Source organism: Polaromonas sp. 39-63-25 (genome assembly GCF_002278925.1).
Classification (GTDB): Bacteria; Pseudomonadota; Gammaproteobacteria; order Burkholderiales; family Burkholderiaceae_C; genus Polaromonas.
Genome location: NZ_NCJH01000009.1, coordinates 1 through 182292, shown reverse-complemented (window position 1 = coordinate 182292; position 182292 = coordinate 1). Strand labels below are relative to the sequence as shown.

Genomic DNA, 182292 nt, shown 5'->3' with positions numbered 1-182292 from the left:
AGCCCGTGGTACGGCTCAGCGCGGCTGTTCAGGCAGAGCGCCCCTGGCGACTGGGCCGGTGTGCTGACCCAGGTACAGGCGGCGTTGACGCTGCGCCTGTCCGGTGTGCAGCGCGAACCCGAACCCGGTCCAGCGCCAACGCCAGCACCCGCCCAAAAGCCGCCGGCAATGACAGCTCAGGCCCTGGCCGCCCAGCTGGCGCAGGCAGTGGCCCTGCACCAGCAGGGGCAGCTCGACCAGGCCGAAGCGCTGTACAAGGAAATCCTGCGGGTGCAGCCGCAGCACTTTGATGCGCTGCAGTTGCTGGCAACGATGGCGGTGCAACGGAAAGATCCGGTGACCGCCATGGCCTTGTTTGACCAGGCGCTCAAAATCAGTCCCGACCATCCCAGCGCACTCAACAATCGGGGCAACGCCTTGCGGGACCTGAATCGCCCCGAAGAAGCGCTGGCCAGTTATGAGCACGCCCTCAGGCTCCAGCCGGACTATGCCGAAGCCCTGGCCAACCGCGGTGCAGCGCTGCGAGACCTCGAGCGCTACGCGGAGGCGCTGGAGAGTTATGACCGTGCCCTCAGGATCAAGCCGGACTATGCGTTGGCCCTGAGCAACCGCGGCAATGCATTGCGCGCCCTCAAACGCCCCCTGGAGGCGCTGGCGAGTTATGACCGTGCCCTCGGGGTCCGGCCGGACGATGCCCAAGTATTGAGCAACCGTGGCAATGCCTTGCAGGACCTGAAGCGGCCGGAGGAAGCGCTGCAGAGTTTCGACCATGCGCTGAAGATCAGGCCCGACTTTGCCGAAGCACTGAGCAATCGGGGCAAGGCCTTGTGGGATCTCCGGCGACCTGCCGAGGCGCTGGCCAGTTATGAGCGTGCGCTCCAGATCAAACCAGACTTTGTCGGTGCGTGGAGCAACCGTGGTGGCGTGTTGCGGGACCTGATGCGTCATGCCGAGGCGATGGAATGCTTTGAGCGTGCGCTGCAGCTTGAACCGGGTAATGCCGAAGCCCACTGGAACGAAGCGCTGTGCCGGCTGATACTGGGCGACTTTGCCGGAGGTTGGGTGAAGTACGAATGGCGCTGGAAAAAAGAGCCCGGGCTGTCCGCAGCGAGAAACTTCAGCCAGCCGCTGTGGCTGGGCAAAGAGTCGTTGGCGGGCAAGACGATACTTCTGCACTCCGAGCAAGGCCTGGGCGACACCCTTCAGTTCTGCCGCTACGCCAGGCAGGTGGCGGCCCTGGGCGCCACAGTGGTGCTCGAAGTGCAGCCAGCGCTCAAGACACTGCTTCAAGACCTGGAAGGTGTCAGCCTGGTGCTGGGGCGGGGCGAGCGCCTGCCCGACGTTGACTGCCACTGCCCGCTGCTGAGCCTGCCGCTGGCGTTCAAGGTCGATCTGGGCAACATCAGCGGCGAGCCCTACCTGCACAGCGACCCGGACAAACGCCAGGCCTGGCAAGAGCGACTGGGCCCCGGCCGCAACAAGCGCATCGGCCTGGTGTGGAGCGGCAGCACCGGCCACCAGAACGACCACAACCGCTCCCTGGCGCTGGCAGACATGCGGGGCCTGCTCAGCGAGCGGGCCGAGTGGTACTGCCTGCAAAAAGAGCTGCGACCTGCGGATCAGGCCACGCTGGCAAACACGCCCGGACTGACCTTCCTGGGCGATTCATTCCAGGACTTCAGTGACACGGCCGCGGTGGTGGCGTTGATGGACCTGGTGATCACGGTGGACACCAGCGTGGCGCATCTGGCGGGCGCCATGGGCAAAGAGGTGTGGCTGCTGTTGGCCTACAGCCCGGACTGGCGCTGGAGCCCGTGGTACGGCTCAGCGCGGCTGTTCAGGCAGAGCGCCCCTGGCGACTGGGCCGGTGTGCTGACCCAGGTACAGGCGGCGTTGACGCTGCGCCTGCGATAGGGAGGAGCCCCTATTGCCGGGCGCCGCGTGCGAGCGCTGCAGCGCGTGACGCGGCCAGCGCCTGCACGTCGGGCACGCCCTGGGTCGGCCAGCCGGACAGGTGCTGCTGCGCAATGTCGCTCAGGGCCTTCAGCCATTCGGGGCTGTCGTTGAGGCAGGCGATGTAGTTGAAGGTCTTCCCGCCCGCATGGACAAAAGCCTCCTTGGCCTCCTGCGCAATTTCCTCGAGGGTCTCGAGGCAGTCGCCGGTGAAGCCGGGGCACATCACATCGACGCTCTTGACGCCCGCCCTGGCCAGGGCCACCAGCGTGGGCTCGGTGTAGGGCTCCAGCCACTTGGCCTTGCCGAAGCGCGACTGGAAGGTGACGCGGTACAGCTCCTTGGCCAGTCCGAGTTCTTCGGCCAGCAGGCGAGCGGTTTTATGGCACTCGCAGTGGTAGGGGTCACCCAGATGCAGCGTGCGCTCGGGCACGCCGTGAAAACTCATGACCAGTTTTTCTGCGCGGCCATGGGTTGCCCAGTGTGCGCGCACGCGCGCTGCCAGCGCCGCGATGTAGCCCGGATGGTCGTGATAGTGGTTGACGAACCGAAACTCGGGAATGCGCCGTGTTTTGGCGGCCCAGCTGTAAACCGCGTCGAACACGCTGGCGGTGCTGGTGCCGCTGTACTGCGGGTAGGCGGGCAACACCAGGATGCGTGTCACGCCTTCGGCCTTGAGCGAGTTGAGCTGCGCGGCTACGGAGGGCTGGCCGTAACGCATGGCGTAGCGCACTTCAACATGGTGGCCGCGCTCGCCCAGGTAGCCGCGCAGCAGCGTCGCCTGTTTGGCCGTCCACACTTTCAGCGGTGAACCGTCCGCGGTCCAGATGCTGGCGTATTTGGCCGCTGACTTTTTGGGCCGCACGCGCAGGATGATGCCGTGCAGGATGAACCACCACAAGGCCTTGGGGATTTCGATCACACGGTGGTCACTGAGAAACTGCGCGAGGTAGGGGCGCAGCGCCGCCGCGGTGGGTGCGTCCGGGGTTCCGAGGTTGCAGTACAGCACGGCGGTGCCGCTGGCCGCGCTGGGCGGCTGCCCGTGCACAAAGGTGGGTTCGGGGGAAAAAGACATGGGTTATTCTCCCTTACCTATGCTTGACCTGACAATTATTAAAGCCATAACCCTTGACCTTGATGACACCCTCTGGCCGGTCTGGCCGGTGATAGAGAAAGCCGAAGCCGCACTCGACGAATGGCTGGGTCGCCACGCGCCCATGACCGCGGCCCTGTTTGCCAACCCCACGGCACGCCACGATATCCGCGAGCAGATTGTCCGTACCCGGCCCGAGCTCAGGCACAACCTCAGTGCCATCCGGCGCGAGGCGATCCGCCTGGCCCTGTACCGTTCCCGCGAGAACCCCTTGCTGGCGGAAGAGGCCTTTGAAGTTTTTTTTGCCGCGCGCCATGACGTGACGCTGTTCGACGACGCGATGCTGGCGCTCGAGTTTCTTTCCGCGCGTTACCCGGTGGTTGCGCTGTCCAACGGCAATGCCGATATCGGCCGCATCGGGCTCGCGCCATACTTTCGCGCGGCCATCAGCGCGCAGGAGTTCGGCGTGGGCAAGCCGGACCCGCGGATTTTCCATGCGGCGGCCGGCGCCGTGGATGTGCAGCCCCACAACGTGTTGCATGTAGGCGACGACGCAGCGCTCGATGTGCTGGGGGCGCTGAACGCGGGCATGCAGACGGCCTGGGTGAACCGGGCCGACCATCTGTGGACGCACGATGCCGTGCCGCACGAAACCGTGACCAGCCTGACCGAGCTGTGCGACCTGTTTCGCCTGGCGGACCCGCAGCCATGACACTGAAGGTCTACGGCATCGCGGCCTCGCGCGCATCACGGCCGCTGTGGGTGGCGCATGAACTGGGCCTGGCCTACGAACACATTCCACAGCCTTACCAGGGCGGTGCGACGCGCACGCCCGAGTTTCTGGCGCTCAATCCCAACGGGCACATCCCCGTGGTGGACGACAACGGCGTGCTGGTCTGGGAGTCCATGGCCTGTGCGCTCTACCTGGCCGGGCGTTTCCAGGGCGAGGGCGCTGAACCGCTCGCCGCAGTGAACCACGCCGAACAGGCCGAGATCCTGCGCTGGAGCTTCTGGGCCGTGACCGAATGCGAAAAAGATGCCCTGACGTTTTTGATGCACACCGTGGCCATGCCCGAGGAACGGCGCAAGCCGCAATTGGCGCAGGAGGCCGAGCGTCGCCTGTCGCCGGCCCTGCGTGTGCTCGATCAGCATCTGCAAACCCGCCGGTTTCTGGCCGGGGAGCGTTTCACCGTGGCCGACATCTGCGTGGCGTCGGTGCTGGCCTGGGTGCAGCGTTCGGCGGAGCTGAACGCGCAGTGCCCGCAGCTCAGCGCCTGGCTGGCGCGTTGCCTGGACCGGCCCGCGCAGCAACAGGTGCGCGCGCTGGCACGGCGTGATAGTGGCCGGAATCTATAGGCAAATCGGGCTCCAGCCCTTGCTGTTATTGCGCAAACAGCTATCTATTTGATAGCGTTTCTGGCGGCCTGCAAACCCGAACGCACCGCACCTTCCAGCGTGGCCGGGTAGGGGCCGTCGAGGTAGTCGCCGCAGGCAAGCAGCCCTGGCAGCACCTGCGCGGCGGGGCGCTGCAGGCCGGGCAGGCAGGCGAAGGTCGCGCGTTTTTCCACAATCGTCTGCACGGGCTGCAGGGCCGCCAGCCCGAGTTGCTGCTCGCCCTGGGCCAGCACGCGCCCGGTCAGTGCGGCCTTGTCGGCGCTGCTGGCGCTGACCACAAAGGCCAGCAGGCCGGCGGGCCCGCCGAGCTGGCCGCGATCAAACACAAACTGCGCCGGCGCCTCGCCGTCGGGTGCGCCGGCGCGCAGCGTGAGCATGGGCTGCGCCAGGCGCGCGCCGGGTGAAAACGCATACACCGTGGTGATCGCTTCAAACTGCAGCGCGCGGGTGTGCGCCAGCCACGCCTGGCAGGGCAGTCCGGCTGTTTCGACCAGCCGCGCAGCTTCCGCCGGCGGACAGGCGAGAACCACCCGATCAAAGAGGGCGCCATCGACCTGCCAGCTTCCGGCCAGGCGGGTCAGTCCCTGCACGCGGCGACCCAGGCCGACTTCGCCGCCACGCCGCACGACCCAGGCCAGCGCCGCGTCGGGCAGCAGCGCACTGAGATCCACACGCGGCAGCAACAGGTTGGAGCCGCCCGATTCGGCGAACAGCGCGTCGCGCAGCACACGCAAATACACCTGGCCGCTGGCGCGCTCGGCCGGCGTGTTCAGCGCCGAGACACACAGCGGCTCGATCAGGGTGGCCATCACCGTCGGGCTCAGTGTGCGGCACAGCTGCGCGACAGACAGCTCCGGCGCGCAGCGAAAGCCCGAGATCTGCCAGCCGACAGCGGCACGCAGCAGCGAGAGTTTGTCGCGCCAGGTCCAGCCGCGTGCACGCACAATGCCCGCCATTGCATCGAGCGGAGCGGGCAGCCGGGGAAAGGCCAGGCCCGTGCCGTCGGGGAACTGCAGGGTCAGTGGCAGGCGCAGCAGCGCCGTGTCGGCAGCGATGCCGACGTCGGCCATCAGGCGCAGCGTTTCGCTGTAGGCACCGATCAGGATGTGCTGGCCGTTGTCCAGTGCCAGCGCCCTGCCGTCGGGCCACTGGCTGTCGACACGCCGCGCGCGTCCGCCGGGGATGCGGGCCGCTTCAAACACAGTGACCTGCTGGCCCAGCCGCGTGGCTTCGACCGCCGCAGCGCAGCCGGCCCAGCCGGCGCCAATGACGGCCACCTTCATGGTGAGAATTTTTCCGACGGGCCGCCCCTAGGAAAAATAGCCCCCTGGGGGGGCAGCGCAGTACGCCAAGCGACAAGCGTGGGGGCCAAAGTTTTTACACCACTTTTCCGAAGGCCTGTGTTTTCCATGCCAGCCAGAACTTGCGCAGCGGCGTCAGGCTGACACGCTGGTGCAGCACCTGGTAGCCGTCGGCCTCGATCTCGCGCAGCAGGGTGCGGTAGATGCTGGCCATCATCAGGCCGGGCTTTTGCGCGCGGCGGTCTGCCTCGGGCAGCAGCGCCAGCGCCTCGTCGTACAGGCCGAGCGCACGCTGCGTCTGGAACTTCATCAGCGCGGTAAAGCGGTCGGAGTACTGGCGCTTGAGGATTTCGTGCGCTTTCACGTCGAACTGCTGCAGCTCGTTGACCGGCAGGTAAATGCGGCCGCGCAAGGCGTCTTCCCCGACGTCGCGGATGATGTTGGTCATCTGGAAGGCCAGCCCGAGCTTGTGCGCGTACTCGGTGGTCTGCGGCTGCGTCTGCCCGAAAATCCGCGCGGCCACCTCGCCGACGATGCCCGCGACCAGGTGGCAATAGGTCTGCAGGCCCGGGAAATCGAGAAAGCGGTTTTGCGTGAGGTCCATCTGGCAGCCCTCAATCACCGCCTGCAGGTGGCGCGCTTCGATCTGGTAGGTGGGGGCCAGCGGCATCAGCGCCTTCATCACCGGATGGGTGGGCGAGCCGGCGTAGGACTTGAGCACCTCGGCCTGCCACCAGGCGAGCTTGGTGTGGGCCACGCCGGGGTCGGTCACCTCGTCGACCACATCGTCGATCTCGCGGCAGAAGGCATAAAAGGCCGTGATGGCCGCACGCCTTTCCCTGGGCAAAAACAGGAAGGCGTAATAAAAACTGCTGCCGGATGCGGCGGCTTTCTGCTGGACGTATTCCTCGGGGTTCATGGGCGGGATTGTCGCAGGCTTGCGGCGATGGCAAGCGGGCCGCTGCCGGGATCACATCCGGATCGCGCGCCACAGCATCAGCGCCACATCCCAGGCCGTGAGTTTGGGACGCTGGCGCAACGTGGCAAAGTCGATCGCTTCGATCTTGTCGAGGATGCGCAGGCCGCCTTGCACCACCAGGCGCAATTCCCAGCCCGCGCGCCCCGGCACTTTCTTCACCAAAGGCAGACCTTTTAGCATGCGCGCCCTTGCCGAATGGACGCAGGCCGCTATCAATTTCGTAGTAATCGGATTCACATTCAGGGCCAGCAGTTGCGCTTCATCCACGCCGTGCGCGGCCCAGAGCTCCTGCGGCAGGTAGATGCGTCCGCGCGGAATGTCCACGCTGAGGTCCTGCCAGAAGTTGATCAGCTGCAACGCAGTGCAGATGTGGTCGCTCTGCACCAACGACGCCGCATCGTTGACACCGTAGAGGTGCAGCAGCAGGCGGCCGACCGGGTTGGCCGAGCGGCGGCAGTAGTCCAGCAGCTCGGCCTCGGTGGCATAACGCTGCTTGACAACGTCCTGCTCGAACGCGCTGAGCAGGTCGTCCAGCAGCGGCACCGGCAACTGGAACTGCCTGATCACCGGCGCCAGGGCAGCAAAGACGGCCGGCCATCGCGCCGAGACCGGCCGGCCCTCGGCCGCGGCGAACAGGTCGGCGCGGCAGGCCGCCAAGTCGGCCAGGCGCTGGGCCGGCAGGGCGTCGCCTTCGTCGGCGATGTCGTCGGCCGTGCGGGCAAACCAGTAGATCGCCGCCACCGCCGGACGCAGGCGTGGCGGACACAGCAGCGAGGCCACGGGGAAGTTTTCGTAGTGGCTGGAAGGCGGCTGCAACGGCTGCGCAAGGTCGGGATGGGGGCCGGAAGTCATGGGCTGGATTGTCGCTTGACAAGCCTTGGGAATTACCCTAGATTACTAACCGGTCAGTCATTAACAGAGTTTTTAGTCTCGCCTGTTTCCTGCTTTCCAGTCTTTTTCGCCACCGTTTTTCCTCGATGCCATCATGAATAAAACCGCTTTTGCCGTCCTCAGCAGCGCCTTGTTGCTGGCCGCCTGTTCCAAGTCAGCTCCGCCCGAGGAGCCGGTGCGTGCCGTCAAGGTCATGACCGTGGGAACGGATTCCTTCGCCACCACTTATGAGTTTGCCGGCGAGGTCAAGGCCCAGGTCGAGTCGCGGCTGGGGTTCCGGGTCGGCGGAAAAATCATCCGGCGCCAGGCCGATCTGGGTCAACGTGTCCAGGCCGGGCAGGTGCTGGCCCAACTGGACCCGCAGGACTACAAGCTGGCCGCCGATGCGGCGCGCGCCCAGGTCGCGGCGGCGGCGACGCAGCGCGACCTCGCCTCGGCCGACTACAAACGCTACAAGGAACTCCGGGACCAGAATTTCATCAGCGGCGCCGAACTCGAGCGCCGCGAGACCACGCTCAAGGCGGCGCAGGCCCAGCTCGATCAGGCGCAGTCGCAACTGGCCGTGCAGGGCAACCAGGCCAATTACGCCGTGCTGGTGGCCGACGTGTCGGGCGTGGTGACGGCCGTGGAAGCCGAAGTCGGGCAGGTCGTTGCTGCTGGCACCCCGGTGCTGCGCATCGCCGCCGACGGCCCGCGCGACGTGGTGTTTTCCGTGCCGGAAGACAAGGTGGCGGCCATCAAGGTCGGCATGCCGGTCAAGGTGCGGGTTTGGGCGCAGAACGCCGGGCTGGAAGGCAAGGTGCGCGAAGTGGGCGCCAGCGCCGACCCGCTCACGCGGACCTACCCGGTGAAGGTGGCGCTGGCCACCCGCGAGCCGCCGGTGCTGGGCGCCACGGTGTACGTGCAGCCGCAGGGCCTGAGCGCCGCGGGTGTGCAGGTCATCAAGCTGCCGACCACCGCTCTGCGCCAGGAAGGCCGGTCAACGGCGGTCTGGGTGCTGGACAAGGCGAGCATGACGGTGAAGTCGCAACTGATCGAGGTGGCCACGGCCGACGGCAACGAGGCCGTGGTGGCTTCGGGCCTGCAGCCCGGCATGCTGGTGGTCAGCGCCGGCGTGCACGTGCTCTCGCCTGGTCAGAAGGTCACAATTTATCAGCCAAAAGTGGCTGCAGCCCTTTCCCCGCCTGCGCAGATAGCTATCAATCCGGTAGCATCCGCCGCTGCGGCAACGCTGCCCCTGGCTGCGCCTGCTGCTGCGAAGTGAGGCCGGCATGACCCAAGTACAACCGAAGAACAGCTTCAACCTGTCCAAATGGGCGCTGGACCATCCGGCGCTGACGCGTTACCTGATGGTGGTGCTGATGCTGCTCGGCTTCGCTGCCTACTTCCAGCTCGGCCAGGACGAGGACCCGCCGTTCACCTTCCGTGCCATGGTGGTGCGTACCTACTGGCCGGGCGCCACGGCGCAGCAGGTGGCCGAGCAGGTGACCGACAAGATCGAGCGCACGCTGCAGGAAGTGCCGTTTGCCGACAAGATCCGCAGCTACTCCAAGCCGGGCGAGTCGCAGATCATTTTCCAGATCAAGGACTCGTCGAAAGCCGCCGATGTGGCCGGTGTCTGGTATGCGGCGCGCAAGAAGATCGGCGACATGCGGGGCACGCTGCCCGGCGGCGTGCAGGGACCGTTTTTCAACGACGACTTCGGCGACGTGTATGGCGTGATCTACGCGCTGCAGGCCGATGGTTTCAGTTATGCCGAGCTCAAGACCTTTGCCGACGACGTGCGCCAGCAGTTGCTGCGAGTGCCCGATGTGGCCAAGGTCGAGCAGTTCGGCGCGCAGGACGAAAAGCTCTACATCGAGATCTCCCAAAAACGCCTGGCCCAGCTCGGGCTGGACTTCAACCAGGTCCTGAACCAGCTCGGCCAGCAAAACGCGGTGGAGTCCGCCGGCGCGATCCAGACGCCGCTGGACGTGGTGCAGGTGCGGGTGGCCGGCCAGTTCGAAGTGGTCGAGCAGTTGCGTGCCATGCCGATACGCGCCAGTTCGGGCAGCCAGCTGCGGCTGGGGGACATTGCCGAGGTCAGGCGTGGTTACATTGACCCGCCTGCCGTCAAGGTGCGGCACCAGGGCCGGGAGGTCATCGCGCTCGGTGTCTCCATGGGCAAGGGCGGCGACATCATTGCCCTGGGCAAGGCGCTGAAGGCGACCACTGCGCGCATCGGCACCAGCCTGCCGGCCGGCATCGAGCTGGTGCAGATCCAGGACCAGCCGACCGCGGTGGCGACCTCGGTCAACGAGTTCGTGAAGGTGCTGATCGAGGCGGTGGTGATCGTGCTTGCGGTGAGTTTCATCGCACTGGGTTTTCATCGCCGCCCGGGCCAGCACCCGCTGTGGAAGCGTTATTACATCGACATGCGGCCCGGCCTGGTGGTGGGCATCACGATTCCGCTGGTGCTGGCGGTGACCTTTCTGGCCATGAGCTACTTCGGCATCGGCCTGCACAAGATCTCGCTGGGCTCGCTGATCATTGCGCTGGGCCTGCTGGTGGACGACGCGATCATTGCGGTCGAGATGATGGTGCGCAAGATGGAAGAGGGTTACGACAAGGTGCGCGCCGCGACCTTTGCGTATGAAATCACCGCCATGCCGATGCTGACCGGCACGCTGATCACGGCCGTCGGCTTTTTGCCGATCGGCATGGCCAAATCGGCCGTGGGCGAGTACACCTACGCGATCTTTGCGGTCACTGTCATCGCGCTGGTGCTGAGCTGGGTCGTGTCGGTGTATTTTGTGCCTTATCTGGGGACCTTGCTGCTCAAGGTGCCGCCGCATGTGCAGGAGGTGGCCGCCGGGCAGGACAGCCCTCACGAGATGTTCGACAGCCCCTTCTACAACACGTTTCGCCGGGCGGTGAACTGGTGTGTGCAGTACCGCTGGCTCACGATAGGCGCAACAGTGCTGTTTTTTGCGCTCGGCATTGTCGGCATGGGCAAGGTGCAGCAGCAGTTCTTCCCGGATTCGAGCCGGCGCGAGATCATGGTCGACATCTGGTTCCCGGAAGGCACCTCGTTCGCCGCCAATGAACTGACGGCCAAACGTGTCGAGGCACGCCTGCTCCAGGAAGCCGGCGTCAGTTCGGTCAGCACCTGGATAGGCTCGGGCGTGCCGCGTTTTTACCTGCCGCTGGACCAGGTTTTTCCGCAGACCAACGTGTCGCAATTCATCGTGCTGCCGCAGGACCTGAAAGTGCGCGAGTCCCTGCGCATCAAGCTGCCGGCGCTGCTGGCCCAGGAATTCCCCGAGGTGCGCGGCCGCATCAAGCTGCTGCCCAACGGCCCGCCCGTGCCTTACCCGGTGCAGTTCCGCGTGGTCGGCGTGGACCCGCTGGTGCTGCGCGAACGCGCCGATGAGGTCAAGGCCGTGATGCGGGAGAGCGCCCACACCCGCGGCGTCAACGACAACTGGAACGAGTCGGTCAAGGTGCTGCGCCTGGAAGTGGACCAGTCCAAGGCGCGCGCCCTGGGCGTGACCAGCCAGTCGATCGCGCAGGCTTCAAAGACCAGCCTGACAGGCAGCACAGTGGGGCAGTTCCGCGAAGGCGACAAACTCATTGACATGGTGGTGCGCCCGCCGCCGGACGAGCGCAATTCCATCACCGACATGGCCAACGCCTATCTGCCGACCGCATCGGGCAAGTCCATTCCCCTGACACAGATCGCCAAGCCAGTATTCACCTGGGAGCCGGGCGTGATGTGGCGCGAAAATCGCGACTATGCAATCACGGTGCAAAGCGACATCGTCGAGGGGCTGCAGGGCGCGACGGTGACCAACGAGTTGCTGCCGCAACTGAAGGCGCTGGAAGCGCAGTGGCGCCAGAAAGGCATCGCCGGTTACCGCATTGACGTCGCCGGCGCCGTCGAGGAAAGCAGCAAGGGCTCCAGCTCGATTGCAGCCGGCATTCCCATCATGCTGTTCCTGACCTTCACCTTGCTGATGCTGCAGCTGCACAGCTTCAGCCGCGCCATGCTGGTCTTCCTGACCGGACCGCTGGGCATTGCCGGCGTGGCCGGGGCCCTGCTGCTGCTGGGCCGTCCCTTCGGCTTTGTGGCCTTGCTCGGCGTGATTGCGCTGATGGGCATGATCCAGCGCAACTCGGTGATCCTGATCGACCAGATCGAGCAGGACCGGGCGGCCGGCGTGCCAGCCTGGGACGCGATTGTCGAGTCAGCCGTGCGGCGTTTGCGCCCCATCGTGCTGACCGCCGCCGCCGCCGTGCTGGCCATGATCCCGCTGTCGCGCAGCGTGTTCTGGGGACCGATGGCGGTTGCCATCATGGGCGGGCTGATTGTTGCCACGGTGCTGACGCTGCTGGCCTTGCCGGCGATGTATGCAGCGTGGTTTCGTGTGAAACGGGAGTTACCGGTCCCGGCCTGACCCCACCTGCGGGATGGCTGGGCGCTGAAGCGGCAGCCGATACAGGCTAAAATAGAAAGTTGACCGATTTCAGGCGGGGGTCCGGAAGCCGAAAAGCTGAGGATTCCCGTTTTTATTTCAGGCGCGCGGGTGGCGAAATTGGTAGACGCACCAGGTTTAGGTCCTGACGTCCGCAAGGATGTGCGGGTTCGAGTCCCGCCCCGCGCACCACGATTGAGACTTTCAGGACGATGGCCGCACCGGTTGACCGGTGCGCCCCTCTGTCTTTTACACATTTTTCGGATATTTAGGAGTAGATCATGGCCGTGACTGTTGAAACCCTTGAGAAGCTGGAGCGCAAGATCACTTTGACGCTGCCCGTAGGCACCATCCAGTCCGAAGTGGACTCGCGCCTGAAACGCCTGGCCCGCACGGTCAAGATGGACGGTTTCCGTCCCGGCAAGGTGCCGATGAACGTGGTCGCCCAGCGTTATGGCTACTCCGTGCATTACGAAGTCATGAACGACAAGGTCGGCGAAGCTTTCTCCGTGGCCGCCAATGAAGCCAAGCTGCGCGTGGCCGGCCAGCCGCGCATCAGCGAAAAGGAAGGCGCGCCCGAGGGCGAGCTGGCGTTTGACGCGATTTTCGAGGTTTATCCGGAAGTCAAGATCGGCGACCTGGCCAGCGCGGAAGTCGAAAAAATTACCGCAGAAGTGACCGACGAAGCCATCGACAAGACGGTGGACATCCTGCGCAAGCAGCGCCGCACCTTTGCCCAGCGCGCCATCGACGCGCCTGCGCAGGACGGCGACCGCGTCACCATCGACTTCGAAGGCAAGATCGACGGCGAGCCGTTTGCCGGCGGCAAGGCGGAAGCCTTCCAGTTCCTGGTCGGCGAAGGCCAGATGCTCAAGGAGTTCGAAGACGCGGTGCGCGGCATGAAAAGCGGCGAGAGCAAGACCTTCCCGCTCAATTTCCCCGCTGATTACCATGGCAAGGATGTCGCCGGCAAACAGGCCGACTTCATGGTCACGGTCAAGAAGATCGAAGCCGCCCACCTGCCTGAAGTCAACGAAGCCCTGGCCAAATCCCTGGGTATTGCCGACGCGACCGTCGAAGGCCTGCGCGCCGACATCCGCAAGAACCTCGAGCGCGAAGTCAAGTTCCGCCTGCTGGCCCGCAACAAAAACGCCGTCATGGACGCGCTGCTGGCCCACGCCGAACTCGACGTGCCCCAGGCGATCGTCCAGTCCGAACTGGACCGCATGGTGGAAGGTGCCCGCGCCGACCTCAAGCAGCGCGGCATCAAGGACGCTGACAAGGCGCCGATTCCCGACGACATCTTCCGCCCGCAAGCTGAAAAGCGCGTGCGCCTGGGCTTGGTGGTGGCCGAGCTGACCCGTACCAACGACCTGTTTCCCAAGACCGAACAGGTCAAGGCCCACGTCGAAGAGCTGGCTTCGAGCTACGAAAAGCCGGAAGACGTGGTGCGCTGGTACTTCAGCGACGAAAAACGCATGGCCGAGGTCGAGTCCGTCGTGATCGAAAACAACGTCACGAATTTTGTGCTGGGCAAGGCCAAAATCGTCGAAAAATCGGTGCCATTTGATGAATTGATGGCGCAGAACTGAAGCGGACGGCGGGCTCCCGGCCCGGCGCAAAGCTGATTTCTGATGCAGGGGCTTGCGGCTGAGGCTTCAAGCCCCATTTATTTTGGGTAAAGTAGTCCCAACATTTGGAGAAAACATGAACATTTACAGCAGTGCACAGGACATCCAGGGCCTCGGCATGGTGCCGATGGTGATTGAGCAGTCCGGCCGCGGCGAGCGGTCCTATGACATCTATTCGCGCCTGCTGAAGGAGCGTGTCATTTTCCTCGTGGGCCCGGTCAACGACCAGACGGCCAACCTGGTGGTGGCGCAGTTGCTGTTCCTCGAGAGCGAAAACCCGGACAAGGACATTTCGTTCTACATCAACTCCCCGGGCGGTTCCGTGACCGCCGGCATGGCGATTTACGACACCATGCAGTTCATCAAGGCGGACGTGTCCACGCTGTGCGTGGGCATGGCGGCCAGCATGGGTGCCTTCCTGCTGGCGGCCGGCGCCAAGGGCAAGCGCTTTTCGCTGCCCAACTCGCGCGTGATGATTCACCAGCCTTCGGGCGGCGCGCAGGGCCAGGCCTCCGACATCGAGATCCACGCCCGCGACATCCTCAAGACGCGTGACCAGCTCAACCGCATCCTGGCCGAAAATACCGGGCAGACCATTGAAAAAATCGAGCGCGACACCGAGCGCGACTACTTCATGTTTGCCGACGAGGCGAAAGCCTATGGTGTGGTGGATCAGGTGATTGCCAAGCGCCCCTGAAGGCTCGGCTTTTCCCGTCAGTTGCATTGCAGCAACGGCGTTTCCTGTGGCAGGAAACGCCGTTTTTTTGTCCCCGGGTCGCCCCAGGACAAAAAGCCCTCTTGGGGGCCGCGAAACGTGGGGGCCAGGTTTATTTGGTTATCATTGGCTAACACGTCCCTCGGGCACCCAAAGGCATTACATTCATGGCCGATAAAAAAGGCTCTTCCAGCGAAAAAACCCTGTACTGCTCCTTCTGCGGCAAAAGCCAGCACGAAGTCAAGAAGCTGATTGCAGGGCCATCGGTTTTCATCTGTGATGAATGCATCGACCTGTGCAACGAAATCATCCGCGACGAGCTGCCCGCCGGAGATGATGTGCGCGAAACGCGTGGCGACCTGCCGACGCCGCTGGAAATCAAGACCACACTGGACGGCTACGTCATCGGCCAGGAACCAGCCAAGCGCACACTGGCCGTCGCCGTGTACAACCACTACAAACGCCTGCGCCACAAGGAAAAAGCAAAAAAAGACGATGTGGAGCTGACCAAAAGCAACATTCTGCTGATCGGCCCCACCGGCTCCGGCAAGACCCTGCTGGCCCAGACCCTGGCGCGTACGCTGAATGTTCCTTTCGTGATGGCCGACGCCACCACGCTGACCGAAGCCGGCTATGTCGGCGAGGACGTCGAGAACATCATCCAGAAGCTGCTGCAGAGCTGCAACTATGAAGTCGAGCGCGCGCAGCAGGGTATTGTCTACATCGACGAAATCGACAAGATCTCGCGCAAGTCCGACAACCCCTCGATCACGCGCGACGTGTCGGGTGAGGGTGTGCAGCAGGCGCTGCTCAAACTGATCGAGGGCACCATGGCCTCGGTGCCGCCGCAGGGCGGCCGCAAGCACCCGAACCAGGACTTCCTGCAGGTCGACACCACCAACATCCTGTTTATCTGCGGCGGGGCTTTCTCGGGGCTGGAAAAAGTCATCGAAAACCGCACCGAGTCGTCCGGCATCGGTTTTGGTGCCAGCGTCAAGAGCAAAAAGGCCCGGAGCCTGACTGAGGCCTTCAAGGACGTGGAGCCGGAAGACCTGATCAAGTTCGGTCTGATCCCCGAACTGGTGGGCCGCATGCCGGTGGTTGCCACTTTGGCCGAACTGACTGAGGACGCGCTGGTGCAGATCCTGACGGAACCCAAAAACGCCGTCGTCAAGCAGTTCAGCAAGCTGCTGTCCATGGAAGGGGTCGATCTGGAGATTCGTCCCTCGGCGCTCAAGGCCATTGCCCGCAAGGCGCTGGCCCGCAAGACCGGCGCGCGCGGCCTGCGCTCGATCCTGGAACAGTCCCTGATTGACACCATGTTTGACCTGCCCAACACCAGCAATGTGGAAAAAGTGGTGGTTGACGAGTCGACGATCGAGGAAAACAAGCCGCCGCTGCTGGTCTACCGTGAAGCCGCCAAACAGGCCTGAGGCCGCGCCAGACCAAGAAGGTCCCCGGTGTGGTGCCTGAAGTGGCATAAATGGGCGGCAGGCTTGAAAAGTGGCCGCTGTTCCCCACTTTCCAGATAACTGTTTTCACCGATACTGAAAATCCCCGGACGCCCTGGCGCCACGGTTTTCGTTAAAGGCCTACCTCTAAGGGTTGATATGTCCGCACAAACCACATTGCCTTCCAGCCCCATCGACCTGCCGCTGTTGCCGCTGCGTGACGTGGTGGTGTTCCCCCACATGGTGATTCCGCTGTTCGTCGGCCGCCCCAAAAGCATCAAGGCGCTGGAGTCGGCGATGGAGGCCGAGCGCCGCATCATGCTCGTGGCCCAGAAAGCAGCCGCCAAGGATGAACCGTCTGTAGAGGACATGTTCGGTGTCGGCTGTGTGGCCACGATTTTGCAGATGCTCAAACTGCCGGACGGCACGGTCAAAGTGCTGGTTGAAGGCCAGCAACGCGCCGTTGTCAACAAGATCGAAGAGGGCGAGGCCCACTTCAGCGCCAATGTGACGCCGGTGGAGGCGGCCGTGCTCACGCCCGGCGACAAGACCAGCGAGACCGAAGCGCTGCGCCGCGCCGTGATGCAGCAGTTCGACCACTACGTCAAACTCAACAAGAAAATCCCGCCTGAGATCCTCACTTCGATTTCCAGCATCGACGATGCCGGCCGGCTGGCCGACACCATTGCCGCGCACCTGCCGCTCAAGCTGGATGCCAAGCAGGTCATCCTCGATCTGGACAACGTCAAGGCCCGGCTCGAAAACCTCTATGAGCAGCTCGAACGCGAAGTCGACATTCTCAATGTGGACAAGAAAATCCGCGGCCGCGTCAAGCGCCAGATGGAGAAAAACCAGCGCGATTTCTACCTGAACGAGCAGGTCAAGGCGATCCAGAAGGAACTCGGCGAGGGTGAAGAGGGCGCGGACATCGAAGAGATCGAGAAAAAGATCAAGACCGCCAAAATGCCGCAGGAAGCGCGCAAGAAGGCCGAGAGCGAGCTGAAAAAGCTCAAGCTGATGTCGCCAATGTCGGCCGAAGCGACCGTGGTGCGCTCCTACATCGATGTGCTGACCGGTCTGCCCTGGAGCAAGAAGACCAAGATCAAACACGACCTTGCCAACGCCGAGGCCGTGCTGGACGAAGACCATTACGGCCTGGAAAAGGTCAAGGACCGCATTGTTGAATACCTCGCGGTGCAGCAGCGTGTCGACAAACTCAAGGCGCCGATTCTCTGTCTGGTCGGCCCTCCTGGCGTTGGCAAAACCTCGCTGGGCCAGTCGATTGCCAAGGCCACGGGGCGCAAGTACGTGCGCATGGCGCTGGGCGGCATGCGTGACGAGGCGGAGATCCGCGGTCACCGGCGTACCTACATCGGTGCCTTGCCGGGCAAGGTCCTGCAAAGCCTGACCAAGGCCGGCACGCGCAACCCGCTGTTCCTGCTCGACGAGATTGACAAGCTCGGCACCGATTTCCGTGGCGACCCTTCCAGTGCGCTGCTGGAGGTGCTGGATCCCGAGCAGAACCACACCTTTGGCGACCACTACGTCGAGGTCGACTTCGACCTCAGCGATGTGATGTTTGTGGCCACCTCGAACTCGATGAACATCCCGCCGGCCTTGCTGGACCGGATGGAAGTGATCCGCCTGTCGGGTTACACCGAAGACGAAAAGACCAGCATTGCCATGCGTTACCTGCTGCCCAAGCAGCTCAAGAACAACGGCGTCAAGGAAGACGAGCTGGAGATCAAGGAGCAGGCGGTTCGCGACATCGTGCGTTACTACACGCGTGAGGCCGGGGTGCGTTCACTCGAGCGCGAACTGTCCAAGATCTGCCGCAAGGTGGTCAAGGGCATCCAGCTCAAGAAGATGGAGCCCAAGGTGGTGGTGACCGCCGACAACCTCAATGATTTTCTGGGCGTGCGCAAGTTCGACTATGGCCGCGCCGGGGAGCTCAACCAGATCGGCCAGGTGGTCGGGCTGGCCTGGACGGAAGTCGGTGGCGATCTGCTGACGATCGAGGCGGCGATGATGCCCGGCAAGGGTGTGATCACGCGCACGGGTTCGCTCGGCGACGTGATGAAGGAATCCGTGGAAGCCGCACGCACGGTGGTGCGCAGCCGGGCACGGGTGCTGGGCATCAAGGACGAAATGTTCGAGAAGCGTGACATCCACATTCACGTGCCCGACGGTGCCACCCCCAAGGATGGCCCGAGCGCCGGTGCGGCGATGACCACGGCCTTTGTATCGGCCATCACCGGCATTCCCGTGCGCGGTGATGTGGCGATGACCGGCGAGATCACGCTGCGCGGCGAGGTGACGGCGATTGGCGGCCTGAAGGAAAAACTGCTCGCGGCTTTGCGCGGCGGCATCAAGACCGTCCTGATCCCCGAAGAGAACGCGAAGGATCTGCAGGAGATTCCGGAGAACGTGAAGAACGGCCTGGAGATCGTGCCTGTCAAATGGATTGACCAGGTGCTGCAGATTGCACTGGTGCGCCAGCCGGTTCCCCTGCCGGACGACGAGCCCGCTGTGGCCGCAGCAGCGCCTGCCGCGCCGGTGGTTGAATTGGCGGGCAGCATCAAGCATTAAGTCTTTGCAAATTTTTCAGGTTTCTTCGCAAAGCGCAAAAAATCACGCTATAATTCGAGGCTGATAACGCGGGAGTAGCTCAGTTGGTAGAGCGCAACCTTGCCAAGGTTGAGGTCGAGAGTTCGAGACTCTTCTCCCGCTCCAATTCGAAAAGGGCAGCACTTAAAAATGCTGTCCTTTTTCATTGGTGATAGTTCACAAGCGATTCAGTAGAATCATCCTGTTGGTTCTGCTGGAAGCAGACAGATTACGGCGCGGTAACAAAGCGGTTATGTACCGGATTGCAAATCCGAGTAGGTCGGTTCGACTCCGGCCCGCGCCTCCATCCATGTTTTTTGCAGCCCCTTGCCAGGGGCTTTTTTGTTCGTCAGCATGTCCCCGGCCTGAGTGGTGAAATAGGTAGACACAGCGGACTTAAAATCCGCCGCTTCGTGAAAACGGGCGTACCGGTTCGATTCCGGTCTCAGGCACCAGCCCCCGGAACATCGCCTCACAGGCCCTGTCGGCATGTTGGTGATGCCCATTTCAGACCGCAACTGGTTAAGATAGATTCCATGGCCCGCTACACCACCCCTCCTTTCGAAATACACGTCCACGGCGAAGTGCCGTTGCGTGAGGATGTCGGCTTTGATCAGCTGCAGGAAGCCCTGAAGCCGCTCTGGAAATACGCGGGCGCCAAGTCGCTGGCAGACGGTGCCGCCAGCTCCTACGAGGAAGAGCCCGGCATACGCTTTGATGTCCACCAGCACCTGCTGCAACTGTGCTGGACGGTTCCCGGAGACGAGGATTTCCGGCAGGTGCTTGACGAAGTCTGCATGGCCCTGAACGAACTGGCTGCCAGCGGTGCGCCCCTCGAAGTCACTTTCTACGATGCGGATTTTGACGAGGATGAGGAACCCGATGGCGAAGAGGCCCGGGACGACTTTGCGATGTATTTTGTCGGGCCCACGCCAGCTGCCATCATGCAGGTTCAGCGTGATCTGCTGGTGCAGGACATGATCGGCCTGATGGAGCGTCATTTCGATGCCTCCGAACTCGGCGATGTGGTGTCCGCCGTCGACAAGTTGTTCGAGCAGCGATTTGATGCGCTGGTCAGCTCCATGCAACTGGGCAGGCCTCCCCGCGGGATGGGCGGCCCCCAGGGTGGCGCCGGCCACGGCGGTGGCGGCCGCAAGCCGCGGCATCTGCATTAAGCCGTTCTAGGACGGAGCCGCCTCGTCCTTGCCCGTGCTGGAGAACCCCAGCCCGCGCAGGTAGACCTCCACCACATCCCGTCCCAGGGACACCAGATCGAAGTCGGCGCTTTCCAGCAACCAGCTCTGGATCAGGCCGTCGATGAGGGCGTACAGGCCCTGCGCCGCCGTCGCGACCGGAACCGGCAATTCCAGCGCATGGCGCCGGGCGGCCGCCTGAAAACCACGTTCAACCTGCGCCAGAAAGTCACTTCGGCTCTTCAGGTGACGCAGCCGCACTGCCTGGAGCTCGCCGACATATTCCACCTTGTGGGTAGCCACTTCGAAGACACGACGCGTCTGCGGGTCGCTGGCGATACGGAGCAGCGCTTCTCCCACGCAACTGCGAATGCGTGCCAGCGGGTCGGTATGCCCCTCTTGGCCCTCTAGATCCTCTTGCCCCAGCTGGTTCTGAAAGGACTGTTCCAGGGGCAGGGTGACCCGTTCCATCATCGCGTTGAAGAGATCGGCCTTGTCCTTGAAGTGCCAGTAGACCGCGCCACGGGTCGCCCCCGCCCGCCGGGCGATTTCCTGCAGGCTGGTGCGCGAGACGCCCTGTGCCTGGAACAGGTGCTCGGCCGCATCCAGCAGCTTGTGGCGGGTGGCCAGGGCTTCTTCCTTGGTTCGTCGGACCATGCTTTTCCTGAAAACAGATTTTTAAGAGGGTGGACTTATACATTCACAAATGTATGTAAACTATAACACTCGCAAAAACCCTTATTCTTTTGCCTTTCGTCCGATGGGGCCACGTGTCCATTGCCATCCAGGTTGCCATCCATGACCCCCCTTTTGCGCTTTACTCCAGAAAATTCGAGGATCAGCATGTCCATGTCCCGTGTCAAGCTGCCCTTTGCGGCGCTCCCCTCCAGCAATCATCAGCGGCTGGTGGCCCTTGCGATGTTGTCCCTGCTTCTTGCCGGCTGTGGCAAGGGCGCCAGCCAGGCACCCACCGCGCCACCGCCCGCGCAGGTGGGGGTGGTGACCGTGACCCAGGGCGATGTGGGGCTGGTGACCGAACTGCCCGGCCGGCTCGAAGCCTCCCGCGTGGCGCAGGTGCGGGCGCGCGCCGCCGGCATTTTGCAAAAGCGGCTGTTTCGTGAAGGCAGCGATGTGAAAGCAGGGCAGCCGCTGTTCAGCATTGATGCCGCGCCCTATGCCGCCGCGGTGGCCAGCGCCAAAGCCGGCCAAGCCCGTGCCGAGGCCAATCTGGCGCAGGCCACGGCACTGGCGCAGCGCTACAAGCCGCTGGTCGAGGCCAACGCCATCAGCAAGCAGGAGTTCGCCAACGCGGTGGCAGCGCAGAAGCAGGCCGAAGCCGATGTTGCCGTGGGCAAGGCCAATGTGCAGACCGCCAGCATCAACCTCGGTTACGCCTCAGTGACGGCCCCCATCTCGGGCCGCATCGGACGCGCCCTGGTGACGGAAGGTGCGCTGGTCGGGCAGGGCGACGCAACCCAGCTTGCGGTGATCCAGCAGATCAACCCCATGTACGTCAACTTCACGCAGTCGGCCTCGGATGTGATGAAGCTTCGCGCCGCCATGGACAGCGGCAAGTTCAAGCGCGCCAGCGGCGGCGATGCGGCCAGCGTGCGCATCGTGCTAGAGGACGGCACGGAGTATGCACGTCCCGGTCGCTTGCTGTTTTCGGACCTGACGGTCGATGCCACCACAGGCCAGATCACCCTGCGCGCCGAGGTGCCCAACCCGAGCGGCCAGTTGCTGCCCGGGCTGTTTGTGCGGGTGCGCCTGGAGCAGGCGCAGGCCACCAATGCCATGACCTTGCCGCAGCAGGCCGTCACGCGTTCGGGCCAGGGCGACACGGTCATGGTGGTCGATGCCGAAGGCAAGGTTTCGCCGCGGCCGGTGAAGATCGGTTCCGCCAAAGGCAACCAGTGGGTGATTCTCGAGGGGCTGAAAACCGGCGAGCAGGTCATGGTCGACGGGTTCCAGAAACTGCGCCCTGGCGCCAGCGTCAAGCCCGTACCCTGGCAGCCTGCAGGCGCAGCGCCCGCTGGGGCGGCTTCAGCACCGGCGGCACCCACTGCACCAGCTGCAGCGTCCGCCGCGCCTGCTGCCTCCGCAGCCGCCAAATAAGGAGCGCACTGCATGGCCAAGTTTTTCATTGATCGGCCTATCTTTGCCTGGGTGATCGCGCTTTTCATCATCGTGATGGGCAGCGTGGCCATCACGCAACTGCCGATCTCCCAGTACCCGCCGGTCGCGCCGCCGTCCATTGTCATCAATGCCTCTTACCCTGGCGCCTCGGCCCAGACGCTGGAGGACAGTGTGCTGTCGGTGATCGAGCGTGAGATGAACGGCTCACCCGGCCTGATCTACATGGAGTCGGTGGCCCAGGCCAACGGCACCGGCAGCATCACCATCAGTTTCCAGCCCGGCACCAATGCCGACCTGGCCCAGGTGGACGTGCAGAACCGCCTGTCGCGCGCATCGCCGCGCCTGCCGCAGGCCGTGACGCAGCAGGGCGTGCGTGTCGACAAGTCGCGCTCGAACTTCCTGATGTTCACCATGCTGTCGTCGACCAACCCGGCCTTCGATCCGATCGCGCTGGGCGACTACGCGTCACGCAACGTCGTGCCGGAGTTGCAGCGCCTGCCCGGCATCGGCCAGGCCCAGCTGTTCGGCTCCGAACGCGCCATGCGCATCTGGATCGATCCGGCCAAGCTGTCGGGCTTCAACCTGTCGTCCGCCGAGGTCACCGCCGCCATCCGCGCGCAGAACGCGCAGGTGTCGTCGGGCACCATCGGTGACCTGCCCAACGTCGCGGGCCAGGGCATCGCCGCGACCGTAGTGGTCAACGGCCAGCTGTCCGATGTGGCGCAGTTTGGCAACATCGTCCTGCGCGCCAACACCGACGGTTCGGCCGTGCGGCTCAAGGACGTGGCGCGCATCGAGCTCGGCGGCCAGGCCTATGCGACCTCGGCGCGGCTCAATGGCAAGCCGGCGGTCGGTATCGGTCTGCAGCTGTCGCCCAGCGGCAATGCGCTGGCGTCCGCCAAGGCCGTGCGCGAGAAGATGGCCGACCTGGAGCGGTATTTCCCGCAGGGCGTGAGCTGGACCATTCCCTACGACAGCTCGCGTTTTGTGCAGATCTCGATCTCGCAGGTCGCAGTCACGCTGCTCGAAGCCGTGGCGCTGGTGTTTCTCGTGATGTTCCTGTTCCTGCAGAACTGGCGCTACACCGTGATTCCGACCATCGTCGTGCCGATAGCGCTGCTGGGAACCTTCGGGACGCTGCTGGCCTTGGGTTTTTCGATCAACGTGCTGACCATGTTCGGCATGGTGCTGGTGATCGGCATCGTGGTGGACGACGCGATCGTGGTGGTCGAGAACGTCGAGCGCATCATGAGCGAGGAGGGGCTGTCCCCGCTGGAAGCCACGCGCAAGGCGATGCGGCAGATCTCGGGCGCCATCATCGGCGTGACCGTGGTGCTGATCTCGGTGTTTGTGCCGCTCGCCTTTTTTGCCGGCTCGACCGGCAACATCTACCGCCAGTTCTCGGCGGTGATGGTGGCGTCGATCGGCTTTTCTGCCTTCATGGCGCTGTCCCTCACCCCGGCGCTGTGCGCGACGCTGCTCAAACCGGTGGAAGCGGGCCACCACCACGAAAAGCGTGGTTTCTTCGGCTGGTTCAACCGCAGCTTTTCCCGCACCGCCAAGGGGTATGAAAGCATCGTCGCCCGTGTGCTCAAGCGGGCCGCGCGTTACCTGATCATCTACGTGGCCATCATCGCCGCGGTGGCGGTGGTCTACACCCGGCTGCCAACCTCCTTCCTGCCCGGCGAAGATCAGGGCACCATGCTGGTCAACGTTCAGTTGCCGCCGGGGGCGACCCAGGACCGGACGCTGGCCGTCATGCAGCAGGTCGAGGGCTACATCCTCAAGCAGCCCGAAGTGCAGAGCATGGTCGGTGTGCTGGGCTTCAGCTTCTCGGGCCAGGGTCAGAATGCGGCGCTGGCGTTTGTCACGCTCAAGGACTGGTCCGAGCGGGAGGGTCCCGGCCAGTCGGCCGAGGCACTGGCGGGCCGGGCCTTCGGCGCCTTGTCCGGCATCCGCGATGCGTTCATCTTTCCGCTGAGCCCGCCGCCCATTCCCGAACTGGGAACGGCCAGCGGCTTCACTTTCCGTTTGCAGGACCGGGCAGGGGCCGGGCACGAGGCGCTTGTCAACGCACGCAACCAGATGCTGGGCATGGCCGGCAAGAGCCCGGTGCTGGCGCAGGTGCGCCCGGACGGCCTGGAAGACGGTCCGCAGTTGCAGATCGACATTGACCGTGACAAGGCCAATGCGCTGGGCGTGTCCTTTGATTCCATCAACACCACGCTGTCCACCGCGCTGGGCTCCAGCTATGTGAACGACTTCCCCAACCAGGGCCGCCTGCAGCGTGTGGTGGTGCAGGCCGATGCACCGGCGCGCATGCAGCCGGACGACCTGTTGCGTATCAATGCGAGCAACAGCCAGGGCCGGCCGGTGCCGCTGTCGGCCTTTGCGAGCACGCGCTGGGTGACCGGTGCGCAGCAGACGATCCGCTACAACGGCTACCCGGCGATGCGTATTTCGGGTTCCGCCGCGCCGGGCTACAGCTCGGGCGCTGCCATGGCCGAGATGGAAAAGCTGGCGGGCCAGCTGCCCGCCGGTTTTGGTTTCGAATGGACCGGCCAGTCACGCGAGGAAAAACTCGCCGGCTCGCAGGCGCTGATTCTTTACGGCTTTGCCATCCTCGCGGTGTTCCTGTGTCTGGCCGCGCTGTATGAAAGCTGGACCATTCCGCTGGCGGTGATTCTGGTGGTGCCGCTGGGCGTGCTCGGGGTGCTGCTGGCCACGTTGCTGCGCGCCTACTCGAACGACGTGTATTTCCAGGTCGGCCTGATCACCATCATCGGCCTGTCGGCGAAAAACGCGATCCTGATCATCGAGTTCGCGAAAGACCTGGAGGCGCAGGGCAAGAGCGCGATCGAATCGGCGCTGGCCGCTGCCCACTTGCGGTTTCGGCCCATCGTGATGACCTCGCTGGCTTTCATGATGGGGGTGTTGCCGCTGGCGCTGGCCACCGGCGCCGGCTCGGCCAGCCAGCGCGCCATCGGCACCGGTGTGATCGGCGGCATGATCACCGGGACCGCACTGGCCGTGATTTTTGTACCGGTCTTTTTTGTCGTGGTGCGCAGCCTGTTCAAGAGCAGCGAGCGACAGCGAAAAATGTATTCCGACCATGCCAAGGCGGCTGGTTTTGACGGAGATGGAAATGAAGGCAAAGCCCATGACTAAGCTGACGAACGCGATGCTGTTGAGCGCCGTCGCGCTGGCGGCGGGCTGCTCGATGGCGCCCAAATATGAACGCCCCGAGGCCCCGGTCGCGACCGACTGGCCGGGCCTGCGTCTGGCACGTTCGCTCGCCGTCGCCCCGACCACGGCCTCGACCGCCGTGCAGACCACCGCAGCGGCCGACATCGAGTGGCAGAGTTTTTTCAGCGACCCCAAGCTGCGGCTGCTGATCGAGGCGGCCCTGCGCAACAACCGTGACCTGCGCATCGCGGTGCTCAACATCGAGCAGGCGAGGGCGCAGTTCCAGATCCGGCGCGCCGACCAGTTCCCGACCGTGGGAGCGGCGGCCACCGGCTCGCGCCAGCCCAGTGCCAGCGGCAATGGCAGCATTTCCAGTACCTACACCGCCGGCCTGGCGATGACGTCTTATGAAATCGACTTTTTCGGCCGCGTCGCCAGCCTCAAGGACGCCGCGCTGGCCCAGTACCTGGCGACCGAGGAGGGCCGCAAGACCACCCAGATCAGCCTGATCGCGGCGGTGGCCAACACCTGGCTGGGCCTGCTGGCCGACGAGGAGCTGCTGGCGATCACGCAGCAGACCCTGGCCACGCGCGAGGAATCCTTCAAACTCAGCCAGCTACGTTTTGACAACGGTGCCACGTCCGAGCTGGACCTGCGCCAGGCCGAGTCGCTGACCGAGGCTGCCCGCATCAGCCTGGCGCAACTGCAACGCCAGCGCGCGCTCGATGAAAACCTGCTGACGCTGTTGCTGGGCCAGCCGCTGACCGGCGAGCTGGCGGCGGCGCTGCCGGCCGGCCAGGCACTGGCCGATGCACCGCTGATGGTAGACGTGCCCGCGGGCCTGCCCTCGGACCTGCTGACCAAACGCCCAGACATCCGCCAGGCCGAGCAGCAACTGCTGGCGGCCAATGCCAACATCGGCGCCGCGCGTGCCGCGTTTTTCCCGCGCATTTCGCTGACGGCGTCGGCCGGCAGTGTCAGCAACCACCTCTCGGGGCTGTTCGAAAGCGGCACCTACGGCTGGACCCTGGCGCCGCAGCTGTTTTTGCCGCTGTTCGACGCCGGCCGCAACCGCGCCGGGCTGGACTCGGCCAATGTGAACCGCGACATTGCGGTGGCGCAGTACGAAAAAGCGATTCAGACCGCGTTCCGCGAAGTAGCCGACGCGCTGGCCGGCCGCGCCACGCTGGGTGAGCAATTGCGTGCGCAGCAGGCCCAGGCCAGCGCCGAAACCACCCGCTTCAAGCTCTCGGACCTGCGTTATCAGAACGGCATCGCCAGCCAGCTCGACCTGCTGGACGCCCAGCGCTCCCTGTTCGCCGCCAGGCAAGCGGTGGTGCAGACCCGGCTGCTTCAGTTGCAGAACCAGGTCACGCTGTACAAAACCTTGGGGGGCGGGTGGAAGGAACCCGTGGCGGCTGCTGCAGCTACGACCACCCCCACGCCCTGACCGAACCCTGACGGCAGCGGCGGGCCGGTGCGGCATTTAACTGCCATTTTATAAACGTTTTAGGGCTCTAGGCCTTTAGGAACGTGCGCCAGTAGCTATCAAAATAGTAGCTACTTTCCGATTCCGATTCTTCCCGAGGTCATCGACTATGCTTGGCTCCTCTTCAGGAGTTCAACCATGGCTCTTTTCTCACAGGATGCCTTCAACCCCGGCGTGCGCAAGCGCGAAGTGTTTGGCTGGGCCATGTACGATTTCGCCAACTCGGGTTACACCACGGTTGTGATCACCGCGGTGTTTGCCGCCTATTTCGTGGGAGGCATTGCGCAGAAGGCTGAGTGGGCCACGTTCGCCTGGACGGCGGCGCTCAGCGTGTCCTATGCGATTGTCATGCTCACCATGCCAAGCCTGGGCGCCTATGCCGACCTGCGCGCTGCCAAGAAACGCCTGCTGATGCTGACCACGGCGGGCTGCGTGCTCACCACGGCTGCGCTCGCCCTGGCGGGCCCCAGCAGCGTGGCGTTTGCGATGGTGCTGATCATCCTGTCGAACACTTTTTTTGCCTACGGCGAATCGCTGACCGCCGCGTTTCTGCCCGAGCTGGCCCGGCCCGTCGCGCTGGGCAAGGTCAGTGGCTGGGGCTGGAGTTTTGGTTATTTCGGCGGCATGCTGGCCCTGGGTATCTGCCTGGGCTATGTTTTGTGGGCCCAGTCCCGGGGTATCCCGGCCGACCAGTTTGTGCCGGTCACCATGCTGATCACGGCGGTAATCTACGGGCTGGCGTCGCTGGTGACTTTTCGCCTGCTGAAGGAAAGGGCCCAACCCAACCCTGCGGCATTGCAGCAGGGCGGCTTGAAGGCCTCTCTGGCGCAGCTGCACCGGACCTTTCGCCAAGCCAGGCGTTACAAGGACTTCATGTGGCTGCTTGCCTGCGCCGTGTTCTACCAGGGTGGTGTGGCCGTGGCGATTACGCTGGCCGCCATTTACGCCGAGCAGGTGATCGGGTTTCAGCAGCAGGAGACCATGGTGCTGATCTTTGCCCTCAACTTCGCGGCCGCCGGCGGTGCGTTCGTGTTTGGGTATTTCCAGGACCGCATTGGCCACAAGCTGGCGCTGGGCATCACGCTGGTCGGCTGGATCGCCACCTGCGTGATCGCCGCCGCCACCACCACCAAGGGTGGATTCTGGTATGCAGCCGCCATTGCGGGTGTGTGCATGGGTTCCAGCCAGTCGGCGGGTCGCGCCATGGCGGGGCTGTTTGCGCCCAAAAGACAATTGGCGGAGTTTTATGGCCTGTGGACATTCGCTATCCGTTTGGCGAGCATCATCGGGCCGCTGAGCTACGGCGCCATTACCTGGGCGACGGGCGGCGACCAGCGCACAGCCATTTTGTCCACCGCTGTCCTGTTTGCCATGGGCTTGCTGTTGCTGCTTCCGGTCAATATGCAACGCGGGCGCGAGGCGGCCACGGCCGCAGACGCTGGGGCTGGCTGATGCCGCTTTGGCAGCACGAGCGGCATGAGGCGCTGCGCACGATGCCATGGCACGAGCAGCGGGCTCGCGACCTGATCAAGCGCATCGTCAGCGACACAGAATCCCACGCCGGCCCTTGGCCCAATCACCCGCTGGACGGCGCCGACCCGGCACCGCGCCACGAGCTGTACGGCGGCGCTGGCGGCGTGATTTGGGCGTTGCATCACCTGCAGCAGCGCGGCGCCGTGAAGCTGGCCAATGCGCTTCAGTCCGCGCAGGCGCTGCGGTTGCTGGAGCTCAACCGCGCTCTGATGGGCCGCAGCCAGGGGGTTTTCGGCGCTTACCTGATGGGCGATACCAGCCTGCGCATGCTGGCGTTCGCCATCGAGCCTGACGAAAAGCAGGCCGCCGCGATCGCGCAACTCGTCGAGGCTAACGTCGATCACCCGGCTCGCGAACTGATGTGGGGCTCACCCGGCACCATGCTAGCGGCGCTGTTCATGCAGCACCGCACCGGCAAAGCGCGCTGGACAAGCCTGTTCCGCCAGACCGCGGAGAAACTCGCCTCGCAGCTGCTGTGGTCGCAGGAGGAGGGCTGCCACTACTGGGACCAGGACCTGTACGGGCAGACATCAACTTACTTGGACGGTGTGCATGGCTTCGCGGCAACCGCCTCCGTGCTGCTGCAGGGCCGCGACCTATTGGCCCCGGAGCAAGCCCGCGCCTGGGAGGAACGCATCGCCGCCACCATGGGCCGCGCTGCCGAATGGGAAGATGGCCTCGCCAACTGGCGCAACCAGCTGACGCGCCCGCGCGGCGGCCCCATGCTGATGCAGTACTGCCATGGCGCACCGGGCTATGTGATCTGCCTGGCCGGCATTCCCGGCCACGCGCTTGACGACACCCTGCTCGCAGCTGGAGAGGCGATCTGGCAGGCCGGTCCATTGTGCAAGGGCTCGAATCTGTGCCACGGCACGGGCGGCAACGGGTATGCCTTTCTCAAGCTGCACCGGCGCTTTGGTGGGACGTGTTGGCTGGAGCGGGCGCGCGCCTTCGCCATGCATTCGATCGTGCAGGCCGAGGAGGCGCTGGCCGAGCACGGTCAATGGCGCTTTTCCTTGTGGACCGGCGATCTCGGCCTGGCGATCTACCTGCTGGATTGCATCGAGGAGCGGGACCGCTTCCCCACGCTCGACTGCTTCTTCGACTAAAGGCCCAGCCAACGCGCCGCGGCAGCCTGCACGGCCCGGGCGTCGCCCGTGGCTAGCCACTGCACGCGGCCGCCGCCTTGCGGGTTTAACAGGCCCGCGTCCTGCAGCAGGCGCCGGGTCTGGTGGGCCACAGGCTCGCCGGTCTCGATCAGGGCCACCTCCGGTCCGGCCAATTCGGCAAAATGCGGCGCCGCGAATGGGTAGTGGGTGCAACCCATCACCAGGGTGTCGATCTGACCGTTTTGAGAGCCAAATCGATCTGCAGATCCTATGTATTCTGAGCAGAGTGCTCTTATTTCTGTAGCGTCGTCGGCTTCGATGGCGGCCGCTAGGCCGGCGCACGGCTGCAGCACGAACTCCGCTTGACCGTGCAGCGAAGCGTGTAGCGCCGCGAATTTCGCCGAGGCCAAGGTGGCACGCGTGGCGAGCACAGCGATGCGCTTGGTACTGCTACGTGCGGCCGCCGGCTTGAGCGCGGGTTCCACGCCAACGAGGGGCAGGCCCGCATGGGCAGCACGCAGCAGGTGCACTGCGGCGGCCGTTGCGGTGTTGCAGGCCACGACCAGGGCCTTGATGGCATGCTCTTGCCGCAGTTGCCCGGCGATCGCCAGCGACCGCTGCGCCACGAAGGCGTCGTCGCGCTCACCGTACGGCGCATGGCCGGTGTCGGCGAAGTAGACGAAGTCTTCCTGCGGCAGGGCAGTGCGCAGCGCCCTGAGGATGCTCAGGCCGCCGACGCCGCTGTCGAACACCCCTATGGGTGCGTCAGGCCGTAGCAACAGGGATTGTTTTGAATTCACCCGTGGCAATCTTCTTCTGCCATTCGGCCGGGCCGGTGATGTGGGCGCTGGTACCGCCCGAATCCACCGCCACGGTCACCGGCATGTCGATCACGTCGAACTCGTAAATCGCTTCCATGCCGAGGTCGGCGAAACCGACAACGGTGGCGCTCTTGATGGCCTTGCTGACCAGGTAGGCGGCGCCGCCAACGGCCATCAGGTAGGCGCTTTTGTGTTTCTTGATGGCCTCGATCGCGACCGGGCCGCGTTCGGCCTTGCCGATCATGGAAATCAGGCCGGTCTGCGCCAGCATCATCTCGGTGAAGCCGTCCATGCGGGTGGCCGTCGTCGGGCCGGCGGGGCCGACCGCCTCGCCGGCGACCGGGTCCACCGGGCCCACGTAATAAATCACGCGGTTGGTGAAGTCCACTGGCAGCTTCTCGCCCCTGGCCAGCATGTCGGAAATCCGCTTGTGCGCGGCGTCGCGGCCGGTCAGCATCTTGCCGGACAGCAGCAGGGTCTGGCCGGGCTTCCAGCTCGCGACCTCGGCCTGGGTCAGTGTGTCGAGGTTGACCTTCTGGCTCTTCACGTAGTCAGGCGTCCAGTTGACGTTGGGCCAGAGGTCCAGGCTGGGCGGGTCCAGATACACCGGGCCGCTGCCGTTCAGCACGAAGTGCGCATGGCGTGTGGCGGCGCAGTTGGGGATCATCGCCACCGGCTTGCTGGCAGCGTGGGTCGGGTACATCTGGATCTTGACGTCGAGCACCGTGGTCAGGCCGCCCAGTCCCTGCGCGCCTATGCCCAGCGCGTTGACTTTGTCGAACAGTTCGAGCCGCAGCGCCTCGACCTTGGTCAGCGCCGCGCCCGAGGCCGCCTTGGCCTGCAGCTCGTACATGTCGAGGTCGTCCATCAGGCTTTCCTTGGCCATCAGCACGGCTTTTTCGGCGGTGCCGCCAATGCCTATGCCCAGCATGCCGGGCGGGCACCAGCCGGCGCCCATGGTCGGCACGGTTTTCAGCACCCAGTCCACGATGGAGTCGCCGGGGTTGAGCATGGCCAGCTTGCTTTTGTTTTCGCTGCCGCCTCCCTTGGCCGCCACGGTGACTTCCACCGTGTTGCCGGGAACGATCTCGGTGAAGATCACCGCGGGCGTGTTGTCTTTCGTGTTCTTGCGGTCGAACTGCGGGTCGGCCACGACCGAGGCGCGCAGGGTGTTGTCGGGGTGGTTGTAGCCTTGGCGAACACCTTCGTTGATGGCGTCGTCGAGGCTGCCAGTGAAGCCGCCCCAGCGCACGTCCATGCCGACCTTGAGGAACACGTTGACGATGCCGGTGTCCTGGCAGATCGGGCGATGCCCGGTCGCGCTCATCTTGCTGTTGGTCAGGATCTGCGCAATCGCGTCCTTGGCCGCCGGGCTCTGCTCGCGCTCGTAGGCGCGCGCCAGGTGGGCAATGTAGTCGGCCGGGTGGTAGTAGCTGATGTACTGCAGGGCGGCGGCAACGGATTCGATGAGGTCGGCTTGTTGGATGGTGGTGGTCATGATCAGGGTCAAGGGTTCGTGGGAGGCTGACTTTTCACGGGGCCGCCCGTGTGATACGGTAAGCGCAACCCCGTATTTTGACAGGGTGCGAAAAGCCACCTTTTCACATCGAGGAATGAGCATGACAACCCGCACCGAACACGATACCTTTGGCCCCATCGCCGTGCCGGCCGACCGGCTCTGGGGTGCGCAGACCCAGCGCTCGCTGCAGAACTTCGACATCTCCGGCGAGTTGCAGCCGCGCGAGATCATCCGCGCGCTGGCGCAGGTCAAGCGGGCCTCGGCCAGCGTGAACCTGGCGCTAGGCCTGCTCGACGGCAAGAAGGCACTGGCCATCATGGCGGCGGCCGACGAGGTGATCGCCGGCCAGCACGCCGGCGAGTTTCCGCTGGTGGTCTGGCAGACCGGCTCGGGCACGCAGAGCAACATGAACGTCAACGAGGTGCTGGCCAACCGCGCCAGCGTACTGCTGGGCGGCGAGCGCGGCGAAAACCGGCTGGTGCATCCGAACGACGAGGTCAACCGCAGCCAGTCGTCCAATGACGTGTTTCCGACCGCGATGCATGTGGCGGCGGTGGACGCCATCACGCACCGGCTGCTGCCTGCCATTGACAAGCTGCACGCCACGCTGGCCCAGAAGGCGCGCGATTTCGATGGCATCGTCAAGATAGGCCGCACCCATCTGCAGGACGCCACGCCGTTGACGCTGGGCCAGGAGTTCTCGGGTTACGTGGCGCAACTCGCGCACGGGCGGCAGCACCTGAGGGCCGCGCTGCCGCACCTGTGCGAGCTGGCGCTGGGCGGCACGGCTGTCGGCACCGGGCTGAATGCGCCCAAAGGGTATGCCGAGCAGGCGGCGGCCGAACTGGCCCGCTTGACCGGCCTGCCGTTTGTGACGGCGCCCAACAAGTTCGAGGTCCTGGCGTCCTGCGACGCACTGGTGCATGCGCACGGCGCGCTCAAGACGCTGGCCGCCAGCATGATGAAAATCGCCAACGACGTACGCTGGCTGGCCAGCGGCCCGCGCAGTGGCATCGGTGAGTTGTCGATTCCCGAAAACGAGCCCGGCTCGTCCATCATGCCGGGCAAGGTCAACCCGACGCAGAGCGAAGCCGTGACCATGTTGTGTTGCCAGGTGTTTGGCAACGACGTGGCCATCAACCTGGGCGGTGCCTCGGGCAACTTCGAACTCAATGTGTTCCGGCCCATGATTGCGCACAACTTCCTGCAGAGCGTGCGCCTGTTGGCCGACGGCATCACCAGCTTCAACGACCATTGCGCGGTGGGCATCACACCCAACCGCGACCGCATCGCCGAACTGGTGGACCGCTCGCTGATGCTGGTGACGGCGCTCAACCCCCACATCGGCTACGACAAGGCGGCCTTCATCGCCAAGAAGGCGCACAAGGAGGGCAGCAGTCTGCGCGACGCGGCGCTGGCCTCGGGCCATGTCACGGGCGAGCAGTTTGACGCCTGGGTGGTGCCGGAAAACATGACCGGGCGCTGAGTGAGTCACCCCCGTCCAGGCTCACTGCGTGTAGCCTGTTCCCCCCAGGGGGCGGCTCCTGCTGACTGGCTAAGCCAGATCCGCGGCCCCTGCTGGCATTAGCAGGGCGGCGCGAGCTTCAGTGTTTTTGGGCGGCAATGCCCGACATGATCTTGTCGGTGTAGGCAATCGCCAGCGCCGACAGCAGGAAGGTGATGTGGATGACGGTTTGCGCGATCAGCACACGGTCGGTGTAGTTGTCGGCATTGATGAAGGTTTTCAGCAGGTGGATGGAGCTGATGCCGATGATGGCGGTCGCCAGCTTGACCTTGAGCACCGAGGCGTTGACGTGGCTCAGCCACTCGGGCTGGTCGCGGTGGCCTTCGAGGTTCATGCGGCTGACAAAGGTCTCGTAGCCGCCGACGATCACCATGATCAGCAGGTTGGAAATCATGACCACGTCGATCAGCGCCAGCACCACCAGCATGATCACGGTCTCATTGAGCGTGGTGATGGGAACTTCGGTTTTGTAGCCTATGCTGGTCACCAGGGCCTGTAGCGCGGTTTGGCTGCCGAAGACGGCCTCGATCAGGTGCAGCAGCTCGACCAGGAAGTGGAAGACATAGACACCCTGCGCGGCGATCAGGCCGACATACAGGGGTAGCTGCAGCCAGCGGCTGGCAAAAATGAAGTTGGGAATCGGGCGCAGCGGGGAAACTTTGGTGATGACGGGCTTGGTGTCTGACATGATTTTTATGGGGGTTTGTACGGACTGTGCGGATTGTAGGCGTGCTGCCCGCCCGGCCTGAATTCGGGTTAAATCTGTAAGCTTCCAGCCAGTCAGTGGACTGTAAGTGCCAAATATGACATTAGCACGTATCAACGACAACCTGAGGAGACAAGCCATCATGAACGCGCCTTCATCCGCCATCGAATCCACACTGGTTGAAAACCGGGTCTTTTTCCCCAACCCCGAGCTGGCCAGATCCGCCCGCATTTCCGGCATGGACGCCTACCAGGCGCTGTGCGCCGAAGCCGAAAAAGACTTCGAGGGTTTCTGGGCCCGGCTGGCGCGCGAGAACCTCAGCTGGAAGAAACCCTTCACCCAGACGCTGGACGAGTCGAATGCGCCGTTCTACCAATGGTTTGCCGACGGCGAGCTCAACGCCTCCTACAACTGCCTTGACCGCCACCTCGGCACCGCCACCGAGAACAAGAAGGCCATCATCTTCGAGAGCGACGACGGCAAGGTGACCAACGTCACCTACAAGGAATTGCACGGCAAGGTCTGCCAGTTTGCCAACGCGCTCAAGGCCATGGGCATCAAGAAGGGCGACCGCGTCATCATCTACATGCCCATGACGGTCGAAGGCGTGGTCGCCATGCAGGCCTGCGCACGCATAGGCGCGACCCACTCGGTGGTGTTCGGCGGCTTTTCCGCCAAGAGCCTGCAGGAACGCATCCAGGACGCAGGCGCGGTCGCGGTCATCACCGCCAACTACCAGCTGCGCGGCGGCAAGGAGCTGCCGCTCAAGGCCATCGTGGACGAGGGCATCGCCATGGGCGGCTGCGAGTCGATCAAGAACGTCATCGTCTACCAGCGCACGGCCACGGCCTGCGCCATGGTGGCCGGGCGCGACAGCCTGATGCACGAGGTCACGGCAAAGCAATCGGCCACCTGCGAGCCGGAATTCGTCGGTGCCGAACATCCGCTGTTCATTCTCTACACCTCCGGCTCCACCGGCAAACCCAAGGGTGTGCAGCACAGCACCGGCGGTTATCTGCTGTGGGCCAAGCTGACCATGGACTGGACCTTCGACATCCAGCCGTCCGATGTGTTCTGGTGCACCGCCGACATCGGCTGGATCACCGGCCACACCTATGTGGCTTACGGCCCGCTGGCCGCTGGCGCGACGCAGGTGATTTTTGAGGGCATCCCCACTTACCCGAATGCCGGCCGGTTCTGGCAGATGATCGAAAAACACAAGGTCAGCATTTTCTACACGGCACCGACCGCGATCCGCTCGTTGATCAAGGCGGCCGAGGGCGACGAAAAAATCCATCCTGCGCGCTCTGACCTGAGCAGCCTGCGCATTCTCGGCACGGTGGGCGAGCCCATCAACCCCGAAGCCTGGATGTGGTACTACAAGAACGTCGGTGGCGAGCGCTGCCCGGTGGTTGACACCTTCTGGCAGACCGAAACCGGCGGCCACATGATCACGCCGCTGCCGGGCGCGACGCCGCTGGTCCCTGGCAGCTGCACGCTACCGCTGCCCGGCATCATGGCGGCCATCGTCGATGAACTCGGCAAGGACGTGCCCAACGGTTCCGGCGGCATGCTGGTGGTCAAGCGCCCCTGGCCGTCGATGATCCGCACCATCTGGAACGATCCCGAGCGTTTCAGGAAAAGTTATTTCCCCGAGGAGATGGGCGGCACCCTGTACCTGGCCGGCGACGGCGCGGTGCGCAGCATCGACCGTGGCTACTTCCGCATCACCGGCCGCATCGACGACGTGCTCAATGTCTCTGGTCACCGCATGGGCACGATGGAAATCGAGTCGGCGCTGGTCTCGCATTCGGCGCTGGTGGCCGAGGCCGCCGTGGTGGGCCGGCCCGACGACCTGACGGGCGAGGCGATTGTGGCCTTTGTGGTGCTCAAGCGTTCGCGGCCGACCGGCGACGAGGCCAAGGCGATTGCCAAGGAGCTGCGCGACTGGGTCGGCAAGGAGATCGGCCCGATCGCCAAACCCAAGGACATCCGTTTCGGCGACAACCTGCCAAAAACCCGCAGCGGGAAAATCATGCGCCGCCTGCTGCGCGGCATCGCCAAGGGCGAGGCCATCACCCAGGACACCTCGACCCTGGAAAACCCGGCGATTCTTGACCAGCTTTCGGAAAACCTGTAAGCGGCGTCAGGAGCGTCGCGCCCATGAAAAAAGCCCGTTGAATCAACGGGCTTTTTTTGTGCCGGAGGACCGGGCTTATTTTTGCGTCATGACCCAAGCTGCCAGCTTTTTGGCTTCGTCGGCATTGACCTGGGCATTGGCTGGCATGGGCACAGGGCCCCACACGCCGGCACCGCCCTTGACGATTTTTGCAGCAAGCTTGTCAACGGCGTCCTTTTGACCCGCATATTTGGCTGCCACGTCCTTGTAGGAAGGGCCGACCAGTTTGGTCGCCACGGCATGGCAGGCCATGCAGTTTTTGGCGGTCGCCAGTTGCAGGTCAGCCAGCGCCGGGGTGGACACCGCAAAACCTGCGGCCAGGGAAGCAATCACCAAGCAGAGACGTTTCATCGTTAAACCTCGTGGGGGTAGTTATGGATTCGGTTACAGTCGTTTAACGTCATTGTAGTGGTCCGGGTTGACCTTGCTTTCAAAGGGTTACCACGGTTTTTCAGGAGTCAGCCATGTTTTTTCTGTTGTTGGGCATCGTCGGCATTGCCTTGAAATATCTTGAGGTCGCGCCGGTGGCGGGCTGGCCCTGGTGGGTGGTGCTGGCGCCGTTCGGATTGGCCGTGCTCTGGTGGTGGTGGGCGGACAAGTCCGGCCTCACCGAAAAGAACGCCATGGAAAAAATGGAAAAACGCAAGAAAGAGCGGATTGACCGGCAACGCGATGCCATGGGGATGCTCAAAAAAAGGAAGTAGATAGAGCCCCCACGTTCGCTCACTGCGTGTAGCTCTCTGCCCCCCGAGGGGGCGCTGCGCCTGCGGGCCGGCAGAGCCGGACCCGCGGCCCCTGCTGGAAGGGGACCGCCGCTCGCTGTGCTCCGGCGCCGTTCACGCCATCAAAAAAAGCCCCTGCAGTTGCCTGCCGGGGCTTTTTTGATGCTCGGCTGTTGGTTGCTGCGCTTTCAATAGTCGTCGAGCACCGCGCCCTTGCTGGCGCTCGAGGCGTTGAAGGCGAACTTGGCCTGCACGCCGCGCATGTAACGCGGCAGCGGGGCTTTCCAGCCCTCCTTGCGTTTGGCCAGTTCGGCGTCGCTGATGTTCAGTTGCAGCAGCAATTGTTTGGCGTCGATGGTGATGGAATCGCCTTCCCGGATAAAGGCAATGTTGCCGCCGGCCGCCGCTTCCGGCGCGACGTGGCCCACCACCATGCCCCAGGTGCCGCCTGAGAAGCGGCCGTCGGTGATCAGGCCCACGCTTTCACCCAGGCCCGCGCCTATCAGCGCGCCGGTCGGTGCCAGCATTTCCGGCATGCCGGGGCCGCCTTTGGGGCCCAGGTAACGCAACACCATCACGTCGCCGGCGACAATCTTGCCGGCCAGAATGGCTTCGAGCGCCGACTGCTCATCGTCAAACACGCGGGCCGGGCCCGTCATCACCGGGTTTTTCAGGCCGGTGATCTTGGCGACGCAGCCTTCGGGAGAAAGATTGCCCTTGAGAATGGCCAGGTGGCCCTGCGCATACATGGGTTTGTCGATCGGGCGGATCACGTCCTGGTCGGCACGCGGCGCGTCCGGGACATCCTTGAGTACCTCGGCAATCGTCTTTCCTTCGATGGTCAGGCAGTCGCCATGCAGCAGGCCCGCCTTGAGCAGCATCTTCATGACCTGCGGGATGCCGCCGGCCTGGTGCAGGTCCACCGCCAGGTATTTGCCCGAGGGCTTGAGGTCGCACAGCACCGGTGTCTTGACGCGCACGCGCTCGAAGTCGTCAATCGTCCAGTCCACGCCGGCCGCATGCGCGATCGCCAGGAAATGCAGCACGGCATTGGTCGAGCCGCCGGTGGCCATGATCACGGCGACGGCGTTTTCAATCGACTTTTTGGTCACGATGTCGCGCGGCTTGATGTTCTTGCGTATCGCTTCGACCAGCACCTTGGCCGACTCTTTCGCGGAGTTGGCCTTTTCGTCGTGCGGGTTGGCCATGGTCGACGAGTAGGGCAGGGAGATGCCCAGCGCCTCGAAGGCGGACGACATGGTGTTGGCCGTGTACATGCCGCCGCAGCTGCCGGTGCCGGGAATCGCGCGGCGCTCGATCTGCAGCAGGTCCTCGTCGCTCATGCGGCCGGCCGCGTGTTCGCCGACGGCCTCGAAGACGCTGACGATGTTGAGATCCTTGCCCTTGTAGTGGCCCGGAAGAATGGTGCCGCCGTACACATAGATGGCCGGCACATTGGCGCGCAGCATGCCCATCAGGCCACCGGGCATGTTCTTGTCGCAGCCGCCGACCACCAGCACGCCGTCCATCCACTGGCCCTGCACGCAGGTCTCGATGCAGTCGGAAATCACTTCCCTGGAGACCAGCGAGTACTTCATGCCCTCGGTGCCCATGGCCATGCCGTCGGAGATGGTCGGCGTGCCGAACACCTGCGCATTGCCGCCGGCTTCCTCGATGCCGGCAATCGCGGCATCGGCCAATTTTTGCAGGCCGCTGTTGCAGGGCGTGATGGTGCTGTGCCCGTTGGCGACACCGACCATGGGTTTCTTGAAGTCCCCGGCCTCGTAACCCATCGCGTAGTACATCGAACGGTTCGGTGCGCGCGAGGTGCCTTCGGTGATGTTTTTGCTGCGGCGGTTGATGGCGTCGCCGACGCTGTCTTTGTCCTGTTGGGTCATGGGATGTCTCTGCGGTGGGGAAGATGGGAAAGGTGGAGCAAAAGCCAGAGTATGCGCCGCCTCATCCAGCGCTTCCAATATATTTTTCAGGCTGTATTAATATGTATGGCATATGACTGATCCAACCATAGAACTCCGGCTTTGGCGCCAGTTTGTGGCTGTGGCCGAAGAGCTGCACTTCGGCCGTGCCGCAGCGCGCCTGCACATGACGCAGCCGCCGCTGACCCAGGCGATTGCCCATCTGGAAAAGCTGCTGGGCGTGCGGTTGTTCGATCGCACCAAACGCAGCGTGCACATGACGGCGGCGGCGCTGGCGCTGCTGCCGCAGGTGCTGGACCTGCTGACGCGCGCGCAGGCCCTGCCCGGGCAGGTGAGGGCGGCGGCGGCCGGAGAAGTCGGCCGCCTGCGGCTGGCGTTCGTGTCGACCGCCGGATTTTCCCTGCTGCCCGCCTGGGTGCGGGCTTTCCGCGAACATGCGCCGCAGGTCCAGCTGGAACTGCTCGAGGCCACCGGCGACATGCAGTTGCAGGCTTTTGAACGCCATGACATCGACGCCGGGGTCATGCTGCATTCCCCGGGTTTTGCGCCGCCTGGCCTGACGCGCCGGCTGGTCGCCCGGGAGCCGCTGGTGCTGGCGCTGCCCGAACAGCATCCGCTGGCTGCGAAGGCGTCCCTGGCGCTCGACGAGGTGCTGGCGCAGCCGCTGGTGATTTTTCCGCGCCGCATTCTGCCTTCGCTGTACGACGCGATCTTCGGCATGTACCATGCCGGCGCGCAGCCGCCGCAGGTGGCGCAGGAGGCCATCCAGATGCAGACCATCGTGAACCTCGTGTCGGCCGGCCTGGGCGTGGCCTGGGTGCCCGACAGTGTGCGGCAGTTCCAGCGGCCCGGTGTGGTGTACCGCAGCGTGGCAGGTAAACAAGGTCGCCGCGTGCCGGTTTGCGAAACCAGCCTGTTCTGGCCTGCAGACGCGGCCAATCCCTGCCTTCAGCGCCTGGTTGCGTTTGCCCCGGCGCTGCCGGACTGACGGCCCGGCCGCATCGGCTGCCGCGGGCGCACGCTGGCACAATAAGCCGCATGCTGATTCACCCCACCATCGATCCTGTGGCCCTGCAGTTGGGGCCGCTGGCCATCCACTGGTATGGCCTGACCTACCTGGCTGCCTTCGGCCTGTTCCTGTTTCTTGGTTTGCGCCGCCTGCGGCATGAACCTTATGCGTCGATGACCGGGGCGGCCGCCTGGGGACGCAAGGACATTGAGGACATCCTGTTTCTGGGGGTGATGGGTGTGGTGGTGGGCGGGCGCATCGGCTACTGCCTGTTCTACAAGCCCGGTTATTACCTGGCCCATCCGCTGGAAATTTTCTACGTCTGGCAGGGCGGCATGAGTTTTCATGGCGGCCTGATCGGCGTGCTTGTCTCGCAGGTCTGGTTTGCCCGCACGCGGCAAAAGCCCTGGCTGCAGGTGATGGACCTGATTGCGCCCTGCGTGCCCACCGGGCTGGCGGCAGGGCGGGTCGGCAACTTCATCAACGGCGAGTTGTGGGGCCGCTTCAGCAGCCCCGATTTGCCCTGGGGCATGGTGTTCAAACACAGCGGCTCCATGCTGCCGCGCCACCCCTCGCAGGTTTACCAGTTCCTGATGGAAGGGCTGCTGCTCTTCGTGCTGCTGTGGCTGTATGCGCGCAAGCCGCGCAAGACCGGGCAGGTGTCGGGGGCGTTTCTCGTCGGTTACGGCGTGTTCCGTTTCATCGCCGAATTTTTCCGCGAGCCGGATGACTTCCTCGGCGTGCTGGCGCTGGGCATGAGCATGGGTCAGTGGCTGTGCCTGCCGATGATCGCGGCCGGTGTCTGGCTCTGGCTGTGGGCTGAAAAAAGAGCCTGAAAGTGGCCTCAGTCCTTGCTGGTCGGGCGTCAGCAGCTATCGTTTTGATAGCTTACTTCCGACCCGATCCACTTGCAATAACGGTAGCCTCCCTTTTTTAGGCCCCGGAAACCGCGGGTTTTCACCTGTTGGTTTGTCGCTGAAGCGGCTTGCACTCCACAGGCTTGCTCGTCATAATTATGTGTAATTACATAAAATTACGGTAGCGATGAATGAGAACGCGGAGGCGCAGAGGGCCGGCAAAAGCCAGGCACATGCCCACCGCCACCGCCAGACCCGCCCAGGCATTTTTCCGCCATACGACGACCAACGGATACCATCATGCGACTCGTCCAGAATTCATTGCACCAGGAAGTGGCTGCCACCCTGCGTGAACAGATTTTTGCCGGTACCTATGCGCCCGGCAGTTTTCTGGACGAGCTGGTCCTGTGCGAGCGGCTGCAGATTTCCCGTACGCCGCTGCGCGAGGCGCTCAAGGTGCTGACCGCGGAGGGGCTGCTGCGCCACGAGCCGCGGCGCGGCTGCTTTATCAGCGAGGTCACCGAGAAGGACCTGGACGATATCTTTCCGGTGATTGCCCTGCTGGAAGGGCGCTGCGCCTACGAGGCTGCGCGCAATGCGAGCAACGCCGACCTGGCGGCGCTGACCACGCTGCACGAGCGGCTGGCCGGCCATGCCAGGGCCGGCCGCATCAACGAGTATTACGACACCAATTTCGCGATCCACGAAGCCATCATCACGCTGGCCGACAACCGCTGGCTCGCCACGGCAATCGCCGACTTGCGCAAGATCCTCAAGCTGGCGCGTGCGCAGCAGCTGCATGCGCCCGGCCGGCTGGCGCAAAGTCTGTCGGAACACATGGCGGTATTTGCCGCGCTCAAGGCCCGCGACAGCGAAGGCGCCGACGCGGCCATGCGCACCCACCTGACGCGCCAGCGCGAAGCCCTGCGCGAACTGGCCCGCCACCAGCGCACGAGGGTGGCCTCATGACCGCCGCCGACTGGCTCAACCGCAATGTGTCGCGCTTCTCGGGTGACAAAAAAGTAGCATCAAAACCGGCTGAAGCCACCGTGGTGTCTGCGTCAGATGCTCCCAAAAAGGTAGCGTCCGGCGCTTCGCCGGAGGCACCGGCGCCGGCCCGCTCCACCCGCGAGCGCCTGAAGGCCACCTTGCGGCAAAAGGAGGAGGCGCTGTCGCCGCGCGTCCTGCGCCGCACGCTGGAGGAGCTCAAGGCCATCGTGGACCCGCAGGTCAGCGAAGTCGAAGGCGGCCGCCGCGCCAAAGGCGTGGCCGGCTGGTATGCCGGCGCCGCGCTGAACGAGCGGCGCGACATGTGGCTGCTGATGAGTGAGCAGTTTGTCGCCGATGCGCAGAAGGTCAAACTGGCGCAAGCCCAGTTTGCCGCCGCGGTGGGAACGCCCGACGAGGCTGTGGCCGAGGTGCGCTACCGCCGCGCCACCGTGTCGCCGCGCAGGCGCCTGCTGCAGCGCTTCAGCGCGTTTCCGGAAGGCATACGCTTTCTGGTCGACATGCGTGCCGACATGCTGCCTTACCTCAAGGCGGACAGGCGCCTGCAGGCGCTCGATGTCGAGATGGAGTACATGTTCTCGACCTGGTTTGACGTGGGTTTTCTGGACCTGCGCCGCATCAGCTGGGACTCACCGGCATCGCTGATCGAAAAGCTGATCAAGTACGAGGCGGTGCACGACATCAAGAGCTGGGCCGATGTGAAAAACCGGCTCGACAGCGACCGGCGCTGTTATGGGTTTTTTCACCCGCGCATACCTGATGAGCCGCTGATTTTTGTCGAAGTGGCCCTGATGGACGAGATGGCCGCCGGCATTACACCGCTGCTCGACGAGTCGGCCGCACCGGCGGATCTGGCCAAGGCCACCACCGCGATTTTCTACTCCATCAGCAACACGCAGGCGGGCCTGCGCGGCGTGAGTTTCGGCGACTCGCTGATCAAGCGCGTGGTGGAAACCCTGCGTGCCGAATTTCCGCGGCTCAAACACTTTGCGACCCTCTCGCCGATTCCCGGTTTCCGTCACTGGCTGGGGAAACATGCCGGCGCGATGCTGGCGCTGCTCGATGACAAGGAACGCACCGCGCTGGGCAGGGCCATCGGGTTTGAACCCCCCACCGCGCAGCATTTCCTCACTGCTGCCGACAATGCGCCGGCCCTGGACGACAAATCGCCGGTGCGCCGCATGTTGCTGCGTTGCGCGGCGCATTACCTGGGGCGCGAGCTCGACGACGGCAAGCCGCTCGATGCGGTGGCGCGCTTTCACCTGGGCAACGGTGCGCGCATCGAGCGGCTCAACTGGATGGGCGATCCGTCGGCCAAGGGACTCAAGCAGTCCTGCGGGCTGATGGTCAACTACCTCTATGACCTCAAACGCCTGGACAAGCACAGGGCGCTGCTGTCACAGGGGAAAATCCCCGTATCGGGCGACATCGAAGATTTGTATATTTCGTAAGCGCACTAACCAAACCCTATTTCAACAACGACAGGAGACAGACATGACATCGAGCTTTGACATCAACGCGTCCAGGCGCAATGTGCTGCGTGCAGCAGCCGCCGGCGTTGCCGCGTTTTCCCTGGGCAGCCACGCGCAATCGGGCTGGCCTGCCAAGCCGGTGACCATGATTGTTCCCTTTCCCGCAGGCGGCGGTACCGATGCGTTTGCGCGCCCCATGTCGGCGCAGTTTGCACGCCTGACCGGCAAGCAGATGATCATTGACAACCGCGGCGGCGCCGGCGGCACCCTGGGGGCCAGCATTGCAGCCAAGGCGCCAGCCGACGGCTACACCCTGTTCATGGGCGCGGTGCACCACACCATCGCGCCCAGCATGTACCCCAGGCTCGACTACGACATCGAGAAAGACCTGGTGCCGCTGATCCTGGTGGCCAGCGTGCCGCAGGTGGTGGTGGTCAACCCGCAAAAGCTGCAGGTGGCCAACTTCAAGGAGTTTCTGGACAACGCCCGCAAAAATCCGGGCAAGCTCAACTACGGCTCGGCCGGCGCTGGTACCTCCCACCACCTTGCCGGCGAGCTGTTCAAGCAGCAGACCAAAACCTTCATCACCCACATTCCCTACCGCGGTGCGGGCCCGGCCCTGCAGGGCCTGATTGCCGGCGACGTCGAAATGATGTTCGACGGCCTGGGCTCATCGGCCAGCCACATTGCCGGCGGCCGCATCAAGGCGCTGATGGTGTCGGGCAACAAGCGCAACCCGGCCATTCCCGACGTGCCGAGCGCCACCGAGATGGGCTTGCCCGACTACAACGTGACGACCTGGTACGGTGTCTGGGGCCCCAAGGGCATGCCGGCCGATGCACAGGCGCGCGCGATCGAGGAAATCCGCAAGGCCTGCACCACCGACGAAGCCAAGGCCGTCTGGGCGCGTCAGGGTGCCGAGTTCACCGGGCTGTCGGGTCCGCAGTTCGGCAGCTTCATCAGCGCAGAGGTCAAGAAATGGGCGCAGGTAGTGAAGGCGTCAGGCGCCAAACTCGATTGACCTTTCCAAAGTATTCATGAGAGGACAGGTTCTGCTGGCCACGGACGGCCCCATCGCCATGGTCACCCTGTCCCATCCGGGCAAGCTCAACGCCATGTCGCGTGCCATGTGGCAGCAGCTGCGCGAGGTGTTCACCGGCCTGCAGCAGCGCGGCGATGTGCGCTGCGTGCTGCTGCGCGGGGAGGGCGCCAGTTTCTGTGCGGGCGGCGACATCGCCGAGTACCCGGCCTTCCGCTTTGAAGAAGCCGCCCTGCAAGGCTTCCATGAAAACGAGGTCTGGGGCGGCCTGCAGGCCATGCTCGACTGCGACCTGCCCATCGTGGCGCAGATCGAGGGCGCCTGCATGGGCGCAGGCATGGAGATCGCCAGCTGTTGCGACATGCGGCTGGCCGGCGTGTCCGCCACCTTTGGTGCACCGATCGGCAAGCTCGGTTTTCCGATGGCGCCGCGTGAGGCCGCGCTCGTGCTGCGCGCCGCGGGCGAGTTGACGGCGCGCGAGATGCTGCTGGCAGCGGCGGTGCTCGACGCGTCCACCTTGCTGCAGCGCGGCTTTCTGAACCGCGTGTTGCCGGACGGCGAGGTGGCGGCGCAGGCCCTGGCGACGGCCGGCCGTGTGGCCAGGCTGGCGCCCGCGGCGGCACGCCTGAATAAACAGACTTTTCGGGCTCTGGCCCAGGAAGGGCGGGCGCAGCCTGCTGCTGAACTGATAGCAAAGGCGTATGCCTACGCCGACTCCGCCGAACACCGCGAAGGTGTGTCGGCCTTTGTTGAAAAACGTCCGCCAAATTTTTAGTTGGGCGGGCGACCTCTGACTTTTTCGATTCCCAGGTACCACGCGATGAAAAACAACAACCTGTTTGCCGCCCTGCGCGCAGCCTTTCCGAAAGACCTCGATGCGGTGGCGGTGGAAACCGACACCGGCCTGCACTACTCCTGGCGCGACCTCGAACGATCGACCGCCATGATGGCCAACCTGCTGCAGTCGCTGGACCTGCCGGCGGGTGCGCGCGTTGCCGTGCAGGTTGAAAAATCGGTCGAAGCGATGATGCTGTACCTGGCCACGCTGCGGGCCGGTTACGTGTTTTTGCCGCTCAACACCGCCTACCAGAGCGGCGAGATCGAGTATTTCATCGGCAACGCCGAGCCCTCGGTGGTGGTGTGCAGCTCAAAGAACTTCGGCTGGGTCAGCAAGATCGCCTTCAAGGCGGGCACGCAGAACGTATTCACGCTGGACGACGACCGCACCGGCTCGCTCTTGGCCCGCGCCGCACATTGCAGCGACCGGCACGAAATCGCACAGTCTGGCGCCGACGACTTGGCGGCCATCCTCTACACCAGCGGCACCACGGGCCGCAGCAAGGGCGCCATGCTCTCGCACGGCAACATGCTGAGCAATGCGCTGGTGCTCAAGGACTACTGGGCCTGGCAACCCGGCGACGTGCTGATCCATGCGCTGCCCATCTTCCACGTGCACGGTCTGTTCGTGGCGATCCACGGTGCGCTGATCAACGGCAGCAAGATGATCTGGCTGGCGAAGTTCGACCCCAAGCTGGTGGTGCAGAAGCTGCCCGAGGCCACGGTGTTCATGGGCGTGCCCACGCTGTATGTGCGCCTGCTGGCCGAGCCCGGGCTGACCCGCGAGGCCTGCCTCCACATGCGCCTGTTCGTCGCGGGCTCGGCGCCGCTCTTGATTGAAACCTTCACCGAATGGCAGGAGCGTACCGGCCACACGATTCTCGAACGTTACGGCATGAGCGAGACTGCCATGCTGACTTCCAACCCCTACGACGGCGAGCGGCGCGGCGGCACCGTCGGGTTTGCCTTGCCCGGCGTGAGCCTGCGGGTGCAGGACGATGCCGGCCAGCCGCTGCTCACGGGCGAGATAGGCGGCATCCAGGTCAAGGGGCCGAACGTCTTCAAGGGCTACTGGCGCATGCCCGAGAAGACCAAGGAAGAGTTCACCGCCGATGGTTACTTCAAGACCGGCGATGTCGGCAAGATCGACGAGCGTGGCTACATCACCATCGTCGGGCGCAGCAAGGACCTGATCATCAGCGGCGGCTACAACGTTTACCCGGCCGAGATCGAGGGCTACATCAACGACATGCCGGGCGTGGCTGAAAGCGCGGTGATCGGCGTGCCGCACCCGGACTTCGGCGAGGTCGGCGTGGCCATCGTGATCGCCAAGGCCGGCGCGACGCTGGACGCCGAGCAGATCATCGCGCGGCTCAAGGCGCAGCTTGCCAACTTCAAGATTCCCAAGCGCTGCTTCATCGTTGGCGAGCTGCCGCGCAACACCATGGGCAAGGTCCAGAAAAACGTCCTGCGCGAGCAGCACAAGGCCCTGTTTGCCTGAAGTCTGACGCTCCCTGGGGCTGCTGCGTTCAGGGGCGCATTTTCTCCGGCAGCGTGGCCAGTGCCACGCCGGCCAGCGCCAGTGCAAACGCGGCCAGCTGCGCCGCGCCCACGGATTCGCCGAGCACACCAACGCCAACCAGCGCCGCGCTGACCGGCAGCATCACGGTGAACACCCCGGCCTGGCTGGCGGGCACACCTTTCAGGCCCGTCATCCACAGCCACACGGTCCAGACGCTGGCGGCCAGCGCATAAAACAGCAGCAACAGCCAGCTGCCCGCTGCCACGGCGGCAAAGTCAAACCCCCAGGCCATCCACAGGCCCAGCGGTGTCACCAGCGCAAAACCCCAGAGGTTGATCAGCGCGGTGATGCGTTTGGGGCCAAGCGCGCCGGTGAGTTTTTTGCCGATCACCGCATAAGCGGCTTCGCAGAGCACGGCGCCGACCAGCAGCAGGTTGCCCAGCCATGCCCGGCTGGATGCCAAATCGGCCTCCAGCCCTTTCTGTACTTGCGCAGACAGCTCTGTTTTTGATAGCGAAACCAGCATGATGCCGAAGACGGCGCAGGCAATGGCCAGCGCGACCCGGGGGCGGATGCGCTCGCCGAGAAAGAGCCGGCTCAGCACCGCCACCGCGGCCGGGATGGCGGCCATGATGACGCCGGCAGCCACCGCGCTGCTCAGGCTCACCCCGAACAGCATGCAGATCGAAAACAGGAAATTGCCGAGAAAGGATTCAAGAAACACCAGTTGCCGGGTTTGCCGCGTCATCGGGACTTCCCCGGGCGGCTTTTTGAGCCAGTGCAGCATGGCCGCCCCGCCGATGCCAAAACGCAGCCAGGCCAGCAGAAAGACCGGGAAGACCGCGACCAGCGGTTTGGACAGCGCGACATAACTGCCGACCAGGGACATGCTGAGCGCCAGGCAGGCGTAGGCCACAATGCGGTTCATTCCACCGGGTTTTCCGTTGAGGGTTGAGTGGCCCCTGCGGCTGCCATCAGCGCTGTTGGCTGCTGTGCGCCGCAGAGTCCGGGATGCTTGTTCTTCCAGGTCGCTTTTTCTGCTTGCCCGAAATCATGCCTTACTTTCATGCCTGAACCGACGCCGCCTTCCGCCAGCCGCCATGTCTTTGTGTACGGCACGCTGCGCCGCGGCGATGTGCGCGACATCACGCGGCTGCGACCGGCGCCGCAGTTTGTCGGCCTGGCCAGCGTGGCCGGTGTGCTCTACGACCTCGGGCCTTACCCGGGCGTGGTGCTGGGCGGCCCGGCTCGCGTGACCGGCGAGGTTTACACCATCAGCGCCGAACTGGAGCGCCAGCTCGACGTCATCGAGGAGGTCTGGCCGCAGCAGACCGGCGAGTACCGCAAGCAGGCGGTGAGGGTGCGGCTGGATCAGCCGCAGGCGCTGTCTGGCGCGGTGGAACTGGACTGTCTCGTTTATGAAATCAACCCGGCCCGCGCGGTGGGCCAATCGGTGATCACCGGTGGCGACTGGCTCGACCATCTTCGGCAGCGTCCCTGAGGCAGCGGGTGGCGGGTGACGTGAGACGGAGGACTGCAGCCGTTTGCGGGATGGTCTGCTTGGCTTGATCCGCCGTTTGCCACCAGCGATGAGCCAGCTGGAAGGTAGCAACCCCGCATTTCATGATCCGGTAAAAGCCTTCCGTATTACGAAATTTCAAAATGCTGCAGCGCAGTAATATTTCTCAATACAAGAAAATACTTTTCATATATTGAAATATTGTAAAAAGGCCATTGATTTTGTTGGAAATAAATTTTCTCTTATATAAGACATAAGAGCTTCACAAAGTCTTGTAGAAGACTTAAAGTTGATCCCAGAGCAAACGGCAAAGGCATGGATAGTGCAGCGCTGTTTGTCCCCCCATTTTTCAACCTCCGGAGTGACCTCATGCCACAGACCCTCACCGAACAACTGAGCCGCGAACAGCAGATTGCCGCCCTCGAAAAAGACTGGGCGACCAACCCCCGCTGGAAGGGCATCAAGCGCGGTTACAGCGCTGCCGACGTGATCCGCCTGCGCGGCTCCTTCCCGATCGAGTACACGCTGGCCCGCCGCGGTGCCGAAAAGCTCTGGGACCTGGTCAACACCGAGCCCTACGTCAACTGCCTGGGCGCGCTGACGGGGGGCCAGGCCATGCAGCAGGTGAAAGCCGGCGTGAAAGCCATCTACCTGTCGGGCTGGCAAGTCGCTGCCGACAACAACAGCTACTCGTCCATGTACCCCGACCAGTCGCTGTACCCGGTCGACTCCGTGCCGCAGGTGGTTGAGCGCATCAACAACACCTTCCGCCGTGCCGACGAAATCCAGCACTCCAAGGGCATTGATGCCGGCGACAAAGGCTACATCGACAACTTCGCGCCCATCGTGGCCGATGCTGAAGCCGGTTTTGGCGGCGTGCTCAACGCCTTCGAACTGATGAAGGCCATGATCAAGTCCGGCGCTGCCGGCGTGCACTGGGAAGACCAGCTGGCGTCGGTCAAGAAATGCGGCCACATGGGCGGCAAGGTGCTGGTGCCGACGGTGGAAGCCAACCAGAAGCTGATCGCTGCGCGCATGGCTGCCGACGTCTGCGGCGTGCCCACGCTGGTGATTGCCCGCACCGATGCGGAAGCCGCCGACCTGCTGACCAGCGACTATGACGAGAACGACAAGCCTTTCCTGACCGGCGAGCGCACTTCTGAAGGTTTCTACAAGACCAAAAAGGGCATCGACCAGGCGATCAGCCGCGCGATTGCCTACGCCCATTACGCCGACCTGGTGTGGTGCGAAACCGGAACGCCGGATCTGGCATTTGCCAAGAAGTTCGCCGACGCCGTGCACAAGGTGCACCCCGGCAAGATGCTGGCCTACAACTGCTCGCCATCGTTCAACTGGAAGAAAAACCTCGACGATGCAACCATTGCCAAGTTCCAGAAAGAACTGGGCGCCATGGGGTACAAGTACCAGTTCATCACGCTCGCCGGCATCCACTCCATGTGGTACAACATGTTCGATTTGGCCCAGGACTACGTCAAGCGCGGCATGTCGGCCTATGTCGAGAAGGTGCAGGAGCCCGAGTTCGCAGCACGCGATCGCGGCTACACCTTTGTGTCGCACCAGCAGGAAGTGGGCACCGGCTACTTCGACGAAGTCACCACGGTGATCCAGGGCGGCAAATCCAGCGTGACCGCGCTGACCGGGTCGACCGAAGAAGAGCAGTTCCACTGAGCGGTTCGTTGAAATAGCGGTTGCCTTCCGAGGTGACCTGCGGCCCGGCCCACGCCACACGCGTGGGCCGGGCTTTTTTCTTGGGTTTGCAACGGTTTTCGCGTAGAGTGCGGCTGATTCAGGCCAACTCTGCGGGAGCTCCTCATGTCCGATGCCACCATGGGATTCAAACGTACGCCTTGCCCCGACTGCAACGGAACGGGCGAACTCCGCATTGACAGTGAAAACATCACCGAGGATTTCGAGGTCGAAAAACAGACTGTCATCACCGAGTGCCCGCGCTGCCTGGGGCTGGCTTTTGTCCCTCCGGGCGCGCCGGGTGGGGCCTGAGCACCAAGCTGCCGTAAAATAGCGCCATGCAATCAATCAAACTGGAAACAGGAAGGATCGCGCGGGTTATGACACCGCGAACTACGATCACGCCTCCAGTTTGGAGTCACCCCGGGCGCTAGCCGCATCCCCTGGTGATTTATAGCTACTCAATAGATAGCAAGCCTCCATCCCCATCCTTTACCAAGCGCGGCAGTTTCCGCGCTTTTTGTTTTCCAGAGCCTGACCACCATGATCAAAATTACGCTGCCAGATGCCTCGATACGTGAATTTCCCCAGCCCGTGACGGTGGCCGAGGTCGCCGCTTCCATTGGCGCCGGCCTGGCCAAGGCCGCACTGGCCGGCAAGGTCAACGGCAAGGTGGTGGACACCAGCCACCTGATTTCGGGTGACAGCCCGCTGTCCATCATCACTGCCAAGGACCCGGAAGGCCTGGAGGTGATTCGCCACTCCACCGCCCACCTGCTGGCCTATGCGGTCAAGGAGCTGTTTCCCGATGCCCAGGTCACCATCGGCCCGGTGATCGAGAACGGGTTCTTCTACGATTTTTCCTACAAACGCCCGTTCACGCCGGAAGACCTGACGGCCATCGAAAAAAAGATGACCGAGCTGGCGGGCAAAGACGAGCCGGTGACCCGCCGCGTGTTGCCGCGCGACGAGGCGGTGGCTTATTTCAAGGAGCAGGGCGAACACTACAAGGCCGAGATCATTGCGAGCATTCCGGCCAACGAAGACGTGTCGCTTTACCGCGAGGGCAAGTTCGAGGACCTGTGCCGCGGCCCGCACGTGCCGAGCACCGGCAAGCTCAAGTTTTTCAAGCTCATGAAGCTGGCCGGTGCCTACTGGCGTGGCGACCATCACAACGAGATGCTGCAACGTATCTACGGCACGGCCTGGGCGACCAAGGACGAGCTGCAGCAGTACCTGCTGATGCTTGAGGAGGCGGAAAAACGCGACCACCGCAAGCTGGGTCGTGAGCTCGACCTGTTCCATATCGACGACCATGCGCCCGGCCTGGTGTTCTGGCACCCCAAGGGCTGGACGGTGTGGCAGGGCGTCGAGCAGTACATGCGCAAGGTCTACCAGGACAACGGCTACCAGGAGGTCAAGGGGCCGCAGGTCATCGACAAGACGCTGTGGGAAAAAACCGGGCACTGGGACAAGTACCGTGACAACATGTTCACGACCGAGAGCGAAAAGCGCGAGTACGCGCTCAAGCCGATGAACTGCCCCGGCCACATCCTGATCTTCAAGCAGGGCATCAAGAGTTACCGCGACCTGCCGCTGCGTTACGGCGAGTTCGGCCAGTGCCACCGCAACGAGCCTTCGGGCGGCCTGCACGGCATCATGCGTGTGCGCGGCTTCACGCAGGACGACGGCCACATCTTCTGTACCGAAGAGCAGATCCTCAAGGAGTGTGTCGACTACACGACGCTGCTGCAGAAGGTCTACACCGACTTCGGCTTCAAGAACATCATCTACAAGGTGGCCACGCGGCCCGAAGCGCGCATCGGCTCCGACGAAAGCTGGGACAAGGCCGAACAGGCGCTGATGGAAAGCCTGCGCGCCTCCGGCTGCGAGTTCGAAATCGCGCCCGGCGATGGCGCGTTTTACGGCCCCAAGATCGAGTACACGCTGAAAGACGCGATTGGCCGGCAATGGCAGTGCGGCACCATGCAGGTTGATTTCTCGATGCCGGAGCGGCTGGATGCCGAATACGTGGGCGAGGACGGTGCCCGACACCGCCCGGTGATGCTGCACCGGGCCATCGTCGGCAGCCTGGAGCGATTCATCGGGATTCTGATCGAGGAACATGCCGGCGCACTGCCTACCTGGCTGGCGCCGGTGCAGGTTTCGGTGCTCAATATCACCGATGCCCAGGCCGATTACTGTCGTGAAATAGCTAAAAGGCTTCAAAATCAAGGGCTTAGGGTCAATCTTGACCTGCGCAACGAGAAAATTACGTATAAAATACGGGAGCACTCCATGCAAAAGCTGCCTTACATCCTTGTCGTAGGTGACAAGGAGAAGGAAGCCGGCGCAGTTGCCGTGCGCGCCCGGGGTAACAAAGACCTTGGCGTCATGTCACTCGAAGCTTTTGCGCAAACAATTGCTTCTGACATTACCCAAAAAGCCTGATTGCTGACACATTTGTTGATGATTTTGGCCTGTCGCCCTTGCTGGGCGGGCGCAAGCTGCTATGGCTTTTATAGCAAACGTTAAAGGATTAGAACCATCGCTACTGAATTTCGTGACCGCCGCCACCGCGAAGAACGCAAGCATCGCTTGAACCGTGAAATCATGGCCCCCGAAGTACGTCTGACCGGGCCGGACAACGAACCTCTGGGTGTTGTCAGCATCATGGAAGCCTTGCGCCTCGCCGGTGAATATGACGTGGATCTGGTTGAGATCTCTCCCACGGCGGTACCGCCGGTGTGCAGATTGATGGACTACGGCAAATTCAAGTACGCCGAGCAGAAGAAGGCCGCGGACGCGAAATCCAAGCAGAAGGTGATCGAGGTCAAGGAAATCAAGTTCCGGCCCGGCACCGACGATGGTGACTACAACATCAAACTGCGCAATATCAAGCGCTTTTTGGAAGAGGGCGACAAGTGCAAGATCACCCTGCGCTTTCGCGGTCGCGAAATCACGCACCAGGAACTGGGTCTGGCCCTGCTGGCGCGTATTCGCGACGAGTTGGCTGATTTGATTCTGGTGGAGCAGTTTCCCAAGCTCGAAGGCCGGCAGATGGTCATGATGATCGCGCCGGGCAAGAAGAAGGTGGCTGCCAAGCCCGCAGCGGCGCCCGCGGAAGCGGCACCGGCTGCACCGACAGGCGCCTGAGGGCGGCTGTCGGCGACAAGGAGTTCAACCTGCGGGTGGTTTCACCGGCAGGTTTTTCGGGGATGCGAAAGCATGTCCAGTGAAGGCAGGGAAATCCTGCCTTTGCAAAGGTGGCAGGTGTCAAAGCCCGCCGCCAACAAGCGGCGAATTAAACACTCGCCACTACAAGTGGCTCGGGGCCATCAAGTCTGCGGAAGGTTCGCAGCGCCTCACGAGCACAAATGAAAAGGAGCATTTACATGCCCAAAATGAAGACCAAGAGCAGCGCGAAGAAACGTTTTCGCGTTCGTCCAGGTGGTACCGTCAAGCGCGGCCAAGCCTTCAAACGTCACATCCTGACCAAGAAGACCACCAAGAACAAACGCCACCTGCGTGGTGCGGTTGCTGTCCATGAGACCAATATGGGTCACATGGCACAGATGCTGCCCGGCATGGGCATTTAATTAACGACGAACAAGGAGTACTCACATGCCTCGCGTCAAACGTGGTGTAACGGCTCGCGCCCGCCACAAAAAAGTTTTAGCCCTTGCAAAAGGTTTCCGCGGCCGCCGCGGCAATGTCTATCGCATCGCCAAAGAAGCGGTGATGAAGGCCGGGCAATATGCCTACCGTGACCGCCGTAACAAAAAACGTGTGTTCCGCCAGTTGTGGATTGCGCGTATCAATGCCGCCAGCCGCTCATTCGGCATGACCTACAGCCAGTTTGCCAACGGTCTGAAAAAAGCCGGCATCGAGATCGACCGCAAGGTTCTTTCCGACATGGCGATTCACGACAGCGCTGCTTTCGGCGCCATCGTGGAGCAGGTCAAGGCCAAGCTTGCTGCTTGATTTTTGAGGGGCAACCAGCTATTGAATTGATAGCTGTTTGCGCACAAAAGACGGGGGCCAGAGCTTGAAAAGGCTCTGGCCCTTTTTCTTTGTCCGGGCAGCAGGCGAAGGCGGCGTCCGGACTGGTTTGTTAATGACAAGAAATATATGAACGAACTCGATGTTCTGGTGGATTCGGCCAAAACCAGCTTTGCGCAGGCCGTCACGCCTGCCGACCTGGAAAATGCCAAGGCGCAGTTCCTCGGCAAGTCCGGCCGCATCACGGAGCTGATGAAGGGCCTGGCCGCACTGCCCGTGGAAGAGAAAAAATCCCGCGGCGCCGCCATCAACCTGGCCAAGCAGGCCATTGAAGCCGCGCTGACCGCGCGCCGCCAGGCGCTGGCGGACGCCGAACTGCAGGTGCAGCTCAAGGCCGAGGCGCTGGACGTCTCGCTGCCGGGCCGCCAGCGGCCGGCCGGCGGCTTGCACCCGGTGTCGCTCACGCTGGAGCGCATCGAGGCGATTTTCGGCTCCATGGGCTTCGATGTGGCCGAGGGGCCCGAGATCGAGACCGACTGGTTCAACTTCACCGCGCTGAACACGCCCGAAGACCATCCGGCGCGCTCCATGCACGACACGTTTTATGTGGAGGGCGGCACCGAAGCCGCACCCAACCTGCTACGCACGCACACCAGTCCGATGCAGATCCGTTACGCGGTGCAGCATGTCAAGAAACACCGCGCGCTGATTGACGCTGGCGGCGTGATGCCCGAGATCCGCGTGATCGCGCCGGGCCGCACCTACCGGGTGGACAGCGATGCCACGCACTCGCCGATGTTCCACCAGTGCGAGGGCCTGTGGATAGGCCAGAACGTGAGCTTCAAGGACCTGAAAGTTGTTTTCACCGACTTCTGTCGCACCTACTTTGAATCCAACGACCTAGTGCTGCGCTTTCGCCCGAGCTTTTTCCCCTTCACCGAGCCGAGCGCCGAGATCGACATCCAGTTCCAGACCGGTCCGCTGGCGGGCCGCTGGCTGGAAGTGGCTGGTTCCGGCCAGGTGCATCCGAACGTGGTGCGCAACATGGGGCTGGACCCCGAGCACTACATCGGTTTTGCTTTCGGCATGGGGCCGGACCGGCTGACCATGCTGCGTTACGGCGTCAACGATTTGCGGCTGTTCTTCGACGGTGACCTGCGCTTTCTGTCGCAATTCCAGTAACCCATCAGGTTTTATAAAAAATGCAATTTCCCGAATCCTGGTTGCGCGAATTCTGCAATCCGTCCCTGAGCACCGAGCAGCTGGCCGAGACCCTGACCATGGCTGGTCTGGAAGTGGAAGACCTCCAGCCGGTCGCACCTCCTTTCAGCAAGATCGTCGTCGGCGAAATCAGGGAAGCGGTGCAGCATCCCGATGCCGACCGCCTGCGTGTCTGCCAGGTCGATGTGGGGCAGGGCGTTCTGCTCAACATCGTCTGCGGTGCGCCCAATGCGCGTGTCGGCATCAAGGTGCCCTGTGCGCTGGTCGGTGCCGAGTTGCCGCCCGGCGACGACGGCAAACCGTTTTTGATCAAGGTCGGCAAGCTGCGTGGCGTGGAGAGCCAGGGCATGTTGTGCTCGGCCCGTGAACTCAAGCTGTCCGACGACCATGGCGGACTGCTCGAGCTGGCGCCGGACGCGCCCGTGGGCCAGGACATCCGCGAACACCTCAAACTCGATGACACCCTGTTCACCCTCAAGCTCACGCCCAACCTCGCACATTGCCTGAGCGTGTACGGCATTGCCCGTGAAGTGGCCGCACTGACCGGTGCGCCCCTGGTGAGCCCGTCCTTTCCGGCGGTCGCTGTGGCCAACCCGGACAAGCTGCCGGTCCGGATCAGTGCCCCCGATCTGTGCGGCCGTTTTTCCGGTCGCATCGTGCGCAACGTCAACACAAAAGCGGCCACCCCGGCCTGGATGGTGGATCGGCTCGCGCGTTGCGGCCAGCGCAGTGTGACGGCGCTGGTGGACATTTCGAACTACGTGATGTTCGAGCTGGGCCGGCCTTCGCATATTTTCGACCTGGACAAGATCCATGGCGGACTCGATGTGCGCTGGGGCCAGGCCGGCGAGACGCTCAAGCTGCTCAATGGCACCACCGTGACGGTGGACGACAAAGTCGGCGTGATTGCCGACGACAACCAGGTGGAGTCGCTGGCCGGCATCATGGGCGGCGATGCAACCGCCGTGTCCGACGACACCAAACATGTCTATGTCGAGGCCGCGTTCTGGTGGCCCAAAGCGATTGCCGGGCGTTCGCGTCGCTACAACTTTTCCACCGACGCTGGCCACCGCTTCGAACGCGGCGTGGATCCCGGCCAGACGGTGGAACACATCGAACGCATCACGCAGCTGATCCTGGACATCTGCGGAACGCCGGACATGGTGTGTGGCCCCATCGACGATGTGCAGGCCAATCTGCCGAAGGCCGAACCGGTGACACTTCGTGTGGCGCGAGCCGCCAAGGTCATCGGCATGCCCTTGACGCAGGCGCAATGCGCCGATGCGCTCAGGCGCCTGGGCTTGCCCGTGTCGGAAGGCGAGGGCACGCTGACGGTCACACCGCCCAGCTATCGCTTTGACCTGCAGATCGAGGAAGACCTGATCGAGGAGGTGGTGCGCATGGTGGGCTACCAGCAGCTGCCGGCCACGCCACCGCTGGCACCGATCACCGCGCGTATCCGTCCGGAAGCACGGCGCAGTGCCTTTGCCGTGCGCCGCGCACTGGCAGCCCTGGGCTACCAGGAAACCATCAACTTCAGCTTTGTCGAAGAGCGCTGGGAGCATGAGCTTGCCGGCAACCCCAACCCCATCAAGCTGCTGAATCCGATTGCCAGCCAGATGAGCGTGATGCGCTCGTCGCTGATCGGCTCGCTGCTGCAGGTGCTCAAGTTCAACCTGGATCGCAAGGCTGGCCGCGTCAACGTGTTTGAACTGGGACGGGTCTTCCTGCGCGACGCGCGCAGCCAGAACACCGACACCACCGTTGCCGGTTTTGACCAGCCGATGCGGGTGGCGGGCCTGGCCTACGGGCCGCGCGAGACCCTGCAATGGAGCACGTCCGACAAGGGGGTGGACTTCTTCGACGTCAAGGGTGACGTGCAGGCCCTGCTGGCGCCGTTGCAGGCGGTGTTTGCACCCGCGGCCCACCCGGCCATGCATCCGGGCCGTTGCGCTAGCGTGGCCATCGACGGCGTGTCGGTCGGCTTTGTCGGGGAGCTGCATCCGCAGTGGCGTCAGGGCTACGAACTGGCGCAGGCGCCGATTGTTTTCGAACTGGCGCTCGATGCCGTGCTGCGGCGTCCCGTGCCCGGCTTCCAGCCGGTGAGCAAGCGCCAGCCGGTCGAGCGTGACATCGCGGTGATTGTTGCCGAAGCGGTGACCCATGCGGCGCTGATGGCGGCCATCCATGGTGCGGACACACGCGGCCTGCTCAAGTCGGCGACGCTGTTCGACATCTACCGGCCGCAACAGGCCAATGCCGCGATGCAGCTCGGTGAGAAAAGTCTGGCCGTGCGCTTGGTGCTTGGCAGCGACGACGCTACACTGACCGACGAGCAGATCGAGGCGGCGATCAAGGCCGTGCTCGACAATCTCGGCACCAGCCTGCAGGCGCGTTTGCGTGCCTAGGCCCCGGGAACACAATAACAGTGAACAGCGAGGAGCGCGTCGTGGAATTTTCCGTTGAAAGTCTTGAGAGCCCGGCGCTGACCAAAGCCCATCTCGCGGAGTTGCTGTTTGAGCAGATCGGCCTGAACAAGCGCGAATCCAAGGACATGATTGACGCGTTTTTTGACCTGGTGTCCGACAGCCTGGTCGATGGCAACGATGTGAAGATTTCCGGCTTCGGCAATTTCCAGATCCGTACCAAGGCGCCGCGCCCCGGTCGCAACCCGCGCACCGGCGAATCCATTCCCATCCAGGCACGCCGGGTGGTGACTTTTCACGCCAGCCACAAACTCAAAGAGCAGATTCAGGGCCAGACCGGACCCGGTTGAAGGGCGGGAGCGCTGCCGGCTCAGGCGCCAGTGCCGCCCGCCTTCCCGGCAATGGGCGCTTTCAGGCGGGTGGTGATCCAGGGCCCTGATTTCCCCTGACCTCGCCTGTGCGCAGACATGCTCTCCGGAGGCGTTATCCATCACTTTTCCGGCTGGGGCCATCGCGTTACCGCTTGTGGCTTAAACAACACATCCGATTTTGTTGTTTGTAACTATTTGCACTAAGTTTCCTGTTAGAGTAGATTTGTAGCTTCACCTCATAGCGTATTGATTTAATTGGAGAAAACTCTCCCCCCCATTCCCGCCAAACGCTACTTCACGATCGGTGAAGTCAGCGATTTATGCGGCGTCAAACCTCATGTGCTCCGTTATTGGGAGCAAGAGTTCACGCAGTTGCGCCCGATGAAAAGGCGCGGTAACCGCCGCTACTACCAGCACCACGAAGTGCTGATGATCCGGCGCATACGTGATCTGCTGTACGACCAGGGTTTCACCATCAGCGGCGCGCGCAACAAGCTGCAGGAGATCGTGCAGACTGAACGTGACAAGCGCCGCAACGGCGAAGTCATGCTCGAAGGCGTCGACGTGGTGGAAGCCGGCGACTCGATTCTTGATGACTTCGGCGACTCGATGGACTTTGAAGACAGTGCGTCCGACATGGCGCCCTTGCCTGATGGCAGTGCGGCGCAGCAAAGGCTGCAGCTGCTTCGCCGCGAATTGTTCGAAATTCGCGATCTGCTCAGTGCCACTTACTGAAACAGCCCAAACAAGCACGCTATAATTTGAAGCTTGACGGTGTGTGGCGCAGCCTGGTAGCGCACTTGCATGGGGTGCAAGGGGTCGAAGGTTCGAATCCTTTCACACCGACCATTGGTTCTGACGAAGGCCTCCAAGTAGCAATATTTGGAGGCCTTTTTTCATGGGCGAATCAATCGCTTGCGGTGGACAGGCACACACGGTTCTGACAGCGGCAGTCAATCCCCGGCCCGGAAACAGGGACAAGGTTCTGCAAAACATCGGGCGTTGGCGCGTCAGGCGCTAAACTGATCGAAAACGTTGCGTTGAATCCTTGTGCCGAACATACCGGCGCGGTGTCCTGTTTGCGTGGAGATGTTCTCCGCCACGCAGAAGGCGACCCCATGAAAGAGCTGGCTTATGAAATCGATTCATCAGGGAATTTCAGCGGCCAAGTCCGCGGCCGCCATGGTTGATGGCCCGGGCAGGCCAGTCACCGTGGACACGCCACGGGCATGTGTCTGGTTGAGGTTCAGTACGTGAGCGAAACGGAGTTTCGCCTGCTGACTGACGCAATGTCCCAGATCGTCTGGGTGATGCGGGCGGATGGTACCTACACCTGGTTCAATCAACGCTGGCTGGACTACACCGGCTTGTCCATGGAGGAGAGCCTCGGCCGTGGCTTGACCGGTCTGGTTCATCCCGAGGACGGCCTGCGTGGAGCCCGGCTTCTGAAGCAGGCCCTCGCAAGCGGCGATCCCTGCGAGATCGAATACCGGCTGCGCCGTTCCGACGGTGTTTACCGCTGGATGTTGTGCCGCGCACTTCCGCAGCGTGATGCCACGGGCCAGACGGTCCAATGGCTGGGCACCCTGACCGACATCGACGAGTTGAAACAGGCAGCGGAACTTCTGGAGAAGGATATTTTCATGACCCGCATCGCCGGCCGGGTCGCGCGTCTTGGCGGATGGACGATTGACCTGCCCGAGCGCGTGCTGACCTGGTCGGTGGAAAACTGCCTGATCCACGACGTGCCACCCGGTTACACGCCGACGCTGGAAGAGGGGATTGGCTACTTTCTTCCGGAGCACCGGCCCCTCGTCATCCAGCATGTGGAGGCTTGCGTGCAGCACGGCACGCCTTATGAATTCGTGCTTCCCAAGATGACTGCCAAGGGCAGGCGCATCTGGGTGCGTTCGCTCGGCGAGGCTGTGCGGGATGCTTCCGGAAAAATCGTCCGCATTCAGGGGGCTTTCCAGGACATCACCGAGCAGAAGGCCGCGGAGGCCCATACGCGTGCGCTGGAGACACAACTCGCCACCACGCTGGAGAGCATCACGGACGGCTTTTGCCTGATCGACAAGGACTGGAAATTCACCTTCCTCAACGGACAGGCGGAACGCATGCTCCAGCGCCGTAGGGAAGACCTCCTGGGCAAGCTCCTCTGGCAGGAATTCCCCAAGACGATGGGGGGGGCGATAGAGCGTGAAGCCCGACTGGCCGTTGATGAGCAGCGCACAACCCGCTTTGAAACCTTTTACCAGCCGCTGGAAACCTGGTTCGATATCCACGTCTATCCCACGGAAACGGGCATCGCTGTCTACTTTCAGGACATCACGCAGAGACGTCTGGAACATGCGCAGTTGCGGCTGCTTGAAACGGCGGTCTCCCGCCTGAACGACATGGTGGTCATCACGGAGGCCGAGGCTTTCGACGACGCGGGTCCACGCATTGTTTTTGTCAACGACGCCTTTGAGCGCCACACCGGCTACAGCCGCCGCGAAGTGATCGGAAATACCTCCAGGCTCCTGTGGGGACCCAAGACCCAGCATGCCGAGCTGGACCGGATTCGCGCCGCCATGGAAAAGTGGGAACGTGTGCGTTCGGAGGTTGTCGTCTATACCAAGGCGGGCAGGGAGCTCTGGCTGGAAATCGATATCACGCCCATCACCGACGAGACCGGCAGGCACACCCATTGGGTGGCCGTGGAGCGTGACGTTTCGGAACGCAGGCAGCAACAGCAGGAAATCCTCGGCCTCAACAGCGAACTCGAGGACCGCGTGCTGCTACGCACTGCCCAGCTGGCAACGGCGAACAAGGAACTGGAGTCCTTTGCTTATTCCGTCTCCCATGACCTGCGCTCGCCCCTCAATACCATCCACGGGTTCAGCCAGTTGCTGGCCAAAATAGACGCCGAACACATCAGCGAAAAGGGCAAACACTACCTGAGCCGGATTGGTGTCGGGGTCATGCAGATGGGCGAGTTGATTGAGGGATTGCTGACCCTCGCCCACCTGTCGCGCGAGCAGCTGAAGTCGGAGCATGTCGACCTGACGGCCCTCGCGCGGCAGATCGAAAACGACTGCCGGGAGCGGGAGCCGGGGCGTCAGGTCCAGGTGAACATTCATGACGGCTTGATCGGGCAGGGCGATCCTCGCCTGCTGTCAGCCGTGCTGCAAAATCTGCTGGGCAACGCCTGGAAATTCAGCGCCAAGGAGCCGCAGGCGCACATCGAGGTGGGCAGCCAGCTGGACGCGGGGGGGGACACCGTCTTTTATGTGAAGGACAACGGTGCCGGGTTTGACATGGCTTTCACCCACAAGCTCTTCGGCACCTTCGAACGCCTTCATTCGCCCGGAGACTTTCCCGGCACCGGCATCGGGCTGGCCACGGTGAAGCGGGTCATTGAGCGTCATGGCGGCCGCGTCTGGGCAGAAGGCAAGCCGAACGACGGTGCCACCTTCTTTTTCACGCTGGGCCGGTCGAACTGATCTCCACTCGCCGCATGGGAAGGCGGGCTTGGGCCGGCCTGTCCCGGGCGGAATCTTCAGGCTACGGCGGGCGCTGGTTCCGCGGCCTTTACAGCGTCCGGTGGGGCGGCCGCATCGTGTGCCAGTTCGCCGCCCAGCGCTTCCAGCAGGTCGGGAATCAGGGCCGACAGCTCACCTGTCACGATGGCGGCATCGGCATCGAAACCATCGTCGTCCTTCCCCTTGTCCTGAACTCCGTCCAGCACCACGTCGAGCAGCTTGAGTTTTCTGATCTGGGCCATGTCGGTAAGCACGAAGGACACACGGTCGTTCCAGGTCATGGCCAGCTGGGTCGGCACCTTGCCCGCGGCGATGTGTTCTGCAACTTCGTCGATCTCCAGTGTGTGGCGCGAATAACGGACTGTTGATTTCTGGTCGTCGGGCATCTTGAGTTCGCAGTCCCGGTCTATGGTGAAGCCGACGGGGGCCTCCCGACTGGCAAGCCAGTGCGCCATGGCGATCGCGGCCGACATCGTGGTCTGCACGGGCCGTGCCATCAGGCCTGCACCGGAGCCCGGTATCCCGCTGAGCGCTTCCAGCAGTTGGCTCACCACCTTGTCGGCACCGGTGAGGCTGCCGGAGTCCACGACCAGAAACTTGTTGACCGGATCCAGCCACAAGGTGGTGGTCGAGCGTTTGGTGAAGGCGCGCGGCAGCAGGTCGAGAATGGCTTCTTCCTTGAACTCCTTCTTGATCCTGGCGCCGACGCGTTCATGACCGGTTTCCTGTTTGTATTTTTCAATGCGCTGCTCGACGGCGTCCTTGATGGCCGAGGCGGGCAGCGGCCGGCGCTCGGTGCACAGGCGCAGGATGAGCTGCGGGCCGACGCTTTCGGCCAGCACCGTGCTCTTGTTGCCGCGCGGGGGCACCCAGCCGCTGGATTCGGCCTGGGTGGCGCCGCAGGGCATGAATCGGGTCGCCTGAAGCGCTTCTTCCAGCGCATCAAGGGGCGGCAGGGTGAAATCGTCGGCAATGCGGAAAAAAGAAGCAGCTTTGAACATGAAATTCCGGTGTGGGGTGTCAGAGGGAGTGGGCGGCCCGCAGGCCGGTCGGCAATTTTTGCGGGGCAAGCGCCTGGCTGAGGAAATTTTAGGTGACGCTCAGGCTGAATGCGGCACTTGCTTACCTTGAGATCGGGCGCCGGAAGCTCCCTGGCGAAAGCTCATGCGATATCGATCACATGGATGCCGTACGCGCCCTGGCGCCGGTCTGCAAAATAACAGGCCAGCGTCTCTTTCACGGTTCTGAAGGCCAGGTCGTCCCACGGAATTTCGGCTTCGGTGAACAGCCTGGCCTCGATCGTTTCGTGTCCGGGATGGAACTGGTCGCTGAGCAGCCGCGCGCGGTAGTAGAGATGGACCTGACCGACGCGTTCCACATTCATCACGCTGAAAAGTTCTTCCATTTCAAACTGCGCGCCGGCTTCCTCGTCGGTTTCACGTGCAGCGCCCTGGGACGTGGTTTCGTTGAGCTCCATGAAGCCCGCTGGAAGTGTCCATTTGCCCCAGCGCGGTTCGATGTTGCGTTTGCACAGCAGCACCCTGTCGCCCCAGTGCGGCACGGTGCCGACCACATTGAGCGGGTTTTCGTAGTGGATGGTGCCGCAAGCCGGACAGACGGCGCGCTCCCGGGTGTCACCGTCATCCGGTATGCGGTAAGTCACCGCGGCGCCGCAGTTTCTGCAATGTTTGATGGGGCTACGGTACATGCCAGCCAGTTTAGTTTGAAATCAAAAAGGGCTCCCGAGGGAGCCCTTTGTTCCAACTGCCCGAGGTCAGGCTTTGGTGGTTTTGGTGTGTTTCTCGATCAGGCTGCGGGCCGTGTCCAGCAATTTCTTGCCGTCGAAGCCGCGCTTGTTCATGTCTTCGACCCACTCTACTTCCACGGTGCGTGACTTGCGGCGGAACTCCTGGGCTTCTGCCGGGCTGACGGTGTAGATCGTGTTGCCGCGGTCGCTGGCGGTCTTGCGGCCCGGGACGTCGTTGCCCTGCTGGACCTTGCCCAGCCAGGCGGAGGTGGCCATGCCGGAGTTGTTGTCGATGACTTTCTTCAGGTCTGGCGCCAGTGAGTTGTACTTGGCCTTGTTCATGGCCATCACGAAGGTGGTGGTGTACAGGCTGCCTCCAGCCGGATCGAACTCGGCATGGAATTTGGTGAGCTCGTTGACCTTGACCGAGGGCACGACTTCCCACGGGATCACGCAGCCATTGATGGTGCCTTTGCTCAGCGCATCGGTGATGGCCGGCAGGGGCATGCCGACCGGGATGGCGCCCAGCATGCCCATTAGCTTGGTGACCTGGCGGGTAGGCGCGCGCATTTTGAGGCCGCGCATGTCGGCGATGGACCGGACGGGTTTGTCCACGGTGTGAATCACCCCGGGGCCGTGCACATGCAGTGCCAGAACCTGGGTGTCCTTGAACTCGTCCGGAGCCATGGTCTGCACGTATTCCCAATAGGCCTTGGATGTGGCTTCGGCATTGGACATCATGAACGGAAGCTCGAAAGCCTCGATGCGGGGAAAGCGGCCGGCGGTGTTGCCTGGCAGGGTCCACACCACGTCCACGACGCCGTCCTTGGCCTGGTCGTAAAGCTGCACCGGCGTACCGCCCAGTTGCATGGCGGGATAGGCCTCGAACTTGATACGGCCACCCGATTCCTTCTCGACCTTCGCCATCCAGGGCTTGTGCATGCCCAGCCAGACATTGGAGGCCGGGGACATGAAGGTGTGGAACTTCAGGGTGACTGCCTGCTGGGCCAGGCCCGACAGGCTGGGTGCGCCCAGCGCAGCCGCTGCGCCGGTTTTGAGAAGGGTACGTCGCTGAATCATGTGTTGTCTCCGGTAAGGTTGGTTGTAAATTAAGGCAGGAAGAAGCGTTTGTGAACCCGTGATTGCCCTGATGGGGCCGCTAGCTGATGTACTTTACAAGCCACAGCGAGATGCCGGGGAAGAACAGCAGCAACGCGGTGCGCAGGGCATCGCTGATCAGGAAGGGCACGACGCCGCGGTAACTCTCGCTGATGGGCACGTCCTTGGCCATGCTGTTGACAACGTAGACGTTCAGGCCCACCGGCGGCGCGAGCAGTCCAAAACCGACGGTCATCAGCACCATGATGCCGAACCAGATGGCGACGGACTCCCTGGGCATGCCGAAATCGAGCGCCATGACCATGGGGAAGAAGATCGGAATGGTCAGCAGCAGCATGGACAGCTCGTCCATGACAGCGCCCAGCACCACGTAAAACAGCAGGATGGCGGTGACCACCATCAGCGGCTGCAGGCCCCAGCTGCCGACCACTTCAGCCAGCTGGTTGGGCACCTGGGTCAGCGCGAGCGCCGAGTTCATGAGGTCGGCGCCTATGAAAATCAGGAAAATCATGGCCGAACTCTCCGCCGTGGCATAAAAGCAGCGGAGGAACTTGGCCCAGGTCAGTTCCCGCTTGAACAGTGCCGCGACGAAGGTGGCTGCCGCGCCGACCGCTGCGCCTTCGGTCGGTGTGAAGTAGCCGCCATAAATACCCCCGAACACCAGCAGGAAAATGACGATGATGGGGAAGACGGCCAATGCAGCGCGCAGAGAGATCCCTTCGCTGTCGGCATCCACATCCGGCGCCTGGCCCGGGACCAGGCGCACATAGATGGCGATGGCGGTGATGTAGCCCAGCATGGCAATCAGGCCCGGCACCATGGCTGCTGCAAACAGCTTGGCAATGTTCTGCTCCGTCAGGATGGCGTAGATCACCAGCGGGACCGAGGGCGGAATCAGGATGCCCAGTGTCCCGCCGGCGGCCAGGGTTGCCGTGGACAGGCGCCCCGAATAACCGTGGCGTTTCATCTCGGGCAGAGCCACGCTGGTGATGGTGGCCGCGGTGGCTACCGAGGAGCCACAGATGGCGCCAAAGGCCGCGCTCGCCAGCACCGAGGCCATGGCCAGCCCGCCTTTGAAGTGACGCATGATGCTGGCGGCAAACTGGAACAGCGCCTTGCTGATGCCGCCCTGGGTCGCGAAATGGCCCATCAGGATGAACAGCGGAATCACCGACAGGTCGTAACTGGCAAAGCGGGCAAAGGCCTGGGTATTGAGAAAGCTCGAGAAAGGCGCCCAGCCGGTTTGCATCACGTAGCCGATGCCGCCTGCGGCAAACATGGCGATCGAAATCGGGACCCGCAACGCCATCAGGCCCAACATGATGCCGAAGATGAGGAGAGTCAGCGTGATGGCGTTCATGCGTGCGCTCCCACATCACCACCGAGGCCGAAGACGCTCTGGTAGAGCCCGATCACCGAGGTCAGGACAAAAGCCGGCACCATGGCCACATAGACGGTCCACACCGGAAAACCCAGGATCTGCGTCTCGGAATGGGTCTCGTAGGAGTTCAGGCCGCCGAGTGTGGTGCGCCAGGCCAGCACTGCGAAGACCAGGGCCAGCAACAAGGCGCCGAGGCGGTCCAGCCTGGCGTTGGTTTCGTGGCTGAGCCCGGTGGTGAAGAAGTCCACGATGATGTTGCCGCGCTGGAGCTGGCAGTAAGGCATGAAGAGAGCAATGGCGGCCCCGGTGGCGACGCCGGTCAGCTCGAAATCGCCGACCAGCGTGGCGCCGGTGGTGTTGCGGCCTATCAGGCTGATGCAGGTCATCAGGGTGATGCCGGTCAGCAACAGGCCCGCCAGGATGGCGCAAAGCTTTGCAAGGTTCTGCAGGATTTTCAAACGGGGATCTCCCAGGGATCGGGCGGGTGGGGACGGAAGGCGCACCGGAAGGCCGGCGCCTCATGGTGAAGATTATCCGGGGCACCGGACCGAGGGGTCAGGCGGGATACCCCCAAGGCGCCGGGTATTTGCGCGATGATCGGAGCGCTTGCGCGAAAAGCGCGCAAGCGCCCGGAGCGGTATCAGGCCACCTTGACGGTCAATGTGCCCAGCCCCTTGACTTCGCCGACCATGGTGTCGCCCGGCACCACGGCCGCCACACCCTCGGGCGTTCCCGTGTAGATCAGGTCACCGGGCTGCAGCTCCCAGGCGGCGGACAGGTGTTCAATGGTCTCGGCAATGTTCCAGATGAGCTTGGACACATTGCTGCGCTGGCGGTCCTTGCCGCCCACCTGCACGTACAGCTCGGCATGGGCGACGTCGCCGGCCTGGGCGGCCGGCGTGATCGGTCCGATCGGTGCGGAATGGTCATAGGCCTTGCCGATGCACCAGGGGCGCCCCTGCTTCTTCATTTCGCCCTGCAGGTCGCGGCGTGTCATGTCCAGGCCCACGGCATAACCGAAGATGTGCTTGTGCGCATCGGCGGCCTTGATGTTCTTGCCGCCCGTGCCGATGGCCACCACGAGTTCGATCTCATGGTGCAGGTTGCTGGTCAGGCTGGGGTAGGGAATGGTGCCGGTCTGGCCGGCTTCCACCGCCACCACCGCGTCGGCAGGCTTCAGGAAGAAAAACGGCGGCTCACGGCCGGTAAACCCCATTTCCTTGGCATGCTCTTCGTAGTTGCGGCCCACGCAATAGATGCGATGTACCGGAAAGCGTTCGGTGGTGCCGACGACGGGGACGGACACTACCGGTGGCGGGGTAAATACAAAGCTCATGACAACCTCTCTTCTCTGTGTATGCCCAGTGCCTGATGCACCGGGCGGTCTGAAAAACTGAACAACACACAGCCCTGCGCCGAGCGCAGCCGGGCGGTGTGCCACGACGGGATCACGAAATGGTCGCGCGGACCGAACTCAAAGGACTGCTCCTGGCCGGCAGGGCCAATCAGCACCGAGCCCTGGCCTTCGACAACGCTGAACACCGCGCCGTCGGTTTGCCGCCAGGGCAGGCCGGAAAAACCGGCCGGCAGGCGCTGCATGAAGGTGCCCATGGTCGGCATCGGTGAGCCGCCGGTCGCCGGGTTCACGTAACGCAGCTTCACGCCGTCCCAGGCATCAATCGGTGCCTGTTGTTCCAGCGTGTGCAGTGCCTCGCGCGTACGTTCATAAGGATAGCTGAAGATCGGCGAAGTCTGGCCGAACGGGGCGTCGTAATGCACCGGCAGCATGTTGGCGCCGTAACGCTGGTAACTGGTGCCTTCGGCCCGGGTGACCGTCTGCACGCGCTCGGTATGGTTCTCGGCAAAGCCGGCGTCGAAAAAACGCAGCATGGGAATGTCCAGGCCATCGAGCCAGACCACCGGCTCGCCGCCCTCCAGCGCACACTGGTTGCCATGGTCGTGCCAGGTCCAGCTGGGTGTGATGATGAAGTCACCGGGCGCCATGGTGGTGCGTTCGCCGTCCACCGCGGTGTAGGCGCCGCGTCCTTCCACGACAAAACGCAGCGCACTCTGGGTATGGCGGTGGCTGGGCGCAATTTCGCCGGGCAGGATCAGCTGCAAGCCGGCATACAGCGACTGCGTGATGCACGACTGGCCCGGCAGCGCGGGGTTTTCCAGGATCAGCACGCGGCGCACGGCTTCTTCGGCGGTGATCAGTTGGCCGGACTGCATCAGCCAGGGATGGACCTTGTCCCAGGCCCAGAAGGCCGGCACGCAGGGCGTGGCCGGCTGCTGGGGCACCAGCGCATGCAGCACCTCCCAGAGGGGAGTCATGTTCTGTGCGCGTATCGCCTCATAAAAGGTCTGGCGTGTATTGCCGGCGGGGGGCGTCATGTCCATGGTCTGCTTCCATTTCCCGGTTTCAGCGGTTTCAGCGGTCAAAATAAACACCGTCGTCCAGCAGCACCTGCTGCAGGCGGGCGACATCGGTGGCGGCAAAGGCCGCCCCATCAGCCAGCTGTGCGGCGGCGGTGCCGGCCGCCTGGCCCATCACAAAACAGCCACCGCTGGCGCGCGCTGCCGACTGGCCTTCGTGGGCCATGGACGCACAGCGGCCGGCGACCAGCAGGTTGTCCACCTCGCGCGTGACCAGCATGCGCCAGGGCAGGTCGTTGTAGGCCCGGTTTTCGTCGCGCGGAAAGCCCCAGCTGATGGCGCCGTCCACATGCATTTCCATGGGCCAGGCGTTGATGCCGATCACGTCGGCAAAACGTGCAGAGGACAGGATGTCCTCGCCGGTCAGCATATAAGCCCCGCAGATGCGGCGCGTCTCGCGGATGCCGACCTGGGGCGCGATGTCGATGATGGCCGAGTCTGCAAACCCGGGTACCTCGTTTTTGAGAAAGCGGAAATATTCGGTGATCTGCCGCCGCCCTTCGAGTTCGCCCTCGCTGAGCTGGCGCGCGTCGGTGGCATCCATCGCATTGCCGGCCGCGTTGCGGATCTGCGTGACATTGGCGCGCCATTCTGCGGGATTCTTGTTGGGACGCAGGATCGCGCCTTTGCGCGGAAAGTGATAACGCCCGGGCTCGCGCAACTGGCTCTCGTCCATGAGCTTGTTGATGGCACTGAACTCGCCTACCGCAGCCAGAGCGCGTGGGGCGTCGACGTGGCCGACACGAAACATGGTGGAAGGAAACAGGGCGCTGCCGTGGCCGTCGCCGAGTTCGAAAGGCACGCCCGCAAAGTGCGCCACATCGGCATCCCCTGAGCAATCGATGAAGCGGCGCGCCCGGATCGCCTGTCGGCCGGATTTGGTTTCGACCACCAGGGCCGTGATGGTTTGGCCGTCCATCAGGACTGCGGCCGCCCACGCGTGAAACAGGAGCTGCACACCGCTGGCCACCAGCATCTGGTCGGCCGCGCACTTGTAGGCCGAGACATCGTAGGAGCGCACACGGATGCGGCCGGCCATGCCGTCCTGCGGCTGGTTCAGTCCGCCGAGCGCGTCCAGGCGTGCCAGCAGGTCGTCCACCACGCCGTGCACGACCTGCCGCATCTCGCCGTTTTTGCGGCCATACAGCCCTGCAAAATTGGTGACGCCGCCGGCTGTTCCCATGCCGCCGAGAAAACCGTAACGCTCGACCAGCAGTGTGCGTGCCCCATGTTTCGCGGCACTGACGCTGGCCGCCAGGCCGGCCGGCCCGCCGCCGATCACGACGACATCGAATTCGCCGTACACCGGCAGCGTACGTGCCGGCTCGTTAACGGTGTTCATATTGGGCGAAGCGGGCATGATGACCTGATAGGGAGATAGCGACGCGCAATGAGCGACCGCGGGTGCTCTCCATCCAAGCCGGGGCCGCGGGTCCGGCTTCGCCGGCCCGCAGGCGCAGCGGCCCCTTTCCCAGTGCAAGGGGCAGGGAGCCGCCGCAGGCTCGCAGTGAGCAACCGTGGTGGCTCATTCAATCTTGATCCCGCGCATGCTGATGATGCCGCCCATGATGGCGGTTTCACTGCGGATGCGGCTGCTCAGGCCTTCAGGCGAGGTTCCCACCGCCTGCCAGCCCTGGTTGAACAGCTTCTGGCGTGTTTCATTGTCGCGAATGATGCGGGGCACTTCCTGCGCCAGCCGCGTCTGTGCGGCCTTTGACAGCCTGGCCGGGCCGACCAGCGCGGTCCAGACTTCAAGGTTGAGGTTGCGCACGTCGGCCTCGGACAGGGAGGGGATTTCGCTTGCCAGCGCACTGCGGCCGCTGGTCAGTCCGATGGCCTTGAGTTTGCCGGCTTTGACCTGCGGCAGCGCGATGCCGGGCGGCACCAGCGCCATCTGGATCTGGCCACCGAGCAGCGCGGTGATCACCTGCGGGTTGCCCTGGTAGGGAACATGCACGGCAGCCAGGTTGCCAGCCTTGGTCTTGAGCAGTTCCATGCCCAGATGGCCGACCGAACCGTTGCCGACCGAGCCATAGTTCCATTTGTCACCGCCGTTGCGGGCGGCCAGGAAGAAGTCGTTGCCGGACGGCTGGTTCACCGGTGCCACCAGTACCAGCGGCGCGGTGGTCAGCAGCGAGATGGGGGTGAAGTCCTTGGCCGGGTCATAGGGCAGCCTGGAATACAGCATCTTGGCCGACGTCAGGTTGCCGTTGATCACTACCGCCAGGGTGTGGTCGTCGGTGGCTTTGGCAGCCAGGTCAGCGGCAATGTTGCCCGAGGCGCCGGGACGGTTTTCCACGATGACTGGTTGGCCCAGTGCGCGCGACAGCGGTTCGGCCAGCGTACGCGCGGCCATGTCCGGGGTGGAGCCACCGGGGAAACCCACCAGAAGCTTGACGGGCCGCGTTGGCCAGTTGGTGGTGACAGGCGCCGCCTCCCTGGCTGCCGGCTTCTTGGGCGCAGATTGAGCTGTAGCCAGCATGGGTATTGCCAATGCCGCTATCAATAAGGTAGCTGATCTGAAAATGTTCATGCAAATCTCCATTTATGAAAGCCTGTTATTGGAACAGTTTTGATGGCTCGATTCCGTCATACATCCACTTCAGTCCTGCAAATCCAGCGCTTTCGTTGCCACTTTGAAACAGCTGGTTGCGCAGTTCGCGTTGCACGCCGGCGGCATGGTAAATGTCGCCATAAAAACGCGCGGTCAACTGCACTCTTCCGGTGCGCAGGTAGCGGGCCTGCTGGTATTTCTGGAACGCCAGCGGCACATCGCCGCGCGCAAAGCGCAGGGCTTCGCGTAGCACCACCGCGTCTTCGATCGCCTGCCCCGCACCCTGGGCCAGGTACTGCAGCATCGGGTGGGCCGCGTCGCCAAGCAGCGTCACGCGCCGGTCGGTCCAGTTCTTCACCGGCTCGCGGTCGCACAGCACCCACATTTTCCAGGTCTCGATCTTGCCCAGCAGTTCCCGAACCTGCGGACAGGCGTCGCGGAAACGTTCCGTGAGCTCCGCCGGGTCGCCGAAGGTGTTCCAGCCCTCGTCGTACTTGCTGCTGTGGAACACCGCGACCAAGTTGAACAGTTCGCCGCGGCGCAGCGGGTAGTGCACGAGGTGGGTTTTTTCGCCGCCCCAGAGCAACACGTCGTCGCTCCACAAATGGGCGGGGACGTCCTCGCGCTTGAGCACCGCGCGGTAGGCAATGTGGCCTGACACGCGGGGCTTGCCGTCGCCGACCACCGCTTCGCGTACCTTGCTCCACAGGCCGTCAGCCCCGATCAGCGCGACGCCCGGCAGGGTTTCTCCGTTGGCAAGGCGGACACGCACGCTGTCCGCCGTCTGCTCGAAGGACTCGAGCTTGGCGTCGGTGCGCAGCGTGATGTTGGGCAGGTCCCGGCAGGCGTCGAGAAACACCTGATGCAGGTCGGCGCGGTAAATCACGCCATAGGGAAAACCGTAGGTGGCGCGGGAAACGTCGCCCAGCGGCACCCGCACCACTTTTTCTCCGGTGCGCACATCGTTCATGCCCAGGCCGGGCGGGAAAAACGAGACCTTGCTGACCACATCGGTCAGGCCAAGCCAGGCAAACATCTTGAAAATATTCGGACCGAGCTGGATGCCGGCGCCGATTTCGCCGAAGCTGGCGGCCTGTTCCAGAACCGTCACGGCATGGCCGTCACGCGCGAGGACCAGGGCCGTCGCCAGGCCGCCTATGCCGCCGCCGGCGATGAGGATGGGGTGGGGAGATGTCACGGGCAATCCAGTGTCTGTAGGGGAGGGTTGGACAGATGATAAGTATACTTATTATTAACCCGTACAGTGATTACCCTGAGCGTTTAAACTCGCGCCATGTCAAAAAGCTTTAACTTCGGCGAAGCCCCGGGGCACCAGATCCGGCGCGCCCATCAGTTGTCGATCGCCCTGTTCATGGACGAAACGGCCGGTTTTGACGTGACGCCGGTGCAGTTCGCGATTCTCAACGCCCTGATGGACGACCCCGGCGAAGACCAGGTCACGCTGGCGGGCAGGGTGGCCTTTGATGCCGCCACCTCGGGTTCGGTGATAGGCCGGCTCGAGGCCAAGGGCTGGGTGCGGCGCGAGGCCGATCCGTCGGACAAGCGGCGCAAGCTGCTGTGGGTCACGCCGGACGGCGAAAAAGTCGCGCTGCAGATGAAACGGGCCGTCAGCCGGGTCCAGTCGCGCTTGCTCGGGCCGCTCGATGCCGCTGAACGCAAGCAGTTCGGCGCGCTGCTCGGCAAGCTGATCGCCGGCCACGAGGACATGGCCTGAGCCTGGCTGGCCCCGGGTCCTGGCCCCTCAGGCCGATTTGGCCAGCAGCGTGAAGTGCTCGACCACCGGCGGGCCGGCAAAAAACGGCCCGACGATCGTGCGCCACTCTGCAAAAGCCGGGGATTCGCGGAAGCCGACGGTGTGGTCTTCCAGCGTGTCCCAGAAAATCTGCAGCACGTAGCGCTCGGGGCTTTCAATGCCCTTGTTGACCTTGAAACCCTGAAAGCCTTTGGCGCCGGCGATGACGGTGCGCAGGCCGCGCTGGATGGCTTCGTCAAAAGCAGCCTGCTGGCCGGGCTGGATGCGGATGTCGGCGAGTTCGAGAATCATGGCGTGTCCTGTGTGTGGATCAGTATTGGCTGGCCGGTAACTCTACCGTCAAACCGTCGAGTGCGGGGCTCAGGCGGATCTGGCAACTGAGCCGGCTGGCGGGCGTGGCCGGTACCGCCGTGAAAGCCAGCATGGCCTGCTCCTCGCCATCGGCCGGCGGCAACTGGCTGGCAAACGGTTCGTGCACCATCACATGGCAGGTCGCGCAGGTCAGGGTGCCGCCACAGTCGGCCGCGATGCCGGTGATGCCGCCGGCCACGGCCGCTTCCATCAGGCTTTGGCCGGTTTTGGCCTGAACCGAGGTGGATATTGCGTCGGAAGCTATGAAATTGATAGTAATCATGGATGATTTGAACATCAGATGCGGCTGAAATATTCGCGCCGTTGCCAGTCGTCCTTGTCCTGGGCCTGCTCATGGCGCGCGATTTCCGACTGCTTGATGCGCGTGAAGTAGTGGATGAAGCTCTCGCCAAAAGCCTGCACCAGCACCGGGTCGGCCTGTAGCGCTTCCAGCGCTTCTGGTAGGCTGGTCGGGATGCGGGTGCCGGCGTCGCCATACGGTGCGTTGGTGGCCACCGGCGCCCTGAGCCCGCGGCGGATGCCGTCCAGCCCGGCGTGGATCTGCGACGCCAGGTACAGATACGGATTGGCGGCCGGCTCGCCGATGCGGTTTTCGATGCGTGTGGCCTTGTCCTGGCACTGGCCCACCACGCGCAGCATGGCGCCGCGGTTGTCGCGGCCCCACAGCACCGACTGCGGTGCCAGTGCGTTGGGCCTGAAGCGGCCAAAGCCGTTGATCGTCGGTGTGCAGAACACCGTCATGCCGCGTGCGTGCTCCAGCAGGCCGGCCAGGTAGTGCTCCCCGAGCTGTGAGAGCGTGTACTGCGCGTCGGTCGGCTGGGTGCCTGCTGCGGGCGTCTCGCGCTGGAACAGGTTGGCACCGGTCTGCAGGTCCACCAGCGACTGGTGCAAATGCCAGCCGCTGGACATGATGTTCGGAAACGGCGGGCGGCACATGAAGGTGGCGTGGTAACCGGCGCGACGTAGCGCCTGCTTCACGGCGCTGCGAAACAGCACCATGTTGTCGGCGGCGGTCAAGGCGTCGGTGGCCTCGAACACCGCTTCGACCTGGCTGGGGCCAAGCTCGATTTCCAGCGAATGCAGGGGCAGGCCCAGCGCCTGCGCCGTGTGCTGCACGATGCGCAGCGGCTCGTCGGCCATGTCAACGCAGTTCTCCGCCAGCAGGTTGTAGCCGGGGTGGATCATCGCGACCCGGGGCGGCAGGCCGGGCCAGGCCGCCTGTTCGGGGTCGAGCTGATCCCTGGCCCCGTCGTCGGTGATGCGGTAGATGTGAAACTCGATTTCCAGCCCGCATTTCATGCCGTAACCGGCTTCTGCCAACTGCGCCAGGGCACGCTGCAAAATGCGCCGCGTGTCCAGCTCGACGGCCGTGCCGTCCTGCATCCAGGGCTGGGCCTGGACCCAGCCGGTGGCCGGTGCCCAGGGCAGTTGCCGAAAGCTGGCGGGGTCGGCCAGCAGCAGCAGGTTGCTGGCGAACTCGAAGCCCGGCAGCCCGGCTGTGCCGCCGGCCTCGAAGACTTTGAAGGCGGTGCGATCCGACGTGTCCTTGAGCAGCAGGGTACTGACCATGCCGACGCCGTCCTGCATGGCCCCGGCGGCAGCGCCGGCCACCAGGGTCTTGCCGCGCAGCATGCCGTGGATGTCGCACCAGGCAAAACGCACCAGCTCGACACCGCTGGCGTCCATCAGCTGCGCGGTATGCGCCAGCGCGTCTTGCCGCGCGGCATCGTGGATGCCGCATTGCTCGGCAAAGCTGCTCATGCGCTGACGGCCTGCTGGATGTCTTTTTCTTTCCAGGGCGCATTGGCCTGCTTGGCCCGGGCCTGTTCCTGCCACCAGGCCGGCCATTCGCCAGCCGGTGCAATGCCGTCCACCGTGTCCGGTCCGCGCATCTGCGCGGCCTGCGTCGCATCGGCGATGCCCGGTGCAACACCGCCTTCCTGCACGGTGGCAATCGCCTTGAGCAGGGCGCGCCGGTTCGCCATGATCACCTTGTCCGAGGTGCCCAGGTGCTCGCGGGTGCGGTCCTGGATGGCGCCCATGCTTTCGACCGCCCACTGGTCGTGCACATTGATGTCCTCCTCGCCCATGCCCAGGTAGGTCTGGGTGCGCTGTTCCTCGGCGTTGAAGCCCCAGTTGTTGTGGCGCCCGGCGTTCGGGATGTAGTCGGGCAGCGAGATGAACTGCTGGCGCTGGGCGCGCATGCTCTCCTTGTCCAGCGGGCCGGCAAAACTCGTGAAGAAGGAGTACCAGTAGGTGTGGGTGTCGTCCACCGGCACATGCATCTGCGTGATGGTCATGGTCTCCGACAGCGGAATCACGAAGGTGGCCGGAAAAACCGCGTTGGTTACGCGCACGTGCGTGAGCTTGTCGTTCATGGGCCGCAAGGCCGTCAGTTGCATGCCCCAGGGTTTGGTCTCCACGCTGATCTCGGGTTGGGCAAACTCGCGCATGATGCGTGTCATCGGCCATTGCTCGCCGTCGATGGCGCCGGCGCTGGCGCTGCGGAACTGCTTGCCCGCCGCATTCTGGCCGATGTCCTCCAGCGCCTCGTCCTGCAGGAAGCGGTGCAGGAACGAAGGGTGGGCCGGGTCGATGCCGACTTCGAAAGCCTGCAGCCAGTTGGCATTCCACATGCCCTTGAAGGCAAAGCTGTGGGTGGCGGGGGCGGTGAAGCAGTCGAAGGCGGGCAGCGGCGGCGGGGTCGAGCCTTCCGGTCCCATCCAGGCAAAAAGCACGCCGCTTTGTTCGCGCACCGGGTAGCTGCGTTGCTTCACGCGCTCGCACAGCTTGCTGCCGCTGGGTTCGGCCGGGGTGTCCACGCACTGGCCCGACACGTCGAACTTCCAGCCGTGGAAGGGACAGCGCAGGCCGTCGCCGTCGGCCCGACCGAACGACAGGTCGGCGCCGCGGTGCGGGCAGTCGCGGTCCAGCAGGCCGTAGTTGCCCTGGTCGTCGCGGAACAGCACCAGGTCCTGGCCCATCAGGCGCACCGCCTTGACCGGGCGTTTTTCCATGCGCGGGTCCAGCGCCGGGTTGAATTCATCGACCAGCGCCGCCGGCTGCCAGTAGCTGCGCAGCAGGGCGCCGCAGGGCGTGCCGGGACCGACACGGGTGATCAAATCGTTCTGTTCTGCGTTCATGGTTAGCCTTTTCTTAAAACGGTATACCGAAATTTGATTTCAGTGTACATTTCGGTTCATGAACTTGCAAGAGACCGTGTTGATCCAGTTGCGCGACCTGATTCTGCGCGGCGAATTCGAACCCGGCCAGCGACTGGCCGAGCAGCAGCTTGCCGAACGCCTGGGTGCTTCGCGCACCCCCGTGCGGGCCGCGCTGGTCACGCTGGAGCAGGAGGGTCTGGTCGAGGCCAATGAGACCGGCAAGTTCCTGGTGCGCCAGTTCACGCCGCGCGAGGTGGCCGACGCGATTGCCGTGCGCGGGCACCTGGAAGGCATGGCAGCGCGCCTGGTGGCCGAACACGGCGTGTCGCGGCAGCTGCAGCTGGACCTGCAGGCCTGCCTCGACGACGGGGACAGCGCGCTGGCGGCCAACCCGCTCGATTACGAAAGTTATGCGGCCTACGCCGTGGTCAACGATCGTTTCCACGCGCTGGTGCTGGAAGCCAGCGGCAACCGGGCGCTGCAGCGCGCGGTTGCGCTCAATGACAAGCTGCCGTTTGCGCCGGCCTCGGCCATGCTGCCCATGCAGGGCACGGTCGCCCTGGACCGCGACTGGATGCTGTACGCGCACCGCCAGCACCACATGTTGTTCGCCGCGCTCAAGGCGGGTGAGGGCGCGCGCGCGCAGGCGCTGGCGATTGAACACACCGAAGTTGCGCAAATGAACATGCGCATGGCGCTGGAGCGGCGCAGCGAAACCGAACGGGTGCTGCCGGCGATCCGTCTGGTGGTGGGCCGTTGAGGATGGATGCCCGCGTGAACAGCCCTGCTTACCTGGCCCTGTCCGGGGTCGGCAAAACCTTCGGCAGCGGCGCAGGGCAGACCGAGGCCTTGGGAGAAATCGAGCTGGCGGTGCGCGAAGGCGAGTTCCTCGCCATCGTCGGACCCTCCGGCTGCGGCAAGTCCACACTGCTGCAGATCGCGGCCGGGCTGGCGCAGGCAACCCGGGGCACCGTGCAGTTCCATGGCGAGGAGGTCACGGCACCGCCGCCAGGCATCGTCTACCTGTTCCAGCAGTACGGCAGGTCGCTGTTCCCCTGGCGCACCGTGCTCGACAACGTGGCGTTCGCGGTGGAGCACCTCCCCGGGATGAGCCGTGCCAAGGCGCGCGCCAGCAGCCGCCTCTACCTCGACATGGTGGGGCTGGGCGATTTCGCCGGCCACTACCCCGCGCAGCTGTCGGGCGGCATGCAGCAGCGGGTGACCATCGCGCGTGCCCTCGCCGCGCAGCCACGGGTGCTGTTGATGGACGAGCCCTTCAGTTCCGTCGATGCCCTGACGCGACTTGAGCTGCACGCCCTCGTGCAGGACCTCTGGCGCAAGCACGGCTTCACCGCAGTACTCGTCACACACGATGCGGACGAGGCGATCTTCCTCGCCGACCGCATCGCGGTGCTCTCGGCCCGGCCTGCGCGCGTGGTCCGCATGCTGGAGACCGGGCTGCCGCGGCCGCGCGACCGCCTCGAGACGCCGCTGATGCCGCGCTACCTGGAACTGCGGCACGAGTTGCTCGCGATGCTGCTGGGGAAGGCTCCATGAGCGCGGTGACGCCCTCGCGCAAGCGGCTGCAGTCCTGGCTCGGCCCGATTGTGCTGCTAGGGCTCGTGCTGCTGCTGGAACTCGCCACACGCACCGGCTGGGTCAACCCCGTGCTGGTTCCTCCGCCAACGGCCGTGGCGCAGCGAGTCTTCGCGGTCGTCACAGCCGGAAGCATTTTTGAACCGCTCGGCCGCACGATGTACCTGTTGGCGGTCGCCTACACGATTGGCTGCGTGCTGGGAATCGGCCTGGGTGTGCTCATGGGCCGGTTCCGCCCGGTGCACGGACTGCTGGAACCGCTGGTCGAAGTCCTGCGCCCGCTGCCCAAGCCGGCCTTGCTGCCGCCGCTGATGCTGTTCCTGGGCCTGGGCGACACCATGAAGATCACGGCCGTCTCGCTTGGCGTCTTCTTCCCGGTGCTGATCAACACCATCCAGGGCGTGCGCGGCGTCGACCCCGTGCTGGTGGAGGTGGCGCGCACCTTCCAGCACTCGCGCGCGGCGCTGCTGTGGAAAGTGGTGCTGCCGTCGGCGATGCCTCTCGTGCTCGCGGGCATGCGCATCGCCCTGGGCATCGCGCTGGTGCTGGTGGTGGTCGCCGAGATGATGGCCGGCACCGGCGGCATCGGCTACCTGATCATCGACTTGCAGCGCTCTTTCCGCATTGTCGACATGTACGCGTGGGTCGTGATCCTCGCGGTGCTGGGCTACGCGCTGAACGAAGTTTTCGTCCGCATCGAGCGGCGTGCCATTCACTGGTCCGGCGCGCGCGCCGGCTGAAACGAGATCCGAGTTTCCCGTGCCCCCCCCAACCCACCAGGAGAAGACGTGATGAGCAACCTCCCTCTGCGCCGGCGGACAGCCGCCGCCGCCATAGCAGCAACCGCCCTCGGCTTGGCTACACCACTGGTGCGCGCCCAGACGACCAGGATCCGGGTCAGCACCATCCCGATCATCGACATTGCCCCGCTGCAGGTCGCGATCGCCAAGGGCTATTTCGCCGCCGAGGGCATCGAAGTGGACACGACGCCGACCCAGGGGGGCGCCGCCGGCATCCCCGCGCTTGCCGCAGGGCAGGTGCAGATCGTGTTCAGCAACGTGGTGTCGATCATCCAGGCCGCCAAGCAGGGCCTGGGCGTGCAGATCATCGCGCCGGCCAGCACCACGGGCGACGCCCCGCCGGACCAGGCGGCGCTGATCGCGAAGAAGGGCTCGCCCTTCAAGACAGGCAAGGACTTCGAAGGCAAGCGGATCGCGGTGAACACCCGCAACAACATCATCTGGCTGTATGCGCGCGCCTGGGTGCGCGCGACGGGCGGCAACCCCGACGCGGTGACCTACCTCGAAGTCCCGTTCCCGCAGATGGTGGACGCCGTGCGCGGCGACCGCGCCGATGCGGCCTTTGCCGTCGAGCCCTTCGTCTCGGGCGGCGTCGCTGCCGACATGCAGGTGGTGGGCTACCCCTACACCCAAGTGCAGAAGCGCTTGCCGGCCGCGCAGTATGCGGCGAGCAAGAGCTACATCGAGCAGAACCCGAAGGTGATCGAGGGCTGGGTGCGCGCCTACCAGAAGGGCGTGGACTGGGTGAACCAGAACCTGAAGTCCGAAGAACTCCTCACCATCATCTCCGGTTACACCCGCATGCCACCGCAATTGATCGCCAAGCTTGGGGTGACTGCGTACGAGAAAGCCGTGGACCCCGCTGCACTGGTGCCGGTGGTGGACCAGATGCGGCGCAACGGCCTGCTGGAGGGGCCGTTCGACCCGAAGTCCATCCTCCACCGCACGGCCGTCAAGGCCTGAAGCTGAGGTGCCCATGACGACGCAGGAAGAGGTGCTGGTCACCGGGGACATCGTGACGATGGACCCGGCCCGGCCGCGTGCGCAGGCGCTGGCGGTGCACGGCGGGCGCATCGTGGCGGTGGGCACGCGTGACGAAGCCCGCGCCGCGCTGGGCCCCGCACCGCGAGAGGTGCACTACGGCGAAGGCACGGTGGTTCCCGGCCTGATCGACACGCACAACCACATGCAGTGGACCGCCATCCAGACGCGGCTGGTGGACCTGGCACCGGCCCGTTCGATCGCCGACGTGCAGGAAGCGATCCGGGCCTATGCCCAGCGCAACCCGGCCAAGCCCTGGATCATGAGCGGCAGCGGCTGGCATGTCGTGAGTTTGCGCGAGGGCCGCTACCCGACGCGGCAGGAGCTGGACGCCGCCTGCGCGGACCGGCCCGTGTACCTGCCGCGCGTTGGGCACGCGGGCGTGGCCAACACGCTGGCACTGCGGATGGCCGGCATAGCCTCCGACACGCCTGATCCGCCCGGCGGGCGCTTCGAGCGTGACGCGGACGGCCACCCCAACGGCGTGCTGCTCGAGCCTTCGGCCTTCGAGCTGGTGGCGCGCCTCATTCCGCCGCTCTCGGTAGAGGAGCAGGCCGACGCCTTGCGCGACATGCAGCGCGCGTACCATGCCGCCGGCCTCACGGGCATCATGGACCCCGGCGTCACGCCGGAGATGATGCGCCTGTACCAGATGCTTTGGCAGCGTGGCGAGCTCACGGTCCGCTCCGTGGTGATGCCGCTGTCGGACTCCAGTCTGCCGCTGGAGGTGAACCTGGCCAGCATCACGCATGCGTGGCCGACGACCGGCTTCGGCGACGCGCGCCTGAAGCTTGGTGGGGTGAAGCTGTTCCTGGACGGCGGCGCGTCCCTGGGCACGGCGCTGATGCGCGAGCCCTATCCTGATGAGCGATGCAACTGCGGCATCCAGGTCACGCCGACGGAGTCGTTCCGGCAGATCGCGTGGGCGTGCGCCCGGCAAGGCTGGTCGCTCGGCGTGCACGTGGTGGGCGGCAAGGCCATCGACATCGCGCTGGAGGTGTTCGCCGAGATCGACAGGGAAATTCCGTTGCGCCCGTTGCGATTCAGCCTGATCCACGCCTACCTGTGGCCGGAGCAGCGGAACATCCGCGAAGCGGCGCGCATGGGCATCACGGTGGCGACGCAGTGCTCGATGCAGTACACCTTCGGGCCGCTCCTGGTGAAGCGCTTCGGAACGGCGCTCATGGCGACTGCCACGCCCGTGCGCAGCTGGATCGACGGCGGCGTCGTCGTGGGCGGTGGCTCCGACTCGCCGGTCACGCCGTACCAGCCGCTGCTGGGGCTGTGGCAGGCGCGCACGCGCCACATCGCGGGAACGGACGAGCCCGTGGGTCGCCTGCAGGCGGTGAGCGGTGAGGAGGCTCTGGCGCTCTACACGCGCGATGCGGCTTACGTGAGCTTCAGCGAGCACGAGCGCGGCATGCTGCGTCCCGGCCTTCTGGCGGACTGGACGGTGCTGTCGGTCGACCCCGTTGCGTGCGACCCCGAGGCCCTGCGAGGCGCACGCGTGCTCGCAACCGCGGTCGACGGCCGCCTGGTGTACGAGGCCTGACGCGTGCGCGCCCGCTCGTACCGGCTCTGGGGTGTGCTGCTGCTGGTGCTCCTGCTGGTGCTTTGGCAGGTGTCCGCGTTGTGGTGGGTATCGAGCACCAGCTGGCCGCCGGTGACGGAAATCCTGAAGGCGATCGCCGCGGGGCTGGCCAATGGCGAGTTGGCCCAAGTTTTCGGTTCCACGTTGTGGCGAATGGCCATCGGCTTCGCCATCGGTTCGGCTGCGGGGGTGCTGCTCGGCATCACGATGGCGACCTTCCCGCTGGCGGACGCCGCACTGCGTCCCCTCGTGGAACTGCTGCGCCCCATCCCCATGCCGGCCATCGTGCCGCCGCTCATCCTGCTGCTGGGCATCGATCACGCGATGAAGGTGTTCGCGGTGTCCCTGGCTTGCTTTTTTCCGGTGCTGGTCAATACCGTGGGCGGTGTGCGCGCGGTGGACCCGACCGCCCTGGACGTCGCGCGCACGTTCCAGGTGGGGCGGCTGCGCACGCTGCTGCAGGTGGTGTTGCTGGCCAGTCTGCCGTTCATCCTGGCGGGACTGCGCACCAGTCTGGCGCTGGCACTCATCGTGAGCGTCGTCGCGGAGATGATCGCCGGCTCCGAGGGCATCGGCTACTACATCATGACCATGCAGTACGCCATGCGACCAAGCGACATGTACGCCGCAATTTTCCTGCTTGCGGCGATGGGCTACGGCCTGAACCTTGCGCTGCTCGCGGTTGAACGTCGGCTGCTGCATTGGTGGCAGCGCGGGGACGACTGAGTCCGGGTTTTCCCAAGGGAAACGGCTCTTCACCGAGCTCCGGGCAATGCCTTTCATGGGGACTGCCCCTGACACGGCGGATAACGCGGCAGGGTACACTCGGCCGCTTTTACAGCGGAGCAATCGCAGGTGACGACAGACAGGGTTCCTTTCACGGCCCAGGGCGTTCGCCGCGGCTTCTTCGCTGCCCAGGTGCTGGCGCCGGGCGTCACGCTGTACGCCATGGTTTTTGGCGTGCTCGCCAGTGAACGCGGCATGAGCTGGCTGCAGGCCATGCTGATGAGCGCCGCCGTTTATTCAGGCAGCGCGCAACTGGCGGCGCTGCAGGGCTGGACGGCGACGGCCGCGGTCACCCCGGTCATCGTCACCATCCTGGTGATGAACGCGCGGTATGTGCTCTACGGTGCGGCCATCCAGCCCTGGCTGGCCGGGCTGCCGCGCCACCAGAGCTGGGGCTCGCTGTTCTTCCTCGGCGACGGCAGCTGGGCGATGGCCATGCGCGAGTACGACACCGGCTACCGCGATGCGGGGTATGTGTTCGGCTCCGGCGTGGCGATGTTTGTGCCCTGGATCGGCGGCACACTGGTCGGCCACCTGCTGGCCGGCAATGTGCCGAATCCGACGGCCTTCGGGCTGGACTTCATGCTGGTGGCTTTTGCCGCAGCGATTGGCATGGTGCTCTGGCGCGGCAAGTCCGACCTGTGGCTGGTCGCTGCGGCCGGGCTGGTGGCGCTGGTGCTACACCGGCTGCTGCCGGGCGCCTGGTACATCGTCGGCGCAGGTGTCGCGGGCGGGCTGATGGGAGCGTGGCGCCATGGCCGTTGAATCGACCTTTCTGCTGGCGCTGGTGGGCATGGCGCTGGCGTCTTTCGCCTGCCGCATCAGCGGCTTCCTGCTCATGGGTTATGTGCGCATCACGCCGCGCGTGGAGGCCGCGCTCAAGGCGATTCCGCTGTCGGTGATGGTCGGCATCGCGACGCCGGCCGCCACTTCGGGCAAGCTGCCGGAACTGCTGGCCCTGCTGGCGGTGGGGCTGGTGATGAAGCTGGTGCGCAACGATCTGGCCGCCGCCGTGGCCGGCGCGGCGACGGTGGCTGTCGCGCGCTGGTTGACATAGCCCCCACGGTTGCTCGCTTCGCGTAGCGCCCTGCCCCCGGGGGGGGCGCTGCGCCTGCGGCCCGGCAAAGCCGGATCCGCGGCCCCTGCTGGTCTGGACCTCTACATCACGATGCCGTCATTGCGGGGCTTTACCCGCAATCCATGCTGCGCGGGCCGGGCTGTTATTCCTTCGCGACCTGCAGCACCAGCTTGCCGAAGTTCTCGCCGTTGAAGAGCTTGAGCAGGGTTTCCGGGAAGTTCTCCAGCCCGTCCACCACGTCTTCCTTGCTCTTCATCTTGCCTTCTTTCAGGTAGGCCGCCATCTCGGCGATCGCCTGCGGGTAGCGGTCGGCGTAGTCGAACACCACGATGCCTTCCATGCGCGCGCGGTTGACCAGCAGCGACAGGTAGTTGGCCGGGCCTTTGACCGGCGTGGTGTTGTTGTACTGGCTGATGGCGCCGCAGATGATGATGCGGGCGCCGCGTGTGATGCGGGTCAGCACGGCATCCAGAATGTCGCCGCCCACATTGTCGAAATAGATGTCCACGCCTTTCGGGCAGTGCTCTTTCAGCCCGGCTTTCACGTCGCCGGCCTTGTAGTCGATGCAGGCGTCAAAACCCAATTCCTTGACGACCCAGTCGCACTTGGCCTTGCCGCCGGCGATGCCGACCACGCGGCAGCCCTTGAGCTTGGCAATCTGGCCGACGGTCTGGCCGACGGCACCGGCCGCACCGGACACCACCACGGTTTCGCCGGCCTTGGGCTGGCCCACGTCCATCAGGCCGAAGTAGCCGGTCATGCCGGGCATGCCCAGCACGTTGAGCCAGGAGGTCAGGCCCATGCGTGGGTCGATCTTGAACATGCCGCTGCGCTTGATCTGGGCTTCCGGAATCAGGCAGTATTCCTGCACATCCAGCCCGGCGTTGACATAGTCGCCCACGGCAAAGGCCGGGTTGTTCGAGGCGATCACCTTGCCGACGCCGCCGGCACGCATGACCGCACCGATTTCCACCGGCGGGATGTAGCTTTTGCCCTCGTTCATCCAGCCGCGCATGGCCGGGTCCAATGACAGGTAAAGGGTTTTGACCAGCACGCCGCCGGGGCCGGGCTCGGGCACCGGCTCGGTGGTGAAACTCCAGTTGGCGCGGGTCGGCAGGCCGACCGGGCGGCTTGCCAGGCGGACCTGGTGGTTGCTCAGGGATGTGATGGCGCTCATGGGTGTCTCCGGGGAAGTAGGCGGGCAGGAAAACGGCAATGGTAGTGGCGGCCTGCCCGGGCGTCAGTCGCGCAGGCGATTCGCGCCGTGAGGGCTACGTCGAAGTCATGCGACGTGCGCGAACGGGGGGATGTATTTAACCAAGCAGGGGCCGCAGGCGCAGCGGCCCCCTCGGGGGGCAGGGAGCGACACGAAGTGCGCGACCGTGGGGGCCATGGTTTATGCTTTCAGCCATGAAACTCCATAACTACTTCCGTTCTTCCGCGTCCTTTCGCGTGCGTATTGCGCTTGAACTCAAGGGTTTGCGTTACGAGTACATTCCCGTTCACATTGCCAGGGGCGACCATAAAAAAGAGGCCTACGCCGCACTGTCGGCCGACACCCTGGTGCCGCTGCTGGAGGTGGATGGCGAAAAACTTTCGCAGTCCATGGCCATCATCGAATACCTCGATGAAAAACACCCGGCCGTGCCGCTGCTGCCGGCCGATGCCCTGGGCCGCGCCAAAGTCCGTGCGCTGGCGCAGTCGATTGCCTGCGAGATCCACCCGATCAACAACCTGCGCGTGCTCAAGTACCTGGTGCGCGAGCTCAAGGTCGATGAAGAGGCGAAAAACGCGTGGTACCGCCACTGGTGCCGCGAAGGCCTGGAAGCCTTCGAGCGCCAGCTGGCCCCCTTGCCGGCTTCGACCTATTGTTATGGCGAGACGCCCACCCTGGCCGACTGCTGCCTGGTGCCGCAGATCTTCAACGCGAAACGGTTCAACGTGAACCTCGAGGGGCTGAGCCGCACGATGGCGGCGTTTGACGCCTGCATGGCGCTACCGGCCTTCCAGAAGGCCCAGCCCTCGGCCTGCCCCGACAACGAGCCCTGATCGCGAGCTATCTTGCACCCTGACTGGCTGACGCCCGACTGGCCCGCGCCGCCCGGCGTGCGCGCGGTTTTCACCACCCGGCAGGGCGGTGTGTCCGTCGCGCCCTGGGACAGCATGAACCTCGGCGACCACGTCGGCGATGCGCCCGCGCAAGTGGCCGCCAACCGCGCCCTGCTGGGCCAGGCCATGGGGGCGAAGCCGGTGTTCCTGCAGCAGGTGCATGGCACGGCGGTGCTTCTGCTGGACGGCGAAACACCGCAGGGTCTGGCGGCCGACGCTGCCATGAGCTCGCAGCGCGGTCTCGCGTGCACCATCATGGTGGCCGACTGCCTGCCGGTGCTGTTTGCCCATTCCGATGGTTCGGCAGTGGCCGCCGCCCATGCCGGCTGGCGCGGACTGGCCGGTCAGCAGGGCAAGGGTATTCTTGAACAAACTTGTGAGGGTTTTAGGGCTCTAGACCAATCGGGGCGGGCGCAAGAAGCTATCAATACAATAGCGTGGCTGGGGCCGTGTATAGGGCCGATGGCCTTTGAAGTGGGTGCGGAGGTGAGGACTGCGTTTGTCGAAGGCGACCCAGCGGCCGCCGCTTGTTTCACGGCCCTGGCATCGGGCAAATACCTCGCCAATCTGGCCGGCCTGGCCCGCCTGCGTCTGCAGGCCCTGGGCGTCACGCAGATCTACGGCAACGACGGCACACCACCCTGGTGCACGGTGGGCAATGCGTCAAGGTTCTTTTCGCACCGGCGCGACGCCGGCATCCAGGGCAATGGCTTCGGCACCACCGGCCGCATGGCTGCCTGCATCTGGCGTGACTGAATCCGTTGCGGACGAGTCGGTCGCCATCGCGCCGGCTTCAGCCGCTTCGCGGGCCTTGATGGCCTTGCGTCTTGCCGGCGCGCGCATCAGGTAAACCACCAATGCCACAGGCCCCACACCGTAGAGTACAAAGGTGACGAGGGCGCCCAGCAGCGTGCCGGTGGAATGGGTGGCTTCGGCGACGCTCATCATGAGCACCACGTACATCCAGGCAATGACGATTAAATACATAAAAATTTGTGGGGCGTCATGGGCAGGGAAAGGTTTTCCACGATACTAGTACTGCAACCCGAAAATATCGAAACATGAAAGCGCGCCTTCGCACCCATGGCGGCGTTGCAATCCTTGCGAAGGCGCACAGCCTTCGCTGCGGCTTGCGCCTTGCCCCGGGCTCGAAGTCATCACTTTCATTTTGTTTCGCTACTTCCGTGCTGCAGTACTAGAGACGACCCGCCGTGGGCCCAACAGCTCGGTAAAGAGCGCACAACAAGAGCCGGTCGGCAGATCGGTGAGACAAGCATGAATTCTGACGCAAACCTCGCGCAAGCAGCCCAGCAGATGCAAGAGACCTTTGCCCAGGGACTGCAGCAGGTCATGGGCGTCATGGCCGGCGCCGGCTTGGGGGCTGCGCCCGGTTTTGTGCCCCTGGCCATGACGGACATGCCGGCGCCGCCGCCTCCCTTGCAGTTTGATCCGGCCAAACTGCAGGAACTGCAGCAGACCTACCTCAATGACATCAGCACGCTCTGGAACAGCGGCCTGCAGGCCAACACGCCGGGAAGCACAGACCGGCGCTTTGCGGCAGAGGCTTGGCACCAGAACCCCGTCTCCCAATTTGCCGCTTCAGCCTACCTGCTTAACGCCCGCACCCTGATGGCGCTGGCCGAAGCAGTGCAGGGCGACGAAAAAACCAAAGCCCGTGTGCGTTTTGCAGTCGAGCAGGCGATGGCGGCATCGGCCCCCAGCAACTTTCTGGCACTCAATGCCGAGGCGCAGAAAAAAGCCATCGACACCCAGGGCGCCAGCATCGCCCAGGGGCTGCAGAACCTGCTGAGCGACATGCAGCAGGGCCATGTGTCCATGACCGACGAAAGCGTGTTCGAGGTCGGCAAAAACGTCGCCACCACCGAGGGTGCGGTGGTGTTCGAAAACGAATTTTTCCAGCTGCTCGAGTACAAGCCGCTGACCGCCACGGTGCACGAGCGGCCCTTTCTGCTGGTGCCGCCCTGCATCAACAAGTTCTACATCCTCGACCTGCAGCCCGAGAACTCGCTGATCCGTTATGCCGTGGCCCAGGGCCACCGCACCTTTGTTGTCAGCTGGCGCAACCCCGACGAGTCCATGGCGGAAAAAACCTGGGACGACTACATAGCGAACGCGGCCATCAAGGCGATCAATGTGGTGCAGGAGATCACCGGCGCCAAAACCATCAATGCGCTGGGCTTTTGTGTGGGCGGCACGATTCTGGGCACGGCGCTGGCGGTGCTCGCTGCGCGTGGCCAGAAGCCGGTGGCCAGCGCCACCTTCCTGACCTCGCTGCTGGACTTCAGCGACACCGGCATTCTGGACATCTTCATCGACGAGCAGTCGGTCAAGTACCGCGAGATGCAGATGGGCAAGGGCGGGCTGCTCAAGGGCCAGGACCTGGCCTCGACCTTCAGCTTCCTGCGCCCGAACGACCTGGTGTGGAACTACGTGGTCGGCAACTACCTCAAGGGCGAAACACCGCCGCCGTTTGACCTGCTCTACTGGAACAGCGACTCGACCAACCTGCCGGGGCCGTTTTACGCCTGGTACCTGCGCAACACCTATCACGAGAACAAGCTCGTCCAGCCCGGCGTGCTGACGGTGTGCGGCGAAAAGATCAACCTGCGTGCACTGGACCTGCCGGTCTACATCTACGGCTCGCGCGAAGACCACATCGTGCCCATAGGCGGGGCCTATGCCTCGACGCAGGTCTTGCCGGGCAAGAAACGTTTTGTCATGGGGGCCTCGGGCCACATTGCCGGCGTGATCAACCCGCCCGCCAAGAAAAAGCGCAGCTACTGGACCAACGACAAGCTGCCGCAAGACAAGTTTCCGGCGACGCAGGCCGAGTGGCTCAAGGGCGCCACCGAACACCCCGGCAGCTGGTGGACCGACTGGTCGGACTGGCTCAAGGGCCATGCGGGCAAGCAGATCGCCGCACCCAAAACTTATGGCAGCCGCACCTACAAGGTTATCGAACCGGCGCCGGGCCGTTATGTCAAGGTCAAGGCCTGACGCGCAACACGTGTTGAACCCCATTCACTGGAGAAAGTAAATCATGGAAGACATCGTCATCGTTTCAGCGGCCCGCACCGCCGTCGGCAAGTTCGGCGGCAGCCTGGCCAAAATCCCCGCGACCGAACTCGGTGCGGCCGTCATCAAGGCGGTCGCCGAGCGCGCCGGCCTGTCGGCGGACCTCATCGGCGAAGTCATCATGGGCCAGGTGCTGGCGGCCGGCGTGGGCCAGAACCCGGCGCGGCAAACGGTGGTGAAAGCGGGCTTTCCGCACGGCATTCCCGGCCTGACCATCAACGCCGTCTGCGGATCCGGCCTGAAGGCCGTGATGCTGGCCGCGCAGGCGGTGGCCACCGGCGACAGCGAGATCGTGATTGCCGGCGGCCAGGAGAACATGAGCGCCGCGCCGCACGTGCTCAACGGCTCGCGCGAAGGCCAGCGCATGGGCGACTGGAAAATGATCGACTCCATGATCGTCGACGGCCTGTGGGACGTCTACAACCAGTACCACATGGGCATCACCGCCGAAAACGTTGCGAAGAAATACAGCATCAGCCGCGAGATGCAGGACGAGCTCGCGCTGGCCAGCCAGACCAAGGCCATGGCGGCGCAGGACGCAGGCAAGTTCAAGGATGAAATCGTGCCGTTTTCCATCCTGCAGAAAAAAGGCGATGCCGTCGTGTTTGCGGCCGATGAGTTCATCAACCGCAAGAGCAGCGCCGAAGGCCTGGCCGGCCTGCGCCCTGCGTTCGACAAGGCCGGCGGCGTGACGGCGGGCAATGCCTCGGGCATCAACGACGGCGCGGCCGCTGTCATGGTGATGACGGCCAAAAAGGCGGCGGCGCTGGGCCTCAAGCCGCTGGCCCGCATTGCCAGCTACGCGACCAGCGGGCTGGACCCGGCTTTCATGGGCATGGGCCCGGTGCCGGCGTCCACCAAGGCACTGGCGCGTGCCGGCTGGAAGGCGCAGGACCTGGACCTGCTGGAGATCAACGAAGCCTTCGCGGCGCAGGCCTGCGCCGTCAACAAGGAGATGGGCTGGGACACCAGCAAGGTCAATGTCAACGGCGGTGCGATCGCCATCGGTCACCCGATTGGTGCATCCGGTTGCCGCATTCTGGTGACGCTGATCCACGAGATGGTCCGGCGTGATGCCAAAAAAGGCATTGCCAGCCTGTGTATCGGTGGCGGCATGGGGGTTGCCCTCACACTGGAACGGTAAATATGAGGTAAAAGAGCTTGTGACCCTTGTAGGGTGCGCGCGACCAGCTATTTATTTGATAGCAAGTTTCAAACACCGGCAAGCTCACCAAAGCTTCTTTTCAACGGATTTCAGAACCAATAAATCAAGGAGCAAGACATGGCAAAACGAATTGCATACGTGACTGGCGGCATGGGTGGCATCGGAACCGCCATCTGCCAGCGCCTGCACAAGGACGGCTTCACCGTGGTGGCCGGTTGCGGCCCGACGCGTGACTTCACCAAGTGGATTGACGAGCAGAAGGCGCTGGGCTACACCTTCTATGCCTCCGTCGGCAATGTCGGTGACTGGGACTCCACCGTCGCGGCCTTCGACAAGGTCAAGGCAGACCATGGCCCGGTCAGCGTGCTGGTCAACAACGCCGGCATCACGCGCGACGGCCAGTTCCGCAAGATGAGCAAGGCCGACTGGGACGCGGTGATCTCCACCAACCTCGACAGCATGTTCAACGTCACCAAGCAGGTGATCGAAGGCATGATCGAAGGCGGCTACGGACGCATCGTCAATATCTCGTCGGTCAACGGCCAGAAGGGACAGTTCGGCCAGGTCAACTACTCCACCGCCAAGGCCGGCCTGCACGGCTTCACCATGGCTCTGGCTCAGGAGGTGGCCGCCAAGGGCGTGACCGTCAACACCGTGAGCCCCGGCTACATCGGCACCGACATGGTCAAGGCCATCCGACCCGATGTGCTGGAGAAAATCGTGGCCGGCGTGCCCGCCAAACGCCTGGGCACGCCCGAAGAAATCGCCTCCATCATTTCGTGGATCGCCTCGGACGAAGGTGGTTACGCCACCGGCGCCGACTTCTCGCTCAATGGTGGTTTGCACATGGGTTGAGGCTTCCGGCCTGTCACCCCCCAAAGGAAAACCCGCTTCGGCGGGTTTTTTATTTTCTGTTTTTATAATGAAAACGAGCTGGAAAGCCTTCAACCCCCAATTCGTTCTGCGGCAAGCGCCTGTCCCTGGCAAGTGCTCACGCAGGGTCCCTTCGCCGTCTCTCTGAAGGAGCCCCTCCCGCATGCCGCACAGCGTCTCCCTCATCAGCACCATTGCCGCGCGCATGAAGCTGCCCTCGCTGGTGGACGAGGCCGAGGCGAAACGGCTGCAGAGCGAAAACGCCGGCAAGATTTTCCTGGGCGAGGAAGAGCTGGCGCTGTCGATGATGCGGTATGTGCTGGAGCGGTCAGCTCTCGCGCAACGTCACACATGACCCCGCCCTGGACCATCTACTGCGACGGCAGCGCCGTCCCCAACCCTGGCCGCATGGGCCTGGGCGCGGTGTTGGTCGCGCCTGACGGCACGCGGCACGTGCTTTCGATGGGGACCGATGCGCGGGGCTGCAACAACGAGGCGGAGGCGAGGGCGCTGATGGCGGCGCTGCGTGACGCGCAGGCGCGTGGAGCAACGGCGCTGCTGATTTACAGCGACAGCAGTTTGCTGGTGGAGCAGTTGGGTTCTGCAGGCGCTGCCCCCGTGGTGCGGCTGGCTGGCCTCTATGAAGAGGCTGGCGCGCTGCTCAATACTTTCACTCACACCTCGCTGCACTGGATACCGCGCCACCGCAATGGCGAGGCCGATGCGCTGGCTCGCGCAGCCCTGGGCCTCCTGCCCAAGAGGCCTGCGAAGTCACCGAAGAAGGGGCGAAGATAGCTCCCGGCATCCATGCCGGGCTGCCACATGCGCTGGTGTCAGAGCACCTCGCTGGCGAAATCAGCCAGGCGTGAACGTTCACCGCGTGCCAGCGTGATGTGCCCGCCATGCGGCCAGCCTTTGAAGCGGTCCACAGCGTAGGTCATGCCGGACGAACCTTCGGTCAGGTAAGGCGTGTCGATCTGCGCGAGGTTGCCCATGCAGATGATCTTGGTGCCGGGGCCGGCGCGGGTGATCAGCGTTTTCATCTGCTTGGGCGTCAGGTTTTGCGCCTCGTCGATGATCACGTACTTGTTCAGGAAGGTGCGGCCGCGCATGAAGTTCATGCTCTTGACCTTGATGCGCGAGCGGATCAGTTCGTTGGTGGCCGCGCGGCCCCATTCGCCGGAACCGCTGTCGTTTTTGCCCAGCACTTCGAGGTTGTCGTCGAGCGCGCCCATCCAGGGCCCCATTTTTTCCTCTTCGGTGCCCGGCAGGAAGCCGATATCTTCACCGACGGAAACCGTCGCGCGGGTCATGATGATCTCGGTGTAGCGGCGGTCGTCCAGTACCTGCGTCAGGCCGCTGGCCAGGGCCATCAGCGTCTTGCCGGTGCCGGCAGTTCCGGCCAGGGTCACAAAGTCGACCTCCGGGTCCATCAGCAGGTTCATCGCGAAGTTCTGCTCGCGGTTGCGGGTGGTAATGCCCCACACCGCATTTTTGAGGTGGGTGTAGTCCTTCAGCGTCTTGAGCACGGCGGTCTTGGCGCGGATCTCGGTCACGCGCGCATACAGCGGCGGCTCGCCGGGTGCTTCGAAAAACACAAACTGGTTGATCAGCAGGCTGCCGACGATGGGGCCGGTGATGCGGTAGAAGGTGTGGCTGCCTTGCTGCCAGCTTTCGATGGTTTTGCTCTGGCGCGTCCAGAAGTCCGCCGGCAGGGCCAGCGAGCCGGCGTACAGCATGTCGCCGTCTTCCAGCGTCTTGTCGTTCTGGTAGTCGTCGGTGGCCAGGCCCAGGGCGCGTGCCTTGACGCGCATGTTGATGTCCTTGGACACCAGCACGACTTCGCGCGGCGCGTATTCCTTGCGCAATGCCTCGACCACACCGAGGATCTGGTTGTCGGCCTTGCCCTGCGGCAGGCTCATCGGCAGGGAGTAATCCAGCACTTTCGTCTGGAAGAACAGGCAGCCACCGGCTTCCTTGTGCCCGGTGGTGTCGAGCTTGAGGCCCTTGGCAATGTCGGCGCCGCTGGTGCCGGCCAGCGCGTCCAGCGTGCGGCTGGTCTGGCGCGCATTGCGCGCCACTTCGGTCATGCCCTTCTTGTGGCCGTCGAGCTCTTCGAGCACGATCATGGGCAAAAAGATGTCGTGTTCCTCGAAGCGGAACAGGCACATCGGGTCGTGCATCAGCACATTGGTGTCGAGAACAAACAGCTTGGACGGGCCCGTGTGCCGTGGCTTCTTCGCCTTGGCCGCAGGTTCCGGCCGGACAGCCGCCTGCGGCTCCTTGTGGTAACTGACTGTATCTTTCGCCTGGCGCGCGGACTCCTTGGGCAGATACGCAGCCGGGTGCTGGGCCTCGCCACCGCCGGACCGGCTGTCAAAAAGGTCCAGTGCCGCCGTTTTGTGTGCCGGTTCGGCGTGCTCCGTCTTTCGCGTCGTCCTGGTGTGCGAACGGACCGGCGCTTCCAGGGCGTCGGCAGAGAGCAAGGCGGCACGTTTGGTCGGGGCGGGTGGCAAGGGCATGGTGCTTGAAGCTCACTTGGTTGGGGTTCAAAAAGCGAAAAAGCCGCCTGGAGGCCAGGGCGGCTTTTTCGGTGGGCGCAGTCGCTAAGGTCAACAGCATGAAGTCACTATACACGACTCCCGTGACGGGAACACAAGCTGTTGAAGCGACTTTTTCGCGGTGTTTTCAGGCCGCTTTTTTCAGGGCCTTGACGGCCTTGAGCACGTCGTCCACATGGCCGGGCACTTTCAGCCCGCGCCACTCTTCCTTGAGCGTGCCGTCGGCGCCCACGAGGAAGGTGCTGCGCTCGATACCCTTGACCTTTTTGCCGTACATGATCTTGTTCTTGACCACGCCGAACATGTGGCACATTTTTTCTTCGGTGTCGGCAATCAGCTCGAAGGGCAGCTCCAGCTTGGCCTTGAATTCGTCGTGCGACTTCATGTTGTCGCGCGAGACGCCGAATACGGTGGCGCCGGCCTTGACGAAATCCTTGTAGCGATCACGGAATTGCATGGCCTCGGTGGTGCAGCCGGGCGTATTGTCCTTGGGATAGAAATACAGGACGACCACATGACCCAGGTGGGTTTGGTTGGAGACTTTGACGCCGCTTGTGGCGTTGGCTTCAAATTCCGGGAGTGGTTTGTTGACGACGACTGCCATACTGCGTGGACCCCTGACAAAAGTAATTGTGATAAGTCGTTGGCTTTGACCGCAAAATTTGGGCCAAACCCCCGACGTTGCACCAAATGCAACCCTAGATTTTACCCTGAAAGCAGGTTGCTCACTCGTGGGCGCGATCTGGCGGCTCAATCAGCAGGGCGGTCAGCACGATCCGGCCTTCGCCAGCGAGGATGTTGTAAGTGCGGCAGGCTGCCAGCGTGTCCATGGTCTCGATGCCGATGCGCGCGGCCATCAGGCTGCGCAAAAAAGCCGGCGGCGCAAAACGCAGGCGGCTGCCGCTGCCGAAAATCACCAGCTCGGGCCGGGTGTCGGCCAGGCGTTCGAAGTGCGCGGGCGTGAGGTCTTCGAAACGGGCGCAGTCCCAGGCGAACTTTTCGCCGCGTGAGCCGATCACGATGCTCTGCTCTATTTTTTCGGCCACCCCCTGGTTGCCCAAGCCTATCCATCCGGGACCGTAGCCAAGAATGGATGGAACGTCGAGATGGTCGGGCTGTAATTTCATGCGGTGTTCAGGAGGGGTGGTGGGCGCCGACGGCCAGCGAAATCGCGGTTTTATGTGGTCAAATTATAGATTCCGTCCCAATTTCCGCTTACCCCTGCGTCCCTTGCGCCTTTGCAGGCTTTGCGTTTGCTGAAGAACGACCACAGACCATGAAATTGATCACCAAATCGGCCAAACTGGCCAATGTGCTTTACGACATCCGCGGCCCCATCATGGATGCCGCCAAGCAGATGGAGGAAGAAGGGCAAAAGCTCATCAAGCTCAACATCGGCAATCTCGCGGTGTTCGGTTTTGACGCGCCTGAAGAAGTCCAGCAGGACATGATCCGCAACCTGCCGGCCTCGGCCGGTTATTCGGACAGCAAGGGCATTTTTGCCGCGCGCAAGGCCGTGATGCACGAAACGCAGCGGCAGGGCATCAAGGGCGTCACGCTGGACGACATCTACCTGGGCAATGGCGCGAGCGAGCTGATTTCCATGGCGACCAATGCCTTGCTGGACTACGGTGACGAGCTGCTGCTGCCGTCCCCCGACTACCCCCTGTGGACGGCCTCCACCAGCCTGGCGGGCGGCACGCCGGTGCATTACCTGTGCGACGAGGCCAACGGCTGGATGCCCAACCTCGATGACATTCGCGCCAAGATCACGCCGAAGACCAAAGGCATCGTGGTCATCAACCCGAACAACCCGACCGGTGTGCTGTATTCCGATGAACTGCTGCGCGGCATCATCGACATCGCGCGCGAACACGGCCTGGTGATCCTGGCCGACGAGGTGTACGACAAGGTGCTGTACGACGGTGTCAAACACACGGCGATCGCCAGCCTGTCCACCGACGTGCTGACGCTGACCTTCAACTCGCTGTCCAAGAGCTACCGCTCCTGCGGTTACCGCGCCGGCTGGCTGGTGGTGTCCGGGCCGAAAAAGCAGGCGCAGGACTACATCGAGGGCCTGAACATGCTGGCCAACATGAAGCTGTGCTCCAACGTGCCGGGTCAGTGGGCCATCCAGACGGCGCTGGGCGGCTACCAGAGCATCAACGACCTGACCTGCGAGGGCGGCCGCCTGCGCCGCCAGCGCGACCTGGCCTACGAGCTGATCACCGCGATCCCGGGGGTGAGCTGCGTCAAGCCGAGTGCGGCACTCTACATGTTCCCGCGGCTGGACCCCAAGGTCTACCCGATCACCGACGACCGCCAGTTCTTCCTGGAACTGCTCAAGGAAACCAAGGTGATGCTGGTGCAGGGCACCGGTTTCAACTGGGCGGCGCCGGACCACTTCCGCATCGTCTTTCTGCCGCATGAGGAAGACCTGCGCGAGGCGATTGGCCGCATCGCCAAGTTCCTCGAAAGCCGCCGAAAAAGCATGCAGCCGGCCAGCGTGCCGGTCGCCGAATCCCTTCTGAAGTGACCCGAAGCACATGACATCAATGAACCTGAAACCGATCAAGGTAGGCCTGCTGGGCATGGGCACCGTGGGCAGCGGTGTGTTCACCGTTTTGAAGCGCAACCAGGAAGAAATTTTCCGCCGCGCCGGCCGCAGCATCGAGATTGCCATGGTGGCCGACCTCGACACGACACGCGCGCAGGCGGCCGCCGGTCCCGGCGTGACGGTGGTGGCCGATGCCCGCGCCGTGATCGCCAACCCCGAAATCGACATCATCATCGAGCTGATCGGCGGCTACGGCATTGCCAGGCAACTGGTGCTGGAAGCAATCGCTGCGGGCAAACACGTGGTCACGGCCAACAAGGCCCTGCTGGCCGTGCATGGCACCGAGATTTTCGCGGCCGCGCACCAGCACGGCGTGATGGTGGCGTTCGAGGCTGCCGTTGCCGGCGGTATTCCCATCATCAAGGCGCTGCGCGAGGGTCTGACCGCCAACCGCATCGAGTGGATTGCCGGCATCATCAACGGCACCACCAATTTCATCCTCAGCGAAATGCGCGACAAGGGCCTGGACTTCGATGTTGTGCTGAAAGAAGCGCAGCGCCTCGGTTACGCCGAAGCCGACCCGACCTTCGACATCGAAGGTGTGGACGCGGCGCACAAGGCCACGCTGATGTCGGCGATTGCCTTCGGCATCCCGGTGCAGTTCGACAAGGCCTACGTCGAGGGCATCACCAGGCTGGGTGCGCAGGACATCAAATACGCCGAGCAGCTCGGTTACCGCATCAAGCTGCTGGGCATCACCAAGCGCACGGCCAAGGGCATCGAGCTGCGGGTGCACCCCAGCCTGGTGCCGGCCAAGCGCCTGATCGCCAATGTCGAAGGCGCGATGAACGCCGTGATGGTGCAGGGCGATGCCGTGGGCACCACGCTGTATTACGGCAAGGGCGCCGGCAGCGAGCCGACCGCCAGCGCGGTGATTGCCGACCTGGTGGACATTGCCCGCCTGCACGGCGCCGAGGCCGCGCAGCGCGTGCCGCACCTGGCCTTCCAGCCGCAGTCCATGAGCGACCTGCCGGTGCTGCCCATGAGCGAGGTGGTCACGAGTTATTACCTGCGCCTGAACGTGGCCGACGAAGCCGGCGTGCTGGCCAAAGTCACCGGCATCCTGGCCGAAGCCGGCATCAGCATCGACGCGATGCTGCAGCGCGAAGCCGATGAGGTCGGCGGCGAGGGTGCTACCCAGACCGACCTGATCATTCTGACGCACGATTGTGTCGAGGCGAAGATGAACGAGGCGATGGCGCAGATGCAGGCCCTGTCCACGGTGCTCTCACCCATCACGCGCATCCGCAAGGAAGAGCTGGCCTGATGAAATATCTCTCGACTCGCGGCCACGCGGACCGCAAGCAGTTCTGCGAAATCCTGCTCGAGGGCCTGGCGCCCGACGGCGGGCTCTACCTGCCCGAAACCTATCCGCAGGTCGATGCCGCCACGCTGGAGAAATGGCGTGCCGTCTACCGCGACTCGGGGTATGCCGACCTGGCTTTTGAAGTGTTGTCGCTCTACATCGACGACATCCCGCCCGCCGACCTCAAAGCCCTCTGTCGCAAGACCTACACCGAAGCGGTGTTCGGCACGCCCGAAATCGTGCCCCTGCGCCAGCTCGAGCCCGGCCTGTATCTGGAAGCCTTGTCCAACGGCCCGACCCTGGCCTTCAAGGACATGGCCATGCAGCTGCTGGGCAACCTGTTCGAGTACGAACTGGCGCGCCGCGGCGAGGAGCTCAACATCCTGGGCGCGACCAGTGGCGACACCGGCAGCGCCGCTGAATACGCGATGCGCGGCAAGAAGGGCGTGCGGGTCTTCATGACCTCGCCGCAGGGCCGCATGAGTCCCTTCCAGCAGGCGCAGATGTTCAGCCTGCAGGACGCCAACATCCACAACATTGCCATCGAGGGCGTGTTCGACGATTGCCAGGACATCGTGAAAGCCGTGTCCAACGACCTGGCCTTCAAGCGCACCTACAAGATTGGCACGGTCAATTCGATCAACTGGGCGCGGTTGCTGGCGCAAGTCGTCTACTACTTCGCCGGTTACTTCCAGGCGACCACGGCAAGTGGTCAGCGGGTCAGCTTCACCGTGCCTTCCGGCAACTTCGGCAATGTCTGCGCCGGCCACGTCGCCCGCATGATGGGCTTGCCTGTCGACAAGCTGGTGGTGGCCACCAACGAAAACGATGTGCTCGACGAGTTCTTCCGCACCGGCGTGTACCGCGTGCGGGCCAGTGCCGACACCCATGAAACCTCCAGCCCGTCGATGGATATTTCCAAGGCCTCGAACTTCGAGCGTTTTGTGTTCGACCTGCTCGGGCGTGATGCAGTGCGTGTCGCCGACCTGTTCGGTGCGCAGCTGTCAACGCAGGGCCGCTTCGACCTGAGCGGCGACACGACCTTCCAGTCGGCCGCGCAACACTACGGCTTTGCCAGCGGCAAGAGCACCCACGCCGACCGGCTGCAGACGATTCGTGACACCTTTGCGCGTTTCGGCACCATGATCGACACGCACACGGCCGACGGCTTGAAGGTCGCACGCCAGAACCTGCAGGCCGGCGTGCCCATGATCGTTCTGGAAACCGCCTTGCCGATCAAGTTTGCCGCCACCATCGAGGAAGCGCTGGGCCAGTTGCCGCCGCGGCCGGCCCGCTTTGAAGGCATCGAGGCCTTGCCCAAACGGGTGCAGCTGATGCCGGCCGATGCGGCGCTGGTCAAGGCGTATATCGCCAGCCATGTTGACTAAATATGGCTCCGGCCCTTACTGGCTGTGCGCAAGCAGCTACCAAATTTATAGCATATTCGGAACGGTCCAGGGCATTACATGAACGTTGTTGCATTTGCCGGCTATTCCGGTTCGGGCAAGACCACCCTGGTGGAAAGCCTGATTCCTGCGCTCAAGCTGCGCGGTCTGCGGGTTTCGGTCGTCAAACATGCCCACCACAGCTTCGACATCGACCAGCCTGGCAAGGACACGTACCGCCACCGGCAGGCCGGGGCTTTCGAGGTGGTCGTGGCCTCGGACAACCGGCTGGCGCTGATCCGCGAGTTCGAGCAGCCGACAGCACTCTCGGTGCACCATCTGATCGCCGAGCTGTACGAGGGCGTGGACTGGGTGCTGGTGGAAGGTTTCAAGAGCAGCGACCTGCTCAAGGTCGAGGTCTGGCGCGCCGACTCGGGCAAACCGGCGCGTTACCCCGACGATGATTTTGTGGTCGCGATTGCCACCGACTCGCCGGACCGGCTGCCCGAAACCACCCTCAGGCCGGTGCTGGATTTGAACGACGCCGATGCCGTCGCCGCCTGGTTGATCGAGAATCACGAACGATTTGTCTACTGCGCCGAGTTGTATGCATGAATACTTCCGCCTCCACTTCCCCCACTGCGAAACCCGCCACGCGCCCGCCGCTTAAAGCCCTCGACGAGGCACTGGCCGAGTTGCTCGGCCGCGCCGCGCCGCTGGCGGGCAGCGAGAGCGTGTCCACTTTCGACGCCGACGGCCGCGTGCTGGCAGAAGCGGTGGTCTCGGCACTGCAGGTGCCGCCCGAAGACAACAGCGCCATGGACGGTTATGCCGTGCGTAGCGCCGAGCTGGCCGATGAAGGTGTGGTGCTGCGCGTGTCGCAGCGCATTGCGGCCGGCAGCAGCGGCAGCGCGCTGGAGCCCGGCACGGTTGCCCGCATTTTTACCGGCGCGCCGATCCCGGCCGGCGCCGATGCGGTGGTGATGCAGGAAGACTGCGAGCCGCTCGCAGACCGCGAAGGGTATGTCAGCGTGCGGCAGCTTCCCAAGCCCGGCCAGTGGATTCGCCGCGCCGGCGAAGACGTCACGCGTGGCGCCACGGTGCTCTCGAAAGGTGAGCGCCTCACGCCCGCTGCGCTTGGGCTGGCGGCCAGTATCGGCATGGACCGGCTGCAGGTGGCGCGGCGCCCGCGGGTGGCGCTGTTTTCCACCGGCGACGAACTGGTGATGCCCGGCGAGGTGGCGCCCGCCCAGATGCGCCCCGGCGCCATCTACAACTCCAACCGTTTCTTTCTGCGCGCCTTGCTGCTGCGCCTGGGCTGCGAGGTCAGCGACCTGGGCATCGTGCCGGACCAGCGCGATGCCACGCTGGACGCGCTGCGCAGCGCCAGCCAGGCGCATGACCTGATCCTGACCAGCGGCGGCGTGTCGGTCGGGGAAGAAGACCACATCAAGCCCGCCGTGCAGCAGCTCGGCTCGCTCGACCTCTGGCAGATTGCCATGAAGCCGGGCAAGCCTTTTGCCTATGGCCGCGTCGGTGCGGCGCACTTCATGGGGCTGCCGGGCAACCCGGTCTCGAGCTTCCTGACCTTTCTGCTGCTGGTGCGGCCTTTCCTGCTCAGGCTCCAGGGGGTGGATGACGTCGCTACCAAATCAATAGCGGCTACCGCCCATTTCACCTGGCCCCGGGCCGATAAACGCCGTGAATTTTTGCGGGTGCAGCGCAACGCGGCCGGCGGGCTGGACCTGTTTCCCAACCAGAGTTCGGGCGTGCTGACCTCGGCGGTCTGGGGCGACGGCGTGGTGGACAACCCGTCGGGCCAGACCATCGCGCATGGCGACACCGTGCGTTTCATCGCTTTTTCGGAATGGCTGGCATGAACCTGGATTCCTCAGTTGAACGCGCCCGAGTGGGTCCTTGGTGGCGCGTCTGGCAAGGCGTGACAACGCGGCAGGCTACTGCCTGCAAGGCGGAGCAACGCAGTCAGGCGCGGCGTCAAGGGCTCAATCGGGTGCGTAGCGCTACCGCCCAAATGGTGACGGTGTTCGTGTCTGAGGAAGTGAGTGTTTATGCGGCTTGCCCAGCGATTACAAGCGGTCAACTGAGGAGTCCAGGTTGAAGATCACCGTCAGGTATTTTGCGTCCGTGCGTGAAGCCATCGGGCAGGGCAGCGAGCAGATCGACACCGCAGCCGCCAGCCTGGCCGCCCTGCGCGACGAACTGATTGCACGCGGCCCGGCGTATGCCGAGGCGCTGGCGCGCGGCAAGTCGGTGCGCATGGCGCTCAACCAGGTCATGAGCGACGAGTCGGCGGCGCTGACGGACGGCTGCGAAGTCGCCTTCTTTCCGCCGGTGACGGGGGGCTGAGATGGCCGATCGCGTGAGCATCCAGACCGGCGACTTCAATCTCGCCGAGGAGATCGCCGCGCTGCGCGCGAACGACAAACGTGTCGGTGCGGTCTGCAGTTTCATCGGCACGGTCAGAGACCGCAACGATGGCCTGAACGTCAGCAGCATGGAGCTCGAGCACTACCCCGGCATGACTGAAAAAGCCATCGAAGCCATGATTGACGAAGCCATGCTGCGCTTCGATATTTTCGGTGCGCGCGTGATCCACCGTGTCGGGCTGCTGCAGCCGCTGGACCAGGTGGTGATGGTGGCGGTGACCTCGGCGCATCGCGGCGAGAGTTTCCAGGCCTGCGAATTCCTGATGGACTACCTCAAGACCCAGGCACCGTTCTGGAAAAAAGAGCAGACGCCGGAGGGCGCGCGCTGGGTCGATGCACGGGTCAGCGACGACGCGGCGCTGGCCAAGTGGGGCATCCAGGCCTCCAACGCCTAGACCCTCGGCTCAGGCTTGCGCGTCGGCTTCCTTGTCCTGCGGCACAAAGGCGGCGCGGGCGTCGTTTTCCAGCCCCGTCGTCAGCAGTTGCAGCAACTCCAGCAGCTGGCCTTGCTGCGCCTTGTTCAGCGGTGCCATCAGGCGGTCATAGGCCCGATCGGCCGGTTGCTGCGCCTGCTTGAGCAGGTCCAGCCCCGCGGCTGACAGCGACACCGCCAGATTGCGCCGGCTGGCCGGCGCCGGCACGCGTTCTATCAGGCCCCGCGTCTCCAGGCCGCGCAGCACCCGCAGCACCGTCACCTTGTCGAAACCCAGCGCACGTGCCAGCGTGGACTGGTCCAGCCCCGGCGTGGCGCGCAGCACGCTGAGCACGCCGAACTGTGCCGGCGTCAGCCCCACGCTGCGGCATTCGTCCTCGAAAACCGCGGTCGAGATCTGATGCGCCCGGCGCAGCAGAAAGCCGGGGCGGGCATAAAGTTGGGTCAGTTTGTGGAAGGCGGGCACGGCAGTAAAAAGTTCTCGTTGACTCAAGCTCTAAGGGAATTCATGGATTGTGCCTTGTCGCTTCGGGTTAATAATTGTTAGCATGCAAACCTAAAAGGATGTTTGATGCAGATCAGTATTTCTCCACGCCGTCGGCTGGCGGTCAAGCTGGGGCTTCTGCTGGTGGCAGCTGGCGCCAGCGCGGGCGCTTGGGCCCAGAGCGCGCAGACCGCCCAGGTGCCGGCCCTGCCGCAGGCGCCGATTCGCCTGATCGTGCCTTTCACGCCGGGCACCGGCATTGACCTGATTGCCCGCACGCTGGGCCCCCGGCTGTCCGAGCGCCTGGGGCGACCGGTGGTGGTGGACAACCGTGCCGGCGCGTCCGGCAACATCGGCACCGAGGCCGTGGTGCGTGCCGCGCCCAATGGCAGCACCTTGCTGGTGACGGTCAACACGTTGGTGATGAATGCCAGCCTGTACCCGCAGCTGACCTTCGACCCGGTGAAGGACCTGACCCCGGTGACGCTGACCAGCTGGGGCCAGTTGCTGCTGGTGGCCAACCCCAAGACCGGTTTCAAAAGCGCCTCGGACCTGATGGCGGCGGCGCGGCAGAAGCCCGGCCGCATCAACTACGGCTCGCCCGGGGTGGGCACACCGCACCACCTGGCGATGGAGCTGTTCAAAAGCACGGCGGGTGTGTTTGTCACGCACATCCCTTACCGCGGCACGGGTCCGGCGCTGACCGACCTGCTCGGCGGCCAGATCGAAACCATGTTCCTGCCCATCCACGTGGCCCTGCCGCATGTGAAGTCCGGCCGGCTGGTGGCGCTGGGCATCGGCAGCGACAAGCGCCACGCGCTGTTGCCCGAGGTGCCGACGCTGGCCGAGGCCAGAGCCGGCAAGGTCCATGTGGACATGTGGTACGGCATTTTTGCGCCGCCGGGCACCTCGCCCGACCTGGTCGCCCTGTACAACCGCGAGATCCGGGAGATTTTGCTGAGCGACGAGGTCAAGAAGGCCTTCCAGACCCAGGGCATGGACCCGAGCGGCAGCACGCCGGGCGAGTTCAAGAGCCTGGTCGAGCTGGATGCGAAGCGCTGGGCCGGTTTGATCCAGGCCCAGGGCATCACCGCGAACTGATTTGCTACTGAATAGATAGCTGGTGGCGCCCGTCTATCAAGGGCTGGCGGCCAATTTGATTTTCATTATTTATATCCGCCGTCATCCCGGACATGATCCGGGATCCATGCTGCATGAACCGGGGCTGCGGCGTGCCTGCATGGATTGCGGATCAAGTCCGCAATGACAGTCCAGTTGAAACTATCGAAGAGAACACCATGAAAATTGCCATCGTCGGCGGCGGCATAGGCGGGCTGAGCCTGGCGCTTGCGCTGCATCAGCGCGGCATCCAGAGCGAGGTTTTTGAAACCGTGCCTGAAGTCAAGGAACTCGGCGTCGGCATCACCTTGCTGCCGCACGCCATGCGCGAGCTGGCGGCGCTGGGCCTGCAGGAGCAGCTCGAAGCCGTCGGCATCGAAAACGAGGAAAGCGTGTTTTTCAACCGCTTCGGCCAGTTCATCTACAAGGAGCCGCGCGGCCGCCATGCCGGCTACGCCTTGCCCGAGATCGGTATTCCGCGCGGCAAGCTGCACCGCCTGCTTTACGAAGCGGCGCTCGAGCGCCTGAGCCCCGACGCGGTCCATACCAACCGCCGCTGCGTGCGTGTGGAGCAGAACGAGAGCGGCGCCACCCTGCATTTCATGCAGACCTCCAGCGGCATGAGCCTGCCGCCGGTGAAAGCCGACGTGGTGATTGCCTGCGACGGCGTCAACTCCACGCTGCGGCGCCAGTTCTACCCCGACGAAAAAGTCGCGTTTGCCGGCATCAACACCTGGCGCGGCGTGACGCGGCACAAACCCATCCTGACCGGCCGCAGCTACATGCGCATCGGCTCCATCGACACCGGCAAGATGGTGATTTATCCCATCGTCGACAAGCTGGACGACGAGGGCCACCAGCTGATCAACTGGGTCGCCGAGATCCAGCGGGACAACGCCGCCATGAACGACTGGAACCAGAAAGGCGATCCCAGGGATTTCCAGGGCATCTTCAAGGACTGGCGCTTCCCGTGGCTGGACGTTCCGGCGCTGATTGCCAACGCCGAGCAGATCCTCGAGTACCCCATGGTCGACAAGGACCCGGTGCCGCAGTGGACCTTCGGCCGCGTGACCCTGCTGGGCGACGCGGCCCACCCCATGTACCCGCGCGGCTCCAACGGCTCGGCCCAGGCCCTGATCGACGCGCGCGTGCTGGCCGAACAGCTGGCGCTGCATGCCGGTGGCGATGCGCGGGCCGCGCTGCAGGCTTACGAGCAGCTGCGGCTGACCCCGACCGCGAACATCGTGCTGACGAATCGCTCGGTGCCGCCCGATTTCATCAACATCAAGGTGGACGAGCTGAGCGGCGGCAAGCCTTTTGCGGACATCGATGCGCTGATCAGCCAGCAGGAACTGCGTGCGATTTCGGACCACTACAAGCAGGTGGCCGGCTTCTCGCTGGAGGCGGCCAGGAATTAGGCTGCAATGGCGGGCGGCCGGAGCGGGCGCCGTCCGGAAACCCCGGCACGTATCAATTCAGGTATTTGGGCCGGGGCAGGTCAACGGACAGCTCGGCAGGCTCGGTGTCGGGCGTGGCGTCCTGCACCACGACGTCATTGGGTGCGGCCGCCACGGCTGCCGGCACCGTGAGCCACTGCGAGAGCTTCACGCTCTGGTGCAGCAGATGCAGCAGGCCGTTGCTCAGCTGCGGGTCCATCATCACCTGGAAATCGCGCACCGTGGGTTGCCCGGGCAGCTTTTCAAACAGCTGCAGGCGCAGCTGGCCGTTGCCCATCAGGGTGACCTTCACCTCGGTCAGCAGCAAGGGTTCGGGGCCTACCGCCACGTCGGCGGGCGGGCCGGGCTGGTCGCGGTAAGGGGTTTCAAAATCCCCGCTGCGCAGCGTCGCTTCTTTCTGGAAGGTTGTCAGCAACTGGCCGCGCTGCTCGTCCAGGCTGGTGGCCGCCTCCTGCGGGGCCGCCACCTTGCGGGTCTGGTCGGCCGCGGTTTTATCAAGCACGGGCAGCAGCGCCAGCGCCAGGCGCCGGGTGAGCCAGGCGCGCAACTCGCCGCCGTCCCGGCCGTTGATGCGGATCATCAGGCGGTCCTGCTCCTGGACGTAACTGACCGACACCTGGTGAATGTTCATGGTTTCATTTTAGTCCGCCGCCTGTTCCCCGGGGGCTTGATCTCCGTCAAGCCGCACCCGGGCCAGGCTGTGCATAAAGGGAAGCGCTTCCAAAGGAGCCATCAACCCGGTTGTGAGCAGGGGCTATTGAAAAGCCCCGGGTTCAGCCCCAGATCTTCAGCAATCAAATTCACCAAGGGACGCCATGCGCCAGGACAAACTCACCACCAAATTCCAGGAAGCGCTCAGCGACGCACAGTCGCTCGCACTGGGCAACGACAACGCCTACATTGAGCCGGTGCACCTGCTGGCCGCCATGCTGGGCCAGGAAGACGGCCCCAAAGCGCTGCTGCAGCGCGCGGGTGTCAACGTGGCGGCCTTGCAGGCCGCTGCTGACGCCGCCGTCAAGAAGCTGCCGACGGTGTCGGGCCAGGAGCAGATCCAGGTCGGCCCCGAGCTCGGCAAGCTGCTGCAGGCCACCGAAAAGGAATCCATCAAGCGCGGCGACCAGTTCATCGCCGGCGAGCTGTATTTGCTGGCAGTGGCCGACAGCAAGGCCGAGGTCGGCAAGCTCGCCAAAGAGGCCGGCCTGACACGCAAGGCGCTGGAGGCGGCCATCGATGCCGTGCGCGGCGGCCAGGGCGTGGACAGCCCGGAAGCCGAAGGCCAGCGCGAAGCGCTCAAGAAATACACCCTGGACCTGACCGAGCGCGCCCGCATGGGCAAGCTGGACCCGGTCATCGGCCGCGACGACGAGATCCGCCGCGCCATCCAGGTGCTGCAGCGCCGCACCAAGAACAACCCGGTGCTGATCGGCGAGCCGGGCGTCGGCAAGACCGCCATCGTTGAAGGCCTGGCCCAGCGCATCGTCGCCGGCGAGGTGCCCGATTCGCTCAAGGGCAAACGTGTGCTGAGCCTGGACATGGCGGCACTGCTGGCCGGTGCCAAGTTCCGCGGCGAGTTCGAGGAACGCCTGAAAACCGTGCTGAAAGAACTGGCCAAGGACGAAGGCCAGACCATCGTCTTCATCGACGAGCTGCACACCATGGTGGGCGCCGGCAAGGCCGAAGGCGCGATGGACGCGGGCAACATGCTCAAACCTGCACTGGCCCGGGGTGAATTGCATTGTGTGGGTGCGACCACGCTCGACGAATACCGCAAGTACATCGAGAAAGACGCCGCGCTCGAGCGCCGCTTCCAGAAAATCCTGGTGGGCGAGCCGACGGTGGAAGCGACGATTGCCATCCTGCGCGGTCTGCAGGAAAAATACGAAGTTCACCATGGCGTGCAGATCACCGACCCGGCCATCGTCGCTGCGGCCGAACTCAGCCACCGCTACATCACCGACCGCTTCCTGCCCGACAAGGCGATCGATTTGATCGACGAGGCCGCGGCCAAGATCAAGATCGAGATGGACTCCAAGCCCGAGGTCATGGACAAGCTGGACCGCCGGCTGATCCAGCTGCAGATCGAGCGCGAGGCGGTGCGCCGCGAAAAAGACGAATCTTCGCAGAAACGCTTTGCGCTGATCGAGGAAGAAATCACCAAGCTGCAAAAGGAAATTTCCGACCTGGACGAAATCTGGCAGGCCGAAAAAGCCCAGGCGCTCGGCTCCAAGGACGTGATGGAAGAGATCGACCGCATCCGCTTCCAGATCGAGGAGTTCACGCGCAAGGGTGATTTCAACAAGGTGGCCGAGCTGCAATACGGCAAGCTGCCCGAGCTGGAAAAACGCCTCAAGGAAGCGCAGGACGTCGAGTCCAAAAAAGGCGCCACCAGCGCGCCCACCTTGCTGCGCACCCAGGTCGGCGCCGAAGAGATCGCTGAAGTGGTGGCGCGCGCCACCGGCATTCCGGTCAGCAAACTGATGCAGGGCGAGCGCGACAAGCTGCTGCTCATGGAAGGCAAGCTGCACGAACGTGTGGTTGGCCAGGACGAAGCCATCGGTGCGGTCGCCAACGCCATCCGCCGCTCGCGCTCGGGCCTGAGCGACCCGAACCGCCCGACCGGCTCCTTCCTGTTCCTCGGCCCCACCGGCGTCGGCAAGACCGAACTCTGCAAGGCACTGGCCGGCTTCCTGTTCGACAGCGAAGACCACCTGATCCGCGTCGACATGAGCGAGTTCATGGAGAAACACTCGGTGGCCCGCCTGATCGGTGCGCCTCCGGGGTATGTGGGTTACGAAGAGGGCGGCTACCTGACCGAAGCCGTTCGCCGCAAGCCCTACAGTGTGCTGCTGCTCGACGAGGTGGAAAAAGCCCACCCCGATGTGTTCAATGTGCTGCTGCAGGTGCTGGACGACGGCCGCCTGACCGACGGCCAGGGCCGCACCGTGGACTTCAAGAACACCGTGATCGTGATGACCAGCAACATCGGCTCACCCATCATCCAGTCCATGGTGGGCCAGCCGTATGAAGACGTCAAGGAAGCGGTGGAGGGCGAGCTGAAGAACTACTTCCGCCCCGAGTTTTTGAACCGCATCGACGAGACCGTGGTGTTCCACTCGCTGGACGCAAAAAACATCGAGTCCATCGCGCGCATCCAGCTCAAGGTGCTCATGGAGCGCCTGCAGAAGATGGACCTCACGATGGAGGTGTCGGAAGCAGCCATTGCCGAACTCGCCAAGGTCGGCTTCGACCCGGTGTTCGGTGCCCGGCCGCTCAAGCGTGCGATCCAGCAGCGGATTGAAAACCCGCTGTCCAAGCTGCTGCTCGAAGGGCGCTTCCTGCCCAAGAGCACGATCCCGGTGGACGTGGACCCGGTGCGCGAGCCCGGCGTGTTCAAGTTCGACCGCGCCACAAGCTGAGCCCTTACTAAGCCCCGAGGGCGGCGCGGGTTGCTATTGAATCAGTAGCTGACTGCGCCCGCTGTATAAGGGCTAGCGGCCTGTTTGATACATGAAAACCTGAAAACCCGCTCTTGCGAAGGCAAAAGCGGGTTTTCTTTTTTCAAAAACGACCCGCTGCAGGCTCCGCTGCCGGGAAAGCTCGCGCATAAAGGCGAGGTCATGTCGGATGTTGGCAGACCTGTCCGGGGCACAGTAAAGTGCCGGACAAACCTCCAATGACTGGGTTTTTTCCGGAATCGACCGGCCAGGGCTTGTCATGGCTCGCGGTGTCAGCCGGTACTTTTTGCGGAACATATCCAAGGCGTCAAAAACAATGCTCACCGATCCCTGGCTCAATCGATGGCTTCCCCTTGTGCTTGAGCGGGCGAATTCGGACCCCGTGCTGGAGATCGGTTGTGGCCACGGAGACGACACGGCTGTCCTTGCCGGCGCCGGGTTGAAGGTCCACGCTTTCGATCTTTCCAGTGTTTCGGCTGGCATCACGAAGCTTCGTGTACCGACGGCGGTGGTTGAGTGCCGAGACGTGCGAGAACCCTTCCCCGAGGTGGCAAGTGAGCTGGGGGTCGTCGTTGCCAGCCTGTCGCTTCACTATTTCCCCTGGGCCGAGACGCAGGCCCTGGTAAGGCGCATCCGTTCAACCTTGCGGCCCGGCGGCGTTTTTCTGTGCCGCCTCAACTCCGACCAGGACCATAACTTCGGCGCCAGCGGCCACCCTGAAATCGAGCCCAACTTTTTCATGGTCAAGGGTGAACCCAAACGCTTCTTCGATGAAGCCGCGATCACGTCACTTTTTGCAGAAGGCTGGAACACGCTTTCGCTTGAGCACTTTGTCACCAAAAAGTACGTCAGGTCGAAAGCCCTGTGGGAAGTGGTTCTTGAGCGTACGGACGCCTGAGTTTCTTCCGACGGGCAATAAGATGGGCCAAACGGAACAAACCATCTGGAGAACGCAATGAAGAGCTGGATTTACCTTTTCGTGGCCATCGTTGCGGAGGTGATTGCAACTTCGGCGCTGAAGTCGAGCAATGGCTTCAGCAAGTTGTGGCCGTCGTTTGTGGTCATCGCCGGCTACGGCACATCGTTCTTCTTCCTGCCGCTCACGCTGCGCCACATCCCTGTCGGAATTGCATACGCCATCTGGTCGGGTATTGGGGTGGTCCTGATTTCGATCGTGGGCTGGCTGCTTTTCAATCAGAAGCTTGATGCACCGGCGATTCTTGGAATGGGGCTGATTGTTTCCGGGGTGGTGGTGCTGAACGTGTTTTCCAAGGTGGCTGCGCACTAACTAGCTGCTTCTTTCATCGTTGATTTTCAATCACCCGCAAAGCACAGAACCGAATACTCATCGACTGTGTGATGACGTGACGGTGCGACGGTGCAGATCCAACGGGGTTTGCGAGTGTTCTTCGAAACCGGTGCCGGGGTCTAAGTCACAAGATTCGACGAACTTGACGAGAAACTCGTGGGGCATTCAATGTTGGATCGCCTTCGGCTCAGGGTATGAACGCAAGGCCTCAGCCATCTTTAACGCCTGCTGATGCTGAGGGCCATCCATAATTGCAAGCTGGATTTCCCTTTGAACGACCCGATTGCAGATTGTCCGAAGTCGTCGAAATTGATGGCGCTCATTTTCCTTGAGAGTGCCAAGACCTCGGTGGACGATTTTCGAGCGAACCTTGTAGATGCTCTTGAACTCCGTCACAAGGTCGTCGCGTTCTTTTGCACTGCTCGCGATTAGATAGGCGCAGCGTGTGGCCAGCATGGCGGTCACTCCTTCCCCTCCGTCCTCAGTACCCAAAAGTACCTCAGCACAGATAGCTAGCTGCATGAACCCCATGAGTTCGTCCCCGTTGGAACGACTGTCGAAGAGCCAGCGACCTGCGAGGACGAGCTGCGGCAATGTCTCTTCCATGTCCAAGACATGTACGATGGTCTGTAGATCTTGCACGATGCGTCCACGCCCACCAGTGCTAACACTGACTTTGCGGATTAGCGCGCTAGTGTTATCGCCAATCGTTTCTTCTTCAATTTTGAGGAAATCGTCAGCACTGCTCTGATAGATGTTGATCAAGAGCTGATCGCTGTTCAAGATTTTCCAGCCACTCTCCAGTACTTCCATGCCGAACGCGAGTCCGAAAAAAGCTTTCAAAAGAGTAGTGAAGCGATTCAGCGGCTGCGGAGAAAAGATGGAGTTTATATAGCCTTCGAGCCTCACATACAGGTGGCTGCGGCGGGAAGGAGGCTGCGCGTCGATCGTTGGCTGACCCGACGCGGACATTGTTGTCGGCAGCGCCGCTATGCCGAGTAGGGACATGAGCGCATTTTGTGGTGGCTTCTCTGTGACATCGGAAGTTGGGTAGGGGTACCCACTCTGCTTCTCGTGCCAAGCCCCGATGATTGCGAGCTGTCGGCCAAGAATAGGCGGTGCACTGCTTTTGTACAGTTCGTCGGAGATGCTGGCCGGAAGTTCGACAACGGCGACGTATTGATTGGGCAATGCCGTCAGCAAGGCCAAGAGTCTGTTGGCGAGCGCTTCGACGTCACTGTATTGCGGTAGCTCGCATAACCGACTTTTGCCTGCTTTCGCCTCGGGTGAAAGCAGCAACAACTCGTCAGTGAGCGTGCCAAACATAAGAGACACCATGGGGCGTTCGCCGACATAGGCCTCGATTTTCTCTTTCAGCCTGCTGGGTGCGCCGCGAAGTACGGCGGTAAAGGCCCTGTCAGCGTCGAACATGCTTTGGATGTCTAGTCGACCTGCATCCGACAGCCTAAGCTTGGGCAGTTCAGTACGTAGCGTGCCAATCAGCTTGTCTTGCAGTCGGGCATCTAGTTCCATGATCACATCCTCTCAGCGATCACGTGGCCGGGTATTCAGCGCGTGAGGGCATATAGAAATCGAGTGTAGCGCGCTGGCCAGGGAGTTGAATACTTCTCGGATCACTGCTTTCTTAATGTTGATCACAGGGCAAGAGCCGAGTGCGGCGTATCCCGTGGGGTGCAACACTTGCAGCACGATATGAGCTGGAAGATACTCGCGTTCATTGAAAAGTCCACCAGGAGTCAAGCATGACCTCCGCGCCGACACCCAGCTTCACCGTCAAGCACATCGACCACATCGTGCTTCGTGTCGCAAGCCTTGAACGTGCCATGGCTTTTTATTGCGATGTGCTGGGCTGCAAAGTCGCCAGAAGACGAGATGACCTCGGCCTCATCCATCTGTCAGCCGGCAGCTCCATGATTGACCTTGTCGCGCTCGACGGCGTGCTTGGGCGGCGGGGTGGCGCTGGCGCCGCGAAGGAAGGCCGCAATGTCGACCATCTGTGCCTTCGGGTTGAGCCCTTTGATGAAGTGGCTCTGACGCAGCACCTTGCCGCGCTCAACATACCCACCCACGGCGCGGCTGCCGTGAACTTCGGGGCCGAGGGGGAGGGCTTGTCGCTTTACGTCTCTGACCCGGACGGCAATACGGTTGAGTTGAAGGGGCCTGCGCGCGCCTGAAGCCTCTGAGGGCTGCGCGAATTGCTATTGAATCAGTAGCTGCTCGCGCCCGAATCCATTGGGCTGCAGCACGTTTTTATACGTCATTTGCAGCCGGACTGGCAAAAAACTCAGGCTTTTGGATCTGCCGCCCGCCGCAGTGCAGCCATCAGGGCAGACTGGGTGATCATGCCCACCAGCCGCTCGCCGCTGACTTCTTACTTGTAAAACGCCTCGACCTTGCCCTTGAGCTTGATCATCAGTGGTTGGCCCTTGCGGTCCAGCGCTTTGCCGGCGGGCACCTTGATCCAGCGTTCGCTGATGCAGTACTCCTCGACGTCGGTGCGTTCCTTGTCGTTGAAGCGGATGCCGATGTCGTGCTCGAACACGGCGGCAACGTGGTGCGGGCTGCGAGGGTCCGCGGACAGGTGGTCGGGCAGAGGGGGGCGTTCAATGGTGTCGGTCATGGATATTTTTTGGGTTAGCGCGAATCGTCAGCCATTTTCCCTGATTTGGGCCGGGTATCCGCTTCAAGCCCCCAAGCCCGCAAACACATTCTGCACATCGTCGTTGGCGTCGATGGCGGCCAGGAAGGCTTCCACTTCTTCCAGATCCGCGGCGCTCAGGCTGGCCGGGTCAACCGGGTTCTTGGCCTTGTAGCCGAGCTTGGCCGACAGCACGGTAAAGCCCTGGGCCGGCAGCGCGCGGCTGACGATGTCGAGGTCGCTCGCATCGGTCAGAAACATCGTGGTGCCTTCTTCGTCGCCGGGCTCGAAGTCCTGGGCGCCGGCTTCAATCGCGGCCAGCTCGGGGTCGGCGCCTGCTGCCGCGGGTTCTGCCTCGATCATGCCGACATGGTCGAAATCCCAGGACACGGAGCCGGATGTGCCCAGCTGCCCCTTGCGGAACAACACGCGCATTTCAGGGGCGGTGCGGTTCAGGTTGTCGGTCAGGCATTCGACCATGACGGGCACGCGGTGCGGTGCGAAACCTTCGTAAATCACGTGTTCATAATGAACCACATCTCCCGTGAGGCCGGCGCCTTTCTTGATGGCGCGCTCCAGGGTGTCCTTGGGCATGGAGACCTTGCGGGCCTGCTCGACGACCAGCCGCAGGCGCGCGTTCGAGGCCGGGTCGGCGCCGTTGCGCGCCGCGATCATGATGTCCTTGGCCAGTCGGCCAAACAGTTTGCCCTTGGCATTGGCTGCCAGTTCCTTGCCTTTTGCTTTCCACTGCGCGCCCATGCTTGAAATTCCTTGGTGTTGCGGCGCATGCATGCGCCTGGCTGGTTCGGGGTGTTGGGGGCATGCGCGCTGTCTGAAACGCCGCGGCACGTCACCCGAGGGTTCCGGTTATACACCCATCCCCGGGCGGTTCCGGCCATCTGCGCAGGGGCGGGGGCGCGCGGGCCCCTGTTTCTGGCTGGTCGAACGCTGACTCGTCTACCATCAGAAAACGGGAGCCGTGCCGTCATGGCCGCCACTCGCCCAACCCCTGACAAAAAAATGGCCACCCCCCCTCCAGCGTCTCACCGGCCTCAGCCCCCCAGCGCAACGCCCGTGGCATCCGCCCGCCAGGGCCTGAGCGCCAGCGAGGCGACACGCCGCCTTGCCGAGCAGGGGCCCAACCTGCTGCCCGGCAGCGAACCCAAGTCCACCGCGGCCATCGTGCGCGACGTGGTCACCGAACCGATGTTCCTGATGCTGCTGGCCGCCGGCGGCATCTACCTGGCGCTGGGCGACCGGGGCGAGGCGCTGTTCCTGCTGAGTTTTGTGTTTGTGGTCATCGCCATCACGCTGGTGCAGGAGCGCAAGACGCAGCGCGCGTTGGAGTCGCTGCGCGACCTGTCGGCTCCGCGCGCCCTGGTGATACGGGACGGCCTGGAGCAGCGCATTGCCGGACGCGAGGTGGTGCTGGGTGACCTGCTGGTGCTGCACGAGGGCGACCGTATTGCTGCCGATGCGCTGCTGGTGGACGGCCAGCTGGAGGTTGATGAGTCGCTGCTGACGGGCGAGGCCGTGCCCGTGACCAAGCTGCCCCTGGCGCCGGGGGCCGGGGAGGGCACGGCCCCCGCGCCGGGCGGCGACGGCACCGCGGCCCTGTTCGCGAGCACCGTGGTCACGCGCGGCGTGGGCCTGGCCGAAGTCTGCGCCATCGCCGCCCAAACGGCGGTCGGGCGCATAGGCGCCGACCTGGCCGCCACCACCGAGCCGCCCTCGGCGCTTCAGCAGCGATCGCGCAAACTGGTGCGCCAGCTCGGCGTGGCTGCGCTGTTGCTGGCCAGCGCGCAAGTTGTGCTGGGCTGGTGGTGGAACGACAGGCCGCTGCTGGAGAGCCTGCTTTCCGGCATTGCGCTGGCCATGGCCATCCTGCCCGAGGAAATTCCGGTCATCCTCACCGTCTTCCTGGCGCTGGGCGCGTGGCGCATCTCCCGGCACAAGGTGCTGACGCGGCGCGTCACCGCCGTCGAGGCGCTGGGCGCCATCACCGTGCTCGCGGTGGACAAGACCGGCACGCTGACGGTGAACCGCATGGCGGTGGCCGAACTCGCCACGGCTGGCGCGCACTTTCAACCGGAGGGTGCCGACAGTCTGGCCGAGGAATTTCACCTGCTGGTGGAATTTGCGATGTTGGCCACGCCCGGTGATCCGTTCGACCCGATGGAAAAGGCGATCCAGCTTTTTGGCCACCAGTGGCTGGCCGGCACCGAGCATGTGCACGAGGGCCGCGAGCCCGAGTTTGAGTACGCGTTGTCGGGCGAGATTCTGGCCATGACACGCGTGTTTGCCAGTGCTGATCCTTCGCAGCACCTGCTGGCCACCAAGGGCGCGCCGGAGGCCGTGGCCGACCTGTGCCACCTTGACGTGGCGCAGCGTGATGCCATCGGCCGGCAGGTGGAAACCATGGCAGAACGCGGTCTGCGTGTGCTCGGCGTGGCGCGCGGGCGCTGGAGCGGGCAGGCCACCGCACCGGACGCGGCGCCGCCCTGGCCGCCAAGCCAGCACGACTTCGATTTCGAATTTCTCGGCCTGGTCGCCCTGGCCGACCCGCCACGCGCCGAGGTGTCTGCCGCGCTGGCCGAATGCCGGCAGGCTGGTGTGCGTGTGATCATGATGACCGGTGACCACCCCGCCACGGCCCTGGCCATTGCGCGCCAGGTCGGCCTGTCGGAGCGCCCCGACCTGATGACTGGCGCCGAGATCGAAGCCCTGGACGATGCCGCCCTGCGCCAGCGGCTGCGCCATGTGGACCTGTGTGCGCGCCTCAAACCCCAGCACAAGCTGCGTCTGGTGCAGATGCTGCGCACCGATGGCGAGGTGGTGGCCATGACCGGCGACGGCGTCAACGACGCGCCCGCACTCAAGGCGGCCGACGTGGGTATTGCCATGGGCGAGCGCGGCACCGACGTGGCACGCGAGGCCGCCGCGCTGGTGCTGCTCGACGACAGCTTTGCCCGCATCGTGGCCGCCATCCGCCAGGGCCGGCGCATTGACGACAACATCCGCAAGGCGACGCGGTTTGTGTTTGCCGTGCATGTTCCCATCATCGCGCTGGCGCTGGTGCCCACGCTGCTGCACTGGCCGGTGCTGCTGCTGCCGGTGCACATCGTGTTGCTGGAACTGTTGATTGATCCGGCCTGCTCCATCGTGTTCGAGGCCGAGCCGGAGGGCAGCGACCTGATGACGCGACCGCCGCGCCCCGCCTCGGACTCACCGTTTGCCGCCGCACCGCTGATGCAGGGCGTGTTGCAGGGCCTGGGTGTGGCAGGGGTGCTGCTGGCCGGGCAGACCTGGCTGGCAGGGCAGGGCTGGAGCGCCGCCCAGGGCCGTGCCGTGGTGTTCAGCGCGCTGGTGCTGGCGGTGATGTTGTTGATCCTGGCCAACCGCGATCCGTCGCGGCCCGTACTGCTCGGTGCGGCTGCGTCCAACCCCTGGCTGTGGCGCATGGCCGCCGGTGTGGCTGTGCTGCTGGTGGCGGTGCTCGGCCTGCCGTGGCTGCGGGACCTGATGGGTCTGGCCCTGCCTGGAGGGCGGGAACTGACACTCGCCGCCGTGCTGGTGGCACTGTGTCTGGTCTGGCTGGAACTGGTGCGGGTGCTGGGGCAGCGCCTGTTCCGTAGCCACAGAATCTCCGACTGAACCCAGCGCGCGTTGCGCATTCGGGCCATGGCCGCTGCCTGAGAAGCGGGCAGTGCCGGGAAGGGGCTGCCGCGTCAGGTGTTCTGCGGTTTCCGGCCCTGTTGCAGCACTTCCCGCAGCCCGGCGAAACGCTTGCGGTACTGTGCAGGCGTCAGGTTGACTTCACGCTTGAACAGCCGCGCGAAGTAGCCCGCGTCTTCGTAACCCACCTGCTCGGCGATGGCCTCGATCGAGTCGTCCGAGGCTTCCAGCAACTGCTTGGCTTCTTCGAGCCGCACGGTGTGCACGTACTGCAGCGGCGACATGCCCGTGGCCTGCTGGAAGCGCCGCACGAAAGAGCGTTCTGCCAGACCCGACAGCTGCGTCATCGCCGCCACCGGACTGGACGCCCGGTAGTGCTCTGCGGCCCAGAGCTGGCAACGCGTGATGACGGCGTCGTCCGATTGGCGGCTGGCTGACAGGCGGGCAAAGGGCTGCTGGCCGCTTTGGTGCCAGTCGATGAGGTACAGGCGCGCCATCTGCATGGCCGCCTCAAGGCCGATCAGGCGCGCGATCAGGTAGAGGGCCAGGTCCTGCCAGGACGTGCCGCCGCCCGCCATCACCAGCCGTTGACCTTCACCCGCAGTGACCAGTGCGCGCTGGCGGTGCAGCCGAATGCCCGGATGGCGTTGTGCCAGCACGTCGCAATAGGCCCAGTGTGTGGTGGCGTCTTCGCCCTCCAGCAGGCCGGCTTCGGCCAGCAACAGCGCACCGGAGCAGGCCGCCGCCACGATGGCGCCACGGGCATACGTCTGTCTCAGCCAGGCAGCCTCGGCCTTGAAGCGGCCGCGCAAGTCATCGGTGGGAACCACAAACACCTCGGGCACACACACCACCTCGGCGGGCAGTGCATCGGCCAGCGACGCATCGGGCACCACCCGCACGCCGTTGGCAATGGTCAGGGGCTGGCCGTCGCTCGAGACGATTTGCACCCGAAGCTGCGATGTGCCGGGGCGGCCTTCGACCACCTGCGGCCAGTCGCGTCCGACACCCTGAAACAGGTCGTTCAGGCCAAACAGCACCGAGGCGGTGACCTCGGGCAGCACCAGGATGGAAACGGTGGCGATGGCGCGGGTACCGGTTGGCTCGGTCATGGCGGATTTGTCGTGTGGGTGGCGGTTTTGGCTGCAGGTCAAAACGGCCTTCCTGCCTACAGTTGCTGAACATTCTAGAGCGCTGCTTCCGCCATGCGGGCCGGCACTGCTTTCAGTCTGACTCGCGCTTTAGTCAACCCTACAAGGAAATCGACATGTCTTTGCCCGACATCCTGACGCTGGCTGTTTTGCCCGCGTTCCTGCTTCTGGACTATTTTGTCCCTCCCGCCGGCGGGTTTCGCAGCCGGTGGTGGCGCTCCCGCGCCGCGGTGGTGATTGCCATCAACTTCGGAATGGCGCTGCTGGTCGGCCAGCTTTGGGCCGGGTTCATGGGTGATCTGCATGTGTTCAACGGCGCGTCGCTCGGCACCGCGGGCGGCGCTGCGGCGGGTGTGCTGGTGTATGAGTTTTTCCATTACTGGTACCACCGCAGCGCCCACCGCTTCGACTGGCTGTGGCTGGCAGGGCACCAGATGCACCACAGCACCGAGTCCTTCGACGCCTGGGGCGCCTTTTACCTGCATCCGCTGGACACGGTTTTCTTCACCACGCTGCTGAGCCTGGTGCTGTTCCCCCTGCTGGGCCTGAGCCCCGAGGCGGGCGCCTGGGCGGCGGCCGTGCTGACTTTTCTGAGCGTTTTTGAGCATGCCCGTGTGCACACGCCGCGCTGGCTGGGTTACCTGGTCCAGCGGCCCGAGAGCCATGCCGTGCACCACCAGCGCGGTGTGCACGCCCACAACTATGCCGATCTGCCGCTGTGGGACCTGCTCTTCGGAACCTTCCACAACGGAGCCGTACAAGGCCCATGGCCTGAACAAGGTTTTCACGACGGCGCTTCGGCGCGTATTCCCGAAATGCTGGCGTTTCGCGACGTGTCGCGCCCGGCACTGATTCAACCCACCCACTCTTTGGAGATTTCCCCATGAAAGACGCTTCCGGATACACCCTCTCGGGCTGCAATGCCCAGGCCCTGAGCCACCTTGAGCAGGCCCTGCATGAATTTCGCTGTTTCGCCGGCAACCCGGTGGCCACGGCCGAGGCTGCGCTGGCCGAAGCGCCCGGCCTGGTGATGGCGCATGTGCTGCGCGCCTGGCTGTACCTGCTTTCCGCCGAGGCAGATGGCGTTGTGCCCGCACGCGAAGCCCTGGACGCGGCGCGTAGCCTGCCCTGCAACGAACGCGAAGCCTGGCACCTGGGTGCCATCCAGCAGCTGTGCCATGGCCACTGGCGCGCCGCAGCCATCACGCTGGAAGACCTCAATGCCCACTACCCGCTGGACACGCTGGCCCTGCAGGCGGGCCAGCAGATCGACTTCTTCGCGGGCGACTCGCGCATGCTGCGCGACCGCATCGCGCGTGTGTTGCCGGCATGGTCCCGCCATGTGCCCGGCTGGCACGCGGTGCTGGGCATGCAGGCCTTCGGGCTGGAGGAAACCGGCGACTATGCCCGCGCGGAGCGCCTGGGTCGCGAAGCCGTGGAGCTTGAGCCGCGAGACGCCTGGGCCCAGCACGCGGTGGCGCATGTGCTGGAGATGCAGGGGCGCCGTGACGAAGGCATTGAATGGATGCTTGGCAACGAAGGCTGGCAGTCGGACAGTTTTCTGGCCGTGCACAACTGGTGGCACCTGGCCCTGCACCACCTCGCGCAGGGCGACGTGCCCGAGGTGCTGGCGCTTTACGACGGCCCCATCCACGGCCACCGCCCGCAGATTCATGTGGAGCTGGTGGACGCCAGCGCCTTGCTCTGGCGGCTCAAGCTCCAGGGGGCCGACGTCGGCCAGCGCTGGCAGCAACTGGCCGAGCGCTGGGCGCCATTTGCCGCCGATGGCCACTACGCTTTCAGTGACTGGCATGCGGCGATGGCCTTTGTTGCTGCCGGACGTGACGACCTGTTGCAGGCGCTGCAACACGCCCAGCAAGAAGCCATGACGCGCCAGGGCGACAACGCCGTATTCACCCGTGAAGTCGGTGCGGCCGCCACGCAGGCCTTCATCGCGTACGGGCAACAGGACTGGGGCCGTGCGGTCGAACTGCTGCGGCCCATCCGCAGCCAGTCGCATCGTTTCGGCGGCAGCCACGCGCAACGGGACTTGCTGGAGCAGACGCTGATTGCAGCAGCGCAGCGCAGCGGGCAGCGGGTGTTGGCCCAGGCGCTGGAGCAGGAGCGCCAGCTGCTGGCGCGGCAACGGCACCCTGTCACTCATGCGGGTCTTGTTGTCACATCATGAGCACGGCATTCACTTTTTCGCGCTTGTTTCCATACCGTCCCGCCTGGCCCTGGCAACGGGAGGGGGTGGCCTGGCCCGGTTCGACGGACACCCTGGACTTGTCGAAGTCAGCCATCCACCGCATTGCGCGGCCTGCGGGTTATCGCATTGAATGCATCGCCGGTTCGGCGTGGGTCACGCAGGACGGGCATGCGCGGGACATCATGCTGGAGGCCGGGGAAGGCTACACCTGCGTGCGGCCTGAGCGCCTTCTGGTGCAGGCCCTGGAGGCGGTGGTGCTGCGCGTGGCGTTAGCTGCCGTGTGACCCAGCCATCAGCCCCGTGCCGGTATGCCCAGGCCTTTGACAACCGCCGGCCGCGCCACAAACGTTTCCAGCACACGCAGCACGTTCGGAAAGTCGGTGATGCCGATCAGCTCGCCGGCCTCGTAGAACCCGATCAGGTTGCGCACCCAGCCGAAGGTGGCGATGTCGGCGATGGTGTAGTCGTCGCCCATGATCCAGGCGCGGCCTTCGAGGCGCTTGTCCAGCACACCGAGCAGCCGTTTTGCCTCCGCCACATAGCGGTCGCGCGGGCGTTTGTCGTCGTAGTCCTTGCCGGCGAACTTGTGGAAGAAACCGAGCTGGCCGAACATCGGGCCGATGCCGCCCATCTGGAACATCAGCCACTGGATGGTTTCATAACGGCCGGCAGGGTCGGTTGGCATGAATTTGCCGGTCTTCTCGGCCAGGTAGATCAGGATGGCGCCGGACTCGAACAGGCCCAGCGGTTGGCCGCCCGGGCCGTTCGGGTCGAGGATGGCCGGGATCTTGTTGTTGGGGCTCAGCGAGATGAATTCCGGCGACATCTGGTCGTTGGTCTCGAAGCTGACCAGGTGCGGCTCGTAAGGCAGGCCGGTTTCCTCCAGCATGATGGACACCTTGACGCCGTTGGGCGTGGGCAGTGAATAAAGCTGGATGCGCTCGGGGTGCTGCGCAGGCCATTTACGGGTGACGGGGAAGGCAGAGAGATCGTTCATGGCGGGGTGGTGCTGTCTGGGGGATGTTGGTCGAAGGGCCACTGTAGCCCAAGCCCGCGACACGCGTATTGCGCGCGGCGGCGAGGCCGCAGGCCGACCATCACCCCGCAGTCACCGAGCGGACGGGCCGCAAGCCGCGCGCCGGTTAGCATGAGGAATGCCTGAAGTCACTCCTTCCTCTTCATCCGCCATCCCCGATGGTTTTGTTCCTGTGCGTGTGGGCGGCCCCTTTATCGAGGTCAACGGCCCGTTCTATGCGCGGCTGGACGGTCAGCGCCTGCTGCTGGGTTTTCGTGTCGAGGAACGGCACAGCAACCCGCTGCAGATGTGCCACGGCGGCATGCTGGCATCGTTTGCGGACATGCTGCTGCCCTGCGCGGCGATGTACCAGAGCGACAGCGACAGGCGCTTTCTGCCGACCATCAGCCTGCAGATCGATTACCTGGCGCCGGCCATGCTGGGCGCCTGGGTGCAGGGCCAGGCCGACATCCTGCGCAGCACGCGCAACATGATATTCATACAGGGCTTGGTGACGGCCGACGGTGAGCCGGCCCTGCGCATCAGCGGCATTTTCAAGCAGGGCCCGCTGATCGGCGACGGCAAGGACCGCGACCCATTTTCGCTACGAAATGGATAGCTGCTGGCGCAAACAGTCAAAAGGCTGGAGCCGTTTTTCTTCTTGAAATGAACCAGGCGCCCCCGGTCTGCGGCCGGTGACAGGCGGTGCCTCGACGCAGATTTTTCCGGTGGCCATGCGCACCCACGCGGGCGCTTGTGGCGGTGGCCCCCAAAGGCCTGCACCGGCCTGGTCCGGATGATTTGTTCTGGCACGCGTGACGGCTTTGCAGGACAATTTGACGCATGAATGGCCACCCATTCCCAACGCGCACCCTTCAAGCGGAGGTCTCCCCATGAGCTGGCAAATCATCCCCCTGGAAGAGGTGGCGCCCACGGCCTGGCGCAATGGCGGCGGCATCACGCGCGAGCTGCTGGCCTGGCCGACCGCCGGGGACTGGGACTGGCGCATCTCGGTGGCCGAGATCGAAAAAAACGGACCGTTTTCGCGTTATGACGGTGTGCAGCGATGGTTCGCGGTACTGGGCGGCGCCGGCGTGCGGCTCACGCTGGACGGGCAAACCCGCGAGTTGACGCCGCAAGGCGAGCCGCTGTGTTTTGACGGCGCCCTGGCCTGTAACTGCGAACTGATTGACGGTCCCACCGAAGACTTCAGCCTGATGGTCAGGAAGGGGCGTGGCAGCGCGCGCCTGGTCCGTGTGCTGGGGGCGCTGGACGTGGAGGTCAAACCCGGCACACGGGTCGCCGTGTATGCCTGGGACGAGCCGGTGACCGTGCAGGTCAACAGGAAGTTCACGACGGTGCCGCCGCACACCCTGGCCTGGCGTGCGCTCGCCGATGGGGCTTCGGTGCGCATTGAGGCCATGACCGCGCTCTGGATGGAAATGGCGCGATGACGGTGCAGCCCGCGCAACCGGCCCATGCCTTCGGCGCCAATCCGCGCCTTCCAACGGTTTTCAGAGGTGAGCTGGCATGAGTTTTACCCTGCAACTCGGCAAGGCCCCCCTGCTGGTCAGCATGCCGCACACCGGTACCGACATTCCGCCGGAGCTGCAAGGCGACTACGCCGAACGCGCACTGGGCCTGGAGGACACCGACTGGCATTTGCAGCGGCTGTACGATTTTCTGCCGGCGCTGGGCGCCAGCGTGATCACGCCGCGGTATTCGCGTTATGTGATTGACCTGAACCGGCCGCCCGACGATGCGCCCATGTACCCCGGTGCCTCCAACACCGAGCTGTGCCCGACGCATTTTTTTAACGGTGATGTTCTTTACAGGGAGGGCCGGGCACCCGACCCGGCCGAGCGCCTGCGCCGACGCGAAACGTATTGGCAGCCCTATCACGCGGCGCTGGCTCAGGAGCTGGCCCGCCTGAAGGCGGCGCACGGTTTTGTGCTGCTGTGGGATGCGCACAGCATCCGCTCCGAAATCCCCTGGCTGTTCGAGGGCCGCCTGCCGGACCTCAACATCGGCACGGCGAATGGCGCGGCGGCGGATGCCTCCATCACCGCCGCCGCGGCCGCTGCATGCGCCGGGGTCGCGGGGGTGAGCAGCATCGCCAACGGCCGTTTCAAGGGCGGCTACATCACGCGGCAGTACGGCCGGCCGGCCGGGCATGTGCACGCGGTCCAGCTCGAGAAATGCCAGAGCCTGTACATGCAGGAAGTGACGCCGTTTGCCTACGACGAGGTGTTGGCGCAAAGGATACAACCCGTGCTCAAGAGCATGGTGACGGACAGCCTGGCCGCTGCCTGCAGGCTATATGGCCGCTGAGACGGTGTCTTGAGTCGCGCCCCTTCGACAGGCTCGGCCCCAACGGGGCGTGTCATGAATGACGAAACCGTCAAGAGAATACGAACACCGCTGTGTGCCTGCATGGATTGCGGCTCAAGGCCGCAATGACAAGTCAGGCAGGGTGGAGTAGCGCTTCAACCGCCGCGCCCAGCGCCAGCAGTTCCCGGTCCTGGCCACGCTTGCCCACCAGCATGAGCCCGACCGCCAGCCCGCCGCCGCGCGGCAGCGGCAAGGTCAACGCCGGCAGGTCAAGGAAGTTGAAGACCGAGGGGTTGCGCAGCAGCAGGGTATTGGTGCGCAAAAACGCGTCTTCGGCCTGTACCTCGGCGATGCGTGGCGCCAGCAGTGGCACGGTGGGCAGCACCAGCGCATCGAGATCTGTCAAACGCGCATCGAGCGCCGGCAGCAGCGCGGCACGGGCCTGCTGGATACCGACGTAGGTCGCCGCATCCAGTGTCTGGCCGCGGCGGATGCGGCCCAGCACGATGGGGTCGTACGCTTCGGGCCGGCTATCCACCCAGTCGCGGTGAATCCACGCCGCTTCGGCGGCCACCAGGGTGCCGCGCTCCTGCAGGCGAAAGGGTTCACCCAGCAAATCGTCAAGCGCTTGATCGCGGACCCGGGCACCGGCGCCCGCGAGCTGCGCCAGGGCCTGCTCCACCGCGGCCAGCACCTCGTCCTGCGCCTGGCTGAACAACAGACCGCGCGGCACGCCCAGGCGCAAGCCGCGTACATCGCGCTGCGGCAGGGCTTCATTCGCGATGCCGGCCAGCACGCTGTCGGTGGCGGCGGCGTCTGCCACGCTGCGGCACAGCGGTCCCAGGGTGTCCAGGGTGAAGGACAGCGGAAAAGCGCCTTCGCGCGTGACCCGCGCCTGGGTTGGCTTGAAGCCCACCAGGCTGTTGAGCGCCGATGGAATGCGCACCGAGCCGCCGGTGTCCGAGCCGATGGCGATCTCGGCCATGCCGCGCGCCACCGACACGCCCGCGCCCGAGGACGAGCCGCCCGGGATGCGGCTGATGTCCAGCGCGTTGCCGGGCGTGCCGTAATGCGGGTTGATGCCGACGCCCGAGAAAGCGAACTCGGTCATGTTGGTTTTGCCGATGATGACGGCCCCGGCCGCGCGCAGACGGCTGACCACCACGGCATCTTTGGCAGCAGGCGCGGCATCGCGCAGCAGGGCCGAGCCGGCGGTGGTGGCTTCGCCGGCCACGTCGAACAGGTCCTTGATCGAGACGATGCGGCCGTCCAGCGGGCCCAGCGGCTGGCCGCTGGCGGCGCGCCGGTCGGCGACCAGCGCGGCCGTGCGGGCGGGCTCAAGGTACAGCCGGGTGAAAATGCGCGGGCCTTCATCGCCGGCGGCTGCAATTTCCCTCTCCCTCTGGGAGAGGGCGGGGGTGAGGGATGGCGGTCTGTGCAGGGAGGTATCGTGGGTTGTGGCTTGCTGGCCCTCACCCCAACCCTCTCCCGGAGGGCGAGGGGGCAGGAAAAGCGCGCTGCATGGCAGCCCCGGAAAGCCTATTGCGGCCTATCATCGCCGGATGAACGCCACCACCACCCCCGCCGCAGTCACCGAACTTTCCCTTCGTTCCCTGTTTGATGCCCAGCACCGCGCCAGCCGCGCCCAGGTGGACGTGCCGCTGGCCCTGCGCCGGGACAGGCTGCAGCGCATGCGCCGCCTGCTCGATGAACACGGCCCGGCGCTGGCGCTGGCCGTGCAGGCCGATTTTGGCGTGCGTTCGCCGCAGCTGACCGAAATTGCCGATATGTTTGTGCTGCGCACCTTGCTGTCGCACACGCTGAAACATCTGCCGAAGTGGGTCCGGCCGGTGAAGGTGTCCACGCCGATCTACCTGCAGCCCTCGAGCGCCTATCTGCAGCGCCAGCCGCTGGGCGTGGTCGGGGTGATCTCGCCCTGGAACTACCCGGTGCAGCTGGCGCTGGCGCCGGCCATCACGGCCCTGGCGGCGGGCAACCGCGTCATGCTCAAGCCGAGCGAGCTGACGCCGCGCACCTCGGCGCTAGTGGGCGAGCTGATCGGCCAGGCGTTTGCGGCCGACGAGTTCTGCGTGGTCGAGGGCGACGCCGCGCTGGCGGCGGCCTTCACCCACCTGCCTTTTGACCACCTGGTGTTCACCGGCTCCACCGCCACCGGGCGCAAGGTGGCCGAGGCCGCCGCCGCCAACCTGACCCCCACCACGCTGGAGCTGGGCGGCAAGTCGCCGTGTATCGTCGACGCGTCCAGCGACCTCGACAGCGTGGCCCTGAAGATCGCGCACGGCAAGTTGCTCAACGCCGGCCAGACCTGCATTGCGCCCGACTACGTGCTGGTGCCGCAGGGCAGGGAGGCCGCGTTTGGCGAAGCCTTTGCTCGCGCCGTGGCCAGGCTGTTTCCCACCATTGCCGGCAACCCCGACTACGCAGCCATCATCAGCCCGCGCCACCACGAGCGCCTGCAGGCGTTGCTGGCCCAGGCCGAAGGCGAGGGCGCGCGGCTGCAGGTGGTGAACCCGGGTGGCGCTGCGCCCGCCACTGCCAGGCAGATGGCGCCGGTGCTGGTGTTCGGCACCACACCGGCCATGAAGCTGATGGACGAGGAAATTTTCGGCCCGGTGCTGCCGGTGCTGCCGTATGCCACGCTGGACGAAGCCATCGGCTACATCAACGACCGGCCGCGTCCGCTGGCCCTTTACTGGTTCGGCACCGACACCGCCTCGCGTGACGCGGTGCTGGCGCGCACCGTGAGCGGCGGCGTGACGGTCAACGACACACTGATGCACATTGCCCACGACAACCTGCCCTTTGGCGGCGTTGGCGACAGCGGCTGGGGCGCCTACCACGGTGAAACCGGCTTCCTGCGTTTCACGCAGCAAAAACCGGTGTTGGTGTCGTCGAAGTGGGCGCGCGGCGACCTGTTTTACCCGCCGTATGGCAAACGGTTCGACCAGATCATGGGGCTGCTCAAACGCTGGTTGTAAGGCAGTCAGACGGTCGTTCCCGCAGCGGTCTTTTCCGGCAGGCAGGGAAGGGATAATGAAACGATGTTGTTGAAAGCGTTCATCACGACCCTGTGGCTTTGTGCCGCCATGGGCCTGGGCGGCCTGCCGGGCCGCGCGCAGGCGCAGCCGGTGGTGGTTGCGGCGTCGGACCTGAAGTTCGCGCTGGAGGAAGTGGCCGCTTTGTTCGAGAAGGAAAAAGGGAAGAAGATCCGCCTGGTGTTCGGCTCGTCGGGCAACTTCTATTCGCAGCTCCTGCAGGGCGCGCCATTCCAGATGTTTCTCTCGGCCGACGAGGACTTTGTGTTCAAACTGGCGGACGCCGGCAGGACGCGCGACCGCGGCAGGCTGTATGCGCTGGGCCGCATCGGCATCCTGGTGCCGCATGGTTCGGTCCTGAAAGCCGACAGCGAACTGAAGGACCTGGCGGCGGCGCTGAAGGACGGGCGGCTGCAGAAGTTCGCCATCGCCAACCCCGATCACGCCCCTTATGGCGCCCGGGCCAGGGAGGCGCTGCAACATGCCGGCCTGTGGAGCCAGCTGCAGCCGCGGCTGGTGCTCGGTGAAAACATCTCCCAGGCCGCGCAGTTTGCCACCTCGGGGGGCGCCCAGGGCGGCATCATCGCGCAGTCGCTGGCGCTGGCGCCCAGCGTGGGCAGGCTGGGCACGTTTGCGCTGATTCCCGACAGCTGGCACCAGCCGCTGCGCCAGCGCATGGTGCTGCTGAAAAATGCCGAGCCGGCTGCCCAGGCGTTTTACGACTTCATCGGCACGCCGGCCGCGCAGGCGGTGATGGGCCGCTACGGCTTCGTGATGCCCTAAGCCGCCATGGACTGGTCCGCGCTTTTTCTCTCGCTCAAGCTGGCCGCCGTCACACTGGTGATCCTGCTGCCCGTCGGTGTGCTGACCGGGCGCTGGCTGGCCTACACCGGCTTTCGCGGCAAGGCCTGGGTCGAGGCCGTGGTGGTCTTGCCGCTGGTGCTGCCGCCCACCGTGCTCGGTTATTACCTGCTGGTGTCGCTGGGCGGCGGCTCGCCCATCGGGCAGTGGGCGCGGCAGTGGTTCGGCGTCGAGCTGACCTTCAACTTCCTGGGCCTGCTGATCGCCTCGCTCGTGTTCAACATTCCCTTCATGGTGCAGCCGGTGCAGCGCGCCTTCGAGGCCGTGCCCCGCAACCTGGCCGAAGCCGCCGCCGTCAGCGGACTGGGTGGCTGGCAGACCTTTCGCCTGGTGGAACTGCCGCTGGTCTGGCCCGGCGTGTTGTCGGCCATGGTGCTGACCTTTGTGCACACGCTGGGCGAGTTCGGCGTGGTGCTGATGGTGGGCGGCAGCATTCCGGGTGAAACCCGCACCATTGCCATTGCCATCTACGACCAGGTGCAGGGTTTCAACCTGGCGGCTGCCAACCAGATGTCGCTGGCCTTGCTGCTGCTGTCGTTGCTGGCGGTCGGTTTTTCCTTTGTTGCGTCGGCCCGGCTGGTGCGTCGTCCATGAGTGCACCGGCAAGCAGGGCGCTGGTGGTCGAGGTGGAGCAGGCCCAGCCCATGGCCCTGTCGGCGCAGTTTCGCTGCGCGCCGGGCGAGATGCTGGCCCTGGTGGGGCCGTCGGGTGCCGGAAAAACATCGATGCTGCGCATCATGGCCGGGCTCATGCGTCCGGCGCACGGGCGTGTGCTGGTGGGTGAGCAGGTCTGGTGCGACACGGCCAGCGGCGTGTTTGTGCCGCCGCAAAAACGCCATGTCGGCCTGGTGTTCCAGAACTACGCGCTGATGCCGCACCTGAGCGCCCTGGACAACGTGGCGCTGGCGCTGATGCACCTGCCGCGCGAACAGCGCCGCGAGCGTGCGCGGCGCTGGCTCGACCATGTGCGCCTGACGCCCGGCCAGCAGGCGCGCCGGCCCACGCACCTGTCGGGCGGCGAGCAGCAGCGTGTGGCGGTGGCGCGGGCGCTGGCGCGCGAGCCGGCGCTGCTGCTGCTGGACGAACCTTTTTCCGCGGTTGACCAGATGAGCCGCCACGGCCTGTATGCCTTGCTGGCCGAACTGCGGCGCGAGCTGGACATTCCCATCGTGCTGGTCACGCACGATCTCAACGAGGCGCGCCTGCTGTGCGACCAGCTGGTGGTGATTGACGCCGGGCGCGTGCTGCAGCAGGGCGCGCCGGCCAGCATCCACCGCGCGCCGCGCAACGCCCGGGTGGCCGACCTGGTGGGTATCCAGAACCGCTTTCATGGCGTGTGGCTGGGGCCGGACGAAACATCGGGCCAAACATCGGGCGAGGGGGGCTGGGGCCTGCTGCGCTGGACCGACGGCATGCCGGGCGGCGCTACGGATGAAGGGCGTAGCACCGTGCTGCGGGTGCGCGACAAGGGCCGCCTGGCGCCGGGCCAGGCCGTGAGCTGGGGAGCTGCGCCATCTGGGGGAAATCACCCTGGTGACGCTGCTGCTGGAGCCGGCCCCCGGCGCGTCGCTGCGGCTCACCTTGTCCGGGCCGCAAGCGGCGCCCCTGGCACCCGGACAGCGTACCTGTGTGCGCCTCGACATGGCGCTGGTGCATGTGATGCCGGTGCGCAACGCCGGGTAAGCGAAATCACGGGGCGAGGCTGGCCCCGGACTGCTACGCTTCGCTTCTGGCAGACACCTGAAAGGACGCCATGTCCCCCGCCGAACTTGAAACCTATCTGCATGCGCACATCCCGCTGTCCCGGGCCATGCAGGTCAGCGTGGTGCAGGCCGCACCGGAAGCGGTGGTGCTCAGCGCGCCGCTGGCGCCCAACATCAACCACCGCGACACCGTGTTCGGCGGCAGTGCGTCGGCCGTCGCCATCCTGGCCGCGTGGTCGCTGCTGCACACGCGAATGAGCGCCGAGGGCCTGGCCAGCCGGCTGGTGATCCAGCGCAACACCATGTCCTACGAGCAACCGATAGCGGGCACTTTCACCGCGACGGCTACAGCGCCGGACGCTGAGGCCTGGCAGCAGTTCCTGCGCATGTTCCGGCGCAAGGGCAAGGCGCGCATCACGGTGGTGTCGCTGCTGCATTTTGCGGGCGAGGTGGCGGGGCGCCTCGAAGGCGAGTTTGTGGCGCTGGGGATGGATCAGCCGGCCTGAGCTGTTGAGTTGCCCCATGCGCACCGGGATTTCCTACGCCTTGCTCGCCGACATCGTGCTCACGCTGCATGTCGCCGTCGTGGCCTTTGTGGTGGGTGGCCTGGTGCTGGTGCTGGCCGGCAACCTGCGGGGCTGGCGCTGGGTCAATACCCTCTGGTTCCGGCTGGCGCACCTGATGGCGATCGTGGTCGTGGTGGCCGAAACCTGGCTGGGCATGTTGTGCCCGCTGACCACGCTGGAGATGTGGCTGCGTGAGCGGACCGGTATGGCCGGTGTGACCGGCTATGGCGGCGGTTTTATCGAACACTGGTTGCAGCGCGTCCTGTATTACGAAGCACCGTGGTGGGTGTTTGCCGTCGGCTACTCGCTGTTCGGTCTGCTGGTGGTGGCGGCGTGGGTTCGCTTTCCACCGGAAAGCCGCCGACACAAGTAGTATCAGCTCTTCTTTTGATCGCTGCCGGCGCTTGCCGGATAAGGGCTCAGGACGATTTTTGCATATCACCGAAGGGCCGCCGCCCGTGGCAAGCCGCGCCTTACTTCGTGGTCCCGAACACCTTCACCCAGTAGATGCCCGCGCTGCTGCTGTTGTTCACCGCAAAGGCGCTGCCCATCTCGGTGTAGGCCGGCGACATCACGTTGGCGCAGTGCTCGGGGCTGCCCAGCCAGTCCTGCATGGCGGCTTCGGCCTGGGTGTGGCCGGCGGCGATGTTTTCGCCGATGTGGCGCCAGCGGTAGCCGCCGCTGCTGGCGCGTTCTTCCACATGGTTGCCATCGCGGCCGGCGTGGTCGAAGTAGTTGTGGTGGGCCATGTCGGCGGCGTGGGCGGCGGCGACGGCCTGCAGTCTGGGGCTGAGATGCACCGGGCGCGCCGCGGCGAAAGACTCGGTGCCGCAGCGGCGTGGCTTGGCGCGGGCTTCGTTGACCAGGGCCAGTACACGCGACTCCACGTCAGCGGCCTGCGCAGCGTCGGGGGGTGAGAAGGGCGCGGCCACAACGATCCAGGTCTGGGCGGCATACTGGTGAAAGCCGGCCTCGGTCAAATCGGCCTGGGTGAGCACGCTGCATGACGTGCCCAGGCTGGCCCGCGTCAGCAGGGTGGCGCCCGCGCCGCGCAGGATGATCTGCGCCCCGCTCACCGCGCGGTAACCGGCGGTTTTCAGTGCTTCGTCCAGCCTGTCACCGCTGGACAGGCGGGTGGCGGCGGCCGACAGGGCTGCGTTCTCGCGCAAGGGGGCTGCCTTGCCGGGCTGCCCTTCGCAGCCTTGCTGTCGCACCGCGTTGATGTCGCGCAGCAGGCCCGGTTGACTGGCGCTGTCTGCATGCGCCTGCCCGGTGGCGGCCAGCAGGACTAGCGCCAGACCCCTTGCGGCCTTACGCCATGTTTCACGTGTTTTCACCAGGGTGCGGGCAGAGTTCATTCGCCCATGGTAGCGGTTTACCGTTGCCCGGTGCGCTGCAGGGGGGCTTCAGCGCTGGTGCGATCCTGTTTTGATAGCAGCCAACGCCCGCCGGTGTTGGGCGAAAGCCTGCTTTGTTCCCCAATGGCCCGCTGGCCGCTCAGCGCGCGTGAGCCCCGGGCAGGTGGTCGGCCACCAGTTCGACCAGGCTGACGATGCGTGTGGACCACTGGTCGGTTTCCGCACCGGCCATGAAGTTGAGGCGGCAGCTCGCGCAGGACACCACCACTGCGTCGGCGCCGGTGGCGTCGATCTGCTGGCGCTTGATCTCCCAGGCCTTGTGCCGCAGCGGCTCGGCACGGTTGATCAGGAAGGTGCCGGCACCGCCGCCGCAGCACCAGTTGAGTTCTGCCGTGGGGGAGGTCTCCCGGAATTCGACCCCCAGGGCCGCTATCGCCGCGCGCGGCTCGTCGATCACGCCGCCGTGCCGTGCCAGTTTGCAGGCGTCGTGGTAGGTGACGACCTGCCGGGTGTCGCCTGAGCGCACCTCCAGTCGTCCGCTCGCGATTTCACGGCCGACGAATTCCGAGGCGGCCAGCACCTCGAAGGGCAGCGGCTCGCCGCCGGGCAGCCGGGCTTCCCAGCGCAGGGCCGGGTAGGCGTGGCCGCACTCGGGCAGGATGATGGTGTGCGCGCCTATGGCCAGTGCCTCGTCGATCAGGCGCTGGCTGGCGGCCTTCTGCAGGGCTTCGTTGCCCGACAGCAGGCCGAAGTTGGCCGCTTCGAATCCGGCGCTGCGCAGCGTCCAGCGCAGGCCCAGGTGGTTGAGAATGCGCGCCGTGGCCGCCAGCGCGTCCTGGTACAGCAGCACGTCGATGACCGTGGTGACCAGCATCACATCGGCGGCGGGTTCGTCCAGGGGAATGGCGATGCCTTGCGCACGCAGGGCCTCTACTGTCTTGAGCAACTCGGCGGGGCCGACGCCGAACACCGTGCCGCGCCCGGCCTGCTCCTGCGCCACCGCCATCAGTTCCAGCGGCACCAGGCCGGCTTCGGACAGCGCTTCGCGCATGACGTTGACGCCGCGCGCGATGTTGATGCCCATGGGGCAGACCATGCTGCAGCGGCCGCATTCGGTGCACGAGTCGTACACCAGCTCCTGCCACTCCTGCAGGTCGGCGACCGTGATGTCGGGCTTGAACAGGCGGTGCAGGGGCGCAAACGCCGAGGTCTCGCGCATGTGCACGCGCCGCAGCAGGTCGAGCTTGCGGGTCGGCGTGTACTTCGGGTCCTGGGTGCTCTGGTAGAAGTGGCAGGCCTCGGAGCAGTAACCGCAGTTGACGCAGGACTCCAGGTCCATGGCCAGCGCGCGGTCGGTCTTGCGGTGCATAACGGCCTTGGCCCGTGACAGCCGGGCGGCGTCGGTGAGGGGTTCCGGCTGCGCCATCTCGCCCAGGTGGCGGATCGCCTCCTGGAATTGTTTGAAAACGGCCATGTCGATCATGTGCGTACTCCACGGCGTCCGAGAAAGCGGGCCAGCTGCATGCGGTTGGGCAGCACCAGAAAGGCGTGCATCAGTTTGCCGAAGGGAAACCACACCAGCAGCAGCTCCAGGCTCAGCAAGTGCACGGCCAGCGGGCCGCGGTACAGCGGGCTGGCGTGGGCCAGCAGCGCCGATGAGGGCTCACCCACAACGGCCATGCCGGTCATCAGGGGCAGCATGGTCAGCGCCCAGGTCAGCATGTCGTCGGCACGGGATATTTTTTTGAGCACCGGATCGGTGAGCCGGAACAGCAATGCCAGCAACAGAGACACGATGGTGGCCGCCGCGGCGACGTACATCACCATGTCGGGCAGGGCCGGCCAGCCCAGGCCGGTCAGGCGGCGGATGAAGGCAATGTGCGGCGCATAACCGAAGAAGACCAGGGCCAGGCCGATGTGAAAGACATAGGGGTTGATCGTCACCAGCGTGGCGCTGGGATGAAAGCCGCGGTGTGGCGCCATGCGAAAAAGGCTGGCCTTGAGGGCGTCGGTGGTGCCGAAGGCCTGGCGCGCCGGTGCCGGGCGGCTTGCGGGCGCTGGCAGGCGCCACAGCGAAAAAAGCCGCCATGCCACGCCAACCCCAAAAACGGCAATCGCGACCGCGAGCAGGGGGCCGCGTGCCCAGTCGAGCAAATCCATGGTGTCCTGCCTCTTGTGTTGTGGGGTGCTGTGTGTTGTGTTGGCGGGGAAAAGGCTCAGGCTACGCCTTGGCTGCGGCACTGACTTGATGCATGTCAAGGGCATGGCACGCGGCCGGCTCAGGGTCAGTTTGCTATTGAATTTATAGCTTATTACGCCCGACTTTATTGAGCTAGAGGCTGTTTTTGTTCTGAAAATGACTCGGTGACTGGCCCATGGCCGCCTTGAACATGGCAGAAAACGCGCTGTCGCTGGCATAGCCGCTGGCGGCGGCCACCTGGCTGACGGACTGGCCGCGCGCCAGCAGGGGCAGGGCGTGGGCCAGCACGGCCTGCTGGCGCCACTGCTGGTAACTCAGGCCCAGCTCATCGCGAAACAGCCGCGCCACCGTGCGTTCGCTGGCGCCTATGTTCCCGGCCCACTCGGCCAGCGTGGCGCGTTCGGACGGTGCGCGCAGCACCGCCTCGCACAGCGCGCGCAGGCGCTTGTCGCCGGTTTGCGCATTCGGCAGGGGCACACCCAGCACCTGGGTGTCGGCGTGGAGAAGCTCGTCCAGTACCAGGCGGGTCAGCAATTGCTCACGCTGCGGGTTCAGGGGGCCGGTTTTTCCGCCGGGCCGCCCCAAGGAAAAATGCGCCCCCTCGGGGGGCAGCGAAGCGTGGGGGCCGATGGCATCGAGAGCACGGATGGTTTCACGCAGCAAGGCAGAGACAACGATCACGCGGCAGCCGTGCCAGCCCTCCGGCGTGGCGCTGGCGTCGATGTACAGCGTGCGGAATTCCGCCGCTTCGAGCACGGTGATGTGGTGCCGCGCGCCCGGCGCAATCCACACCGCGCGCGAGGGCGGCACGATGTAGGCGACTTCATCGGCCTTGTGGCGGCTCTGCCCGGCCGTGACCTGCACGATGCCGCTGGCGCAGTAGGCCAGCTGCGCCCAGGCATGGGCATGCGGCTCGAAGTGCGAGTCCACCGGCATGGAGCGCGCCCGCACGCGCACCGGGCGCTCGCGGCTGGGCGTGAAGGGGTCGGTGTCGCCGACCGGCATGAAATGAAGACGCGGCTTGCGGGCCATGGGCTGAATGTTGGTTGGCGTGTTTTGTCTGAAATTCGCTGAATGATGGCTTTTTGTCGCATTTCAGAAGCCAGCGCCGATACTACGATGGCGCCATGAATACATCAAGCACCCTCCCGGGCTCCGGCATTGTTCCCTTGCGCAGCGATGCCAGCGTCATTGGCCTGGTGGGGCTGGCGCACCTGATCAGCCATTTCAGCCAGCTGCTGCTGGCGCCGCTGTTTCCCTGGCTCAAGGACGAGTTCAGCGTCAGTTATGCCGAACTCGGGTTCCTGATGACGATCTTTTTTGTCGTCTCGTGCGCGGTGCAGGCGCTGTCCGGGTTCTGGGTGGACCGCTTCGGCCCGCGGCCGATTCTGTTTGCGGGCCTGAGCCTGCTGGGCATTGCGGCCTTCGGTTATTCGGTCAGCACCAGCTACTGGATGATGGCCGGCTTCGCGGTGCTGGCCGGTGTCGGCAACGGCGTGTTTCACCCGGTGGACTACACGCTGCTCAACCGCAAGGTCAGCGCGCCGCGCCTGGGCCATGCCTACAGCGTGCACGGCATCACCGGCAGCCTGGGCTGGGCGCTGGCGCCGGCGCTGGTGGTGACGCTGACGTTTGCGTATTCGTGGCGGGTGGCGCTGGCAGCCGCCGGTGTGCTGGCTTTTGCCGTGCTGGCCGTGCTGGTGCTGCACCGTGACAAGCTGACGATCCGGATAGCCCCGCCCGTCAAGGGCGCGCCAGCGGCCGACAGCTCGCTGGGCTTTCTGAAGATCCCGGCGGTGTGGATGTGTTTCGCCTTTTTCTTCTGGTACGCGATTGTGCTCAGCGTGGTGCAGGCCTTCGCGCCCGAAGCCGCACGGCAACTTCACAATGTGCCGCTGGGCCTGGTGGCCATGTGCCTGACGATTTACATGGTGTGCAGCGCGGGTGGCATGGTGCTGGGCGGTTTCCTCGCGTCCGACCCGGCGCGCTGCGAGCGCATCGTGGGCGCCGGCTTCGGGCTGGCCGCGGTGGTGGCGCTGCTGCTGGCCCTGGGCAGTTATCCGGCATGGGTGGTGCCGGTGCTGTTTGGCGCCATGGGGTTTGCCTCGGGGATCGCCGGGCCGTCGCGCGACCTGCTGGTCAAACGTTCGACGCCTGACAACGCCTCGGGCCGCGTCTACGGCGTGGTCTACGCGGGCCTGGACATCGGGCAGGCTGTCTCGCCGCTGATCTTCGGCGTGATGATGGACCACGGGCAGTTCCGCGGCGTGTTGCTGGGCCTGGCGCTGATGCAGGGTGTGCTGATTGCCAGCGCTTTCAATGTGCGGCGGGTCAGGCGTACGGCGCTGGTGGCCGCCTGAAGCTCTGGAGGCTTCCTTAAATCATGACTGGCAACTTACGACCGTTTGCCCAGAGCTTGTCGAAGGAGAAGCAAGATTCACGGGTGATGAGGTGATTGGCTGACAGCGCTGCGCCAAGCGTACCTCCATAATGGAGCAGGGACCGGCCATCCGCGCTGGTGCCGACATGCAAGGAGATGGTCATGACGAATTCGGACACCCCCAAAGACGGTGACTTCACACACTGGGTTGATGAGAAGGCCGAGGCGCTGAAATTCACGCTGGGCGAAAAATTCCCGGTGCCCCCGACCGAGCTGCATTCACCCTCCGTGCATGTGGAGACCGGCCGGCAGAAGCTGGAAGAAGTGTTGCTCGAGCACGAGCAGCCCTCGCCGGAGTTTCTCGAGGAACTGCGGGCTCTGGAGGAGGCGCCGCCGCTGAGCGAGGAAGAGCTGGCCCGCCAGGCGCTGGAGGCCGGCGGCGCCGACGGCGACAACAAGACGCCGGAGTAATTGGCCCCCACGGTCGCTCACTTCGTGTAGCTTCCTGCCCCCCGAGGGGGCCGCTGCGCCTGCGGTCTGGCAAAGCCAGTCCCGCGGCCCCGGCTGGTATGGAGAGAGCTTTCCACGTTGCCGCGGTGGGCCGGCGTGTATTCCGGCGGCACAATTAGGGCATGACACAACAACTTGCCGGCCATCTTCTTGTTCAATGCCTTGTGGCCCAGGGCGTCACCCATGCTTTCGGCGTGCCGGGTGAAAGTTACCTCGCGGTGCTCGACGGCTTTCATGCCTGCCGCGGGCAGATCAGCTTCATCACCAACCGGCAGGAGGGCGGCGCCGCCTTCATGGCCGAAGCCCACGGCAAGCTGACGGGGCGTCCCGGCATCTGCTTCGTGACGCGCGGTCCCGGCGCCACCAACGCCTCCATCGGGGTGCACACCGCCTTCCAGGATTCCACGCCGATGATCCTGTTTGTCGGCGACGTGGCCAGCGACACGCGCGACCGCGAAGCTTTCCAGGAGCTCGACTACAGCAGCTTCTTCGGACCGTCCACCAAAGGCATGGCCAAACGCGTGGAGCGCATCGACGATGCGCGGCGCATTCCCGAGTATGTGGCGCGTGCGTTTGCGACCGCGATGAACGGGCGGCCCGGCCCGGTGGTGCTGGTGCTGCCCGAAGACATGCTGACCCACATGGTGGACGCCGAGCCGCTGCCGCGCGTCGAGGCGGTCGAAGCCTGGAGCGACCCCGGCTCGCTGCGCAAGCTGCGCGAACTGCTGCTGCAATCGCAGCGCCCGCTGGTGATTGCCGGCGGCGGTGGCTGGACGCCGCAGGCTGCGCAGGCCCTGCAGCGTTTTGCCGAGAACTGGTCGCTGCCGGTCGGCAATGCCTTCCGTTTTCAGGACACCTTCGACAACCACCACCCGCTGTATGCGGGTGATGTCGGCATCGGCCTGAACCCCAAACTCGCCGCGCGCATCAAACAGGCCGACCTGATCCTGGCCATCGGCCCGCGCCTGGGCGAGATGACCACCGGTGGCTATACGCTGATCGAAGCGCCGCGGCCGAAGCAGAAGCTGGTGCACATCCATGCCAGCGCCGAGGAACTCAACCGCGTCTTCCAGGCCGACCTCGCGATCAACGCCACCATGAATGCGGCGGCGCGTTCGCTGGAGGTGCTGACCGCGCCCGTGTCGGTGCCCTGGCAGGCCTGGGCCGAGTCCGCCAACGCGGATTACCTCGCCAACGTGGACCCGGCCAACGGCGGCGTGGTGCTGCCCGGCAGCATCGACATGCCGGCCATCGTTGCCACGCTGAAGAAACTGCTGCCGGAAGATGCCGTGCTGACCAACGGCGCCGGCAACTTTGCAAGCTGGGTGCACCGCTTCTTCCCGCACCACGGTCTGGTCAAGGGCCTGAAAACGCAGCTCGCACCGACCGTCGGTGCCATGGGGTACGGCGTGCCGGCCGGCATCGCGGCCAACATCGTTTCGGGTCGCACGGCTTTCACGATTGCCGGCGACGGCGACTTTCTGATGAACGGCCAGGAGCTCGCAACGGCGGTGCAGCATGGCGCCAAAAGCATCATCGTGCTGCTCAACAACGGCATGTACGGCACCATCCGCATGCACCAGGAGCGCGAGTACCCGCAGCATGTGAGCGGCTCGCATCTGCAGAACCCCGATTTCTGCGCACTGGCGCGCGCCTACGGCTACAGCGCGACACGCATCACGCGCACCGACGAGTTCGAAGCCGCGCTGCGCCAGGCGCTGCAGGGCACACAAGGGGCGCTGATCGAGATCATGCTGGACCCCGAGGTCATCAGCACGCGCGGTACCTTGAGCAACATCACCAGTGCGGCGCTACAAAAAAAGTAGCTGGATGCGCAGGTCCCATAAGGGCTGCGCCTCGTTTTGATTCTGAATCGAGCGTAAAAAAAAAGGGCCACTTGCGTGGCCCTTTCTACGGGGTCCTGTCCCGCGCGAACGCGGGGCAAGCCCTTGGCGTCGAGTTACTTGACGTGCTTGCCGATCAGGCCAGCCATCTCGAACATCGACACTTGCGCCTTGCCGAAAACGGCACGCAATTTTTCGTCGGCGTTGACCATGCGCTTGTTGATCTTGTCCTGCAGACCCTTGGCCTTGATGTAGACCCAGAGCTTGCGCACGATCTCGGTGCGGGGCAGCGCAGCAGCGCCAACCACGGCCGACAGCGCGGGGCTCAGTGTCAGTGGCTTCATGAACGCTGCATTGGGCGTACGCTTTTTGGCGGGCGCTTTTTTCGCAGGTGCTTTTTTTGCCACTACTTTTTTTGCAGGAGCTTTTTTCGCCACTACTTTTTTAGCCGGTGCTTTCTTCGCAGGGGCTTTTTTCGCTGGAGCTGCTTTCTTCGCAGCTACTTTCTTTGCCGGTGCAGCCTTCTTTGCGGCTGCTTTTTTTGCCGGTGCTTTTTTTGCAGTTGCCATGATTGATTTTCCTTCTAGAAGTTGATAAATCACCAATGCAGATAACTACTCTTCACTGGCAAGGGGGATGCTACTGGAGAAAACAGCGGTTTCATAGGGAAAACGCAATTTTTTTGGGTCTGGATGTTGCAGATTTACTTCGACAGGATCGAAAACGCTGCACCCGGGGCAATGCAGCGAGTACGCAAGGGCGCGCTACGGTGGATCCCAGAGGCGGCCAGGCAGGTGGCAAAGGCTGCGCTGCAGACAGCGGCACGTGCTCACCCAGCACCGGAGGAAGCTGGCTTAACACCGCGCCAGCACACAGCATTTGCGCCACGAGGTGCCCGGCTGCACGGTATGCTTGCTGCAGTTTTCCTTCTGCATCTCGCCGGCACCCGCACCCTGAAAGGACACCGCCCATGACCAGCCCCTCGACCACTGCACGCTTTGCCACCTGCGATTTGTGCGACGCTCATAAAAACGACAGCTCGGGGCGATTTCGCGTCCTGCCCCCGGTGTTCCGGCCTTTTGGCGGTGTTTCCCGCTTCTGCGGGCCGGTCGTCACCCTCAAGTGTTTTGAAGACAATTCGCTGGTCAAGGCTGCGGTCGATGGCAGTGGCCTCGTGGAAACACCCGCGGGTCGCGTGCCCGCCGTGCTGGTGGTCGATGGCGGCGCCTCGCTGCGCCGCGCCCTGCTGGGCGGCAACCTCGGTGCAGCGGCTGCAAAAAACGGCTGGGCCGGGGTGGTGATCGACGGCTGCGTGCGCGACATCGCCGAGCTTGCGCAGTGCCAGGTCGGCATACGCGCACTTGCCGCCATGCCGCTGCCCACGGAAAAACGCAACGAGGGCCAGCGCGGTGTGGCGGTGCAGATCCAGGGCGTGTGGGTGTACCCCGGCGACTGGCTGTATGCCGACGAGGACGGCATCGTCGTGATGCCGGCGCCGCTGCAGGCCTGATCAACCGGATGTTCAGCCGGGCAGTTTCAGGCCCAGGCGGCTGAAGCATGCCGCGCCTTCGGTCGTGACCTGCACCACACGCGAGTGTTTCTTGCGCGTGATCCAGCCCTGCTGCGTGAAATGGCTGGCCAGCGCCGCGCCGAGCGCGCCACCCAGGTGATCCCGGCGTTCCGACCAGTCCAGGCAGGTGCAGGCGAACTGCCGGCGCCTGCTGCGCAGTTCGGACAGGTCCAGACCCAGGGCCTGCAGGGCTTTTTCGCCCGCTGCCGTCACCAGCAGCTGTCGGGCATCACCGGTGTCGCCCGCCAGCCAGCGCCTGCGCAGCAGCATGGCCAGCAGGCCGGTGCCCAGGCTGCCGGCGAGGTGGTCGTAGCAGAAACGTGCATGGCGTATCGGCTCAAGCAGCGCCGGAGACTGTACGCTTTTGCGTTTTGGCGCCACACGCATCAGTGACTCGACCAGCTGCGCCGCCTCGGCGGAGGCAAAGCGGAAATACTTGTGGCGGCCCTGCGCGGTGGCGGCCAGCAGGCCGTCGTCGAGCAGGCGCTGCAGATGGGTGGTGGCGGTGCCCGGCGCGATGTCCGCGCCCAGCGCGAGCTCCTTGGCCGTCAGCGCGCGGCCTTCCATCAGCAACACCAGCATGCGGATGCGGCTGGCGTCGCCGATGGTGGCGGCGATGCGGGTGATGTCGGGCTCCACGGGCATGGTTCGATGTTAGCCAAACTGTTGGCGCTGGACAAGGACGGCGCCGCTGGGGACACTGGGACCATGCTTTTTTCCCATGATGTTCCCCGTGATGCCGCTTTCCCCCGTGATGCCGTTGAGGCGGTGACCCACCCCGATCCCTATCCCTTCTACCGCAGCCTGCGCGAGGAATGTCCGCTGTTTTTCGACACGCGCCTCGGCCTCTGGGTGGCCAGCAGCCATGCCGCCGTCAGCGCGGCTCTGGCGCATCCGGCGCTGCATGTGCGACCGCCGGCCGAGCCGGTGCCGCCGGCGCTGCAGGGCCGGGCCGCCGGTGAGGTTTTCGCGCAGCTGGTGCGCATGACGGACGGCGCCTTCCATGCGGTCCACAAACCCGATGTGGAACGGGTTGCGCGGCGCTGGACGATGGCTGACGTGGCGTGCGCCGCCGAAGACGCGGCGCGCGACCTGCGGCCGCGCCTGCCCGCCAATGCGTTCATCGCCGCGTTGCCGGTGCAGACCATGGCGCGGCTGCTCGATGTGCCTGCCGGCGAACGCGAGGCCACCTGCCGCTGGGCCGCGCAGTTCGCGCAAGGCATCGCGCCCGGCGCCGACGCGCAGGCCGTGGCGCTGGCCGACGCGGCGGCTGCGGCCCTGATGGACCAGGGCAGGGCGCTGGGCCTGTCTGCGGTGCAGGCCGCCAACCGCATCGCCTTCATGCAGCAGGCCCTCGATGCGGGCAGCGGCCTGCTCGGCCATGTCGCGCTGCAGCTCGCGCAGGACCCGCGGCAGGCGGCGGCCGCCGACGCGTCACGGGATGCCATGCGCGCCCTGGTGCGCGAGGTCGAGCGTTGGGCCGCTCCCATCCAGAACACCCGGCGCTTCGCGGCCGAAGCGCTGACACTGCTGGGCCAGCCGATAGCGGCGGGCCAGGCCCTGCTGCTGGTGCTGGCCAGCGCCAACCGCGACGACACCTTCAACACGCAGCCCGACTGTTTTGATGTACACCGTGAAGGAGGCGGGAGCATGGGCTTCGGTGCCGGACCCCATGCCTGCCCCGGCGCTGCGATTGCTATTGAAATGGTAGCTGCCTGCGCTTTATGGATGAGGGCTGCAGGCCTGTTTGATCAGTATTTCGGGCGCTGCAGCGGGTTCCGGCCACTGCCCAATGCGCGCATTCCTGTTTTCGAGCAATGAAGGAGAAATTAAATGGTGTCGGTTATTTTTGAAGTCTGGCCCGACCCGGCGCACCGCGAGGGTTACCTGAACTGGGCCGCCGAGCTCAAGGCCGAGTTGCTGAAGATGGACGGGTTCATCTCGATCGAACGTTTCCAGAGCCTGAGCGAGCCCGACAAGCTGCTGTCGCTGCAGTTCTGGCGCGACGAGTCCTGCCTGCAGGCCTGGCGCAACCTGGAGGCGCATCGCGCCGCGCAGGCTGCCGGCCGGTCCACGATGTTCAAAGACTACCGCCTGCGGATCGCCGAGGTGATCCGCGACTACGGGCTCAGGGAGAGGGACGAGGCGCCGGCCGATTCACGCCGGGCGCATGGCTGAGTCCATGACCGGCGGCGGGCGCTACAGGCTCGTCAGGCCCTTCCAGAGCATGTAGGCCGCCAGTACATAGAGGATGCTGGCAAAAACGCGCTTGAGCTTGCTCACCGGCAGCTTGTGTGCAATCTTGGCGCCCAGCGGTGCGACGAAAAAACTGCAGGCTGCAATGACCACCAGCGCCGGCAGCCAGATGTAGCCGAAGGAAGCGGGCGGCAGGCCCTGCACCGACTGCCCGCTGATCACATAACCGAGCACATTGGCCACGGCAATCGGAAAGCCCAGCGCGGCCGAGGTGGCCACCGCGTTGTGGATGGCGACGTTGCACCAGGTCATGAAAGGCACGCTGATGAAGCCGCCGCCCGCACCCACCAGCCCAGAGAGGAAACCGATGCCGCCGCCGGCCGCAAACTGGCCGGCCGTGCCCGGCATCTGGCGCGTGGGCTTGGGCTTCTTGTCCAGAAACATCTGGGTGGCCGAGAAGCTCACGAAGAGGCCGAAGAAGATCGCCAGGTAAGAGCCCTTGAGCAAGGCAAACACGCCCAGGCTGCCGATGATGCTACCGACCACGATGCCGGGAGCCAGGCGCCGGACGATGTCCCAGCGCACCGCGCCGCGCTTGTGGTGGGCACGCACGCTGGAGATGGAGGTGAAGATGATGGTGGCCATCGAGGTGGCAATCGCCATCTTGACGGCCAGGTCCGGCGCCACACCGCGCTGCGCCATGATGATGGTGATGAAAGGCACCATCAGCATGCCGCCGCCTATGCCCAGCAGGCCCGCGAGAAAGCCGGTGCCGACGCCCAGCAGGGCAAGTTCAAGAATGAGCAGGGGTTCGAAGGTCATGCGGCGTAAGGGCAGGCTGCTTGCCGGAGCAAGCGGGTTGGACGGGAATGGCGGCGGGGGTGGTGGTGACGGGTGAAAAGAGGTGTCTGCGAATACCACCGGGCCGTCATCCTGAACCAGGGTTCAGGTGGGCGAGGGCAGTCAGGTTTCGGGTTCGTCTAACGCGAGACGATCACGCCTGCCTGACAATTTACCAAGCCCGTGCTCTAAGAGCATTGGTACAAGGAAATATAAAGCCCGGTGTGTACCGCAGACGGTTTGATTGTAGGCGTTTGGCGGGCGCCGCGCTGGCCCGATAGGCCGCTTTACAGCAGGCGGCCGTCCACGCCCAGCGCGTTGTCCAGGCGTTGCAGCAAGGCCGCCAGTTGCGGCTGCGACGCGGCTTCGGCCGCCGACACGCCCGCGCCGTGGGACCTGGCCGGGGCAGCGGCCGGCGCCGGGATGCTGTGCGCCGCCTTCAGTGCATTGGCCTCCATCTCCGACAACTCGAAAGCCAGGTTCAGCGCGGCCAGCACGGCGATGCGGTCACGCGCCTTGATTTTTCCGGCGTCGCGGATCTTGCACATGGCCGCGTCGACCTTTTCGACCGCGTCGAGCAGCCTGGCCTCGCCGCCCTCGGGGCAGCCGAGCAGGTAGCTCTGGCCCATGATCTGTACGTCAAGCTGCTTCATGAATCCGATCCCACGGGTGTCCTGCCATGGGCCGGACCGGCTGCCGACATCGGCGCCGACGAATCCGGCAGGCGTTCGAGCAGGGCATCGACCCGGGCGCGGGCTGCGCTCAGGCGCGAGCGCAGCGAATCGCGTTCCTGCGTGAGTTCATGCACCTGCTCGGCGAGCAGTGCATTGGTGCGCTGCAACTCCTCGTAGCGCAAGAGGAGCCGCTCGACGCGTTCGGCAATCTGGTCGATGTGGGTGGGGTTCGACATGGCAGCGCCAATTGTAGGGTTTGCACGGTTTTGGCGCGTAGAATCTTGTCTGTTGGTGCTCGCGGTGTGGTTCACACGCTGCAGTTCAACGGGAAGCAGGAGGGAATCAAGGCCATCCGCACCGGGTCAGCCCGGGCCGATTGCGACTGGATTTTTAACCTGCGCTGCCCCCGCAACGGTAAACGGACGAATGTCGCTCCCCAGATTCAGACTCGGAGCACATTCAGCTTTCATCATCAGCCACTGAGCGTTCTGAACACGCGCTTGGGAAGGCGATGAGAGCAGTTCCGTCAGCCCGGATACCGGCCAACAAGGTGAACGCGCGCGTCTTTCATTGGACCGGGCGTTTTTAACGCTCATGCACTGGCGGGGAAGCCGGTGAGGGCCTTTTGTTGAATGTTTCTCCCCATGAAAACCTGTGTATTACATGCACGCTCCGCCGCGCTTTCGCTGGTGGTCGCTGCCGCATGGCCTGCTTTTTCCCAAACCGCTTCATCCCCGCAACTGCGGGAGACCGTGGTTACCGCGACACGCACGGCGCAGCCCCTTTCCGATCTGGTGGCCGATGTCACCGTGCTTGACCGCGCCGCCATAGAACGCAGCGGAGCTGCCGGCCTGGCCGATGTGCTGGCGCGTGTGCCCGGCATCGAGATGGCGCGCAACGGTGGCCCCGGTAGCACCACCAGCGTGTTCCTGCGCGGCGCCGAGTCACGTTTTACCGCGGTGTATATCGACGGCGTCCGGATCGATTCGCAGGCCACCGGCGGCGCGGCCTGGGAGACCATTCCGCTGAGCCAGATCGATCGCATTGAGGTCCTGCGCGGCCCGGCCGGTGCTGTCTACGGTTCCGATGCGCTGGGTGGCGTGATCCAGCTGTTCACCCGCAGGGGCGAGGGGCCGCCGGCGCCGGCGGTCGGCATCGGCTTTGGGTCCCACGGCACGCAAAAAGCCGATGCCAGCATCAGCGGCAGCAGTGGCACATTCGATTATTCGCTGGGCCTGTCCGACGAAAGCAGCAAGGGTTTCAACTCGCGCCCGATAGCGGGCCAGAATCCCGACCGGGACGGCTACGAGAGCAGGTCGGCCAACGCCCGCATCGGCTTGCAAGTCGATCCCGCCCACCGGCTGGAGGTCACGGCGCTGGCAAGCGACATGAACTCGCAATACGACAGTGCCACAAGGTTCGTCGACGAGCGCAACCTGCACAGCCTGCAGGCGCTGGGGCTGAACTGGCAGGCGCAATGGACGCAGGCCTACAGCACGAAGCTGAGCGTGACCGACTCACGCGACCGCTACGAAACCACGCCGTCGCCCTACCTGACCACCACGCAGCTGAACGGCTACCTGTTCCAGAACGAGCTTCGTCTGGGCAGTCATTTGCTGACCGCCGCGCTCGAGCGAAAAGTCGATCATCTGGAAAATGCGCCCATCAACCGCAGCCGTTCGCAGGATGCACTGGCCCTGGGTTATGGTTACCGCAGCGACCGGCACACGCTGCAGCTGAACCTGCGCAACGACCAGGACAGCGAGTTCGGCGATCACAACACCGGCAGCGCTGCCTGGGGCTTTGCCTTCACGCCTCAGTGGCGGGCCACCGCGTCGGCCGGCACCGCTTTCAGGGCACCCACGCTTTACCAGCGTTTCAGCGTCTATGGCGTGTCCAGCCTGCAACCCGAAAGCAGCCGCAACCTGGAGCTGGGTCTGCGTTATGCCGAAGGCGCCAGCAGCTTCGGCGTGGTGGTGTACCGCAACAGGGTCAATGACCTCATCACCTTCTCCACCCCGGGGCGCTGCGCGTCCGGTCTGGGCTGCTATTCCAACACGGCCCGCGCCGAATATGCCGGGGTGACTTTCTCGGGCACCCACAAACTCGGCGAGGTCAACCTGCATGCCTCGCTCGATGTACAGAACCCCCGCGATCTTTCGACCGGCAGGCAGCTCGCGCGCCGCGCCCGGCATCACGCCAGCCTGGGGGCCGACACCCACATCGCTTCATGGACAGCAGGCGCCGAGGCCCAGCTTTCGGGACGCCGCAATGACAGTGCCAGCAATACCGTGGTGCTCGCGGGTTACGGCCTGATCAACCTCCATGCCAGCACGTCGGTGGCGAAGGACTGGACCTTCCTCGCGCGGGTGGACAATCTGGCCGACAAGACCTACCAGCTTGCCAACACTTATGCGACGGCGGGGCGCAGCCTCTATGTCGGCCTGAAGTGGGCGCCGCAGTAAGCCGGCTGGAAAACACCATGTCTGCACCTTCCTGTCCTGCTGTCCTCATCGCCGCGCCGGCTTCCGGCCAGGGCAAGACCACGGTCGCCTGCGCGCTGGCGCGTCTGCACACGCGCCAGGGATGGCGTGTGCGGGTCTTCAAGTGCGGGCCGGATTTTCTGGACCCCTACTGGCTGGCCCTGGCCAGTGGCGCGCCGGTGCATCAGCTCGACTTGTGGATGACCGGCGAGGACGACTGCGCCCGGCGCCTGCAGGCCGCTGCGCAGGAGGCCGACCTCATCATTGTCGAAGGCGTGATGGGCTTGTTCGACGGGCAGCCGAGCGCGGCCGACCTGGCGCAGCGTTTCGGCCTGCCGGTGCTGGCCGTCATCGACGCCGGGTCCATGGCCGGCACGTTTGGCGCGCTGGCCTGGGGTCTGCAGCATTACCGGGACGGCCTGCGGTTTGCCGGCGTGCTCGCCAACCGGGTAGCCTCCGACAGCCATGCGCTGATGCTCGAGGACAGCCTGCGTGAGCCGGAGCACTGGCTGGGCGCCCTCATGCGCAGCAGTGTCATGACGCTGCCCGAGCGGCACCTGGGCCTGGTGATGTCCGATGAACTCGGCGACGCCATGCAGCGGCTGGACGCCGCGGCCGATGCGCTGGCCGCCACCCCGCTGGGGCAGATGAGCGGGGACGACCTGCAGGCCTGGGCGGTTCCGTTCAAGACGCCGGATCTGCCCGGGTTTCCGGCCGGTGCACTGGAGGGCCGCACGGTGGCCGTGGCGCGTGATGCGGCGTTCTGCTTCATTTACGCGGCCAATCTCGATTGCCTGCGCGCGCTGGGCGCGCGGCTGGTGTTTTTTTCGCCGCTGGCCGATGCGGCCCTGCCGGACTGCGACGCGCTCTGGCTGCCCGGCGGCTACCCCGAGCTGCATGCGCAGACCCTGGCGGCCAACCGCGCCATGAAGGACAGCCTGGCCGACCATGTGCGTGCCGGCAAGCCGGTCTGGGCGGAGTGCGGCGGCATGATGGCGCTGTTTGAGGAACTGCACACCGTCGATGGCCAGCGCCATCCGATGTGGGGTGTGTTGCCCGGCAGCGTCAGCATGCAAAAACGCCTGGCCGCGCTGGGTCCGCAGCAGCTTGGCGTGGACGGTGGAACCCTGCGCGGTCACACCTTCCACTACTCGACCTGCACCACACCGCTGCAGCCCGCCGCCCGCACCGAAGCGGCGCCGGGGCGCCAGCTGCGCGGCGAGGGCGAGGCCCTGTATGTCTCGGGTTCGGTCCGCGCCAGTTATTTTCACGCCTGGTTCGCGTCCAGCCCGGAAGCGACAGCCCGGCTTTTTTCATCGGGGCCGCAGCCATGAACTACGGCCCGCAGCGCATTGTCTGCATGACCGAGGAAACCACCGAGTGGTTGTACCTGCTCGGGGAAGAGCGCCGCATCGTCGGTATCTCCGGCTACACGGTGCGGCCGCCGCGGGCACGTGCCGAGAAGCCCCGTGTCAGCGCTTTCACCAGCGCCAAAATCGACAAGATTCTGGAGCTCAAGCCCGACTGCGTGTTCGGCTTCTCGGACCTGCAGGCCGACATTGCGGCCGAGCTGATCCGCAAGGGCGTGCAGGTCACGGTGTTCAACCAGCGCAGCATCGCGGAAATTTTCTCCATGATGTACCAGGTGGCGGCGATGGTCGGGCAGGGCGATCGCGGCCTGCAGCTGATGCAGGTGATGCAGGACAGGCTGGCCGCCATTGCCCGGGCTGCGGCCGGCCTGAAGCGGCGGCCCCGCGTGTTTTTTGAGGAGTGGGACGAGCCGCACATCAGCGCCATCGCCTGGGTTTCCGAGCTGCTGGGCGTGGCCGGTGGTGACGACTGTTTTCCCGAACTGGCCCGCATGGCCATGGGCAAGGACCGCATCATTGCCGACGGCGCGCAGATTGTCGCGCGCAACCCCGACATCATCATCGGCTCCTGGTGCGGCAAGAAGTTCCGGCCCGAAAAAGTCGCGGCCCGGCCTGGTTGGGAAAACGTCAACGCCGTCAAAAACGGCCAGCTGTTCGAGATCAAGTCGGCCGACATCCTGCAGCCCGGGCCGGCCGCGCTGACCGACGGGGTGGCGCAGTTGCACCGCATCGTTCTGGACTGGAGCCTGGCCCATGAATAAGCTGTCCCTGGCTCGCAGTGAACTGATCCTCGGCGGCCAGCGCAGCGGCAAGTCGCGCCGCGCCGAAAGGCTGGCGCAGGGCTGGCTCGCGCAGTCACCCGCGCATCGTGCGGTGCTGATCGCCACCGGCCAGCCCTGGGACGACGAGATGCGTCAACGCATCGCGCGCCACCAGCAGGACAGGGCTGAGCGGGTGCCCGGCATGTCCACGGTCGAGGAACCGCTGCAGCTTGCGCAGGCGATCACAGTGCACGGCAACGCCCAGACGCTGGTGGTGGTGGACTGCCTGACGCTGTGGCTCACCAACTGGCTCATGCCTGTCGAAGTCTTAGATAAAAATACGACTCCAGCTCAATACCCACGGGCGCAGGCAGCTATGTTTTTGGAAGCAATCGAAACTTGCCCCGGGCCGCTGGTGCTGGTCGGCAACGAGATCGGATTGGGCGTGATTCCGCTCGGGCGCGAGACTCGCGCCTTTGTCGATGCGCTGGGCCGGCTCAACCAGGAGGTGGCGCAGGCCTGTGAGCGAGTCACCCTGATGGCCGCCGGTTTGCCGCTGGTTTTGAAAGGCCCGCCATGAACATTTCTTCTTGCTCCCCCGCCCTCTGGGAGAGGGTTGGGGTGAGGGCGGCGCTGCTGCTTTTGCTGACTTTTCTGGCCGTGGCGCCAGCCCACGCCCTGCAACTGATCGACGATCGCGGTGTCAGCGTGAGTTTTGCGCAAAGCCCGCAGCGCATTGTCAGCCTGCTGCCTTCGCTGACTGAAAGTGTCTGCGCGATGGAGCAATGCCAGCGCCTGGTCGGCGTGGACCGGTATTCGAATTACCCCGCCAGCGTGCGCAGCCTGCCGGTGCTGGGCGGCGGGCTGGACCCCAACATCGAAGGCATCGTGGCGCTCAAGCCCGACGTGGTGCTGCTGGCCACGTCGTCACGCGCCAGCCAGCGCCTGGAGTCGCTGGGCATCAAGGTGGTTGCGCTGGAGCCCAAGAGCCATGCCGACGTCCGCCGCGTGCTCGGGAAAATTGGTGTCCTGCTCGACATTCCCGAGGCCGCCGGTGCTGGACGGTTGTGGCGCACCATCGACGCCAGCGTCGAGGCGGCGGCGCAGTCGCTGTCGCCCCGGGCCAAACGCGCGCGGGTGTATTTTGAAGTCAACCGCGGGCCGTATGCCGCCGGCGAGTCCTCCTTCATCGGCGAAACGCTCACCCGCCTCGGTGTCAAAAACGTGGTGCCGGCGTCGCTGGGCCCCTTCCCGCGGCTCAACCCCGAGTTCGTCGTGCGTGCCAACCCCGACGTCATCATGGCCGGCAACCGCAGCATGCAGGGCATGGCGTCTTATCCCGGCTGGGGCAGCATCAAGGCCGTGAAGGAGCGGCGCATCTGCTCGTTTGGTGTGGACGAGTCCGACGTGGTCGTGCGTCCGGGCCCGCGCATGGCCGAGGCGGCCCGCCTGATGGCCCGCTGCCTCGAGGACAAGGCGCCGGACGCACCATGAGCCCGGGTTTTCCCAACCAGCACCGCCAGGCCCTGTGGCTGGCCATCGGCCTGCTGCTGGCCAGCGCGGCCCTGCTGCTGTTGGGTGTCAGTGTGGGCAGCACCGGCGTCGAGAGTGTGCGCAGCATGTGGCATGACGCACAGGCCCTGCAGATCGTGCGCGAGATCCGGCTGCCGCGAACGGTGGGGGCCTGGCTGGCCGGGGCCTTGCTGGGCCTGGCCGGCGCGGTGGCGCAAGGCCTGTTTCGCAACCCGCTGGCCGACCCCTACCTGCTGGGCAGCGCCTCGGGTGCGTCGCTGGGCGTGGCCAGTGCGATGGCGCTGTTCGGCGTGTCGCCCCTGGCCATGCACTGGCTCGCGCGCATCGGGCTCACCGGCGCGGCCTTTGTCGGCGCCGTGCTGGCCGTGCTGCTGACCCTGCTGCTGGCCAAGGGTGTGCAGCACACGCTGCGCCTGCTGCTGGCCGGCGTGATTGTCGGCGTGGTGCTGGGCGCCTTCACCTCGCTGATTTTGCTGCTCACGCCCGAGATCATGCAGGCCATGCAGTCCTTCATGCTGGGCAGCACCGGTTTTGTCGGCTGGACCGCCTGCGCCGTGATGGCGGCGGTGCTCGCCTTCAGCGTGCTGGCCGCCTGGATGATGAGCCATGTGCTCGATGGCCTGGCGCTGGGCGAAGCCACCGCGCAAAGCCTGGGCCTGCGCCTGCCGCAGATGCGGGTGGCGCTGGTGGCGGTGCTGGCGCTCGCCACCGGCACCGCCGTGGCACAGACCGGGCTGATCGCCTTTGTCGGCCTGGCCGCACCGCACCTGGTGCGCTCCGTCGTAAAGACCACCCACGGCCGGCTGATTGTGCTGGCTGCCTTGATGGGCGCGGTGCTGCTGACGGCCGCCGACATCCTGGCGCGCTGGCTGGTGGCGCCGCAGGAACTGCCGGTGGGCGTGCTGACGGCGGTGCTGGGCGGCGGCTACCTGCTCTGGCTGATGCACCGGCACACCGGACGGGGGGCGGGGCTGTGATGCCAAACAGCTCTTCAGTTGCTATGGATTCAGTAGCTATAAACGCCCGCGCCATCAGGGCCAGCCTCGGACATGTCGAGGTCCTGCACGACATCTCGTTGGCGCTGCCGGCCGCGCGCTGGACCAGCATCGTCGGCCCCAACGGCGCCGGCAAGTCCACCCTGCTCAAGGTGCTGGCCGGCCTGCTGCCGCACCATGGCGAAGTCGCCTTGCTGGGCCAGCCGCTGGCCCGCCTGCGGGGTCGCCAGCGTGCGCAGCAGCTGTCCTGGCTGGGCCAGAACGAAAGTTCGGCCGACGACCTGACGGCTTACGACGTGGCCATGCTGGGCCGCCTGCCGCACCAGGCCTGGCTGGCGCCGCCCAGCGCCGCCGACCATGCCGCCGTCGAACGCGCCCTGCGTGCCACGCAGGCCTGGGACTGGCGCGCACGCGCCCTCGGCCAGCTCTCGGGCGGCGAGCGCCAGCGCGTGTTGCTCGCGCGTGCGCTGGCGGTGGAGGCGCAGGTGCTGCTGATGGACGAGCCGCTGGCCAACCTCGACCCGCCGCACCAGACCGACTGGCTGCTGATGGTGCGTGCGCTGGTGGCCGACGGCAAAACCGTCATCAGCGTGCTGCATGAAATCTCGTTTGCACTGCAGGCCGATGAGCTGGTGCTGATGGACCAGGGCCGCATCGTTCACCAGGGCGCCTGCGGCGACGCGGCCACGCATCGCGCGCTCGAAGCGGTGTTTGACCAGCGCATCGCCGTGCACCAGCTGGCCGGCCAGTGGCTGGCCGTGCCGAAGATATAACCAAGAGAAGACCGTCCATGCACATCGAAACACCCCCGACCGACAAGCCTTACGACAAGCCCGAGGGCGAACGCCGCGGCCTGCTGATCGTCAACACCGGCGACGGCAAAGGCAAAAGCACGGCCGCATTTGGCCTGGCGCTGCGCGCGCATGGCCGCCACCATGTGCATGGCAAGTCCGTGAAGATTTTCCAGTTCATGAAAGTGCCGAGCGCACGTTTCGGCGAGCACCGCATGTTCGAGCAACTGGGCATTCCGATCGAAGGCCTGGGTGACGGCTTCAGCTGGAAAAGCCAGGACCTGGAGCATTCGGCCCAGCTGGCGCGCACCGGCTGGGAAAAAGCCAAAGCGGCCATTTTGAGCGGCGACAACTTCATGGTGGTGCTCGACGAGCTGACCTACCCGCTGATCTACGGCTGGATGCCGCTGGCCGATGTGCTGCAGACCCTGAAGGACAGGCCGAAAGACGTGCATGTGGTCATCACTGGCCGGCGCTGCCCGCCCGAAATCATCGAACTGGCCGACACCGTGACCGAGATGAGCAAGGTCAAACACGCCTTCAACGCTGGCATACCAGCGCAGCGCGGCATCGAAGACTGAAGATGCTGCTGGCCTGGGACAGTTTTCAGGCGGTGCAGAGCCTGGCCGCGCTGGCAGCCTGCGTGGCATGGGTGCTGGCCTTCGTGCTGGTATTGCTGCTGGCCCTGTGGATTGACGCGCGCTGGGGCGAGCCGCGCGCCGCCTGGCACCCGGTGGTGGCGATGGGGCGTTACCTCGAGGCTTGCGGACCTGTCGTTTCTTCCTTGCCGCCAGCGCCGGCCTTTGTGTCCGGTGCCCTGGCCTGGTGGCTGGGCGTGGGGGTGGTGGGCGCACTGGCCTGGGGGCTGCAGGCGCTGGCCCTCGCGCAGCTCGCCCGCCTCGTCGCAGCGCCCGGTCCGGAAACAGCGCTAGCCGCGTTGCTGGTGGTGGTACTGATGGGCTGGGTGCTCAAGACCCTGCTGTCCTGGCGCATGCTGCACGACGAGGTCGGCGCGGTCGAGGCCGCGCTGCAGCAATCGCTGGCGGCCGGGCGCGAGCGCCTGTCCTGGCTGGTCAGCCGCGACACCGCGCTGCTCAGCGAAAGCGAGGTGCGGGAAAGCGCGATCGAGTCACTCGCCGAAAACCTCAACGACTCGGTGGTGGCGCCGATTTTCTGGTTTGTGCTGTTCGGCCTGCCCGGCGCCGCCATCTACCGTTTCGCCAACACCGCCGATGCGATGTGGGGTTACCGCGGCATACATCGCGGCCGGCACTGGGAGTGGGCCGGCAAGTGGGCGGCGCGTGCCGACGACGTCTTGTCCTGGCTGCCGGCGCGCCTGACGGCCTGGCTGCTGGCCGGGGTGGCGCGTGGCCTGCCGACCGGTGCGTTGCGCCGGGAAGCTGCGAAGACGCCTTCGCCCAACAGCGGCTGGCCGATGGCGGCCATGGCTCTGGCCCTCGGGGTCAGCCTGCGCAAACCCGGCATCTACATACTCAACGCGGCGGGGCGGCCACCGCTGCCCGAAGACACCGCCCTGGCCCAGCGTTACGCATCAAAAACGGTGTTTGCCCTTTTGCTGTCTGCGAAGACAGCTATCTTTCTGATAGCGATCGGAGTGGCATGGACGCTGACCCCATGAGTCACGTCGCGCCGGTTTTCACGCGGGTGCACGGCGGCCCCGACGCTGCCGGTGTGCCGCTGTTTGATTTTTCGACCAACAGCCACGCCTGCGGCCCGTGCCCAGCGGCGCTGGCGGCGGTGCAGCAGGCCGACGCGAGCCGCTACCCCGATGCCGGATACGTCGCCTTGCGCCGGCAGCTCGCTGCCTTCCACGGGGTTGACGTGCAGCGTGTGCTGCTGGCGGCCAGCGCCAGCGAGTTCATCTTTCGCATCACCGCGCTGGCGGTGCAGCGCGGCGCCAAGGCGGTCTGGTTGCCGCCACACAGTTATGGCGACTACGCGCAGGCTGCGCAGGCGTGGAAGCTGTCGGTGGCCGCGCATGCGCAACACGCGCAACTGCGCTGGGCCTGCGACCCCTCCAGCCCGCTGGGTGCGGCGCATCCAGCCCTTGATCAACTGGCCGATCCGTCGGCATTGTGTGTGCTGGACCGCGCCTACGAACCGCTGCGGCTTGAAGGCACCCTGGCGCTGTCCGACGCGGCACTGCAAAATTTCTGGCAACTCTGGACACCGAACAAGGCGCTGGGCCTGACCGGCGTGCGTGCCGCCTATGTGATCGCGCCACCCCATGCCGGCGATGTTTTGGTGCAACTCGACCAGCTGGCGCCGTCATGGCCGGTCGGTGCGCATGGCGTGGCCATGCTGCAGGCCTGGACCACGCCCGAGGTGCAAGCCTGGCTGGCCGCCAGCCTGGCCACGTTGCGCGAATGGAAAGCCCGGCAGATCGCGCTGTGCGAAGTCATGGGATGGACTTGTCTGCCCAGCGCCGCGAATTTTTTCTGCGCGCGGCCGCTGCTACCGCACGGCATGCCTCTGCAGCAGCTGCTGGCCGAACTGCGGGGGCAGGGCATCAAGCTGCGCGACACCACGTCCTTCGGTTTGCCGGGGCAGGTACGCATGGGCGTGTTGGCGCCGGCGGCACAGGACGCATTGCACAATGCGTGGCAACACATCATCAGGAAAGCAACATGACGGCCAGAAGCGTGATGGTTCTGGGTACCACCAGCGGTGCCGGCAAAAGCTGGCTGACCACCGCGCTGTGCCGCTACTACGCCAGGCAGGGCCTGAAGGTCGCGCCCTTCAAGGCGCAGAACATGAGCAACAACGCCAGGGTAGTGGCCCCCACGCTCCGCACTGGCGTGTCGTCGCTGCCCCCCGAGGGGGCTAATTTTCCTTGGGGCGCCCCGGCGGAAAATTGGTCTGCCGGTGGCGAGATCGGCAGCGCGCAATATTTTCAAGCGCTGGCGGCAAAAGCGGTCCCTGAAGTCCGCATGAACCCGCTGCTGCTCAAGCCCGAAAAAGACACGCACAGCCAGGTGATCCTGATGGGCCAGGTCAACGCCGAACTGTCGCGCATGGCCTGGCGCGGCCGCAGCGCCTCGGTCTGGCCGGTCATCGCGCAGGCCCTCGACGAGCTGCTGGAAGAAAACGACGTCGTCGTGATTGAAGGCGCGGGTTCGCCGGCCGAGATCAACCTCAAGGACAGCGACATCGTCAACATGCGGGTCGCGCAACACGCCAATGCGGCCTGCCTGCTGGTCACCGACATCGACCGCGGCGGCGCCTTTGCGCACCTCTACGGCACCTGGGCCATGCTCGACGAAGCGGAGCGCCGGCTGATCAGGGGGTTCGTGCTCAACAAGTTCCGCGGCGACGCCAGCCTGCTCGCCCCCGGCCCGCAGATGCTGCAGGACCTGACCGGCGTGCCCACGGTGGCGACCTTGCCGATGTGGTGGCAACACGGCCTGCCCGAGGAAGACGGTGTCTTCGACGACAGAAGCCAGGCCACCGGCCACGTGACCCGAACGGTGGCGGTGATTGCCTACCCGCGCATCAGCAACCTCGACGAATTCCAGCCGCTCAAGAATGTGCCGGGCATCCGCCTGAAGTGGGTGCGCAGTCCGGGCGAGCTGGCGGGTCTTGCGGCCTCCGACTGGATCATCCTGCCCGGCTCCAAACACACGAGTGGCGACCTGGCCTGGCTGCGCGATCGGGGGCTGGACAGTGCGATTGCCGCGCACGCCGGGCGCGGCGGGGCGGTGCTCGGCATTTGCGGCGGACTGCAGATGCTGGGCGAAGCGCTGATCGATCCGCACGGCATCGACGGCAACGGACCCGGCCTGGGACTGCTGCCGGTGGTCACGCTGTTCGAAGCCGACAAGACCGTGCAGCACCGGCGGGCGCGTTTTGCGTCGGTTGCCGGGCCCTGGGCGGCCTTGTCGGGTGTGGAGGTGCAGGGCTACGAAATCCATCACGGACAGACCGCGCCGCACAGCGCCATGGCCGCGGCTGGCGATGTGGCGCACGCCGTGCTGCCCGCTGGGCTGGCCTGGCAAAACGGCAGCGGCCATGTACTGGGCGTCTACCTGCACGGACTGTTTGAAGACCCGGCCGTGTTGCAAGCGCTGTTCGGGGCCAGCACGCCGACGCTGGAGTCGGTGTTTGAGGGGCTGGCCGACTACATCGGGCGGAATTTCGACGCGGGGGTGCTGGACGCGCTGATCGCGCCCGGGCGCGCCGCCTGACAGGCCGCTGCGCGGCTTATAGTTGGACCAGCTGCGGTGCACCGCCTTCCCCCACTTTTCGGCGGGGTGATGGCGCCCGCTTTTTCCCAACAAGCGTTTGAAGGGTAACCGTGCTCACTGTGGTCCTGGCCAATATTGCCGTCGTGTCCATCGCCGTGATCATTCACTACGAATGCCTGCTGCGGCTGACCTTGCTGCTCGCCCGGGTGAAGATCCGGCATCGCCTGCGCATCCTGCTGGGCGTCGGCGGTGCGCTGCTGGCCCACGCGGTGGAGGTCTGGGTGTTTGCCTTCGCCTACTATTTCATTCATCACGCCGAGACATGGGGCGGCCTGACGGGAAACTTCAATGGCAGCCTGATGGACTGCGTGTATTTTTCCTTCACGACCTTCACCACGCTGGGTTTCGGCGACATCCAGCCCACCGGTGACCTGCGCTTCCTGACGGGCATCGAGTCCTTGACCGGGCTGGTGCTGATCACCTGGACGGCGTCCTTTTTGTTTGTCGAGATGCAGAAGTTCTGGAACGGGAAGTAGTTCCCGAAGGTGCGCCTGCGGGGCAAAGGGTTGTCTTCCTGGCGCACTGCCTCTGGCGAAAGGCTTTTTCCCGAGCTTTGCAACCAAGGCGACATTTGTTATCGTCCTTTTTTCGGGGAGGGAATTTATGTTTGAAAAAGTTGCGGGTTTTGCCTGTTTTATGGCGGTCGCCATCGCAGGGGCACTCCCCGTTTCCGCATTTGCGCAGCCTGCCGAATGGTTCAGAACCAAGGTGGCCGATTATCCCAATCTGGTGTTTCCCGCAGCGGCCACTGAATGGAGCGTCCCCAGCGCTACCGGAAACAACATTTTCAAGCCTGCGGGGCCCGGTACGTTTCCTGCGGTTGTCGTTGCGCATACCTGCGGCGGGATTGAACCCCATATCTATGAACGCGCCAAGGAAATTCTTGACGCTGGTTATATCGTCCTGGTGCTGGACTCTTACACCTCAAGAAACCATTTCACTTTCTGCAAGCCAGCGGGCGTGAATGCCACGCGGGTCTACAAGGACACCTTCGACGCATTGGCGCATCTCAAAGGCATGCCTGAGGTTGACCCGTCCAGGGTTTACCTGGTGGGATTTTCCCTCGGGAGTTTTGCCGCCGCCGTTGCCGGCAGCCCCGAGGTGGCTTCCATGCTTCAGGTGAAACACCGCTTCAATGCTTCCGTGGGCTGGTACGGCGCCTGCACTTTCAAGCCCAGCGCGTTCCATCCCGCCTGGAATCTATTGCGGACCGATACCGACAAGCCGGTGCTGCTGCTCATGGCGGCGGGTGACAGCGAAACGCCGATCAAAGACTGCTTCCCCAGACTGGATGAAATGAAGGCAGCGGGCAAACCTGTTTCCTGGCACGTCTATCCCGACGCCACGCATGCCTGGGACAAAAGCAACGCGAGGCGCGGTTATGTGAGAAGCAGCTCAGTCACCGCCGACGCCATGCGACGCACGCTCGACTTCTTGAAAGCGAACTAGAAACGTTGGCGCGGCTTGAGGGCGGGGATTGCAGTGGGCCTTGAAACAGCCTGGTCTGGCTACAATGCTGGTTATTTATACAGCCCGGCATTCACCACGCCTTTTCCCCATGAGCACTCCCGGCAACCAGGACGACAAGCGCTATGTTGTCGCCGTGCGTGCGCTGTGTGAATTCACGGCCAAACTCGGCGACCTCGATGTGCGCTTCACGCCCTCGCCGTCGGCCCTCGAAGGCATGGCGGGCCACCGCATGGTGGCGATGCGCCGGCCGGCGCATTACCAGACCGAAGTCAGCCTGAGCGGCGTCTACAAAGACTTGCTGGTGCGCGGCCGCGCTGACGGCTACGACCCCGAACTCGGCCAGCTCGAAGAGGTCAAGACCTTCCGCGGCGATCTGGAGGCCATGCGCGCCAACCACCGGCATCTGCACTGGGCGCAGCTCAAGGTCTACGGTCACCTGCTCTGCCAGAAGGAAGGCTTGGCCCAGGTCAAGCTGGCGCTGGTGTATTTCAACATCGCCACGCAGGATGAAACCCTGCTGACCGAAGCCTTCAGCGCCGCCGAGCTGGAAGTTTTTTTTGAAGAACAGTGCGACCATTTTCTCGACTGGGCCCGCCAGGAGATGGCCCACCGCGCCGCGCGCAACGAAGCGCTGCAGACCCTGGTTTTTCCGCACGAGAGTTTTCGCCCCGGCCAGCGCGATTTGGCCGAAGCGGTCTACAAGTCGGCCAGCAGCGGGCGCTGCCTGATGGCGCAGGCGCCCACCGGCATCGGCAAAACCGTGGGCACGCTGTTTCCGCTGCTCAAGGCCTGTCCGACGCAGCAGCTCGACAAGGTGTTTTTCCTTGCGGCCAAGACGCCGGGCCGCCAGCTGGCGCTGGACGCCGTGGCCCGCATCCAGCGCAGCGCGCCGGCGCTGCCGCTGCGTGTGCTGGAACTGGTGGCCAAGGGCAAGGCCTGCGAACACCCGGACAAGGCCTGCCACGGCGACGCCTGCCCGCTGGCCAAGGGCTTTTACGACCGCCTGCCGGCCGCGCGGCGTGCTGCCGTGGCTGTGGTCGGCCCGCTCGACAAGGGCGCACTGCGCGAGGTGGCGCTGGCGCACGGGGTCTGCCCGTATTACCTCGGCCAGGACCTGCTGCACTGGAGCGATGTGGTCATCGGCGACTACAACTACTACTTCGACATCAACGCCATGCTGTACGCGCAGACGCTGGCCAACCAGTGGCGCGTCAGCGTGCTGGTCGACGAGGCGCACAACCTGGTCGAGCGCGCGCGCAAGATGTATTCGGCCGAGCTGGACCCGGCACGCCTCGCGTTGGCGCGGCAGGGTGCGCCGGTGGCCATCAAACGTGTGCTGGACCGCCTGCAGCGCAGCTGGTACGAGCTGCACCAGGACCAGGCCGAGGCCTACCAGGTGTACGACGAGGTGCCGCAGGCCTTTCGCGGCGCGCTGCAGCAGACGGCCAGCGCCATCCTGGACCACCTGGCCGACCATCCGGCCGGCATAGACGGCAGGCTGCAGGACTTTTTCTTCGAGGTGCTGCATTTCTCGCGCATGGCCGAGCTGCTCGATACCCATTCGCTGTTCGACATCACCGACGCTGCGGGCAGTGGGGGCGGTGCCGTCTTGTGCCTGCGCAACGTCGTGCCGGCGGGTTTTCTGTCGCAGAGGTTTGCGGCGGCACGTTCGGCGGCGCTGTTCTCGGCCACCCTGAGCCCGGCGCACTACTACAGCGACATGCTGGGCCTGCCCGGGGACACGGCCTGGATTGATGTGGCCTCGCCGTTCCGGGCCGAGCAGTTGTCGGTGCAGGTGGTGGACGACGTGTCCACGCGTTTCCAGCATCGCGGGCATTCGCTGTCACCCATGGTCGACCTGATGGCCCGGCAATACGCGGCGGCGCCCGGCAACTACCTGAGTTTTGTCAGCAGCTTCGACTACCTGCAGCAACTGGCCGAGTTGTTCAAGGCGCGTTACCCGGCCATTCCGGTCTGGGAGCAGTCGCGCGGCATGGAGGAAAGCGCCAAGCGCGGCTTTCTCGAACGCTTCACGACCGAGACGCATGGCATCGGGTTTGCCGTGCTCGGCGGCGCGTTTGCCGAGGGCATCGACCTGCCGGGCAAACGCCTGATCGGCGCCTTCATTGCCACGCTGGGGCTGCCGCAGATCAACCCCGTGACGGAGCAGATCCGCCAGCGCATGGAGGCCAGTTTCGGCAAGGGTTACGACTACACCTACCTCTACCCCGGCCTGCAGAAGGTGGTGCAGGCCGCGGGCCGCGTGATCCGCACCGAGTCCGACAGCGGCGTGGTTTACCTGATTGACGACCGTTATGCGCAGGCGCAGGTGCGCGAGCTGTTTCCGGGCTGGTGGAAGGTCGGCTACCAGCAAGCGCGTTTGCCGCCGCAGCGCGCCGCGTGAGTCGGCTGCTCAAAAAATTTCAATAAAAAATGCCTGTAGCCCAGCAGGGGCGGGCGCAGCCAGCTATGAAATGTATAGCGGCGATCAGCCGAACAAGCCATGCCGGCGCGCTGCCAGCATGGCCTGCATGCGTGTGGACACCCGGAGCAGGCCGTACAGGATCTGGACATGCCCGCGCACGGTATGGTGGGACAGGTTCAGCTGGCGCGCGATCAGCTTGTCGGACAGGCCTTCACACAGGAGGGCCAGCACCTGGCATTGGCGCGCCGTCAGGGGCGCGGCGAGCATGTGGTCAGTGCCCGCGGCCGGCGCGGCGGCCGGGCTGTCTGCCTGGCACGGGGGCTGTTCATCGGAGGCGAGCGTTTGCAAAGAGGACATGCCTGAATTAAATCGGCAGCGACGCGGCGCGGCAAGTGCCGCAGGCGCCCCGGGCCGGAAATGTTGTCACCAGAATTGGTGACAGACAGACAAGGCAAACGGGCGGCGCTCAGGCTGGCCTGCGTTTTTCGGGCAGCCACAAGTTCAGGCGCGTGCCCGGTCCCTGGCCGTCCCAGCGCAGTTCGGCACCGATGGATCGGGCCCGGCGCAACTGGTTGTGCAGGCCCATGCCGCCTTTTTTCAAGCCGCTTTCCAGCGAAAACCCCGGGCCGTTGTCGGTGATCGTGACTGTCACGCCACCGTTGCCGGAACCGGTGGCGACACGGATCTCGCTGGCTTGCGTGTGTTTGAGGATGTTGGCAAAAGCCTCCTGCAGGATACGCAGGATGTGCAGCGCGTTGCGCGGGTCCAGCCAGTCCAGCGGCGGCACGTCCACCACCTCCCAGCGCAGCGTGATGCCCGCGCTGGCCAGCCGCGGACCCAGGCGAAAGCGCAGCGTTGCCAGTAGCAGCAGCAAGTCGGCCTCGACCGGCTCCATCGAGTCGATGGTGAGTTTGAGGTCGTCGATGCAGCCCTTGAGCACTTCCGCCACTTCCGCCTCGCTGACCCGCCCGCCTTCCACCACACGCAGCGCGCTGACCAGGGAGGAACCCAGGCCGTCGTGCATGTCCTGCGTCAGGCGCTGGCGCTCCTGGCTCAGCGTCTGGCGTTGCTCGGCCTCGCGCAGGCGCTCGTAGCTGGCCGCCAGCTCCGTCTCGCGCGCCTGCAGGCGCTGCTCCAGTTGGGCGTTGTTTTTCTCCACGTCGGCAATCGCGCCCACGTAGCGGCGGTTCATCAGGTACCCGAAGACGCTGAAGGTGATCGCGTTGGTGTAGGCGCTCAGGTACCAGCCTTCCGGGCTGATGAAGTTGTTTTGCAGCAGCCAGTCCACCGCGCCCAGCGCAGTGCACACGCCGATGCCGACGGCCACCAGCCGTCCCTCGGCAGAGCTGCGCCAGCTCTTGATGCCTCCCGCGACCGCGACAGTGGTGCTCATCAGCATCGCAAACGCATAAATCAGCGGCGTGACCTTGGGCGTGTTCGGCAGGGTGGCCAGCGCGGGCAGCGTCAGCAGCCCGATCAGGCTGGTCGACACCACCAGGGCGCGGGTCAGCCAGATCAGCGGCCGGCCATGCAACTGGCCCAGCGAAAAGTGCACCACCGTGATCAACCACAACAGGGAGTTGACCGTCAGCCAGGCAAACCAGTCGTTGGCCACGGGAAGGTCCACATAAAAATGCAGGCTCCGCGCGAAGGAGGTCACCGCCAGGACAAAAAAGAGCAGGTAGCCGGTCGCCTGCCTGCGCCGCAGCCAGACAAAAAAAGCAAACACACCGATCGCCAGGAAGGCGGCGCTGAACAGCGCCGGCAGATCCAGCTGCAGCCACTTGCGCAAGTGGTGGCGCCCGCTCAGGGCCTCGGCCGGGCCCAGCCACAGCGACGACAGCGCGACTTGGGTGGCGCGTGTGTGTTCCAGCCGGACCAGGATCTCGCGCGGTGGCTTGCCGGAGCCTTCGCCTTCAAGAAGGACCCAAAGCGGGGTGCGCGTGCTGTCCCACAGCGGGCCCTGAAGCTGTGCCCGGTGCACCAGCTGTCCGTCGGCATACACCGCGACGGTGCCGTTGGTCTTGACGCGTGCACCGTAGAGCGCCATGGGGCCGGCGCCGGCGGCCAGCGCGGGCACACTCACGCGGTACCAGGTGATGCGCGCGGTGCCGGCCGGAGCAATGGCCGAGGCGGCCTGGCGCAGCAGGGCCACCGGCAGGGCATGGGGAAGTTCAACCGGCTGCCAGGCACCGGGCAGGGCGGCGCTGTCGAGCGTGGGCGGTGGCACCGTGAACCCGGGGGTGTCCAGGGCCTGCCACTGCGCTTCGGTGATATGCAGGGTGCTTTCCGGGCCGGCTTCCTTCGCACCGGCGGCGGTGCAGGCGGATGCGGCCAGGAAGAAGCCAAGCAGCAGGCCCGCGGCAGCACGGAGAACGGTAAAAAAAAGCATGGGGGCAGTTATAGCAGCCCTGCCGGGCGAAACCTGAACCGCCAGGCCGGCACTCAGGCGGCCAGGATGCCCTGCTGCCTGGCCTCGTAGATCGCTTCCGCCTTGGAGGTGACCTTGAGCTTGCCGTACACGCGTCGCACATAGGTCTGCACGGTGTGCACCGAGACCTGCATGAGCCGGGCAATTTCCTCGGCGGTAAACCCCTTGGTGATCAGTTCCAGCACTTCCTTTTCGCGGCTGGACAGCTGCACCTGGGCGTTGCCGGTCGGCGCAGGCGGTGCGGCCGGCGCCGGGACAGAGGCCTGGCGAAAACGCGTCAGGATCTGCCGCGCAATCAGCGGGCTGATCGGGCTGCCGCCGCCGTGCAGGCTTCGGATCTCGGCCAGCATGTTGTCCGGTGCGCTGTCCTTGAGCAGGTAGCCCGAGGCGCCGGCCTCGATGGATTGCAGCACATGGGCCTCGTCGCCAAAGGTGGTGCAGACCATCACGGCGCAAAGCGGCCACTGGCGGTGCGCCGCCTGGATCACGTCGATGCCCGAGCCGTCCGGCAGGCCCAGGTCCACCAGCAGCACGTCGGCGGCTGCGGTTTCCAGCGCCAGCAGTCCTTCGGAACGGGTACTGGACACGCTGACCACCGTCATGTCGGGCGCAGCATTGATCGCGGTGAGGATGGCGCCCTGGAAGTGCACATCGTCTTCCACGAGGGCCACGTGAATAAGCGGTGTGCTGGCGTCAGAGGGCATGCGTGGATGGGGGGGCAGGGATGGGGCGCAGGGCGGAAGGCTGCCATTTTGCGCCAGGATGGTCCGGCGCGTGTCACTAAAACTAGTGACGCCCGGCCTGGCAAGACCGGCGCACCGGCGGGATGCCGGGATGTGATGGATTCAATGGCTGCCGGCGCAGCAAGGATGAGGGCCGGGGGCCGCCCGCCCTACTGCGCCTGAAATCCGCTGGCCTTGATGATGCGTGTCCAGGTCTGCGTGTAAGCGTGTTCACGCGTTGCGAGTTGCTGCGGCGGCATGTAACCCACGCTCAGGCCCATGGCTGTGAGCCTGTCGCGCACGTCGGGCATGGCGATGACCTTGGTCACGGCTGCCGCAAAGCGGTCGATGGTGGCCCGGGGTGTGCCGGCCGGCGCGAAGATGCCGTAGTAGGGCACGTCTTCAAAGCCGGCCAGGCCCAGCTCGGCAAAGGTCGGCACGTCGGGCAGGGCAGCCTGGCGCTTGCCTCCGAGCACGGCCACCACGCGGATCTTGCCGGCCTTGTGGTTCTCGATGAAATCGGGCACCGAGCCGACGCCGGCACCAATCTGGTTGCCCAGCATGTCGGCCATCATGGGGGCGCTGCCCCGGTAAGGCGCGGCCTGCAGGTCCAGCGCATACTTCTGGCCGACCAGTTTGACCAGGAACTCGGGCACCGAGGCGGGTGCGGGCACACCCACGTTGCCCTTGCCGCCCTGCGTGCGCACCCAGGCCACGTATTCGTTCATGGAGGCGGCGGGGGTGCCGCCCGACACGGCGAAGGCATTCACAAACGTGGCGAATCCGGCCACCGCGACAAAATCCTTCGCCGGGTCAAAGCCGGGGTTTCTGGTCACCAGCGGCAGGATGGAAATGGTGTGGTCGTGCGAGAGGAAAAAAGTCGTGCCGTCCGCCGGTGCCGCCTTCAGGGCCTGGGCCGCAATCTGTCCGCCCGCACCCGCGCGGTTCTCGACAATGACGTTGCTGCCGAGCTGGTCCTTGAGCTTGTCGGCCAGCGTGCGGGCAATCACGTCGGTGCCGCCGCCGGCCGGAAAACCGACCAGCAGCCGGATGGTGCCGGTTTGAGCCTGCGCGATACCCGCGAGCAGAAGGGCGCCGACGGCGACGGTATTGCGCAGCGTGTACAGGACACGCCGGCTTGTTGAACTGACCATGGAAGACTCCGGTTCGAAGGTAAAAACAAAGGTGGGTATTCTGACGCAACAACGGTGCCAGCCGCGGGCTGGGACCGGGCGCGGTTCCGGGGGCGGCCGCAAGCGGCGATGCGGCCGTCAGGCCGTCAGGTCACGAAGGTGCGCACGAAATCGAGTGACGACACGACACCCCGGATGTCATTGCCCTCGGCCACCACCACGTGGTGGTGGCTGAAGTTGACCATTCGCGCGGCCCGGTATGTCCCCGCGGCGGTTGTCCATGCGCCAGACCTGGTGGGCGTGACTTGTCATGCATTGAATTTCCCCCAGTTCAGTCCAGCCCGCGTTCGCGCCTGGAGCCCAGCCTTCGTGCCATGCCGGCCCCGCCATGGCAGTGAGGATCTGAGTTAGGTCAGTAAATACCCATTTAGTGACGAAACGCGCAGTTACGCCGGCAATGAGCCGATAAAGCGCACATGGAATTGGTTAGACTGAAAGTGTTAATTTGTAACAAAATGTGGTAATTTTTTGTCGGGGAAAATGGGATACAAATCTTATGAAGCTCAGCGGCTGCAATGCTTCGCTTGGCGGGACTGTCAAGACGTTCGTTGCAGATTTTGATGCCCGCCCATTACTGCCCGGAAAATGCGGCAACTGTGCCTCGTATGAGTTTTGCATCGCGCGCGGTCTGTCCCTCAAAAATTCAGTCGATGGCGGAGGAGTACTGATCGAAGAACACAGCTTCAGGAAGGGCGACATATTAGCGCGGGAAGGCGAGCATGTGCATCACCTGAGGGTCGTCAAGGTCGGGAGCGTGTGTCTGGGCCGCAGGGGCTCCGATGGACATATCGATCCAGTCGCCATTTTGGGACGCGGCGCAGTCGTTGGTTTTTGCAGTTACTTCGGGCAACCGAACCAACAGGGAAGCGTTGCCCTGAGCAGCGGTCGGTATTGTGAAATATCAACGGAGGCGCTGGCCTGTCTGGCGCGCAGTGCCCAGAAGATCTGGGATCAGGTCGGCCGAGCCTGCAGCGTGGCTTTTGGAACGATCGCCGGATGGACGCAGGCCACCAGCCGTCCCCATATAGCAGGACGGGTCGCTCATAGCCTGCTCTTGCTGACGGAGGTTCATCACAGTGCGACAGTGACCCTGCCGTCGAACGTTGCGCTGGCGCAGCTGCTGGGCACGACCCGCGAATCGGTGGCGCGTGCGCTGGCCTTGCTCGAAGACCAGGGCTTTATCGCGCGGCGCGGAAGCCGGGTCTGCGAGATCCGGCCCAAACCCTTGTCGCAATGGTTATTCCTGCAACCATGAGCATGAAATTACCCATCGACATCCCTGACTCCTGGGGCGGTGATCCGGCCAACGCGGCCGTACTGCTGGCGGGCGTGCTGAACTCGGCCATGGACGCCATCGTCACGGTCGATGAGCAGCAAAGGATTGTTTTGTACAACCGTGCGGCCGAGGAAATATTCGGCTGGCCGCGGCACGCTATCCTGCTGCAACCCCTCGAGAAACTGGTTCCAGGACGTTTTCGCCCAAACCACGCCGAGAAGATCAAACGCTTTGGTATCACGGGCGTGACGTCCCGCCGCATGGGGGGGCGCAGTGTCGTCTATGGGCTGCGAGCGAGCGGGGAGGAATTTCCCCTGGAGGTTTCCATCTCCCATTTCGACACTTCTGAGGGCAAGCTTTTTACGGCGATCGTGCGCGATATCTCCGAAATGGAGCGGCTGGCGCGCGAACAGGCCGAAAGCCACGCGCGCTTGCAGGAGAGCCAGCGCAGGCTGCTGAAGGCGCAGCACATCGGCCGCATTGGCTATTACCAGGCCGACCGCTCGACCGGCCTGATGTGGTGGTGCGACGAATCCTACGACGTGCTCGGTGTCGACCGCAGCGTTTTCGACAGCAGCTATGACGGTTTTCTCCGACTGATTCATCCGGCTGACCGTGCTGTTTTCGACGCAGCGTGCAACGCGGCCGTTCAGGCCGGCTTGGCCATGGACATCGAGTTCCGGGTTGTCCCGTCTGTGGGTGAGGTGCGCTGGATTCATCTGCTGGGCCAGGCCGATGGCGAGAGCGCGCAGCGCAAGCGCCGAACAGGGGTGATCCAGGAGATCACGGGCCACAAGCTCGCAGAGCTGGCCAGGGCCCGCAGCGCCGAGCTGTTGAAGCGCACCGGCGCGTTGGCCATGGTGGGCGGGTGGGAAGTGGACGCGCAGACCATGGAGCCTTATTGGTCTGAAGAGATTTACCGCATCTGCGAGATGGATGCACCGACAGACCTGGCGCTGGAAAAATTGGCAGGCTTTTACACGCCGGAGGCACAGCCCGTGATCAGGACTGCCTTCATGGCGGCGCTTGAAGAGGGAGCCCCTTGGGATCTCGATCTTCCCATGGTGACGGCAAGAGGGCGGCGAATCTGGGTCCGTACACAGGGTCGCGCGCTGTTGCAGGACGGCAAGGTGGTACGGCTCGTGGGTGCACTGCAGGACATCACCGAAATCAAGGCGGCTGAAAACAAGCTGCGCCTGTCAAACCAGGAGCTTGAAACATTCTCCTATACGGTTTCGCACGATTTGCGCTCGCCGCTCAACACCATTCACGGCTTTAGCCATTTATTGGCGAAACAGCTTGGCAAGCATGCAGATGAGAAGGCTCAGCACTACCTGTCGCGCATTCAGGCCGGCGCCATGCAGATGGGGGAGTTGATTGAAGGCCTGCTGTCGCTCTCGCAGATGTCGCGCGTGCAGCTTCGCAGCGAACCGGTCGACCTTTCGATGCTGGCGCGAAATAGCTTGGACGCCCGGCAGGCGTTCGAGCCCGAGCGACAGGTGACGCTTCACATTGAAAGTGGCCTGATGGCCCATGGTGATGAGCGCCTGCTCCGGGGGGTGATGGAAAATTTGTTGGGCAACGCGTGGAAGTTCAGCGGGCAACGGGCGCAGGCCGAGATCAGGGTCGGTCAGACCAGCGACGCCGCAGGAGAGCCGGTGTTTTTTGTTCGCGACAATGGTGCCGGATTCGATATGGCTTATATGGACAAGCTTTTCGAGCCCTTCCAGCGCCTGCACGGGGTCTCGGAGTTTCCCGGAACCGGCATCGGGCTGGCCACGGTGCACCGCGTCATCGGGCGGCACGGTGGCCGGATATGGGCTGAATCCTCCCCCGGAATAGGGGCCTGCTTCTTCTTTACTTTGCCGGCAGAATCCGCAGCCCAGCGACCATGACCCTAAACCACAAAAGTCCGCACGAAGTCGAGCGACGACACGACACCCCGGATGTCATTGCCCTCGGCCACCACCACGTGGTGGATGTGGCCCTCTGTCATCAGCCTGGCCACCTCGCCGAGCGGGGCATCCGGGCGCACGGTGACCGGCTTGTAGGTGCACAGTTGCCACGCGCTGACCTTGGGGGCGGTTTTTCCCTCGGCGTGCGCGCGCATCAGGTCGGCGCTGCTGATTACGCCCATCACCACGCCGCTGGCGTCGACCACCGGCACCCACGACAGGCCCTTGGCGACCAGTTTCGCCTCGACGGCCTGCAGCGTGTCGTCGGGACCGACCTGGGTCACCTCGTGGTGCATCAATGACGAAATGGTCTGGCTCATGACAGGCTCCTGGCTGCAGTGGATAGGGCGGTTGGTGTGGAAGAGGGCTGCGCCGCGCTGCGCGGTGCACGCCCCAGCCGCGCTTCCACGGCCAGCACGTCAACCGTGATTTTCAGCAACGTATCGGGCGTGACACTCATGGCGTCGATGCCGAGTTCCACCAGGTATTGCGCGATCTCGGGATAGTCCGAGGGCGCCTGGCCACAGATGCCGACGTGGCGCTGGTTGCGGTGCGCGCCTTCAATGGTCTGGCGGATCATCTCCTTGACGCCGGGGTCGCGTTCGTCGAAGTCGAAGGCCACGATGTCCGAGTCGCGGTCCACGCCCAGCACCAGCTGCGTCAGGTCGTTGGAGCCGATGGAGAAGCCGTCGAACAGGCGGGCAAAGGCGTCGATCTGGATCACGTTGTTGGGGATCTCGCACATCACGTAGATCTCCAGGCCGTTGACACCGCGCGTCAGCCCATGTGTTGCCATGGCCTGCAGCACACGCTCGCCTTCTTCGACACGGCGGCAAAACGGGATCATCAGCTTGACGTTGACCAGGCCCATTTCGTCGCGCACGCGTTTCATCGCCTCGCACTCGAGTGCAAAGCCCTCGGCATAGGCCGGGTGCGCGTAGCGCGAGGCGCCGCGAAAACCGATCATGGGGTTGGCCTCGTCCGGCTCGAACCAGCGCCCGCCGAGCAGGCTGGCGTATTCGTTGGTCTTGAAGTCCGACATGCGCACGATCACCGGCTTGGGGTAGAAGGCCGCGGCGATGGTGGCTACACCTTCGGACAGCTGGCGCACGAAGTAGTCCGCGGGCCTGGCATACGAACGCGTGAGGCGGGCGATCTCTTCGCGCACTGCCGCGTCGTCGATTTTCTGCGGGTGCACCAGCGCCATCGGGTGCGCGCGTATGTGTTCGGCGACGATGAACTCCATGCGCGCCAGGCCCACGCCGTCATTGGGCAGCAGCGCGGTCTGGAAGGCCGTGTCGGGGTTGGCGATGTTGACCATCAGGTGTGTCTGCGGCCGCGCCAGGCCGGCCACGTTGATGCTGCGCTTGGTGAACGGCAGCAGGCCGGCGTAGACCCGGCCCTCGCTGCCTTCGGCGCAGGACACCGTGATCTCGTCGCCGGTGCGGATGGCGGTGGTGGCATGGCCGCAGCCGACCACGGCCGGAATGCCCATCTCGCGCGCCACGATGGCCGCATGGCAGGTGCGTCCACCGCGGTTGGTCACGACGGCAGAGGCGATCTTCAGCACCGTGCCCCAGTCCGGCATGGTGGTGTCCGCCACCAGCACCTCGCCGGGCTGGAACTGGTTGAGCTCGCTGATGTCGTTGATCACGCGCGCGCGCCCGGTGGTGATGGCGCCGCCCACGGCACGGCCGCTGATGCAGAGCTTGCCCTTCGCGTCCAGCCGCCAGGTGTCCACCGTGCCGGGTATCTTGCGCGAGGCCACGGTTTCTGGCCGCGCCTGCAGGATGTAGAGCTTGCCGTCGATGCCGTCCCTGGCCCATTCGATGTCCATCGGCATGGCATGCCCGGCCTTGCGGCTGTAGTGGTCCTCGATGCGGACGGTGGCATCGGCCAGTTCCAGCACCTCCTCATCGCTGATGCAATAACGCGTCTGGTCCTCCGGCGGCGTCGGCAGGTTGTGCGTGGTCTCGCTGCCCCCGGCCTGCGTGTAGACCATGCGGATTTCCTTGCCGCCGAGCTTGCGCCTGAGCACCGCGCGGTGTCCCTGCTTCAGCGTGGGCTTGAACACATAAAACTCATCCGGGTCGACCGTGCCCTGCACCACGTTTTCGCCCAGGCCCCAGGCGCCGGTGATGAACACAACGTCGCGAAAGCCGGTTTCAGTGTCGATCGAAAAGATGACGCCGCTGGAGGCGCGGTCCGAGCGCACCATCTTCATCACACCGACCGATTGCAGGACACTGAAGTGATCGATGCCGTTTTCAACGCGGTAGGCGATGGCGCGGTCATTGAACAGGCTGGCAAAACACCGGCGGATCGCTTCGAGCAGGCTGGCCAGGCCGGCCACGTTGAGGAAAGTATCGTGCTGGCCGGCGAAGCTGGCGGTGGGGAGGTCTTCGGCGGTGGCCGAGCTGCGCACGGCCAGTGTCAGCTGCTCACCATATTCGGCCTGCAGGCGCTCATACGCGGCGGCGATCTCCGCCACAAGATCGTCCGGCAGTACGGCGCCGTGGACGATCTCGCGCGCCCGCTGCGCACGGCGCGCGAGGTCATCGACATCCTGCACGTCCAGGCCGTCCAGGGCCTCATGCAGGCGCGGCAGGGCGCCGGACTGCGCCAGCACATAACGGTAGGCCTGTGCCGTGACGGCAAAACCATTGGGCACCCGCACGCCCTGCGCGACTAGCTCGCGCACCATTTCGCCCAGCGAGGCATTCTTGCCGCCCACCAGGGGAACATCGGCGATGCCCAAGTCCGAAAACCAGCGTATGTAAGGTGTTGTCATGATTGCGGACGCGTGCGCCGTCTCCTGTGCCTGTTTTTCGCCTACGGAAGCGCTGAATAAGTCCTTGCGGAGGCGCGGCAGCCGGATCGGGATGGGATGCAAGGCGGATTTCTTGCCAATAGCTGGCTATTGGCAAGAAATTCAACGCCGCAGACCGCCCGAGCCCGGCTGATCGCGCGCCGCAGGGGACTTGTTCAGCGCTTCCCTACGGTAGACGCCGGCCGTCGCTGCTGCCTTGCGCCAGATCAAGCACCGGCCGGTGTGACGATCACTTCCCTGGCAAGGCGTTCCACATCGGCCGGCTGGCACAGCGCGGTGCCTGCCGACAACAGGGCGGCTGCGGCGGACCCCATGGCGTAACGAAAAGCCTGCGCCAGATCGGTCTGCCGGCTCAGTGCCCAGACCAGGCCGCCGACAAAACTGTCGCCCGCGCCTATGGTGCTGGCCACCTCGACAGGCACGGCGCTGGCCCGCAGCGCCTGCTCGGCCGTGACGAGCAAGGCGCCTTCCTCGCCGAGCGACAGCGCCACGATCTGCGCCTGTCCGGCGGTGATGATGGTGCGGGCCGCGGCCAGCCGCTGCGTCTCGGTCTCCAGCGGCAGGCCGGTGAGTTCGCGCAGTTCGCGCAGGCTGGGCTTGATCAGGTGCACGCCTTCGGCCAGCGCCGCTGCGAGCGCCGGGCCCGAACTGTCCAGCACCACGCGGCTGCCGCGCGCGCGCGCCAGCCGTGTGAGCTGCGCATAGAAGTCAGCCGGCACGCCGGGTGGCAGGCTGCCGCTGGCCACCAGCCAGGACGGCGCCGCTGCCAGAGCGCCAACAACATCGAGGCAGGCCTGCCACTCGGTCGCGCGCAGGGCAGGGCCGGGCAGGACAAAACGGAAGTCCTGCCCGCTGGCCGTTTCGTGGACATGAAAACTCTCGCGTGTCTCGCCGGCGATGGCCAGGCACTGGCTGGACACCTGCTCCTGGTCCAGCAACTGGCGCAGCCTTTGCCCGTTCATGCCGCCGGTCGGATACAGCGCCAGGCAGTTGCTGCCCAGGCGCTGCAACACGCGGGCCACGTTGATGCCGCCACCGCCGGGATGGTATTGCGCGGCAGCGCAGCGCAGTTTGTGTGTGTCCGTGACCTTGTCCGTGGACGTCGACACGTCCAGGGCAGGGTTCATGGTGAGGGTCAGAATGTCAGGGGTGCGCATCGCTGCCACTGTACTCCGGCCGGACCATGCCCCTGGAGCCGGCGTCAGGCCCGCAATTGCTGCGCCATCAGCACCGCCACGTGAATGGCTTCGCGCTGCGCGCCATCGCGGATCTGGTGCCGGCAACTGGTGCCGTCGGCAACAACGATGGCATCGGGCTGCTGGCGCACGGCGGGCAGCAGGCTCAGTTCGGCCATTTGCATGGACACCTCGTAATGGCTGGTCTCGTAGCCGAAGCTGCCGGCCATGCCGCAGCAGCTGGACTCGATCAGCTCGGGCTTAGCGCCGGGGATCAGCTTGAGCACATCGATGATGGGGCTGACCGCACCAAACGCCTTCTGGTGGCAATGACCATGCAGCAGGATGGCCTGGTCCACCGGCTGCAGTCTGGCTTTGAGCTGGTCGAGCTTGCCGGCTGCGGCCTCGCGCGCCAGAAATTCTTCAAACAGCAGGGCCTGGTCGCTGATGGTTTGAGCCGCTTCACCCAGGCCCATCACCAGCATCTCGTCGCGCATCGTCAGCAGGCAGGACGGCTCCAGGCCGACGATGGCGATGCCGCGCTCGGCAAAGGGCAGCAATGCGGCGACCAGCTCCCTGGCCTTGGCCTTCGCTTCATCGACCATGCCGCTGGCCAGGTAGGTCCGGCCGCAACACAGGTGTTTCCCATCTGCTGCTTTTTTGACGGCGACATGCGCCGTGTAACCGGCGGCTTGCAGCACTTTCAAGGCAGCAACTGCGTTGCTGGGTTCAAAGGTGCCGTTGAAGGTGTCGACGAACAAAACGACTGGTTTCTCCGCAGCCAACACCTCCTGTCGCGTGGCGTTCAGAAATGGCGTGCTGAAAAAGGTGTGCGTTGTCCACTGGGGCAAGGTGCGCTTGGCGGAAAAGCCGGTGAACTTCTCGCTGAGCGCGGCCAGGCCGGGAATCCTGTCGCGCAGGTTCAGCAGCGGTGCCAGGCGGCTGGCCCAGTGCGCGTAGTCGGGCAGGCGCGCGACCAGCTTGTCCTTCAGCGTGTAGCCATGCCTGGCCTTGTAGTGGTGCAAAAACTCCACCTTCATCTTGGCCATGTCCACGCCGGTCGGGCAGTCGCGCTTGCAGCCCTTGCAGCCCACACACAGGTCCAGCGCGTCCTTGACCGCTTCGCTGGTGAAGGCGTCGGCGGCATTCATGCCTTCGAGTTGCCCCGACAGTGCCAGGCGCAAGGTGTTGGCGCGGCCGCGTGTCAGGTGTTGCTCGTCGCGCGTCACGCGGTAGCTGGGGCACATGGTGCCAGCGTCGAACTTGCGGCAGTGGCCATTGTTGTTGCACATCTCCACGGCCTTGGCCAGGCCCTGGGCCGGGTCGCCGCCGCTGCCCGGTGCGCTGGTCAGCTCGGTGACCGGGTCGTTCTGCACGTCCCAGGCGCGCCAGTCAAGCGCTGTCTGGATCGGGATGACCTTGTAGCCGGGGGCAAAACGCATCAGCCGCGTATCGTCCATCTTCGGCGGGTTGATCATGCGGCCCGGGCTCAGCAGATTGATCGGGTCCATGGCCTGCTTGATGGCCGCAAATGCCGCATTGATCTGCGGGCCGAACTGCCACTGGATCCACTCGCCGCGGCACAGGCCGTCGCCATGTTCGCCGCTGTAGGCGCCCTTGAACTTGCGCACCAGCTCGGACGCTTCCTCGGCAATCGCGCGCATCTTGGGCGCACCCTCGCGCCGCATGTCGAGAATGGGCCGCACATGCAGCGTGCCGACGGAGGCATGGGCGTACCAGGTGCCCTTGCTGCCGTATTTTCGGAAAACCTCGGTCAATGCGTCGGTGTATTCGGCCAGGTGTTCCAGCGGCACGGCGCAGTCCTCGATGAAGCTGACCGGCTTGCCGTCGCCCTTGAGGCTCATCATGATGTTCAGGCCGGCCTTGCGCACCTCCCACAGGTTTTTCTGCGGGGCGTCGTCCACCATCTCGACCACCGAGTCGGGCAGCAGCAGATCGCCCATCAGTTCGCCCAGGCGCTTGAGGTGGGGCAACAGGTCGGCCTTGCTGGTGCCCGAAAACTCGACCAGCAAAATGGCCGCGGGCTGGCCGATCAGCGCGCTGCGAATGGTCGGCGCAAAGGCCGGGTTCTGCAGCGACAGGTCGATCATCGTGCGGTCCACCAGCTCGACGGCCGTCAGGCTGCCATTTCCGAGTTTGACGATGTGCTGCGCGGCATCCATGGCGCGGTAAAAGGTCGGAAAGTTCACCACGCCCAGCACCTTGGCCCTGGGCAGTTCGGCCAGTTTCAGTGTCAGTGATTTGGTCAGCGCCAGCGTGCCTTCGCTGCCGATCAGCAGGTGCGACAGGTTGACCGAGCCGTCGCTGGTGTAGGGTCGCTCGCTCTGCGGGTCGAAGATGTCCAGGTTGTAGCCGCCCACGCGCCGCATGACCTTGGGCCACATCCGGTTGATGGCCGGGTGCAGCTCCTCGGCCAGCGAGCGAACGTGGTTGCCCAGCTCACGTGCCTTGCCGCTGCTGGCGGCGTAGGGCCCCAGCTGCAGCAACTGGCTGTCCGAGGTCCAGGCCTGCGCGCTCAGCACGTTGTGCACCATGTTGCCGTAGGCAATGCTGCGGCTGCCGCAGGAGTTGTTGCCGGCCATGCCGCCCAGCGTGGCCTGCGCGCTGGTGGACACGTCGACCGGGTACCAGAGGCCGTGTTTTTTCAGGGCGGCGTTCAGGTGGTCCAGCACGATGCCGGGCTCCACCTCGGCGGTCCGCTTGTCCACATCCACATCGATGATGTTGCGTATGTGTTTCGCATGGTCGATGACCAGCCCGGCGCCCACGGTCTGGCCACACTGGCTGGTGCCGCCGCCGCGTGGAACTATGGGCACGCCCATGTCGCGGCAGATGTCGAGCGCGGTTTTCACGTCAGGCGCGCTGCGCGGCACAAAAACGCCGACCGGCATCACCTGGTAAATCGACGCATCGGTGGCGTAGCGGCCGCGGTCCGCGGCGGAAAAAAGCACCTCGCCACGGGTTTCGCTGGCGAGCCGGACGGCCAGCCGGCCGGCCACCTCGTTGCTGATCCGGGCGACGCTGTCGTAGGCGTGGGCTGCCGTGTCCTGCGTGACTTTCAGGGGCAGAGGGGCGTTCATGGTGCGTTCATGCCTTGGCCTGCTGCTGTACGGCGCGCAACTGCTCGACCACCACGTCGCGCTTGTTTTTCAGGTGGGCCAGCAGCACGGCACGCATGGCAGCAGCATCGCGTGTGCCCAGCGCCTCAATCATCTGTTCGTGTTCCCTCACGGCGGCGCTCCATTTTTCACCGTCCTGGTTGGAGCGGAAACGCAGTGCCTGCAAGCGTGCATTGACCTGTTTGTAGGTGGCGGTGAGCACCGGGTTTTTGGCGGCGGCATTGATGGCGCCATGAATGGCGGCATTGAGCCGGTAATAGGCGGGCAGGTCACGCCGGGTGTAGGCCGCCAGCATCTCGTAATGCATGGCCTTGATCTCGGCCAGCTCGGCGGCGGTGATGCGCTCGGCCGCCAGCTCCCCCGACTGCGCTTCCAGGCTGGACATCACCTCAAAGGTGTTGAGTACATCGGCTTCGGACAGCTCGACCGCAATCGCACCGCGATTCGGCAGCAATTCGACCAGGCCCTCGGCGGCCAGCATCTTGATGGCCTCGCGCAGGGGCGTGCGCGACACCTTGAGCACCTCGCTGAGTTCGCGTTCATTGAGTTTGGCTCCTGGCGGGATGCGGTTTTCGACCAGCATCTGGCGCAAGCGGTGCGCCACCTGCTCATGCAGGGCGGCACGTGGGATGGATATGACGTCGGCGCTCATAGTGAAATTTTGTATGCAAAAAAGTTGGCTGTCAATTTGAATTATAGGAGAGACCCCCTTGACAAATGAATTTTGTATGCAAAAAATGGGGAACGTTCACGAAGCCTGCCGAATCATGCTGACACTCGATTTTCACCCTACCGGCCGTCATTTTCTGCAGATCCCCGGTCCTTCACCGGTGCCTGACCGCATTTTGCGCGCCATGAGCCTGCCCACCATCGACCACCGCGGTCCCGAGTTCGGCGCGCTGGGCCTGAAGGTGCTGGCCGACATCAAAAAAATCTTCAAGACCAGCCAGCCCGTCATCATTTACCCGGCCTCGGGCACCGGCGCCTGGGAAGCCGCGCTGGTCAATACGCTGAGTGCTGGCGACCACGTGCTGATGTACGAAACCGGCCACTTTGCCGCCCTGTGGCAAAAACTGGCCACCCGCATCGGCCTGAAAACCGAGGTGATGACCGACCCCGGCGCCGAAGTCTGGCGCCACGGTGTGCGCGCCGACCTGATCGAAGAGCGGCTCAAGACCGACACCCAGCACAGCATCAAGGCCGTCTGCGTGGTGCACAACGAAACCTCCACCGGCGTGACCAGCAACATCGCCGCCGTGCGCAAGGCCATTGACGCTGCGAAACATCCGGCGCTGTTGCTGGTGGACACCATTTCCGGCCTGGCCTCGGCGGACTACCGGCACGACGAATGGGGTGTGGACGTCAGCATCAGCGGTTCGCAGAAGGGCCTGATGCTGCCGCCCGGCATCAGCTTCAATGCGGTGTCCGCCAAGGCGCTGGAAGCCGGCAAGACCGCCAGGCTGCCCAAGGCCTTCTGGGCCTGGGACGAAATCATCGAGATGAACAAAACCGGCTACTGGCCGTCCACGCCCAACACCAACCTGCTCTACGGCCTCAACGAAGCCTGCGACATGCTGCTCGAGCACGGGCTGGACGTGGTGTTTGCGCGCCACCTGCGCTGGGCCGAAGGCGTGCGCGCCGCGGTCAAGGCCTGGGGTCTGCAGATCCAATGCGCCGATGCGTCCGTGTATTCACCTGTCCTCACCGGTGTGATGACACCCGAAGGCGTGGACGCGGACGCCGTGCGCCGGATCATCCACGAGCGTTTTGACTGCTCGCTGGGCACCGGCCTGGGCAAGGTCAAGGGCCGCATGTTCCGTATCGGCCACCTCGGCGATTCGAATGACCTGACCCTGATGGCGGCCCTGTGCGCCTGCGAAATGGGGCTCAAGCTCGCCGGCATCAAGCTGGCCGGTTCGGGCGTGCAGGCGGCGATGGACTACTTCGCAGGCCACCCGGTGGCCCTTCCGCTGCAGAAAGCCGCCTGACCCGACATCTTTTTTTCCGCCACACGCTGTCCGGCCGTGTGGTCTGTTGCAAGCCACGGACATCCATAGCAATAAAAGGAGACATCATGAAAGCGTTCACATTTTCTGCGGCCACCCGCCGATCCCTGCTTGTTGCAAGCGCAGCACTGGCCCTGCATGGCGCCGTGCTGGCACAGGCGGTCGAGCTCAAGCTCGGCCATGTCGGCGAGCCTGGCTCGCTGTTCCAGCTCAGTGCCGACGAGTACGCCAAACGCGTGAACGCCAAACTTGCCGGCAAGGTCAAGGTCGTGACCTTTGGCTCCAGCCAACTCGGCGGTGACAAGGAGATGATCCAGAAGCTCAAGCTCGGCACCATCGACATGGCCCTGCCGTCGACCGTGATGACCTCCGAGGTGGACCTGTTCGGCATTTTCGAAATGCCCTATATCGTCAAGGACAGGGCGCACATGATCCGCATCGAGAAAGACGTGTTCTGGCCCAGCATCGCACCGGAAACCGAGAAAAAGGGCCTGAAGGTTCTGGCCGTCTGGGAAAACGGCTACCGCCACATCACCAACAACAAAAAGCCCATCAAGGGACCGGACGACCTCAAGGGGATCAAGCTGCGTGTGCCTGAGGGCAAATGGCGGGTGAAAATGTTCCAGGACTACGGTGCGAATCCCAGCCCGATGAAGTTCTCGGAGCTGTTCACTGCGCTGCAGACCGGCGTGATGGACGGGCAGGAAAACCCGTTCACCCAGATCTACTCGGCCAAACTGCATGAAGTGCAGAAGTTCCTCTCGCTGTCCGGCCATGTCTATACGCCGGCCTACCTGACCGTCGGCTCGCGCCGCTACAACACCTTGCCGGCCGATGTGCGCAAGGTGCTGGAAGACACGGCCCGCGAAACACAGGCTTTTGTCCATGCCACCGCTGCCAAGGACGACACGGACCTGCTCGCCAAGCTGAAGCAAAGCGGCATCCAGGTCAACGAAGTCGACAAGGACGCCTTCATCGCCGCCAGCAAGGCGATTTATGAAGAATTTGGCAAGGATGTCTCTGGCGCCAAACCGCTGATCGACAAAGCCGTCGCACTCGGCAAATAAGGGCGGTTCCTGATGCAAAACTCTTCGGCACTGGCTCCCGGCGGCGCGATGCATCGCTTCCGGAACCGTTATGGCCTGCTTCTCGAGTGGGTCGTGATGTTTCTCGTGATTGCCCTGGCCGTGGAGGTCACGCTGGGCATTGTGTTCCGGATGGTCGGGCACTCCCTGGTCTGGTACGACGAGGTTGCCTCGGTGCTGCTGGCCTGGCTCACGTTTTACGGGTCGGCACTGGCCTCGGTCAAACGCGCGCATATCGGCTGCCCCGAGGTGGTGGACCAGTTTCCACCCGCGGTCAAGCGCGTGGTCAGCATCTTGGGCCAGATCCTGGTGATCCTGTTTTTCGCGCTGCTGGGCTGGGTCGGTCTGACCATCATGCCGGCCCTGGCGGGCGATGCGCTGGTGAGCCTGCCGTGGGTGCCGATGAATTTCGTGCAGTCCGTCATCCCCCTCACCTCGGCGCTGATTCTGGTTGCCGAAGTCATGTTTCTGGTCGACCTGATCGCTGAACGGCCTGCAGCCCATCCGCCGGCTGCCGTCCCCGTCTCCGAAATGCAAAGCACGGAATAAAAACCATGACCATCATGCTGATCCTGTTCGGTGCCGTGCTGGCGCTGGTGTTGCTCAACATTCCCATTGCCGTGTCGCTGGGCATCGTGGCAGTGATCGCCATGCTGACAAGCCATGGCCTCGATTCGCTGCCCAATGTGGCGCTGGTGGTGTACAACGGGGCGACCAATTTCCCGCTGCTGGCCATTCCCCTTTTCATTCTGGCCGGCGCCATCATGAACGCCTCGGGCATTTCGCAGCGCCTGGTTGCCTTCGCGTCGGCACTGTTCGGCTGGGTGCGGGGTGGTCTCTCGCATGTGTCCATCGGCGCTTCGCTTTTTTTCGCGGAAATCTCCGGTTCTGCAGTGGCCGATGTTGCTGCGCTCGGCTCCATCCTGATACCGGGCATGAAAGAGAAGGGCTACCCCGCGCCTTTTGCCGCTGCTGTGATGTCGTCGTCGGCCACGCTGGCCGTCATCATTCCGCCGTCCATCCCCATGATCCTGTACGCCGTGATGGCGGAAACCTCCGTCGTGCAGATGTTTGTCGCCGGCATCGTGCCGGGCCTGATCGGTGCCGCCGGCCTGATGGGCATGGCCAGTTTTCTGGCGCGCCGCTACAACCTGCCGCGCGAAGATGCGTTCTCCATCAAGCGGGTCGCCAAAACCGGGCGCGAGGCGCTCTGGGCTTTTGCACTGCCCATCATCATCCTGGGCGGCATCTTTGGCGGTGTGGTCACGGCCACCGAAGGTGCGGCGCTGGCCGTGATTGCGGCACTGTTCATCGGGCTGGTGGTGTACCGGGAGCTGGACCTCAAGCATCTGCGCGCGGCTGTCATGGAGGGCGGCGTGCAGACCGCCGTGGTGATGCTGCTGGTGGCCACCAGTGCCTTGCTGGGCACCTACCTGACCGAAGTGCAGGCGCCACAGGCCCTGGCCAAGGCGGTGTCGGACTTCACTTCCAACAAGTGGGTGGTGCTGGCGCTGCTCAACGTGCTCTTCCTGTTCCTCGGCATGTTCCTGCATTCAGCCGCGGCCATCATTCTGGTGATTCCCATCGTGATGCCCCTGGTCCGCTCCGTGGGCATTGATCCCGTGCATTTCGGCCTGATTGTCACCATCAACCTGGGCATCGGGCAGCAGACGCCGCCGGTCGCCAGTGTGCTGATGGTGGCCAGCTCGATTGCCAAGGCCTCGGTCTGGGATGTCAGCAAGGTCAACATCTGGTTCATTGGCGTGCTGGTGGCCGTGTTGATACTGGTGACCTATGTGCCGGTGACGGGCCTGGGCCTGGTCGAGCTGTTCTACCGTTGAGGAGCGATGTTTTGACGCAAGACCCAGGAAAACGCGCTGCAGGCGGGCGGCCGCTGCCGCTGGCCGGCGTCCGCGTGCTCGATATCAGCCAGGTCATGGCCGGTCCCTACGCCTGCATGCTGCTGGCGGACATGGGGGCCGACGTCATCAAGATCGAGCCGCCGGGCAGCGGCGACCAGACGCGCGGCGCCATGGGCTTCAAGATGAAGGGTCCCGATTCGCTGGGCTTCCTGAACATGAACCGCAACAAGCGCAGCGTCGCGCTCAACCTCAAGTCGGAGGCGGGCAGGGCCTTGCTGCTGCGGCTGGTGAAAGATGCCGACATCCTGCTGGAGAACTACCGCCCCGGCGCAATGAAGAAGCTGGGCCTGGGTTACGAGGTGCTCAAGGAAATCAACCCGCGTCTGGTCTACACCAGCATCTCGGGCTTCGGCCAGACCGGTCCCTGGGCCGACCGGCCGGGGTTCGATCTGATGGCGCAGGCCATGTCCGGCGTGATGAGCGTTACCGGTTATCCCGGCGGGCCGCCGGTAAAAGCCGGTGTGCCGGTGGCCGACATCGGCTGCGCGCTGTTCGCGGTGTATGCCACGCTGTCGGCCTACATCGGCGCCAAAGCCAGCGGCCAGGGCCAGCATGTGGATGCCTCTCTGTTCGATTCGGCGCTGGCCTTTTCGGTCTGGGACATCTGCGACTACTGGGGCACGGGCAAGGAGCCCGAACCGCTGGGCACCTCGAACAAGATGACCGCGCCTTACCAGGCGATGGCCTGCTCGGACGGCTACTTCGTGATGGGCGCGAACAACCAGAAGCTGTGGCTGCAGCTGTGCAAGCTCATGGGTCGCGAGGAACTGCTGGCCGACGAACGCTTTTCCACCATCTCGTTGCGCCTGGCGAACCGGCATGCGCTGGAAGTGGAGCTGGAGAAATCCTTCCGCCTCCAGCCCAAGGATTACTGGGTCAGCACCTTTCTGGAGGCCGGCATCCCCGCCGGCCCCATCCTGACTTATCCCGAAGCCTTTGGCAGCGAGCATGCGAAGGCGCGCGAGATGCGCATGGAGATCGACCACCCGGTGGAAGGCAAGGTGCCCAACATCGGCTTCGCAGTCAAGATGTCCGGCACGCCTCAGCAGGTGCGCCGCCATCCGCCGCGCCTGGGCGAACACACGGCCGAGGTGCTGGCTGAACTGGGCATCGACGCCGAGGCGCAGGTCCGGCTCGGCGAGCAGGGGGCTTTTGCAGCATGAGTGAAGGCGCCGTCCACCTGAGCATCAGCGGGGGTGTGGCCTCGGTGGTGTTTGACCGTCCCGCGGCGCGCAACGCCATGACCTGGGCCATGTACGAACGGCTCAACCAGATCTGTGAGCAGCTGGCCGCCGAGACCTCGGTGCGCGTGGTGACCTTTCGCGGTGCCGGCGGCCAGGCCTTTGTGGCCGGCACCGACATCGAGCAGTTCACCACTTTCGACAGCGGCGAGGACGGCGTGGCCTATGAGCAGCAGATTGACGAATGCATTGCCCGGCTGGAGTCGCTGCCCATGCCGACGGTCGCCGCCATTGAAGGCTGGACCATAGGCGGCGGCCTGGCGATCGCCACGGCCTGCGACTTCCGCATCGCCACACCCGGTTCGCGTTTTGGCGTGCCGATTGCCCGAACCCTGGGCAACTGCCTGTCGGTGGCGAATCTGGCGCGGCTCAGCGCCGTGTTCGGCATTCCCCGCGTCAAACGCATGCTGATGCTGGCCGAGGTGTTGACGGCCGACGAGGCGCTGGCCTGCGGGTTTCTCACCCAGATCAGCGAGGCTGGCGAGATCGATGCGGTGCTGGCGAGTCTGTGCGAACGCCTGGCCGCCCTGGCGCCGGTGACCCAGCGGGTCAGCAAGGAAGGCCTGCGCCGGCTGGTCAGCCATGGGTTGCCTTCCGACGCGGACCTGATCCGCCGCTGTTACGGCAGTGACGATTTTCGCGAGGGTGTGTCGGCGTTTGTGGCGAAAAGAAGCCCGGTCTGGAAAGGTTCCTAGGAGACGCTTTCAAGCCTGGTCGCGGTAGTGCGCGCTCAGCGTCTCGATCAGCGACTCGGCATAACGCGGCAACGCATCGCGCTTGCGCACCAGGATGTAGCGCTCGCGCACGCTCCAGGGGTCCAGCAGTTCCACCAGCGCGATGCCCACGGCCTCCTGGTTGCGCCGCGCGGCCGATTCCGGAACGATGCCGACACCCACGCCCGCACCTATCATGCGGCACATCGCGTCAAAGCTCGAGAGCTGGATGCGCAGTTTCTGCGGCTTGCCCAGGCGCTCGACCACCTGCGCCAGGAAAGTCTGCAGCGTGCTGCCCGACTGCATGCCCACAGCGTCCTCGTCCAGCGTTTCGGCAAAGGCAATTTTCTTGCGGCGCGCAAAGCGGTGGTTTCTGGCCGTGGCCAGCACCAGCCGGTCGGTGCTGAAGTGAATCGCCTCCAGCCCCAGCGTGTCCACCTGGCCGGCCACGATGCCGATGTCGGCGCGGCCGTCGAGCACACCGCGCGCAATCTCGGGATTGGGTTTTTCCTGCAGGTCGATGTTGATTTTCGGGTTGTCCGCCAGAAAGCCCGGCAGGATCTCCGGCAAAAAGTCCGTCACCGCGGTGGTGTTGGCAAACACCCGCAAATGACCGCGCAAGCCGCCGCCGTATTCCTGCAGGTCGGTGCGCAGTTGCTCGGCTTGCCGCAGCACCCCGCGTGCGTGGAACAGGAAGGCCTCGCCAGGCGGGGTCAGGCGCACACCGCGTGCCTCGCGGTAGAGCAGGCTCAGGCCCGACTGGGCCTCAAGCGACTTGATGCGCGCGCTCGCCGCCGCCAGTGAGAGGTGCTGGCGTTCGGCGGCGCGGGTCATGTTGCCTTCGTCGGCGGTCGCCACAAAAAGCCGCAGGTCCGTCAGGTCGAATTGCATGACAGCATGCTACCGCAAGTCAGACAAGCCTTCCGTTTCGATGAAGCCTTGTCCCGGGCTGTTTCCAATGGAAAATGGCAAAAACGGGGGGCCTGTGGGCATACAAGGCTTCGGATTTAGCGAAGGCTGGCTGTTGAAATGGCTGATTGCTTTCTGCGCCGCACTGCGCGACCATCTGAAACCATGACGCCCGACATTCGCACGATAGACGCCGCCACGCTGGCCCACCTGCAAAGCTGGGTTGGCTGTACCGAAACCCTGGTGGACGACATCACGGCCGCGCCGCTGCGCGGGCTGTCGGCCACGCTGGACCGCGAGGACCCGCCGCCGGTGGCCGGCACGGCCGTGCCGCCGCTGTGGCACTGGCTGTACTTTTTGCCGCAGCCGCGCCGGTCCGAGATCGGGCCCGACGGGCACGCCCGGCGCGGCGGCTTCCTGCCGCCCGTGCCCCTGCCGCGCCGCATGTGGGCCGGGGGCCGGCTGCACTGGCACCAGCAGATGCTGCAGGTCGGCGATGTGGTTAAACGGGTTTCGCGCATCGAGTCGGTCACCCACAAGGCCGGGCGCACCGGTGACCTGGTGTTTGTGCTGGTCCGCCACGAGATCCACAACGCGCAGGGCCTGACCCTCAGCGAAGAACACGACATCGTTTACCGCGCCAACCCGCAGCCTGGTGATCCGGTGCCGCCGCCACAGCCGGCCGCCAAAGAGGCGGCGTGGACGGAAACCGTTACACCCGACGACGTGTTGCTGTTCCGTTATTCGGCGCTGACCTTCAACGGCCACCGCATCCACTACGACCGGCGCTACGTCACGGAAGTCGAGGGCTACCCCGGCCTCATCGTGCATGGCCCGCTGATTGCCACGCTGCTGGCGGAACTGGTGCGCAAACACATGCCGGGCGCCCGCCTGCTGAAGTTCGAGTTTCGTGCCGTGCGTCCGGTGTTTGACCTGTGGCCTTTCAGGATCCACGGTACACCCTCAGCGGACGGCAAGACCGTGCAGCTCTGGACCGAAGACCACGAAGGCTGGCTCACCATGCAGGCCACGGCGACGCTGGTTTGAGGCTGGAGAAATATCGTTCGCACGCCTGTCATCCCGGACCTGATCCGGGATCCATGCCTCACTGACTACCGCTGCAGGTTCGCCAGCATGGATTGCGGGTCAGGCCCGCAATGACATCCATTTGCAAAGTTATCCACAAAAACCTCTCATGAAAACACAAATCCCCACCCCCGACGCCTACCAGGACATGCGCGAAGCGCTGCGCGGCATGCTGGCATCGTTTGATTCCGCCTACTGGCAGAAAATCGACCACGAGCGCGGCTACCCCGAAACCTTTGTCAATGCCCTGACCGAAGCCGGCTGGCTGGCCGCGCTGATTCCGGCCGAATATGGCGGCTCGGGCCTGGGACTGGCCGAAGCCTCGGTCATCATGGAAGAGATCAACTTCGCCGGCGGCAATGCCGGTGCCTGTCACGGCCAGATGTACAACATGGGTACCTTGCTGCGCCACGGCTCGGACGCGCAGAAAAAGCTGTACCTGCCCAGGATCGCCAGCGGCGAGCTGCGCCTGCAGTCCATGGCCGTGACCGAGCCGACCACCGGCACCGACACCACACAACTCAAGACCACCGCGGTGAAGAAGGGCGACAAGTACGTCGTCAACGGCCAGAAGGTCTGGATCTCGCGCATCCAGCATTCCGACCTGATGATTCTGCTGGCCCGCACCACACCGCTGGCCGAGGTGAAGAAAAAATCCGAAGGCATGTCGATCTTCATCGTCAACCTCAAGGACGCGATCGGGAACGGCATGGCGGTGCAGCCGATTGCCAACATGGTCAACCACGAGACGAACGAAGTCTTTTTCGACAACCTGGAAATTCCCGCGGAGAACCTGATCGGCGAGGAAGGCAGGGGTTTCAAGTACATCCTCGACGGCCTGAACGCCGAACGCACGCTGATTGCCGCCGAATGTATTGGCGACGCCTACTGGTTTGTCGACAAGGCGCGCAACTACGCCAGCGAACGCGTGGTGTTCAACCGCCCCATCGGCCAGAACCAGGGCGTGCAGTTCCCGATTGCCGACGCCTACATCGAGACCGAAGCCGCCAACCTGATGCGCTTCAAGGCCTGTGAGCTGTTCGACGCCGGCAAGCCCTGCGGCGCAGAGGCCAACATGGCGAAGTATCTGGCCGCGAAAGCCTCGTGGGAGGCGGCCAATGTGTGCCTGCAGACGCATGGTGGTTTCGGGTTTGCCAATGAATACGACGTGGAACGCAAGTTCCGCGAGACCCGGCTGTACCAGGTGGCGCCGATTTCCACGAATTTGATTTATTCGTATGTTGCGGAGCATTTACTTGGCTTGCCGCGGTCGTTCTGAACTGCGCTGGCTGAAGAGATGAACCCTTCTCCGATCCCTGTTGTGGTGGTTTGCCAGCAAGCCGGGGGTTGCCCGGCGGCAAGTAACTTTCTTTTGCGTCGCCAAAAGAAAGTCACCAAAGAAAAGGCGACCCGATGGTCTGGG

The 182292-nt window shown here is 64.5% G+C and carries 168 protein-coding genes, 5 tRNA genes, 1 pseudogene and 1 riboswitch; of the genes and pseudogenes, 115 read left to right on the top strand and 59 right to left on the bottom strand.

Annotation, left to right across the window (positions count from 1 at the left end):
• Positions 1 to 1914 (top strand): tetratricopeptide repeat protein (locus B7X65_RS13445; protein WP_366928939.1); only part of this gene is annotated, 1914 nt, incomplete at its 5' end.
• Positions 1915 to 1924: 10 nt separating this feature from the next.
• On the opposite strand, the gene hemH is transcribed toward B7X65_RS13445, so the two are convergent.
• Positions 1925 to 3028, bottom strand: a complete 1104-nt coding sequence (gene hemH, locus B7X65_RS13440; protein ID WP_293594807.1) for a ferrochelatase — start codon at positions 3026 to 3028, stop codon at positions 1925 to 1927.
• Positions 3029 to 3047: 19 nt separating this feature from the next.
• Between hemH and B7X65_RS13435 the strand changes: the two genes are divergently transcribed.
• Together B7X65_RS13435 and B7X65_RS13430 are read left to right on the top strand one after the other, a co-directional pair.
• Positions 3048 to 3758 carry an HAD family hydrolase gene (locus tag B7X65_RS13435; protein WP_293594806.1) on the top strand — a complete coding sequence of 237 codons (711 nt, stop codon included), beginning with the start codon at positions 3048 to 3050 and terminating at the stop codon, positions 3756 to 3758.
• Positions 3755 to 4402 carry a glutathione S-transferase family protein gene (locus B7X65_RS13430; protein ID WP_293594805.1) on the top strand — a complete coding sequence of 216 codons (648 nt, stop codon included), beginning with the start codon at positions 3755 to 3757 and terminating at the stop codon, positions 4400 to 4402. Before B7X65_RS13435 ends, B7X65_RS13430 begins: the two co-directional genes overlap by 4 nt.
• Positions 4403 to 4446: 44 nt before the next feature.
• Here the strand turns inward: B7X65_RS13430 and hpnE are convergent, their stop codons facing one another.
• The 3 genes from hpnE to hpnC all read right to left on the bottom strand — a co-directional run bounded on the left by hpnE (position 4447) and on the right by hpnC (position 7573).
• Positions 4447 to 5724: a hydroxysqualene dehydroxylase HpnE gene (hpnE, locus tag B7X65_RS13425; protein ID WP_293594804.1), complete on the bottom strand. Its 1278-nt coding sequence runs from the start codon at positions 5722 to 5724 to the stop codon at positions 4447 to 4449.
• Between the two features lie 94 nt (positions 5725 to 5818).
• Complete coding sequence (hpnD, locus tag B7X65_RS13420) at positions 5819 to 6661, bottom strand: presqualene diphosphate synthase HpnD (protein ID WP_293594803.1); 843 nt, start codon at positions 6659 to 6661, stop codon at positions 5819 to 5821.
• Between the two features lie 51 nt (positions 6662 to 6712).
• Complete coding sequence (gene hpnC / locus B7X65_RS13415; RefSeq protein ID WP_293594802.1) at positions 6713 to 7573, bottom strand: squalene synthase HpnC; 861 nt, start codon at positions 7571 to 7573, stop codon at positions 6713 to 6715.
• Positions 7574 to 7706: 133 nt separating this feature from the next.
• Here hpnC and B7X65_RS13410 point away from each other — a divergent pair, with 133 nt between their 5' ends.
• The 11 genes from B7X65_RS13410 to B7X65_RS13360 all read left to right on the top strand — a co-directional run bounded on the left by B7X65_RS13410 (position 7707) and on the right by B7X65_RS13360 (position 19645).
• Positions 7707 to 8876, top strand: a complete 1170-nt coding sequence (locus B7X65_RS13410) for an efflux RND transporter periplasmic adaptor subunit (RefSeq protein ID WP_293594801.1) — start codon at positions 7707 to 7709, stop codon at positions 8874 to 8876.
• Positions 8877 to 8883: 7 nt separating this feature from the next.
• A complete protein-coding gene (locus B7X65_RS13405) occupies positions 8884 to 12048 on the top strand; it encodes an efflux RND transporter permease subunit (protein ID WP_293594800.1) in 3165 nt (1054 codons plus the stop codon).
• Positions 12049 to 12171: 123 nt separating this feature from the next.
• Positions 12172 to 12258: transfer RNA gene (locus B7X65_RS13400), tRNA-Leu, on the top strand.
• A gap of 89 nt (positions 12259 to 12347) precedes the next feature.
• Positions 12348 to 13658, top strand: a complete 1311-nt coding sequence (gene tig, locus B7X65_RS13395) for a trigger factor (protein WP_293594799.1) — start codon at positions 12348 to 12350, stop codon at positions 13656 to 13658.
• A gap of 115 nt (positions 13659 to 13773) precedes the next feature.
• On the top strand, positions 13774 to 14394 hold the full coding sequence (clpP, locus tag B7X65_RS13390; RefSeq protein ID WP_293594798.1) for an ATP-dependent Clp endopeptidase proteolytic subunit ClpP: 621 nt from the start codon (positions 13774 to 13776) through the stop codon (positions 14392 to 14394).
• A gap of 185 nt (positions 14395 to 14579) precedes the next feature.
• Positions 14580 to 15845 (top strand): ATP-dependent Clp protease ATP-binding subunit ClpX, encoded by a 1266-nt coding sequence (clpX, locus tag B7X65_RS13385; RefSeq protein WP_293594797.1) that lies wholly within the window; start codon positions 14580 to 14582, stop codon positions 15843 to 15845.
• A 177-nt stretch (positions 15846 to 16022) separates the two neighbouring features.
• Positions 16023 to 18452 (top strand): endopeptidase La, encoded by a 2430-nt coding sequence (lon, locus tag B7X65_RS13380; protein ID WP_293594796.1) that lies wholly within the window; start codon positions 16023 to 16025, stop codon positions 18450 to 18452.
• Between the two features lie 68 nt (positions 18453 to 18520).
• Positions 18521 to 18596: transfer RNA gene (locus B7X65_RS13375), tRNA-Gly, on the top strand.
• Positions 18597 to 18703: 107 nt separating this feature from the next.
• A tRNA-Cys gene (locus tag B7X65_RS13370) sits at positions 18704 to 18777 on the top strand.
• Between the two features lie 56 nt (positions 18778 to 18833).
• Positions 18834 to 18925 (top strand) — tRNA-Leu (locus B7X65_RS13365).
• 81 nt (positions 18926 to 19006) lie between these two features.
• On the top strand, positions 19007 to 19645 hold the full coding sequence (locus B7X65_RS13360) for a DUF6806 family protein (protein ID WP_293594795.1): 639 nt from the start codon (positions 19007 to 19009) through the stop codon (positions 19643 to 19645).
• A gap of 6 nt (positions 19646 to 19651) precedes the next feature.
• Here B7X65_RS13360 and B7X65_RS13355 read toward each other — a convergent pair whose 3' ends face one another.
• Complete coding sequence (locus B7X65_RS13355; RefSeq protein ID WP_293594794.1) at positions 19652 to 20320, bottom strand: TetR family transcriptional regulator; 669 nt, start codon at positions 20318 to 20320, stop codon at positions 19652 to 19654.
• 192 nt (positions 20321 to 20512) lie between these two features.
• Between B7X65_RS13355 and B7X65_RS13350 the strand changes: the two genes are divergently transcribed.
• The 5 genes from B7X65_RS13350 to B7X65_RS13330 all read left to right on the top strand — a co-directional run bounded on the left by B7X65_RS13350 (position 20513) and on the right by B7X65_RS13330 (position 29116).
• Positions 20513 to 21778 (top strand): efflux RND transporter periplasmic adaptor subunit, encoded by a 1266-nt coding sequence (locus tag B7X65_RS13350; RefSeq protein ID WP_293594812.1) that lies wholly within the window; start codon positions 20513 to 20515, stop codon positions 21776 to 21778.
• 12 nt (positions 21779 to 21790) lie between these two features.
• On the top strand, positions 21791 to 24967 hold the full coding sequence (locus B7X65_RS13345; RefSeq protein ID WP_293594793.1) for an efflux RND transporter permease subunit: 3177 nt from the start codon (positions 21791 to 21793) through the stop codon (positions 24965 to 24967).
• Positions 24960 to 26435: an efflux transporter outer membrane subunit gene (locus B7X65_RS13340; protein ID WP_293594792.1), complete on the top strand. Its 1476-nt coding sequence runs from the start codon at positions 24960 to 24962 to the stop codon at positions 26433 to 26435. Before B7X65_RS13345 ends, B7X65_RS13340 begins: the two co-directional genes overlap by 8 nt.
• A 177-nt stretch (positions 26436 to 26612) precedes the next feature.
• Positions 26613 to 27926: an MFS transporter gene (locus B7X65_RS13335; RefSeq protein ID WP_293594791.1), complete on the top strand. Its 1314-nt coding sequence runs from the start codon at positions 26613 to 26615 to the stop codon at positions 27924 to 27926.
• Positions 27926 to 29116 carry a LanC-like protein gene (locus B7X65_RS13330; RefSeq protein WP_293594790.1) on the top strand — a complete coding sequence of 397 codons (1191 nt, stop codon included), beginning with the start codon at positions 27926 to 27928 and terminating at the stop codon, positions 29114 to 29116. The genes B7X65_RS13335 and B7X65_RS13330 overlap by 1 nt, the downstream gene beginning before the upstream one ends.
• On the opposite strand, the gene murI is transcribed toward B7X65_RS13330, so the two are convergent.
• Both murI and B7X65_RS13320 read right to left on the bottom strand, forming a co-directional pair.
• Positions 29113 to 29916, bottom strand: coding sequence for a glutamate racemase (gene murI, locus B7X65_RS13325; RefSeq protein WP_293594789.1), 804 nt, complete (start codon positions 29914 to 29916; stop codon positions 29113 to 29115). The genes B7X65_RS13330 and murI overlap by 4 nt on opposite strands.
• Complete coding sequence (locus B7X65_RS13320; protein ID WP_293594788.1) at positions 29882 to 31435, bottom strand: fumarate hydratase; 1554 nt, start codon at positions 31433 to 31435, stop codon at positions 29882 to 29884. The genes murI and B7X65_RS13320 overlap by 35 nt, the downstream gene beginning before the upstream one ends.
• A 121-nt stretch (positions 31436 to 31556) precedes the next feature.
• Between B7X65_RS13320 and fumC the strand changes: the two genes are divergently transcribed.
• On the top strand, positions 31557 to 32942 hold the full coding sequence (gene fumC / locus B7X65_RS13315; protein ID WP_293594787.1) for a class II fumarate hydratase: 1386 nt from the start codon (positions 31557 to 31559) through the stop codon (positions 32940 to 32942).
• A 118-nt stretch (positions 32943 to 33060) separates the two neighbouring features.
• Here fumC and B7X65_RS13310 read toward each other — a convergent pair whose 3' ends face one another.
• Positions 33061 to 33669: a YqhA family protein gene (locus B7X65_RS13310; RefSeq protein WP_293594786.1), complete on the bottom strand. Its 609-nt coding sequence runs from the start codon at positions 33667 to 33669 to the stop codon at positions 33061 to 33063.
• A 160-nt stretch (positions 33670 to 33829) separates the two neighbouring features.
• On the opposite strand from B7X65_RS13310, the gene acs reads away from it, so the two are divergent.
• Positions 33830 to 35827 (top strand): acetate--CoA ligase, encoded by a 1998-nt coding sequence (acs, locus tag B7X65_RS13305; protein WP_293594785.1) that lies wholly within the window; start codon positions 33830 to 33832, stop codon positions 35825 to 35827.
• A 75-nt stretch (positions 35828 to 35902) separates the two neighbouring features.
• Here acs and B7X65_RS13300 read toward each other — a convergent pair whose 3' ends face one another.
• Positions 35903 to 36217 carry a c-type cytochrome gene (locus tag B7X65_RS13300; protein WP_096696420.1) on the bottom strand — a complete coding sequence of 105 codons (315 nt, stop codon included), beginning with the start codon at positions 36215 to 36217 and terminating at the stop codon, positions 35903 to 35905.
• 113 nt (positions 36218 to 36330) lie between these two features.
• Here B7X65_RS13300 and B7X65_RS13295 point away from each other — a divergent pair, with 113 nt between their 5' ends.
• A complete protein-coding gene (locus B7X65_RS13295) occupies positions 36331 to 36570 on the top strand; it encodes a TIGR04438 family Trp-rich protein (protein WP_293594784.1) in 240 nt (79 codons plus the stop codon).
• A 206-nt stretch (positions 36571 to 36776) separates the two neighbouring features.
• On the opposite strand, the gene ilvD is transcribed toward B7X65_RS13295, so the two are convergent.
• The gene (ilvD, locus tag B7X65_RS13290) at positions 36777 to 38486 is read right to left on the bottom strand and encodes a dihydroxy-acid dehydratase (protein ID WP_293594783.1); all 1710 of its coding nucleotides are present in this window, start codon (positions 38484 to 38486) and stop codon (positions 36777 to 36779) included.
• A gap of 112 nt (positions 38487 to 38598) precedes the next feature.
• Between ilvD and B7X65_RS13285 the strand changes: the two genes are divergently transcribed.
• From B7X65_RS13285 to B7X65_RS13255, 7 genes are all read left to right on the top strand, one after another.
• Positions 38599 to 39513: a LysR family transcriptional regulator gene (locus B7X65_RS13285; protein ID WP_293594782.1), complete on the top strand. Its 915-nt coding sequence runs from the start codon at positions 38599 to 38601 to the stop codon at positions 39511 to 39513.
• Between the two features lie 50 nt (positions 39514 to 39563).
• The gene (gene lgt / locus B7X65_RS13280) at positions 39564 to 40370 is read left to right on the top strand and encodes a prolipoprotein diacylglyceryl transferase (protein ID WP_293594781.1); all 807 of its coding nucleotides are present in this window, start codon (positions 39564 to 39566) and stop codon (positions 40368 to 40370) included.
• A gap of 321 nt (positions 40371 to 40691) precedes the next feature.
• Positions 40692 to 41360, top strand: coding sequence for a GntR family transcriptional regulator (locus B7X65_RS13275; RefSeq protein ID WP_293594780.1), 669 nt, complete (start codon positions 40692 to 40694; stop codon positions 41358 to 41360).
• Positions 41357 to 42850 carry a malonyl-CoA decarboxylase gene (locus B7X65_RS13270; protein WP_293594779.1) on the top strand — a complete coding sequence of 498 codons (1494 nt, stop codon included), beginning with the start codon at positions 41357 to 41359 and terminating at the stop codon, positions 42848 to 42850. The genes B7X65_RS13275 and B7X65_RS13270 overlap by 4 nt, the downstream gene beginning before the upstream one ends.
• Positions 42851 to 42893: 43 nt before the next feature.
• Positions 42894 to 43892, top strand: a complete 999-nt coding sequence (locus tag B7X65_RS13265; protein WP_293594778.1) for a tripartite tricarboxylate transporter substrate binding protein — start codon at positions 42894 to 42896, stop codon at positions 43890 to 43892.
• 16 nt (positions 43893 to 43908) lie between these two features.
• On the top strand, positions 43909 to 44685 hold the full coding sequence (locus B7X65_RS13260) for an enoyl-CoA hydratase/isomerase family protein (protein WP_293594777.1): 777 nt from the start codon (positions 43909 to 43911) through the stop codon (positions 44683 to 44685).
• 45 nt (positions 44686 to 44730) lie between these two features.
• Positions 44731 to 46248 carry a malonyl-CoA synthase gene (locus B7X65_RS13255; RefSeq protein ID WP_293594776.1) on the top strand — a complete coding sequence of 506 codons (1518 nt, stop codon included), beginning with the start codon at positions 44731 to 44733 and terminating at the stop codon, positions 46246 to 46248.
• Between the two features lie 28 nt (positions 46249 to 46276).
• Here the strand turns inward: B7X65_RS13255 and B7X65_RS13250 are convergent, their stop codons facing one another.
• The gene (locus B7X65_RS13250) at positions 46277 to 47197 is read right to left on the bottom strand and encodes a DMT family transporter (protein WP_293594775.1); all 921 of its coding nucleotides are present in this window, start codon (positions 47195 to 47197) and stop codon (positions 46277 to 46279) included.
• Positions 47198 to 47335: 138 nt separating this feature from the next.
• Between B7X65_RS13250 and B7X65_RS13245 the strand changes: the two genes are divergently transcribed.
• The 13 genes from B7X65_RS13245 (at position 47336) to B7X65_RS13185 (ending at position 61000) form a co-directional block, all read left to right on the top strand.
• On the top strand, positions 47336 to 47770 hold the full coding sequence (locus B7X65_RS13245; protein WP_293594774.1) for a gamma-glutamylcyclotransferase: 435 nt from the start codon (positions 47336 to 47338) through the stop codon (positions 47768 to 47770).
• A gap of 387 nt (positions 47771 to 48157) precedes the next feature.
• Positions 48158 to 49477: an isocitrate lyase gene (gene aceA, locus B7X65_RS13240; protein ID WP_293594773.1), complete on the top strand. Its 1320-nt coding sequence runs from the start codon at positions 48158 to 48160 to the stop codon at positions 49475 to 49477.
• 144 nt (positions 49478 to 49621) lie between these two features.
• Complete coding sequence (locus tag B7X65_RS13235) at positions 49622 to 49807, top strand: hypothetical protein (protein ID WP_293594772.1); 186 nt, start codon at positions 49622 to 49624, stop codon at positions 49805 to 49807.
• Between the two features lie 231 nt (positions 49808 to 50038).
• Entirely contained in the window at positions 50039 to 51946 is a 1908-nt protein-coding gene (thrS, locus tag B7X65_RS13230) for a threonine--tRNA ligase (protein ID WP_293594771.1), read from the top strand.
• Positions 51947 to 52033: 87 nt separating this feature from the next.
• Entirely contained in the window at positions 52034 to 52651 is a 618-nt protein-coding gene (gene infC, locus B7X65_RS13225) for a translation initiation factor IF-3 (RefSeq protein ID WP_293594811.1), read from the top strand.
• Positions 52652 to 52890: 239 nt separating this feature from the next.
• Positions 52891 to 53094, top strand: a complete 204-nt coding sequence (gene rpmI / locus B7X65_RS13220; RefSeq protein ID WP_077595745.1) for a 50S ribosomal protein L35 — start codon at positions 52891 to 52893, stop codon at positions 53092 to 53094.
• 25 nt (positions 53095 to 53119) lie between these two features.
• A complete protein-coding gene (gene rplT, locus B7X65_RS13215) occupies positions 53120 to 53479 on the top strand; it encodes a 50S ribosomal protein L20 (RefSeq protein ID WP_096668383.1) in 360 nt (119 codons plus the stop codon).
• Positions 53480 to 53626: 147 nt separating this feature from the next.
• Positions 53627 to 54679: a phenylalanine--tRNA ligase subunit alpha gene (gene pheS, locus B7X65_RS13210; RefSeq protein WP_293594770.1), complete on the top strand. Its 1053-nt coding sequence runs from the start codon at positions 53627 to 53629 to the stop codon at positions 54677 to 54679.
• 20 nt (positions 54680 to 54699) lie between these two features.
• Positions 54700 to 57126, top strand: coding sequence for a phenylalanine--tRNA ligase subunit beta (gene pheT / locus B7X65_RS13205; protein WP_293594769.1), 2427 nt, complete (start codon positions 54700 to 54702; stop codon positions 57124 to 57126).
• Positions 57127 to 57167: 41 nt separating this feature from the next.
• The gene (locus tag B7X65_RS13200) at positions 57168 to 57494 is read left to right on the top strand and encodes an integration host factor subunit alpha (protein WP_293594768.1); all 327 of its coding nucleotides are present in this window, start codon (positions 57168 to 57170) and stop codon (positions 57492 to 57494) included.
• A 276-nt stretch (positions 57495 to 57770) separates the two neighbouring features.
• Positions 57771 to 58250 (top strand): MerR family transcriptional regulator, encoded by a 480-nt coding sequence (locus B7X65_RS13195; RefSeq protein ID WP_293594767.1) that lies wholly within the window; start codon positions 57771 to 57773, stop codon positions 58248 to 58250.
• Between the two features lie 37 nt (positions 58251 to 58287).
• A tRNA-Pro gene (locus B7X65_RS13190) sits at positions 58288 to 58364 on the top strand.
• A 380-nt stretch (positions 58365 to 58744) separates the two neighbouring features.
• Positions 58745 to 61000 carry a PAS domain S-box protein gene (locus tag B7X65_RS13185; protein ID WP_293594766.1) on the top strand — a complete coding sequence of 752 codons (2256 nt, stop codon included), beginning with the start codon at positions 58745 to 58747 and terminating at the stop codon, positions 60998 to 61000.
• Positions 61001 to 61056: 56 nt separating this feature from the next.
• Here the strand turns inward: B7X65_RS13185 and B7X65_RS13180 are convergent, their stop codons facing one another.
• From B7X65_RS13180 to B7X65_RS13135, 10 genes are all read right to left on the bottom strand, one after another.
• The gene (locus tag B7X65_RS13180; protein ID WP_293594765.1) at positions 61057 to 62040 is read right to left on the bottom strand and encodes a recombination-associated protein RdgC; all 984 of its coding nucleotides are present in this window, start codon (positions 62038 to 62040) and stop codon (positions 61057 to 61059) included.
• Positions 62041 to 62201: 161 nt separating this feature from the next.
• On the bottom strand, positions 62202 to 62747 hold the full coding sequence (locus B7X65_RS13175) for an NUDIX hydrolase (RefSeq protein ID WP_293594764.1): 546 nt from the start codon (positions 62745 to 62747) through the stop codon (positions 62202 to 62204).
• Between the two features lie 66 nt (positions 62748 to 62813).
• A complete protein-coding gene (locus tag B7X65_RS13170; RefSeq protein WP_293594763.1) occupies positions 62814 to 63866 on the bottom strand; it encodes a TRAP transporter substrate-binding protein in 1053 nt (350 codons plus the stop codon).
• Positions 63867 to 63945: 79 nt separating this feature from the next.
• The gene (locus B7X65_RS13165) at positions 63946 to 65265 is read right to left on the bottom strand and encodes a TRAP transporter large permease (protein ID WP_293594762.1); all 1320 of its coding nucleotides are present in this window, start codon (positions 65263 to 65265) and stop codon (positions 63946 to 63948) included.
• Entirely contained in the window at positions 65262 to 65744 is a 483-nt protein-coding gene (locus tag B7X65_RS13160) for a TRAP transporter small permease subunit (RefSeq protein ID WP_293594761.1), read from the bottom strand. Before B7X65_RS13160 ends, B7X65_RS13165 begins: the two co-directional genes overlap by 4 nt.
• A gap of 182 nt (positions 65745 to 65926) precedes the next feature.
• Entirely contained in the window at positions 65927 to 66622 is a 696-nt protein-coding gene (locus B7X65_RS13155) for a fumarylacetoacetate hydrolase family protein (protein WP_293594760.1), read from the bottom strand.
• Positions 66619 to 67680 carry a gentisate 1,2-dioxygenase gene (gtdA, locus tag B7X65_RS13150; protein ID WP_293594810.1) on the bottom strand — a complete coding sequence of 354 codons (1062 nt, stop codon included), beginning with the start codon at positions 67678 to 67680 and terminating at the stop codon, positions 66619 to 66621. The genes B7X65_RS13155 and gtdA overlap by 4 nt, the downstream gene beginning before the upstream one ends.
• A 37-nt stretch (positions 67681 to 67717) precedes the next feature.
• On the bottom strand, positions 67718 to 69064 hold the full coding sequence (locus tag B7X65_RS13145) for an FAD-dependent oxidoreductase (RefSeq protein WP_293594759.1): 1347 nt from the start codon (positions 69062 to 69064) through the stop codon (positions 67718 to 67720).
• A 183-nt stretch (positions 69065 to 69247) separates the two neighbouring features.
• Positions 69248 to 70255, bottom strand: a complete 1008-nt coding sequence (locus tag B7X65_RS13140; protein WP_293594758.1) for a tripartite tricarboxylate transporter substrate binding protein — start codon at positions 70253 to 70255, stop codon at positions 69248 to 69250.
• A gap of 25 nt (positions 70256 to 70280) precedes the next feature.
• Positions 70281 to 71474, bottom strand: coding sequence for a 3-hydroxybenzoate 6-monooxygenase (locus B7X65_RS13135; protein ID WP_293594757.1), 1194 nt, complete (start codon positions 71472 to 71474; stop codon positions 70281 to 70283).
• A gap of 96 nt (positions 71475 to 71570) precedes the next feature.
• On the opposite strand from B7X65_RS13135, the gene B7X65_RS13130 reads away from it, so the two are divergent.
• The gene (locus tag B7X65_RS13130) at positions 71571 to 72011 is read left to right on the top strand and encodes a MarR family winged helix-turn-helix transcriptional regulator (protein WP_293594756.1); all 441 of its coding nucleotides are present in this window, start codon (positions 71571 to 71573) and stop codon (positions 72009 to 72011) included.
• A 27-nt stretch (positions 72012 to 72038) separates the two neighbouring features.
• Here the strand turns inward: B7X65_RS13130 and B7X65_RS13125 are convergent, their stop codons facing one another.
• The 4 genes from B7X65_RS13125 to B7X65_RS13110 are packed head-to-tail and all read right to left on the bottom strand — an operon-like array spanning position 72039 to position 75565.
• A complete protein-coding gene (locus B7X65_RS13125) occupies positions 72039 to 72341 on the bottom strand; it encodes an antibiotic biosynthesis monooxygenase (RefSeq protein ID WP_293594755.1) in 303 nt (100 codons plus the stop codon).
• Between the two features lie 19 nt (positions 72342 to 72360).
• Entirely contained in the window at positions 72361 to 72684 is a 324-nt protein-coding gene (locus B7X65_RS13120; protein WP_293594754.1) for a 2Fe-2S iron-sulfur cluster-binding protein, read from the bottom strand.
• A gap of 14 nt (positions 72685 to 72698) precedes the next feature.
• Positions 72699 to 74183, bottom strand: coding sequence for a glutamine synthetase family protein (locus tag B7X65_RS13115; protein ID WP_293594753.1), 1485 nt, complete (start codon positions 74181 to 74183; stop codon positions 72699 to 72701).
• Positions 74180 to 75565: a Rieske 2Fe-2S domain-containing protein gene (locus B7X65_RS13110; RefSeq protein WP_293594752.1), complete on the bottom strand. Its 1386-nt coding sequence runs from the start codon at positions 75563 to 75565 to the stop codon at positions 74180 to 74182. The genes B7X65_RS13115 and B7X65_RS13110 overlap by 4 nt, the downstream gene beginning before the upstream one ends.
• A gap of 58 nt (positions 75566 to 75623) precedes the next feature.
• Here B7X65_RS13110 and B7X65_RS13105 point away from each other — a divergent pair, with 58 nt between their 5' ends.
• The 8 genes from B7X65_RS13105 to B7X65_RS13070 all read left to right on the top strand — a co-directional run bounded on the left by B7X65_RS13105 (position 75624) and on the right by B7X65_RS13070 (position 82457).
• A complete protein-coding gene (locus B7X65_RS13105) occupies positions 75624 to 76346 on the top strand; it encodes a GntR family transcriptional regulator (RefSeq protein ID WP_293594751.1) in 723 nt (240 codons plus the stop codon).
• Between the two features lie 14 nt (positions 76347 to 76360).
• A complete protein-coding gene (locus B7X65_RS13100) occupies positions 76361 to 77143 on the top strand; it encodes an ABC transporter ATP-binding protein (protein ID WP_293594750.1) in 783 nt (260 codons plus the stop codon).
• Complete coding sequence (locus tag B7X65_RS13095) at positions 77140 to 77922, top strand: ABC transporter permease (RefSeq protein WP_293594749.1); 783 nt, start codon at positions 77140 to 77142, stop codon at positions 77920 to 77922. The genes B7X65_RS13100 and B7X65_RS13095 overlap by 4 nt, the downstream gene beginning before the upstream one ends.
• Before the next feature lie 51 nt (positions 77923 to 77973).
• Complete coding sequence (locus tag B7X65_RS13090; protein WP_293594748.1) at positions 77974 to 78945, top strand: ABC transporter substrate-binding protein; 972 nt, start codon at positions 77974 to 77976, stop codon at positions 78943 to 78945.
• Between the two features lie 13 nt (positions 78946 to 78958).
• Positions 78959 to 80575 carry an amidohydrolase gene (locus B7X65_RS13085; RefSeq protein ID WP_293594747.1) on the top strand — a complete coding sequence of 539 codons (1617 nt, stop codon included), beginning with the start codon at positions 78959 to 78961 and terminating at the stop codon, positions 80573 to 80575.
• 3 nt (positions 80576 to 80578) lie between these two features.
• Positions 80579 to 81340: an ABC transporter permease gene (locus B7X65_RS13080; RefSeq protein ID WP_293594746.1), complete on the top strand. Its 762-nt coding sequence runs from the start codon at positions 80579 to 80581 to the stop codon at positions 81338 to 81340.
• Between the two features lie 129 nt (positions 81341 to 81469).
• Complete coding sequence (locus tag B7X65_RS13075) at positions 81470 to 82165, top strand: AzlC family ABC transporter permease (protein WP_293594745.1); 696 nt, start codon at positions 81470 to 81472, stop codon at positions 82163 to 82165.
• Positions 82155 to 82457: an AzlD domain-containing protein gene (locus B7X65_RS13070; RefSeq protein ID WP_293594744.1), complete on the top strand. Its 303-nt coding sequence runs from the start codon at positions 82155 to 82157 to the stop codon at positions 82455 to 82457. Before B7X65_RS13075 ends, B7X65_RS13070 begins: the two co-directional genes overlap by 11 nt.
• A 163-nt stretch (positions 82458 to 82620) precedes the next feature.
• Here B7X65_RS13070 and B7X65_RS13065 read toward each other — a convergent pair whose 3' ends face one another.
• Positions 82621 to 83655: an NADP-dependent oxidoreductase gene (locus B7X65_RS13065; RefSeq protein ID WP_293594743.1), complete on the bottom strand. Its 1035-nt coding sequence runs from the start codon at positions 83653 to 83655 to the stop codon at positions 82621 to 82623.
• A gap of 233 nt (positions 83656 to 83888) precedes the next feature.
• Here B7X65_RS13065 and maiA point away from each other — a divergent pair, with 233 nt between their 5' ends.
• Both maiA and pgeF read left to right on the top strand, forming a co-directional pair.
• The gene (gene maiA / locus B7X65_RS13060; protein WP_293594742.1) at positions 83889 to 84527 is read left to right on the top strand and encodes a maleylacetoacetate isomerase; all 639 of its coding nucleotides are present in this window, start codon (positions 83889 to 83891) and stop codon (positions 84525 to 84527) included.
• 12 nt (positions 84528 to 84539) lie between these two features.
• Entirely contained in the window at positions 84540 to 85343 is an 804-nt protein-coding gene (gene pgeF, locus B7X65_RS13055; protein WP_293594741.1) for a peptidoglycan editing factor PgeF, read from the top strand.
• Here pgeF and B7X65_RS13050 read toward each other — a convergent pair.
• The gene (locus B7X65_RS13050) at positions 85251 to 85574 is read right to left on the bottom strand and encodes a hypothetical protein (RefSeq protein ID WP_293594740.1); all 324 of its coding nucleotides are present in this window, start codon (positions 85572 to 85574) and stop codon (positions 85251 to 85253) included. The two genes, pgeF and B7X65_RS13050, sit on opposite strands and share 93 nt — an antisense overlap.
• A gap of 288 nt (positions 85575 to 85862) precedes the next feature.
• Here B7X65_RS13050 and phaC point away from each other — a divergent pair, with 288 nt between their 5' ends.
• The 5 genes from phaC (at position 85863) to B7X65_RS13025 (ending at position 90516) form a co-directional block, all read left to right on the top strand.
• Entirely contained in the window at positions 85863 to 87605 is a 1743-nt protein-coding gene (gene phaC, locus B7X65_RS13045) for a class I poly(R)-hydroxyalkanoic acid synthase (protein ID WP_293594739.1), read from the top strand.
• Positions 87606 to 87648: 43 nt separating this feature from the next.
• Positions 87649 to 88827, top strand: coding sequence for an acetyl-CoA C-acetyltransferase (locus B7X65_RS13040; RefSeq protein ID WP_293594738.1), 1179 nt, complete (start codon positions 87649 to 87651; stop codon positions 88825 to 88827).
• A gap of 138 nt (positions 88828 to 88965) precedes the next feature.
• On the top strand, positions 88966 to 89703 hold the full coding sequence (gene phbB, locus B7X65_RS13035) for an acetoacetyl-CoA reductase (protein WP_293594737.1): 738 nt from the start codon (positions 88966 to 88968) through the stop codon (positions 89701 to 89703).
• Positions 89704 to 89884: 181 nt separating this feature from the next.
• Positions 89885 to 90076 (top strand): hypothetical protein, encoded by a 192-nt coding sequence (locus B7X65_RS13030; RefSeq protein WP_293594736.1) that lies wholly within the window; start codon positions 89885 to 89887, stop codon positions 90074 to 90076.
• Complete coding sequence (locus B7X65_RS13025) at positions 90073 to 90516, top strand: ribonuclease HI family protein (protein ID WP_293594735.1); 444 nt, start codon at positions 90073 to 90075, stop codon at positions 90514 to 90516. The genes B7X65_RS13030 and B7X65_RS13025 overlap by 4 nt, the downstream gene beginning before the upstream one ends.
• A 38-nt stretch (positions 90517 to 90554) precedes the next feature.
• On the opposite strand, the gene B7X65_RS13020 is transcribed toward B7X65_RS13025, so the two are convergent.
• The 3 genes from B7X65_RS13020 to B7X65_RS13010 form a co-directional block, all read right to left on the bottom strand.
• Positions 90555 to 92243 carry a PhoH family protein gene (locus tag B7X65_RS13020; protein WP_293594734.1) on the bottom strand — a complete coding sequence of 563 codons (1689 nt, stop codon included), beginning with the start codon at positions 92241 to 92243 and terminating at the stop codon, positions 90555 to 90557.
• 166 nt (positions 92244 to 92409) lie between these two features.
• Entirely contained in the window at positions 92410 to 92886 is a 477-nt protein-coding gene (locus B7X65_RS13015) for a peroxiredoxin (protein ID WP_293594733.1), read from the bottom strand.
• Between the two features lie 121 nt (positions 92887 to 93007).
• Positions 93008 to 93409: an Mth938-like domain-containing protein gene (locus B7X65_RS13010; protein WP_293594732.1), complete on the bottom strand. Its 402-nt coding sequence runs from the start codon at positions 93407 to 93409 to the stop codon at positions 93008 to 93010.
• Between the two features lie 149 nt (positions 93410 to 93558).
• On the opposite strand from B7X65_RS13010, the gene B7X65_RS13005 reads away from it, so the two are divergent.
• The 7 genes from B7X65_RS13005 to B7X65_RS12975 all read left to right on the top strand — a co-directional run bounded on the left by B7X65_RS13005 (position 93559) and on the right by B7X65_RS12975 (position 100432).
• Positions 93559 to 94818, top strand: coding sequence for a pyridoxal phosphate-dependent aminotransferase (locus B7X65_RS13005; RefSeq protein WP_293594731.1), 1260 nt, complete (start codon positions 93559 to 93561; stop codon positions 94816 to 94818).
• Positions 94819 to 94843: 25 nt separating this feature from the next.
• Positions 94844 to 96166, top strand: coding sequence for a homoserine dehydrogenase (locus B7X65_RS13000; protein ID WP_293594809.1), 1323 nt, complete (start codon positions 94844 to 94846; stop codon positions 96164 to 96166).
• Positions 96166 to 97593, top strand: coding sequence for a threonine synthase (gene thrC, locus B7X65_RS12995; protein ID WP_293594730.1), 1428 nt, complete (start codon positions 96166 to 96168; stop codon positions 97591 to 97593). Before B7X65_RS13000 ends, thrC begins: the two co-directional genes overlap by 1 nt.
• 78 nt (positions 97594 to 97671) lie before the next feature.
• The gene (mobB, locus tag B7X65_RS12990; RefSeq protein WP_293594729.1) at positions 97672 to 98205 is read left to right on the top strand and encodes a molybdopterin-guanine dinucleotide biosynthesis protein B; all 534 of its coding nucleotides are present in this window, start codon (positions 97672 to 97674) and stop codon (positions 98203 to 98205) included.
• The gene (glp, locus tag B7X65_RS12985; protein WP_293594728.1) at positions 98202 to 99470 is read left to right on the top strand and encodes a gephyrin-like molybdotransferase Glp; all 1269 of its coding nucleotides are present in this window, start codon (positions 98202 to 98204) and stop codon (positions 99468 to 99470) included. Before mobB ends, glp begins: the two co-directional genes overlap by 4 nt.
• A gap of 235 nt (positions 99471 to 99705) precedes the next feature.
• Positions 99706 to 99957 (top strand): molybdopterin converting factor subunit 1, encoded by a 252-nt coding sequence (gene moaD, locus B7X65_RS12980; RefSeq protein ID WP_293594727.1) that lies wholly within the window; start codon positions 99706 to 99708, stop codon positions 99955 to 99957.
• A gap of 1 nt (position 99958) precedes the next feature.
• On the top strand, positions 99959 to 100432 hold the full coding sequence (locus B7X65_RS12975; protein ID WP_293594726.1) for a molybdenum cofactor biosynthesis protein MoaE: 474 nt from the start codon (positions 99959 to 99961) through the stop codon (positions 100430 to 100432).
• Between the two features lie 9 nt (positions 100433 to 100441).
• Here the strand turns inward: B7X65_RS12975 and B7X65_RS12970 are convergent, their stop codons facing one another.
• A complete protein-coding gene (locus B7X65_RS12970; protein WP_293594725.1) occupies positions 100442 to 100963 on the bottom strand; it encodes a MarR family transcriptional regulator in 522 nt (173 codons plus the stop codon).
• A 78-nt stretch (positions 100964 to 101041) separates the two neighbouring features.
• Here B7X65_RS12970 and B7X65_RS12965 point away from each other — a divergent pair, with 78 nt between their 5' ends.
• Positions 101042 to 102055, top strand: coding sequence for a tripartite tricarboxylate transporter substrate binding protein (locus tag B7X65_RS12965; RefSeq protein ID WP_293594724.1), 1014 nt, complete (start codon positions 101042 to 101044; stop codon positions 102053 to 102055).
• 197 nt (positions 102056 to 102252) lie between these two features.
• Positions 102253 to 103491 carry a flavin-dependent oxidoreductase gene (locus tag B7X65_RS12960; protein ID WP_293594723.1) on the top strand — a complete coding sequence of 413 codons (1239 nt, stop codon included), beginning with the start codon at positions 102253 to 102255 and terminating at the stop codon, positions 103489 to 103491.
• Positions 103492 to 103543: 52 nt separating this feature from the next.
• Here the strand turns inward: B7X65_RS12960 and B7X65_RS12955 are convergent, their stop codons facing one another.
• The gene (locus B7X65_RS12955; RefSeq protein ID WP_293594722.1) at positions 103544 to 104161 is read right to left on the bottom strand and encodes a hypothetical protein; all 618 of its coding nucleotides are present in this window, start codon (positions 104159 to 104161) and stop codon (positions 103544 to 103546) included.
• Between the two features lie 184 nt (positions 104162 to 104345).
• Here B7X65_RS12955 and clpB point away from each other — a divergent pair, with 184 nt between their 5' ends.
• Complete coding sequence (gene clpB, locus B7X65_RS12950) at positions 104346 to 106946, top strand: ATP-dependent chaperone ClpB (protein ID WP_293594721.1); 2601 nt, start codon at positions 104346 to 104348, stop codon at positions 106944 to 106946.
• Between the two features lie 72 nt (positions 106947 to 107018).
• On the opposite strand, the gene B7X65_RS12945 is transcribed toward clpB, so the two are convergent.
• Positions 107019 to 107309, bottom strand: a complete 291-nt coding sequence (locus B7X65_RS12945; protein ID WP_293594720.1) for a hypothetical protein — start codon at positions 107307 to 107309, stop codon at positions 107019 to 107021.
• Here B7X65_RS12945 and B7X65_RS12940 point away from each other — a divergent pair.
• Complete coding sequence (locus tag B7X65_RS12940; protein ID WP_293594719.1) at positions 107302 to 107883, top strand: trans-aconitate 2-methyltransferase; 582 nt, start codon at positions 107302 to 107304, stop codon at positions 107881 to 107883. The genes B7X65_RS12945 and B7X65_RS12940 overlap by 8 nt on opposite strands.
• 57 nt (positions 107884 to 107940) lie before the next feature.
• Entirely contained in the window at positions 107941 to 108273 is a 333-nt protein-coding gene (locus B7X65_RS12935; RefSeq protein WP_293594718.1) for an SMR family transporter, read from the top strand.
• A 186-nt stretch (positions 108274 to 108459) separates the two neighbouring features.
• Here the strand turns inward: B7X65_RS12935 and B7X65_RS12930 are convergent, their stop codons facing one another.
• The gene (locus B7X65_RS12930; protein WP_293594717.1) at positions 108460 to 109827 is read right to left on the bottom strand and encodes a HEPN domain-containing protein; all 1368 of its coding nucleotides are present in this window, start codon (positions 109825 to 109827) and stop codon (positions 108460 to 108462) included.
• A 230-nt stretch (positions 109828 to 110057) separates the two neighbouring features.
• On the opposite strand from B7X65_RS12930, the gene B7X65_RS12925 reads away from it, so the two are divergent.
• Positions 110058 to 110489, top strand: a complete 432-nt coding sequence (locus B7X65_RS12925) for a VOC family protein (RefSeq protein WP_293594716.1) — start codon at positions 110058 to 110060, stop codon at positions 110487 to 110489.
• Between the two features lie 197 nt (positions 110490 to 110686).
• Here B7X65_RS12925 and B7X65_RS12920 read toward each other — a convergent pair whose 3' ends face one another.
• Both B7X65_RS12920 and B7X65_RS12915 read right to left on the bottom strand, forming a co-directional pair.
• Positions 110687 to 110935 (bottom strand): DUF3297 family protein, encoded by a 249-nt coding sequence (locus B7X65_RS12920; protein ID WP_293594715.1) that lies wholly within the window; start codon positions 110933 to 110935, stop codon positions 110687 to 110689.
• Between the two features lie 63 nt (positions 110936 to 110998).
• On the bottom strand, positions 110999 to 111712 hold the full coding sequence (locus B7X65_RS12915; protein ID WP_293594714.1) for a YebC/PmpR family DNA-binding transcriptional regulator: 714 nt from the start codon (positions 111710 to 111712) through the stop codon (positions 110999 to 111001).
• Between the two features lie 315 nt (positions 111713 to 112027).
• Between B7X65_RS12915 and B7X65_RS12910 the strand changes: the two genes are divergently transcribed.
• Positions 112028 to 114607 (top strand): cation-translocating P-type ATPase, encoded by a 2580-nt coding sequence (locus B7X65_RS12910; RefSeq protein ID WP_293594713.1) that lies wholly within the window; start codon positions 112028 to 112030, stop codon positions 114605 to 114607.
• 74 nt (positions 114608 to 114681) lie between these two features.
• Here B7X65_RS12910 and B7X65_RS12905 read toward each other — a convergent pair whose 3' ends face one another.
• Positions 114682 to 115740 carry a helix-turn-helix domain-containing protein gene (locus tag B7X65_RS12905; RefSeq protein ID WP_293594712.1) on the bottom strand — a complete coding sequence of 353 codons (1059 nt, stop codon included), beginning with the start codon at positions 115738 to 115740 and terminating at the stop codon, positions 114682 to 114684.
• A gap of 155 nt (positions 115741 to 115895) precedes the next feature.
• Between B7X65_RS12905 and B7X65_RS12900 the strand changes: the two genes are divergently transcribed.
• The 3 genes from B7X65_RS12900 to B7X65_RS12890 are packed head-to-tail and all read left to right on the top strand — an operon-like array spanning position 115896 to position 118272.
• Positions 115896 to 116666 carry a sterol desaturase family protein gene (locus B7X65_RS12900; protein WP_293594711.1) on the top strand — a complete coding sequence of 257 codons (771 nt, stop codon included), beginning with the start codon at positions 115896 to 115898 and terminating at the stop codon, positions 116664 to 116666.
• Positions 116663 to 117967: a tetratricopeptide repeat protein gene (locus B7X65_RS12895; RefSeq protein WP_293594710.1), complete on the top strand. Its 1305-nt coding sequence runs from the start codon at positions 116663 to 116665 to the stop codon at positions 117965 to 117967. The genes B7X65_RS12900 and B7X65_RS12895 overlap by 4 nt, the downstream gene beginning before the upstream one ends.
• Complete coding sequence (locus B7X65_RS12890; RefSeq protein WP_293594709.1) at positions 117964 to 118272, top strand: DUF2917 domain-containing protein; 309 nt, start codon at positions 117964 to 117966, stop codon at positions 118270 to 118272. The genes B7X65_RS12895 and B7X65_RS12890 overlap by 4 nt, the downstream gene beginning before the upstream one ends.
• Before the next feature lie 8 nt (positions 118273 to 118280).
• Here the strand turns inward: B7X65_RS12890 and B7X65_RS12885 are convergent, their stop codons facing one another.
• On the bottom strand, positions 118281 to 118985 hold the full coding sequence (locus tag B7X65_RS12885) for a glutathione binding-like protein (RefSeq protein ID WP_293594708.1): 705 nt from the start codon (positions 118983 to 118985) through the stop codon (positions 118281 to 118283).
• A gap of 157 nt (positions 118986 to 119142) precedes the next feature.
• On the opposite strand from B7X65_RS12885, the gene B7X65_RS12880 reads away from it, so the two are divergent.
• The 3 genes from B7X65_RS12880 to hutG all read left to right on the top strand — a co-directional run bounded on the left by B7X65_RS12880 (position 119143) and on the right by hutG (position 121334).
• Entirely contained in the window at positions 119143 to 119622 is a 480-nt protein-coding gene (locus B7X65_RS12880) for a PaaI family thioesterase (RefSeq protein WP_293594707.1), read from the top strand.
• A 274-nt stretch (positions 119623 to 119896) separates the two neighbouring features.
• A complete protein-coding gene (locus B7X65_RS12875; protein ID WP_293594706.1) occupies positions 119897 to 120457 on the top strand; it encodes a HutD family protein in 561 nt (186 codons plus the stop codon).
• 76 nt (positions 120458 to 120533) lie between these two features.
• Positions 120534 to 121334, top strand: coding sequence for an N-formylglutamate deformylase (gene hutG, locus B7X65_RS12870; RefSeq protein ID WP_293594705.1), 801 nt, complete (start codon positions 120534 to 120536; stop codon positions 121332 to 121334).
• A 133-nt stretch (positions 121335 to 121467) separates the two neighbouring features.
• Here hutG and B7X65_RS12865 read toward each other — a convergent pair whose 3' ends face one another.
• The gene (locus B7X65_RS12865; protein WP_293594808.1) at positions 121468 to 122724 is read right to left on the bottom strand and encodes an amidase; all 1257 of its coding nucleotides are present in this window, start codon (positions 122722 to 122724) and stop codon (positions 121468 to 121470) included.
• Between the two features lie 172 nt (positions 122725 to 122896).
• Between B7X65_RS12865 and B7X65_RS12860 the strand changes: the two genes are divergently transcribed.
• The 6 genes and pseudogenes from B7X65_RS12860 to B7X65_RS12835 all read left to right on the top strand — a co-directional run bounded on the left by B7X65_RS12860 (position 122897) and on the right by B7X65_RS12835 (position 127893).
• Positions 122897 to 124333 carry a coniferyl aldehyde dehydrogenase gene (locus B7X65_RS12860; protein ID WP_293594704.1) on the top strand — a complete coding sequence of 479 codons (1437 nt, stop codon included), beginning with the start codon at positions 122897 to 122899 and terminating at the stop codon, positions 124331 to 124333.
• A gap of 63 nt (positions 124334 to 124396) precedes the next feature.
• Positions 124397 to 125173, top strand: a complete 777-nt coding sequence (modA, locus tag B7X65_RS12855; RefSeq protein ID WP_293594703.1) for a molybdate ABC transporter substrate-binding protein — start codon at positions 124397 to 124399, stop codon at positions 125171 to 125173.
• Positions 125174 to 125179: 6 nt separating this feature from the next.
• The gene (modB, locus tag B7X65_RS12850; RefSeq protein WP_293594702.1) at positions 125180 to 125845 is read left to right on the top strand and encodes a molybdate ABC transporter permease subunit; all 666 of its coding nucleotides are present in this window, start codon (positions 125180 to 125182) and stop codon (positions 125843 to 125845) included.
• Positions 125842 to 126282, top strand: a pseudogene (locus B7X65_RS12845) (ATP-binding cassette domain-containing protein); the annotation flags it as partial. The gene modB and the pseudogene B7X65_RS12845, both read left to right, overlap by 4 nt.
• A gap of 722 nt (positions 126283 to 127004) precedes the next feature.
• Positions 127005 to 127460 (top strand): YiiD C-terminal domain-containing protein, encoded by a 456-nt coding sequence (locus B7X65_RS12840; RefSeq protein ID WP_293602040.1) that lies wholly within the window; start codon positions 127005 to 127007, stop codon positions 127458 to 127460.
• A 16-nt stretch (positions 127461 to 127476) separates the two neighbouring features.
• Complete coding sequence (locus tag B7X65_RS12835) at positions 127477 to 127893, top strand: DUF2784 domain-containing protein (RefSeq protein ID WP_293594700.1); 417 nt, start codon at positions 127477 to 127479, stop codon at positions 127891 to 127893.
• Between the two features lie 100 nt (positions 127894 to 127993).
• Here B7X65_RS12835 and B7X65_RS12830 read toward each other — a convergent pair whose 3' ends face one another.
• From B7X65_RS12830 to B7X65_RS12815, 4 genes are all read right to left on the bottom strand, one after another.
• Positions 127994 to 128878, bottom strand: a complete 885-nt coding sequence (locus B7X65_RS12830; RefSeq protein WP_293594699.1) for a CAP domain-containing protein — start codon at positions 128876 to 128878, stop codon at positions 127994 to 127996.
• Positions 128879 to 129017: 139 nt separating this feature from the next.
• Positions 129018 to 130361, bottom strand: coding sequence for a (Fe-S)-binding protein (locus B7X65_RS12825; protein WP_293594698.1), 1344 nt, complete (start codon positions 130359 to 130361; stop codon positions 129018 to 129020).
• Complete coding sequence (locus B7X65_RS12820; RefSeq protein WP_293594697.1) at positions 130358 to 131038, bottom strand: hypothetical protein; 681 nt, start codon at positions 131036 to 131038, stop codon at positions 130358 to 130360. Before B7X65_RS12820 ends, B7X65_RS12825 begins: the two co-directional genes overlap by 4 nt.
• A gap of 172 nt (positions 131039 to 131210) precedes the next feature.
• Complete coding sequence (locus tag B7X65_RS12815) at positions 131211 to 132110, bottom strand: helix-turn-helix transcriptional regulator (protein ID WP_293594696.1); 900 nt, start codon at positions 132108 to 132110, stop codon at positions 131211 to 131213.
• Between the two features lie 95 nt (positions 132111 to 132205).
• Between B7X65_RS12815 and B7X65_RS12810 the strand changes: the two genes are divergently transcribed.
• Positions 132206 to 133438 carry an MFS transporter gene (locus B7X65_RS12810; RefSeq protein WP_293594695.1) on the top strand — a complete coding sequence of 411 codons (1233 nt, stop codon included), beginning with the start codon at positions 132206 to 132208 and terminating at the stop codon, positions 133436 to 133438.
• 16 nt (positions 133439 to 133454) lie between these two features.
• Here B7X65_RS12810 and B7X65_RS12805 read toward each other — a convergent pair whose 3' ends face one another.
• Positions 133455 to 133622 carry a hypothetical protein gene (locus tag B7X65_RS12805; RefSeq protein WP_293594694.1) on the bottom strand — a complete coding sequence of 56 codons (168 nt, stop codon included), beginning with the start codon at positions 133620 to 133622 and terminating at the stop codon, positions 133455 to 133457.
• Between B7X65_RS12805 and B7X65_RS12800 the strand changes: the two genes are divergently transcribed.
• Positions 133621 to 133929 (top strand): hypothetical protein, encoded by a 309-nt coding sequence (locus B7X65_RS12800; protein WP_293594693.1) that lies wholly within the window; start codon positions 133621 to 133623, stop codon positions 133927 to 133929. The two genes, B7X65_RS12805 and B7X65_RS12800, sit on opposite strands and share 2 nt — an antisense overlap.
• A gap of 161 nt (positions 133930 to 134090) precedes the next feature.
• Positions 134091 to 135794, top strand: coding sequence for a thiamine pyrophosphate-binding protein (locus B7X65_RS12795; RefSeq protein ID WP_293594692.1), 1704 nt, complete (start codon positions 134091 to 134093; stop codon positions 135792 to 135794).
• A 134-nt stretch (positions 135795 to 135928) separates the two neighbouring features.
• On the opposite strand, the gene B7X65_RS12790 is transcribed toward B7X65_RS12795, so the two are convergent.
• A complete protein-coding gene (locus tag B7X65_RS12790; RefSeq protein ID WP_293594691.1) occupies positions 135929 to 136381 on the bottom strand; it encodes an SWIB/MDM2 domain-containing protein in 453 nt (150 codons plus the stop codon).
• A 401-nt stretch (positions 136382 to 136782) separates the two neighbouring features.
• Here B7X65_RS12790 and rraA point away from each other — a divergent pair, with 401 nt between their 5' ends.
• Positions 136783 to 137322, top strand: a complete 540-nt coding sequence (gene rraA, locus B7X65_RS12785; RefSeq protein ID WP_293594690.1) for a ribonuclease E activity regulator RraA — start codon at positions 136783 to 136785, stop codon at positions 137320 to 137322.
• Between the two features lie 12 nt (positions 137323 to 137334).
• On the opposite strand, the gene B7X65_RS12780 is transcribed toward rraA, so the two are convergent.
• Positions 137335 to 138027, bottom strand: a complete 693-nt coding sequence (locus B7X65_RS12780; protein ID WP_293594689.1) for a winged helix-turn-helix domain-containing protein — start codon at positions 138025 to 138027, stop codon at positions 137335 to 137337.
• Between the two features lie 63 nt (positions 138028 to 138090).
• Between B7X65_RS12780 and B7X65_RS12775 the strand changes: the two genes are divergently transcribed.
• Entirely contained in the window at positions 138091 to 139203 is a 1113-nt protein-coding gene (locus B7X65_RS12775; RefSeq protein WP_293594688.1) for a cytochrome P450, read from the top strand.
• A gap of 12 nt (positions 139204 to 139215) precedes the next feature.
• Positions 139216 to 139560 (top strand): antibiotic biosynthesis monooxygenase, encoded by a 345-nt coding sequence (locus B7X65_RS12770; RefSeq protein WP_293594687.1) that lies wholly within the window; start codon positions 139216 to 139218, stop codon positions 139558 to 139560.
• Positions 139561 to 139581: 21 nt separating this feature from the next.
• Here the strand turns inward: B7X65_RS12770 and B7X65_RS12765 are convergent, their stop codons facing one another.
• The 3 genes from B7X65_RS12765 to B7X65_RS12755 form a co-directional block, all read right to left on the bottom strand.
• Positions 139582 to 140400: a sulfite exporter TauE/SafE family protein gene (locus B7X65_RS12765; RefSeq protein ID WP_293594686.1), complete on the bottom strand. Its 819-nt coding sequence runs from the start codon at positions 140398 to 140400 to the stop codon at positions 139582 to 139584.
• 305 nt (positions 140401 to 140705) lie between these two features.
• Positions 140706 to 141071, bottom strand: coding sequence for a cell division protein ZapA (locus B7X65_RS12760; protein ID WP_293594685.1), 366 nt, complete (start codon positions 141069 to 141071; stop codon positions 140706 to 140708).
• Complete coding sequence (locus tag B7X65_RS12755) at positions 141068 to 141328, bottom strand: cell division protein ZapB (RefSeq protein WP_293594684.1); 261 nt, start codon at positions 141326 to 141328, stop codon at positions 141068 to 141070. Before B7X65_RS12755 ends, B7X65_RS12760 begins: the two co-directional genes overlap by 4 nt.
• A gap of 36 nt (positions 141329 to 141364) precedes the next feature.
• A riboswitch (cobalamin riboswitch) is annotated at positions 141365 to 141654 on the top strand.
• Positions 141655 to 141736: 82 nt separating this feature from the next.
• Between B7X65_RS12755 and B7X65_RS12750 the strand changes: the two genes are divergently transcribed.
• The 14 genes from B7X65_RS12750 to B7X65_RS12685 all read left to right on the top strand — a co-directional run bounded on the left by B7X65_RS12750 (position 141737) and on the right by B7X65_RS12685 (position 157164).
• On the top strand, positions 141737 to 143557 hold the full coding sequence (locus B7X65_RS12750; protein ID WP_293594683.1) for a TonB-dependent receptor: 1821 nt from the start codon (positions 141737 to 141739) through the stop codon (positions 143555 to 143557).
• Between the two features lie 17 nt (positions 143558 to 143574).
• Positions 143575 to 144909 (top strand): cobyrinate a,c-diamide synthase, encoded by a 1335-nt coding sequence (locus B7X65_RS12745; protein ID WP_293594682.1) that lies wholly within the window; start codon positions 143575 to 143577, stop codon positions 144907 to 144909.
• A complete protein-coding gene (locus B7X65_RS12740) occupies positions 144906 to 145706 on the top strand; it encodes a cobalamin-binding protein (RefSeq protein ID WP_293594681.1) in 801 nt (266 codons plus the stop codon). Before B7X65_RS12745 ends, B7X65_RS12740 begins: the two co-directional genes overlap by 4 nt.
• The gene (gene cobU / locus B7X65_RS12735) at positions 145699 to 146286 is read left to right on the top strand and encodes a bifunctional adenosylcobinamide kinase/adenosylcobinamide-phosphate guanylyltransferase (protein WP_293594680.1); all 588 of its coding nucleotides are present in this window, start codon (positions 145699 to 145701) and stop codon (positions 146284 to 146286) included. The genes B7X65_RS12740 and cobU overlap by 8 nt, the downstream gene beginning before the upstream one ends.
• Positions 146283 to 147200 carry an ABC transporter substrate-binding protein gene (locus B7X65_RS12730; protein ID WP_293594679.1) on the top strand — a complete coding sequence of 306 codons (918 nt, stop codon included), beginning with the start codon at positions 146283 to 146285 and terminating at the stop codon, positions 147198 to 147200. Before cobU ends, B7X65_RS12730 begins: the two co-directional genes overlap by 4 nt.
• Entirely contained in the window at positions 147197 to 148216 is a 1020-nt protein-coding gene (locus B7X65_RS12725; RefSeq protein WP_293594678.1) for an iron ABC transporter permease, read from the top strand. The genes B7X65_RS12730 and B7X65_RS12725 overlap by 4 nt, the downstream gene beginning before the upstream one ends.
• 23 nt (positions 148217 to 148239) lie before the next feature.
• Positions 148240 to 149007, top strand: coding sequence for an ABC transporter ATP-binding protein (locus B7X65_RS12720; RefSeq protein ID WP_293594677.1), 768 nt, complete (start codon positions 148240 to 148242; stop codon positions 149005 to 149007).
• Between the two features lie 17 nt (positions 149008 to 149024).
• Positions 149025 to 149606, top strand: coding sequence for a cob(I)yrinic acid a,c-diamide adenosyltransferase (gene cobO, locus B7X65_RS12715; RefSeq protein WP_293594676.1), 582 nt, complete (start codon positions 149025 to 149027; stop codon positions 149604 to 149606).
• A 2-nt stretch (positions 149607 to 149608) separates the two neighbouring features.
• Positions 149609 to 150664, top strand: coding sequence for an adenosylcobinamide-phosphate synthase CbiB (gene cbiB / locus B7X65_RS12710; RefSeq protein WP_293594675.1), 1056 nt, complete (start codon positions 149609 to 149611; stop codon positions 150662 to 150664).
• Complete coding sequence (locus B7X65_RS12705; RefSeq protein ID WP_293594674.1) at positions 150646 to 151677, top strand: aminotransferase class I/II-fold pyridoxal phosphate-dependent enzyme; 1032 nt, start codon at positions 150646 to 150648, stop codon at positions 151675 to 151677. The genes cbiB and B7X65_RS12705 overlap by 19 nt, the downstream gene beginning before the upstream one ends.
• Positions 151674 to 153230, top strand: coding sequence for a cobyric acid synthase (locus B7X65_RS12700; protein ID WP_293594673.1), 1557 nt, complete (start codon positions 151674 to 151676; stop codon positions 153228 to 153230). Before B7X65_RS12705 ends, B7X65_RS12700 begins: the two co-directional genes overlap by 4 nt.
• A 110-nt stretch (positions 153231 to 153340) precedes the next feature.
• Positions 153341 to 153766: a potassium channel family protein gene (locus tag B7X65_RS12695; RefSeq protein ID WP_293594672.1), complete on the top strand. Its 426-nt coding sequence runs from the start codon at positions 153341 to 153343 to the stop codon at positions 153764 to 153766.
• A gap of 127 nt (positions 153767 to 153893) precedes the next feature.
• Positions 153894 to 154739 (top strand): dienelactone hydrolase family protein, encoded by an 846-nt coding sequence (locus B7X65_RS12690; protein WP_293594671.1) that lies wholly within the window; start codon positions 153894 to 153896, stop codon positions 154737 to 154739.
• Between the two features lie 109 nt (positions 154740 to 154848).
• Entirely contained in the window at positions 154849 to 157164 is a 2316-nt protein-coding gene (locus B7X65_RS12685) for an ATP-dependent DNA helicase (RefSeq protein ID WP_293594670.1), read from the top strand.
• A gap of 84 nt (positions 157165 to 157248) precedes the next feature.
• Here the strand turns inward: B7X65_RS12685 and B7X65_RS12680 are convergent, their stop codons facing one another.
• The 4 genes from B7X65_RS12680 to B7X65_RS12665 form a co-directional block, all read right to left on the bottom strand.
• The gene (locus B7X65_RS12680) at positions 157249 to 157542 is read right to left on the bottom strand and encodes a LuxR C-terminal-related transcriptional regulator (RefSeq protein ID WP_293594669.1); all 294 of its coding nucleotides are present in this window, start codon (positions 157540 to 157542) and stop codon (positions 157249 to 157251) included.
• Between the two features lie 109 nt (positions 157543 to 157651).
• The gene (locus B7X65_RS12675) at positions 157652 to 159577 is read right to left on the bottom strand and encodes an ATP-binding protein (protein ID WP_293594668.1); all 1926 of its coding nucleotides are present in this window, start codon (positions 159575 to 159577) and stop codon (positions 157652 to 157654) included.
• Positions 159578 to 159630: 53 nt separating this feature from the next.
• Positions 159631 to 160320 carry a response regulator transcription factor gene (locus B7X65_RS12670; protein ID WP_293594667.1) on the bottom strand — a complete coding sequence of 230 codons (690 nt, stop codon included), beginning with the start codon at positions 160318 to 160320 and terminating at the stop codon, positions 159631 to 159633.
• 188 nt (positions 160321 to 160508) lie between these two features.
• Positions 160509 to 161492, bottom strand: coding sequence for a Bug family tripartite tricarboxylate transporter substrate binding protein (locus tag B7X65_RS12665; protein WP_293594666.1), 984 nt, complete (start codon positions 161490 to 161492; stop codon positions 160509 to 160511).
• 535 nt (positions 161493 to 162027) lie between these two features.
• Here B7X65_RS12665 and B7X65_RS12660 point away from each other — a divergent pair.
• Both B7X65_RS12660 and B7X65_RS12655 read left to right on the top strand, forming a co-directional pair.
• Positions 162028 to 162786 carry a Crp/Fnr family transcriptional regulator gene (locus B7X65_RS12660; RefSeq protein WP_293594665.1) on the top strand — a complete coding sequence of 253 codons (759 nt, stop codon included), beginning with the start codon at positions 162028 to 162030 and terminating at the stop codon, positions 162784 to 162786.
• 2 nt (positions 162787 to 162788) lie between these two features.
• Positions 162789 to 164702, top strand: coding sequence for a PAS domain S-box protein (locus B7X65_RS12655; protein ID WP_293594664.1), 1914 nt, complete (start codon positions 162789 to 162791; stop codon positions 164700 to 164702).
• A gap of 2 nt (positions 164703 to 164704) precedes the next feature.
• On the opposite strand, the gene B7X65_RS12650 is transcribed toward B7X65_RS12655, so the two are convergent.
• From B7X65_RS12650 to B7X65_RS12630, 5 genes are all read right to left on the bottom strand, one after another.
• Positions 164705 to 165082 (bottom strand): CBS domain-containing protein, encoded by a 378-nt coding sequence (locus B7X65_RS12650; protein WP_293594663.1) that lies wholly within the window; start codon positions 165080 to 165082, stop codon positions 164705 to 164707.
• Positions 165079 to 167553 (bottom strand): phosphoenolpyruvate synthase, encoded by a 2475-nt coding sequence (gene ppsA / locus B7X65_RS12645; protein WP_293594662.1) that lies wholly within the window; start codon positions 167551 to 167553, stop codon positions 165079 to 165081. The genes B7X65_RS12650 and ppsA overlap by 4 nt, the downstream gene beginning before the upstream one ends.
• Before the next feature lie 245 nt (positions 167554 to 167798).
• The gene (locus B7X65_RS12640) at positions 167799 to 168749 is read right to left on the bottom strand and encodes a 1-phosphofructokinase family hexose kinase (RefSeq protein WP_293594661.1); all 951 of its coding nucleotides are present in this window, start codon (positions 168747 to 168749) and stop codon (positions 167799 to 167801) included.
• A gap of 44 nt (positions 168750 to 168793) precedes the next feature.
• Positions 168794 to 171868 (bottom strand): FAD-binding and (Fe-S)-binding domain-containing protein, encoded by a 3075-nt coding sequence (locus B7X65_RS12635; protein WP_293594660.1) that lies wholly within the window; start codon positions 171866 to 171868, stop codon positions 168794 to 168796.
• A 7-nt stretch (positions 171869 to 171875) separates the two neighbouring features.
• Complete coding sequence (locus tag B7X65_RS12630; protein ID WP_293594659.1) at positions 171876 to 172559, bottom strand: GntR family transcriptional regulator; 684 nt, start codon at positions 172557 to 172559, stop codon at positions 171876 to 171878.
• A gap of 115 nt (positions 172560 to 172674) precedes the next feature.
• Here B7X65_RS12630 and B7X65_RS12625 point away from each other — a divergent pair, with 115 nt between their 5' ends.
• From B7X65_RS12625 to B7X65_RS12600, 6 genes are all read left to right on the top strand, one after another.
• The gene (locus B7X65_RS12625; RefSeq protein ID WP_293594658.1) at positions 172675 to 173895 is read left to right on the top strand and encodes an aminotransferase class V-fold PLP-dependent enzyme; all 1221 of its coding nucleotides are present in this window, start codon (positions 172675 to 172677) and stop codon (positions 173893 to 173895) included.
• A gap of 86 nt (positions 173896 to 173981) precedes the next feature.
• The gene (locus B7X65_RS12620; RefSeq protein WP_293594657.1) at positions 173982 to 174980 is read left to right on the top strand and encodes a TRAP transporter substrate-binding protein; all 999 of its coding nucleotides are present in this window, start codon (positions 173982 to 173984) and stop codon (positions 174978 to 174980) included.
• A 12-nt stretch (positions 174981 to 174992) separates the two neighbouring features.
• The gene (locus B7X65_RS12615; protein ID WP_293594656.1) at positions 174993 to 175547 is read left to right on the top strand and encodes a TRAP transporter small permease; all 555 of its coding nucleotides are present in this window, start codon (positions 174993 to 174995) and stop codon (positions 175545 to 175547) included.
• A gap of 5 nt (positions 175548 to 175552) precedes the next feature.
• Positions 175553 to 176839: a TRAP transporter large permease gene (locus tag B7X65_RS12610; RefSeq protein ID WP_293594655.1), complete on the top strand. Its 1287-nt coding sequence runs from the start codon at positions 175553 to 175555 to the stop codon at positions 176837 to 176839.
• Between the two features lie 11 nt (positions 176840 to 176850).
• Positions 176851 to 178083 (top strand): CoA transferase, encoded by a 1233-nt coding sequence (locus B7X65_RS12605; RefSeq protein ID WP_293594654.1) that lies wholly within the window; start codon positions 176851 to 176853, stop codon positions 178081 to 178083.
• Positions 178080 to 178856 (top strand): enoyl-CoA hydratase/isomerase family protein, encoded by a 777-nt coding sequence (locus tag B7X65_RS12600; RefSeq protein WP_293594653.1) that lies wholly within the window; start codon positions 178080 to 178082, stop codon positions 178854 to 178856. Before B7X65_RS12605 ends, B7X65_RS12600 begins: the two co-directional genes overlap by 4 nt.
• 9 nt (positions 178857 to 178865) lie before the next feature.
• Here the strand turns inward: B7X65_RS12600 and B7X65_RS12595 are convergent, their stop codons facing one another.
• Entirely contained in the window at positions 178866 to 179765 is a 900-nt protein-coding gene (locus B7X65_RS12595; RefSeq protein WP_293594652.1) for a LysR family transcriptional regulator, read from the bottom strand.
• On the opposite strand from B7X65_RS12595, the gene B7X65_RS12590 reads away from it, so the two are divergent.
• The 3 genes from B7X65_RS12590 (at position 179764) to B7X65_RS12580 (ending at position 182148) form a co-directional block, all read left to right on the top strand.
• Positions 179764 to 179952 carry a hypothetical protein gene (locus B7X65_RS12590; protein ID WP_293594651.1) on the top strand — a complete coding sequence of 63 codons (189 nt, stop codon included), beginning with the start codon at positions 179764 to 179766 and terminating at the stop codon, positions 179950 to 179952. The two genes, B7X65_RS12595 and B7X65_RS12590, sit on opposite strands and share 2 nt — an antisense overlap.
• Positions 179949 to 180830 (top strand): MaoC family dehydratase N-terminal domain-containing protein, encoded by an 882-nt coding sequence (locus B7X65_RS12585; RefSeq protein WP_293594650.1) that lies wholly within the window; start codon positions 179949 to 179951, stop codon positions 180828 to 180830. The genes B7X65_RS12590 and B7X65_RS12585 overlap by 4 nt, the downstream gene beginning before the upstream one ends.
• A 148-nt stretch (positions 180831 to 180978) precedes the next feature.
• On the top strand, positions 180979 to 182148 hold the full coding sequence (locus B7X65_RS12580; RefSeq protein WP_293594649.1) for an acyl-CoA dehydrogenase family protein: 1170 nt from the start codon (positions 180979 to 180981) through the stop codon (positions 182146 to 182148).
• The last annotated feature ends 144 nt before the right edge of the window (positions 182149 to 182292 follow it).

What these genes read in the sequence shown, in the direction of transcription:
- hemH (WP_293594807.1), bottom strand. Translation starts at nt 3,028, where the DNA reads ATGTCTTTTTCCCCCGAACCCACCTTTGTGCACGGGCAGCCGCCCAGC.
- B7X65_RS13435 (WP_293594806.1), top strand. Translation starts at nt 3,048, where the DNA reads ATGCTTGACCTGACAATTATTAAAGCCATAACCCTTGACCTTGATGAC.
- B7X65_RS13430 (WP_293594805.1), top strand. Translation starts at nt 3,755, where the DNA reads ATGACACTGAAGGTCTACGGCATCGCGGCCTCGCGCGCATCACGGCCG.
- hpnE (WP_293594804.1), bottom strand. Translation starts at nt 5,724, where the DNA reads ATGAAGGTGGCCGTCATTGGCGCCGGCTGGGCCGGCTGCGCTGCGGCG.
- hpnD (WP_293594803.1), bottom strand. Translation starts at nt 6,661, where the DNA reads ATGAACCCCGAGGAATACGTCCAGCAGAAAGCCGCCGCATCCGGCAGC.
- hpnC (WP_293594802.1), bottom strand. Translation starts at nt 7,573, where the DNA reads ATGACTTCCGGCCCCCATCCCGACCTTGCGCAGCCGTTGCAGCCGCCT.
- B7X65_RS13410 (WP_293594801.1), top strand. Translation starts at nt 7,707, where the DNA reads ATGAATAAAACCGCTTTTGCCGTCCTCAGCAGCGCCTTGTTGCTGGCC.
- B7X65_RS13405 (WP_293594800.1), top strand. Translation starts at nt 8,884, where the DNA reads ATGACCCAAGTACAACCGAAGAACAGCTTCAACCTGTCCAAATGGGCG.
- tig (WP_293594799.1), top strand. Translation starts at nt 12,348, where the DNA reads ATGGCCGTGACTGTTGAAACCCTTGAGAAGCTGGAGCGCAAGATCACT.
- clpP (WP_293594798.1), top strand. Translation starts at nt 13,774, where the DNA reads ATGAACATTTACAGCAGTGCACAGGACATCCAGGGCCTCGGCATGGTG.
- clpX (WP_293594797.1), top strand. Translation starts at nt 14,580, where the DNA reads ATGGCCGATAAAAAAGGCTCTTCCAGCGAAAAAACCCTGTACTGCTCC.
- lon (WP_293594796.1), top strand. Translation starts at nt 16,023, where the DNA reads ATGTCCGCACAAACCACATTGCCTTCCAGCCCCATCGACCTGCCGCTG.
- B7X65_RS13360 (WP_293594795.1), top strand. Translation starts at nt 19,007, where the DNA reads ATGGCCCGCTACACCACCCCTCCTTTCGAAATACACGTCCACGGCGAA.
- B7X65_RS13355 (WP_293594794.1), bottom strand. Translation starts at nt 20,320, where the DNA reads ATGGTCCGACGAACCAAGGAAGAAGCCCTGGCCACCCGCCACAAGCTG.
- B7X65_RS13350 (WP_293594812.1), top strand. Translation starts at nt 20,513, where the DNA reads ATGTCCCGTGTCAAGCTGCCCTTTGCGGCGCTCCCCTCCAGCAATCAT.
- B7X65_RS13345 (WP_293594793.1), top strand. Translation starts at nt 21,791, where the DNA reads ATGGCCAAGTTTTTCATTGATCGGCCTATCTTTGCCTGGGTGATCGCG.
- B7X65_RS13340 (WP_293594792.1), top strand. Translation starts at nt 24,960, where the DNA reads ATGACTAAGCTGACGAACGCGATGCTGTTGAGCGCCGTCGCGCTGGCG.
- B7X65_RS13335 (WP_293594791.1), top strand. Translation starts at nt 26,613, where the DNA reads ATGGCTCTTTTCTCACAGGATGCCTTCAACCCCGGCGTGCGCAAGCGC.
- B7X65_RS13330 (WP_293594790.1), top strand. Translation starts at nt 27,926, where the DNA reads ATGCCGCTTTGGCAGCACGAGCGGCATGAGGCGCTGCGCACGATGCCA.
- B7X65_RS13320 (WP_293594788.1), bottom strand. Translation starts at nt 31,435, where the DNA reads ATGACCACCACCATCCAACAAGCCGACCTCATCGAATCCGTTGCCGCC.
- fumC (WP_293594787.1), top strand. Translation starts at nt 31,557, where the DNA reads ATGACAACCCGCACCGAACACGATACCTTTGGCCCCATCGCCGTGCCG.
- B7X65_RS13310 (WP_293594786.1), bottom strand. Translation starts at nt 33,669, where the DNA reads ATGTCAGACACCAAGCCCGTCATCACCAAAGTTTCCCCGCTGCGCCCG.
- acs (WP_293594785.1), top strand. Translation starts at nt 33,830, where the DNA reads ATGAACGCGCCTTCATCCGCCATCGAATCCACACTGGTTGAAAACCGG.
- B7X65_RS13300 (WP_096696420.1), bottom strand. Translation starts at nt 36,217, where the DNA reads ATGAAACGTCTCTGCTTGGTGATTGCTTCCCTGGCCGCAGGTTTTGCG.
- B7X65_RS13295 (WP_293594784.1), top strand. Translation starts at nt 36,331, where the DNA reads ATGTTTTTTCTGTTGTTGGGCATCGTCGGCATTGCCTTGAAATATCTT.
- ilvD (WP_293594783.1), bottom strand. Translation starts at nt 38,486, where the DNA reads ATGACCCAACAGGACAAAGACAGCGTCGGCGACGCCATCAACCGCCGC.
- B7X65_RS13285 (WP_293594782.1), top strand. Translation starts at nt 38,599, where the DNA reads ATGACTGATCCAACCATAGAACTCCGGCTTTGGCGCCAGTTTGTGGCT.
- lgt (WP_293594781.1), top strand. Translation starts at nt 39,564, where the DNA reads ATGCTGATTCACCCCACCATCGATCCTGTGGCCCTGCAGTTGGGGCCG.
- B7X65_RS13275 (WP_293594780.1), top strand. Translation starts at nt 40,692, where the DNA reads ATGCGACTCGTCCAGAATTCATTGCACCAGGAAGTGGCTGCCACCCTG.
- B7X65_RS13270 (WP_293594779.1), top strand. Translation starts at nt 41,357, where the DNA reads ATGACCGCCGCCGACTGGCTCAACCGCAATGTGTCGCGCTTCTCGGGT.
- B7X65_RS13265 (WP_293594778.1), top strand. Translation starts at nt 42,894, where the DNA reads ATGACATCGAGCTTTGACATCAACGCGTCCAGGCGCAATGTGCTGCGT.
- B7X65_RS13260 (WP_293594777.1), top strand. Translation starts at nt 43,909, where the DNA reads ATGAGAGGACAGGTTCTGCTGGCCACGGACGGCCCCATCGCCATGGTC.
- B7X65_RS13255 (WP_293594776.1), top strand. Translation starts at nt 44,731, where the DNA reads ATGAAAAACAACAACCTGTTTGCCGCCCTGCGCGCAGCCTTTCCGAAA.
- B7X65_RS13250 (WP_293594775.1), bottom strand. Translation starts at nt 47,197, where the DNA reads ATGAACCGCATTGTGGCCTACGCCTGCCTGGCGCTCAGCATGTCCCTG.
- B7X65_RS13245 (WP_293594774.1), top strand. Translation starts at nt 47,336, where the DNA reads ATGCCTGAACCGACGCCGCCTTCCGCCAGCCGCCATGTCTTTGTGTAC.
- aceA (WP_293594773.1), top strand. Translation starts at nt 48,158, where the DNA reads ATGCCACAGACCCTCACCGAACAACTGAGCCGCGAACAGCAGATTGCC.
- B7X65_RS13235 (WP_293594772.1), top strand. Translation starts at nt 49,622, where the DNA reads ATGTCCGATGCCACCATGGGATTCAAACGTACGCCTTGCCCCGACTGC.
- thrS (WP_293594771.1), top strand. Translation starts at nt 50,039, where the DNA reads ATGATCAAAATTACGCTGCCAGATGCCTCGATACGTGAATTTCCCCAG.
- rpmI (WP_077595745.1), top strand. Translation starts at nt 52,891, where the DNA reads ATGCCCAAAATGAAGACCAAGAGCAGCGCGAAGAAACGTTTTCGCGTT.
- rplT (WP_096668383.1), top strand. Translation starts at nt 53,120, where the DNA reads ATGCCTCGCGTCAAACGTGGTGTAACGGCTCGCGCCCGCCACAAAAAA.
- pheS (WP_293594770.1), top strand. Translation starts at nt 53,627, where the DNA reads ATGAACGAACTCGATGTTCTGGTGGATTCGGCCAAAACCAGCTTTGCG.
- pheT (WP_293594769.1), top strand. Translation starts at nt 54,700, where the DNA reads ATGCAATTTCCCGAATCCTGGTTGCGCGAATTCTGCAATCCGTCCCTG.
- B7X65_RS13185 (WP_293594766.1), top strand. Translation starts at nt 58,745, where the DNA reads ATGTGTCTGGTTGAGGTTCAGTACGTGAGCGAAACGGAGTTTCGCCTG.
- B7X65_RS13180 (WP_293594765.1), bottom strand. Translation starts at nt 62,040, where the DNA reads ATGTTCAAAGCTGCTTCTTTTTTCCGCATTGCCGACGATTTCACCCTG.
- B7X65_RS13175 (WP_293594764.1), bottom strand. Translation starts at nt 62,747, where the DNA reads ATGTACCGTAGCCCCATCAAACATTGCAGAAACTGCGGCGCCGCGGTG.
- B7X65_RS13170 (WP_293594763.1), bottom strand. Translation starts at nt 63,866, where the DNA reads ATGATTCAGCGACGTACCCTTCTCAAAACCGGCGCAGCGGCTGCGCTG.
- B7X65_RS13165 (WP_293594762.1), bottom strand. Translation starts at nt 65,265, where the DNA reads ATGAACGCCATCACGCTGACTCTCCTCATCTTCGGCATCATGTTGGGC.
- B7X65_RS13155 (WP_293594760.1), bottom strand. Translation starts at nt 66,622, where the DNA reads ATGAGCTTTGTATTTACCCCGCCACCGGTAGTGTCCGTCCCCGTCGTC.
- gtdA (WP_293594810.1), bottom strand. Translation starts at nt 67,680, where the DNA reads ATGACGCCCCCCGCCGGCAATACACGCCAGACCTTTTATGAGGCGATA.
- B7X65_RS13145 (WP_293594759.1), bottom strand. Translation starts at nt 69,064, where the DNA reads ATGAACACCGTTAACGAGCCGGCACGTACGCTGCCGGTGTACGGCGAA.
- B7X65_RS13140 (WP_293594758.1), bottom strand. Translation starts at nt 70,255, where the DNA reads ATGAACATTTTCAGATCAGCTACCTTATTGATAGCGGCATTGGCAATA.
- B7X65_RS13130 (WP_293594756.1), top strand. Translation starts at nt 71,571, where the DNA reads ATGTCAAAAAGCTTTAACTTCGGCGAAGCCCCGGGGCACCAGATCCGG.
- B7X65_RS13125 (WP_293594755.1), bottom strand. Translation starts at nt 72,341, where the DNA reads ATGATTCTCGAACTCGCCGACATCCGCATCCAGCCCGGCCAGCAGGCT.
- B7X65_RS13120 (WP_293594754.1), bottom strand. Translation starts at nt 72,684, where the DNA reads ATGATTACTATCAATTTCATAGCTTCCGACGCAATATCCACCTCGGTT.
- B7X65_RS13115 (WP_293594753.1), bottom strand. Translation starts at nt 74,183, where the DNA reads ATGAGCAGCTTTGCCGAGCAATGCGGCATCCACGATGCCGCGCGGCAA.
- B7X65_RS13110 (WP_293594752.1), bottom strand. Translation starts at nt 75,565, where the DNA reads ATGAACGCAGAACAGAACGATTTGATCACCCGTGTCGGTCCCGGCACG.
- B7X65_RS13105 (WP_293594751.1), top strand. Translation starts at nt 75,624, where the DNA reads ATGAACTTGCAAGAGACCGTGTTGATCCAGTTGCGCGACCTGATTCTG.
- B7X65_RS13095 (WP_293594749.1), top strand. Translation starts at nt 77,140, where the DNA reads ATGAGCGCGGTGACGCCCTCGCGCAAGCGGCTGCAGTCCTGGCTCGGC.
- B7X65_RS13090 (WP_293594748.1), top strand. Translation starts at nt 77,974, where the DNA reads ATGAGCAACCTCCCTCTGCGCCGGCGGACAGCCGCCGCCGCCATAGCA.
- B7X65_RS13085 (WP_293594747.1), top strand. Translation starts at nt 78,959, where the DNA reads ATGACGACGCAGGAAGAGGTGCTGGTCACCGGGGACATCGTGACGATG.
- B7X65_RS13070 (WP_293594744.1), top strand. Translation starts at nt 82,155, where the DNA reads ATGGCCGTTGAATCGACCTTTCTGCTGGCGCTGGTGGGCATGGCGCTG.
- B7X65_RS13065 (WP_293594743.1), bottom strand. Translation starts at nt 83,655, where the DNA reads ATGAGCGCCATCACATCCCTGAGCAACCACCAGGTCCGCCTGGCAAGC.
- maiA (WP_293594742.1), top strand. Translation starts at nt 83,889, where the DNA reads ATGAAACTCCATAACTACTTCCGTTCTTCCGCGTCCTTTCGCGTGCGT.
- B7X65_RS13050 (WP_293594740.1), bottom strand. Translation starts at nt 85,574, where the DNA reads ATGTATTTAATCGTCATTGCCTGGATGTACGTGGTGCTCATGATGAGC.
- phaC (WP_293594739.1), top strand. Translation starts at nt 85,863, where the DNA reads ATGAATTCTGACGCAAACCTCGCGCAAGCAGCCCAGCAGATGCAAGAG.
- B7X65_RS13040 (WP_293594738.1), top strand. Translation starts at nt 87,649, where the DNA reads ATGGAAGACATCGTCATCGTTTCAGCGGCCCGCACCGCCGTCGGCAAG.
- phbB (WP_293594737.1), top strand. Translation starts at nt 88,966, where the DNA reads ATGGCAAAACGAATTGCATACGTGACTGGCGGCATGGGTGGCATCGGA.
- B7X65_RS13030 (WP_293594736.1), top strand. Translation starts at nt 89,885, where the DNA reads ATGCCGCACAGCGTCTCCCTCATCAGCACCATTGCCGCGCGCATGAAG.
- B7X65_RS13025 (WP_293594735.1), top strand. Translation starts at nt 90,073, where the DNA reads ATGACCCCGCCCTGGACCATCTACTGCGACGGCAGCGCCGTCCCCAAC.
- B7X65_RS13020 (WP_293594734.1), bottom strand. Translation starts at nt 92,243, where the DNA reads ATGCCCTTGCCACCCGCCCCGACCAAACGTGCCGCCTTGCTCTCTGCC.
- B7X65_RS13015 (WP_293594733.1), bottom strand. Translation starts at nt 92,886, where the DNA reads ATGGCAGTCGTCGTCAACAAACCACTCCCGGAATTTGAAGCCAACGCC.
- B7X65_RS13010 (WP_293594732.1), bottom strand. Translation starts at nt 93,409, where the DNA reads ATGAAATTACAGCCCGACCATCTCGACGTTCCATCCATTCTTGGCTAC.
- B7X65_RS13005 (WP_293594731.1), top strand. Translation starts at nt 93,559, where the DNA reads ATGAAATTGATCACCAAATCGGCCAAACTGGCCAATGTGCTTTACGAC.
- thrC (WP_293594730.1), top strand. Translation starts at nt 96,166, where the DNA reads ATGAAATATCTCTCGACTCGCGGCCACGCGGACCGCAAGCAGTTCTGC.
- mobB (WP_293594729.1), top strand. Translation starts at nt 97,672, where the DNA reads ATGAACGTTGTTGCATTTGCCGGCTATTCCGGTTCGGGCAAGACCACC.
- glp (WP_293594728.1), top strand. Translation starts at nt 98,202, where the DNA reads ATGAATACTTCCGCCTCCACTTCCCCCACTGCGAAACCCGCCACGCGC.
- B7X65_RS12975 (WP_293594726.1), top strand. Translation starts at nt 99,959, where the DNA reads ATGGCCGATCGCGTGAGCATCCAGACCGGCGACTTCAATCTCGCCGAG.
- B7X65_RS12965 (WP_293594724.1), top strand. Translation starts at nt 101,042, where the DNA reads ATGCAGATCAGTATTTCTCCACGCCGTCGGCTGGCGGTCAAGCTGGGG.
- B7X65_RS12960 (WP_293594723.1), top strand. Translation starts at nt 102,253, where the DNA reads ATGAAAATTGCCATCGTCGGCGGCGGCATAGGCGGGCTGAGCCTGGCG.
- B7X65_RS12955 (WP_293594722.1), bottom strand. Translation starts at nt 104,161, where the DNA reads ATGAACATTCACCAGGTGTCGGTCAGTTACGTCCAGGAGCAGGACCGC.
- clpB (WP_293594721.1), top strand. Translation starts at nt 104,346, where the DNA reads ATGCGCCAGGACAAACTCACCACCAAATTCCAGGAAGCGCTCAGCGAC.
- B7X65_RS12940 (WP_293594719.1), top strand. Translation starts at nt 107,302, where the DNA reads ATGCTCACCGATCCCTGGCTCAATCGATGGCTTCCCCTTGTGCTTGAG.
- B7X65_RS12935 (WP_293594718.1), top strand. Translation starts at nt 107,941, where the DNA reads ATGAAGAGCTGGATTTACCTTTTCGTGGCCATCGTTGCGGAGGTGATT.
- B7X65_RS12930 (WP_293594717.1), bottom strand. Translation starts at nt 109,827, where the DNA reads ATGGAACTAGATGCCCGACTGCAAGACAAGCTGATTGGCACGCTACGT.
- B7X65_RS12925 (WP_293594716.1), top strand. Translation starts at nt 110,058, where the DNA reads ATGACCTCCGCGCCGACACCCAGCTTCACCGTCAAGCACATCGACCAC.
- B7X65_RS12920 (WP_293594715.1), bottom strand. Translation starts at nt 110,935, where the DNA reads ATGACCGACACCATTGAACGCCCCCCTCTGCCCGACCACCTGTCCGCG.
- B7X65_RS12915 (WP_293594714.1), bottom strand. Translation starts at nt 111,712, where the DNA reads ATGGGCGCGCAGTGGAAAGCAAAAGGCAAGGAACTGGCAGCCAATGCC.
- B7X65_RS12905 (WP_293594712.1), bottom strand. Translation starts at nt 115,740, where the DNA reads ATGACCGAGCCAACCGGTACCCGCGCCATCGCCACCGTTTCCATCCTG.
- B7X65_RS12900 (WP_293594711.1), top strand. Translation starts at nt 115,896, where the DNA reads ATGTCTTTGCCCGACATCCTGACGCTGGCTGTTTTGCCCGCGTTCCTG.
- B7X65_RS12895 (WP_293594710.1), top strand. Translation starts at nt 116,663, where the DNA reads ATGAAAGACGCTTCCGGATACACCCTCTCGGGCTGCAATGCCCAGGCC.
- B7X65_RS12890 (WP_293594709.1), top strand. Translation starts at nt 117,964, where the DNA reads ATGAGCACGGCATTCACTTTTTCGCGCTTGTTTCCATACCGTCCCGCC.
- B7X65_RS12885 (WP_293594708.1), bottom strand. Translation starts at nt 118,985, where the DNA reads ATGAACGATCTCTCTGCCTTCCCCGTCACCCGTAAATGGCCTGCGCAG.
- B7X65_RS12880 (WP_293594707.1), top strand. Translation starts at nt 119,143, where the DNA reads ATGCCTGAAGTCACTCCTTCCTCTTCATCCGCCATCCCCGATGGTTTT.
- B7X65_RS12875 (WP_293594706.1), top strand. Translation starts at nt 119,897, where the DNA reads ATGAGCTGGCAAATCATCCCCCTGGAAGAGGTGGCGCCCACGGCCTGG.
- hutG (WP_293594705.1), top strand. Translation starts at nt 120,534, where the DNA reads ATGAGTTTTACCCTGCAACTCGGCAAGGCCCCCCTGCTGGTCAGCATG.
- B7X65_RS12860 (WP_293594704.1), top strand. Translation starts at nt 122,897, where the DNA reads ATGAACGCCACCACCACCCCCGCCGCAGTCACCGAACTTTCCCTTCGT.
- modA (WP_293594703.1), top strand. Translation starts at nt 124,397, where the DNA reads ATGTTGTTGAAAGCGTTCATCACGACCCTGTGGCTTTGTGCCGCCATG.
- modB (WP_293594702.1), top strand. Translation starts at nt 125,180, where the DNA reads ATGGACTGGTCCGCGCTTTTTCTCTCGCTCAAGCTGGCCGCCGTCACA.
- B7X65_RS12840 (WP_293602040.1), top strand. Translation starts at nt 127,005, where the DNA reads ATGTCCCCCGCCGAACTTGAAACCTATCTGCATGCGCACATCCCGCTG.
- B7X65_RS12835 (WP_293594700.1), top strand. Translation starts at nt 127,477, where the DNA reads ATGCGCACCGGGATTTCCTACGCCTTGCTCGCCGACATCGTGCTCACG.
- B7X65_RS12830 (WP_293594699.1), bottom strand. Translation starts at nt 128,878, where the DNA reads ATGAACTCTGCCCGCACCCTGGTGAAAACACGTGAAACATGGCGTAAG.
- B7X65_RS12825 (WP_293594698.1), bottom strand. Translation starts at nt 130,361, where the DNA reads ATGATCGACATGGCCGTTTTCAAACAATTCCAGGAGGCGATCCGCCAC.
- B7X65_RS12820 (WP_293594697.1), bottom strand. Translation starts at nt 131,038, where the DNA reads ATGGATTTGCTCGACTGGGCACGCGGCCCCCTGCTCGCGGTCGCGATT.
- B7X65_RS12815 (WP_293594696.1), bottom strand. Translation starts at nt 132,110, where the DNA reads ATGGCCCGCAAGCCGCGTCTTCATTTCATGCCGGTCGGCGACACCGAC.
- B7X65_RS12810 (WP_293594695.1), top strand. Translation starts at nt 132,206, where the DNA reads ATGAATACATCAAGCACCCTCCCGGGCTCCGGCATTGTTCCCTTGCGC.
- B7X65_RS12800 (WP_293594693.1), top strand. Translation starts at nt 133,621, where the DNA reads ATGACGAATTCGGACACCCCCAAAGACGGTGACTTCACACACTGGGTT.
- B7X65_RS12805 (WP_293594694.1), bottom strand. Translation starts at nt 133,622, where the DNA reads ATGACCATCTCCTTGCATGTCGGCACCAGCGCGGATGGCCGGTCCCTG.
- B7X65_RS12795 (WP_293594692.1), top strand. Translation starts at nt 134,091, where the DNA reads ATGACACAACAACTTGCCGGCCATCTTCTTGTTCAATGCCTTGTGGCC.
- B7X65_RS12790 (WP_293594691.1), bottom strand. Translation starts at nt 136,381, where the DNA reads ATGGCAACTGCAAAAAAAGCACCGGCAAAAAAAGCAGCCGCAAAGAAG.
- rraA (WP_293594690.1), top strand. Translation starts at nt 136,783, where the DNA reads ATGACCAGCCCCTCGACCACTGCACGCTTTGCCACCTGCGATTTGTGC.
- B7X65_RS12780 (WP_293594689.1), bottom strand. Translation starts at nt 138,027, where the DNA reads ATGCCCGTGGAGCCCGACATCACCCGCATCGCCGCCACCATCGGCGAC.
- B7X65_RS12775 (WP_293594688.1), top strand. Translation starts at nt 138,091, where the DNA reads ATGCTTTTTTCCCATGATGTTCCCCGTGATGCCGCTTTCCCCCGTGAT.
- B7X65_RS12770 (WP_293594687.1), top strand. Translation starts at nt 139,216, where the DNA reads ATGGTGTCGGTTATTTTTGAAGTCTGGCCCGACCCGGCGCACCGCGAG.
- B7X65_RS12765 (WP_293594686.1), bottom strand. Translation starts at nt 140,400, where the DNA reads ATGACCTTCGAACCCCTGCTCATTCTTGAACTTGCCCTGCTGGGCGTC.
- B7X65_RS12760 (WP_293594685.1), bottom strand. Translation starts at nt 141,071, where the DNA reads ATGAAGCAGCTTGACGTACAGATCATGGGCCAGAGCTACCTGCTCGGC.
- B7X65_RS12755 (WP_293594684.1), bottom strand. Translation starts at nt 141,328, where the DNA reads ATGTCGAACCCCACCCACATCGACCAGATTGCCGAACGCGTCGAGCGG.
- B7X65_RS12750 (WP_293594683.1), top strand. Translation starts at nt 141,737, where the DNA reads ATGAAAACCTGTGTATTACATGCACGCTCCGCCGCGCTTTCGCTGGTG.
- B7X65_RS12745 (WP_293594682.1), top strand. Translation starts at nt 143,575, where the DNA reads ATGTCTGCACCTTCCTGTCCTGCTGTCCTCATCGCCGCGCCGGCTTCC.
- B7X65_RS12740 (WP_293594681.1), top strand. Translation starts at nt 144,906, where the DNA reads ATGAACTACGGCCCGCAGCGCATTGTCTGCATGACCGAGGAAACCACC.
- cobU (WP_293594680.1), top strand. Translation starts at nt 145,699, where the DNA reads ATGAATAAGCTGTCCCTGGCTCGCAGTGAACTGATCCTCGGCGGCCAG.
- B7X65_RS12730 (WP_293594679.1), top strand. Translation starts at nt 146,283, where the DNA reads ATGAACATTTCTTCTTGCTCCCCCGCCCTCTGGGAGAGGGTTGGGGTG.
- B7X65_RS12725 (WP_293594678.1), top strand. Translation starts at nt 147,197, where the DNA reads ATGAGCCCGGGTTTTCCCAACCAGCACCGCCAGGCCCTGTGGCTGGCC.
- B7X65_RS12720 (WP_293594677.1), top strand. Translation starts at nt 148,240, where the DNA reads ATGGATTCAGTAGCTATAAACGCCCGCGCCATCAGGGCCAGCCTCGGA.
- cobO (WP_293594676.1), top strand. Translation starts at nt 149,025, where the DNA reads ATGCACATCGAAACACCCCCGACCGACAAGCCTTACGACAAGCCCGAG.
- cbiB (WP_293594675.1), top strand. Translation starts at nt 149,609, where the DNA reads ATGCTGCTGGCCTGGGACAGTTTTCAGGCGGTGCAGAGCCTGGCCGCG.
- B7X65_RS12705 (WP_293594674.1), top strand. Translation starts at nt 150,646, where the DNA reads ATGGACGCTGACCCCATGAGTCACGTCGCGCCGGTTTTCACGCGGGTG.
- B7X65_RS12700 (WP_293594673.1), top strand. Translation starts at nt 151,674, where the DNA reads ATGACGGCCAGAAGCGTGATGGTTCTGGGTACCACCAGCGGTGCCGGC.
- B7X65_RS12690 (WP_293594671.1), top strand. Translation starts at nt 153,894, where the DNA reads ATGTTTGAAAAAGTTGCGGGTTTTGCCTGTTTTATGGCGGTCGCCATC.
- B7X65_RS12685 (WP_293594670.1), top strand. Translation starts at nt 154,849, where the DNA reads ATGAGCACTCCCGGCAACCAGGACGACAAGCGCTATGTTGTCGCCGTG.
- B7X65_RS12680 (WP_293594669.1), bottom strand. Translation starts at nt 157,542, where the DNA reads ATGTCCTCTTTGCAAACGCTCGCCTCCGATGAACAGCCCCCGTGCCAG.
- B7X65_RS12675 (WP_293594668.1), bottom strand. Translation starts at nt 159,577, where the DNA reads ATGCTTTTTTTTACCGTTCTCCGTGCTGCCGCGGGCCTGCTGCTTGGC.
- B7X65_RS12670 (WP_293594667.1), bottom strand. Translation starts at nt 160,320, where the DNA reads ATGCCCTCTGACGCCAGCACACCGCTTATTCACGTGGCCCTCGTGGAA.
- B7X65_RS12665 (WP_293594666.1), bottom strand. Translation starts at nt 161,492, where the DNA reads ATGGTCAGTTCAACAAGCCGGCGTGTCCTGTACACGCTGCGCAATACC.
- B7X65_RS12660 (WP_293594665.1), top strand. Translation starts at nt 162,028, where the DNA reads ATGAAGCTCAGCGGCTGCAATGCTTCGCTTGGCGGGACTGTCAAGACG.
- B7X65_RS12655 (WP_293594664.1), top strand. Translation starts at nt 162,789, where the DNA reads ATGAAATTACCCATCGACATCCCTGACTCCTGGGGCGGTGATCCGGCC.
- B7X65_RS12650 (WP_293594663.1), bottom strand. Translation starts at nt 165,082, where the DNA reads ATGAGCCAGACCATTTCGTCATTGATGCACCACGAGGTGACCCAGGTC.
- ppsA (WP_293594662.1), bottom strand. Translation starts at nt 167,553, where the DNA reads ATGACAACACCTTACATACGCTGGTTTTCGGACTTGGGCATCGCCGAT.
- B7X65_RS12640 (WP_293594661.1), bottom strand. Translation starts at nt 168,749, where the DNA reads ATGCGCACCCCTGACATTCTGACCCTCACCATGAACCCTGCCCTGGAC.
- B7X65_RS12635 (WP_293594660.1), bottom strand. Translation starts at nt 171,868, where the DNA reads ATGAACGCCCCTCTGCCCCTGAAAGTCACGCAGGACACGGCAGCCCAC.
- B7X65_RS12630 (WP_293594659.1), bottom strand. Translation starts at nt 172,559, where the DNA reads ATGAGCGCCGACGTCATATCCATCCCACGTGCCGCCCTGCATGAGCAG.
- B7X65_RS12625 (WP_293594658.1), top strand. Translation starts at nt 172,675, where the DNA reads ATGCTGACACTCGATTTTCACCCTACCGGCCGTCATTTTCTGCAGATC.
- B7X65_RS12620 (WP_293594657.1), top strand. Translation starts at nt 173,982, where the DNA reads ATGAAAGCGTTCACATTTTCTGCGGCCACCCGCCGATCCCTGCTTGTT.
- B7X65_RS12615 (WP_293594656.1), top strand. Translation starts at nt 174,993, where the DNA reads ATGCAAAACTCTTCGGCACTGGCTCCCGGCGGCGCGATGCATCGCTTC.
- B7X65_RS12610 (WP_293594655.1), top strand. Translation starts at nt 175,553, where the DNA reads ATGACCATCATGCTGATCCTGTTCGGTGCCGTGCTGGCGCTGGTGTTG.
- B7X65_RS12600 (WP_293594653.1), top strand. Translation starts at nt 178,080, where the DNA reads ATGAGTGAAGGCGCCGTCCACCTGAGCATCAGCGGGGGTGTGGCCTCG.
- B7X65_RS12590 (WP_293594651.1), top strand. Translation starts at nt 179,764, where the DNA reads ATGACAGCATGCTACCGCAAGTCAGACAAGCCTTCCGTTTCGATGAAG.
- B7X65_RS12595 (WP_293594652.1), bottom strand. Translation starts at nt 179,765, where the DNA reads ATGCAATTCGACCTGACGGACCTGCGGCTTTTTGTGGCGACCGCCGAC.
- B7X65_RS12585 (WP_293594650.1), top strand. Translation starts at nt 179,949, where the DNA reads ATGACGCCCGACATTCGCACGATAGACGCCGCCACGCTGGCCCACCTG.
- B7X65_RS12580 (WP_293594649.1), top strand. Translation starts at nt 180,979, where the DNA reads ATGAAAACACAAATCCCCACCCCCGACGCCTACCAGGACATGCGCGAA.